Source organism: Acinetobacter sp. 1542444, assembly GCF_000581835.1.
GTDB lineage: Bacteria > Pseudomonadota > Gammaproteobacteria > Pseudomonadales > Moraxellaceae > Acinetobacter > Acinetobacter pittii.
This window is the reverse complement of record NZ_JEYA01000003.1, coordinates 461371-633200: the sequence shown is the minus strand read 5'-3', so window position 1 is coordinate 633200 and position 171830 is coordinate 461371. Positions and strand designations below refer to the sequence as shown.

At 38.3% G+C, this 171830-nt stretch carries 154 protein-coding genes, 6 tRNA genes and 1 pseudogene (1 of these 161 running past the window's edge); 68 read left to right on the top strand and 93 right to left on the bottom strand.

The genetic code is table 11. The features are described from left to right. The 4 genes and pseudogenes from J580_RS15055 to pepN all read right to left on the bottom strand — a co-directional run. A pseudogene (locus J580_RS15055) lies at positions 1-355 on the bottom strand (fimbrial biogenesis outer membrane usher protein); the annotation flags it as partial. A gap of 9 nt (positions 356-364) precedes the next feature. Further along, complete coding sequence (locus tag J580_RS15050) at positions 365-1069, bottom strand: molecular chaperone (RefSeq protein WP_032004775.1); 705 nt, start codon at positions 1067-1069, stop codon at positions 365-367. A gap of 73 nt (positions 1070-1142) precedes the next feature. Further along, positions 1143-1679, bottom strand: a complete 537-nt coding sequence (locus tag J580_RS15045; RefSeq protein WP_206241022.1) for a spore coat U domain-containing protein — start codon at positions 1677-1679, stop codon at positions 1143-1145. A 569-nt stretch (positions 1680-2248) separates the two neighbouring features. Next, the gene (gene pepN, locus J580_RS15040) at positions 2249-4855 is read right to left on the bottom strand and encodes an aminopeptidase N (RefSeq protein ID WP_032004773.1); all 2607 of its coding nucleotides are present in this window, start codon (positions 4853-4855) and stop codon (positions 2249-2251) included. Positions 4856-5173: 318 nt separating this feature from the next. Between pepN and J580_RS15035 the strand changes: the two genes are divergently transcribed. The 3 genes from J580_RS15035 (at position 5174) to thiM (ending at position 7603) form a co-directional block, all read left to right on the top strand. Continuing rightward, positions 5174-5431, top strand: coding sequence for a hypothetical protein (locus J580_RS15035; RefSeq protein WP_032004771.1), 258 nt, complete (start codon positions 5174-5176; stop codon positions 5429-5431). Between the two features lie 151 nt (positions 5432-5582). After that, on the top strand, positions 5583-6740 hold the full coding sequence (locus J580_RS15030; RefSeq protein ID WP_032004770.1) for a hypothetical protein: 1158 nt from the start codon (positions 5583-5585) through the stop codon (positions 6738-6740). A gap of 35 nt (positions 6741-6775) precedes the next feature. Further along, positions 6776-7603 carry a hydroxyethylthiazole kinase gene (gene thiM / locus J580_RS15025; protein ID WP_014207083.1) on the top strand — a complete coding sequence of 276 codons (828 nt, stop codon included), beginning with the start codon at positions 6776-6778 and terminating at the stop codon, positions 7601-7603. 122 nt (positions 7604-7725) lie between these two features. Here thiM and J580_RS15020 read toward each other — a convergent pair whose 3' ends face one another. Then, the gene (locus tag J580_RS15020; protein ID WP_032004768.1) at positions 7726-8085 is read right to left on the bottom strand and encodes a 5-carboxymethyl-2-hydroxymuconate Delta-isomerase; all 360 of its coding nucleotides are present in this window, start codon (positions 8083-8085) and stop codon (positions 7726-7728) included. Between the two features lie 43 nt (positions 8086-8128). Continuing rightward, positions 8129-9841, bottom strand: a complete 1713-nt coding sequence (locus J580_RS15015) for an AAA family ATPase (RefSeq protein ID WP_032004767.1) — start codon at positions 9839-9841, stop codon at positions 8129-8131. Positions 9842-10071: 230 nt separating this feature from the next. Here J580_RS15015 and mdh point away from each other — a divergent pair, with 230 nt between their 5' ends. Beyond that, a complete protein-coding gene (gene mdh / locus J580_RS15010; RefSeq protein ID WP_004791599.1) occupies positions 10072-11244 on the top strand; it encodes an iron-dependent methanol dehydrogenase in 1173 nt (390 codons plus the stop codon). Positions 11245-11439: 195 nt separating this feature from the next. Further along, on the top strand, positions 11440-12408 hold the full coding sequence (locus J580_RS15005; RefSeq protein WP_032004766.1) for an alpha/beta hydrolase: 969 nt from the start codon (positions 11440-11442) through the stop codon (positions 12406-12408). Here J580_RS15005 and J580_RS15000 read toward each other — a convergent pair. Next, positions 12405-13595, bottom strand: coding sequence for a helix-turn-helix domain-containing protein (locus tag J580_RS15000; protein WP_032004765.1), 1191 nt, complete (start codon positions 13593-13595; stop codon positions 12405-12407). The two genes, J580_RS15005 and J580_RS15000, sit on opposite strands and share 4 nt — an antisense overlap. A gap of 142 nt (positions 13596-13737) precedes the next feature. Here J580_RS15000 and J580_RS14995 point away from each other — a divergent pair, with 142 nt between their 5' ends. The 5 genes from J580_RS14995 to J580_RS14975 all read left to right on the top strand — a co-directional run bounded on the left by J580_RS14995 (position 13738) and on the right by J580_RS14975 (position 20021). Further along, on the top strand, positions 13738-15249 hold the full coding sequence (locus tag J580_RS14995; protein ID WP_002119354.1) for an aldehyde dehydrogenase family protein: 1512 nt from the start codon (positions 13738-13740) through the stop codon (positions 15247-15249). 220 nt (positions 15250-15469) lie between these two features. After that, complete coding sequence (gene eat / locus J580_RS14990; RefSeq protein WP_032004763.1) at positions 15470-16906, top strand: ethanolamine permease; 1437 nt, start codon at positions 15470-15472, stop codon at positions 16904-16906. 14 nt (positions 16907-16920) lie between these two features. Further along, positions 16921-18306 (top strand): ethanolamine ammonia-lyase subunit EutB, encoded by a 1386-nt coding sequence (locus tag J580_RS14985; RefSeq protein ID WP_032004760.1) that lies wholly within the window; start codon positions 16921-16923, stop codon positions 18304-18306. Between the two features lie 10 nt (positions 18307-18316). Further along, positions 18317-19132, top strand: a complete 816-nt coding sequence (gene eutC, locus J580_RS14980) for an ethanolamine ammonia-lyase subunit EutC (RefSeq protein ID WP_032004758.1) — start codon at positions 18317-18319, stop codon at positions 19130-19132. Positions 19133-19298: 166 nt separating this feature from the next. Then, positions 19299-20021, top strand: coding sequence for a glutamine amidotransferase (locus tag J580_RS14975; protein WP_032004756.1), 723 nt, complete (start codon positions 19299-19301; stop codon positions 20019-20021). A gap of 426 nt (positions 20022-20447) precedes the next feature. On the opposite strand, the gene J580_RS14970 is transcribed toward J580_RS14975, so the two are convergent. Beyond that, a complete protein-coding gene (locus J580_RS14970) occupies positions 20448-22175 on the bottom strand; it encodes a glutamine--tRNA ligase/YqeY domain fusion protein (RefSeq protein ID WP_032004754.1) in 1728 nt (575 codons plus the stop codon). A gap of 166 nt (positions 22176-22341) precedes the next feature. Here J580_RS14970 and J580_RS14965 point away from each other — a divergent pair, with 166 nt between their 5' ends. Together J580_RS14965 and J580_RS14960 are read left to right on the top strand one after the other, a co-directional pair. Continuing rightward, positions 22342-22851, top strand: a complete 510-nt coding sequence (locus tag J580_RS14965) for a peptidylprolyl isomerase (protein ID WP_002122280.1) — start codon at positions 22342-22344, stop codon at positions 22849-22851. Positions 22852-22866: 15 nt separating this feature from the next. Then, a complete protein-coding gene (locus J580_RS14960) occupies positions 22867-23586 on the top strand; it encodes a UDP-2,3-diacylglucosamine diphosphatase (RefSeq protein ID WP_032004753.1) in 720 nt (239 codons plus the stop codon). Positions 23587-23593: 7 nt separating this feature from the next. On the opposite strand, the gene J580_RS14955 is transcribed toward J580_RS14960, so the two are convergent. Continuing rightward, the gene (locus J580_RS14955; protein WP_005803551.1) at positions 23594-23824 is read right to left on the bottom strand and encodes a hypothetical protein; all 231 of its coding nucleotides are present in this window, start codon (positions 23822-23824) and stop codon (positions 23594-23596) included. Between the two features lie 139 nt (positions 23825-23963). Here J580_RS14955 and nfsB point away from each other — a divergent pair, with 139 nt between their 5' ends. Further along, positions 23964-24617, top strand: coding sequence for an oxygen-insensitive NAD(P)H nitroreductase (nfsB, locus tag J580_RS14950; RefSeq protein ID WP_032004752.1), 654 nt, complete (start codon positions 23964-23966; stop codon positions 24615-24617). A gap of 39 nt (positions 24618-24656) precedes the next feature. Here the strand turns inward: nfsB and J580_RS14945 are convergent, their stop codons facing one another. The 5 genes from J580_RS14945 to tsaE all read right to left on the bottom strand — a co-directional run bounded on the left by J580_RS14945 (position 24657) and on the right by tsaE (position 29628). Continuing rightward, a complete protein-coding gene (locus tag J580_RS14945; RefSeq protein ID WP_032004751.1) occupies positions 24657-25514 on the bottom strand; it encodes a DMT family transporter in 858 nt (285 codons plus the stop codon). Between the two features lie 141 nt (positions 25515-25655). Then, positions 25656-26168: an RNA chaperone Hfq gene (gene hfq, locus J580_RS14940; RefSeq protein ID WP_002122267.1), complete on the bottom strand. Its 513-nt coding sequence runs from the start codon at positions 26166-26168 to the stop codon at positions 25656-25658. Positions 26169-26261: 93 nt separating this feature from the next. Further along, the gene (gene miaA, locus J580_RS14935; RefSeq protein ID WP_032004750.1) at positions 26262-27206 is read right to left on the bottom strand and encodes a tRNA (adenosine(37)-N6)-dimethylallyltransferase MiaA; all 945 of its coding nucleotides are present in this window, start codon (positions 27204-27206) and stop codon (positions 26262-26264) included. A 6-nt stretch (positions 27207-27212) separates the two neighbouring features. Next, positions 27213-29162, bottom strand: coding sequence for a DNA mismatch repair endonuclease MutL (gene mutL / locus J580_RS14930; protein WP_032004749.1), 1950 nt, complete (start codon positions 29160-29162; stop codon positions 27213-27215). Further along, positions 29155-29628, bottom strand: coding sequence for a tRNA (adenosine(37)-N6)-threonylcarbamoyltransferase complex ATPase subunit type 1 TsaE (gene tsaE, locus J580_RS14925; RefSeq protein WP_032004747.1), 474 nt, complete (start codon positions 29626-29628; stop codon positions 29155-29157). The genes mutL and tsaE overlap by 8 nt, the downstream gene beginning before the upstream one ends. A gap of 120 nt (positions 29629-29748) precedes the next feature. Here tsaE and J580_RS14920 point away from each other — a divergent pair, with 120 nt between their 5' ends. The 3 genes from J580_RS14920 (at position 29749) to J580_RS14910 (ending at position 31618) form a co-directional block, all read left to right on the top strand. Then, positions 29749-30657 carry a pseudouridine synthase gene (locus J580_RS14920; RefSeq protein WP_032004746.1) on the top strand — a complete coding sequence of 303 codons (909 nt, stop codon included), beginning with the start codon at positions 29749-29751 and terminating at the stop codon, positions 30655-30657. 110 nt (positions 30658-30767) lie between these two features. Continuing rightward, entirely contained in the window at positions 30768-31076 is a 309-nt protein-coding gene (locus J580_RS14915) for a type II toxin-antitoxin system RelB/DinJ family antitoxin (RefSeq protein ID WP_002122138.1), read from the top strand. Positions 31077-31174: 98 nt separating this feature from the next. Then, positions 31175-31618 (top strand): GNAT family N-acetyltransferase, encoded by a 444-nt coding sequence (locus J580_RS14910; protein ID WP_002122286.1) that lies wholly within the window; start codon positions 31175-31177, stop codon positions 31616-31618. On the opposite strand, the gene J580_RS14905 is transcribed toward J580_RS14910, so the two are convergent. Further along, positions 31611-32315 carry a pseudouridine synthase gene (locus J580_RS14905; RefSeq protein WP_032004743.1) on the bottom strand — a complete coding sequence of 235 codons (705 nt, stop codon included), beginning with the start codon at positions 32313-32315 and terminating at the stop codon, positions 31611-31613. The genes J580_RS14910 and J580_RS14905 overlap by 8 nt on opposite strands. Positions 32316-32416: 101 nt before the next feature. Then, positions 32417-32635 carry a hypothetical protein gene (locus J580_RS14900; RefSeq protein WP_002122273.1) on the bottom strand — a complete coding sequence of 73 codons (219 nt, stop codon included), beginning with the start codon at positions 32633-32635 and terminating at the stop codon, positions 32417-32419. A gap of 250 nt (positions 32636-32885) precedes the next feature. Between J580_RS14900 and J580_RS14895 the strand changes: the two genes are divergently transcribed. Further along, complete coding sequence (locus tag J580_RS14895) at positions 32886-33338, top strand: DUF441 domain-containing protein (RefSeq protein ID WP_017480868.1); 453 nt, start codon at positions 32886-32888, stop codon at positions 33336-33338. Positions 33339-33396: 58 nt separating this feature from the next. Here J580_RS14895 and J580_RS14890 read toward each other — a convergent pair whose 3' ends face one another. From J580_RS14890 to J580_RS14880, 3 genes are all read right to left on the bottom strand, one after another. Beyond that, entirely contained in the window at positions 33397-34317 is a 921-nt protein-coding gene (locus J580_RS14890) for a LysR family transcriptional regulator (protein WP_002122195.1), read from the bottom strand. A gap of 287 nt (positions 34318-34604) precedes the next feature. After that, positions 34605-35402: a DUF4198 domain-containing protein gene (locus tag J580_RS14885; protein WP_032004742.1), complete on the bottom strand. Its 798-nt coding sequence runs from the start codon at positions 35400-35402 to the stop codon at positions 34605-34607. 152 nt (positions 35403-35554) lie between these two features. Beyond that, positions 35555-35983, bottom strand: a complete 429-nt coding sequence (locus tag J580_RS14880; RefSeq protein WP_017398490.1) for a hypothetical protein — start codon at positions 35981-35983, stop codon at positions 35555-35557. Positions 35984-36208: 225 nt separating this feature from the next. Here J580_RS14880 and J580_RS14875 point away from each other — a divergent pair, with 225 nt between their 5' ends. After that, positions 36209-37408: an MFS transporter gene (locus tag J580_RS14875; RefSeq protein ID WP_032004740.1), complete on the top strand. Its 1200-nt coding sequence runs from the start codon at positions 36209-36211 to the stop codon at positions 37406-37408. Between the two features lie 26 nt (positions 37409-37434). Here J580_RS14875 and J580_RS14870 read toward each other — a convergent pair whose 3' ends face one another. From J580_RS14870 to J580_RS14840, 7 genes are all read right to left on the bottom strand, one after another. Further along, positions 37435-38418: an ion transporter gene (locus J580_RS14870; RefSeq protein WP_032004739.1), complete on the bottom strand. Its 984-nt coding sequence runs from the start codon at positions 38416-38418 to the stop codon at positions 37435-37437. A 116-nt stretch (positions 38419-38534) separates the two neighbouring features. Beyond that, complete coding sequence (locus tag J580_RS14865) at positions 38535-38969, bottom strand: hypothetical protein (RefSeq protein ID WP_032004738.1); 435 nt, start codon at positions 38967-38969, stop codon at positions 38535-38537. A gap of 230 nt (positions 38970-39199) precedes the next feature. Then, positions 39200-41839 (bottom strand): bifunctional aconitate hydratase 2/2-methylisocitrate dehydratase, encoded by a 2640-nt coding sequence (locus J580_RS14860; RefSeq protein WP_005068571.1) that lies wholly within the window; start codon positions 41837-41839, stop codon positions 39200-39202. Between the two features lie 253 nt (positions 41840-42092). Further along, positions 42093-42455, bottom strand: coding sequence for a hypothetical protein (locus J580_RS14855; protein ID WP_078221083.1), 363 nt, complete (start codon positions 42453-42455; stop codon positions 42093-42095). Positions 42456-42589: 134 nt separating this feature from the next. Beyond that, positions 42590-43825 (bottom strand): lactonase family protein, encoded by a 1236-nt coding sequence (locus J580_RS14850; protein ID WP_032004736.1) that lies wholly within the window; start codon positions 43823-43825, stop codon positions 42590-42592. A gap of 271 nt (positions 43826-44096) precedes the next feature. Next, a complete protein-coding gene (locus tag J580_RS14845; protein ID WP_032004735.1) occupies positions 44097-48605 on the bottom strand; it encodes a translocation/assembly module TamB domain-containing protein in 4509 nt (1502 codons plus the stop codon). A 26-nt stretch (positions 48606-48631) separates the two neighbouring features. After that, on the bottom strand, positions 48632-51367 hold the full coding sequence (locus tag J580_RS14840) for an autotransporter assembly complex protein TamA (RefSeq protein ID WP_032004734.1): 2736 nt from the start codon (positions 51365-51367) through the stop codon (positions 48632-48634). Positions 51368-51533: 166 nt separating this feature from the next. On the opposite strand from J580_RS14840, the gene J580_RS14835 reads away from it, so the two are divergent. Further along, complete coding sequence (locus J580_RS14835) at positions 51534-52856, top strand: MFS transporter (RefSeq protein WP_081403659.1); 1323 nt, start codon at positions 51534-51536, stop codon at positions 52854-52856. Positions 52857-52859: 3 nt separating this feature from the next. Beyond that, the gene (gene coq7, locus J580_RS14830; RefSeq protein WP_002119684.1) at positions 52860-53495 is read left to right on the top strand and encodes a 2-polyprenyl-3-methyl-6-methoxy-1,4-benzoquinone monooxygenase; all 636 of its coding nucleotides are present in this window, start codon (positions 52860-52862) and stop codon (positions 53493-53495) included. A gap of 44 nt (positions 53496-53539) precedes the next feature. Here the strand turns inward: coq7 and J580_RS14825 are convergent, their stop codons facing one another. Then, positions 53540-54088: a DUF2799 domain-containing protein gene (locus tag J580_RS14825; protein WP_005073618.1), complete on the bottom strand. Its 549-nt coding sequence runs from the start codon at positions 54086-54088 to the stop codon at positions 53540-53542. Positions 54089-54493: 405 nt separating this feature from the next. Here J580_RS14825 and J580_RS14820 point away from each other — a divergent pair, with 405 nt between their 5' ends. Further along, on the top strand, positions 54494-55918 hold the full coding sequence (locus tag J580_RS14820) for a glutamine synthetase family protein (protein WP_032004731.1): 1425 nt from the start codon (positions 54494-54496) through the stop codon (positions 55916-55918). A gap of 76 nt (positions 55919-55994) precedes the next feature. Here the strand turns inward: J580_RS14820 and J580_RS14815 are convergent, their stop codons facing one another. The 9 genes from J580_RS14815 to J580_RS14775 all read right to left on the bottom strand — a co-directional run bounded on the left by J580_RS14815 (position 55995) and on the right by J580_RS14775 (position 66974). After that, the gene (locus J580_RS14815) at positions 55995-56711 is read right to left on the bottom strand and encodes a response regulator (RefSeq protein WP_017398504.1); all 717 of its coding nucleotides are present in this window, start codon (positions 56709-56711) and stop codon (positions 55995-55997) included. Positions 56712-56722: 11 nt separating this feature from the next. After that, positions 56723-59377, bottom strand: a complete 2655-nt coding sequence (locus J580_RS14810) for a sensor histidine kinase (RefSeq protein ID WP_032004730.1) — start codon at positions 59375-59377, stop codon at positions 56723-56725. A gap of 38 nt (positions 59378-59415) precedes the next feature. Next, positions 59416-60021, bottom strand: a complete 606-nt coding sequence (kdpC, locus tag J580_RS14805; protein ID WP_032004729.1) for a potassium-transporting ATPase subunit KdpC — start codon at positions 60019-60021, stop codon at positions 59416-59418. Between the two features lie 13 nt (positions 60022-60034). Further along, the gene (gene kdpB, locus J580_RS14800) at positions 60035-62074 is read right to left on the bottom strand and encodes a potassium-transporting ATPase subunit KdpB (protein ID WP_081403658.1); all 2040 of its coding nucleotides are present in this window, start codon (positions 62072-62074) and stop codon (positions 60035-60037) included. Positions 62075-62082: 8 nt separating this feature from the next. Further along, the gene (kdpA, locus tag J580_RS14795) at positions 62083-63792 is read right to left on the bottom strand and encodes a potassium-transporting ATPase subunit KdpA (RefSeq protein WP_032004726.1); all 1710 of its coding nucleotides are present in this window, start codon (positions 63790-63792) and stop codon (positions 62083-62085) included. Between the two features lie 258 nt (positions 63793-64050). Continuing rightward, the gene (locus tag J580_RS14790) at positions 64051-64488 is read right to left on the bottom strand and encodes a 2-amino-4-hydroxy-6-hydroxymethyldihydropteridine diphosphokinase (protein WP_032004724.1); all 438 of its coding nucleotides are present in this window, start codon (positions 64486-64488) and stop codon (positions 64051-64053) included. Continuing rightward, on the bottom strand, positions 64445-64825 hold the full coding sequence (folB, locus tag J580_RS14785) for a dihydroneopterin aldolase (protein ID WP_032004722.1): 381 nt from the start codon (positions 64823-64825) through the stop codon (positions 64445-64447). The genes J580_RS14790 and folB overlap by 44 nt, the downstream gene beginning before the upstream one ends. Positions 64826-64840: 15 nt before the next feature. Beyond that, the gene (locus J580_RS14780; RefSeq protein ID WP_032004721.1) at positions 64841-66139 is read right to left on the bottom strand and encodes an ABC1 kinase family protein; all 1299 of its coding nucleotides are present in this window, start codon (positions 66137-66139) and stop codon (positions 64841-64843) included. A gap of 58 nt (positions 66140-66197) precedes the next feature. Next, positions 66198-66974 carry a HesA/MoeB/ThiF family protein gene (locus J580_RS14775; protein ID WP_032004720.1) on the bottom strand — a complete coding sequence of 259 codons (777 nt, stop codon included), beginning with the start codon at positions 66972-66974 and terminating at the stop codon, positions 66198-66200. Between the two features lie 173 nt (positions 66975-67147). Here J580_RS14775 and J580_RS14770 point away from each other — a divergent pair, with 173 nt between their 5' ends. After that, positions 67148-67726: a flavin reductase family protein gene (locus tag J580_RS14770; protein ID WP_017385442.1), complete on the top strand. Its 579-nt coding sequence runs from the start codon at positions 67148-67150 to the stop codon at positions 67724-67726. Between the two features lie 90 nt (positions 67727-67816). On the opposite strand, the gene J580_RS14765 is transcribed toward J580_RS14770, so the two are convergent. Beyond that, the gene (locus tag J580_RS14765; protein ID WP_025466499.1) at positions 67817-68953 is read right to left on the bottom strand and encodes an acyl-CoA dehydrogenase family protein; all 1137 of its coding nucleotides are present in this window, start codon (positions 68951-68953) and stop codon (positions 67817-67819) included. A gap of 19 nt (positions 68954-68972) precedes the next feature. Next, positions 68973-69743: a 3-hydroxyacyl-CoA dehydrogenase gene (locus J580_RS14760; RefSeq protein ID WP_032004719.1), complete on the bottom strand. Its 771-nt coding sequence runs from the start codon at positions 69741-69743 to the stop codon at positions 68973-68975. A 169-nt stretch (positions 69744-69912) separates the two neighbouring features. Between J580_RS14760 and J580_RS14755 the strand changes: the two genes are divergently transcribed. The 3 genes from J580_RS14755 (at position 69913) to J580_RS14745 (ending at position 73001) form a co-directional block, all read left to right on the top strand. Then, positions 69913-70938 (top strand): AraC family transcriptional regulator, encoded by a 1026-nt coding sequence (locus tag J580_RS14755; protein ID WP_032004718.1) that lies wholly within the window; start codon positions 69913-69915, stop codon positions 70936-70938. A gap of 245 nt (positions 70939-71183) precedes the next feature. After that, positions 71184-72158 (top strand): aliphatic sulfonate ABC transporter substrate-binding protein, encoded by a 975-nt coding sequence (locus J580_RS14750; RefSeq protein WP_032004717.1) that lies wholly within the window; start codon positions 71184-71186, stop codon positions 72156-72158. Between the two features lie 3 nt (positions 72159-72161). Continuing rightward, positions 72162-73001 (top strand): ABC transporter permease, encoded by an 840-nt coding sequence (locus tag J580_RS14745; RefSeq protein ID WP_032004716.1) that lies wholly within the window; start codon positions 72162-72164, stop codon positions 72999-73001. A 2-nt stretch (positions 73002-73003) separates the two neighbouring features. Here the strand turns inward: J580_RS14745 and prmC are convergent, their stop codons facing one another. From prmC to J580_RS14730, 3 genes are all read right to left on the bottom strand, one after another. Next, positions 73004-73819: a peptide chain release factor N(5)-glutamine methyltransferase gene (gene prmC, locus J580_RS14740; RefSeq protein WP_032004715.1), complete on the bottom strand. Its 816-nt coding sequence runs from the start codon at positions 73817-73819 to the stop codon at positions 73004-73006. Next, positions 73819-74907, bottom strand: coding sequence for a peptide chain release factor 1 (prfA, locus tag J580_RS14735; protein ID WP_032004714.1), 1089 nt, complete (start codon positions 74905-74907; stop codon positions 73819-73821). The genes prmC and prfA overlap by 1 nt, the downstream gene beginning before the upstream one ends. Before the next feature lie 288 nt (positions 74908-75195). Then, on the bottom strand, positions 75196-76035 hold the full coding sequence (locus J580_RS14730) for a type 1 glutamine amidotransferase domain-containing protein (protein ID WP_032004711.1): 840 nt from the start codon (positions 76033-76035) through the stop codon (positions 75196-75198). A 119-nt stretch (positions 76036-76154) separates the two neighbouring features. Here J580_RS14730 and J580_RS14725 point away from each other — a divergent pair, with 119 nt between their 5' ends. The 5 genes from J580_RS14725 to J580_RS14705 all read left to right on the top strand — a co-directional run bounded on the left by J580_RS14725 (position 76155) and on the right by J580_RS14705 (position 80262). Next, positions 76155-77057, top strand: coding sequence for a LysR family transcriptional regulator (locus J580_RS14725; RefSeq protein WP_032004710.1), 903 nt, complete (start codon positions 76155-76157; stop codon positions 77055-77057). A gap of 192 nt (positions 77058-77249) precedes the next feature. After that, complete coding sequence (locus J580_RS14720) at positions 77250-77669, top strand: glycine zipper domain-containing protein (protein WP_032004707.1); 420 nt, start codon at positions 77250-77252, stop codon at positions 77667-77669. 236 nt (positions 77670-77905) lie between these two features. Next, positions 77906-78412 (top strand): hypothetical protein, encoded by a 507-nt coding sequence (locus J580_RS14715; protein WP_002119687.1) that lies wholly within the window; start codon positions 77906-77908, stop codon positions 78410-78412. A gap of 133 nt (positions 78413-78545) precedes the next feature. Further along, entirely contained in the window at positions 78546-79550 is a 1005-nt protein-coding gene (locus tag J580_RS14710; protein WP_005068512.1) for an LLM class flavin-dependent oxidoreductase, read from the top strand. Between the two features lie 148 nt (positions 79551-79698). Next, the gene (locus J580_RS14705; RefSeq protein ID WP_032004706.1) at positions 79699-80262 is read left to right on the top strand and encodes a hypothetical protein; all 564 of its coding nucleotides are present in this window, start codon (positions 79699-79701) and stop codon (positions 80260-80262) included. Positions 80263-80301: 39 nt separating this feature from the next. Here J580_RS14705 and pgaD read toward each other — a convergent pair whose 3' ends face one another. The 5 genes from pgaD to J580_RS14680 form a co-directional block, all read right to left on the bottom strand. Then, positions 80302-80760 (bottom strand): poly-beta-1,6-N-acetyl-D-glucosamine biosynthesis protein PgaD, encoded by a 459-nt coding sequence (pgaD, locus tag J580_RS14700; RefSeq protein ID WP_017480835.1) that lies wholly within the window; start codon positions 80758-80760, stop codon positions 80302-80304. Then, the gene (pgaC, locus tag J580_RS14695; RefSeq protein ID WP_032004705.1) at positions 80757-82004 is read right to left on the bottom strand and encodes a poly-beta-1,6-N-acetyl-D-glucosamine synthase; all 1248 of its coding nucleotides are present in this window, start codon (positions 82002-82004) and stop codon (positions 80757-80759) included. Before pgaC ends, pgaD begins: the two co-directional genes overlap by 4 nt. Continuing rightward, positions 82004-83830: a poly-beta-1,6-N-acetyl-D-glucosamine N-deacetylase PgaB gene (gene pgaB / locus J580_RS14690; RefSeq protein WP_032004704.1), complete on the bottom strand. Its 1827-nt coding sequence runs from the start codon at positions 83828-83830 to the stop codon at positions 82004-82006. Before pgaB ends, pgaC begins: the two co-directional genes overlap by 1 nt. Beyond that, a complete protein-coding gene (gene pgaA / locus J580_RS14685) occupies positions 83830-86268 on the bottom strand; it encodes a poly-beta-1,6 N-acetyl-D-glucosamine export porin PgaA (protein ID WP_032004701.1) in 2439 nt (812 codons plus the stop codon). Before pgaA ends, pgaB begins: the two co-directional genes overlap by 1 nt. Positions 86269-86656: 388 nt before the next feature. Further along, complete coding sequence (locus J580_RS14680; RefSeq protein ID WP_002119749.1) at positions 86657-87493, bottom strand: pyruvate, water dikinase regulatory protein; 837 nt, start codon at positions 87491-87493, stop codon at positions 86657-86659. 147 nt (positions 87494-87640) lie between these two features. Between J580_RS14680 and ppsA the strand changes: the two genes are divergently transcribed. From ppsA to alr, 12 genes are all read left to right on the top strand, one after another. Beyond that, entirely contained in the window at positions 87641-90028 is a 2388-nt protein-coding gene (gene ppsA, locus J580_RS14675) for a phosphoenolpyruvate synthase (RefSeq protein WP_005803576.1), read from the top strand. 64 nt (positions 90029-90092) lie between these two features. After that, positions 90093-90848 (top strand): RDD family protein, encoded by a 756-nt coding sequence (locus tag J580_RS14670; RefSeq protein WP_002119677.1) that lies wholly within the window; start codon positions 90093-90095, stop codon positions 90846-90848. A gap of 316 nt (positions 90849-91164) precedes the next feature. Next, entirely contained in the window at positions 91165-92217 is a 1053-nt protein-coding gene (gene cyoA, locus J580_RS14665) for a ubiquinol oxidase subunit II (RefSeq protein WP_002119579.1), read from the top strand. A 3-nt stretch (positions 92218-92220) separates the two neighbouring features. Further along, a complete protein-coding gene (cyoB, locus tag J580_RS14660) occupies positions 92221-94212 on the top strand; it encodes a cytochrome o ubiquinol oxidase subunit I (RefSeq protein WP_005068497.1) in 1992 nt (663 codons plus the stop codon). A 4-nt stretch (positions 94213-94216) separates the two neighbouring features. Further along, complete coding sequence (gene cyoC, locus J580_RS14655; protein WP_002119759.1) at positions 94217-94837, top strand: cytochrome o ubiquinol oxidase subunit III; 621 nt, start codon at positions 94217-94219, stop codon at positions 94835-94837. Next, complete coding sequence (locus J580_RS14650) at positions 94837-95166, top strand: cytochrome o ubiquinol oxidase subunit IV (protein ID WP_000094534.1); 330 nt, start codon at positions 94837-94839, stop codon at positions 95164-95166. The genes cyoC and J580_RS14650 overlap by 1 nt, the downstream gene beginning before the upstream one ends. A gap of 10 nt (positions 95167-95176) precedes the next feature. Next, a complete protein-coding gene (gene cyoE, locus J580_RS14645; RefSeq protein WP_005073589.1) occupies positions 95177-96055 on the top strand; it encodes a heme o synthase in 879 nt (292 codons plus the stop codon). 181 nt (positions 96056-96236) lie between these two features. Continuing rightward, positions 96237-96620: a 30S ribosomal protein S6 gene (gene rpsF, locus J580_RS14640; RefSeq protein WP_002119610.1), complete on the top strand. Its 384-nt coding sequence runs from the start codon at positions 96237-96239 to the stop codon at positions 96618-96620. A gap of 11 nt (positions 96621-96631) precedes the next feature. Continuing rightward, a complete protein-coding gene (rpsR, locus tag J580_RS14635; RefSeq protein WP_000090661.1) occupies positions 96632-96859 on the top strand; it encodes a 30S ribosomal protein S18 in 228 nt (75 codons plus the stop codon). Positions 96860-96867: 8 nt separating this feature from the next. Continuing rightward, positions 96868-97314 carry a 50S ribosomal protein L9 gene (gene rplI, locus J580_RS14630; RefSeq protein WP_000382591.1) on the top strand — a complete coding sequence of 149 codons (447 nt, stop codon included), beginning with the start codon at positions 96868-96870 and terminating at the stop codon, positions 97312-97314. 197 nt (positions 97315-97511) lie between these two features. After that, a complete protein-coding gene (dnaB, locus tag J580_RS14625) occupies positions 97512-98957 on the top strand; it encodes a replicative DNA helicase (protein WP_002119718.1) in 1446 nt (481 codons plus the stop codon). 32 nt (positions 98958-98989) lie between these two features. Next, on the top strand, positions 98990-100060 hold the full coding sequence (gene alr / locus J580_RS14620; protein WP_081403656.1) for an alanine racemase: 1071 nt from the start codon (positions 98990-98992) through the stop codon (positions 100058-100060). A 59-nt stretch (positions 100061-100119) separates the two neighbouring features. Here the strand turns inward: alr and J580_RS14615 are convergent, their stop codons facing one another. The 4 genes from J580_RS14615 to J580_RS14600 are packed head-to-tail and all read right to left on the bottom strand — an operon-like array spanning position 100120 to position 103822. Continuing rightward, positions 100120-100854 (bottom strand): proteasome-type protease, encoded by a 735-nt coding sequence (locus tag J580_RS14615; RefSeq protein WP_002119721.1) that lies wholly within the window; start codon positions 100852-100854, stop codon positions 100120-100122. Between the two features lie 16 nt (positions 100855-100870). After that, complete coding sequence (locus J580_RS14610) at positions 100871-101650, bottom strand: transglutaminase family protein (RefSeq protein WP_032004698.1); 780 nt, start codon at positions 101648-101650, stop codon at positions 100871-100873. 2 nt (positions 101651-101652) lie between these two features. Further along, positions 101653-102249: an alpha-E domain-containing protein gene (locus tag J580_RS14605; RefSeq protein WP_032004697.1), complete on the bottom strand. Its 597-nt coding sequence runs from the start codon at positions 102247-102249 to the stop codon at positions 101653-101655. Positions 102250-102271: 22 nt separating this feature from the next. Then, a complete protein-coding gene (locus tag J580_RS14600) occupies positions 102272-103822 on the bottom strand; it encodes a circularly permuted type 2 ATP-grasp protein (RefSeq protein WP_014207140.1) in 1551 nt (516 codons plus the stop codon). Positions 103823-104047: 225 nt separating this feature from the next. Between J580_RS14600 and J580_RS23695 the strand changes: the two genes are divergently transcribed. Further along, positions 104048-105055 (top strand): helix-turn-helix transcriptional regulator, encoded by a 1008-nt coding sequence (locus J580_RS23695; protein WP_002119763.1) that lies wholly within the window; start codon positions 104048-104050, stop codon positions 105053-105055. A 373-nt stretch (positions 105056-105428) separates the two neighbouring features. Here J580_RS23695 and mnmG read toward each other — a convergent pair whose 3' ends face one another. After that, positions 105429-107309 carry a tRNA uridine-5-carboxymethylaminomethyl(34) synthesis enzyme MnmG gene (mnmG, locus tag J580_RS14590; protein WP_005068479.1) on the bottom strand — a complete coding sequence of 627 codons (1881 nt, stop codon included), beginning with the start codon at positions 107307-107309 and terminating at the stop codon, positions 105429-105431. 232 nt (positions 107310-107541) lie between these two features. Here mnmG and J580_RS14585 point away from each other — a divergent pair, with 232 nt between their 5' ends. The 11 genes from J580_RS14585 to J580_RS14535 all read left to right on the top strand — a co-directional run bounded on the left by J580_RS14585 (position 107542) and on the right by J580_RS14535 (position 118007). Next, positions 107542-107772, top strand: coding sequence for a hypothetical protein (locus J580_RS14585; protein WP_000859008.1), 231 nt, complete (start codon positions 107542-107544; stop codon positions 107770-107772). A 154-nt stretch (positions 107773-107926) separates the two neighbouring features. Next, positions 107927-108832 carry a 50S ribosomal protein L11 methyltransferase gene (prmA, locus tag J580_RS14580; protein ID WP_032004696.1) on the top strand — a complete coding sequence of 302 codons (906 nt, stop codon included), beginning with the start codon at positions 107927-107929 and terminating at the stop codon, positions 108830-108832. Between the two features lie 12 nt (positions 108833-108844). Next, positions 108845-109690, top strand: coding sequence for a zinc-ribbon and DUF3426 domain-containing protein (locus J580_RS14575; RefSeq protein ID WP_017398532.1), 846 nt, complete (start codon positions 108845-108847; stop codon positions 109688-109690). Positions 109691-110066: 376 nt separating this feature from the next. Next, positions 110067-110336 (top strand): DNA-binding transcriptional regulator Fis, encoded by a 270-nt coding sequence (fis, locus tag J580_RS14570; protein WP_001086304.1) that lies wholly within the window; start codon positions 110067-110069, stop codon positions 110334-110336. A gap of 85 nt (positions 110337-110421) precedes the next feature. Next, positions 110422-111996, top strand: coding sequence for a bifunctional phosphoribosylaminoimidazolecarboxamide formyltransferase/IMP cyclohydrolase (gene purH / locus J580_RS14565; RefSeq protein ID WP_025465553.1), 1575 nt, complete (start codon positions 110422-110424; stop codon positions 111994-111996). Positions 111997-112119: 123 nt separating this feature from the next. Further along, the gene (gene purD / locus J580_RS14560; RefSeq protein WP_032004694.1) at positions 112120-113406 is read left to right on the top strand and encodes a phosphoribosylamine--glycine ligase; all 1287 of its coding nucleotides are present in this window, start codon (positions 112120-112122) and stop codon (positions 113404-113406) included. Between the two features lie 487 nt (positions 113407-113893). Next, positions 113894-114766: a MetQ/NlpA family ABC transporter substrate-binding protein gene (locus J580_RS14555; RefSeq protein WP_017480821.1), complete on the top strand. Its 873-nt coding sequence runs from the start codon at positions 113894-113896 to the stop codon at positions 114764-114766. A 75-nt stretch (positions 114767-114841) separates the two neighbouring features. Further along, positions 114842-115867, top strand: a complete 1026-nt coding sequence (locus tag J580_RS14550; protein WP_002119636.1) for a methionine ABC transporter ATP-binding protein — start codon at positions 114842-114844, stop codon at positions 115865-115867. Then, on the top strand, positions 115864-116559 hold the full coding sequence (locus J580_RS14545) for a methionine ABC transporter permease (RefSeq protein ID WP_002119707.1): 696 nt from the start codon (positions 115864-115866) through the stop codon (positions 116557-116559). Before J580_RS14550 ends, J580_RS14545 begins: the two co-directional genes overlap by 4 nt. Before the next feature lie 151 nt (positions 116560-116710). Continuing rightward, positions 116711-117442 carry a hydroxyacylglutathione hydrolase gene (gene gloB / locus J580_RS14540; protein WP_032004693.1) on the top strand — a complete coding sequence of 244 codons (732 nt, stop codon included), beginning with the start codon at positions 116711-116713 and terminating at the stop codon, positions 117440-117442. Positions 117443-117803: 361 nt separating this feature from the next. Continuing rightward, entirely contained in the window at positions 117804-118007 is a 204-nt protein-coding gene (locus tag J580_RS14535) for a hypothetical protein (RefSeq protein WP_002119766.1), read from the top strand. Positions 118008-118163: 156 nt separating this feature from the next. On the opposite strand, the gene J580_RS14530 is transcribed toward J580_RS14535, so the two are convergent. After that, entirely contained in the window at positions 118164-119462 is a 1299-nt protein-coding gene (locus J580_RS14530; protein WP_002119617.1) for a dicarboxylate/amino acid:cation symporter, read from the bottom strand. Between the two features lie 455 nt (positions 119463-119917). Next, positions 119918-120478, bottom strand: a complete 561-nt coding sequence (locus J580_RS14525) for a TetR/AcrR family transcriptional regulator (protein ID WP_032004692.1) — start codon at positions 120476-120478, stop codon at positions 119918-119920. A 137-nt stretch (positions 120479-120615) separates the two neighbouring features. Here J580_RS14525 and J580_RS14520 point away from each other — a divergent pair, with 137 nt between their 5' ends. After that, positions 120616-121818 carry an MFS transporter gene (locus tag J580_RS14520; protein WP_032004691.1) on the top strand — a complete coding sequence of 401 codons (1203 nt, stop codon included), beginning with the start codon at positions 120616-120618 and terminating at the stop codon, positions 121816-121818. 39 nt (positions 121819-121857) lie between these two features. On the opposite strand, the gene J580_RS14515 is transcribed toward J580_RS14520, so the two are convergent. The 5 genes from J580_RS14515 to J580_RS14495 form a co-directional block, all read right to left on the bottom strand. After that, positions 121858-123009 (bottom strand): sterol desaturase family protein, encoded by a 1152-nt coding sequence (locus tag J580_RS14515; protein ID WP_032004690.1) that lies wholly within the window; start codon positions 123007-123009, stop codon positions 121858-121860. 225 nt (positions 123010-123234) lie between these two features. Next, complete coding sequence (locus J580_RS14510) at positions 123235-124581, bottom strand: PQQ-dependent sugar dehydrogenase (protein WP_032004689.1); 1347 nt, start codon at positions 124579-124581, stop codon at positions 123235-123237. 172 nt (positions 124582-124753) lie between these two features. After that, positions 124754-125173 carry a PH domain-containing protein gene (locus J580_RS14505; protein ID WP_032004687.1) on the bottom strand — a complete coding sequence of 140 codons (420 nt, stop codon included), beginning with the start codon at positions 125171-125173 and terminating at the stop codon, positions 124754-124756. A gap of 70 nt (positions 125174-125243) precedes the next feature. After that, the gene (locus J580_RS14500) at positions 125244-127073 is read right to left on the bottom strand and encodes a DUF1302 domain-containing protein (RefSeq protein ID WP_081403677.1); all 1830 of its coding nucleotides are present in this window, start codon (positions 127071-127073) and stop codon (positions 125244-125246) included. Positions 127074-127173: 100 nt separating this feature from the next. Then, on the bottom strand, positions 127174-127779 hold the full coding sequence (locus tag J580_RS14495) for an RBBP9/YdeN family alpha/beta hydrolase (protein ID WP_081403655.1): 606 nt from the start codon (positions 127777-127779) through the stop codon (positions 127174-127176). Positions 127780-128069: 290 nt separating this feature from the next. On the opposite strand from J580_RS14495, the gene J580_RS14490 reads away from it, so the two are divergent. Next, positions 128070-129080, top strand: coding sequence for an AraC family transcriptional regulator (locus tag J580_RS14490; protein WP_017385470.1), 1011 nt, complete (start codon positions 128070-128072; stop codon positions 129078-129080). 92 nt (positions 129081-129172) lie between these two features. On the opposite strand, the gene J580_RS14485 is transcribed toward J580_RS14490, so the two are convergent. The 8 genes from J580_RS14485 to J580_RS14450 all read right to left on the bottom strand — a co-directional run bounded on the left by J580_RS14485 (position 129173) and on the right by J580_RS14450 (position 136467). Beyond that, positions 129173-130183 (bottom strand): YeiH family protein, encoded by a 1011-nt coding sequence (locus J580_RS14485; RefSeq protein WP_032004682.1) that lies wholly within the window; start codon positions 130181-130183, stop codon positions 129173-129175. Then, a complete protein-coding gene (locus tag J580_RS14480; RefSeq protein ID WP_075383678.1) occupies positions 130176-130484 on the bottom strand; it encodes a Rieske (2Fe-2S) protein in 309 nt (102 codons plus the stop codon). The genes J580_RS14485 and J580_RS14480 overlap by 8 nt, the downstream gene beginning before the upstream one ends. Before the next feature lie 14 nt (positions 130485-130498). Next, positions 130499-131155 (bottom strand): DsbA family oxidoreductase, encoded by a 657-nt coding sequence (locus J580_RS14475; protein ID WP_032004681.1) that lies wholly within the window; start codon positions 131153-131155, stop codon positions 130499-130501. Next, on the bottom strand, positions 131152-132501 hold the full coding sequence (locus J580_RS14470; RefSeq protein ID WP_032004680.1) for an MFS transporter: 1350 nt from the start codon (positions 132499-132501) through the stop codon (positions 131152-131154). The genes J580_RS14475 and J580_RS14470 overlap by 4 nt, the downstream gene beginning before the upstream one ends. Before the next feature lie 117 nt (positions 132502-132618). Continuing rightward, positions 132619-133671, bottom strand: coding sequence for a 3-keto-5-aminohexanoate cleavage protein (locus J580_RS14465; protein WP_032004679.1), 1053 nt, complete (start codon positions 133669-133671; stop codon positions 132619-132621). Between the two features lie 60 nt (positions 133672-133731). Further along, a complete protein-coding gene (locus J580_RS14460; RefSeq protein WP_014207165.1) occupies positions 133732-134580 on the bottom strand; it encodes a TauD/TfdA dioxygenase family protein in 849 nt (282 codons plus the stop codon). Positions 134581-134591: 11 nt separating this feature from the next. After that, positions 134592-135578 (bottom strand): quinone oxidoreductase family protein, encoded by a 987-nt coding sequence (locus J580_RS14455; protein WP_032004678.1) that lies wholly within the window; start codon positions 135576-135578, stop codon positions 134592-134594. Between the two features lie 136 nt (positions 135579-135714). After that, entirely contained in the window at positions 135715-136467 is a 753-nt protein-coding gene (locus J580_RS14450; protein WP_032004677.1) for an aspartate/glutamate racemase family protein, read from the bottom strand. A gap of 279 nt (positions 136468-136746) precedes the next feature. Here J580_RS14450 and J580_RS14445 point away from each other — a divergent pair, with 279 nt between their 5' ends. From J580_RS14445 to J580_RS14435, 3 genes are read left to right on the top strand one after another with little or no spacing between them, the layout of a single operon-like run. Further along, positions 136747-137319 (top strand): nuclear transport factor 2 family protein, encoded by a 573-nt coding sequence (locus J580_RS14445; protein WP_032004676.1) that lies wholly within the window; start codon positions 136747-136749, stop codon positions 137317-137319. Then, a complete protein-coding gene (locus J580_RS14440) occupies positions 137286-137780 on the top strand; it encodes a chalcone isomerase family protein (protein ID WP_032004674.1) in 495 nt (164 codons plus the stop codon). Before J580_RS14445 ends, J580_RS14440 begins: the two co-directional genes overlap by 34 nt. Positions 137781-137797: 17 nt before the next feature. Further along, on the top strand, positions 137798-138493 hold the full coding sequence (locus J580_RS14435; protein WP_000526530.1) for a response regulator transcription factor: 696 nt from the start codon (positions 137798-137800) through the stop codon (positions 138491-138493). Here the strand turns inward: J580_RS14435 and J580_RS14430 are convergent. The 10 genes from J580_RS14430 to J580_RS14385 all read right to left on the bottom strand — a co-directional run bounded on the left by J580_RS14430 (position 138490) and on the right by J580_RS14385 (position 148805). After that, positions 138490-139818 (bottom strand): sensor histidine kinase, encoded by a 1329-nt coding sequence (locus tag J580_RS14430; RefSeq protein ID WP_032004673.1) that lies wholly within the window; start codon positions 139816-139818, stop codon positions 138490-138492. The two genes, J580_RS14435 and J580_RS14430, sit on opposite strands and share 4 nt — an antisense overlap. A gap of 32 nt (positions 139819-139850) precedes the next feature. Continuing rightward, positions 139851-140897: an SAM-dependent methyltransferase gene (locus J580_RS14425; protein ID WP_032004672.1), complete on the bottom strand. Its 1047-nt coding sequence runs from the start codon at positions 140895-140897 to the stop codon at positions 139851-139853. 8 nt (positions 140898-140905) lie between these two features. Then, positions 140906-141685, bottom strand: a complete 780-nt coding sequence (locus tag J580_RS14420; protein ID WP_032004671.1) for a DUF1295 domain-containing protein — start codon at positions 141683-141685, stop codon at positions 140906-140908. A 29-nt stretch (positions 141686-141714) separates the two neighbouring features. After that, the gene (locus J580_RS14415) at positions 141715-142914 is read right to left on the bottom strand and encodes an SAM-dependent methyltransferase (protein ID WP_017480813.1); all 1200 of its coding nucleotides are present in this window, start codon (positions 142912-142914) and stop codon (positions 141715-141717) included. Continuing rightward, positions 142911-143702, bottom strand: a complete 792-nt coding sequence (locus J580_RS14410; protein ID WP_032004670.1) for a DUF1365 domain-containing protein — start codon at positions 143700-143702, stop codon at positions 142911-142913. Before J580_RS14410 ends, J580_RS14415 begins: the two co-directional genes overlap by 4 nt. 21 nt (positions 143703-143723) lie before the next feature. Next, positions 143724-144986 carry an NAD(P)/FAD-dependent oxidoreductase gene (locus J580_RS23550; RefSeq protein ID WP_032004669.1) on the bottom strand — a complete coding sequence of 421 codons (1263 nt, stop codon included), beginning with the start codon at positions 144984-144986 and terminating at the stop codon, positions 143724-143726. Beyond that, positions 144983-145954: an acyl-CoA desaturase gene (locus J580_RS14400; RefSeq protein WP_032004668.1), complete on the bottom strand. Its 972-nt coding sequence runs from the start codon at positions 145952-145954 to the stop codon at positions 144983-144985. The genes J580_RS23550 and J580_RS14400 overlap by 4 nt, the downstream gene beginning before the upstream one ends. A gap of 119 nt (positions 145955-146073) precedes the next feature. Next, on the bottom strand, positions 146074-146637 hold the full coding sequence (locus tag J580_RS14395; RefSeq protein ID WP_032004667.1) for a lipocalin family protein: 564 nt from the start codon (positions 146635-146637) through the stop codon (positions 146074-146076). 96 nt (positions 146638-146733) lie between these two features. Next, positions 146734-148137 (bottom strand): heavy metal sensor histidine kinase, encoded by a 1404-nt coding sequence (locus tag J580_RS14390; protein ID WP_032004666.1) that lies wholly within the window; start codon positions 148135-148137, stop codon positions 146734-146736. Continuing rightward, a complete protein-coding gene (locus J580_RS14385; protein ID WP_017480807.1) occupies positions 148134-148805 on the bottom strand; it encodes a heavy metal response regulator transcription factor in 672 nt (223 codons plus the stop codon). The genes J580_RS14390 and J580_RS14385 overlap by 4 nt, the downstream gene beginning before the upstream one ends. 125 nt (positions 148806-148930) lie before the next feature. Here J580_RS14385 and J580_RS14380 point away from each other — a divergent pair, with 125 nt between their 5' ends. Both J580_RS14380 and uraH read left to right on the top strand, forming a co-directional pair. Further along, a complete protein-coding gene (locus J580_RS14380) occupies positions 148931-149398 on the top strand; it encodes a GlcG/HbpS family heme-binding protein (protein WP_014207181.1) in 468 nt (155 codons plus the stop codon). 10 nt (positions 149399-149408) lie between these two features. Beyond that, positions 149409-149810, top strand: coding sequence for a hydroxyisourate hydrolase (gene uraH / locus J580_RS14375; RefSeq protein WP_032004664.1), 402 nt, complete (start codon positions 149409-149411; stop codon positions 149808-149810). Between the two features lie 58 nt (positions 149811-149868). Here the strand turns inward: uraH and J580_RS14370 are convergent, their stop codons facing one another. From J580_RS14370 to J580_RS14355, 4 genes are read right to left on the bottom strand one after another with little or no spacing between them, the layout of a single operon-like run. Continuing rightward, complete coding sequence (locus J580_RS14370; RefSeq protein ID WP_032004663.1) at positions 149869-150576, bottom strand: PqiC family protein; 708 nt, start codon at positions 150574-150576, stop codon at positions 149869-149871. Next, entirely contained in the window at positions 150566-152233 is a 1668-nt protein-coding gene (locus tag J580_RS14365; protein ID WP_032001382.1) for an intermembrane transport protein PqiB, read from the bottom strand. The genes J580_RS14370 and J580_RS14365 overlap by 11 nt, the downstream gene beginning before the upstream one ends. Positions 152234-152240: 7 nt before the next feature. Next, the gene (locus tag J580_RS14360; RefSeq protein ID WP_032004662.1) at positions 152241-153050 is read right to left on the bottom strand and encodes a paraquat-inducible protein A; all 810 of its coding nucleotides are present in this window, start codon (positions 153048-153050) and stop codon (positions 152241-152243) included. After that, the gene (locus J580_RS14355) at positions 153047-153655 is read right to left on the bottom strand and encodes a paraquat-inducible protein A (protein ID WP_014207187.1); all 609 of its coding nucleotides are present in this window, start codon (positions 153653-153655) and stop codon (positions 153047-153049) included. Before J580_RS14355 ends, J580_RS14360 begins: the two co-directional genes overlap by 4 nt. Positions 153656-154659: 1004 nt before the next feature. Between J580_RS14355 and aspT the strand changes: the two genes are divergently transcribed. Both aspT and J580_RS14345 read left to right on the top strand, forming a co-directional pair. After that, positions 154660-156345, top strand: a complete 1686-nt coding sequence (gene aspT, locus J580_RS14350; RefSeq protein WP_032004661.1) for an aspartate-alanine antiporter — start codon at positions 154660-154662, stop codon at positions 156343-156345. Between the two features lie 56 nt (positions 156346-156401). Continuing rightward, on the top strand, positions 156402-158000 hold the full coding sequence (locus J580_RS14345) for a bifunctional aspartate transaminase/aspartate 4-decarboxylase (RefSeq protein WP_002116631.1): 1599 nt from the start codon (positions 156402-156404) through the stop codon (positions 157998-158000). Between the two features lie 91 nt (positions 158001-158091). Here the strand turns inward: J580_RS14345 and J580_RS14340 are convergent, their stop codons facing one another. Beyond that, complete coding sequence (locus tag J580_RS14340; RefSeq protein ID WP_032004660.1) at positions 158092-158646, bottom strand: TetR/AcrR family transcriptional regulator; 555 nt, start codon at positions 158644-158646, stop codon at positions 158092-158094. Between the two features lie 1201 nt (positions 158647-159847). Between J580_RS14340 and J580_RS23690 the strand changes: the two genes are divergently transcribed. Beyond that, positions 159848-160081, top strand: a complete 234-nt coding sequence (locus tag J580_RS23690) for a hypothetical protein (protein WP_016806139.1) — start codon at positions 159848-159850, stop codon at positions 160079-160081. A gap of 148 nt (positions 160082-160229) precedes the next feature. On the opposite strand, the gene J580_RS14335 is transcribed toward J580_RS23690, so the two are convergent. Next, positions 160230-162065 (bottom strand): monovalent cation:proton antiporter-2 (CPA2) family protein, encoded by a 1836-nt coding sequence (locus J580_RS14335; RefSeq protein WP_032004659.1) that lies wholly within the window; start codon positions 162063-162065, stop codon positions 160230-160232. Between the two features lie 193 nt (positions 162066-162258). Then, positions 162259-163494: a sodium/glutamate symporter gene (gene gltS / locus J580_RS14330; protein WP_032004657.1), complete on the bottom strand. Its 1236-nt coding sequence runs from the start codon at positions 163492-163494 to the stop codon at positions 162259-162261. 432 nt (positions 163495-163926) lie between these two features. Here gltS and J580_RS14325 point away from each other — a divergent pair, with 432 nt between their 5' ends. Then, complete coding sequence (locus tag J580_RS14325) at positions 163927-165078, top strand: alpha/beta fold hydrolase (protein WP_032004656.1); 1152 nt, start codon at positions 163927-163929, stop codon at positions 165076-165078. A gap of 707 nt (positions 165079-165785) precedes the next feature. Continuing rightward, on the top strand, positions 165786-166109 hold the full coding sequence (locus J580_RS23545) for a hypothetical protein (protein WP_005073518.1): 324 nt from the start codon (positions 165786-165788) through the stop codon (positions 166107-166109). Here J580_RS23545 and J580_RS14320 read toward each other — a convergent pair whose 3' ends face one another. The 10 genes from J580_RS14320 to J580_RS14275 form a co-directional block, all read right to left on the bottom strand. Further along, positions 166110-166580, bottom strand: a complete 471-nt coding sequence (locus J580_RS14320; protein WP_005073517.1) for an AnBLUF65 family BLUF photoreceptors — start codon at positions 166578-166580, stop codon at positions 166110-166112. It lies immediately after the preceding gene. Positions 166581-166858: 278 nt separating this feature from the next. Then, positions 166859-167068, bottom strand: coding sequence for a cold-shock protein (locus tag J580_RS14315; protein ID WP_002115279.1), 210 nt, complete (start codon positions 167066-167068; stop codon positions 166859-166861). A 435-nt stretch (positions 167069-167503) separates the two neighbouring features. After that, positions 167504-167577, bottom strand: a tRNA-Trp gene (locus tag J580_RS14310). Positions 167578-167643: 66 nt separating this feature from the next. Beyond that, positions 167644-167728, bottom strand: a tRNA-Leu gene (locus tag J580_RS14305). Positions 167729-167755: 27 nt separating this feature from the next. Further along, positions 167756-167829 (bottom strand) — tRNA-Trp (locus J580_RS14300). 55 nt (positions 167830-167884) lie between these two features. Beyond that, a tRNA-Leu gene (locus J580_RS14295) sits at positions 167885-167969 on the bottom strand. A gap of 27 nt (positions 167970-167996) precedes the next feature. Next, positions 167997-168070 (bottom strand) — tRNA-Trp (locus J580_RS14290). Between the two features lie 55 nt (positions 168071-168125). Then, a tRNA-Leu gene (locus J580_RS14285) sits at positions 168126-168210 on the bottom strand. A gap of 92 nt (positions 168211-168302) precedes the next feature. Then, positions 168303-169118: a protein kinase domain-containing protein gene (locus J580_RS14280; RefSeq protein ID WP_032004654.1), complete on the bottom strand. Its 816-nt coding sequence runs from the start codon at positions 169116-169118 to the stop codon at positions 168303-168305. After that, on the bottom strand, positions 169105-170613 hold the full coding sequence (locus tag J580_RS14275; RefSeq protein ID WP_005073515.1) for a DUF3336 domain-containing protein: 1509 nt from the start codon (positions 170611-170613) through the stop codon (positions 169105-169107). Before J580_RS14275 ends, J580_RS14280 begins: the two co-directional genes overlap by 14 nt. Positions 170614-170790: 177 nt before the next feature. Between J580_RS14275 and J580_RS14270 the strand changes: the two genes are divergently transcribed. Both J580_RS14270 and J580_RS14265 read left to right on the top strand, forming a co-directional pair. Continuing rightward, positions 170791-171672, top strand: coding sequence for an ATP-binding protein (locus J580_RS14270; RefSeq protein WP_002115248.1), 882 nt, complete (start codon positions 170791-170793; stop codon positions 171670-171672). A 103-nt stretch (positions 171673-171775) separates the two neighbouring features. Further along, positions 171776-171830 carry the beginning of a DUF6670 family protein gene (locus J580_RS14265; protein WP_032004652.1) on the top strand. 1049 nt of this gene lie beyond the right edge of the window, so only the first 55 of its 1104 coding nucleotides appear in the window; its start codon is at positions 171776-171778; its stop codon lies off the right edge, out of view.

The window sequence follows — 171830 nt, the reverse complement described above, 5'->3', positions numbered from 1 at the left end:
ACTGGATTCCGTTTAGATCGTTGATACATACCCACTGGTTATCTGGGATATGTTCATCCATTTTTAGTCTTAAAGTTTTTAAGGCACTAGAACGAATATATAGTTTTCCATCCTTAGATTGCTTTACAGCAACCAAATCTTCAGAAGCATTTGAGTTAATCGAAATATTTAAAAATAGATGAATGAAATTAAGATCTTGCTCCTGCTCATTCGTTCCTACGTGTTTATATTTATTATCGTTACCAACAGATTTAGGAACACTCGGAACTGCAGTATTCGTATAATCTAGTAACTGTTCGGCAAAAGAATACGTAGGAAAATACGCAACACATAAGACACCTATAATGTATTTCATATAAGCCTCTTAAAGTGTGGTTTTCTTACCATTAACTGTTAGAGATACGCTGTATTTATGATTTGGTTGATAGGTAAAGTTACTAATCGAGTAACTTTTCGACTTCTCCGCAAGAATATAACCATTCACAGTATTTACTTTAATGGGATAACTTTTATTCGCTGTTGTATCTACAAGCGTTAAAGTATTTAACAACGCATGTCGGTTACCTATATTGCTAATATTTAAAGAAGGTGTGTTCTGGTTAACATCAATTTTCCAACTCAGTTTGGTAATCGCATCTTTATTTACTACAAATACAGGTAATGATGAGCGAAGTAATACATTTACTCCCTGAGCTGCTTTACGGCTATCAATTGGTTTGGGTAACTCATCAATAATAATACGATAAGTTTTTTCACCAGAAATAGGTTCTGGGTTAATTCTAACTACACGTAAGTTATAAGAGTCACTAGGTTGTAGTTTTAAAAATGGTGGACTAACTACAATCTCATCCGTAGGGATTAATTGATCTTGCCCAGCATTTTGTCTCCACTCAAATACACGCACCTGCAAATCAGCGCTTTCATTTGACTGGTTATATAAACTAATTGAAGCAGCATTTTGATTACTTAATATTTCTACATTTACAGGTGAAAGACGGATTGTTGCGGCGTTAATAGAGCTAGATAAAGATACGAATAATCCCGTAATAATAAAAATATTTTTTTTCATGATTTGCTCAAATATAACTTTTTTAATGTATTAGCCCTTTCAAAAGGGCTAACGTAATTCTAATTTATGCAAATTAATAAGTTACCGTTACAGTCACACTGTCAACATAGCTACCTGCACTTGGTAAAGTTGTTCCTGCAGGAATACGACCATACACATTTACAGTTTGAACATTACCAGTTCCGGTTCCACTGTAGGCTGTCGTTGCAATACCAATTGCTGTGGCACGTCCTGTGTCAGAGAAAAGGTTGTAAGGAATATATTCGTTGCTAGTCGCCCCGCCGATCATGCGACGTTGGGTTGATAAAACATTCTGACCACCATCAAATGACAAAGTCCATGGCACAGTATTATTACAAAGGACTTTAATTGAGGTACCACCAGTTGTTGTGGTATCTGCATCAACATTGCCAGCAAGTGAACTTAATGTACCAAAATCTAAAACGGCATTTGTTGTCGTGCCAGTTGCAGAGGTATTCAATACACAACTATTCGTTACTGTTGCTCGAACAGTTAATGTACCTGTTGCTGTAGCTGCATTTGCCGCATTGAGAGAAAATAATCCTGCAACAACTGCTGATAAATAAATAAAAGTCTTTTTCATGGCCAAAACCTTTTAAACTAAATTGTCGAATTAATAGATATAAAAAATTTAACCCTTATTCTTACAATCATTTTTATTTGACTGCTCTTTTAAAGCTTATTTTTTTATCCTACTTTCCAACATAATACATAAAAATAAATAAAATGCATGTTCACGTTATTATTTTAATTTCTAATCAATAAAACAAATTTACCTAAACTTATCTTACGGATACAAAAAAACAATATTTACAAAATATAAATATTTGATTTAAATAATTTTAATAAAAACACTAGAAAAAATATTAAGGTAAATTTAAATAAATATTTCAAAATTTAGCTAACTTTAAAAAATTAAATAATTTTCAAGAGCTAATTTATTATTTATCTCTTTAATTTTCATTTTATATTATTTCTTAAAAGTGCACCTTCAGAAAACTATTAAAGATCATAATTTATATAAAAATAAAATGATAAAAATTGATCTACAGATGAACTATAACAAGGATAGTTTTATTTATTTTAAATCTTGAATAGCTATGAGATATAAAAAAATAAAGGCCTCTTTAGAGACCTTTATTTAGTAAGTTTAAATAATTAAACGCTCAGCATGCTATTTAAAGTTTCAGAAACATTTTTCGATTTCACTTTAGGCTGCAATGCTTGTAAAGCTTGTTGTACTTGAGTACGTTGAGGCTCTGCAAGCGTATACCAACGAGATAACACCTGTAACAGGCGTGAACCTAAAATCGGGTTTTTCTCGTCTAGATACTCTGCAAGATTAATAAAGTGAGCGACACCAAAGCCCCAAGTATTTTCAGGATTATTTGACAAGCCACCACTTACCGCACGAATACGATTTGGAGTTGTTAAATCATAGTCAGGATGTTGAGTAAGATACTCAATTGTTTCTGTTGTCGCATTTGGGTTTGCAGCTTGAATCATAAACCACTGATCTAAAGACAAAGCTTCATCTTTAAAGCGATCATAGAAATCAGCAAGTGCCTCTTGAGCTTGAGGCGCATTTTGCCAAACCAATACACGTAGCGCACCTAATCGCTCAGACATATTGCCTGTGTTTTGATATTGCACATGTGCTAATTCAAATGCAGTTTGGTCGCCCTGACGCGCCATCATCATGAGCATGATATTCTTTAACGCACGTACACCCATCGCTAAAGAGAATTCTTTTTGCAAGTCTGGGTCAAGGGTAAGATAAGTATCTTTCCAGAATGAACCCAACTCTTGTGCTAAACGATTAAGCAAGGCTTCACGTTTTACATGAATATCTGCTGGTGCATAGTTCTGATCAATACGACTACCCAAATAACCTTCACTTGGTACATCAAACAAACGTGATGCTAAAAGTGGGTCACGGCCAACCAACTCAGGCAAAGTGCTCTGAATAGCTTGAATGTACGCATCTGCAGAATGGTCTTCTAGCAAAATACGTTCAAGTAAGGTTTGCGTTGCTTGCCACTGGTTAAAGCCGTTTGTTTCGTGTTGAATTAAGAATGCTAATTCTTCATCAGTATAATCAAACACAAGATTTACAGGAGCTGAGAAATTACGTAGTAGTGAAACAACAGGTTGCTCAGTTACCCCTGTAAACTCAATAGTTGCTTCATCTTGGTCAAACAAGTACACGCCATCTTTAACATCATTTACGAATAGGCTTTCACTACGCAATGTATATTGCTCCCCTGTTTGAGCGTTAAAAAGTGCTAAAGCAACAGGAATTGGAACAGCTTTTAAGTTTGGATATTTCGGATGCGCTTTTAGGCTTTGTTTAAAGCTTAAACGATAAATTTGTGCCGCTGCATCATATTCACCTTTTGCTTCAAGCTTTGGTGTACCTGGTTGGTTGTACCAAGTTAAGAATGCAGATAAATCGACACCTGAACCTGCAGATAATGCAGCAACCCAGTCTTCTACAGTTACGGCTTGTCCATCATGACGGCGGGAGTATTCGTCTGTTCCCTTACGATATTTTTCTTTGCCTAACAAAGTAGACATCATGCGGTTAATTTCCGCACCTTTTTCATAAACAGTCGCTGTATAGAAGTTATTAATTTCTACAAAGTGATCTGGACGTGGTGGATGCGACAATGGACCAGCATCTTCAGGGAATTGATGCGATTTAAGTACCGCAACATCATCAATACGTTGAACTGCAGCAGATTGTAAATCTTCAGAGAAAGACTGGTCACGGAAAACCGTTAAACCTTCTTTTAAGCACAGCTGGAACCAGTCACGGCAAGTAATACGGTTACCTGTCCAGTTATGGAAATATTCATGCGCAATCACAGACTGTACTCGCATAATGGCTGCATCAGTTGTGTACTCTTCATCGGCAAGCACACATGAAGTATTAAAGATATTTAAACCTTTATTTTCCATTGCACCCATGTTGAACTGGCTCACCGCAACAATCATATAGTTGTCGAGGTCATAAGCACGGCCGTAGTGTTCTTCATCCCAACGCATTGAATGCTTTAATGCTTCCATCGCGATATGGCATTTTGGAATGTCTTTCTCAATGGCATAGATTTCTAAAGCAACATCACGCCCTTCCGAAGTCGTATAACGATCTTTAAGAACAGCTAAATCACCAATGACACAAGCAAACAAGTAGCTTGGTTTTTTAGTCGGGTCTTGCCAGATCGCAAAGTGGCGGTTTTCACCTACCTCACCTGTTTCAAGCAAGTTACCATTGGCAAGTAACACTGGATATTTTTTGTCGGCTTCTACACGTGTCGTAAAGACTGAAAGTACATCTGGACGGTCTGGATAGAACGTGATTTTGCGGAAGCCTTCAGGTTCATTCTGGGTTACAAACAACTCATCTGCTTTATATAAACCTTCAAGCTGAGTGTTGGTTTCAGGATGAATAATGACTTGAGTCTGTAAAATGACTTCATCTGGTGCATCAGTGATCACCAGTTGTTCACTGTCGAGTGAATATTGTGCAGGAGTAAGATCTTGACCATTGAGCTGAATAGATTGCAACTCAAGATCACGGCCCAATAACACCAAGTCTCCAGCAGTTTGACGCTTCATGACTAATGTTGAATCAACAATTGTTTTGTCATCATATACTTGAATATCAAGATTAATAGATTCAACCAAGAACGAAGGTTTTTGATAATCTTTTAAATAAACTGTTTGATCTGCCTGAACTGGAGGCTGCGCCGCAATATTCATCTTTATTCCTTATATACTTTTCGGAAACCGTAGTACGAATTTTATGAACTTGATCATATACATTCATACATACCGTGTTTATTTACCTTTATAAAATTAATGGGACTTCATTTATACATTTCAAATTAGAATCGTCTTTTATTAGCACAGATTAGACCAAATTTACGATAATCGTTGCTTATATAATCAATCTATACAATAAAAATAAAACAACTTCAGCTTTTAACATTTTTTAGAGTCAGCTTACATTTTGGGCATGGTTCTTGCCTTCACTAATACACCAATATAAATATTTCAATCAGAACAAGAGGTGTCAGTATGGAATTAAAAGCACATTTTCATCGCTTAGAAAATATTAAAGCGATTCATGATCTAGATGCAGCAGGACTCGATCACCATGTGATTGCGGTGTTTTTATCTACGGAAGGTATTTCAATGACTGCTCAGGAGGTAACTTCTATAGTTAATACTTACGACGCTTTAGGTAAGGTAAAACTACCAAGTAAAAAAGTGCAGGCACTTATCAATGCCAAAAAGCTTGGACAGAATGATGAGAGCTTGCCGTGCCCTGTTTAATTTTAAATTTTAACCCCTTATGAAAACCTAAAATCATAATAAAGATTTTAGGTTTTCTATTTTTGCACCAAACAAAAAGACAATCTCAGCTATAGGCAATGCGGCTGTGTATAATAAGTCAATCATGATAGTTTTAAACGTTCGGAGCAAAATGGTCTTACAAATTCTACAGAAACAGCTAGATGAAAGTAGCCATTGTCCTCTCTGCCAAGCTTCAATGTACTGGGTAGATGCCGAGCAATTTGAACAAGACATTCAGTTTCATGAATGCAGTCATTGTCAGCACCGTGTATTTAAAGATACGAAAATGACTTGTCATTGTGAAACATGCACAAAACAACGAAAAAAGCTTTTACAGCAAACACGCCTACAAGAACAACGCCAGTTTAAGTCAAAAGAGCAACCTCAACGTAGTCTGGAACAGCTCAGTTTTTTGCATAAACTTTTTTTACTTAGCCTGCTCGACGACTATGCACGAGACGATATTGCTCATGACGAATACATTCACTGGGACAAAATTAAATATCAATCCATTACCCCGAACTGGATTTTTCAAAACTATCTGATTAAGCAACTCCATAAAGATGGAATTTTAAACGCCCAAGATCAAGCTGATGAACCTCAGTGCTTTTATTTAAACATTCGCTTGGACGGTTATAGTGACCCAAGTTTATTTAGTGTTGCCCAGCAATTACGCTACTGGTTTTATGAAAATTTAAGTCTTGGTATTCCGTTTCGTAGTGCTGATGAAGTAAAAGACGTACTTTTTCAGGTGCTCTATCAAGAGATTATTCAGTTTATGCAGTTCTATTGCCGAACTTGGGGCATTCAAATTGCAGGAAGCTCTAATTTTCAAACTTTTTGCTATCGCTTAATGGATTCATTAGCAATTGGTCAAATCTATTATCTGATTCAGACGGCACTCGAATATCTTTATAAACAGAAAGCCCTACAGCCGCGTAATGAAAAATTTATTAACACCAATTTGTTAAAGAAAACCTTAGAGCAATATCGTGAGAGAGCCTTAGCTGAAAAGTGGGAAACCTCAATGTTGCCTCGTCCTCACAATATTCCCTACAGTAAAATGAGTTATATTTTACTTAACCGCTTCTTAGGTTACGACGAACAGATCTTTGTACAACCTGTCTGGAAAGCATGGCGGAAAATTGAACCTCGATTAAACTTTTATTCAGTTAAACGCTGTATGCATTGTGGTTCAAATGATTTAAGTGTTGATTATGATGCGGCAGATTATGTTTCTTTGATTTGTCAAAGATGTAAGCATCAAGATCATTATTTTACTCACTAAATCTACAATCACTTTGGCTTAATAAGGATAATAACATGACATCAGCATCGACTTTGATTGAGCAGGTAATTGACGCTTGGCAAAACATGCAGGCAAAAACACCTCTTGTGCAATGCATTACTAATAGCGTTGCAGCCAACTATACAGCCAATGTCTTACTTGCTTCTGGTGCTTCACCTGCCATGATTGATAATCCTTATGAAGCAGAAAGTTTTACCAAAATTTCATCGGCTTTGAGCATTAACTTGGGTACGCCAACCTCAGAGCAAATGCAAGCTATGCAAATCTCTGCCAAGACTGCACAGCTCAATGGCATTCCATGGGTGCTTGATCCAGTCGGCTATGGACCAATTTTAGCTTGGCGTAGTCAAATGACAGACGAGCTTTTACAGTTCAAGCCAAGCGTTATTCGTGGTAATGCCTCAGAAATTAGTACGCTTGCTGGCAACCAAGTTCAATCTAAAGGTGTCGATAGTACTTTAAGCAGTGATCAAGCCTATCAACAGGCTTATGCACTATTAGCACATGCGGACTGTATCGCTATTTCAGGTGAGTCAGATTATATTTTATCTAAAGAATTAGACATCATTATTCAAGTAAACGGCGGAAGTCCATTACAGCCCAAAATTACAGCAACAGGCTGCGCTTTAGGTGCGCTAATTGCAGCATATAGCGCTGTGACGACACCAACTATTGCTGCTCTTTCAGCTCATGTTCATTTTGCGATTGCAGGTAAACTTGCTGCAAATCAAGCGCAAACTATGGGAAGTTTTAGCACCATCTTCATGGATTACATCCACATGCTAGATGACAACTTGATTGAGCAATATGCAGATATTAAGCTTTTAGAGATACAGGCATAATCTAGGTTATACCTGTATCACGCTAGACTCACTTTAAAAGTAAGTAGATATCTGTTCATTCGAAAGCACTACTTTTACATAGTGCTGATCTCTATTCTTGATCGAAATTGCGCTTTTTAGTGTTATACAACTTGCTTGAAATAATCTTCTCTTGGCATATCGACAAGCTCAACGCACAATTGAATTTCTTTATTAAACTCTGGGTGTAGATATTTTTTATTACTAAGCGCCGCTAATAACTGCTCACCCATAAGCTGTTTTTGTTCAGCCGTTCTTCCCGACAAAATATAGACCTTTGCATGAATATAAGCCTGTTCCAGTCCCAAACCAATCAAGAAAACATCATCTTTACGCGCGCGGCTTTTAATGTCTTCTGGACTAAATAGCTCTGTTTCAATCAGTGTGGTATTAATTTCTTCAAGTAATTGTTTTGCGTTTAATCCAGTTAAATTTTCTGAATAATCAACTACAACGTGCGGCATAGCCACCTCAATTTATATAATAAGTCATTAAGCTAATTAAACTTTATTCAATAAATAATAAAGCTAATCGGACCTGATCATATCCCATTCGAGGACTGGTTGCTTCAACAATTGGTCTTAGTTTGATCGAACCATCATCAGAAAAATGATCTGGATTTTGGCGCTTTTTCAGCTTCTTATAAATTTTTCGGATTTCTTCGACTACTTCTTCACCCGGATGGGCAACCGAAATATCTAGCTTTTGCTCTTTATGAAGTCGAGCCAAGTGATTAATAATCGTCGCTGGGGTTAAACCACGTTCATGCGCGATGTCTTCAATCTCATAGCCTTCTTCAAACAGCACACGTGTCTCATCTAAAGTTGCCGTTGCATAATTTTGCTTTCCACCTTTTGCGAGTTTCTTCTCATTACGAGAAATCTCAGTTTCATTCAAGGTGCCACCACAGTGACGAATAAACGCTTTATGCTGAGCCGTTAAATCTACATCTGCAAAGTTGTCTTCGGCCTCTTTTGAAAGTTCTTGGAAACGACGATCCGCTTTTACAGCTAAACTGTCTAGCTCTAAAGCTTGCTCGTTAATACCTAATAATTTTAGACCAGTTAAAGATTTTAAGCGTGACAATGCAACATAACCCTGACCTTTTTCAAAGGTGTTCATGAGGTTAATTTCAGCCGCTTCTAAAGTCATCCCTTGGCTTTTATGAATAGTAATCGCCCACGCTAAACGAAGCGGAATTTGCTGAAAACTTGCAATCACTTTGCCTGCTTCATTTTCAACGGACCACGTTTCAGGAGCAACCAGCAAAGTCGTGCCATCAGTCAGTTTTACTTTCGGCAGTAAGCCATTTTCGTCATCTTCCTCAAAGCCGATGACTTCACCCAAACTTCCGTTGATATAGCCCATATCAAAGTTATTTTTTACAAACATGACTTTGGCATGCTTTTTAAGTGTGAGTTCTTCTGGCGCACGCACTGAAGATTTTAAAGTTTCTAATAATTTTTCATTACCATCTAAAACAGCATTGAATTGATGCCCTTCATTATCAATTTCATTTAAGTGCTGATAATTGATGTTGTCGACATCCATATTATGCGTATAAAGACGAGTAAAGGTGTCACCAATATCATGCGAGCGTGATTGACGCAGTGCTTGTAAATGATCTGGTTGAATATTTTGCGCACGAATCGCGTTTAAAATCTGGTTCAGAATTTCATCGTCTTGACGGTGCTGTTCTGTTAAATAGCATACGCGGAATTTAGCTTCGACCCATGCATCTGACATAAAGCAGAACTTATCACGGTTGGCTTCACCATTACGTCCTACAGGCGGCAACTGGAAGAAATCTCCAGCCACAATGACTTGAATACCACCGAAGGCTTCATCGCTTTCTTTAAAATATTTTAGAACTTGATTGACCAGATTAAGCTGTTTCGCGTGTAACATTGAGATTTCATCAATCACAAGAACTTGCGCATTTTCAAGATGTTCCTTGAGATATTTACGCTCTTTCATGCGTTTTAGATCGTCGTCAGTTAACAGATCTTTAATGCCAATGCCAGCCCATGTATGAATGGTCATACCGTTCATATGTGTTGCTGCAATACCTGTAGATGCCGTAATTGCCACAGGCACTTTACGTGCTTTTAAGTATTGGATGTACTGATTAAGTGTATAGGTTTTCCCTGCACCAGCCGAACCGGTTAAAAAGACATTTTCACCTGCTTTAAGCAGTTTAAGCGCAGTTTCCTGTTTCATAATCTCATATGTACATCTTCAACAGCCCATAGCTTAACGATTTTCCCGAAAAAATTAAATGAATGTGCCAAACTTTCTAAAAAGCACATATAAATCAATAATTAAATCCCAAGTAATATTTGGTAGGTTTTTGGTAGGTAGGAAAATAAACTTCACATCACAATACTAAGGCCATGGTGAGGCTCACCTGTAATAACAAACAATGGATTTATGGAAGAAGGAATCACTCCATGGCTTTTAAAAATATTGCAGATCAAACAAACGGTTTTTATATTCCATGTGTATCACTCTTTGGACCAGGATGTGCTAAAGAAATTGGTACAAAGGCACAAAACCTCGGCGCAAAAAAAGCATTAATTGTGACCGATGAAGGCTTATTTAAATTTGGTGTTGCAGATCTTATCGCAAACTATTTAACTGAAGCAGGCGTTGCAAGCCATATATTCCCAGGCGCAGAACCTAACCCAACCGATATTAATGTTCATAATGGCGTAAATGCCTATAACGAAAATGGCTGTGACTTTATTGTCTCTCTAGGTGGCGGTTCATCTCACGACTGTGCAAAAGGGATTGGTTTAGTCACTGCGGGTGGTGGTCATATTCGTGACTACGAAGGTATTGATAAAAGCAAAGTGCCAATGACACCACTGATTGCAGTGAATACAACGGCTGGTACGGCATCTGAAATGACTCGTTTCTGTATTATTACCAATACAGATACTCACGTAAAAATGGCGATTGTCGACTGGCGTTGTACTCCACTTATCGCGATCGATGATCCGAAACTGATGATTGCAAAACCGGCTGGTTTAACGGCTGCAACAGGGATGGATGCGCTAACACATGCGGTTGAAGCATATGTTTCTACGGCGGCAAACCCAATTACTGATGCCTGTGCAGAAAAAGCCATCACCATGATTAGCCAGTGGTTACAACCTGCTGTCGCAAATGGTGAAAACATCGAAGCGCGTGATGCGATGAGCTATGCACAATATTTGGCTGGCATGGCATTTAACAATGCATCTTTAGGTTATGTTCACGCAATGGCGCACCAGTTAGGCGGTTTCTACAACCTACCGCACGGTGTATGTAATGCAATCTTGTTACCACACGTTTGTGAATTTAACTTAATTGCTTGCCCAGATCGTTACGCAAAAATCGCAGAGTTAATGGGTGTAAGAACTCACGGATTAACAGTGATGGAAGCTGCGTATGCTGCTATTGATGCCATTCGTAAACTGTCTTCATCAATTGGTATTCCATCTGGTTTAACCGAGCTTGGTGTAAAAACTGAAGACCTTGCGGTGATGGCAGATAATGCTCAAAAAGATGCATGTATGCTCACCAACCCTCGTAAAGCAAATCATGCGCAAGTTGTGGAGATTTTCAAAGCAGCACTTTAATACTGATGTAATGGCATATCCCTCTAGTAAGTCAAATCCCTCCGACCGTTGACTTACTTTTTTGGGGAATACTTAGCTCCAGCGGTATTCCCTTTTTTTAGAATCTATACTCCAACCTTTTCCAAACCTAATTGACAATTCGCCCATTTCATTGAAGGATACTCAGCATGTCTTAATTACAATAGCTCGATAAAAATGAATACATCTTCAGCTAATCAAACTTATGTTCCAGATATTTTAGGCACGGGCTACGAACAGCTCACACTTAGTTTTCCTGATGATTATGAAGGGAAAGTTGTAGCCACCTTAGTGCGTAAAAAAGCTGCTCAATCTACTCAAAAAGCCGTGCTGTATATTCATGGTTTTTTAGATTATTTCTTTCAAACCGAAATGGCTGAGCAATTCAATGCTCATGGTTACGACTTCTATGCACTTGATTTAAGAAAATATGGCCGCTCAAAGCTACCTCATCAAATTTTCTATAATGTGCTTGATTTAAAAGAATATGATGCCGAAATTACTCAAGCATTAGAGATTATTGGCGAAGAGCAACACACTCAGGTTTTACTCGCAGGTCATTCAACTGGTGGTTTGACAGCAACGCTTTATGCTGCCCATCATCCAGATCATCCTCTTATTAAAGCGCTATGGGCAAATAGTCCATTTTACGACTTTAATTTAAGTCTAGTCGAAAAGAAGTTTGGTATTCCAATGCTCAGTCGAGTAGGAAAATATCTACCAAAAGTTAAATTCCCAAGCCAACTCAACAAATGGTACACCACCAGTCTTCACAAGCAGCTCAAAGGTGAATGGGATTTTAACCTTGACTGGAAACCAACCTCTGCTCCTACAGTTCAACTCAGCTTTGTACATGCGATTCATACGGCACAAAAAGAGATTCACCGCGGGGTTAAACTAAACGTTCCCGCACTGATTATGCATTCGCACCAAACTAAAAACCCGCGCAAATGGGGACCAGATGCAACTCGAAGCGATGTCATTTTAGATGTTAAAGACATTGAGAAACATGGTAAAAAAATTAAAGGCGATGTCTCGGTTGTCTCTATTCACAATGGATTGCATGACTTAGTCCTTTCGGCCCAGCCAGTACGAGAACAAGTCTATCAACAATTGTTCCAGTGGCTGGATCAAAAAATTACTTAACTAAGCTTAGGTGAGTCAAGGTATTTCACCAGCAGTTGATGCGCAGGATGTTCACTTGGTAAGAGCTCCATAAGGCGTTCTACCGCATCAATTGCTTCAGGGAAATGAGCTAGATGCTTTAACAGTAAATCTGTTTCTTGGGTTTTAAAAATTGCATCGCTCAAGCGTGACTCAAGGCAGTCGCGCCATGCACATAAAAACGGACTTTCAGTTTTTGCCAGAAATACACCTGTGTAAAGCTGCAAAGCCGAGGCTGCATATCCCGCATCGAGCGCTTGTTCAGCTTGTAAAAAATCGGCTTCAACATGCACCAGCAAACGATATGGACGTGAACCAAGTAAACCACCCAAAATATCTCGTAGTTGAGACATTTCAGCTTTAAGCGTACCCATACTGACTTTACGTTCGCCATAGAGCGCCTGATAAAGATGCTCTAAAGTTAAACCATGCGGACATAGTGCCAATATGGTTAAAATTTCAATTTGACGCGGTGTTAATAACAAACTTTTGCCATTAAATTTAACTTGAGGCGTTGAAAATGCACGGATATGTAATTGCTGGCGCTGCTGCTCTAGCAAAGCAGATTGAATAATTGATGCACAACGTTCAGCCGCCAGGATTCCTAAACTATTATGGTTCTTCCATGTGGTTGATAAATCAACAACACCTAGCGTTTGTTTTGAGTATGGATCGATAATCGGTGCGGCATAACACACCCAATCATGAATCGACTCCATGTAATGTTCATTTGAAAAAACACAGCTTGATTGTTGAGTTTTTAAAGATAAAGCCAAGGCATTCGTACCAACAAATTCTTCACGCCATTGACCACCTTGTACAAAATGTACACGCTCAGCAGCACTTTGCATTTGTGCACTTGGTGCCGTCCAGATAATCGTACTGCCGATATCACCGACAGCAATTACCATTGAAGATTGCTCTGCAATATGACGTAAGTCGTCGGCACATTGGCTTAAAGCCATATCTAAAGCATTTTTTGAAGCAGTTTTTTTCTCGACTAATGGAGCAGCAAAACGCTCTTTAGGAATCGCGGCAGAAGCCGATCGTTCCCACGAGCTTGCAATACTTTGGCCGAGTTTGGCAGCGTTCTGAGGAGAGAGACTATTTTGCGTGCGCAGTTGATCAATCAACGTCCGTTGCTGCAATAAATCCTTTTTTGTGAACATTTGTAAATTCCTTATATATCCACATTTCTATTCCAACCTTTCTCCAACCTTCTTCTTTATATCCTAATTATACAAAGTACGAAAGTACCTACTGACAGGGTTCTTGTTAGTCTTTAGTCCTAAAAAGCAAAGGAATATTTATATGCGCTATATCGATCCAAATCAACCAGGCTCAAAAGTTCAATTTAAATCACAATACGAAAATTTTATTGGCGGTGAATGGGTGGCACCTATAAAGGGTGCATATTTTGATAATGTATCTCCTGTTGATGGAAAAGCTTTCACACGTATTCCACGCTCTAGTGCCGAAGATATTGAACTCGCTCTAGATGCAGCACATAAAGCGAAAGCAACATGGAATAAAGCATCACCAACAGTACGCTCAAATATACTTTTAAAAATTGCCGATCGTTTAGAAGCAAATCTTGAAATGCTTGCTGTTGCCGAAACTTGGGATAACGGTAAAGCAGTTCGTGAAACTTTAGCAGCTGACCTTCCGCTCGCGATCGACCATTTCCGTTATTTCGCTGGATGTATACGTGCTCAAGAAGGTGGCATCTCTGAAATTGACGAAGATACCATTGCTTATCATTTCCATGAACCACTCGGTGTAGTTGGTCAAATTATTCCATGGAACTTCCCAATTTTGATGGCAGCATGGAAACTTGCACCTGCTTTAGCAGCAGGTAACTGTGTTGTGATTAAGCCAGCTGAACAAACTCCAGTGGGTATTTTGTTGGTCGCTGAACTGATCCAAGATATTTTACCGCCGGGTGTACTTAATATTGTCAATGGTTTCGGTTCAGAAGTCGGCCGTCCTTTAGCGACAAACCCACGTATTGCAAAAATCGCATTCACAGGTTCAACTCAAACTGGACAAATGGTGATGCAATATGCGACCGAAAATATTATTCCAGTGACATTAGAACTTGGCGGTAAGTCACCAAACCTTTTCTTTGAAGATATCATGGATAAAGAAGATGACTTCTTAGAAAAAACGCTTGAAGGTTTTGCTATGTTTGCCTTAAACCAAGGTGAAGTATGTACTTGCCCTTCTCGTGCTTTAGTACAAGAAAGCATTGCTGATCAGTTCTTAGAGATGGCTGTCGAACGTGTAAAACGTATTAAAACTGGTCATCCACTTGATACTGAAACGATGATTGGTGCTCAAGCATCTCTACAACAGCAAGAGAAAATCTTACGTTGTATTAACACTGGTCGTGAAGAAGGTGCAGAACTCTTACTTGGCGGTAGCGGCCGTAAAGAAGTAGGCGATGGTTACTATGTCGATCCGACTATTTTTAAAGGTCACAATGGCATGCAAGTTTTCCAAGAGGAAATTTTTGGACCTGTACTTGCTGTGACAACGTTCAAAGACTTTGACGATGCAATTAAAATTGCCAATGACACCATGTATGGTTTAGGTGCAGGTGTATGGTCACGTTCAGCTCACATTTCTTATCGTGCTGGTCGTGCTATTGAGGCGGGTCGTGTCTGGACAAACTGCTACAACATCTACCCTGCACATGCTGCATTTGGTGGCTACAAGAAGTCTGGTATTGGCCGTGAAAACCATAAAATGATGCTAGATCATTATCAACAAACTAAAAACTTGTTAGTGAGTTATTCAACTAAACCAATGGGCTTCTTCTAAGTTTCGCACCAAGTTGATACCAAACTATCAACACTAGAAAGAAGTAAGATAATTAATTATATAAGAAGCCAGTAATTTAGATTGCTGGCTTCTTTATTTCCGATTGTTAAGCTTGAATTTTTATCATGTAGAATAAAAAAGCTCCATCTATTCTCTAAAGTGCTTCATTTAGGCATTGCTTTTGCATTGATCCATACAAACCCACTCGCAGGAGTATTGTATGAATCAACCAGAAACAGCTTCCGTCATTTCTTCAAGTACAGAAGTCTCATCAGCAGAATATTTTGCTCAGCGTCAACTCAAACAAGGTACCGTTGGTTGGTTACTCCTGATTGGTTTAGGCGTAGCGTATGTGATATCGGGTGATTTTGCTGGCTGGAACTTCGGCATAGCCCAAGGTGGCTGGGGTGGTATGTTTATTGCCACTGCACTCGCTGCAATCATGTACCTATGTCTATGTCTTTCTATGTCAGAAATGTCCACCATGATGCCGACAGCAGGCGGCGGTTATAGTTTTGCGCGTGCTGCCTTCGGTCCTTTTGGCGGCTATTTAACAGGAACAGCTATTTTAATTGAATACGCAATTGCACCAGCGGCGATTGCCGTATTTATTGGTGGTTATTGCGAATCTCTATTTGGTATTAATGGCTGGATGATTTACCTCGCTTGTTACGCCATTTTTATGGGTATACACCTCAAAGGTGCGGGCGAAGCCTTAAAAATCATGTTTGCCATTACGCTTGTCGCAGCAGTTGCTCTTGTTGTTTTTATTGTGGCAATGATTCCACACTTTAATGCACAAAATTTATTTGATATTACTGTTGGCACAGCAGCTGGTGCAAGTCATTTTCTACCTCATGGCTATTTGGGTATCTGGGCTGCAGTTCCTTTTGCTATCTGGTTTTTCCTAGCAGTTGAAGGTGTGCCATTAGCAGCCGAAGAAGCAAAAGATCCAGCCAAATCCCTGCCACGCGGTTTAATCGGAGCAATGCTCATCTTAACGGCCTTTGCCATGCTCATTTTATTCTTAGGTGCAGGTGCAGCGGGTGCAAGTACTTTGCAAAACTCTGGCGCTCCCCTCGTCGATGCTCTGGTTAAAGTGTATGGCACCAATACTTGGCTTGCGACTTTTGTTAACTTTGTTGGTTTAGCAGGTTTAATCGCGAGTTTCTTTTCAATTATCTATGCCTATTCGCGTCAAATTTTTGCACTCTCTCGTGCTGGTTACTTACCTACTTCACTCTCTTTAACCAATAAAAATAAAGCCCCTTATCTCGCAATTATTATTCCGGGTATTATCGGGTTCTTGCTTTCACTCACCAAAGAAGGTGATTCACTCATTTTAATCGCTGTTTTTGGTGCCACTATTTCCTATGTATTGATTCTTTTATCTCACATCAAACTACGCCTATCTAAACCCGACATGCCTCGTCCATATAAAACTCCTGGAGGAATCTTCACTTCAAGCATTGCTTTGGTTCTAGCAATCGCTGCTGTGGTTGCAGGCTTTGTTGTTAATCCGAAAGTTTGGTTTATTGCTGCCGCTATTTATGTCGTATTTATTGCTTACTTTTTACTCTATAGCCGTTATCATTTAGTTAAAGGTACACCAGAAGAAGAGTTTGCAAATATTAAAGCCGCAGAACAAGAACTATAAAAAAGGATGTAACTATGAGTTATCGCAATATTGTCGCCAATCAACAGTATCACTTTGCTGACCTAAAAACTTTGATGGCAAAAGCTACGCCGTTACGCTCAGGCGATGAATTAGCAGGTGTAGCTGCCAGAGATGCAACCGAACATGTTGCGGCACAAATGACTTTGGCCGATGTACCACTTAAAACTTTTTTGAATGAGGTTGTGGTCGATTACGAAACTGATGAAATTACACGACTAATTATTGATGAACATGATCTGGCAGCCTTTGCCCCTATTTCACACTTCACAGTAGGGGATTTTCGAAATTGGTTACTTGGTGAAGAAGCCACTGCACAAAGCTTAAAAGCCTTAGCGTCAGGTTTAACTCCAGAAATGGTGGCTGCTGTCAGCAAAATTATGCGCAATCAAGATTTAATTTATGTCGCCAGCAAATGTGAGGTAATTACCCAATTTCGCAACACGATCGGTTTAAAAGGCCATCTTTCTACCCGTTTACAACCGAACCACCCTACCGATGATGTGCTTGGTATTTCTGCCAGTATTTTAGATGGTTTGATGTATGGCAATGGTGATGCCGTAATTGGCATCAATCCAGCGACGGATAACCTACATAATTTGTCAGAGCTACTAAAATTGCTTGATCATGTCATTCAGGAATATCAAATTCCAACGCAATCTTGTGTTCTCACACATATCAGCTCAGGCATTCAACTTGCTGAAAAAAATGTGCCAATTGATTTAATGTTCCAATCAATCGCTGGTACACAACTGGCTAACGAAGGCTTTGGAATATCGCTCGATTTACTACAAGAAGGATATGAAGCCACACTCGCACTCAAGCGCGGAACCATTGGACAAAACGTCATGTACTTTGAAACGGGTCAAGGCAGCGCGTTATCCAGCAATGCACATCACGGCGTTGACCAGCAAACATTAGAAACGCGTGCTTATGCAGTCGCCCGTAAATACAATCCGCTTTTAGTAAATACAGTCGTTGGTTTTATTGGTCCCGAATATCTTTTTAACGGCAAACAAATTATACGTGCAGGTCTAGAAGACCACTTCTGCGGTAAGTTGCTTGGTGTGCCAATGGGCTGCGACATTTGCTATACCAACCATGCCGATGCTGACCAAAATGATATGGATGTTCTCCTTACTCTGTTTGGTGCTGCGGGCATTAACTTTATAATGGGGATTCCGGGTTCAGACGATGTCATGCTCAACTATCAAACCACTTCATTCCATGATGCCCTCTATTTAAGACAACTCCTCAGTTTAAAACCCGCTCCTGAGTTTTCAGCATGGCTTGAACAGCAAGGGATTTTTAAACAACAAAACTCTCAAATCTGTTGGGCAGACCACATGCCTGACCAATTCTCTCGTCTGCTCATGAACTAGGGAGAACACCATGAAACTGAACCGTGATATTCAATATCCATCTTCTACCCATCAAGATCAGTGGGAAAAACTTAAACAGTTTACCGATGCCCGTATTGCTCTGGGCCGTGCGGGTTGTAGTATCCCAACACGAGCCTTACTTGAATTTCAGCTGTCGCATGCACAAGCAAAAGATGCGGTTTATCAAGACATGAATGTTTCATATTTATCTGAGCAATTAACGCAAAAACAGCTGCAAAGTCTTCATGTCCAAAGTAATGCTCCTAATAAGGAAATTTATCTTAAACGTCCTGATTTAGGACGTCAGCTTTCAGATCAATCAAAAGATGCCTTAATTAAGAAGTATGCAGAAGAGCCTCAACAATACGATGTTTGTATTGTGGTCGGTGATGGACTCTCTGCAAGAGCAATTGAAGCGAATGCTATTCCATTGATTACAATGCTGAATGAACAAATTCAGCAAGAAAACTGGACTCTTGCGCCCATCACACTAGCAACAGGCAGTCGGGTTGCTCTTGGTGATGAAGTTGCTGAGATCTTTAAGGCACCCATGCTTGTGATGCTCATCGGTGAGCGCCCGGGTTTAAGCTCGCCTGACAGTATGGGAATTTACTACACATGGAATGCATACTCAGGCTGCCTCGACGCCAAACGTAATTGTATTTCTAATGTCCGCTCTGCGGGCTTAAGTATTCCAGTTGCAGTGCAACGTTTAATGACATTAATGAAAAAATCCAAACAACTTGGTTTCTCAGGAGTTAATCTAAAAGATGAGCATCAACTTTCAAATATAGATTTTGCAGAAACTCAAAAGCTATTATTTTAGGCAATGGAATATGCAAAGAGATTTATTGAAAAATAGATAATCCTTCGCATAACAATATTATCTTAACGAAAAATATCAATTTTCAGGTATTGACGATTTATACAGATATTTTCTTCTTTATATTTATCGCTATACTCCACCTATTGATCTTCTATGAATCATTTGTATGAACACAACAAACGCCTTCCCTAAAACTATTTATGCCATTCAGCATCTTGCTTTCGAAGACTTAGGTTCATTAGAAGATGTCTTTTATCAACTCGGATTTCGCGTCCGTTATTTTGAAGCAGGTGTAGATGATTTAACTGCTGCTTTTGCACACGATGGATTAACTATTATTTTAGGTGGCCCAATCGGGGTTTATGAAACTGAAGATTATCCGTTTTTAAAAGATGAAATCGCTTTACTCAAACAACGCTTAGCTGCAGATAAACCTACACTTGGTATTTGTTTGGGTGCACAGCTTATTGCTCATGCACTTGGTGCAAAAGTATATGCAGGGCATCAAAAAGAGATTGGCTGGGGTCCACTGAGCTTAAGTTTACGTCCTAATCAGGTATTATCTGCTTTGCTTAATAATGTACATGTTCTACATTGGCATGGCGATACTTTCGATCTTCCTGAAAATGCGGTGTTGTTAGCTAGTTCAGAGATTTATACCAATCAAGCATTCGAAGTTGGAAATAATATTCTGGCGTTGCAGTTTCATATTGAAACAACAGAAGAAAATTTTGAGAAATGGTTAATTGGCCATACATGTGAACTTCGTAATGCCAAGATTTCGATTCAGAAACTTCGTGAAGAAAACTTGCAATATGCCCAAGCACTCGAACATGCTGCATTTGAGGTTATTCAAAAATTCTTAAAAAGAATTGGTTATAGTGGATAAACTATAAAGACTCTAATATGCGCAAATATTAAATTTTACCATTTGGTATGATTGCTTGCTTATTTTTCAAACAAAGAGAGTGCTATATTCGCCTTTAACAAACATTTAATAAAATTTTCAGTGTATTATTAATTTGTAACACAAAATATACGTTGATTTACTATGGATATCTGGAAATTTCTTAAAAGCTTTAATACGGTCAATACTTATTTATTGCTTTCATGTATTCTCCTTATAATCTTGGTTCTTTATTTTTATGTGATTAATCCAACCTAAGCTAATTTGCCAAGGATATTAATCATAAAGAAAAAGAAAATATGAGAAGACATCTAAATAAAAAGCCCAACTGAGTTGGGCTTTTTTATATCTGTTGTTTACTCACAACATGTTGTTCGTCTTGCGAAAAAGTAAGAGATAATCAATCTCTTACTTTTTCTCAGGCTTGAAGCTATCTTTCAAATCAAGAATACGGTTGAAAACTGGTTTCTCTGATGAATGATCATATTGATCAGCGACAAAATAGCCTTCACGCTCAAATTGGAAACGATCTTCAGGATTCGCTTGTGCTAAAGCTGGCTCAATGACAGCTTGTACCACTTTTAATGATTCAGGATTAAGATTTGCCAAGAAGTCATCATCTGCATCAGGTGCGGCTTCAGTAAACAAACGATCGTAAATACGCACTTCAGCAGGAATCCCTTTAGTTGCAGATACCCAGTGAATCACGCCTTTAACTTTACGGCCTTCCGGATTCTTTCCTAGAGTTTCAGGGTCAATTGAACATTTCAATTCAATCACTTCACCATTTGCATCTTTAATAACTTCATCACATTTAATCACGTAAGCATGGCGTAAACGCACTTCACCGTCAGGAATTAAACGTTTAAAGCCTTTTGGCGGTACTTCTTCAAAATCTTTACGATCAATATAGATTTCCTTGGTTAAAGGAATCACACGATCACCCATATCAACATTAGGATGGCGAGCATGCGTAAGATCTATATCTTCAGGTAAATTAGTTAAAGTCACTTTAAGTGGACTTAAAACAGCCATACCACGCGCAGCAGTATTTTCTAAAGATTGACGAATACAGAACTCAAGCATTGCAACATCAACAATACCGTCAGTTTTTGACACGCCTACACGCTTACAAAAATCACGTAAACCTTCAGGAGTAAAACCACGACGGCGCATACCGACTACGGTTGGCATACGTGGATCATCCCAACCATTTACATACGCACCTTCCACCAATTTACGTAATTTACGTTTTGATGTGATGGTGTAATCCACGTTTAAACGTGAAGATTCATACTGATGCGGAACAGCTTTAGATTTTACTTTTTCAACAATCCAGTCATAAAACGGACGGTGATCTTGGAATTCTAATGTACAAAGCGAATGGGTAATTCCTTCAATGGCATCAGACAATGGATGAGCATAGTCATACATTGGGTAGATTTTCCATTTATCGCCAGTTTGGTGATGCTCTGAATGTAATACGCGATATAAAATCGGATCACGCATATGTACATTTGTACTTGCCATATCAATCTTGGCACGTAAAACCGCTTCACCCTCTTTAAACTCACCGCTACGCATTTTTTCAAAGCGAGCAAGATTCTCTTCAATAGAAGCATCACGGTATGGAGAGTTTTTACCTGGCTCAACAAAGCTACCACGGTTTAACTTAATTTCTTCTGGAGATTGTAAATCTACATATGCATCGCCTTGTTCAATAAGTTGAACTGCCCATGCATATAATTGATCAAAATAACCCGATGCATAGCGTGGTTCACCATTCCAGTTAAAACCAAGCCATTTCACATCATTCGCAATACCGTCAACATACTCTTGTTCTTCAGCATCAGGGTTTGTATCGTCAAAACGCAAATTACACAAACCATCAAACTCTTCAGCCACACCAAAGTTCAAGCAAATCGCTTTTACATGGCCAATATGTAAATAACCATTTGGTTCTGGTGGAAAACGCGTTACGATCTGCTTTGCACGCCCCGTAGCCAAATCATCAGTAATGACTTGGCGAACAAAATCTAAGCCAGCCTGTTGTTCTTGCTGCGCAGAATCGACAGAGGCATGAGTATTCGGTGTCGGGTTATTAGGCAGGCTCGAGACAACATCATTAGGCTTCATAGTGTATCAATCACTTCTTTGTAGATAAATTTCGAAAAATTTAAACGCTATCTTCATTTTTCACAAAGATTTTAACGTTTTTACTTGCCTTGTAGTTTACAGTTTGCTTATGCTTCTCTCAACCAAAAACCCATGGTCATAAGCCCATGTTTAGGAGATTAATGTAATGAGTTTTCCTCAAGTCGAATTAAACACCAATAAAGGTCGTATTGTTCTTGAACTAAATACTGAAAAAGCACCAAAAACAGTAGCAAACTTTTTAGAATATGTACGTGACGGTTTTTATGACGGCGTTATTTTCCACCGTGTCATTGATGGTTTCATGATCCAAGGTGGCGGGATGGATGAAAACTTCAAAGAAAAAGCAACTCGTGATTCTATCGAAAACGAAGCTGACAATGGTTTAAGCAATGACGTTGGTACGATTGCCATGGCACGTACTCAAGCACCTCACTCTGCTTCTGCACAGTTCTTCATTAACGTAAAAAACAACTCTTTCTTAAACCATACCTCTAAAACTGCTCAAGGTTGGGGTTATGCTGTATTTGGTAAAGTTGTTGAAGGTATGGATGTTGTTGAAGCGATCAAAGGTGTTCGCACTGGCAACCGTGGTTACCACGCTGACGTTCCTTTAGAAAACGTTGTAATCGAATCTGCTAAAATTATTTCTGAATAATTTTAGGAATACGCTGTGACCTATTTGTTTATCTCTGATTTACACTTGTCACCTGAACACCCTCGACTTGTTCGAGGGTTTTTAGATTTATTGGTGCATTATCAAAATAAACAAACACAGCTTTATATTTTAGGTGACTGGTTTAACGCTTGGATTGGCGATGATTACTCAGCACCATGGCTCGATGAAATTATTGAGGCATTAAAAGACTTTAACAAAAAAGGAAATCGGGTTTACTTCCAAGTAGGTAACCGTGATTTTGCTTTAAATCAGATTTTCCTCAATAAATTTAACGGTGTATTACTACCTGACATTTATTATCTTAATATTGCTGGACATCAGTACCGCTTAGAACACGGTGATGCCCTATGTACAGATGACGTTTCCTACCAAAGATTTAGAAAAATTATTCGAAATCCACTTTTAGTGGCTTTTTTACGCCGTACGCCCCTGAGTTTTCGTACTAAACTGGTTAATGGCTTTCGAAAAAGAAGCTCCGCAGATAAACAGCAAAAAAGCTATGAAATTATGGATGTGAATGAACAAGCTGTTATTTCTGCTTTAACAGATGTAGATATACTGATTCATGGGCATACCCATCGCCCTGCAATTCACCAAGTACAAGCTAAACAACGAATTGTTCTTGGCGATTGGCGTGAAGATAAAGCTTATATTTTAGAAATTGATCCGTCTTCAAATATGCAACAGCTTGAATTGATTATCTGGAATTATTAACTAAAAATTAGTAACTTTTTATTTGAACTTTCAATTCTTTAATTTTGTTATTTAAATCAAAATCGTAAATCACACATATACTGGCAATAAATACAAATTTCCAGTTTATATGTCCATACTTTTGATACTCGATGTATAAAATTAAAAGACTCAAAACCAATGCAAAAATAATAAAAGCTTTAACAATTCTAATTTCCCGTAGCTTACTCTTCGCATCTGTTGGCATTAAATCAATCATTTTCAATAGATTACTAAAACTTTATATAAACATTATATTTCTTTATCAAACTATATACGAAATGTTTTTGAATAAAATAGCGTATGATGGCAAAGATTAAATTCTCTCAATTGCCATAAGATTTATATGGAGCACACCTATGGACTTATTGAATTCTGTTAAAAGCCGCTATACAACAAAAGCATATGATTCTGAAAAGAAAATTCCTCAAGAAAAAATTAATAAATTATTAGAAATTTTACGTTTTACCCCTTCTTCAGTAAATATTCAGCCTTGGCACTTTATAGTTGCAGACAATCTTGCAGCTAAAGAACGAATCGCAAAAGCATTAACAGGAAAGTATGCTTACAATGCGCCTAAAGTACTTGAGTCATCACATACACTTGTATTCTGTACAAAAACGGATATTACATCTGAGTACTTAAATCAACTACTTGAGCAAGATGATTTAAGTGGCCGTTTTAAAGATGAAAAAGCAAAATTAGGCCAAAAAGATACTCGCCATGGCTACGTCGAGTTTTACCGAAATGAACAGAAAAATTTATTCGGGTGGATGGAAAATCAAACATTCATTGCTTTAGGACAGTTACTGTTTGCTGCGGGCTTAGAAGGCATTGATGCAACTCCAATGGGTGGCTTTGATGAAGAAATTTTAAATACTGAGCTCGGGTTAACTGAAAAAGGCTTACGAAGCTCTGTGATTGTTTCTCTAGGCTATCGCAGTGAAAATGACTTTAATGCTAAGCTTCCTAAATCACGTCTGCCAGATGAAGTGATTTTCACATATTTATAAAAATATCTATAGTTCAAGAGATTCTATTCTCTTGAACTATCAAGCCATTGCGCTAGCTAAACAAACTACCCCACTTATTCCTAAAAGAATCCCCAAAATAGTAGGCCATTTTAATTTTTCTTTATATAAAATCACTCCGCTTAAAATTCCCAATAACACAACAAGAATATTCATGCTCGCAAAAACAATAGCAGGAGAATCTTTTAAAAGAATATGAGCTTTTACATATAAAGCAATATTTGAAAAATTGAGTATTCCCAATATTAACCCAGCTATCGTACTTTTAAACTGCCACTTTTGAGTCCTCTGTAGCAATAAATATGAAATCGACAATATAAAAGCAGTAATAAAAATAAGATTTAAAGTGAGTGCAAACTGCAGACCTAAACTACTTGTATATTTCAAGAGAATATCTACTGCTGCATAACCACACCATACACTTAAAAGAGCAAAGATCGCTTTTCGAGATTGGTGATTTGCTGAAGAATTGATTTGCCCAAATAATACGAGTAAGACCGCAGAAATCCCTAGGCCTACACCCCACAGTTTTAAGGTATTAAATTGTTCATGAAAAAAGAAATATGCCGCAAGTAAAGAAAGAACAACTGAAAGACGCTGTGCAAGTTCGGTTCTCACAATTCCTGCATATTCTAGTGATTTAGCAAGACATAAAAAAATACTAGGTAAAATTATTCCTAAAGCAAAGATTAACCACCAAGGCGTATGTTGTATTGAAACATGTTGAATATCAGGCTGAAACCACCAAAAACAAAGAAGACTTGCGCTTGCATAGTTCCATGCAATCATTTGTAGGGGTTGATAACCTTTTCTCTTTAAATTTTTTAATAGGATAGATACCAAGACGCTGCTAAAAGCAGCAGCTAATATTAATAGCATTCATTAAAGCCCTATTTATTTAAATAAAATTAGTCATCATGGCAAATCCTTCTCCATGACCAGTTAAATATTTTGAATCAACTTTTAAATACACATAAAAAAACCAGTCATTGTCTGACTGGTTTCTTTTTAAGATTTCAATTAACGATTATTTTCGTCGTCTTGACCATCTTCAAATTTAGAATCGTTGTCAAAACCACCTTGATGACCACCGAAACCACCTTGACCACCGAAACCGCCTTGACCACCGAAGCCACCTTGACCACCGAAGCCACCTTGACCACCGAAGCCGCCTTGACCACCGAAGCCACCTTGAGCGCCACCGAAGCCGCCTTGAGCGCCACCGAAGCCACCGCCTTGACCGCCGCCAAAGCCGCTACCTTGACCACCAAAACCGCCTTGAGTGCCGCCTTGTGCTGGGAAGCCTGTACCTTGAGCGCCTGCTGGACGAGGGTTACGTGCTGGAACAACAGTTGAAATCGCGTGTTTGTAAACCATTTGACTTACAGTATTTTTTAATAAAACAACATATTGGTCAAAAGATTCAATATGACCCTGTAATTTAATACCGTTCACAAGGAAAATAGAAACAGGGATACGTTCTTTACGGAGAGAATTTAAGAACGGATCTTGTAAAGTTTGACCTTTAGACATTTTTAACTCCAAAAAAAATTTTTAAATCAGCGCAAAAAAACTATCTTTATTTTTCAACTAAAAATTATAAAAAGACAGTGTGCAAATTTTGCTTTATCCATAAGAGTTTCGCAAGTCTTCTTTCGCCTGCTTTATCGTCAAGTAAGTTTTAAAATCGTGTATTTCTTGCAAAGAACGTAACCACGTATATTGACGTTTGGCAAGTTGTCGTGTTGCAAATAAAGCTTTATCCTCCATTTCACGTTTACTTTTGAGACTTAGATCACTTTTTAATAGAAATTCTAGTGCTTGTCGATAACCCACCGAACGCATTGAGGGTAAATTTTCATCTAAATCGTATTTTTCAATTAGAGATTCAACTTCACTCAAAAAACCGATATCCCACATTTTGCTTAATCTTTGCTCAATGCGTTGATGTAATTCTACCCGATCCGGAAGTAAAGCGTAGTTATGAAATATGTATCGATATGGTACGTTTTTTGGTTGTTCTGCCTGCAATTTAGTAATTGGTTCACCCGTAATTTTATAAACTTCCAGTGCCCGAATAATTCTTTGCTTATCAGTTACATTAAACTTTATAGCGGCAGCAGGATCTACAGAAACCAACTCATCATAAACTGCCTGCCATCCTTCATTTAGAGCCTTTTCTTCAATGGCTGCCCGAACTTGAGCATCAGCACTTGGTAAATTACCAGACAATCCTTCTAACAGTGCCTTGAAATATAACATTGTCCCTCCTACTAAAATAGGAGTTTTGCCACGTGAATGCATTTCATCAATCAATTTACATGCATCTTCAACAAACTGAGCAGCTGAATAGACTTCCAGAGGAGTAATAATATCAATAAGATGATGAGGATAGAGTTCTTGCTCTTCACGAGTTGGTTTAGCCGTACCAATATCCATATCTTTATAGACAAGAGCGGAATCAACAGAAATTAGCTCAAAATTTCCACGCTCGTATAATTCACATGCCAAAGCGGTTTTTCCGCTCGCAGTTGGTCCCATTAAATTGATGACGGGCAATTGATTTGACATGTAAAACTACTCTCCTCGAGCAAATAATTTATCTAATTGAGGTAATGGGAATGCACGCCAAGTTGGCCGCCCATGGTTACATTGGCTCGCAAATTCGGTTTGTTCCATTTGACGAAGTAAAGCATTCATTTCTGAAAGACTGAGTTGTCGATGTGCACGTACGGCTCCATGACATGCCATTCCCGCTAACAACTCATCTCTTTTTTGAAGTAATCCTTGTGCTTCATCATTTGGATCTAAATCATTTAAAAGCTCTGGAATAAGATTTTCAAAATCAGCTTTTTGTAATATGGCGGGCACACCACGAACAATAACTTGCTCATCACCATATAAATCAATTTCTAAGCCTAAACGCTCAAGCTGAGGTTTTAATTCTTCGACCCTAACGGCTTGCATACGGCTAATGGAAATTACCTTAGGTATAAGCAACTGCTGAGATGTCCAAAATTCAGGTTTATCCCAAGCATTTTTCATTTGCTGTAATAAAATACGTTCATGTGCCGCATGCATATCAACAATAATAAGCCCTTCGGTATTCTGCGCTAAAATATAAATTCCATGCAGTTGAGCGATTGCGATGCCTAATGGAAATTCATCTACTTTAGCAGCTGGCTCAACATTCTCATTTACCGAAAAACTAGTAGGTTGGTCGCGAAGTGGGGCTAAATAAGTTTTTAAAGCATTATTTAGTTGAGCAGAACCATTATATTTTGGTGTTTGATCTGCATAGTGAACAGCTTGCGGACGACTAGCGTTAAAATCGGTTAATAATTCTGTCGGTGCATGCTGAGTTCGTGCTTCACTGTCTGAATTTAGAGTTTCATTTGCGCGGTGCAATGAAAATTGTTCTTGATATTTGGGCTGAGGTTGTACTGAATAATCTGAGCTTTCATCCGCTTTCATCGCTTGAGCTAGATCAGCACTCGCTGTCTGAAATTGTGCGAGAGTTTCTTTTGCATAATGTCTTACAAACTCATGCACTTCTCTTTGATTTAAAAATCGAATCTCATGTTTAGTAGGATGAACATTGACATCAATATTTTCAGGATCGACTTCTAAAAAAAGTAAATAAGATGAATGTTGATGACCATGTAAAATACCATCATAGGCCATGCGTAGCGCATGCGAAATCGTTTTATCTTTGACAATACGACCATTTACATAGACATATTGCATATCAGCCTGTGCACGTGCATCTGAAGGATGACCAAGCCAACCTGATAAACGCATACTAATACTTTCAGCATCAATCCAATATGCATTTTGTACAAATTGCGAGCCTAATAATTGCTGAACTCGCTGAAAACGTAGCTCTCCGCTATCCGCTATAGGTAAATTAATTCTTATATTATCATTATGCTCAAGCACAAAACGTATATCGAAATGCGTTAGAGCCAAACGGCGAACAATCTCTTCGATATGCCCAAATTCAGTGGTTGGTTTTTTTAAGAATTTACGGCGTGCAGGAACATTAAAAAATAAGTCCTGAACACGTATATGGGTTCCCTTTTGAGCAGCAACAGCTTGTACTTCTTGATGATCAAATGCTGTACCGTTTACTTCAACTTGATGACCAATACCACTTTCATCTTGGCTACTGGTCAAAGTCAACCTTGAAACCGCAGCAATCGAAGCTAAAGCTTCCCCACGGAACCCCAAACTCACAATCGCATGTAAATCTTCAGCAGTTTTAATCTTACTTGTGGCATGACGCATGACAGCAAGCGCTAAATCATCCGGATGAATACCATGCCCATTATCAATGATTTCGATTAAAGTCGAACCACCTTGAGCAATCCGTACAATCAGCTCAGTTGCACCTGCATCAATTGAGTTTTCTAATAATTCTTTGACCACAGAAGAAGGACGCTCAATCACCTCACCTGCTGCAATCTGGTTCGCTAACGCTGCGTCTAATGTATGAATACGACGTTGTGTTAGCTTTTCATCAGTCATGAAGCTGTTCCTGCAAAGTCTGGTATAAATTTTCTGTTGGTAAAGTTAAGGTTACTAAACGAGTCAACTCATCATCTGACTTTTGAATGTCAATGATGATATCGGCTTTTGGGATTTTATCACCACCTTTAGAGGGCCATTCAAATAAAAATAACGCATCTGTGATATCTAAATAATCACGGATTCCCATTAATTCAAGTTCATACGGGTCATTTAAACGATATAAGTCAAAATGAAAAATTTCTTTATCATTAATTTTATATGGTTCAACGAGCGTATAAGTTGGGCTTTTAACAGAACCTTTATGGCCCAAAGCTTGCAAGAAATAACGCGTAAGTGTGGTTTTACCCGCACCTAAGTCCCCAATTAAATAAATTACACCCGACTGAACATGCTGCGCCAAAGCTCGAGCTAGACGCTCAGTATCTTCTTCATGATTTAAGACCAATTTCAATGAATACGACATAGCACACATAACATGATTCAAAATAATCGATATGATAACATTGCCCTGCCTTAAAAGCCTACTTAAGCCCTAGAAGTTGGCTTTTTTTATATCAATTTTCTTACATATTTACACTTTTTTATGTCTAGTCCGAACGAATTTCTGCCGCCCATGATTGATGGAGTAAGTGCGAGTCAAGTCTATCTTCCTCCACAAAAAGATACTCAAACGATTTATGAGTATCTATGTGGTCACTTTGCACATATTAGAACAGATGAGTGGAAGCAAAGATTTCAGGACGGCCTTATATATGCCGCAAATGGAGATAAATTAACTTTAACCAGTCCCTATGTAGGCAACACCCATATTTTTTATTATCGCTTTCTTGCATATGAACCACATGTGCCTTTTGAGCATCAAATTTTATTTGAAAATGATGATTTATTAGTGGTCGATAAACCACATTTTTTAACAATTAGCCCGACTGGACAATATGTTCAAGAAACGCTTTTAGTGCGGCTAAAAAAACAAACAGGAAATGAATTTTTAACCCCTATTCATCGCTTAGACCGCGAAACCGCAGGTGTTGTTCTATTTTGCAAACGGGTTGAGTCGCGTGGTATTTACCAACAATTATTTGCAGAGCGCCAAGTCAATAAAATTTATCACGCTATTGCACCTTATAAAAAAGATTTAAATTTTCCTCAAACATTATATTTGCATTTAGATAAAGGCCATCCTTTTTACACCATGCAGGTTATAGAAAATGCGAAAGCCAATACCCAGACTGATATTGAGCTTATCGAGCACAACCAGATTTGGGCAAAATATCGCTTAACTCCTACAACGGGGAAACAGCACCAACTTCGGGTGCATCTTAATTACTTAGAAATTCCGATTAAAAATGATCCATTTTATCCCGTAGTTCAACACAAAGCTGAAGATGATTTCTCGGAACCATTACAGCTTCTGGCTAAGCATATTTCATTTACAGACCCCGTCACAAAAGAGGGAATGTCTTTTAATTCCGAGTTTGAATTGACATTGTAATGTAACCGTAATGACAAAAAGATTATTTTTTATGCCAAAAAGCATTGAAATTACATTGCGATGGTTTAAAATAAATTCCTAAAAATTAAAATCATTTGGTTTTGTTATTCATGCGAAAAACAGAAGTTTATCAGGTTCGACTTGACTCCCAAGAAAAAAAGCAGGCTTTTGCTGTTTTTAAACAACTGGGAATTACCCCTGCCCAAGCAGTACGACTTTTTTTTAAACAGGTCGTATTAACTAAATCTATTCCTTTTGCGATCGAAAATCAGAATATTAATATGGAACAATTATTAAAACTGAGAAAAGCAAAAGCATCTTCATTAAACCAAAATTCATCAACTTTAGCTGAAGATGATGACCATGAAGATCTATTTGAAGAACTTAATGCACTTCTTGGTGAAAGCGACAAAACTTAACACTGTTGCATTTATAAACAAGTTTTAACGTCAAAAAGCTCTTTTTTTCGTTATGCTCTCTTTGTAAAAACATAATGATAAGTTACAAGGAGTGCCAAATGATCGTTAGACGAGCGACTTTTGAAGACTTAGAGCAACTCGCCGTTTTATTTGATGAATATCGCCAATTTTATGGGGCCTCTTCTAATTTTAATGAATCCCTTCACTTCCTAAAACAACGTTTTGAGAATAGAGAAAGTGTGTTCTTCATTCATATTAAAGACGATAAAATTACGGGTTTTATTTTACTCTATTTAGGTTTTTCTTCAGTTGCTTGTTCCACTTACTATATTTTAGATGATGTATATGTTACGCCCGTTTTTCGTCGTCAAGGTTCTGCTAAACAGCTAATCGATACAGCAATCTTATTTGCAAAGCAAGAGAATGCTTTGCGGATTAGTTTGGAAACTCAAAGTAACAATCATGAATCTCATCGCCTATATGAACAAATGGGATTTATCCGAGATAGTGAGTTCCAAACCTTCCATTGTTTTCTCAAATGATATTTTGAGCAAGCTGTTTTTGTTGTTCAGATAAATAAACCCATTCACCATCTTCAAGTTCAGGTAAAACCAATTGCCCGACTTGATGGCGATGTAATGCTTCTACTTTATTTCCAACAGCTGCAATCATTCTTTTTACTTGATGATAAACACCTTGATGAATCGTCATGGTTAATTGATGCATTTCTAATATCGCTACATCCGTTGCAGCGAAAATACCTTTTTCTTGATGTAGGCTCACACCTTGGCTCAGCATTTCAATTTGCTCAGGTGTAACTGGATCTATAGTCGTAACATGATAAACCTTTGGCACATGTTTACGTGGATGAGTTAAAGCTTGAAGATATTTACCGTCATCAGTAAGTAAAAGTAAGCCTGTTGTATCTTGATCTAGACGGCCAATGGCTTGCACACCACGTTGAATCATAATTTCGGGTAAAAGGCTAAATACACTTTGATGATGGTGAGGTTGGTGTGAACATTCAAAACCTTTCGGTTTCTTTAACGCAAGGTAAACTTTTTCTCGATATTGATAAGTTTCTCCAAAAAGAGAAAATTCTAAATTTTCTGGAGAGAATTGCTTTTTAAGATCACTTACAACCTCTCCATCAATACTTACAGATCCGTTTTTTATTAACTGCTGACAATATTTACGAGAACCAAACCCTTGTGATTGTAAAATTTTTTCCAGCAGCATGAAGTTTTCTCATTAGAACTAAGCTGTTATTTTAACGTAGTTCCATTTTTTACTAAACACTACTCGCTACTGTTTTCATCTACTTGAACTAGCTCGCAACCTTACTCTTCAACGACTCGATAAATATTTTCGTTCTGTTCGCTTTCAAATAATAATTCTGTAGTAGGCAAAATAATTTCATTATCAACAATAATATGCTCAATTCGTTGGCTTAGTTTTAAAGATTCATTTTCATGTTCCACTAAATTTTTCTTTAGTTGTGCTTTTGCATCATGAATCTTATCAAACTGATCTTTGATCTTGATATCTATAATGTCCATAAAAATATCCCGTACTCATGAGTAATGACTATTTTTATATCATAATTTTTAAACACTATAATTTTTAACTTGTTAATTTATATAACATTGTGTCCAAGCGTAACCAAAAATTAAAACTCCTTATCATTGAGAGATATACACTCAATTTTTAATTAAGAAGAGCTGAAATCAGCTGTATCTTTTAAAGCTTTCACATTCCAACTCTTAAATATTATACAATTCCATTTATTTATAATGCCCTCCGCTCGCCATGCTTGCCCAATTTGATGTTAATTTAGTTGTTCTACTCGTTCTGCTTGTCTGCGGCTTATTAAGTCAAAATGCAGCTGTAACTATTGCAGCAGGTGTGTTGATTGTCGTTAAAATCACACCATTAAATGAGTTTTTCCCTTATATTCAAGCTCATGGTCTTAATTTAGGAATTCTTATTTTAACCATTGGCGTACTCACTCCAATTGCCAGTGGGAAACTCAGTGGAGAGAGTATTTTAAAATCCTTTATTAGTGTTAAGTCTATTATGGCTATCGCAATTGGCCTGTTAGTTGCCTGGCTAGGTGGTCGCGGAGTAAAACTAATGTCGAGCCAGCCCGACGTGGTTGCAGGTTTACTGATTGGTACAGTTGCTGGTGTCGCTTTACTCCGTGGTGTACCAGTCGGTCCTCTAATTGCAGCAGGATTACTCTCTTTATTCATTGGCAAATAAGAAATCGACATAAAAAAGGTGTAATAAAGCACCTTTTTAACACTTAGGCTAATTATTTTTAGCCAGAATAATAAGCGTTTCGCTTTAAAGAAAACTTTTCTAACTGCTTTAAAAATCCTTCAAAATAACTTTTCTCTTTTTCTTCAGTTCGATAGCCCGCATATAAAGTTCGTCTTAAACCTGTAGGAGAAACACAATCTAAACGACGACTAGTAACCCACCCCTTTTGTTCATACTCATTCACTACCCAATCAGGTAAAGCAGCAATACCTCGTCCACTTGCAACGAGTTGAATAAGCATTTGGGTTAAATCAGTTGTCCGTATTTGTTTAGGCTGAATATTCGCAGGGATGAAAAGTTTAGACATAATATCTAAACGGTGCTTATCAACTGGATAAGTAATTAAAACTTCTTCGGCCAACTCTTGAACTGTAATATTTTCAGCCCGCACCAAAGGATGAGTATTTGATAAGACTAACCGTGACTCATATTCAAAAATCGGAAAATATTCAATTCCTTTTAACGCGATTGGGTCAGCTGTAATCAGTAAATCAAATTCTGCATTCTGTAAGAGTTCATGCGGATTGGCTTCAAAACCTGAAGCGAAGTCTAAATCTACATCTGGGTATTGCTGGCGATACTGATTTAATAAAGGCATTAACCAGTCAAAGCAACTATGGCATTCCGATGAAAAAATAATTCTGCCTGTCTGTCCATGTACAATACGCGTGATATCACTGTGGGTAATCTGGATTTGTGGCAAAACATCATCAGCCAACTTTAATAAGCGCTGTCCAACATTAGAAAAACTAACAGGTCTGCTTCGACGATTAACAACCTCTACCCCATACCAATGATCTAATTCTTTTAATTGATGGGAAATAGCAGATGGCGTTAAACAAAGGTCATTAGCTGCTGAAACTAATGAACCATGCTCACGTAAAGCAACTAAAGTTTTAAGGTGACGTATTTCTAACATGGGCCCAAGCCTAAAAAACAGATTTATCTATAAATGGATAAAGCTCATCTTTGCTTTTCCATAAAACTTTCGACAAATCTTTATTGATGAATTTTATTCACTTTAACATAAAATTAGTTAGTTTGTCTCAACATGAATTTTATTTCATTATCTTTTACTTGCAATGAATTTTTGTTTCCTCTGAAACTAAAGTGAAATTAAACGTTTTAATGAAGTTTTTTTAATGAGTAAGAATATAAAAACTAAAAATAGGCCTAATAAAGACCTATTTTTTAAAATACTAAAAACTATTGCGCTAAAACATTTAAGCTAATAATCGTATAGTTCTGATCTTTAGGTTTTAATTTCAAATTTAGAGGAGCTGTTACTTCTACTAGGTACTCTCCAGCTTTTGGAAACTTAAGCTCAAATTGACCGTTGCCTCCCGCCTTAAACTGCTGCGCTTGCTTGTCAGTTGTACCCTTTTCTCTTAAATTCACTTCAGCATAAGCTAAAGGTTGTCCTTTTTCAGTTATGGTTAATTTAACAGGTTGAGCAGCTTTAATCTGGTTTGGATGTACAGAGAAACTAACTTTAATCGGTGTATTCGGAAGCTGAATATCTGAAACTTTTCCTTTAGAAAGATAACTCTGCAATATCCACTCACGTGTTACTTGTTCTGTTTTAATTGTTTTTGTTTTAAGGTCAGTTGGAATCAAATATTCACGTTCTGCTTTCGATGGAGCTTTATCAGCTGGCATATCAAAAAATAAATGCCATGCTTTTTGGTCGTATACATATTTCAAAGGATAACTTGCCTGTGTTTGGACAATGTATGTGCCTTCTTCAGGTAGATCTACATCAAAAACAGTAGCAGACTTATGCAGGGTTTCTGAATTGACGGTTTTAAGCTCATTTTTAGGTGTAATTACAGTAAGCTTAGCATCCTTTAAAGCATATTCACTATTTAATGCTTCTTCCGCATAACCAGCAATTACGGGTACTTGAGTCTGTTCAGTTTTATAAGCTACAGGAGCTACATAAGGTTCATGAGCAAAGCCTGTTGTACATATCAATGCAAGTGACGTCATTAGAAATCTATTCATTATTACAAAATCCTGTTATACGCAAAGTTAAAAATTTCAGACAAAATATAAGCGGATACAGTATACACAAATAAAAATAATTCTTATTATCATTAATAAATTTAATTTTATACAAAAAAAGACCCGAAGGTCTTTCCTTATTTAATTTGAATTTATTGCTGCTTCATCTTTGGAAATGTTTGCTCGAAATCAATTAGCTTATAGCTTTTTACTAAATCATCTGGTCCGTAAGATACTTCATATGAAGTTTCCTTACCATTAAAATATGCTTCTGTCGGAGTCCCAAATACTTCCCAAAGGCCGATTGAAGCCACATCTGCTACACCATGACCAAAAGCTCTGCCGACTTTCACCCACTTTGAATAACCTTGTTGAAAAGTATAGATCTCAACGCGTGTTCCATCACGGTATTCTGAAAGTACAGGCGCACCAAACTCGGCAATCACATAATTACGAGAACTGCCTGGATTTAGAACATTTAAATTTTTTTTACTTGGTTGATTCCCCGCCATAAATACTGCGCAACCAGACATAGATAACATGGCCATACCCATAAGGCAGGTAATAAATAATTTTCTCACGTTTTAGCATCTCTATTTTTAGATATTTATACAAATTGTTGTAATGCTTAAAGTATTACGCGGTAATCATATATAATTTTTAAAAGTTTTTCGATGAATTAATCTATATAAAATTTAAATTTACTTCATTTGAATATGTAATCATTCCCTCAATATTTTAGTTTTTTATTATTCTGTTCTCTTTTCCCTTATACTTCTCTTTTTTGAGTCTTCCTTTAACTTATTATGGCGTCCCCGCAATCTCCTCTTTCCACACCTCAACATTACTCTCTCTTTTTAGCAATTTTCTCACTCGCTGTAGGTGGTTTTTGTATTGGAACCACTGAATTCGTCGCAATGGGACTGATTCAGGAAATTGCAAATAATTTAAATATTACAGTACCTGAAGCTGGTCACTTTATTAGTGCTTATGCATTGGGTGTAGTTATTGGTGCTCCTATCATCGCAATTCTTGGAGCTAAAGTGCCTAGAAAAACTTTATTGCTCGGCTTAATGCTGTTTTATGGTGTTGCGAATGCCTGTACTGCTTTAGCTCATACACCTGAAACTGTTTTAGTCTCACGTTTCATTGCAGGTTTACCACACGGAGCATATTTTGGAGTCGGTGCGTTAGTTGCAGCTGAACTAGCGGGTCCGTCAAGAAGAGCTTCTGCAGTCGCCCAAATGATGATGGGGCTTACAGTCGCAACTGTCATTGGAGTTCCTTTAGCAACTTGGTTAGGTCAAAACTTTGGCTGGAGAGCAGGTTTTGAGTTTTCAGCAACTATTGCTTTCGTCACTTTAATTGCTGTTGGCTTCTTTGTACCCAATATCCCAGTTCAAGCTACTGCCAGTATAAAAACTGAATTAGCTGGCCTTAAAAATATCAACATGTGGTTAACACTAGCAGTGGGTGCAATCGGTTTTGGAGGCATGTTTTCAGTTTATAGCTATGTCTCACCAATTTTGACTGAATACACACAAGTTAATATCCAAATTGTCCCTATCGCTTTAGCTATCTGGGGTATAGGTATGGTTATTGGTGGTTTAGCAGCAGGATGGCTTGCAGATAAGAATCTCAACAAAACTATAGTGAGTGTATTAATTAGCTCAGCTATCGCATTTGTTGTCGCTAGTTTCTTAATGAGTAATATTTATACTGCCATCGCATCTTTATTTTTAATTGGTCTCACCGTAATGGGGTTAGGCGGAGCATTACAAACTCGTCTAATGGATGTTGCAGGTGATGCCCAAACTTTAGCTGCCTCACTCAACCACTCTGCATTTAATATGGCCAATGCATTAGGTGCATTTTTAGGGGGCTGGGTACTCAGTCACCAAATGGGTTGGACCGCTCCAATCTGGGTAGGTTTTGTTTTAAGCCTTGGCGGTCTAATCATTTTACTTATCGCATTTGCAGTAGAAAAAGCCAGCAAAAAAGCTTAATGAAAGAAAAGGCTAACTTATTACTTCTAATCAGTTAGCTTTCCACCACAATGTGGGCAATAACATTTTTTCTCTCGGACCGACTCTTCTTCTTCTAATACTTTTTCACGCATAATTTGAATAATCAGGTTATGCGCTTGCTCTTTTGGCAATCCTACTTTTTGACGGACCCGCTCTATTTCAATTTCATCATGTAAAATATCAATACCTCGTGCTTGAAGTAACTCACGAAACTCTTGCTCTAATCTCTGATTCCGTTGATTAAGCTCATTTGCAAGTCCAGACGCCAGAATACCAGCTGGTAATGCTGCAATACCCACACCCAAAATAGTAATAAGAGCCCCTAATAACTTTCCTAGGCTAGTTACAGGAGTGACATCGCCATACCCCACTGTAGTTAAAGTAACCACTGCCCACCACATAGATTTAGGTATTGAACTAAAAGCTTCTGGCTGAGCTTTGTTTTCAACCACATAAATTCCAGAAGCAGTCATAATAATCATGATAATTAAAATAAAGATAACTGCTTGAAAAGATCCCTTCTCACGTTTAATCACACATAACAATATCTGTAGTGAGATGAAATAGCGCGTTAATTTTAATAAACGAAGTAAACGTAAAATCCGAAGCATACGAAGATCGATTCGTACAAAGAAATTCAGGTAAGCTGGCAAGATTGCCATCAAATCAATAATTGCTTCCCCACTTTTCATCCAATTCAAGCGGGTTTTCCATGCGGATTGTGTCGTATCTCGATCTGCAACACTCCACAACCTTAATAAATACTCAATACTAAAAATTGCGATTGAAATATTCTCAAAGTAGTCAAACCAAATACGATAATTTGAGTACAAATCATTTACTGTTTCCAATAAAACAGCAGCAACGTTACCAATAATTAAAATAACTAAAAAATAGTTAATGCATTTACTTACCGTCGTTTCATAGTCATGGTTGTGAAGATTATTATAAAAAAACTTACGTAATCTCTTCCAAACTGAATTAGGCATATTGATCTGACCACTTAATATTGTAGATATAGTAAGCTCATCGCCTCTATTCACCAATATAGTCTCTAACAATTTTTGTTTTACTTACCCCAATATTTGAGCCTTAATTTTTTTCATCAATTCGTGGCTACACATCGAAATTCATTCTCTTCCCACCACATCACATCGTAGATGCCTGGATGCGATTTTAAGATAATATTTATATAATTTTGCAACACCATAATATGATGAGTAATATCAATTTTTCTAAATAGAAATTTTCTTAAAATCGGAGTATTTGGAGAAATAAAAATTGCGAATCCATTACTATATTCTTCATAAACACTAATTCCGAGATACATCGTTATTTCAGCTAAGGGAATCTCAATTTCCCACCCCCAGCTTTCACTATATAACTCTACATTTAAATGATATCTATTCTTTAATATACTAAAAATATATTGTGCAATATCTTCAGTTTTTTGAACTAAAATACCACCTTCATCAGTATAAGTTTTTTGGTCATATAATTGATAATCATCAAATTTAAATTCAACAATTGTCTTTAGCATTCTTAAGTTCCCTATATAAAATACTCATATTTTTTTTAATTATTTTCAAGTTCGTTCAAATATTTTAAAACAAAAATCAATTTAATATCTAGAGTAATATTTATTTTTACATTTTCATTAAATAAAGTTTGATCTATTTATTATTTTCTAAGTCTAATAATGTACAAAGTCTCATTTAAAATAAAAAAGGAGCTGAATAATCAGCTCCTTTTTTGTACTAAATCGACATATTAAGTCAATTGAGCAGCTTGGATTTTCTTAGTATCAACTTGATCAGCTTCTTTAGTATATTCGCTCATCTTGTCGAAGTTTAAGTATTTGTAGATGTCAGCAGAAGCGCTGTCGATTTGCGACGCGTACTGTTGATATTCTTCTGGGCTTGGTAATTTACCAAGAACCGCAGCTACAGATGCAAGCTCCGCAGACGCTAAGTAAACGTTTGCACCTTGACCTAAACGGTTCGGGAAGTTACGAGTAGAAGTCGATACACAAGTTGTGTTCGGCGCTACACGTGCTTGGTTACCCATACATAATGAACAGCCCGGCATCTCTGTACGTGCACCAGCACGGCCATAGATGTTATACAAGCCTTCTTCCATTAATTGGTGCTCGTCCATACGAGTTGGTGGAGCCAACCATAAACGAGTAGACAATGAACCACCAGGTACTTTGTCAAGTAACTGACCAGCTGCACGGAAGTGACCGATGTTAGTCATACAAGAACCGATGAATACTTCATCAATCTTGTCGCCTTGAACGTCAGAAAGAAGTTTTGCGTCATCTGGATCGTTCGGGCAGCAAAGAATTGGTTCTTTGATGTCAGCTAGATCGATTTCGTAAACTTTTAAGTATTCAGCATCAGCATCAGCTTTTAACAAGCTTGGGTTATCTAACCACTTCTGCATGTTTTCAGCACGACGCGCAAGTGTACGTGCATCGCCATAACCTTCTGCGATCATCCACTTCAACATCGTGATGTTAGAACGTAGGTATTCAGCAACTTTCTCTTCAGAAAGTGTGATTGAACAGCCAGCAGCAGAACGTTCAGCAGAAGCATCAGAAAGTTCGAATGCTTGCTCAACAGTCAAGTCATTTTCCATTTCTGATAAATCGATCTCAAGGATACGACCAGAGAAGATATTTTTCTTACCTTTCTTCTCTACAGTTAAATCACCCGCTTGAATTGCGTAGTAAGGAATTGCATGTACAAGGTCACGTAAAGTGATACCAGGTTGCATTTTACCTTTAAACTTAACAAGTACAGATTCAGGCATATCAAGTGGCATAACACCAGTTGCTGCTGCGAACGCAACAAGACCAGAACCCGCTGGGAATGAAATACCGATTGGGAAACGAGTATGTGAGTCACCACCAGTACCTACTGTATCTGGAAGTAACATACGGTTTAACCAAGAGTGGATAATACCGTCACCTGGACGTAAAGATACACCACCACGGTTCATGATGAAGTCAGGTAATGTATGGTGAGTTGTTACGTCAACTGGTTTTGGATACGCAGCAGTGTGACAGAAAGACTGCATCACTAAGTCAGATGAGAAGCCCAAGCATGCTAAGTCTTTTAACTCGTCACGAGTCATTGGACCTGTCGTATCTTGAGAACCAACTGTAGTCATTTTAGGTTCACAGTAAGTTCCTGGACGGATACCTTGGCCTTCTGGTAAACCACATGCGCGGCCAACCATTTTTTGAGCTTGTGTGAAGCCTTTGCCAGTGTCAGCAGGTTGTACTGGAGTACGGAATAATGTAGAAGGTGCAAGACCTAATTCTTCACGTGCTTTAGCAGTTAAACCACGACCAATGATCAAGTTAATACGACCACCCGCACGTACTTCGTCTAAAAGTACTGGAGTTTTAAGATCTGCTTCAGAGATTTGTACGCCATCTTTAAAGGCAGTTACTTTTGCAGCAGCATGGTCAATTTTCAATACTACTTCGTCGCCCATATTCATGTTAGCAACGTCGATTTCTACAGGTAATGCACCTGCATCTTCCATAGTATTGAAGAAAATTGGAGCGATCTTAGAACCTAAGCACACACCACCGTCTTTTTTATTTGGAATGTGTGGAAGTTCATCACCGAAGAACCAAAGAACAGAGTTAGTTGCAGACTTACGGCTTGAACCCGTACCAACAACGTCACCAACGTAAGCAACTTGATTGCCTTTCGCGATAAGTTCTTTAATTTGGCTTAATGGACCAACTTCACCTGGTTTTTCAGGGTTGATACCATCACGCTCGTTTTTCAACATTGCATTTGCGTGTAATGGAATGTCTGGACGGCTCCAAGCATCTTGAGCTGGAGACAAGTCATCAGTGTTTGTTTCACCAGTTACTTTGAACACAGTAATTTTGATTTCTTCTGGAACGTCAGGACGGCTAGTGAACCATTCTGCTTCAGCCCAAGATTGTAAAACAGCTTTAGCGGCTTCATTACCAGCTTTTGCTTTATCTGCTACGTCATGGAATGCATCAAATACAAGAAGAGTTTTCTTTAATGCTTCAGCAGCTAAACCTGCAAGTTCGGCATTATCAAGAAGTTCAACAAGTGGTGCTACGTTATAACCACCTAGCATAGTACCAAGTAAGTAAACTGCACGTTCTTTAGAAACGAGTGGTGAAGTTGCTTCGCCTTTTGCAATCGCTGCCAAGAATGCTGCCTTTACGTAAGCTGCTTGGTCAACACCTGCAGGAACACGGTTTTCAAGCAAATCTACCAAGAACGCTTCTTCGCCTGCTGGTGGATTTTTTAATAGTTCAACAAGCTGAGCTGTTTGAGCGTCATCAAGTGGCTTCGGTGGGACTCCGAGTGCGGCACGTTCTTCAACGTGTTGGCGGTAAGCTTCTAGCACGGTGTTCATTCCTCTTTTTTTGAAAAATTACTTGCAAATTCCAGCTTTCTTAAAAGCTTCACAAGTAATATGGACTACAAAAGTTTACTAGAGTTCAAGGTAAAAGTTAATGAGCGCGGGGTGTTTCTCCGTGATGCCCATTATTTTGTATCTAAATACCAGTGTGTAAATAATGAGCAAATTGGGCTAAATTGAGCTATTTTTAAGCAAAAAGAGCTTCAGCCAGATGAAAATTCAATAACCTCATCCACAATTAGAATGATTTATATTTTGGCATTTTGTCATGAGGGGTTACCAAACATTCATCCATCATTTGCTTTCTAACTTTTTCTTGGATTGCTTGAGGATCTTTTGTCAGTTCTTCTTTTGGAATTGCATAAACTTTTTCAATAACATTAAGAATGAATTTTTTAGTTATCTCATCTTCAATCTTATTTGCATGCTCAACTGCCTGAGTTTTTTCAATTGCTTGCTGACGATCAAAAACAATACTTCTTGCAGCATTTCCTACGCTAGTACAAAAGCCATGCCACTGCTCTTCTGGTGTTAATGGTTTCTTTTCCGAACAACCAACAAAGAGCAAACTCATTGCAATCAATAAAATCTTTTTCATCATTTCACTACACTAATTATTGCTGCCCATATCATACGGAAAATCATCGTTTTTGCCAAAACTGCTATAAAAAACCGAGATAACAAAATCTCGGTCTTTTGTATTAAGTACTAGAAAGGTCAGTTTCATGTTTTGGATTAATTAAAGAATTTAATATCCGTAGGTGTTGATATTTTTGCTGCATCACCAGCTGGTTTTAAGGTGCCATTTTTTGCATCAAAACGGAATAAACTAATATTGTTACTATAAACATTTGTTACATATAGATATTTACCAAATGCATCAAATGAGAAAGCACGTGGTTCAATACCATTCGCTTTATAAACAACTGGCTTAGCTAGCAATCCATTCTGTTGGATTTTAAATACTAAAAGTTTGTTGTCTGCACCTCGATTGGCAGCAATCACATATTTACCATTTGGACTAAGGATAATTCCACTCGCACTCTTAAATTCAGGTGTTTTGTCCTCGTGAATTAGTTTTAGCTCAGCCACTTTTTTCAAATGACCATCTTGCACGTTAAATGTCACAATTTCACTTCGCATTTCTGCGGTAACATACGCATGTTTGCCATTTGGTGAAAAGACCATATGACGCGGGCCAGAACCATGCGTAAAAGTTACATCGCGGTTGGTGTCCGCTTCGAGTGGCTGAGCCTTGTTCGGGTTATAACGAAATGCATAGACTTTGTCATTTCCAAGATCGCTAGCATATAAATACTTACCATCTGGGCTAAAAGTTGTGGAATGAGCATGTCCACTTTCTTGGCGGCCTTTGACGTGGCCAGAACCTTCCTCAAAAACAATATTTTGTACTTTTTCGCCCAAATGACCGTTTGGCAAAATTGGCAAAACAGCTACCCCACCACGGCCTTTATCGAATGCAGAATAGTTCGATACAAACAGGTACTTACCATCTAAACTGATTGTTGCATGTGTTGGATGTCCACCATGGCTATCCACTGTGTTCAACACTTCCACCTTTCCGTTTTGAATAGACAATGCGGTCACCGCACCTTCATTTTCTTCATTAGTAGTATATGCAAAACGGCCATCTTTCGATTTCACAACCCAAGAAGGACTTTTCATTTTCAACACTTTAACAGGAGTTAAAGTTCCATCTTTATTCACTTGAAGCTGGTACAAACCTTCACTAGCTTGTTTTGGTTTTTGCGCAAGCGGTGCATTAGGAATTGATGTCCATGTTCCTACTAAAGCAATTTGTTGTTGTGCAGCATTTACGGTGGAGCACCATCCAAATGACAAAAGCGTCAATGACAATGTTGCTGTTAATTTTTGAATTAGGCCACGATATTTAACGTTGATATCATTTTCCTTGCCATTTTTAATTTCAACATAAGTATTTATATTCACTACTATATCCTTGAAAAAACCCACCTTATTTGCATTTATCAACAAGGTATATCAATCTAATTTCATTTAATGTTTCTGAAAACTAATTTATAAAACAGCAATTTTCAAGTGAATTTTCTTTAATCAATACCTATCCAAGGCTTCCTTACTCTTAAGAGAAGCGATACTTTAAATCATAAATACTAAACTTTTTTAAATGTTATGAAAGCGTTATTAAATTAAAAGCCCACAATAGTGAGCTCTTAATTCATTCATTATTGGTTTCAACTAACTAAAAGCGCCAGTTGTAGAAAAGATCGATTGCTCTTTCTAGAGATTGACTTGCTTCTAAATATAAACGTCGATTCATTTGATAACGTAAAGTGAGTTTGTTTACAGGAGTAAACACCCCAACACCATAGCGAATAAACAGATCTGGTGTGATATAACCCGTTAAACTCACTTGCGTATCATCACCTGTACCTTGTGCATCTAAAGCTAAACCGCTCAAACCAAACGTACGTCCAATCTGGTTAGTTAAAGCACGTGTACCACCCAAGCCCATACTAATACCCGCAGCAGCAATGGTGTTATTTACATCGGACTTAAATCCTTCTGCATTACTTAAACCACTTGAACCTTCATTAATACGACCCGTAACGAGCGCGTTCAATGCTTCTTGCTCAGATAGTCCGGCATCGTTATAGACCTGAATGTTTGGTGATGTCGCAGTACCTGTAACACGTACGCCAACCATACTTCCCTGAACATTTTTATTCGCATCGATATCTAAAGTCGGGTTAGCCAATGGTCCGTTAAAACGGGCAATTGCTCGGTTCAAGTCTAGACTTTGTCCATAGGCTTCGATTTTCACTTTTTGGCTGACACCAATCGCTCCGTTAGCTCTCATTGCAGTCTCATAGCCACGTTGGCTTAAGTTTAGACGACCAACTAATGGAATATTACTGTTAAAGCCTTGGAAGATAACTTGTTTTCCTATATTAACAGAAATGTCAGCTCGAATATCCCAAGGTTTAGCAGCCCGTAAAATTGCAAGTGGGTCTTGACCTTGGCGCACGATGCGAACATCTGATGACGTATTAATGATTGGAGCAGTTGTTTCTGGCATTGAAATACGTGCACGAGGAACATCTACAGATCCTTTTAAGCTTAAACGCTTATCAAAAGGATACATATCAAGTGTCAGATTCGGGTTGGCAATTGCTGTAATTAATGGCGCTTGACGTACCAGTAAATTATCACCTTTCAGATTTAATTGAAGGCGCGGCGCATCTTTCCACTCAAAACTACCTTTAAGCAAGCCTACACCTTGCCCACTATTAAACGCTCCATCAATTGTTGCCATATCCTGACGAATTGATGAATATACCTGCACATTAGTTAGATTTACTGGCAGAGAAATCATGCTGATCGCACCATTCTTCAGGCGCATTTCACCAGTAAATTGAGGTTGAGTTAATGTACCGTTGACTTTACCAGCCAAGGCTAACGTCCCACTCATTGAGCGAACATCTTGAATAAATGGTTTCAAGACTTTTAATTGAACATCATTAAAGGCCACTTCACCATGCATTGGCATTGAAGACTGGAATGGGTTGATAATAACATTCGCATAACCCGTACCAATATCTGGTGTTTTAACATCAATACGGAATAGCAGCCCCTCTGATACACTTTTTGCAATCACTCCTAACTCATCATAAGCCAAAGTCGTTGCGGGGTCTTGCGGATCTTCAGCAGCTAAACCGATTTCACCTTTACGCGTAATTAAACGTGCATCAAGTTTTGGATTACCACCATTTACCCACGATGCCTTAGCGTAACCATTTAATTGTCCAGTCATCGCTAAGCCTTCTGGCATAAATGCCGCGAAATCACTTAAGTCCATGTTCTGAGTTACAAAGGAAATATTCCCTCGTGCTTTACTCACTCTTACAGGCTGATCAAAACAGAGCTGACTATTGGTACTTTGCCAGCAATGTTGGCCCACATATAGCTCAGATTTCGCTGAAGAAAAAATTACTGGAGCATTTTGATTTTGTGCCAGACGAATTCGTCGTGAATCAAAACTTCCTTTCTGGATTTGACCTAACCAATCATTCTTTTGATTAAATCCACCTGCCAACTGAACATAGAACTTGGAAACACTATTATTGCCAAGTACTTTCAATAAATGTGCTTTTCTTGTTCCTGTCAAATTCACTTCAGCAGACTGGATTTCTCTATTTCCGCTACGCAGATTATTTAATTTTGCGGTTAATTGAGTCGGTGTTGTTTCCGATGTTGGAAGCTCACCCTGAATACTCAATCTCTTCACACTTACAAGTGTATTAAAAGCAAAATTATCTACGGCAATATTCGCTGTTGCTTTTAAACGTGGTTGTGATTGAACATTCAAATCACCATAAGCTCGACCACGCAGCCCGGGATATAACTCGTAGAGTGCTGGTGCATTCAACTTAATTTTTAGATTTTGTGCATTGCCAGTAGCTTGTAGCTGGTTCTGTCCATACACTAAAAATAAGTTATTCGCTTCAAATTGCTGAGGTAAAAAGCCATTTTGATTGGAATCCATCAATAGAGATAGATTACCCTTACCCCGAACAGGTTTATTATTTAAAAAGCCTGCAAGATTCAATTGTTGAATATTAATTCGCTTCAAGTGATCAGACCAAACCCCTTGAGTTTTCAGGTTTCCTGAAATTTCACCTTTAACAGTTGAGGCAAAATATTGAGGCTTAAAGCGTACTAATGAACTATTAATATCCCATGCAATGCGGTCTTTTAAATTGACAGAACCAGTAGCATAGATTTTTCCAGCTACCCCATCATGTTGTAACTGGCTAATTCGAATAAAATCTGGCGTGCCCGCTATAGAAAACTTCAACAAACCATTTGCCTGTTTTAAGGCTTTTAAAGACCCGTCATAATTAACCGCAAAGCCTTTAAAGCCGCCACCAGCTTTAACATCATGAAATAATAATGCTGCTGTACTTTTTCCACCTAAACTTACAGTTTCTTGACCTGCTTGAGCCAATCGACCAGTTAAATCAATTTTCTCAAACTGAATAATTTGCTGGTTTGGTTTAGCGAAACCATTTGCCTTAATCGAACCGTTTAATAGATTGACCGGCGCTGCTGCATGAATACTTTGCGGATTAAAATCTTTTGCATTTAATAAAGCATTCCAAGCCAGCTGTCGTTTTTCAGTAGGTAATAAAACTTTAGCCTGACCTGTTAAGCTACCTTTTTCAGCAGCAAAACTAAAATTAGGAACATTTAAGATATTATCTTTAACATTCAGGTTGGCTAGATATTGTCCTGCTGGCAATAAAGTTTTTTCATGCTGATATACTTTTGTAGCAACCTTAATATCTTGTTGACCGTCACGTAATGTTAAATCGACTTGACCATTATCACTACTTAACCATCCAATATAAGGCATTGCACGGTCTATATTCGCCCACGCCACATTCATGAGCATTGGTTGAGGTTTATTATTTTTTTCAGGCGCCTGATTAAGCTTGAGTTTCCAAGACTCATAACGGTCAAAATCAACGTTAGCAAATACTTCTGTGCCTTTTTCCAAAGAACCAGTTGAAGCAATAGCAGCATCTAAACTTGGCGGTAAAAAGTCTTGAACCACCTGAGGAATCGCTTTGTCTTTAGGATTAATGCGATCTAAACGACCTTTGATGTCCCAAGTCACATGATCTTTCCAATTCACCAGACCTTTAAGATTAACGGCACCTTTCATAACTTGGCCATTGAAATCGGTAATATTAAGCTGATGAACTAAATCAGTATTCATTAAAGCGTTGTACTGACCTTCAGGTAAATTCTCACCCTTTAAATCTGTATCAAGTGCCAAATTAAGCTGTTTAATATCACCTTGAAACTTGATCACACCATTTTTTGCAAAAAGTTTTTGTTCTTGTAATAAAGGTAAGTGATAGTTTTTTAATAATAGTTCACCTTGCATTGGAACTTCATCGCGAACAGGATGCAATATTACCCAACCTGTTAATAGATCGGGAGTGGTTGTTGCAACCCCAGCTTTTATAGTATCTAAACTTCCCCGAGCAGCCACTTTAATATTTTGAATATTTAGACTTTTTAAAGATGGGATTCTTAAATCTGCTGTGGCATCTAATGGATATTTACCACTGAAATCCATTTTACCTGTTGCGTTATGGACTGAAAGATAGCCCATATCCATACTAGATTTTTCAAATTCCAGTTTGGTCTCTGACCAAAGTGCATCCTGCAAATGGACATCATGAAAACTTACATCTGAGGTTGCTAACTTAATTTCTAAATGATCAACATCACCTTCATCTATACGTAAAACGAATGGCAATTTGATTGGTTTAAATTCAAACGGTTTACCAGAAGGCGGAGTTTTATTAATAATACGTAAGTTGCGTACATCTGCATGGCTTAAATGCACTTCTTTTTCTAATAATAAAGAGCGCCACCCTAAGCCTACATCAGCTCGATCTAATGAAACATCAACGTCTTTTAATTGCACCAACACATTTTTGAGAATAATGCCTCGCAATAAGTTGCCGCCTTCATATTCATATTTAATTATTTTCTGAGCTTCTAAAACTCGATCTAATAAAAAACGGCTTCCGCGGTCCGTTGACATCATGATGACTAACGAAGAAGCCAATAATAATAATATGATCAATATCGTCAGCAAGAAGCTACGCAAAATGCGACGCTTCTTCTTAGGAGAGCTTGGTGCCGAAGTGGGCTGCTGTTCTACTTCCGCCATAAAATAAACCTAATAAAATTTTATTTTTAAAGTTGTGGGCCTATAAAGAAATGTAAACGAATCGGATGGTTCTCATCTGAAATACCCGAAGCGACATCTAAACGGATTGGGCCGATTGGAGACTTCCAGCGAATTCCGACACCAACGCTATAAGCTGCTGGATTACTGAAATCTTTATCGTAAGCATTACCAAAGTCAGAGAAAACAGCTGCTCGCCATCCATCTTTGAACTGATAGTTATATTCTAAAGAACCTACAGCTAAAGCTTGGCCCCCAATTTTATATCCATCTACTTCTGGAGAAAGACTTTTATAGTCAAATCCACGAATCGTTTGGTCACCACCCGTAAAGAATCTAAGATTGTATGGAACTTTGTCAAAGTCATCTGTAAAAATATAACTAAGGTCAGATCTTCCAACAAATTGGTGATCATCATTTTTACCTAGAGAATAAATAAATCTCCAGCCTGCACTCGCAATTGCCATATTGGCATCAGACAGTAAACTCTCGCTGCCTAATTCTAATTTATAAGTTTGTTTAAAAGCTTTTGTTGGGTTTAAACGTGTATTACTTGAAGTTTTAGATGTTTCATAACTAAACAATAATGCTTCTTGCTCAGACGCAGCTGTTTTAAAAGCATCTGGTAATTCAGAAATATCAACATTACCTTTTTGGGTCAAACGGTCTAAACGATAACGAACACCAATAGTGTGTTGCCAATTTCCTAATGGACGTTTGATTACGCGCTCCCCGCCCACAACAGCAGATTCGGTTAATAGGCTTACATCCGGACCGATATCATCCCGTGTTTCACGCTCATAACCGCCAACGATATTAAAATAGTCATTTAACGGATGTTTATAGGGAATACTATATCGACCATCAATCGATTGACGAATTTCAGAGACTTCTAAGTTGGCATCAAAAGAATGACCATATTTATTTACGATAGAACGGCGATATTGACTACGTAAACGCGCCCCCGTATCGGTTCCATAACCAATACCAGTTTCTAAACTATTTAGCTTGTCAGCATTTAAAGTCACAATAACTGGAATTCTTTTTGTTTCACGTGCTTGAGCTTGTAAACGATCCTGTTCAGTTTCCTGTTCATCATGCTGAGCTGCGGCACTTTGCAACATCGCAGTTTGAGGCTCTGCCTGTTTCGCATTTTGTGTTCCGGCAAACTGTTTTTCATCGACTACGTTCTGCGTAACTTCTTTATTGGATGTCGCTAATTGACGTGCTTTCGCAAGTTGTCGTTGTTCTGGTGAAAGTAAATTAGACTCATCAACATCAATATTTTGCTCATCGACCAAAGCTTGTAAATCTGGTGGTAATTCAAGTGGCTTTTCAATTGGATCTGGCTTAATGCTATCAACCAATGTGTAATTAAAATAACGCGAGTTGGTTAGGTTATTCGCGAGCACATTTACACGCCAGAAAGCATAGTCATCACCTTCTTTCCAAGGCGCCATACTTTCTAAGATATTTTGATTTAATGGCAAAGGTTTCGAAGGATCGCTCATACGAAACTCGACCTTATCTAATTTATAACGCTCACCTGTCTCGTAGCGTAAATTAATATCGGCCTTATTTTCTGGCTGACTTACTTTTACATCATGCAATCGCCAATAAGCATCAAAATAACCGTTATCAGATGCTGCGTCGACAATACGGGTTTTAGTGGTTTCATATAAACCGTGATTAAAGATATCACCCACATCTTGATCAGGAACTAAGCGAATAACCTGAAATTGCGGCTGCTTTTCGCCTGGACCTGTAAACTCAATATTTTGCTCATTAATTCGTACTGGTTCATTTGGTGTCACTCTGACACGAACACGACTCGGACTTAATTTTTCAAATCGGAACTCAGCATTATAGTAACCAACAGCTTGAGCAGCCTGATTACTTAATGTTCTAAGCTGAGGTAAAGCAGCATTAAAGTCTTCAAAAGATTCTTGAGTAAATGTTGAAAGCTTACCTTTAATATTTTTAGCTAACACATCTGAAGCGCCTTCTACCTCTGCGCTAATACGCGGTACTTGTTCCATCGGAATTGCACGCGGCGGACGTACTTTATTTAAAATACGTTTAAAGAAACCAGCTTGCTCAGGTGGTTCTTCGGCCTCTGGTGTCAATTCAGGTAGTGTTTTTCCAGTCTCATTGGCTTCCACTACAATCTTACTATCAGACTTAATCTCTTGCATAAGCTGATCAATATTTACAGGTGCCTGATTAATTTGATTTAATTCAGATTGAGTTGCATCGCTTACAGTAACTTCAGGGAGTTTCTGAGTCCCATTTTGAAAGTTCTGTGCTTCATTCTTCGCTTCTTCCGCTACCCTATAAATTTCATTTGCCATGTTTTGATCAACAGGCATATCGGGTAAATCTTCAAGATTATCAAGAGTAATTGGCTTAAATTCATCAATTTGATTTGGAAATTGTTCTTGTTGTTGCAATATAGCCAAGCTATCTTGTTGCTGCTGAGCTTGGGTTACAAGTGTAGCGATATCTGTAACTGGAGCAGTATATTGCTCGTTAACCTGAGCTGATTGTTCAGTTGACTCATCAGATACTGTCTGGTTTAAAGTTGTTGATGAACTATTCTCAACAGAAGTTTGAGCAAAACTTGGCGTTACGCAAACGCTTAACAACAAGCTGCTACAAATAAGTTTAGGAATGCCCTGCATTTTTAAAATTAAATGCATAGAATGTGAGAGAGTTGACTGTTTAAACTTAATTTTAGAAGGCATAGAAAACTCTAGACTTATTTTTTAATAAAACGCACCAATGTGAGTGTAAAACTCACTCAAAACCATTGATTTTTCATTTAATCAAGCGTTAAAAATATCATACATGGTTTTCGATGCAAATTAACACTCGGTCACATTTTTTTATAAAACACAATGAAGTTTGCACATGATGAAACAAGATGAGCACCTGATGACCTCACGTCGGTTTGTACCGATGTTTTTTACCCAGTTTTTTGGCGCATTAAATGATAACGTTTTTAAGCAAGCTTTATTATTGGTGATTACTTATGGATGGATTCAGCAACAATCTGCTCCCGTAAGTACTCTTAATAATTTGGCAGCCCTCTTGTTTATTCTGCCATATTTCTTTTTTTCAGCCACAGCTGGACAAATCGCCGACAAATACGAACGATCTCAACTCGTCCGTGGTATTAAAATTTTAGAAATCATCATTATGCTCATCGGTACTGCGGGTTTCCTGTTAGGAAACTTATGGCTACTTCTTTTTGCTTTATTTTTGATGGGTACACATTCGACGTTCTTCGGCCCGATTAAATACGCAATTTTGCCTGAAATCTTAAAACCGAACGAGTTAATGTCCGGTAATGCGCTATTTCAATCCGGCACATCCATGGCGATCTTGTTCGGGATGATCTTAGGTGGTGCCGTAATTGCCTCATCAGATGGTAATTTATTGTGGATTAGTATCACCGTAGTGGCTATTGCTTGCATAGGCTATTTATTTAGTCGCTTCATTTTGCCGCAAAAAGTTGCTGCACCTGACTTAAAGATTGACTGGAATTTTATCCGTACAAGCTTTCAAACCATTAAATATGCCAAAAGCTTACCGCTAGTATTCACAATTTTGCTAGGCAACTCATGGTACTGGTTTTATGGCGCGACTTATTTAACTCAAATTCCGCAGCTTACCCAGCAAAACCTTCATGCATCAGAAAATGTCGTTAGCCTGTTACTGACTTTCTTTTCAGTCGGTATTGGTGTGGGTTCTCTTCTTTGCCGTAAAATTGGTGGTTCAGAAATTAATATTAAAATGGTGCCGATTGGTGCAGTTGGCCTTACTGTTTTTGCGCTCTACCTTGCTGCCAGTTTAGCTTTTGTACCAGAAAGAACAGGAGCATTACTTACCTTAAAAGATATTTTTACCCAAGGCTGGGTTTACTACCATGTCATGATTGCTGTGACTTTATTGGGTATTAGTGGCGGTTTCTATATTGTTCCCCTATATGCCATGATGCAGGCTTATTCACCACGTTCACATCGTGCACGTGTTGTTGCAGCAAATAACATCTTAAATGCCGTTTTTATGGTTTCTTCTGCAATTTTTTCAATCTTAATCTTAAGTGTTTTAAAAATTGATATTAAAATACTATTTATTATTACAGCTGTACTTAGTGCAATCTTTAGTATCTGGCTTCTCGCTAGACTAAAACCAATGCTTGCCACAGCCCACCTTTCTTTAGAGGACTAATTTATGCGCCACTATACTGGAATTGATCAACTTATTAACTCATTTGATCAGGCATTGCGTAGTCTTGTTCCGGGTGCAACAGCAGCACAGCGTCAAAATCCAGCTGAAACAGTAGAAACAAAACTTGGTGTAGAAGATGCTCGCCATGTCGCAGGTTTAATGCGTGTTAACCACAGTGGTGAAGTATGTGCTCAAGCACTGTACCATGGGCAAGCCTTAACGGCGAAATTGCCAAATGTACGCCAAGAAATGCAACAAGCAGCGATTGAAGAACAAGATCATTTAGCTTGGTGTGAAGATCGTTTAAAAGAATTAAACAGTCATACAAGTTTGTTAAACCCAATCTGGTACGGGTTGTCATATGGCATGGGTGCCCTTGCCGGTATTGCAGGTGATAAATATAGCTTAGGTTTTGTTGCTGAAACTGAACGTCAGGTTAGTCTGCATTTACAAGATCACTTAAACCAATTACCTGCTCAAGATGAACGCTCTCGTAAAATTTTAGAGCAAATGAATGAAGATGAATTGCATCACCGTCATACTGCACTTGAAGCAGGCGGTGTTGAATTACCATATGCAGTAAAAATTACGATGACTGCTATTTCAAAGTTAATGACAAAAACGAGTTATTATCTTTAAAAACCAAAGGATTGATCTCATTCAGATCAATCCTGTTTAAAATATTATTTTAAGCCGTGATCATATTTGAAACGTTCGATATCTCGAATTGAGTTCCAATAGTTTCTGTTAATACGGTCACGATCAATTTGTAATTCTCTTAAAAGTTTACGATAGCGTTCGCGCTCTTCTGGCTTTAATTTTTCGTTATAAGCACTATCAGAATATTGCTTAAACTTTTCATCATAACGGTCATATTCATTTTTTGCATTGTAGTAATCGGAAGCTGCTCGATAATAAGGTCTTAAACGATTACGCTGCTCGATTGGGCATACATTAATATTGCCATTACCCTCTAAAGCGTTATAAAAAATATTTGATGGCTGGCAATAATACCCTAAGCCCTCTTTATACCCACGTTCATATGATTTTTGATCTGGAACAATATTGGCTTTTCCACACGCTTTATAATATTGATCTAAACGTGGCGAAGATCCCTTTGAACCATCCTTCTCACCCACTAATGACCAATTCGCAGTCTTACATTCTTCTACGCTCATTGCAGCACAACCTGAAAGGCTGATTGCTAAAATGGCTAAACCGATATTTTTCATATTAAGGAAACTCAAAAATAAAATTAAAAAACGCAAAAAATAAAATTCCAGTACATGTGCTATATAAGCCTTGCTCAATTCAAGATTTATAAATAAATGTTTAACTGGATAAGCATTTAAGTTTAAAGCAGTTTGACCATCTCACCAAATGAGAAGCTTAAATTTTTAGCTTTGTTTAATTTTAAAAAGAGAAATCAGTAGAATTTTATAATGCGCTGACTGCTCTTATACGCTAATTTTACTTTACAAATTGATTATAAAAATGAGACTCAACATATTGATTATAAATATAAAAAATCAAATTTCTCATAAAATATTGTTCAACCATCTTTACTCTTTTTTTACGCGATTTCCTTCAAAGGCTACGTTAGGATTTTAGCTAAATAACCACCAAGGTTTTTTATAATGAGTACACTTATTTACCCAAATTTAAACTTAAAAGATCCTCACTTTAAGGCATTTAAAATATCAGATAATTTTATTCCTCCGAAACAATCTGGTACTTTTCAATCAGATCTTTTTTTAAAAGAAGTTGATGAATATTTAAGTTTATATCCTCACACTCAGCACATTGATATTTGTCTACATGACTTAAACGGGCATATTCGTGGCAAACGTATTGATGTTAAGAGTCTGAAAAATCTATCTAATGGATGTTATTTTCCTCTTTCTGTTTATGCCATGAGCCTTGATGGAAAAGTGATTGAAGAAACAGGCTTGGGAAAATATATTGGTGAACCAGATAGACTTTGCCTGCCCATTTTAGGCAGCTTGCAACCAAGTGCCTTATCCCCAGAATTAAATGCTCAGCTTTACCTATCAATGCAAGAAGAAGATGGTTCAGACTGTCGCTATGAACCACGCAATATATTAAAAAAATTATTAAATCAGTTAAATGCTAATAATTATTTCCCTGTCATGGCTGCCGAGCTAGAGTTTTACCTTTTCTCACCTCAGCATCAGTCTGAAACCTGCATAGAAAACCAATGTTTCGATATAGATGCACCGAATAACTATCAGCAAGTCCTAGATGAAGTTGAGAAAGCAGCCCTACTTCAATCTATTGAAATTACCGCTATTGTTGCGGAATCATCCCCTGGACAATACGAATTAAATCTTCAACACAGCCATGACATTTTAAAACTCTGCGATCAAATTAATGCTTTAAAAAGAATTGTAAAGCAAGTCGCAAGAAAACATGACTTAACTGCTTGTTTCATGGCGAAACCGAACTTGGCAAAAGCTGGTAGTGGTATGCATTTTCATATGAGTATGCTTAATCAATACCATGAAAATATATTTAGCTCAGAAATAGAAAAAGATGTGCTTTCTACCAAATTACTCAGCGCGATTAGTGGCCTAATTGAGTTAATGCCTGCATCTATGGCGATTTTAGCGCCTAATATTAATTCTTATAGACGTTTTAAAATTGGCCATCACGTGCCATTAGAAGCCAATTGGGATACCAACAATCGTAATGTCGCAATACGAATTCCATGCTCAGATATACAAAATCAACGCTTAGAATATCGTGTTGCTGGAGCTGACTGTAACCCCTATCTAGTTACAGCGACTATTTTAGCGGGCGCGTCTTATGGCTTATCTCATAAATTACCGCTACCAAAACCTGCACATCTTTTAAAATTTCCAGACGAGCACATTTTGTTAGCCAACAATCAGCCAGAAGCCTTAAAAATATTTAAAGGAAGTCTTATTTTAAAAGGGTATTTAGGGGCAGACTTTGTAGAACATTGGTACACGGTTAAACAGGCTGAATATCAAAACATTTATAATCAAATGACTGAAGCAGAACAACATTGGGATATATAAATAAAAAAAGCAAAAAAACTATAAACCACTTTGCAAACCCTTAGGGAGAAATACCCTAAGGTTTTTTTATATCTAATTAGTGATTTTTCTGTTTAGCTAAAAAACGTAACCCAACACCTGGTTCAGTAGCAATATAGCGTGGCTGAATCGCGTTATCTCCCAACTTACTACGTAACTTGCCCACTAAAATACGTAAATAGTGAGTATCTTCCTGATGAGTTGGCCCCCATAGTTCTTTTAAGAGCTGTGGTTGTGTTAAAAGCTGCCCTTGATAGCGCATTAATAGTGTCAAAAGTTGAAACTCTTTTCGAGTTAAAGTAATTGGTTGTTGCTCGATCCAAACTAAACGTTGCATGACATCAACCTTGAGATAACCATCGTCATACACATGAGCTTCTTGCTGAATCGGTTGATTTCTTAGAATGACACGTATGCGCGCCAAAAGCTCTTGCACACTAAAAGGCTTGGTCATGTAGTCATTTGCGCCAGCATCTAGCAAAGCAACTTTTTCGTATTCATCGGCGCGTACAGATAACACAATAACGGGAACATTCGACCAGCTACGTAATTCTTGCAGCACTTCTTTTCCATCTAAATCGGGTAAGCCTAAGTCCAAAATAACTAAATCAGCCCCTTGGGTTGCCAAAGCCTCTAGGCCTTTGTAACCCGTTTCGCAGAGGATGGTTTTGTATTTTTGAGTTCTTAAAGCAATGTCTAAAAATTTACGGATTTGAGGCTCATCATCGATAATCACAATACGTGTTTCTACAGGTGATGTTTCTGAACTTATCATGAATTTACAACTTATTCTTTTACTGGATGAATGGGTAATTTGATTTGAATTAAAGTACCTTTATTTTGGCGCCCTGAAAATGCTTCTATTGTACCCATATGAGCACCAATAATCGCTTTTACAATTGTTAGCCCTAAACCAGTACCAAACTTTCCACGGTCTCCACGCTCCATAGTATAAAACATATCGAAAATGCGATGTCTTTCGTCTTCAGGGATTCCTGCACCTTTATCTTCAATTTCTATTTTCACCTCATCTTCTGACACAAGATGAGTACGAATCATAACTGGCTCATCTGGAGGTGAAAAGTTTGCAGCATTTTCTAAAACATTAAAAATAGCTTGCTCTACCAGTGCTGGGTGAACATATAAACTAATTGGCTGCTCAGGTAACTGGACTGATACTTGCGTATCTGGTTTATAACGCTTTAAACGGCGGGTTGCCGAACCAATTAATTCATCTACGCCAATCCAGTCTCTTTTTAAAGTTAGACCCTCGTGCCCCAAACGGGTCATATCAAGCAAGTTTTGAATATAACGGTCTAAGCGCTCACCTTCTAAATGAATTGTTTCAAGCAGATCTTGTTGGTCTTGTTCTGGCATTTCAGCTTTAAAATGGGCAAGTGTGTCTGCTGCCCCAATGATAGAAGCAAGTGGCGAGCGTAAATCATGCGATACCGAAGATAATAAAGCAGAACGCAAACGCTCTGTTTCACTGGTGACTTTTGCTTGTTCAAGTTCATTCACCAATTGGGTTCGAAGTACTGCTTGTGCAATGTATTCAATTACACTTTCAGTCAATTTCTTTTGCTCAAAATTTAAGGAAACCACTTCATCCTTAAAGTAAATTCCCACAATACCTAGGCTATTTTTTTGTTCTAAAAGAGGTAAAAACCACCAGTTTGACTGACTCAGAGTATCGGTAAAACGCCCACATGGCTGCTTGTGTTTCAAACACCATTCTGCGGCTACTTTTTCTTTATCATTTAGCTCAATATCAGATGAAATTACCTTATCTCGAATAGAAATCCACACTTTAGTTTGAAGTTGTGTTTCTAAAGTCATACGTCCTGTTTGCATGACTTCTTCAAGGTTTACTGCACTAGAAAGCTTACGCGCCAAGTCTTGCATTACCGTAGTGTAAGCATTCGCAGCTTTTAAAGATAAAACTTGCTGGCGTAACTGAGAAGCTAAACGGCCAGCAATTAAAGCTGCTGCAAAAAAAGCAACAACGGTGACTACCCCTTGGTGTGCTGAAATCTGAAAGGTATAACGCGGGGCAATAAAGAAAAAATTATAGGCCAAGAAACATATTAAGGCTGCCACTACAGCAGCTAACATTCGGGTCTTAGTTGCAACAATTAAAACAGAAATAATAAAAATGACAGAGAAGTCTTCAATACCAAATAGAACTTCGGCAAAGTGAGCTAGAAAAATGCTACCGCACGTCACAGCTAAAACAAAAATGCTTTCTTTTAATGATAAAAATGAAGGCTTTTTGAGCTGATTAATCTTTTTAGTGCCCTGTTCTGGGTGCAAAATGGTTAAAGCAATCGAGTTTTCTTGATTTAATAATTGCTGAGCTAAATTTTTCTTAAATAACTTTAACCACCACGGTGAAATACTTTTACCAATGACAAGATTGGAAATACCTCGATCAACGGCGGCATCCATTAACACTGACGCAACTCGCGGCCCATATAAAACTTCAGTTCGACCACCGAGTTGTCGAGCCAGCTCAAATGCACGATCGATTTCAATATATTCTTTTTTATATGAATTTCCTGAACTCTGTCCAAAGTCCAAACTTTTAGCCACATTCACCACAGTCCACGTAGCCCCATAGCGTTCAGCTAAGCGGCAGCCTGCTCGCACTAAATATTCAGAAGAGCCTTGCCCATCTATCGCAATCATCAATTCATTTTGCAACGATATAGATTTCAAGCCCTTCGAGGCATAACTCTCTTTTAAGTCTGAATCGACATGCTCAGCAACGCATTGCATTGCGAGTTCACGTAATGCTGTTAAATTTGAAATGCTAAAAAAGCCTTGTAATGCCAGATTTGCTTGCTCTGGCACATAGACTTTTCCTTGGTGGAGCCTTTCAATAAGCTCACTGACGGGTAAATCAATTAAGCGGATGTCTCGAATACGGTCAAATACCCGATCTGGTACCGTTTCATTTACTCGAATTCCCGTAATCTGGTACACCACATCATTTAGGCTTTCTAAATGTTGAATATTTATAGTGGTGAATACATCAATACCAGCATCTAGCAACTCATTAACATCTTGCCACCGTCGTTCATGACGACTATTTGGGACGTTGCGATGAGCCAATTCATCAACTAAAACGATTTGCGGATGCCTAAGTAAAATAGCATCCAAGTCCATTTCTTCTAAAGTATGCCCCTGATATTGCATTTCTTTTCTAGTAATCTGAGGCAACCCTTCCAAAATTTTTAGAGTTTCGATTCTTCCATGGGTTTCAACAATACCAACAACAACATCTGTGCCCTGTTGAAATAATTCTTTGGCGCGGGCGAGCATGGCATAGGTTTTTCCTACACCTGGTGCCGCACCGAGAAAGACCGTTAGTCGACCGGCTTGATATCTGTTGACATGATTTAATAAAGCCTCAGCCTGATTTTCGCGATTGCTTTGCACTTGATATCATCCGGTAAACTAACAACTTTATTTTTAAGTTAATGTGTAGATTGTAATTGATCTAAAGCAATATTGAGCTGTAATACATTAACACGAGCTTGCCCCAATACACCAAACTGCTTCGGTTCAACATACTTTTGCAAAAGCTCTTCCACAATCTTAGGGTCTAAATGACGAGCTTGAGCCACTCGAGCAACCTGTAACTGAGCAGATTCAGGACTAATATGCGGATCAATACCACTACCAGATTTAGTCACCAAATCACTTGGTATAGGTGTATTGCCCGTGTGATCTTGTTTTTTCACCGCAAGAATCTGAGCATCAATTTGTTGCTGTAGTTCAGGATTAGTACGCGCTAAGTTTGTACCTGCCATCGCCATCGGGTCATAAGCGACTGCTGAAGGGCGTGGATGAAAATAAGCCACTCCAACAAATGGCTGAGCAACTAATTTTGACCCTAAAACTTTATGATCTATTTCAATCAAACTACCATTCGCTTGATTGTTAAATAACATCTGTCCCGCACCTGTAGCAATAGCACTATAAGCAGCGCCACAGCCAACTAAGGTAAAAATTAATAATCCCAAAGATGCTCTTAAGGTCTGACCCAAATTTGCTTCTGAATTTTGTACATAAGTTTTCATTTCAAACTCCAGATTACAAACCAAATAATTGAACAATCACTACATCAATAGCTTTAATGGCAATGAATGGCAGAACCACACCGCCTACTCCATAAATCAACATATTTCGACGTAATAACTGAGTTGCCGTTGAAGGTTTAAATTTGACGCCTCGGAGTGCGATTGGAATTAATAGCGGGATAATAATCGCGTTAAAAATTAATGCAGATAAAATCGCGCTGTTTGGACTTGCTAAATGCATTACATTCAATACTTGCATTTGTGGAATCGCAGCAGCGAACAATGCAGGCAAAATGGCAAAGTATTTAGAGACGTCGTTTGCCAACGAAAATGTTGTTAAAGCGCCACGGGTAATCAGCTGCTGTTTCCCAATCTCGACCACAGCAAGTAGTTTGGTTGGGTCTGAGTCTAAATCGACCATATTGCCAGCTTCTTTTGCAGCTTGTGTACCTGAATTCATGGCTAAGCCAATATCGGCTTGAGCTAATGCTGGTGCATCGTTGGTTCCGTCACCGACCATTGCAACTAAACGACCTTGTTGTTGTTCGGTGCGAATACAAGCTAATTTGTCTTCTGGTTTTGCTTCGGCAATATAATCATCTACACCAGCTTCAGCAGCAATCGCGGCCGCAGTTAATGGGTTATCACCTGTAACCATGACAGTTTTAATACCCATTTCTCTTAAACGAGCAAAACGTTCTTTAATACCGTGTTTAATCACATCTGAGAGTTCAATCACACCCAACACATGATGTTGATTAGCGACCACTAAAGGTGTTGCTCCTTTTTTGGCAACTTGTTCAACACGCGCTTTTAATTCTAAATCTTGAGAATAATCCTCATCTACAAATTTCAAGATCGCATCTAATGCACCTTTACGAATTTGGTCACCATTCGGTAAATTCACACCAGAAATTCGGGTAGAAGCACTAAAAGAGATAAATTCGGCTTGCTCAGGTTCTTGCTGTTTTAGCCCTTGCTCTTTTGCTAACTTAACAATCGATTTCCCTTCTGGTGTTGGGTCGGCAAGTGAACTTACCCAAGCAGCAGCTCTCAACTCAGACTCGGTTACCGAAGTTAAAGGATAAAAAGATGTCGCTTGACGGTCACCATAAGTAATGGTTCCTGTTTTATCGAGTAAAAGCACATCAATGTCACCCGCAACTTCGACAGCTTTCCCCGATTTCGCCAAAACATTGGCCTTGAGTGCACGGTTCATCCCCGCAATACCAATCGCAGGTAACAAGCCACCAATGGTTGTAGGAATCAAGCAGACCAATAACGCCACGAGCACGACTGGATCAAGTTCAATATGCAAATACTTGGCAATAAATGGCAAGCTAATCACGACAATTAAAAACGTGATTGTCATTACCATTAACAAAAAGCCAAGTGCGATCTCATTCGGAGTTTTCTGGCGATTTGAACCTTCGACCAAAGCAATCATACGGTCTAAGAAACTTTGACCAGATTCAGCAGTCACTTGCACAACAATACGATCTGTAAGAACTTTGGTTCCGCCAATAACACCTGAACGGTCTGTTCCAGCTTCACGTAGCACAGGTGCAGACTCACCTGTAACAGCTGATTCATTAATGGTCGCAAAGCCTTCTACAATCTCACCGTCGGCTGGAACAAGTTCACCTGCATGTACTTCAATAAAATCATTTAAATGAAGTTCGGTCGCTGCAACTTGAGTCGCTTGACGGTCTGTTAATGAGTTAAGCTTTCGAGCCGTTAAATTTTCTCTTGCCGCACGTAATGAAGATGCCTGCCCACGGCCTCTAGCCTCTGCAACAGCTTCGGCATAGTTAGCAAATAAAATGGTAATAAACAGAATTGCTGTAACCACTAAACCAAATAGCAGCGTGGTGTAACCCAAGACTGTACTAATACCTGTAACCACTGTTCCAAGCCATACAATTGCCATCACAGGGTTTTTAATTGCATGCTGCGGTAGCAGTTTCACAAATGCATTTTTCCAAACTTCAAAATTTGGCACTGCCATGGTTTTTTTATGACTATTTACATGAGTTTGTGTATTCATTTTCACTCGCCTCCTTAGCCTTTAACCAACAAAAGTTGATCGGCAATAGGCCCAAGGACAAGAACTGGCATAAATTGTAATAAGGTAAGCAACACAACAATCGTAATCAGCGTTAAAGCAAAGGTTGGAGTTTCAACCTGAAGACTACCTGCTGTTTCGGGTGCTTTTCTTTTTGCTGCTAAACGTGTCGCAATCATTAATGGCAAAATTAATGTCGGGAAACGTCCTAACAGTAGAGCAATACTACAAGTAACATTCCACCATACAGTGTTGTCTCCAAGACCTTCGAAACCTGAACCATTGTTTGCAAATGCAGAAACATATTCGTAGAACACTTGGCTAATACCATGTGGTCCCGGATTACTAATTCCAGATATGCCTGGAACGCTGAGGCTTAATGCGGTGAATGCAAGAATGACTAAAGGTTGAATCAAGATAATAATCGCGAGCAATTTAATTTCTGCTGCTTCAATCTTGCTCCCGAACAATTCAGGGGTACGGCCTGTCATTAAACCTGCAATAAATACGGCAAGTAATAGATAAATCATAAACTGTTGCAGACCACAGCCCACACCACCCCAAATCGCATTAATCAACATGTTGATGAGTTCGACTAAACCAGTAAGCGGCGCAGAAGAATCATGCATCATATTGACCGAGCCGTTATTTACCTGTGTAGTAAGCGCTGCCCAAACTGCTGATGCTGCTGGTCCAAAACGTTGTTCTTTACCTTCCATTACGGCAAATTGAGGTGCTGTCGATGACATACTTTCAGACCAGACAGCCGCTGCACCTGAAATAATCGACATGAAAAGCATGCTACCAAAGACAAAGTAAGCAAACTTTTTACGCTGAGTAAAATGCCCGACCATAAAAATGACTGTGATTGGAATAAGTAAGATCGCAATCATTTCTAGTAAATTAGAAAATGGTGTTGGGTTTTCTAAAGGCACAGAACTATTTGGACCATACCAACCGCCACCATTACTACCCAATTGCTTGATCGCTACCATTGGCGCAACTGGCCCTAAAGGAATTTTTGGGGTTTGTACTGTATTGGCTTTATCAATAAGTTGTACTTCTGGCCCACCTTGGAAAGTTGCTGGCACGCCTTGGCTGTTAAGCAACAATGACCAGACAAAACAGAGTGGAAGTAAGAATCGGACTGTAGGGCGAATTACATCTGCCCAATAGTTACCAATTAAAATTTGATCTGGCTGCTCAGCAACATCGGCCGTAATATGGCTTGGATGCTGATAAAAGAAAGCTCTTAATGTCGCAACAACCAAAGCCAGCCCCATCATTGGAGTAATGACTTGCAAACCTACAATACCTGTCATTTGCGACAAATAAGATAACTGAGCCTGACCAGAATAATGCTGTTGGTTGGTGTTTGTTAAAAATGAAATAACAGTGTGTAGCGCTAAATCCCAACTCATATTTGGTGCATGATTTGGGTTTAATGGTAGCCATGCTTGCGTCATAAAAATAGCAAGAATAGCCACAGCAAGAAAAATACAGCTCACAACAAATGCTAAAGAATATTGTTTCCAGTTCATTTGTTGTTGTGGAGATACACCTAACAAGCGGTATACAGGATTTTCAATCCAACGAAATAATCCATCACCCCACATCGGCTGATTTGCCATCACTTTGGATAGATATTTACTGAGGCACCATGCTAGAAAAATAGCAATAAATAAAACAAGTATAAGTTCTAACATAGCTATTCTCCTCTATACCCCTTGGCTTGATTTGCCAAACTGGAAATAAGGAGAGATGGAGAAATATCATTTGTTTTAAGTCCGCATAAGACAATGCCAGACTGATGCAAGATGCGCATTTGAGAATTTATAAGCATCTTTATTGTCCTGAAATAACACTAATTTAGTGAATTTCAGTATCGATAAAATGCCCGTAAATTCTCTATTGAGGAAGTCAAAGCCCGCGTAAAGTTTGCGTAAAATTTAGTTTGAAGGGTATTAAACTTTAAAATTAACGACTGGATAAATCATGCTATCAGCCTTTAAGGTTTCACAATGCCAAAGTTCATATAAAGGAATTTTTACATCGAGTGCCAAAGGTAGCTTTTTAGAATTAAATTGCATATGGTCCAGATCACTTCCCCATGCAATCAAATCTACATCTAAAGAAATATGATGCGACGGACGAACACGCCCCGACTCTGACTCAAGTTTCTTTAGAAAAGATTCAATTTGGTCACACGATAAAGTGCTTTTTAATAGACATGCCGAATTCCAATAATCATCTCCAATACCATCTCGGCATGGAATTTGATAAACAGATGAAAACTGCACTTTCCCCAATGTTGCCAATTGCGTATAAGCAAAAGTAAAGTGCTGATCTGCGTCTAAATTACTCGCTAGGGCGAGCGCAAAAATTGTTTCTGGTGCGTTCAAGACGAATTCCTACAGCATTTGCTTCTGCAATGATGGCTGGCTTACGGATGGTTATGGTAATTTTTTCAATTGATGGAAAGGTTTCAAACAAACATTGTAAAACCAAATTTGCTGCATGCTCGATTAATTCAGGTTCAGCTTGTTGAATGGCTTGAGCCGATAACTCACAAATCTGCGCATAGTTGAGAGTGTCCTCAAGCTTGTCAGACTCTGCTGCTCGGCTCAAATCATTATGGATGGTTAAATCCAACATTAAAGGTTGAATGATTTGTCTTTCCCAGTTGAAACAGCCAATGACTGTCTCAACTTTCAAGCCTTCAATAATAATGGCATCCATAAATTTAAACTGACCTTAGTGCTTTAATAACGAAGCAGGTTCCATATTTTGAACCATTTTCAAACGCTGGTCTGCATAAATATCAGTATATGGTGCGAGTACGCGCATAAAACGATCGAAATAAAGCATTTGCTTAAATAATAAAGCAAAATCACGTGGGAATTTAATCCCGTGGCGTTCGCCTACACCTACCATATCCATCATGATGTCATTTAAATCGGCTGGATTTGAAGACAAGATCTGTTGCGGATCGGCCATTAATACGCCATTAAACAAACGTTCTAGATCTTGAGCCAACACCTGAACGTCAATTTTGTTATGGGTCATACCCATTTTCAGCATATTTTCAGCCATTGCCTGATAATCAGTTTTTTGTAAGGCATCCATAAATGCAATACATGCTGTCCAAACTTCAGGTTTTAACTGGCCGACGATACCAAAATCAATAAAACCAATACGCCCATCTTCAAGCAACATTAGGTTCCCAGCATGTAAGTCAGCATGAAAACTCTTACACAGCATAAGACTACCGAACCATGTATTCATGGCAGTAATCAGTACTTGCGAAGGATCTTTAGCATATTGTTTTACAACACTAAAGTCTGTCAAAGACACACCATATAGACGTTGCATAGTTAAGACACGACGTGTAGAAAACTGATGATAAACTTTAGGCGCTGTCGCTGCTTTATTTTGTGAAATATTAAGATATTCCACAAAATCATCTAGGTTTTGTGCTTCTTCAATGAAATCGACTTCACGGACCATACGGTTTTTAATTTCATCTACAATTTCAGAAAGAGCTGCGAATTTGATCTTTGGTACAGCACGTTCGAGCAGCTTGGCAGCCCAATGTACTACACTTAAGTCTGTATATAAAATGGTTTCAACACCAGGCTTTTGTACTTTGATAACGACATCTTCACCTGTGGTCAGCTTAGCTGCATGAACCTGAGCAATTGACGCAGAAGCTAATGGCTTTTCATCGATATAGCTAAAAATCTGGCTTAAATCGCGCCCTTCAAATTCAGATGCAAGCACACCTTGAATATAACTAAATGGTAGTGTTGGTGTCTGGTCTAAACAACCTTGAAATTCTTCTACATATTCACGTGGGAAAAGCGATGGCGTACTCGCAATAAACTGACCAAGCTTAATATAAGTTGAACCAAGTGACTCAAAAGTCTCTCGCATGAGTTTGGCATTACTTGGTTTTTCAGTTGCGTATTTAATTCCAGCTTTGGCCGCAACCACTGCTGTTTCACCAATGCGGGCGACTGAACGCAGCCCATCAAACAAAATATTTTTTTTCATATTTCTTCAAAACCAAATCATTCAGGTTGAGTGTAGCAAATTTTGTTTAATTTACTGATTAGCTTGCCTGACAAAGTGGGCAATTTACATCTTTATCAAAACTAACAATACGTTGTGTCATATTTAAACCATCCCACAATAATAGTTTCTGCTTTAAAGGTACACGATTTAAACCTAAATACAGCAAAGTGTGATGTGCTTGTAATGACGCTATCATTACAGGAGTAGTTGCAAGTACCCCTGACTCTGCACAGCGCAGCCCTTCATTGCTATGCTGTTCTTTCGGAAAAAGACATTCATAACAAGCTGAATCTCCTTCAACCATGAACATTTGCGCCTGAAAACCAATTGCTGAAGCGCTAATTAATGCGACCTGATGTTTCTTACAAGCTGCGTTTACCAAATAGCGAGTTGTAAAATTATCACAGCCATCTAAAACCACATCTTGGTGTTCAACAAGTCTATCAATGTTATGTTCGTCTAACCGTTCGTTATAGTATTCAACACAGATATAAGGGTTAATTTTCTGTAAACGTTTAGCTAAAACTTCAGCTTTATAACGTCCAATATCTTCATGACCAAATGCGATTTGTCGTTGTAAGTTACTTATCTCGATCGTATCTGCATCAATCAGTGTAATTTTCCCAACCCCTGCTCGCGCTAGTAGCTCTGCACTACTACATCCTATTCCGCCAGCACCGACAATCAGTACATTAGCAAGTTTGAGTTTTTCCTGAGCTTCAATATCCCATCCATCAAGTAAAATCTGACGGCTATAGAGATGCATTTCTTCATCACTTAACTCTACAAAATCGATATCTTGAAGCTCGGTCACACGTTAATCCTTTCACTTAGAAGCGAAATGATTTTATGATTAAGTTCGTTATTATGAAAGCTATAAAATAGAAACAACTTTTTTATTCTAATAAAGCTTATTTATCAACATTGCATCTATCAAGCTTTCTGCAACAATAGAAATATCTATTTTCTTTATTACTTAGGCTAAATATGACGCAATCATATATTGCACCTGTAGAGTTAGAAAAAGCTTATCGTTTATTAAATCATGGCCCAACTGTGCTTGTTTCTGCACAACATGGTGATGACCGCAATGTGATGGCTGCCGCTTGGGCATGTGCCTTAGAGTTCAAACCAGCTAAAGTGTCCGTAGTTCTCGACAAAAGCACTAAAACCCGACAACTCGTTGAGCAAAGTGGCTATTTCACACTACAAGTTCCCTGCTATGCACAGCTCGATCTGACTCATCAACTTGGAACCATTAGTAAGTTGGATGATCCAGAAAAACTTGAGCATTGCGGTGTTGAGCTATTCTATCAAGAAGGCCTTACCAGCCCGCTTGTATCAGGTTGCATTGCATGGCTTGTCTGTAAACTTATTCCAGAACCACATAATCAGTCAGCTCATGATTTATTTATTGGTTCTGTTGTAGGTGCATGGGCAGATAGCCGCGTTTTTAGAGATGGGCACTGGCATTTTCAAGATGCGCCAAAAGAACTTCGCAGCCTGCACTATATTGCAGGCGGAACTTTTTATTTGATTGGTGAGGAAGTCAAAGCTCAAATTTAATCCTTAAAAAGTGAGTTTCATTTAATTGCAAAAAACCGCATAACAATTGCGGTTTTTTGCAGTCAACAACATTTTTTAAAAATCTAATATTTAAACTTGAGCCACTTCACGCGCAATCACCAAACGTTGAATATCAGAAGCACCTTCATAAATCTGGCTTACACGAACATCACGATAAATTCTCTCTACAGGGAAATCACTCACATATCCATAACCACCATGAATTTGAATCGCATCCGAACACACCCGCTCAGCCATAGTAGATGCAAATAGCTTTGCCATTGAGGCTTCTTTTAAACAAGGTAGCTCCGCATCTTTTAAAGTTGCAGCATGTAAAACCAACTGATGTGCCGCTTCAATCTGGGTCGCCATATCGGCTAAACGGAAACCAACCGCCTGATGCTGAACTAATTCGACTCCAAAAGCTTTACGCTCATTTGCATATTGCACCGCTGCATCAAAAGCCGCTCTTGCCATACCTACCGATTGAGCTGCAATACCAATACGTCCAGCTGCCAAATTAGATAATGCAATTTTATAACCTTCACCCTCTTGCCCCACCAAATTTTCTAAAGGAATTCGGCAGTCCTCAAAAGTAATGGTCGCTGTATCTGAAGCATGTTGACCCATTTTGTCTTCAATACGAGTCACCAAGTAACCTTGTGTATTGGTGGGTACAAGAAAGCACGAAATACCTTTTTTACCAGCTTGTTTATCTGTGACCGCGAACACCAAAGCCACTTGGGCATTTTTACCACTGGTGATAAATTGTTTTACGCCATTAAGCACCCAATGGTCGCCATCTCGCTCGGCTTTACATAAAATCGCGCTCGCATCGGAACCGACATGTGGCTCAGTTAAACAAAAGCATCCTAGCCATTCGCCAGAGGCAAATTTTGGCAAATAGGTTTGTTTTTGCTGCTCTGAACCGTATGCCAGTGTAATACCGCAAATCAAAGAGTTTTGTACGCTTACAATTGTCGAAATAGCACCATCGCCTGCGGCAATTTCCTCAATTGCGAGTACCAAAGATACATAGTCCATTCCGGCACCGCCCCATTCATCGGGCACGGTCATCCCCATAGCGCCTAGTGCACCTAAATCTTTGAGTTCCTGAGCTGGAAATTCATGAGTTTTATCGCGATGTGCAGCAGTTGGCTTTAACTGATTTTGCGCATAGTTACGCATCATCTCCTGAACCATACTTTGTTCAGCATTTAAGATCATTTCAGCATCCTTATTTTTATTATTTTGCTGCCATGCGAATTGCACCATCTAAACGGATAACTTCACCATTTAAATAGGAATTTTCAGCAATGTGGGCGACCAAACGAGCAAATTCTTCTGGTTTTCCTAAACGAGATGGATATGGCACCATTTGGCCCAAAGCATCTTGTACATTTTGCGGCATACCCTTAAGCATTGGAGTTTCCATAATCCCCGGTGCAATGGTCATAATACGAATGGCATGTCGCGCTAGCTCACGAGCAATTGGCAATGTCATCGCAACAATAGCGCCTTTTGATGCAGAATACGCAGCCTGACCAATTTGACCATCAAATGCGGCAACAGACGCAGTGTTAACAATTACACCACGGTCTTCTTCACCTTCTTCAACCGTGTTTTTACTCATTGCATCTGCTGCAAAACGCAGCATGTTAAATGTACCTGTAACATTAATATTTAAAGTCTTTGAAAATAATGCCAAATCATGTACGCCTTCACGACCAATTACTTTCGCAGAAGGGCCAATACCGGCACAGTTCACCAAACCATGCAAATGACCATGTTTTGTCAAAACATCCTTAAAGAACTGTTCAGCAGCAGCTTCATCGGTCACATCAAGTTTTACAAAGTCAGCTTTTGGCCCCAACTGTTTTGCTTGTTGCTCGCCTGTTTCTACATTCATGTCTACCAAGGTAACTGAAGCACCTTGCTGGACTAAATACTCAGCTGTTGCAGCACCCAAACCAGAGCCACCACCTGTAATTACGAAATGTTTCCCTTGAATTTTCATTATGTAATGTCCTATAGAAATGTTCTTTAAACTTAGTAGTGAGAGTAAAAGTTGTTGTTTTCCGATACAATTTCAAAAAGCCTCAAAATGTTTGCAGCTTTTGATCAATCCAAATTTTAAATATGCAGTATTTCACTTGAAATATATGAAGAAAATATGAGTCTTTGACATGGTTGTCCAATCTTCTTTAAGTAAAGGCACAATTTCGATTGCACTAGTACATGAAGCACTGAGTGCGGCTTATGCCAAAGGCCTAAATACACAAATAATTCTAAATAAAGCAGGCATACCCGCTGAATTACTGATGTCGCCAAAGGCACGTGTGCCTGTTACAACCTATGCCCAATTGTGGATAGAGCTTGCCAATGCCATGAACGATGAGTTTTTTGGGATGGATAGCCACCCCATGCGTCGTGGAAGCTATAAATTACTGACTAAACTCGTCAGTACGGCTGAAACTTTAGAAAAAGCACTCTATGATATTTTGAAGTTTTTTAACTTTGTTCTAGATGACATGCATGGAGAACTCATTCGAGAGCAAGACAAAGCTTATTTAGTGATTCATGATCATGAACAACCTAAACGTATGTTTACCTACGCAACCTTTTTAATATTAGTACACGGACTTATGTGCTGGTTGGTAGACCAGCGAATTGGTTTAAATACTATTATGGTACGTTGTGCTAAACCGAACGATATTCAGGACTATTTAGTTCGTTTTGGTGAAGATATTCAATTTAATGCTGAGATAAATCGAGTTGAGTTCGATGCCCACTATTTAGATATTAAAATTAAGAAAGATAAAAAAGCGCTTTATGATTTTTTAGAGCAAACTCCGCAAAATCTTTTAGTTCGCTTTAAAAATGAAAATGCCCTGAGTGTACTTATTCGTCGCCATTTATTGAAACTCCATCCTGCACAATGGCCCGAACTTAAAGATGTAGCTCACCAACTCAATATTTCAGAAGCCACCGTTCAACGTAGACTGAAACACGAAGGTGTAAGCTATCAACAAATTAAAAATGAAATCCGCTGTGATATTGCTGTTCAACGCTTAAGCAAAACGAATGACTCAATTCAAGATATTAGTGAAGATTTAAACTTCCATGACCCAAGTGCATTTCACCGTGCTTTTAAAAAATGGACAGGTGTCAGTCCAGGTGCGTATCGAGATAATTTAACTGCACACAAGTAATAAAATCCACACTTAATGAAGCGTGAGGTATTAGGGTTTAAGCTTATGATATTTATGTCTTTTAAATTCAATATTTCAGATAAATGCATTATTTAAAATTTAATAATGGTCATAAAAACAGTGATTTATCATTTTATTCAAACTTTTATCTTTCAAACTGATTTATAAATCAAAATAAATAAGTTTATAAGCCTCTAAACAAGTGAAAGGATGATCTCCTATTTCATTTCGGTTTTATTTTTATCATGTCTTTAAAATCAAAATTTTCTCTACCAAAGACTTTGTTGGCATCAACATTGGGGTTTGTATTTGCTTCATCAGCTTTTGCAGCAATTCCGACTACGCTTAAGCTTGATTATGCTTACTATGCACCGACCAGTTTAGTCGTTAAAGATCAAAAACTTCTGGAAAAAGCACTGCCAAATACCCAAATTAAATGGGTTTTTAGTCAAGGTAGTAACCGCTCATTAGAATATCTCAACAGTAACAGCATCGATTTTGCTTCTACCGCTGGATTAGCTGCTGTATTAAGTCGAGCGAATGGTAGTCCAATTAAAACGGTTTATGTACAAAGCCAACCGGAATGGACCGCGCTTGTTATCGCAAAAAATTCACCAATTAAAAGCCTAAAAGATTTAAAAGGTAAAAAAATTGCAGCAACCAAAGGAACCGATCCTTTCTTATTTACACTACAAGCACTAGATACAGTCGGTTTGAGTAAACGTGATGTACAACTGGTTCATCTACAACATCCAGACGGCAAGACTGCATTAGTGCGTGGCCAAGTAAATGCTTGGGCTGGACTTGATCCATTAATGGCTTCTGCTCAAATTCAATCGGGTGCCAAATTGCTTTATCGTAATGTTGGATTTAATAGCTATAGTGTACTGAGCGTTAAAGAAGATTTTGCAAAGCAAAGCCCTGAAGCGGTAGAGGCCGTTATTAAAGCCTATGAACAAGCCCGAAAATGGGCAAAAGCCAATCCAGATAAAGTGGCAGCACTTTTAGCTCAAGAATCAAAACTTCCTCTACCTGTGGCTAAACTACAACTGAGCCGAACCAACTTCGATCAAAGTATTCCATCAGCAACTCAAGCACAAGCGCTAAAACGTTCTGGGAAAATTTTGACAGAAGAAGACTTGGTTAGAAAAGGTACCAACGTCAATCAAGTGGTTGATCAGTTGTTAGACCCTCGTTTTGCTCAAAAAGTCGTAAAATAGTATATGAGTGATTCACTTAACAAAGCTGAGCTAAATCACTTCTTAGCTCAGCAGGCTTCAAAATCTCAGAAAAAGCATCTAAACCATAAATTTACACGGTGGTTTAAAGCGCTACTCATTCCACTCATCTTTTTAACGGCTTTTGAGTTTTTTGTCAGAAATGGCTATATCGATGCTTATCTACTCCCCGCACCGTCTAGTTTATGGCAATCTTTTTTAGATTTAGCTCATAGCGACTTGTTTGCCCATATTTATATTAGTACATGGCGTGTTCTGTTGGGCTTTATTATAGGAAGCGGTTTAGGTTTAATTTTTGCGATTTGGGTTGGATTAAGTAAAGAAGCAGAAGCTTATTTAGAACCAACTTTTTCAGCAATTAAATCGATCCCAAGTCTTGCTTGGATTCCCCTGTTATTGCTTTGGTTAGGAATTGACGAAGGTTCTAAAATTACATTGATTGCAATCGGAGCATTCTTTCCAACCTATACCAATACAGTTGCAGCAATTCATAATGTAGATAAAAAGCTCATTGAAGTTGGAAAAGTTTATCGGCTTAATGCTTTTCAGCGGATTATATCTATTATTTTACCGGCAGCCTCTCCGGGCATTTTAACGGGTTTACGCAACAGCTTAAGTTTGTCTTGGATGTTTATGATTGCAGCTGAACTGATTGCAGCCACTCAAGGGATTGGCTATTTACTCAGTGATGGCCGAGAAACGTCCCGACCAGATATTGTTATCATTGCAATTATTTTATTGGCGCTATTGGGTAAAGTAACCGATACCTTAATGAAACTTATAGAAAACTGGTTGTTACGTTGGCGTGATACGCTACAAAAATAACTTTAAATCCAGCATGCCAAAGTGACTCGATCATTTTGGCCATAGTCTTGAATGGTTTTAATCTCACTAAAACCATGCTCAGCAAATATATTTCGAACTGCTTGTCCCTGATCATAACCATGCTCTAGTGCAATCCAGCCTTGCGGTTTTAACCAGTTTTTCCCTTGAGCAATAATAATTTCAATATCAGCCAGTCCCTGATGATCTGCAACCAATGCACGGCGTGGTTCTGTAGCCAAAGCTTGCATGTGTTCATCTTCAGGGTCAATGTACGGCGGATTAGAAACAATTAAATCAAACTTTTGTGGTTCAAGTGCGTCAAACCAAGCGCCGCAGGCAAATTTCACACGTTGCAAATCATGTGCTTGTGCATTTTCTTTTGCGACTTCTAAAGTAGGCACATAAATATCAGTTGCCGTGACTTGCCAATCTGGACGTTCACTTGCTAATGCAAGCGCAATTGCACCTGTTCCCGTTCCTAAATCAACAATATTTGCAGTATTTGGCAAATTTAGATTTAAAACGGTTTCAACTAGAATTTCAGTATCAGGTCGCGGTACTAAAGTATCAGACGTTACTTTTAAATCGAGTGTCCAAAATGGCTGTGAACCCGTCACATAAGCTAAAGGCTCACCATTTTGGATACGTTCAAGACCAGCCAAGTAATCTTGCTTTTGCTGAGCTGTCAGTTCTTGCTCAAGTCGAAATTTGAGTTCAAGCGAATTGATCTTTAGAAAATGCTCAAGCAACCAAGCATTTTCCTGTCGCTCGTAACTGTCTGGCTCTCCGCGTACAGCAAGAGCTTGAGCAATATTCATTAGCCGCCATTTTCCTGTGCAAGCATCGCAAGCTGATCGGCCTGATATTCACGATGTAAACTATCAAGCAACTCGGTTAAATCACCTTCCATAACTGCATCTAACTTATATAACGTCAGGTTAATACGGTGGTCAGTCATACGACCTTGTGGATAGTTATAAGTACGGATACGTTCAGAACGGTCACCAGAACCCACTAAATCACGGCGCATTTCAGAAGTTGCTGCATCAGCCGCTGCACGTTTTGCATTTTCTAAACGCGATACTAACAAGGCCATCGCTTTAGCTTTATTTTTATGCTGTGAACGTTCTTCTTGGCACTCAACGACTGTACCTGTTGGAATGTGTGTAATACGCACTGCCGAATCGGTTTTGTTAATGTGCTGACCACCTGCACCAGATGCACGGTAAGTATCAATACGTAAATCTGCCGGATTAATTTCAACGTTGGTATCAACATCAATTTCAGGCAAGATTGCAACTGTACATGCTGACGTATGCACACGACCTTGTGATTCAGTTGCAGGAACACGTTGCACACGGTGAGCACCACTTTCAAACTTTAAGCGACCATACACACCATCACCATCTACACGGCAAATAACTTCTTTAAAACCACCATGCTCGCCTTCATTTTCAGAAAGGACTTCAATACGCCAGCCTTGTGTCTCGGCATATTTGCTGTACATGCGGAATAAATCACCAGAGAAAATCGCAGCTTCATCACCACCTGTTCCAGCACGGATTTCTAAATAAGCCGCATTAGAATCATTGGGATCTTTTGGAATCATCAAAATGTTGAGCTGGCTTTCTAATTCTTCAAGCAATGTTTTATTGGCTTGAATTTCTTCTTCTGCCATATCTTTAAAGTCTGGGTCCGACTTCATCATTTCAGCAGTTTCAATGTCTTCTTCTGCTTGACGGTATTTGCCCCAAACTTCGGTAATTTCAGATAAATCACTATGTTCACGAGACAATTTACGGAAACGTTTGTTATCGGAGATCACTTCAGCATCTGCAAGCAATGCAGTAAGTTCTTCATGTCGATCACAGAGTTGATCAAGTCGTAAACGGAGTGACGCTTTCATAAGAGGAAATATCTCAAAAGTCCAAAAAGCTTATCGAACGCTATGTAAGTATAGAAGATAAGCAAAATCGTAAAAATAGCGCATAGTTTACAGATTATGCTGCTTAAATGACATATATAATCAGCCAATTCATCAACTTTCCCAATAAGTAGAGGCGTATAAATATAATGATTTCGAATAAGATTTATTACTTGCCTATAATTTGGCTGTTCTGTAGAAAATAATAAGTTATATTTTCCCTCTATATGACAATAGAGGCTTTGTTTAAAAAACCTCTTGCCAGCCTACTTATTTTAATTTTTCTAATAAGGTTTTGCCCACCAAAACAGCCGACGCTGGATTTTGTCCTGTAATAAGTTCACGGTCCACCACTACGTTTGGAGTCCACGCAGTGGTATTACTTTGATACTTAGCGCCAAGTGACTGTAATACAGTTTGTGGATAAAACTTCATTTCTCCACCTTTTAATAAAGCTTTAGCCTGCTCTTCTTCCTGATTGCTAATTACAGTCATCCGATAATTTTTATAAATCCATTCGCCATTTTTTACTGGTTTGCCTTGTTCGAGTTGACCAACTACTTCCGAGGCATTAGGTAAAGTAGACATTAATGCAATAGGACCATGACAGACCAACGCAGTAGGTTTACCAGCTTTATGGAAAGCTGTAAGTACTTTTCCAAGTTGTTTATCTTTTAATAGATCTTGCATAGGTGCATGCCCACCTGGAATATAAACAGCATCAAACTGACCCACACCAATTTGTTCAATACGAGATAGGCTCACAACTGGAGAATCTTGAGCAGATGTTAATTTTAAATCATGCAATAAATCTGCATATTGCTTTAATGCTTTTTCATCTTGGTTAAAATACATCGCATTATTCGATGATTCATCTAAGGTTGGAGCTTTCCCTTTTGGTGTAGCGAAAGTTACTGTATGGCCTGCATCTAAAAGCATTTTTGTAGGTTGCATCAACTCATTTAAGTAAAAGCCTGTTTTAAAAATATGACCTTTTTTTAGCTCTAAATGCGCCTCATCAGACAATACAACCAACACATGAGCAGCATTTGCACTGAATGCTGCTGAAACGGCAACTACTGCAAGCATTATTTTATTTAGAGATTTCATCATTCGACCTTCATTCCAACCATTTGCTGGATTTATAACTGGGATGGATATATTCTATTTTTGCCAATCAGGTAGATAAACAACCACTTTTGCAAATCTTTTTTGCGTTTGAGGACTAAATGTCACGTCAATTTGACCATCTTGCCGATATTGAAGTGTTTTTAATTGTGGCGGAGAAGCTTTCTATTAGTGCAGCTGCAATTTATTTAGCAACAACTCCTTCAGTCATTAGTAGAACAATTACGCGGCTAGAGAAAAAACTTGGCATTCAGTTTTTTAGAAGAACAACTCGTCATTTGAGCCTGACTGAAGCTGGTCAACTTTATTATGAAAAGATGCAACATGCATTTCAGTTAATTGACCATGCAGAGCGTGCTATTCAAGGTAAGCAACTGCAAATTTCCGGCAAAATTAAATTAAGTGTACCCACTACCTATGGACACTATCGCCTTCCAGAATTACTACAAAAATTTCTTTTGCAATATCCAGATATTCAAATAGAAGTCAGTATTTCTAATCGAAATGTCGATTTAATTGCGGAAGGATTTGATTTAGCTATTCGTCAAGGTCAGCTTCCTAGTAGCACTCTCATTGCCAGACCTTTGGAGCTTGCCCCTCTTCAACTTGTTGCCTCACCTGAATATTTAAAACGTATGGGTGTTCCTCAAACTTTGGAAGACTTAAACCATCACCAATGTATTGCCTTTGAATTACCGAGCACGGGTAAGGTTACTCCATGGTTTTTTAAAAATGGTGATAATGAAATTCAATGGATACCATCAAATCGGATTTTAGTAAAAGAAGATATTTTGGGAGTAGTTTCTCTTGCTGAAAGTGGATTAGGAATATGTCAGAGTTATAGCTTTATTGTTAATGAAAAGATCCGACAAGGAAAATTGCAGCCCGTACTTGAGAGTTATGCAGGTCACACACGGCCCTTTTCTTTACTGTACGCACAACATAAACATATGTCGTCTGCGACAAGAGCTTTAATAAATTTTCTATGTTCTGATCATGAGTAACCCCTTCAAAACTAAATAAAGCTTAATTTATCTATACGAGTATTAAATATTCTATTTTAATAGAAAACATACAAACCAGACACTAAACTGCAATAATCAAAAGATGGTTCTCCATATTTGGGGAGAAGTGTTTTGTTACATTTGCCGTAACAAAAGATATAGGGTCCTGCAACTAGGGACACGGAGTCAAAAATGAAATTAAATGCTTGGTTATGTAGCGCTGTTCTAGCAACTTCAATGGTTACTGTGGCACATGCTGACAATACAACACATGTAGCAGCCGCTTCTGCTTTAGGTAGCGTAGCAGGTACTGCAATTGGTAAAAGCATGGGCGGTACATCAGGCGCAACAATTGGTGCTGCTTTAGGTGGTGCTGGTGGTGCAGCTGTTGCAAGTGACCGTCGTCACCGTACTGAATCTGCGATTGGCGGTGCTTTAGGTGGTGGTGCTGGTTATACCGTTGGTAAAAGCATGGGTGGTACAAACGGTGGTTATGTCGGCGCTGCTTTAGGTGCTGCGGGTGGTTCTGCTTTAGGTAATAAAATCTCTAAAGACCGTGATGCAGACAGATCTTCTAAACACTGGAAGAAAAAACACCGTCGTCATCACTAATCAAATTTGACGAACAGATATTTAAGCACCTTCGGGTGCTTTTTTATTATGAGTGATTAAAAGCTAATTTGTCGTATGCTCATGGTTTATCCACAAATTAATACAAACACTACAAACAGACACAAAACACTTGTATCACCCTTGGGGTTCTCCATAATTATCACGAAATTTTTTATTACATTTACCCCAAGATAAAGATGACTGTCCTTCCAGTAAAAAGGACATGGAGTTCTACGATGAAAATGAATATTTGGTTGGCTAGTGCATTAATTGCAACATCTTCTATGGTAACAGTTGCACATGCTGACAATGGTACACGTGTTGCTGCAACCTCTGCTTTAGGTAGTGTAGTGGGTACTGCAATTGGTAAAAGTATTGGTGGTACCTCAGGTGCAACAATCGGTGCTGCTTTAGGTGGTGCTGGTGGTGCAGCAGCAGCAAGTGATCGTCGTAATCGTACAGAAGCTGCAATTGGTGGTGCTTTAGGTGGTGGTGCTGGTTATACAGTCGGCAAAAATATGGGCGGCACCAACGGTGGATACATCGGTGCAGCAGTAGGTGCAGCTGGTGGTTCTGCATTAGGTCGTAAAGTTGCTGAAGATCGTAACTACGATGACCGTTATGACCGTGATCGTTACGATCGTGATGACCGCAGATATTACGATGGTGACCGTCGTTATTACAAAGGTGGTAGCCGTCGCCATGACAATGGCTTACACCGTGGTTGGTATAAAAACCGCTAATTCACAGATAAATCAAAAGAGCACCTTCGGGTGCTTTTTTATTGATAGCTAAAAATTAATATCGAAAAAAAACGATATACATCACACCCTATATATCGTATTATTTCGATATATCCTTATTCGAGAATATCGCATGCGATCACTTCAAGATACCAAGTTCTCTATTTTGGAACTTGCTCCTATTCGTAATGATAAAACCATCGAATTCTCATTACGTCACGCATTAGAATTGGCACAACATGCAGAAAAACTAGGTTATGAACGTTTCTGGCTTGCTGAACATCACAACATGGATGGTATCGCAAGTTCCGCTACGGCCGTCTTACTTGGTTTTATTGCAGCACATACACAACATATTCGCTTAGGTTCAGGGGGAATTATGCTTCCTAACCATGCCCCTTTAGTTGTCGCAGAACAGTTCGGGACGCTTGCTACTTTATATCCAAATCGTATTGAACTTGGTTTAGGCCGTGCTCCCGGTACAGATCAACTCACCATGCGAGCTTTACGTCGTGGTCATCAAGAAACAGAAGATCAGTTTCCTAGAGATGTTGTCGAAATCTTAAAATATTTCGATGTACCTCAAGCAGGACAAAAAATTATTGCAACACCAGGGCAAAGCACCCATGTTCCTGTTTGGTTACTTGGATCTAGTCTATTTAGTGCACAACTCGCCGCAAAACTTGGACTTCCTTACTCATTTGCATCACATTTTGCCCCACGTATGTTAGGCCAAGCGATTCAACTTTATCGGGAGAACTTTGAACCTTCTGAGTACCTAGATAAGCCGTATGTTTCAATGGGTGTGCCTGTTGTTGTTGCAGATACAGATGAAGAAGCACAATTTTTAGCAACTAGTGCTTACCAACGCGTATTAGGTTTAATCCGTGGTGAAAGCTTAAAGCTGAAACCACCAGTTGAATCAATGCAGGGATTATGGAATACAGCAGAACAACTTTCTGTCGAAAACTTCTATGCAATGGCTCAAATTGGTTCTGTAGATACGGTTCGCTCTGGCTTACAAAAGCTGTTAGCAACATACGATGTTGATGAATTTATTTTTACATGTGATGTATACGATACAGCTAAACGTTTAGAAAGCTTTACACAACTCATGAATGTAAAAACAGAACATTAAACTCTACTTCAAGCTCCCATACTTGAATTGATTTTGAGTATGGGATGACCATCTATCTGAAAAGGCTTTACCCCAACTGCCTGCTTGGTTATTTATATTAAAACGATAAAAACATCATGATTTAAAAAACCAAAAGGACTTTTGGAAAATGAGTATTAATATTAAAAATAACACTTCAAAATCAGTGATTTTTCAGAATATCTCTCAAGATTTCGAAGATTTTACTGGTCAAGTGATTTCCTCAACATCAATTAAAGAGTTTGACTTTTCACATTCATCTGTCGCGATTATTGGTACAAATCAAGATAGCGTGACTCATCTTGAAAAAATCTGCCAGCAAGCAAAATTTGTGACTGTCTTCCAAATCACCCCTCATTTTATTTTGCCCCATAGTCAGATGGGTACACATAAGTTAATTACTCACCCACTTATTATCAAAAACCGCAGGTTATTTAACAATCGTGTTAAAAGCATTCTGGCATTACGTTTTCTAGAAACCCAAGTAAACGAACCATGGCTTAAGCGTCTTTTGACTCCCAATACTGCAACCACCAAAAAAGTATTTTTTAAATCCGACAGTTATTATGCAGCACTTCAGAAACCCAACTGTAAATTGCAAACATGGCCAATTGTTAAAATTACCAATAGATCTATTCACAGCATGGATGGTATAGAACAACCCGTTGATATTATTATCAGAGCAATACCATAAAAGTAAAAAAAAGCATGGTTTTAGGCCATGCTTTTTTATTTACTCATATTTTTGCAAATTACCATGATCATCGTAATGCAAAATGATGCGCTGTTTTTCTTGCAAATCATTTAGCATGTCGGAAGTAACTGAAAATTGGGCCGCTAATAATTCTACAGAACTATTAGGTGCCTTAGCACGTCGGTCCTCACCACTAAACCTAATCCAGTTATAACTTGCCCATAAAATTAAAATAAGCGCGCTAATTCCGATCATTAATGCTAAATGTAATAAGGTCTTAACTTCTGATAAGTGGTCTATCCAGACGTAATCATAAATTAAGTGACCTTCAAAAACCCATAAAAACAGTGAAACCAGTGGGAAAAGCAGCCACATTAAACAAATCCAGCCAATGGTTTGTAATGTATAGTTTGCTGTTTTATTTTTGACATATTCCGGCTGATCAATATATTCAGGGATATCTAAAGTCTCTATATCCTTATTTTCCTCAAGTTTCATGGGTTATCTCCACGGAAGCCTCGGTCTGGACTTACCCAACGGGCACGTTTTTTTGTGTTAAATAAAGTTTTTGGTACCGCAACGACACTTGTGAACAAAGTCAGTAACCAGAAAAACAACGGGTACCAAATTACCCAAAAGTAATTTCTAAAAAAACGCCCTCGGTCATAACGATGATCAATCCACAAACTCACTAGAAACTGGATCAAACATGTTCCGCCTAATATTACACCGTACCATTGTGGCATAAGCGTTTTGATCTGCCATTGCTGAGGCAGTTCAACAAATAATCCAACAAAAAATAGCGTGAAGATCATGATCATCACATAAGACCAGATAATACTGACTAGCGCCTCAATCATGACCGGCCACATTCTTCGAACACGCAGTTTGAACATTTGTGGAATATATTCTATAAGAACCTCTACCCCACCTTGCGCCCAGCGAAGACGCTGTTTCCATAGACCTTTAAATGTCTCAGGCATATAGATATAACAAAGCGCTTGTGGAATATACTGAATATCCCAATGGTCTAGCTGTAACTTCCATGAAATATCAATATCTTCGGTAATTTTATCGTCTGACCAAAACCCGACTCGAACGAGTGCAGTTTTACGAAATGCTGCAATCACACCAGATACGGTAAAAATACGACCATATGTACGTTGTGCACGTTTAATCAAACCAATAATCGAAGAAAACTCACCAACTTGTAATTTTCCTAAAATACTAGATCGGTTTAAAATTCGTGGATTACCAGTTACAGCACCAATTCGCGGGAAGTTAATAAATGGTTGCATTAACCAAAGTACCGCATGCGGATGCAACAACGCATCTCCATCGATACAAACAAGATATTCGTATTTACTAACCAGTACTCCCGATCTTAAAGCTACAGCCTTACCCTGATTTTCTGCTAAGTGTACAACCCGAAGTCGTGAATCTTGCGCTGACAATTCATCTAGAATTTCGGCGGTCCTATCACTACTTCCGTCATTAACAGCAATGACTTCAAAATTAGGATATTTGGTTTGTAGCGCATAACGAATTGTTTGGCGTACTTGCGCTTCTTCGTTAAAACACGGAATGATGATACTGCATCCTTCACCTGTAGGTTCAGGAAGCGCTTGTTCGCGGTATTCTCTTTTAAAGAAAAACCAAAGTCCCCCTACCATCCATGTCCAAGCCATCAGTAAGGGATATAAAAAGGCAAAAGCAAACAGAATATCGAGTAATACCCTCATTACTTTTTCCCCTCTACCAATCCAGCAAAAGGCTGATACATCACAGGGCTAGCATTCAGACTAAGCGGATTATATAAGTACTGATGAACATCTTTTGATTTTTCAAAGTCATAGCCATCAATACCGAATTTCTGGATTCCTACTCGTTGAATAGAAAATAGTCCTTGCTGAACCTCTTCCCAAGCATTTTTTTGCGAATTTTCTGGTAATACTAAAGTCAGCATTATTCTTTGCTTATCATTTTCATCAAGTGTATTTAATAGCGTTAACAACTGATTAAATTGTTTTTTCTTACCAATCACATCAAACTTCAAATTGACTAAGTCATGTTGCATTAAAAGTGTTTTTATAAGCTCAGGTAGATTTTCCACATGATCTAAATCAGGTGTAAGCAATAAACTAAACTGTGCCTGATTACTCATATTTAAATAAGGTTTGACCGCTTCCTTAGTCAGTTCACTCAGTTGTTTAAGCTGTTTTGATTGTTCAATGCAACTGCTTTCTTGCACGGTTATTTTTTGCATTGCGCAATTTAAAGATGATCCTGCATTAAGCTGAACACCGCTTAAATTACTATTGAAACGTGCAATATCTTTAGCCAAATCTACAGCTAAAAATGGTTTATCTTTTTGCGGATAAGCAGGCAATTCTAATATTACCGATTGGCCTGCACGAGTTTGAGCCTGCCATAAACTACGATTTAAAATATCTTGTTGAACAGACATTTTATTTGTAGGGAAATAAGCAACATCATATTGCCCATCTCCATCTTTGTCTTCTAAAGGCTTTAAGATTAAAGCATTGTTTTTTAAGCTATACAATTTTGATAACAACTGCCCAAGTTTTTCATCAGTTTGAGCATTTTGTTGTGCTGTCAAATGCTTTAAATCCATACTCACAAAATGACGCGATTGCTTAAATAAATCTGACTCTTCAAAGCTCAGAATATTTAACATGCCTTCTGTCAGTTGTTCGGCTGTAGGGTTATCAATGACTAAGCTACGCTTAAAAGTTGAGTCACTCACGCGATTCATACCATCACGTCCCAAACTGAATGAAAACTGGAAACCCGCCTGTTGTGCTAGCTTTTCTAACTGTTCATTCACGGCGCCATAAGGCCAAATAATTGCTTTAGGATTAACCCCTACTTCTTTTTTTAAAACTGCATAAGATTTTTTTAAGTCCTGCAAAATGCGTTGTTGATATTCCACATCGGTTTCATAACGTGATTGCGATTTTAAATAGGCATAAGAAGTTGCAGCAGGTTGCTCATTACCTTGAGGATTGGCTAATACACCATGATGTAAATCATCACTATGGCTTGCAAACTCGGCTAACCCAGATGCTTGCATTTCACGAACTTGAGCCCAGTTCACCAAGTTACCTTGGCCATAGGCTTCATAACCCGCTTTTGTATTACCATTTAACCAACTGGTTGGAAGCGCAAAAACTGCTGGAATTTTATATTGCTTCAGCAAAGGAAATACTCGGCTATAGCTACTTAAAGCACCATCATCAAAGGTCAGTAGAATAGAGTTATGAGGTAATTCTTTACCTTGCTTGCGCGCCTCTTCAATGTCTTTTAAACGAATCGGTTTCCAGTCCGACTGGCTAAGCCAATCGAGAAACTGTGCCAGATTATTGGTCTGAATCGCATAAACATCACGGTCCCCTTCCTTTAGTACGTCATCTCGTACATCATGAAAAGTTAACGAAACCGTATGATTTTTTGGTAGTTCAGTTTCAATGCGGGCATGAGAAAATTGTACGGGTAATAATGTTGAGGCAAACACACAGCTCAACATTTTTGACATCATGTTATTCATTAAAAATGCCCTTCAAATCCGAAAATACCGTAGGTATGTTGTTCATCATGACCATCATATGGATGGTATTGCCAACCAATTCCATAATTAAGTTGCCAAGTCCGTGAGAGCTGCCATTGATGTTGATATTGCAAAGAGTATGTTGGTCGAGCTGAGTAATCTGCTTGTTTATATAGCCCTACTCCAGCTTCAAAATGTTGTTTAAATGAGCGTTCGTACTCTCGCCAAGTGACCCAGTCATGGCTTAAATTCAACTCGGCACTGTAATGATTGCTTGGGCTAAAGTAAGCAGTCTGATCTTGGCTATTGCTGCCATAAAATCCACGAACGGTTCCGTAAGTAATATGGTGAGGCGCATCAAATAATCGCTCACGCCAAAAAGTAGAAAATTCTTGTTGTTTATTACCGTCACTTATATCGGTTAAGCCATAGCTCGCTCCAATTTGGCGTGACTCATCTTTTTGCCATGTCAAAGCAGCACGGTAAGCTTGTCCATCCTCACCAGCATCAATTGCTTGTAATGGAATATTAGCCTGACTGTCATATTGCAATTGATATTGCCAGTGGTCGTTTAACCATTGCGACCAATCAAGACGAACACCTGCTTGGCCACCATCTGTACTTTGCGACAAAATTGCCGACAATGCCTTACGGTTTGCTTGCCACTCAGCACCAACCCCATAACGTTGGTCATGCACATCACCAAAATGGTATTCACTGTAACGATCTTGATGCCAAGCAAATAGACGATAATTATCTTTAATCCAAGGGCTATTAACACGAGTTTCCATTTCTCGATCTTTTAAACCATTTTGCCCACTCACAGAATCGCTATTTTCTGCTTTACTCTGGCCCCAAGTTGTAGAGTGCGAGATGGTTGCTCTGTCACGATCATCCAACTCTTTTCGACTTTTAACTACACCGCTATCTTCAGGATAATATTGCAAAAGACTTTCTGTACTTTTGCGCCATTCAGGAATATCTCCTAAAGCCTGAGCATTTTGCATTTGATTAATACGCGTATCTTTAGCAACGGGTGTTAAACCATTTAAACGAGCAATTGTTTGCTTTGCTTGTAACGGTTTATCTCTCCAGCGCTCAACACGAGCAAGGTTGTTAATTAAACCTTCATTAGCAGGTGCAAGATCTACTTGTTTTTGAAAATGCTTTTCTGATTGATCCAAATGATTTGCATAAGCTAAATGCATGCCTTGTAAAGCGATATAATCATCACGATCAGGATGGCTTGATTTATCCACCCCTTTGGCTTGACTATATTTATATGTAGGAATCAATCGATCAACTTCATTCAAAAGTTGTTCAGCTTGTTTATATTTTTCTTGTTCAATATAAGAATAATAAAGCCCCGTATATACCGTCATATCTGAGTAGTTTTTTTCGGTAAGTAAGGTTTTAAAAGCGAGTTCAGCCTGCTTCGGTTGTCTTTCAGCTAAATAACTATCAGCAATCGCATGACGTACATAAGCCGGTAGCTTTTCTAACGGTACATTTAATTTAGTAAATTCATCTAATACCGTACGGCTACGCCCACGGAAGTCCAACGCATATAAATAGTCATAATGAAATCTTAAATAATTAGGGTCTGACGGTTGAATCAAAGGCTGTATTTGCTCACCTTGTTTCAACACAGCATCAAGCTCGGCAAAGCCTTCACTGTCCGACATGCCTTCACGATTCAAATATTTATAGCGAGTAATTGCGTTATTTACACGTTGAGAAAACTCGCTGACTTTTAACCAGTGTTGTAACGATTCTGTTTGCGTATTTTTATCGCTGGAAAGCAGCAACTGCTGAGCTTTTTTATAAGCGCCTACAGCCGCCAAGTCGTAACTATATTCTTGCAAAACCGCAAAAGATTTTGGTTGTTGTTGATAAGCTTGCTCGATTGCAGATAAAGCATCTACAGGTGAATTAATAAGTCGATATGCATAAGCAATTTGAACAAATTGATCAGCTGTAAGATTTTTACTCTTAATACCTGATAAATGTACCTTAGCATTTACAGGGTCTTTAGCCTCAGCATATAGAACTGCTAATAAAATCTGCCCATCAGATGTCTTTTGAATATTAAATTTATTCGACCACTCAATTGCATCTTTAAAGTGTTTAAAATCACGAAAATTACGTATTAATGGTAGCTGCCCATATTCTGGAAAATTCACATAATTAACATTTTCTAAATGCTGAGAAAAGGTTAATAAATCTCTTTTTTCACTTGACATGACGACTAAATAATCAGCTAGTAATTTTTGGTCATGCGGGTATTTATTTAGCAATTGATCTAGTTGCAATATTGCTTGTTGAGTTTGTCCAGCTTTATAAGTGTGAATAGCTTGCTCTCGCAATTCATCTACTTGAGCAGCATATAAATTAAGAGGCAAGATATATACCAATGAAAAAACACATTTTTTTAGCATTTTGATAATCGGATAGTCCCATATCGAGGTGGGAAATTATAATTAAAATCAAAAACTAATCACATAACATCAAAAAAGTGTGATTTATTTAACATTTTATAAATTATGGATTTTTCATGAATGCTTTTCTAAAATATTTATAAAAAATAAAGAATTACTATTTTTATGTGCAATAAAAAACATACACTTCTTTTCAATAGTGTTATTTAAATTTACAAACGAGTTTCAAAATAACTACGGGCTTATAACCAATAAGAACTATTTAATAATATTTAGTTTTATATATAAAACTTTAATTTTTCTCTGTGATATATATTAAAAAAACCATTCAACTTATCTATAAATTAATATACAAAAATTGAATGGTTAAAATAAACAATTGATTAAATTAACCAATACGACGTTTTAATCCCGTCATTTGTAAAATACGAGTTGAAATCTCTTCAATCGACATTTCGGTCACGTTTAAATATTTAATGCCTTCTGAAATATAAATCCCTTCAATTGCTCTTAGCTCCATTTGGCATTGGCTAAAACTTGCATAACGGCTATTCGCTTTACGTTCACTACGAATTGCGACCAAACGCTCAGCATCAATCATCAAACCAAATAACTTGCTACGATGAGCTCTTAATACTGCTGGTAAACGGTTATCATCTAAATCTTCTTCAGTTAATGGGTAGTTTGCAACGCGAATACCGAATTGAAGAGATAAGTAAATAGAAGTCGGTGTTTTACCCGAACGGGAAACTCCAATTAAGATTAAATCCGCTTTATCATAATGACGAGTACGTGCCCCATCATCATTATCAAGCGCAAAATGAACAGCATCGATACGGGCTTTATAATATTCAGAATCGGTTACCGCATGAGTCTGCCCGACCAATGTTGTTGGTGGTGTTCCAAGCTCTTGTTCAAGTTTACTAATTAAACCTTCAAACACATCCAGATTAACCGCTTTAGCCGTATTAATAATCTCTCGTACATGCGGATCGACTAAAGTATCAAATACTAAAGGTAGGCAACCGTCTTTGGTTTGGCATCGATTAATCTCAACCACCACATCCATTGCCGCCTCTTCAGTTGTAATATACGGCATGATGTGAATATCAAAATCTACATTGGGAAATTGTGCTAATAACGAATGTCCAAGAGTCTCGGCAGTAATTGCAGTTCCATCAGAAATAAAAAAAACACTCCGCTTAAATTGTTTACTTTCTGACATTAAAATTCTCCTTAAACATTTGTCTTAGTGCTATATAATCTTTATAGTAAACTGATCTTACATGACTGTCGCTTAGTATAATTCTCAACTAAGCACTTTATTTTTATAATTTCATGCCAAGATAGACATTAATACTGCAAAAGTGGAGTGAAAACTTTGGAAGCGCGCGTAATCGGTCTAGAAAAATTAGGGAAACACGATGTCGAACTCGTAGGTGGGAAAAACTCATCTTTGGGTGAAATGATCAGCCATTTATCAAATGCTGGTGTATCGGTACCTGGTGGCTTTGCAACTACTGCTGCTGCCTATCGTGAGTTCTTAGACCAAAGTGGTCTTAACGCTCGAATTCAAGCAGAACTTGCTCAACTCAACGTCGATGACGTAAATGCTCTTGCAGAAACAGGCGCTAAAATTCGTCAATGGATTGTAGAGACTCCACTCACTGCAACCTTAGAACAAGAAATTCGCGCCGCTTTTACAGCACTTTCTAACGGCAACCCTGATATCGCGGTTGCCGTTCGTTCATCTGCAACTGCTGAAGATTTACCAGATGCTTCTTTCGCGGGTCAACAAGAAACTTTCTTGAATATTCGCGGTATTGATAACGTACTTATTGCGATTAAAGAAGTATTTGCTTCTTTATATAATGACCGTGCAATTTCTTACCGTGTGCATCAAGGTTTTGATCATGACATCGTTGCACTTTCAGCGGGTGTTCAGCGTATGGTTCGTTCTGAAACTGGCGCTGCGGGTGTAATGTTTACACTTGATACAGAATCTGGTTTCCGTGATGTTGTATTTATCACTGCCTCTTACGGTTTAGGTGAAATGGTTGTACAAGGTGCCGTTAACCCAGATGAGTTTTACTTATCTAAACCATTATTAAATGCAGGAAGACATTCTGTTTTACGTCGCAACCTTGGCTCTAAACACCAAAAAATGATTTATGGTGAAGAAGGTTCTGCGGGTAAATCTGTTGTTGTTGTTGATGTTGAAAAACAAGATCGTCAACAATTCGCTTTAAATGACCATGAGTTACAAGAGTTAGCTAAACAAGCGCTTATCATTGAGCAGCATTACGGTGCTCCAATGGATATTGAATGGGCAAAAGACGGTGATGACGGTCAAATTTATATTGTTCAAGCCCGTCCTGAAACTGTAAAAAGCCGCCAAAATGTAGGCACTATGGAACGCTACCTTCTCAAACAAAGAGGTACTGTTCTTTGTGAAGGTCGTTCAATTGGTCAACGTATTGGTTCTGGTAAAGTCCGTATTGTTAACTCAATTAAAGAAATGGACAAAGTTCAAGAAGGCGACGTTCTTGTATCTGATATGACCGATCCTGACTGGGAACCGGTAATGAAACGTGCTGCTGCAATTATCACTAACCGTGGTGGTCGTACATGTCACGCAGCAATTATTGCACGTGAACTTGGTGTACCAGCGATTGTAGGTTGTGGTAACGCAACAGAAGTATTAACTGATGGCCAGGAAGTAACTGTTTCTTGTGCTGAAGGTGATACAGGTTTCATTTACGAAGGTGCTTTAGATTTTGAAGTTCAACGCAACTCAATCGAATCTATGCCTAAGCTTTCGTTCAAAATTATGATGAACGTAGGTAACCCTGACCGTGCATTTGACTTTGCTCAAATTCCAAACGAAGGTATTGGCCTTGCTCGTCTTGAGTTCATCATTAACCGTATGATCGGTGTACACCCTAAAGCCCTACTCAATATTGATAGCCTACCTCGTGAAACTCGTGCTGCGGTTTTAACTCGTACAGCGGGTTATGCATCACCTGTAGATTTCTATGTTGAAAAATTGGTTGAAGGTATTGCGACTCTTGCTGCTGCATTTGGTGACAAGCCAGTTATCGTTCGTATGTCTGACTTCAAGTCAAACGAATACGCAAACTTAATTGGTGGTAAGTTATACGAGCCTGAAGAAGAAAACCCGATGCTGGGTTTCCGTGGTGCAAGCCGTTATGTATCTGATAACTTCCGTGATTGTTTCGAATTAGAATGTCGCGCACTTAAGAAAGTTCGTGATGAAATGGGTCTAACCAATATTCAAATCATGATTCCTTTTGTACGCACAGTATCCGAAGCGAAACGTGTTATTGAATTACTTGCACAAAATGGTTTGAAACGTGGTGAGAACGGTTTAAAAGTAATCATGATGTGCGAATTACCAACTAACGCTCTGTTAGCTGAACAATTCTTAGAGCACTTCGATGGTTTCTCTATTGGTTCTAATGACTTAACACAATTAACGTTAGGTCTTGACCGTGACTCAGGTATTGTTTCACACTTGTTTGATGAACGTGATGCAGCTGTTAAAGCTCTTCTTTCAATGGCAATCCATGCCTGCCGTAAAGCAGGTAAATATGTAGGTATCTGTGGTCAAGGTCCTTCAGACCATCCAGATCTTGCAAAATGGTTAATGGAACAAGGTATTGAATCTGTCTCTCTTAACCCAGACTCAGTTTTAGATACATGGTTCTTCCTTGCTGAAGAAAAAATCAAGCAAATCTAATATGTTATAAAAAAAGGCCCATCCGTGGGTCTTTTTTCATCTTTAGAATAGAGAATTTTTATTTATGCAAATTTACTTGGCACGTAATAATCAACAAGCTGGGCCTTATACTTTAGAACAAGTAAATCAAATGTTGGCTAGCCAACAAATTTTGTTAACTGATTTAGCTTGGCATGAAGGCATGACAGAATGGAAAGCTTTAGGAGAATTAACCCAAGGTAAACTTGTATATCAACCTATCGGTTATTCTGTACCTACAATAAACACGAATACATCAACTAATGAAACTATTCGTCAAATTCGTGTAGAACCTAAAGTTCATGAACTTGCGTCTATTCCGGCTCGGGCTTTAGCAAAAATTATTGATTTATTGCTTTGGTTACCAATCGCTGCAATTCCTTCTTTTTTCTTTAATGAAGCTCAATATAAGCAATTATTCGAGCTGCAAAAACAGATGCAATCTGCCGAAGTCGCATCGACTAAAGCTGCAGAATTGCAACAACAACTTTTTACTTTAATTCCAATAGAAGCTTGGCATTCAATGCTTCTTTACGTCGTAATTATGCTTGCAATTCAAGCCGTTCTTTTGACAAAGTTTGGTCAGAGTATAGGCAAGAAAATCGTTGGAATTAAAATTGTAGATGCTGAGGACAATAGCAAGGTTAATTTAACTCGCATCTTCTTATTAAGAAGTATTGTTTTTATCATATTAAACTTACTGTTTATGCCGATCAGTACAATTATTGACTATGCTTTTGCATTAGGACAAAAGCGACAAGCTTTACATGACAAAATTGCAAGAACAAAAGTGATCAAATGATAGTGAATGACTCATTCATTTAATGTCTAAAAAAAGAGGAGGCACCCTGCCTCCTTTTTTCTATAGTGAGTTGATATTTAAATAAAAGCTCTATTGAAATTAGATACCCTACAAAAAAAATCGGGTTTTAAAACAATTATTTCAGCCTACTTTATGTATAGCTTAGTTTGTCGATATGAGGCATAATGCCCTACAACGTAGCGGTGTCATATAATTGAGAAGTCTAAATTTAAGGATTAGCGTTCTCAATCATGCGACACTTTAATCGCTATCCCATATTTAATTAGGGAATGGGACTCTTCACCGAGGTTGTAAAATGAGACAAACGATTTTAGCTGTATTGTCTTTATCAACGCTTGCCGCACTTTTGACTGGGTGTGGTGGTGATATGGTACTTCTAAACTCTAAAGGTCCAGTTGGTCAAGGTCAAAGTGACCTTATGATGACTGCGATCTATTTAATGTTACTTGTGGTGATTCCTTCAATCATCATGGCATTATGGTTTGGTTGGAAATATCGCGCGTCAAATAAAGATGCAGACTATAAACCTACATGGGCACACTCAACTGCAATTGAAGTTGTAGTATGGGGTATCCCTGTCATTATTATTGGTATTTTAGCTTGGTTAACTTGGTGGGGTTCCCACAAGTATGACCCATACCGTCCTTTAGAATCAGATAAAGCACCTTTAACTATTCAAGTTATTGCTGAACAGTTTAAGTGGATCTTTATTTATCCTGAACAAAACATTGCAACAGTTAACGAAGTACGTTTCCCTGAAAAAACTCCGTTAAGCTTTAAAATCACTTCTAACTTTACAATGAACTCATTCTTCATTCCACAGTTAGGCGGCCAGATTTATGCAATGGCAGGTATGCAAACTCACCTTCATTTGTTAGCAAATGAAACTGGTGTATATCGTGGTTTCTCTTCTAACTACTCAGGTTACGGTTTCTCTCAAATGCGTTTCAAGGCGCATAGTGTTACAGAGCAACAATTCAACGAATGGGTAGCAGCGGTTAAAGCAGGTAATGGTTCAACCATTAACCCAGAAGCAGTTCAAAAAACTACGCTTGACCAAGCTGAATTGGCAACCTTACGTGATGGTAACCGTTCTAAGCATCAGATCGAGCATTTAGTAAATCGTGCTAAAGCTGCTGGTGATGAAAAAGCAGTTGCTGAAGCTGAAGCTATGAAACCGTTCCCGACTAAGCCACACCCTGTGACTTATTACTCTACTGTTGAGCCTAAATTGTTTGAAACAATTATCAACCACTATATGAGTAACTATCATGGTGTTGACCACTCTGCTGAACACGCAACAGCTGACACTCATGCTGCAGCTGAACACGCTGCTCAAGGGGAATAAGACATGGATATGATTTTTGGTAAACTGGGTTGGGACTCTATCCCGACAGAGCCAATCGTACTTGTCACCATGGTCCTTATGGCAATTGGTGCAATTGCAGTGCTTGGCGGTATCACCTATTTCAAAAAATGGGGATATTTGTGGAATGAGTGGTTTATTACGGTAGACCATAAAAAGATTGGTATCATGTATATCATCGTATCTGTTGTCATGCTTCTGCGTGGTTTCGCCGATGCGATCATGATGCGTTTACAACTTTTCCTCGCTAAAGGCGGCGGCGAAGGTTATCTACATCCTGACCACTATGACCAGATCTTCACCGCACACGGTGTAATCATGATCTTCTTCGTAGCAATGGGTCTCGTTGTAGGTATGATGAACATCTCTGTACCTTTACAGATTGGTGCTCGCGACGTTGCTTTCCCATTATTGAACTCTTTAAGCTTCTGGTTATTCGCTGGTGCTGCTGGTTTAATGATGCTTTCACTTGTATTAGGTGAATTTGCTGCGACTGGTTGGATGGCTTACCCTCCTCTATCTGGCATTCAATATTCTCCTGGTGTAGGTGTCGATTACTATATCTGGGCACTTCAGGTTTCTGGTCTAGGTACGCTTTTATCTGGTGTTAACTTCTTCGTTACCATCATCAAAATGCGTGCGCCTGGCATGAAATTAATGGACATGCCTATTTTCACATGGACTTCACTTTGTACGGCTGTATTAATCATTGCATCATTCCCTGTATTAACAGGTACTCTTGCAATGCTTACTCTTGACCGTTACTTCGGCTTCCATTTCTTCACAAATGAGCTTGGCGGTAGCCCAATGCTTTATGTGAACTTGATCTGGACATGGGGTCACCCTGAAGTATATATCTTGGTATTACCAGCATTTGGTCTATACTCAGAAATCGTTGCAACCTTCTCTCGTAAAGCGTTGTTCGGTTACAAGTCTATGGTGTATGCAACTATCGCGATTACTGTTCTTGCGTTCGTTGTATGGCTTCACCACTTCTTCACCATGGGTGCTGGTGCGAACGTTAACGCGTTCTTCGGTATCATGACCATGGTTATTGCGATTCCTACTGGTGTGAAAATCTTCTCTTGGTTATTCACTATGTATAAAGGTCGCATCACCTTTACTACTCCAATGTTATGGACGCTTGGCTTCCTTGTAACATTCGGTATCGGTGGTTTAACTGGTGTACTTATGGCTGTTCCACCTGCGGACTTCTTGGTACACAACTCATTATTCTTGATCGCTCACTTCCATAACGTAATTATTGGTGGTGTGGTGTTTGGTATGTTTGCCGGCATCATTTACTACTGGCCAAAAATGTTTGGTTGGAAGCTCAACGAAGCATGGGGTAAAGCTGCGTTCTGGTTCTGGTTCTTCGGTTTCTATTTTGCATTCATGCCACTTTATATCCTTGGTTTCATGGGTATGACTCGTCGTTTGAATACATATGACAACCCTGAATGGGATCCGTACCTTGCGATTGCATTATTTGGTGCTGTTCTTGTTGCGATTGGTATTGCATGTTTCTTAATGCAAATCATCGTTGGTTTCTTACAACGTAAAGACAACATGGACCTTACTGGCGATCCATGGGATGCTCGTACGCTTGAATGGGCGACCTCTTCCCCTGCTCCGTTCTATAACTTTGCGCATGAACCAGATGCAAGCGGTATCGACCGTTTCTGGACTGACAAAGAAAATGGTGTAGCATACGCACGTAACACTAAATATGAAGACATCCACATGCCGACTGATCGTGCTGCTGGTTTTGTCATTGCAATGTTCATTACTCTTCTTGGCTTTGCACTCATCTGGCATATTTGGTGGCTCGTTGTTGTTTCATTCGTTGCAGCTGTTGTTAGCTTGATCGTAAGCTCATTCACTAAGAATGTTGACTACTACGTTCCTGCTGCTGAAGTTGAGCGTATTGAAAACGAACGCTATGCTTTACTTGAAAAACACTTGAAGAAGGACTAAGGAAATGGCTGAAGTACTTCATCACGACAACCACGGCCATGACGGTCATCATGAACATGATGATACCGACTTAACGGTTTTTGGTTTCTGGACATACTTGATGAGTGACTTGATTCTTTTCGGATCACTCTTCATTGCGTTCGCTGTATTAAGCAGTCATGTTCCAGCAGGCACTCCAAGCGCATATGACCTATTCCATGACTCATTAGGCTTCGTGTTAACTGAAACATTTGCCTTATTGATTTCATCGGTAACCTTTGGTTTTGCTGTACTTGCATCTTATAAAAAGAATGTAAATCAAGTTATCACTTGGTTATTTATTACATTCCTTTTTGGTGCATCGTTCATTGGAATGGAAGTCTATGAATTCCATCACCTTGTACATGAAGGCCACGGTCCAACTCACAGTGCATTCTTATCATCGTTCTTTACTTTGGTTGGTACACACGGTATCCACGTAACTTCTGGTTTAGTGTGGATGCTTGTATTAATGTATCAAATTAAAACTAAAGGTTTGACTTTACCGAATACACGTCGTCTTGCTTGCTTAAGCTTGTTCTGGCACTTCCTTGACATCGTTTGGATCTGTGTATTCAGCGTCGTTTACTTACTGGGAGTTCTCTAATGAGTAGTCATGAGCATAATGCTGCTGGTGCGTCACACGGTAACTTTAAGCAATACACTGTTGGATTTATCCTTTCTGTTATCCTCACCATCATCCCTTTCGGGATGGTGATGGCGGGTGGTTTCAGTCGTGGTCTTTTAGTTACAGTGATTGCAATCACTGCGGTTGCTCAGGTTCTTGTACAACTTGTGTACTTCCTACACATGAATACATCATCTGAACAACGTTGGAATATGATTGCATTCATCTACACAATCCTATGTATCGCCGTACTTTTAATCGGTTCTGTGTGGATTATGAATTACCTTCACTACAATATGATGATCTAAACTGATTGTCATGTTGAGAAAATATCTATTCCTGACTAAACCAGGAATTCTCTTCGGTAATTTCATTACCACCTTGGGCGGCTTTTTCTTAGCCGCCCAAGGCTCTATAGACATCTTATTATTACTTCTCACCCTACTTGGAACAACTTTAGTTGTGGCTTCTGGTTGTGTAGTTAATAATGTTATAGATCAAGATATTGATACAAAGATGCAGCGCACTCAAAACCGTGCACTTGTTAAAAAAACAATCTCTCCTACTGTTGCGCTGATATATGCATTAGTGCTTGGAGTAATTGGTTTTAGCATTTTGTGGTTCGGTGTAAATGGTTATGCATTTTTGTTTGCAATGATTGGTTTTATTGTCTATGTCGGTTTTTATAGCTTGTGGACCAAACGTACTTCAATCCATCAAACCGTCATTGGTAGTATCTCCGGAGCGAGCCCTCCTGTTATTGGTTATACAGCAGTAACTCATCAATTTGATGTGGCAGCCTTGCTTTTGTTTTTAGCATACGCTTTATGGCAAATGCCTCACTCTTGGGCAATTGCAATTTATCGTTTTGATGATTACAAAAATGCGGGAATTCCAATTTTGCCTGTAGCACGTTCTATTTATCGTACGAAAATTGAATGTGTAATCTATATCCTATTATTTGCAGCTGTTTTAAATGGGTTATATTGTTTTGGCTATACCAATGTATTCTTTTTAATTACCTTTAATGCTTTGACTGCATATTGGTTATATTTATCAGTTATTGGATTTAAAGCCGTAAATGATCAATTGTGGGCTAAACGTTTTTTCCTGTACTCGGTCATATTAATTACCCTGTTAAGTTTGAGCTTTAGCTTTACCTATCAATCCCCTGCTCCAAATCTTCCTCTCTTTTAAACAAGAGAGGATTTCCTCTTTATAGTAAAGAAGTTTTACTTTTCTGATCAAAAGATTTGTTTTTAGTCGAACTTTTACCTATAATTCAGCCTTCGCAATTTTTGCGACATAACTTATTAAGTTATGACTCCTTGCTTCTAATTTTTTTATTAGGGGCTGTTTAAACCGTAAGGAGCTGACAATGCGTCATTACGAAATCGTACTTTTGGTACACCCAGACCAAAGCGATCAAGTTGTAGGTATGGTTGAACGCTATATCTCTCAGATCAAAGAAGCTGAAGGTCAAATTCACCGTTTAGAAGATTGGGGCCGTCGTCAATTGGCTTACCCAATTAACAAAATTCACAAAGCGCACTACATTCTTATGAATGTTGAATGTGGTCAAACTACGCTTGATGAGTTAGAAGAATTATTCCGTTATAACGACGCGATCATTCGTAACCTTATCATCCGTCGTGAACACGCAATCACTGAAGAGTCATTGCTTGCTAAGAGTGCTGAAGAAAAGCGTGCGCGTAAAGCTCAACGCGAAGAAGCACAGCAAGTTGCTCAAGAAGCTGAATAAGGAGAACATCAATGGCACGTTTTTACCGTCGTCGCAAGTTCTGCCGCTTTACAGCTGAGAATGTTGCGTACATCGACTACAAAGATATCGACACTTTAAAACAGTACATCACTGAAAACGGCAAGATTGTTCCTAGCCGTATCACTGGTACTAAAGCTCGTTATCAACGTCAATTAGCACTTGCTATCAAACAAGCTCGCTATTTGTCTTTGATTCCGTACACTGACAACCATAAGTGAGGTGATCTGTGGACGTTATCTTATTACAACGCATTAAGAACCTTGGTAAATTAGGCGATAAAGTATCAGTTAAAGCTGGTTACGGCCGTAACTTCCTTATCCCTCAAGGTAAAGCAGTTGCAGCTACTGAAGCTAACACTGCTGCTTTTGAAGCTCGTCGTGCTGAACTTGAGAAGCAAGAAGCTGAAGTTTTAGCTGCTGCTCAAGCACGTGCTGAACAATTGAATGAAGTTAACATCGTTATCACTGCTAAAGCTGGTGACGAAGGTAAACTCTTCGGTTCTATCGGTACTCGTGACATCGCTGACGCATTAACGAATGCTGGTCTTACAGTTGACCGTGCAGAAGTTCGTTTACCAAATGGCGCGCTTCGTCACACTGGTGAATTCAACATCGCAATCCAATTGCACCATGATGTTGTTGCAGAAGTTCTCGTTACTATCGTATCTGAGTAATTTCTCATCAAAAAAAGAGCATGCTTTTGCATGCTCTTTTTTTATGTTTCAAATTTTAAAATAAGATATATTAATTCCTGATCAGTTCTTCAGTTTAATTGGTTTTTTAATTAGGTAGTTTATTTAATTTTGTTTTAAGATAGTTCTCGGCTTTACAGCCTCCTTGTGTACACCTTTCTTTATCATCAGGTCTAATTATGTCTCAGGCGAATGCCACTTCTTTAGCGCTTTCATCTCCAACAGAAAATAAAACGAGTGAATCAGGCCAACTTAAAGAGTTTCGCACTCCCCCACACAATTTAGCTATTGAACAAGCTGTGCTAGCTGCCCTGATGACAGTTGCTGAATCTTTCGAACAAGTTAACGATGTACTCAAAGAAAATGATTTTTACGCGACTCGCCATAAATATATTTTTCGTGCAATCGAGAAATTAGCACAAGAAAACTCACCCTATGATGCTGTCTTAGTAAGTGACTGGCTCTTAAAACAAAATTTACTTGATGCTATCGGTGGCGAAGAATATTTAATGCAGCTCATGGCTGACTCACCTTCAAGTTTCTATAACTTAGAAACTTATGCTACTAAAATTAAAGAATTTTCTACGCTTCGTAGCATGATTAAAGTTAGTACTGAAATTTTACAAAATGCTTATGACACGAAAGGCCGCGGTGTTAGTGAAATTTTAGACTTAGCTGAAACAAGTATTTTCTCATTAGCAGAACAACACAATAACAATAAAAAAGATGCTGGTCCTAAATCTATTAGTTCTGTTACCGCAGACGTAATTAGTAAGCTTGATGAGCTTTCAAAATTAGATGGCAATATTACAGGTTTAACGACAGGCTTCTTAGAACTTGATAACAAAACATCTGGTATGCAACCTGGTGACTTAATTATTGTTGCTGCACGTCCATCGATGGGTAAAACTACTTTTGCCATGAATCTGGTTGAGAGTGTTTTGCAATATAATAAGTTACCTGCTCTGGTCTTTTCAATGGAGATGCCAGCAGACTCGATTGCGATGCGTCTTATTTCCGCAATGGGTAAAGTCCATCAAGGACATTTACGTTCGGGGAATTTAGATGCAGATGAATGGACCAAGGTGACTGGTACAATTTTGCAGCTTCAGCAAATGCATTTATATATTGATGACTCATCAGCCCTACCTCCAACTGAACTTCGTGCCCGTGCTCGTCGTGTTGCCAAAATGCATGATGGTAAAATCGGTTGCATCATGGTCGATTACTTGCAGCTCATGAAAGTCCCGGGCATGGGTGATAACCGTGTAGGCGAGATCTCGGAAATTTCACGTAGCTTAAAAGCATTAGCAAAAGAGATGCAATGCCCTGTTATCGCACTTTCCCAGCTTAACCGAAGTCTGGAAAACCGTCCAAATAAACGCCCTGTAATGTCCGACTTACGTGAATCTGGAGCGATCGAGCAGGATGCCGACTTAATTATGTTTATTTACCGTGATGAGGTTTATAACAAAGAGTCAAAAGAAGCCGGCACTGCAGAAATTATTATTGGTAAGCAGCGTAACGGTCCAATTGGTTCAGTTCGTCTTGCTTTTGAAGGTCAATATACTCGATTTAGTAATCTCTCTCCTGAGTATTACAGCCAATATGATGATGAAGAATAAGCTCTATCTCTAGCCCAAAGGAGTAAATGAGGGTGCGCCAAGCAACAGTTTATATTGACCGCAATGCACTTCAATATAACTTAAACCGTGTCAAACAACTCGCAACAAATTCAAAAATTGTAAGTATGGTAAAAGCCAATGCTTATGGACATGGAATCAAAGACTGTTTAGCAGCCTTAAATGCATCAGATGCCTTTGGTGTCGCCTGCCTACAAGAAGGTTTGGAAATCCGTGAACTCGGATTTCAACAACCTGTCACTTTAATTGAAGGGGTATTTTCTGAAGATGAAATGCCAATTGCAATTAAACAAAAATTTGAATGTGTCATTCACCATCCACAACAATTTGAATGGTTAATTAAACACAAACAAGCGTACATCAATCAAGGTTTAAAAGTCTGGGTTAAACTTAATAGTGGGATGAACCGGTTAGGTTTTAAAAATCCAGAAATTATTGAAGTTATTAAGACTTTAAAATCTGAAGGATTTACTTGTGTACTTGCAATGCATTTCGCAAATGCAGATGTAGACCATCCACTTAACGAGCAACAAAAACAACAATTTCTACAGGTTAAACAAGCTTGTGATCCAGTGTTAGCTTCTTGCTGTAACTCTGCTGCTATTTATAAATGGCCAGAGTTACATTTTGATTATGTTCGTCCGGGTATCATGCTTTACGGCGCCTCGCCTTTTGCAGATCAAACAGTCCATGATCTTGACTTAAAACCAGTGATGACTTTTTCAGCAGAAGTGATTGCACTCAATCATATTCAAACTAATGAACATGTCGGTTATGGATCAACTTTCTGCGCTACGCAAGCAATGGATATCGCGATTGTTTCTATAGGTTACGGTGATGGTTATCCACGAGCTTATATTAAACAAAACTATGTCGCTATTGATAACCAACCCTGTGCGGTTGTAGGGCGAGTGAGTATGGATATGATTGCAATCGACGTGACAGGCATGAAAGTAAAATTAGGCACTCCAGTTGAACTCTGGGGTCCGCATCGCCTAGTTGATGATGTTGCGGATGCTAACGGAACGATAGGATATGAATTACTCTGTCGCTTAAGTAATCGCCCCACTCGTAAAAGCACTTAAATAATAAAATATAAAAAAATCCAAGCATGCTTGGATTTTTTTATGTAAACATTCAAAATTTATCGCCAGTAATCATCTGTAGGCTTTGGCATTTCCTGTAATCCCCGACGAAGAGTATCTGACCATTGTTTACTAATCTGTGAGAAATAAGGATCATCTTCGGTAATTCGTTTTCCCATGGGAATAACAAAGCTATCTTTAATGTAGACCAATGCATCGAGTGGTAAGCCAACAGAAACATTTGAACGCAAAGTCGAATCAAAAGAAATCAGGCTACAACGTAATGCATCGTCTAGTGGCATTGCATAATATAAAGCTCGATCCAGAATAGGCTTCCCATATTTACTCTCACCTATTTGAAAATAAGGTGTATCTGTAGTTGCGCAAATGAAATTGCCTTGTGGATAGACATTATAAAGTTGCATGTCACCACCCTTAATCTGCCCACCTACCAAAATACTACAGGCATAATTCATTTGTTCTTGGGTGTCCGAACTAATATCCTCTAAAACAGTTTTTAAGGTTTTGCCAATTAGTTCAGCCGCCTCAAACATCGTATTAACACTATATAGATTAGGCTCTTGCTGCAAAGTCAGAGCATTTTGCAAATGACCTATAACAGCTTGCGTTGTTGCTAAGTTACCTGCAGTTTGCAAGGCAATAAAACGTTCTCCGGTAACGCCGAAAGTATGCAGTTTTCGGAACACAGAAATATGGTCAACTCCTGCATTGGTTCTTGTGTCACTAATAAACACTAAACCTTGTTCCAATCTTAACGCACAACAATAGGTCATTTCATTCTCTTTACATTCAACATGCCAACACTTGAACCACAGACATCATGTTCTCAACTCCACCTTGCTCTCTTACGCCACGAATAGGTGCCACATCGAGATAGTCACGTCCTACTGCAAGGTAGATATGATGTTTGGGTGTAAACAACTGATTGCTTACATCAAAACAATACCACTGATTTTCTAAAAATACCTCCGCCCAAGCGTGACTGGCCAGGTGCGGATAGTTTTGATCAAATAGATAACCAGAGACATAACGTGCAGGTAATTGGAGCGCACGACACATCGCAATTAAAATGTGAGCATGATCTTGGCATACACCTTGACCAGCATGAAATGCTTCGATCGCAGTTGTCTGAACTGAAGTACTTTCAGGCTGATAAAGTATTTTTTGCAAGATATATTCGCTTAATAACGCAATATGCTGTCGATCCTTGACCACTACAATATGTTTGGCAAAGTCCAACATTTCCGAATCACATCGAGTTGCACCTGTCATCTGCAAAAACAAATTTGTAGGTGTAGAGAGATCTACACAACCTAGTTCTACATTTTGAAGCTCAACAATTCCTTGGGCCATAAATGTAAGATGTTGGTATGGATAACGCTGACTAGCCGTCATCCATACATTGTTAAATATATCTCTCTTTATTGTTTTATCACCCGGCACGCTAATTGCCCAATTCATAACATGTTGGTGAGGCGATGTTTTAGGCATCATTTTAATATACTGAATGCTGTTCCGAGCAGTTTCAGTATAGCTATAATGCGTTTGATGATTAACCATCAATTTCATAATCAGCCCTCAAACATATTTTCCAACTGCTGTGTAAAAGTATAGTAAGCGTCCCACGTAAGTTGCTGCTTTAGTGCTTGCCAATTTTCATTTGTATTTTCCCAATTCAAATTAGCGAGCTGTTGCACCACTATATCTAGCTCTGATATGAGAACAGATAAATCTTCTCCAAAACGCAGTTCTATATCAAATTGCTCTATTTTTTGGCCTAAATGCAAAAATAAACGAACATCTTCATGTTCCGCTTCTAGTATTTGCGAGCATTGTTCGACCGCTTTACTCAATGCATCAGGTTGAGCTTGAAGCGTATTAATCACATTATTTAATTCTGCATAAGCATGTGATGACAAAATACCTCTTAGTTCCTGAATATTATCTTTAGCAATAATGAGCTGGTTCAGTAATGAAAATGTTTGCTTCTTGTCTAACATATAGTGATTTAGTAATTCAGCATTTTCTATGACCAAACCAAATGCTGCTGCAAATCTTGTTGCTTTCTCATCTTCTGTAAAGGGTAAATGAGAGGCTGCAAATTTAACTCGCATCAAATATCGACCCAACCAATATATTTGATGCGCACTCGAATTGAGTAAAACCATAAAGTTCCTCTTTAACCCACAATCAGGAATGTAATGTTTCAACAACCCATGTATCTTTTATACCGCCACCTTGAGACGAATTTACAACTAAAGAACCCGCCTGCATGGCCACACGTGTTAAGCCACCAGGCACAATCTCTGTACGATAAGGTGAGCTCAATACAAATGGACGCAAATCAATATGACGCTCAGCCACCCCGCCTGTCGTTAAAGTTGGAGCGACAGATAAAGCTAAGGTAGGCTGCGCAATATACATATGTGGCATCGCAATCAATTTTTTTCTAAATTCATCAATTTCGCATGAGCTTGCTTTAGGTCCAATCAACATGCCGTATCCGCCCGAACCTTGTGCTTCCTTAACAACTAATTGATCAAGATTAGAGAGTACGTAATCTAAGTGTTCTTCTTTACGGCACTGATAAGTGGGTACATTTTTTAGAATTGGTGTTTCATCTAAATAATATTGAATCATTTGATCTACATAAGGATAGATAGATTTATCATCAGCTACACCCGTTCCAGGTGCATTTGCAATCACGACATTTTTTTGTAAATAAGCAGACATAAGCCCTGCCACACCTAAAGCGCTGTCTGGTCGAAATGCTAAAGGATCTAGAAAGTCATCATCTAAACGGCGGTAAATTACGTCTACTTTTTGACGCCCGCGGATAGTTTTGACAAATACTTGATCATTTTCTACAAATAAATCCCGATTTGTAACTAATGGCACATCCATTTCACGCGCTAGAAAAGCGTGCTCATAATAAGCACTGTTAAAACGCCCTGGTGTTAGCACCACAATAAAGGGTTGATCTGCAGAAGAATTTTCTTGCAATATTTCTTTTAAAAGTTTTGGATAATGCTCAATCCCTTGTAAATTATTGGCTGTACATAGCTCAGGCATTAATTTCTGGCTAATATTCCGGCTCTCAATCATATAAGACACCCCAGAAGGTGTTCTCAAATTGTCTTCTAATACAAAAAACTCCCCTTCACCATCACGGATAATATCGATCCCACTAATTTGTGAATAAATTTTTCCCTTTAAAGAATGTTTAAGCATATGGGGCTGGAAAGCATCATTTCCCATAATTTGTTCTTCGGGAATGATTTGTTCTTTTAAAATATGTTGTCCATGATAAATATCATCTAGGAAATAATTTAATGCTTTAACACGCTGTGCACAGCCTGAGGCAATTTTTTCCCATTGTTTTTTCTCGATTACTCTTGGAATTAAATCAAAAGGAATAGTGCGCTCCGTTCCTTCTTTATCACCATAAACATTAAAAGTAATCCCATGATAAAGAAAATGCTGTTTTGCTTGAGTATTTAACTCCTTTAACTCATCTAAAGTACGGATGCTCAACCATTGTTCAATTTTTTTAGAAGCGGCACCATTTGACGTTACATCATCAAGCATCTCATTAAAGAACTGTGATTTAAGTTGCTCAAAGAGATTAGTTTGCACAGAAATATGTTCTAAAAAAGAGGTTGGGTTAATGAGTGCTGTTGTTGTCTGCTCTTGTATAAAAAAATCATTATCTAGATGTAATTCATGCTCTTGTTCTGACATAACCACCTCGTCTTATCATTTATCTATATTTCATTTTTAAATAAGCAATTTCAGTGCCACTTATATATCTGTAATACTTGTACGGCATCATTGTTATAACTTTCTTCTAAATCTTATCATCGTTTGCCCAATGGGCTATAAACTGAATCTGACAAACTTGCTAAATCTGTAAAGTTTTTTTATTGTGTTGACACCAAAGCAATTGGATATAGATGTATTACGCTTATGTCTGTAATAGAAAAAGAAACTTCGAATAGTTTATATCGCCAATGGCAGATCTTGTCTCGCCTACCGACCGGTAAATGGATCGGAACTCGAGAATTGCAAGAAATGCTTGAGCGCGAAGGTATTGATATTAGTTTAAGGACTATTCAGCGTGACTTAAATCAAATTGCTCAGCGTTTTCCGATAGAGAGCAATAAAGCCGTACCTCAAGGCTGGCGGTGGCAATCCGATGCACCTATTCAAAGCTTACCTCACATGACAAGTTCTCAAGCGGTAACCTTTATGATGGTTGAGGAGCACCTTAAGCACCTCCTTCCCCCGAGCCTGCTTGATGAGATGGGACCATGGTTCGATTTGGCCAAACGTAGTCTCTCTACTCAAAATAATGTGAGACAGTGGATTAACCGTGTACGTATTGTTCCGGCAAGCCAACCGTTAATTCCACCTGTAGTTGACCGAAATGCTCAACAAGCAATTTATGAAGGCTTGCTCCAAGACAAGCAAATAGAATGTGTTTATCGGGCACGAGTCAATCAGGGTGAAGACAGAACTTATGTTTTAAATCCTTTGGCTTTGGTACAAAAAGGTGCAGTCATTTATTTAATTTGCACACGACATGACAAAACTGAAGTGCAAACATTTGCTCTGCACCGTTTTAAATCAGCAAAAGTATTAGACAGTCGAGCACTGCATCCAGTTAATTTTGATATTGATCATTATATTGACTCAGGGGCTTTAGGCTTTAGAGTGGACTATAACCAACCAACTGAATCAATTCAGCTCACCTTAACCATGACAGAGCAAACTGCGAAAACCTTTTATGAAAGTCAGTTAAGTAAAGACCAAACGATTACTCCGCTTGAAGAAAATATTGTAGAAGTTTCAGCGACTGTACCTTTTACATCTCAACTAGTATGGTGGCTACGTAGTTTTGGTAAGAAATTACTGCATATTGAGCCAGTACAAGTACATAATGCTGTGCGAGAAATTGAAACTGAGAATAAATAGATATAAAAAAGAGAACCGTAAGGTTCTCTTTAGATTTTGAATTATAATTTTCTTAATTTTATATTGTTCTTATTTTTTTACTTGTTTCAGATCAATGTATTCTCCCCCACCAAAACTGATCTGCTCTTTCTTTTGCGCTATTTTGAACATGAGCATTGGCATGCCATTTCATATCCATTGTAGCGAATTGATTTCATTGTCATGGTTAAAGCCCTCTTGTTTGAACGTGAATTCAATATAACTGGCGGCTTAAAATATGTGAAATAATAAAAAAAGGAAGCGAAATCTCTTTTCTTCCTTAGGAAGTTTCCATATATTTTTTGAATAGAAAATAAAAAAGCCCAATAAATGGGCTTTTTGTACATTTAAATGATTAAGCTGTTTTCTTAATCATATTGTTTTTGCGAATTGTGATCATTACGAGTTGAACTGCTGCTGGCGTAACACCAGGAATACGGCTTGCTTGAGCTAAAGTTTCTGGAAGAACTGTTTTTAACTTCTGCGTGATTTCACGTGACAACCCAGACACGACATCATAGTCAAAGTCGGCAGGAATTTTAGTTTCTTCAAGACGCTTTAATTGAGCAACATCTTCATGCTGACGGTTAATGTAACCTTCATATTTCACAGCAATTTCAATTTGCTCCCCCACTTGTTCTGAAACTTCAGAACCAGTAAGTTCAGCAATTTGACCGAAGGTGATATTAGGGCGCTTGAGCAAATCAATCGCACTACATTCCTTACTCAAATCAGCACCCGTCATTTCAACGAATTTTTTACCCATAGGGTTATTTGGTGCTGCCCATAAATGTTGTAAACGAGAGGTTTCACGCTCAACCGCTTCCATTTTCTCGCAATAAGCAGCCCAACGAACATCATCAACCAAACCAAGTTCACGACCAATAGAAGTTAAGCGCTGATCCGCATTATCTTCACGCAACATCAAACGATATTCAGCACGTGAGGTAAACATACGGTACGGTTCTTTAGTACCTAACGTGATGAGGTCATCAACCAACACACCCATATAAGCTTGGTCACGTTTAGGCGTCCATTCTTCTTGCTCCCACGCACGACGCGCAGCATTTAAACCTGCAAGTAAACCTTGGGCACCAGCTTCTTCATAACCTGTTGTACCATTAATTTGACCAGCAAAGTACAAGCCATTAATCGCTTTAGTTTCAAGTGTAAATTTCAAAGCTTGCGGATTGAAATAATCATATTCAATTGCATAGCCCGGACGTAAGATATGAGCATTTTCCATACCACGAATTGAACGTACAAGCTCGAACTGAACATCAAACGGTAAAGAGGTCGAAATACCGTTTGGATAAAGCTCGTGTGTATCTAGACCTTCTGGTTCCAAGAATACTTGATGTGAGTCTTTATCAGCGAAACGGTGAATCTTATCTTCGATTGATGGACAGTAACGCGGACCTACACCTTCAATAACACCAGTGTACATTGGTGAACGGTCTAAACCACCACGAATAATATCGTGGGTTTTTTCATTTGTATGCGTGATATAACAGTTTACTTGTTCAGGGTGCATAGAAGCATCACCCATGAATGACATGACTGGAGACGGGAAATCACCTGGCTGCGGAATCATGACTGAAAAATCAACTGAACGTGCATCAATACGTGGCGGAGTACCAGTTTTTAAACGTCCTACTGGTAATTTTAATTCACGTAAACGCTGAGCAAGTGCAATAGAAGGAGGATCTCCCGCACGACCACCGCTTGATTTTTCTAAACCAACGTGGATGACACCACCCAAGAATGTACCTGTAGTCAACACAACAGTTTTAGCATCAAAGCGAATACCCATTTGGGTAACAACACCTTTAACGGTATCGCCTTCAACAATCAGGTCATCTGCTGCTTGCTGGAAAATATCAAGATTTACTTGATTTTCCAAAGTATCACGAATGGCAGCTTTGTAACGAACACGGTCAGCTTGAGCACGTGTTGCACGCACAGCTGCACCTTTACGCGAATTTAAAATACGGAACTGAATACCACCTTTATCGGCAGCTAGAGCCATTGCACCGCCAAGCGCATCAATTTCACGGACTAAGTGAGACTTACCAATACCACCAATTGCTGGGTTACAACTCATTTGGCCCAAAGTCTCAATGTTATGGGTCAAAAGCAAAGTCTGTCGTCCCATACGCGCAGCAGCAAGGGCCGCTTCCGTACCTGCGTGACCGCCACCGATAACGATAACATCATAAACTTTAGGATAGTGCATGAGTACAAAAACACCAGAAAAAAAAGACGGAACATTATAGCAAAATTATCTGCTTATTGATGTACATAATTACAAAATTGTCTTCACATAATTTACGCTACGCCACATGATTTGACATTTTGTTTCATGAATTCAATACAAAGTGAATGTTTTTAAAATTAATTCATCTTAGAATAAAAAATGTACAGCACTTCTATGACTTTAAAATTAACGCAACGAGAAGGAATACAAAATGAAAACGACCATGTTAAAAATCTTAACTGCATCTCTAATTTGTTTTTCAGGTGTAACTTTTACCCATGCTGCTGACACGAGCAAAGCCGAAACGCAAAAACAAATTCGAGTCTGTGCAAAAAAACAGCAAGGTGAATGGGTCTCTTACAATCACAACGGCGTAACCTTTAACGGTACTTGCCAACCAAACGAAAATGGCAAGTTACAATTTAAGGCCCCTGCTCCTTAATCTGTTTTGACATAGGTATAGAAGAAGTCATTTATTTTCCGCTATATCTCATCAGTATTTTCAAAGACGGTCCATTAAAGATGGGCCGCTTTCTTTTTTAAAATGGTCTAGTCCGTTACAATACGCCTTTAAATAAAATTTTTAGGTCCTTTTCGTGAAGTGGTTACAAATACACATTACCGTTGATCAAGAACAAGTTGAGTTCACAGAAACACTTTTAATGTCTCTAGGTGCGGTAAGCGTAACGCTGGATGATGCTGAAGATCAGGCTTTACTTGAACCATTACCGGGTGAAACACCTTTATGGAATAAAGTTATTGTGACAGGCATCTATCAACAAGACGAACAAGACCCAATTGATGTCGACACTTTAGAAGCTTTCTTAAAAGCTCAACTTCCAGATGTTCCTATGCGTCATGAAGAACTTGAAGATCAAGTGTGGGAACGCGCATGGATGGATTACTATGAGCCAATTCAGATTGGAGAAAAGTTCTGGATCGTGCCTGAATGGCTAGAGCCACCAGAAGCAGACGCAACTAACATTAAGTTAGATCCAGGTCTTGCATTTGGTACAGGTAATCACGCAAGTACTTTCCTATGCTTACAATGGCTGGGTAAAACTGACGTTAAAGATAAAATCGTGATTGATTATGGCTGTGGTTCAGGCATTTTAGGTGTAGCCGCTTTATTACTAGGCGCTAAAAAAGTATATGCCACAGATATTGACCCGCAAGCTGTTTTAGCAACGAAACAAAATGCAGAGCTTAATGGTGTATTAGATCGACTATATGTAGGTCTTCCTGAAGAGTTTGATCAAGAATTCAAACCTAAAAAAGCCGATGTTTTAGTTGCAAACATTTTAGCAGGACCTTTAATGATGCTTGCGCCTGAATTTGCAAATTTAATCAAATCTGAGGGCGAGTTCGCACTTGCTGGTGTGATTGAAGAGCAAGTTGCTGATGTTTCACGTGTTTATTCTGAATTTTTTGATATATTAGATGTCGAAAAGCGCGAAGAAAACTGGTGTCGCATTTCAGGAAAACGTAAAACAATAAATTGAGATTTTTAACTCATGAATGAAAAACAAACCCGCTGCCCTAAGTGTTTAACAGTTTATAAAGTATCTCTTACTCAATTGACTGTCGCTCAGGGTATGGTTTGTTGCCCTAAATGTAATTCAAGCTTTAATGCCTTAACCCATCTAATCAATATTGAACAGCCAGTTATGGTCAACTCAACGACTCTAGCCAATGGTTCAATACAGACAAGATATATGACGCATTCTCACGTATTAGATATCTTTGACCAAAAAGTAGAAAACTCTAATATTGATCTTTTAACTTACCTCAACAACTTAAATTACTTTCACAACGAACCTATTAATGCTCTACCAAACCTTAATTTAGCTGAGCAGGCATCCCCACAAGAACAAGACAACAATAAAAAGCATAGTTGGTTGTACTATACGCTCTGGAGCTCTGCCAACCTTATTTTAATTTTAGTTTTTACTTTTCAAATCCTCTGGTTTAACCCTAAGCTCATGCATGCAAGCCCAACCGTTAGCCATGCTTTTAATTACGTTTGCCAAATACTACACTGCAACAAATCAGCAGAACTTTATCAACTTATCTATATAGAAAAGTTAAAAGTCCGCAAAATCGACGCAAACCATACCCAGTTCTCAGGCATATTGCTCAACCAGAATGATAAAAGTATTGAGCTTCCTAACCTAAAGTTGATTTTTGCAACAGAACCAGACAAAACAGAGGAAATCATATTAACTCCTCAACAATATCTAGTTGAAAACTTACGGGGTATTCAACGCATTCCATCAAATACCCCTTTCCGATTCCAATTTGAGCTAAACAAAAGCAAAAAAAGGCTAGTAAATTATCGATTAGAAATTGTCCACCCCTAAAATGTAAAAAAAGTGAAAAAAAAATAAAAAAAAATGCAGTTAATTTGCTCACTTTTTCCTAGACAATGGTATGATACGCGCCACGAAAGCTTTGACTCATATACTCCTCGCTCTCAATCCAAAAAAAATACTGTTAAGCATGTGTGCTTTTCTACTTTAAGCGCATAGCCTAACTTTTTTTGTTTTTGAGGGGGCTGTAACAAATATTTAATTATTGTTACGCTTATTTTTTATTCAATACGAAGAAATATGGCAAGCTAATTGTTCTTATGTTTTAGAGTCACTGTTTTAGGATCTAAAACAGGACTCCGTATTTTTAGACCACATTTATATACTACTTTACCCAAGCTAGTATTTGATTTTCGGATTAACTCGCATGAATAGCAAATCTCCTATTTTTACTGCACAATCTGATGTTGCTCTTCGCATCCACGTGGATCGCGCAGTTCGCCATTATTTTGCACAATTGCAAGGTGAGCAACCATCTCAGGTATATGACATGGTGCTAGCAGAAATGGAGAAACCTCTTTTATCTGTAGTTCTTGAATATACACGTGGTAATCAAACGCGTGCTGCAGAAATTCTTGGACTCAACCGTGGCACTTTACGTAAAAAGTTAAAAGCTCACGGTTTAATGAGTGAATAAATGATAAAATGCTCACGACGTCGTGGGCATTTTTTTATGCTTATTGGTTTTAATCCGTAGACTTGAAATTGTTGAATTAAACATCATGACTATTAAACGTGCTTTGATTTCTGTATCTGATAAGACAGGAATTGTCGAATTTGCTCAAAACCTTGCAGCTCTAGGGGTAGAACTATTATCTACAGGCGGCACATATAAGTTGCTTAAAGATAATAATATCGCGGTTGTAGAAGTATCTGAACATACTGGCTTCCCTGAAATGATGGATGGTCGTGTTAAGACATTACATCCAAAAATTCATGGCGGTATTCTTGCTCGTCGCGGTTTAGATGAAGCAGTTATGGAAGAACACAACATCGATCCGATTGATCTTGTTGTTGTAAACCTTTATCCATTTGCTGCAACCGTTGCAAAACCTGACTGTACTCTTCCTGATGCAATCGAAAATATCGACATCGGTGGTCCTACAATGGTTCGTGCAGCTGCTAAAAACCATGCTTCAGTAGGTATTGTAGTTAATGCTTCTGATTACGACACTGTAATTAATGAATTAAAAACTGCTGGTTCACTTTCTTATGAAACACGTTTTGATTTAGCAGTTAAAGCATTTGAACATACAGCTCAATACGACGGCATGATCGCTTCTTACTTAGGCGCTCGCGTTGGTAAGACCGAAGGTGAAGCTGACTTATTCCCTCGTACATTCAATACTCAATTGAACAAAGCACAAGATTTACGTTACGGTGAAAACCCGCATCAATCGGCTGCTTTCTATGTCGAAGCTAATGCAAAAGAAGCATCAGTTTCTACTGCAAAACAGTTACAAGGCAAAGAATTGTCTTATAACAACATTGCAGATACAGATGCTGCACTTGAATGTGTTAAATCATTCGCAAAACCTGCTTGTGTCATCGTGAAACATGCTAACCCTTGTGGTGTTGCGGTTTCTTTAGACGGCATTAAAGCTGCTTATGATTTAGCTTATGCAACTGATCCAGAATCTGCTTTTGGCGGTATTATTGCATTCAACCGTGAATTAGATGTTGCAACTGCTCAAGCAATTGTAGAACGTCAATTCGTTGAAGTGATTATTGCTCCAAGTATTGCTGATGGCGTACTTGAAGTAACTGGCGCTAAGAAAAATGTACGTGTTTTAGTATGTGGCGAGTTACCTGCAATTGATGCACGTGCACCGCAACTTGACTATAAACGCGTAAATGGTGGCTTACTTGTTCAAGATCAAGACTTGGGCATGATCACTAAAGATGATCTTAAAGTAGTTACTAAGCGTGCGCCAACTGAACAAGAAATTGACGACCTCATCTTTGCTTGGAAAGTTGCAAAATATGTAAAATCAAACGCAATTGTTTATGCTAAAAACCGCCAAACTATTGGTGTAGGTGCAGGTCAAATGAGTCGCGTTAACTCAGCGCGTATTGCTGCCATTAAAGCTGAACATGCTGGTTTGGTTGTTGAAGGTGCTGTAATGGCTTCTGATGCATTCTTCCCGTTCCGTGACGGTATTGATAATGCTGCTAAAGCTGGCATTAAATGCATCATTCAACCAGGTGGTTCTATGCGTGATGAAGAAGTAATCGCTGCAGCAGACGAAGCTGGTATTGCAATGGTGTTCACTGGTATGCGCCATTTCCGCCACTAATTTAAATTTAGTCCTCCCTAACCCTCCTTTCATTCAGGAGGGTTTTCCACAATAATGGAGCTAAACTCCACCTTGAGGAATAGAGGGGGATGAAAAGGATTAAAGTTAAGGAACAAATTAAAAATGAATATTTTAGTTTTAGGTAGTGGTGGTCGTGAACATGCTTTGGCATGGAAAATCGCGCAAGATACCAAGGTTACTCAAGTTTTCGTTGCACCGGGAAATGCGGGAACTGCAACTGAAGACAAATGCGTTAATGTTCAGCTTGATATTTTAGACAATCCTGCAATTATCGCTTTTGCTAAAGAAAATAATGTTGAACTTATTATTGTTGGTCCAGAAGCACCTTTAGTGAATGGTGTGGTAGATGCTGCTCGCGAAGCAGGTCTAAAAATTTGGGGACCAACTCAATATGCTGCGCAGCTTGAAGGCTCAAAGGCATTTGCTAAACATTTTTTAAAGCGTCATAACATTCCAACTGCTTTTTATGAAGTATTTACGGAAGTTAATGCAGCTAAAGCTTATGTTGAAAAAAATGGTGCACCAATTGTAATTAAGGCAGACGGTCTTGCTGCTGGTAAAGGTGTAATCGTTGCAATGACCAACGAAGAAGCTTTTGCAGCAATTGATGACATGCTTGCAGGCAACAAATTCGGTGATGCTGGTTCACGTGTTGTAATTGAACAGTTCCTAGCGGGTGAAGAAGCTTCTTTCATTTGTATGATTGATGGTAAAAACATTTTACCAATGGCAACTTCACAAGATCACAAGCGTATTTTTGAAGGTGACCAAGGTCCTAATACTGGCGGTATGGGTGCTTACTCTCCTGCTCCGGTGGTAACTTCTGACATTTTCGAACGTGTTATGACCGAAATCATGCGTCCGACTGTTGAAGGTATGGCTGCTGACGGACATGTCTACACTGGTTTCTTATATGCTGGCTTAATGATTGATGAACAAGGTCAACCGCGTGTGATCGAGTTCAACTGTCGTTTCGGTGATCCTGAAACTCAGCCAATCATGATGCGCTTAAAGTCATCTCTTGTTGAATTGGTAGAAGCTGGTATTGCTGGCAATTTACCAAAAGAAGCTGAATGGGATGAGCGTAAGTCAATCGGTATCGTACTTGCAGCCGAAGGCTATCCTGATAGCGTACGCAAAGGTGATGTAATTTCAGGTATTGGACAATCACCTGAAGATACTAAAATTTTCCACGCAGGCACTGCAACTCGTGAAGATGGTCACATCGTGACTTCTGGTGGTCGAGTTCTTTGTGTAACTGCGCTAGGCGACAGCGTACTTGAAGCACAAATTAATGCACTTGAAGTATGCGGACAAGTGACCTTTACTGGTATGCAATATCGTAGTGACATTGGCTATCGCGCAATTGCACGAGAAAAAGCTGAGTAAAAAACTCTCAACTGATAAAAAGCCCTCTATTAAAGAGGGCTTTTTATATTTCATTCTTATTTATCAGAAAATTTTATATGAATCCCAGTTTTTATTCACTTCCAATCAATAAGATCGAAACATGTCCACTATATTGAATATGTTTTTATTGATATGATTAGATAAAGCGTTGGAACTTTCCACAAAGTTATTGTGCCTTTAAATATTGAGGCTCATCATCTAATTCTGTTAGGGATAATAGTTATTTTTAACATTGAATACTTTTAGAAATCGCTTAAAGACTGTCAACTCATGATAGAACTGTTGTGAAAATAGTTTTATTTAGTACAGATCAAAAACGGTAAAACAAGTATCTGAGGAATTAGAAAAGAGCTAAAAGTTATAACTTTTAGCATTCAAAACTTTGTGACGTGACAACAAAACTCATTCTCTTTTCTAGAGAGCCAACTAAATAGTTGATATCTCTCTTAATCAGGACTTTTTTTACATGAAAAAGCTGATCAGTCTTTTTTTAAGCGTGTCTGTGCTATTACTTGCAGCTTGCGGTAAACAACAAAGTGAACCACAAGCTGGAAAGAGTGGTGATTCATCACAACCTCAAACTGTGGTTATTGCCTCAACTGGTTCTGACGCTGATATCTGGCGTTATATTTCGACTTTACCAGAAACTAAAGCTGCTGGTGTTAAGCTTGAGGTGAAAAATTTCACTGATTATGTTGCAATGAATACAGCTGTAGCAAATAAAGAAGTTGACTTAAATGCATTCCAATCTTATGCATATTTGGTGGCTTTCAATGCATCAAATAAAGATAAAATTGCTCCAGTTGCTACAACTTATCTTGAGCCAATGGGGATCTACTCAAGTAAACATAAAAAAGTAGAAGAATTCCAACAAGGTGCAAGCATTGCAATTCCTAATGATGCAGCGAATGAAGCTCGTGCATTATTGTTATTACAAAGTGCTGGCTTAATTAAACTTAAAGCTGACTTCGACCCTGCTAAAGGCACACCAAGCGATATTATCGATAACAGTAAAAAAATTGATATCAAACCAATCCAAATGGCGACAGCTGTACGCGTAAAAGATGAAGTTGATGCAATTGTTTTAGGTAATACATTAGCTTTAGAAGGTGGTTTAAACGTACTTAAAGATTCTATCTACTATGAACCTGTTGACCAAAGCACTAAACTGAATGTAAACATCCTTGCAACAGCTGAATCTCGCAAAGATGACCCAATTCTTCAGAAAGTTGGTCAGCTATACCACACTGAAGCTGTTAAAAAATACGTTGAACAACACTTTGGTGGTACAAAAGTTGACGTGAATCAGCCAATCAGCTATCTCACGGAAGCTAAATAGTAATATAATAGCTGCAACGCGAAACAGGCAAAGACTCTTTGCCTGTTTTTTCTTTTTAGCATAGTTTTTGACGACATGATTCAATTTAAAAACATTTCAAAGCACTATCAGCTTAAAGGCCAAACCATACGAGCTCTGGACCAAATTAATTTGGAAATTCCTGAAGGGAGTATTTTTGGTATTATTGGCTATAGTGGTGCAGGTAAAAGTACTTTAATCCGCCTGATTAACTTACTTGAACGACCAAATGAAGGTCAGGTTATCATTAATCAAAAGGACTTCACTGCTTTGGATGCGCGTTCATTACGTCAGGAACGTGCAAATATTGGTATGATTTTTCAGCACTTCAATTTGCTACAAACCAAAACGGTTGCTGAAAATATCGAAATGCCAATGCGTCTGCTGAATTACAATAAAGCAGAACGTGAAAAGCGCTTAAATGAGTTATTGGAGTTCATTGATCTTAAGCATAAAAAAGATGCTTATCCTGATGAACTTTCTGGCGGCCAAAAGCAACGTGTCGGTATTGCTCGTGCTTTGGCAAATCATCCAAAAATTCTTTTGTGTGATGAAGCAACCTCTGCCCTAGACCCGCAAACAACCAAGTCTGTTTTAGAGTTACTCAAGAAAATCAATCAAGAGCAAAAAATCACAATCGTTATGGTGACCCATGAAATGGATGTTATTGAAACTGTTTGTGATCATGTAGCTGTGATGGAAGCTGGTAAAGTCATTGAACAAGGTTCAACGATTGATATCTTTAGTAATCCTCAACATCCGACGACTAAAAACTTTATTCAAACTGTGTTACATCAACAGTTGCCTGTAAATATTTTAAATCAACTCGAGAATCAGCATCACCATAGCATCTACTGTTTACAGTTTTTGGGCCGTTCTGCTCAAGAACCTGTAATTCAGTCACTGATTAAACAATTTGATATTAGTTTAAATATCTTATTCGCTAACATGACTGAAATTAACGGTACTGTCATTGGTCAAATGTTTGTACAGCTTCTAGGTGAGCCTCAGTTGATTAAACAGGCTATCGAGTTTTTAGAGAAAAATGAAGTGAGTGTAGTTCAATCAGGAGATCAAGTATGAGAGATTTAATCGTACAGTGGTTAACTGAACTTACTCAACCTTTCTGGCACAGTTCTCTTTCAATTGACCAGTTTGTAACAGCTCTACAAGAAACATTTCACATGGTGTTTTTTGCGCTGTTATTTGGTGGTATTTGGGGTTTCATTCAAGGGGTTATCCTGCTTGTAACTCGACCAGAAGGTATTTTGCCAAATAGATTCGTCTATCATTTACTCAACCCAATTGTAAATGCGTTACGCTCTCTCCCATTTATTATTTTACTTATTGCAGTAATTCCTCTTACCAAGTTATTGGTAGGCACTTCAATTGGTACATGGGCTGCGATTGTTCCTTTAACAATTTACGTTGGTCCATATATGGGACGTTTGATTGAAACTTCCCTACTCGAGGTAAATGAAGGAATTATTGAATCTGCTCAGGCGATGGGTGCTACACCTTGGCAAATTATTTACCGCTTTATTTTGCCAGAAGCACGCAGTTCACTCATTTTAAACCTCACAACAGCGACAATCAGTTTGATTGGTGCAACAGCAATGGCTGGTGCAGTGGGCGCAGGTGGTATTGGTGACTTAGCAATCTCTTATGGTTACCAACGTTTTGATACAAGCGTTGTAATTTTAACAGTAATTGTTCTATTGCTCTTAGTACAGATTGTACAGACGCTAGGTAACTGGCTCTCTAAGATCCGTTAAATTACTCATATAAAAAGCTCCCTAAATGGGGGCTTTTTTGTTTTATATACATCATTTTCATAAAAGGTTGAGTGAGTGGCTTAATACCATTTTCTGTTATTATCAAAAACAGCGATTACTTACTCTTTGGATTTGGTTTTAGGATAAAACAATGCGTTATAGAATTCATTTTATTGATGTACAGAATGCCCTCCAAAACTATATCTGGATTTTAGAAGATACTGAAACCCAAGAGGCTGTTGCAGTTGATCCAACAGAAGCTGATCTTGTGACTCAATTTTGTCAAAATCATCAACTCACTTTAAAACAAATCTGGCTCACTCATTGGCATAAAGATCATATCGGTGGTGTAGCAGATCTGACAACAGCTCAGAATATTACTGTCTATGGTCCACGTGATGAGCTCACAAAGATTCCGGGAATTACTCATCCCTTACAACATGACGACCATCTAAAATTTAATGATTTAAAAGTAGAGATTATCGCGACCCCAGGTCACACCTTAGGGCACATTGTGTATTTCATTGAGGAATTAGAAGCTGTATTCTGCGGCGACACTTTGTTCGCAATGGGATGTGGTCGATTATTTGAAGGTACGGCTGAACAAATGTATCACTCACTTAGTCGTTTAGCAGCGCTACCAACACAAACTAAAGTTTATTGTACGCATGAATACACGCTTTCAAATGCCGAATTTGCTTTAACAGTAGAGCCGCATAACCACGCCTTATCTGAACGAGCCGAAGAAGTCCGTGAGCTACGTAAGAAAGGATCAATCACACTTCCGAGTACGATTGAACTCGAATTAGCAACCAATCCTTTTCTTCGTGCAGAAAGTGCTGAAGACTTTGCTCATTTACGTGCACTTAAAGATAATTTTTAAAGCTAAAGCTTCTCCTTTTAAGAGATACAGTTTCATTTTAATAACTGTATCTTTTTGCATAGCGCAGGTTGATCGTAATTATTTTTTACATTTACTTTTTTTATATTTATTCATCTTTTTAAAAATTCCCTCAAATTTATATTTTCTTAAAAACACGCCAATAAATAACCCATTAAATAAAAAGTTTTTATTTTTTAGTTACATAACATCACCATATTTTTATAAAAATAAAAACTGTTCTTTCTCTATCTTACTTTTTTTACAAGTTGCAAAATAAAACAAAGTTTTCCCCCTTTAAAAAATCTAATTAAAACCCTATTAATAAATAAGATGTAATGCCACGGATAGAAGGAGTTCTCACGTGAAAAAGGTTGTTAAAGCTAAAAATTTGATTGCGTTTCGTATTTGGTTAGAAAAGTTAGGGTATTCAGTTAAAAATCTTGCTGATGGAAAAGGTTTTACTTTTAGTTTTAAAAAAGAATATGGTTTAGTGACCTGTGATTTAGCAGGTAATTCATTAGCGATGCAATTAGGTGAAGAGTTTGAGGATCACTTAAAAGCATAATTTTTTACGACTCGATTTACAGTATTGTCTTTTTGAAAGATAAGTAATAGCAGAACTTTAGAATGATTTAATTAAAATATATTTTTAGATGTTAAAAAAAATCTGTAGCCGGGCTACTCTCCCAAATTGCCCTTAGCTACAGATTTTTTTATAAGGTTATTCTGCTTTAGGGTTCTTTAAGGCTTTATCTAAAAGATCTTTATCTAAAGCTTTATCCCAACGTGCTACAACAATTGTTGCGCAAGCATTACCAACTAAATTTGTTAATGCACGGCACTCAGACATAAAACGGTCAATACCAAGAATTAACGCCATACCTGCAACAGGAACAGCTGGTACAACAGATAGAGTGGCAGCCAGAGTAATAAAGCCTGCACCAGTCACCCCTGCTGCACCTTTAGAACTTACCATTGCCACAAGAAGTAAGGCAATTTGTTCACTAATGGATAAGTCTACGTTACACGCTTGGGCAATAAACAGAGCAGCCATAGTCATGTAGATATTTGTACCATCAAGGTTAAATGAGTAACCTGTTGGAATCACCAAACCGACTACCGATTTTTCACAACCTGCTTTTTGCATTTTATCCATTAAAGATGGTAAAGCTGCTTCAGAAGAACTTGTTCCTAAAACTAACCAAAGTTCATCTTTGATATAACGGATTAAATGAATAATTGAGAAACCATTGTAACGGGCTACTGCTCCTAGGATCACTATGACAAACAATACCGCTGTAATATAGAACGTCATAATTAATAATAATAAATTACCAATTGATTCGATTCCATACGCTCCGATGGTAAAAGCCATTGCACCAAAAGCACCGATTGGAGCTAGCTTCATTAACATACCAACTAGGTAGAAAACTGGAGCTGTTAAGTTATTTAAGAAGTCGGTAATTGGACGTGCACGGTCACCCAATGCAGCCAAAGAAATACCAAATAACACCGCCACAAACAGAACCTGCAAAATCTCGCCACCTGCCAGAGGGCTAACTAGAGTTTGCGGGATAATATTCATGAAGAAGTCAGTAATATTTGTTGCATGCGCCTTTTCAACGTAAGTATTTACTTTATCGTTGACTAAGGTAGCGGGGTCAATATTAAGACCTTTACCTGGTTGGATAATATTTGCCACAATCATACCAACCACAAGCGCCAAGCTTGAGAAGGTAAGGAAATAAAGCATCGCTTTACCAGTTACACGGCCGACTCGGCTCATGTTTGTCATACTGGCAATGCCTGTAACAACTGTTAAAAAGATGACGGGAGCAATAATCATTTTAACGATCTTGATGAATGCATCACCAAGCGGTTTTAAACTTTCGCCAAGTTCTGGGTAAAAATGACCAATTAAAATGCCCAAAATAATTGCAAAGATGACCTGTACATACAAAATTTGGTGAAACTTCTGTTTTTTCTGTACCGTTTCTTGGTCAAGGGTATTGAAATCCATTATCTAAATACCTTTTCGATGGGGATAAAAAAATAAAATATAAAGCGTGCACCACAAGCTGCTTTATCAAGGAAAAGCCATTGTAAAGAATAAAAAACGGCCTGTGTTATAAATTTAAAAAATGTCAAATTCAATAATCATGCAGTAAATTATATAAAATCATTTTAATTTTCTAGTTTAAAAAAATAAAAAAATAACCAAAATTCACTATAAAGCATTATTTAATCTTAATATTTTAAATAAAAACATGCATAAAAATGGCTGTAGAAGTTTAATTGTCTAATACAGGCACAACATTTATTAAATAAATGATTTTATAAAAAACATGTAAATTATAAATTATGAAAATTTAGTTTAAAAATAATAAGAAAAATTGATATATAATTTTTTAACAAGATAAAGTGTCTCGTTCTTGTTAAAAAATTACACTAATAGGCTTTGATAATTAATTCAAATTAGGGGGTGTTAAATAACCGTTCCAATAAAATATGGACATAATCTAAGCTTAAGGTACGTTCAGTGAATAAGATGCGAAATAGCATAGGGGCAATAACAGCTTCGATAATTTCTTCATTATTTATAGTGGGTTCATTACGCGATTTAGCTCTGGCTTGAATAATATCAAGTTGTTGAATAATTAAGGCTTCACATTTTCTCGCATTTGAAGCGTCAGCTGTATATAGCACATCACGTAATAATGTTTGACCAACTTCAGAAGAATACTCCTCAAAATATTGTTCAATCCATGCAGTGATATCCAGCTGAAATGAACCTAAATCTTTTGGTTCCATATCAGGTTTAAGTTCATTTAGGGCTACATCTGAAAATAGCTGATTAATATCGCCCCAACGGCGGTAAATTGTCGAAGGTGTTACTCCTGCCTCATGAGCGATCATAGGTATGGTAATCTGGCTTTGCTCTAAGGTTTTTTGAAGCTCTTTTACCGCTTGGTGCACCGCAGTTTGAATTCTTTCACTACGACCGCCAGGACGTAAGCCAGTAACAACTTTTGCCATTTATAAACTCTGTAAAGGGATCAAAAAATTTATAAATATTTATATCTATATACAAAATACACTAAAGCTAAGGATTTGCTTTAGTGTGAAAATAATGTATAAAAGCTAAATATTCGCTTTTATGTTATTCATCTTATATGAACAATTCAAGTTCAAAACGGTCTGGATCGGTTTTTCACTTAGATAGTGCAAGTGCATTAACACTCAATACAATCACGCTCATGACTTTTATGGCGGCGTCTAGTGCACCGACTCCACTTTATCGTCTATACCAACAGCTTTGGCAATTTTCACCTGTCACTTTGACTTTAATTTTTGCAACTTATGCTTTTACTCTGCTGGGTTCATTACTGATTATTGGTTCTTTGTCTGACTATATTGGACGCCGTCCTGTCATTATTGCAGCCATTTTTCTGCAAATTATTTCGATGAGCTTTTTCTTATTTGCTTCAGATGTTTCGATGTTATTTATTGCACGGGGCTTACAAGGAATCGCAACAGGGCTTGCTGTCTCGGCTATAGGCGCAGCAATTTTAGATTTTAGTAAGCTTCAAGGTTCGCTTATTAATAGTATCGCACCAATGGTCGGTATGGCTGTTGGTATATTTCTAACTTGTTCTATTTTGCAATTCTCTGCCCAACCGTTACAGCTTGTTTTTGAATTTTTATGTCTTCTTCTTATTTGTGAACTCATTTTAAGTTTTTTTACTCCTGAAACAGCACAAAAAAGATCGGGTGCTCTTGCCTCTTTAAAACCGAATATGGCTATTCCTCCACAAACAAAAAGTGCTTTATTAAGTATTAGCCCTATTAATATTGCTCTTTGGATGGTCAGTGGTTTCTTCCTATCACTTATGCCTTCTTTACTGGCAAAAATTTTCCATACTTCATCGGCATGGCTAAACGGTATTATGTTTATGGCGCTAGCACTCTCAGGTGCAGCCGGTATATTAACGCTTAGGAAGTCGACAAATTACCGTATTTTATTAACAGGTACTCTTTCAATTGCTATTGGTTCAACTGTTTTATTTTTAGCAATTAATCTTACAAGTGCAGTAGTTTTATTTCTCGGTTCTATTATTACCGGAGTGGGTTTTGGTACAGCTTTTATGGGCGCAATACGCACAGTAATGCCTCTAGCTTTACCAGAAGAACGTGCAGGTCTTATGGCTGCATTTTTTGTTGAAAGTTACTTGGCATTTAGTATTCCTGCAATTTTAGCTGGTTATTTTGTTGGGAAAATTGGGCTGATGAGTACAGCAAATAGTTATATTTGTTTTATTATTCTACTATCGTTTGTCGCGCTTCTTCTGATTTTTAAAAACTTTAAAAGTAAATAAGCCTATAAAAAATAGCCTCAATAGAGGCTATTTTTTATTTCATTGGTCACGCCAAGGTTTTAAAAACCGCTTTACATACTTTTTAAATGGCCATGTAAATTGTTTTATAAAACTATTTGGAATTTTATAACCTACCGTGCCATACACGCTTGCCAGATGATTTGGCATATATACACTTTTGAAGATGACATCATATAGAGGAATAAAAGCAGCGTAATTTTTATCAATCGCAGGTTTTTCTGAAGAGTGATGCCAATGGTGGAATTCTGGCGTAGCGATAATCCAGCGCAAATAAGGAAAACGAAAACGTACATTGGAATGAATGAAAATAGCGTGAAACGAAATAAAAACTAAATAAGCAAAAACAGCTGAAGTATGAAAACCCAATAGGAAAATAGGTAATGTCGCAATAAAGCGAGTCATTAGCACTTCAATGACATGCAAACGAGAGGATGCTAACCAATCCATATATTCAGTTGAATGATGAATTGCGTGAAAGCGCCATAAGAAATTAACTTCATGCATAGCGCGGTGCAACCAATACACCGTAAAGTCGACCACAATTAATAGTTCAATAAATTGCAGCCAAATCGGTTGAGCTTGTACATAAGGCACAATTGGATTATCAGGTAGATGCGTAATCCAATATTGAATCGGCATAACGGTTAAAAAGCTAAATAATTGAATGCCAACATGGCTGACCATGAAATATTTCATATCGGTCACCCATCCTACTCTTAATATTTTTTGTTCAGGATTTTTAGCAAAAAAACCTTCAAGGGGGATAAAAATGAACGCTAAAATAAATAAAGTTAGTACAAAATAATCGATACCAGCATAAAACGGTACACTTGGCAAAACGGGTGCTTCAATTACACCACAGCCCAAAACTGCTGCTACAAGTGAAAAACACAGCCCGTAAAATCCATATCGGTTTTGACGGATAATGGCACTAAACGCTCCAAAACCTGCACTAACAATAATGCCTGTGATCAGGCCATAATAAAAAAGATGATAGTGTTTTGCGTAAATAGGACGGAGTTCTGGGGTGGTTAATACACTGGGAAATAAAAAACATAATGCACCAAATAAGCAAAGTAAGCTGAGTGACATGGAAATAAAGGCGCTAATTTTCCCTAAACCTGCGTTAAGTTCTAAATTCTCAAATTTTGCTCTTAATTGATCAGTCATAATTCATATACAGTTCTTATTGTGTATAACGCGAATGCTATCAAAATTTAATAATAAATTGTAAAAAGAACCAGATTTAACTCAGACTAAAAATAAATAGATAAAGAAAACTAACTAATTCACCAAATCTCCGGCAAATTAGTCAGTTATTTTAAAATAGTTATTTATCTCATACTGTTGAAATAAGATAAAAATAATGAAGTCATGAAATGAGATTTAGACCATTTATTTTTTATATGGAGTCTCATAAGTCGTCTCTGCAACTGGCGAAACGCGCCAAATCGTATTGCCCACATCATCTGCAACTAACACAGCACCTGAGAAATCAATTGCTACACCCACAGGGCGACCATACGCTTTGCCTTTATCGCTGAGGAATCCAGTCAAAATATCTTGCGGTGGACCAGAAGGTTGACCACTTCTAAATGGTACAAAAATGACTTTATAACCACTGTGAGGTTTACGGTTCCAAGAACCATGCTGACCGATCAATGCACCGCCTCTAAATTGCGGCATAAGTTCGGCTGCATAAAATGTAAGGCCTAAAGAAGCCGTATGGTTGCCTAGCGCATAGTCTGGTTTAATTGCACGGGCAACCATTGCTGGATTTTGTGGTTTAACTCGTACATCAACATGTTGACCATAGTAGCTGTAAGGCCAGCCATAAAAAGCTCCATCTTGAACTGACGTCATATAGTCGGGTACTAGGTCACTCCCAATTTCATCGCGCTCATTAACCCCCGTCCAGAGTTTTCCACTTTGAGGTTGCCAAGCCATACCATTTGGATTACGCAGGCCGGTTGCAAATGGGCGTGACTGACCACTTGCGATGTCAAACTCCGTAATTTGTGCTCGGCCTTTTTCTTGATCTAAACCATTTTCAGCAACGTTACTGTTAGAACCAACGGTAATGTACAACTTGGTACCAGCTGGGTTAGCAATCACATTTTTGGTCCAATGGTGATTTAAAGGGCCACCGGGTAAGTCCAACACTTTGGTTCCACTGGCCGTAATTTGAGTTTCACCTTCTTGATAAGGAAAATGCAACAGTGCATCTGTATTGGCGATATATAAGTTATTACCGACCAATGCCATACCAAATGGAGAATTTAAGTTTTGAAGAAATACTGTTTTCTGATCGGCAACTCCGTCTCCATTAGTGTCACGAAGTAAACTAATACGGTTTGCACTTGGATGAGATGATCCTGCACGTCTCATCACAAAAGACATAATTTTACCTTTAATCCCTTTGCTGTCTTCTGGTTTAGGCGGAGCATCTGTTTCAGCAACCAATACATCACCATTTGGTAATACATAAAGCCAACGTGGGTGTTCAAGTTCTTTGGCAAATGCTTTGACCTTTAAACCTTCTGCTGGTTTTGGCATTACCCCACTCGGCCAGCCTTCTGCTGGAGCTATATTAACAGTTGGTAATAGGCTTGATTTAGGTTCGGGAAGTTTTGGGTCTGGCCCATAACTATCAGTAATTGGATATTGAGAGGATGAAGCACATCCTGCAACAAGAACTACAACTGTAGTGCCTAAAATTGGCATTAAAAAACGTGTAAGCATCTTTTATCTCCATTTCTTATTTTTTCGCAATAAGCACAGATTAATGCTTTAGAAGAGAGACTTATAGTTTATTTATTTAACCAAACTAAGGATTACCGTCTATATTTTCAAAATTTTAATACATAACTAGTGTTTTCTAGATATTTAAAAGACTCTATTTATCAACTACACATTAATACTTGGCGTTAGGATTATTGCGTAAAATATTTAAGAAACCCTCTTTATCTTTTGGCGAGATCATTACTGTAGCCACTCTGCCATCTTTCATATAATAAATTTTAAGTCGATCTAGCGATAATGCTGGAGAAGAAAGTGGATTATGGGTAGGTTCAATTTGAGTAATATCATCAATATGAATTTTCCATCGGAATACCAAACTCTTAATCATTAAAGTGTTGTTTTCTACCACATAATAAGTATTAAAGATGGGGAACCAAATAAGAAAAATGATTAAACTATAAATGACGAGATATGGAAAATTTGAAGCTAAAGAATAATGATGATTTGCTTCATAAATTTTCATAAGGATATTGGCAGTGATCACAACAAATATTAATAAAAGCCACCAATCAATTTTTGATCTAAATTTCAAAAGTTATCCTCCACGTCTAAATATCATTTATAACGAGTCTTTCTATATATTTTTTAATAAAATAATTGAACTAAAAATTAGCTTTAAATGTTAATGATACAAAATCTCGATCATCTATGGTGCTAAATTCATTAGAACCAAAAAAGTTATTATAGGCAATCTCTGTTGTATATTTTTGCTGATAAGTCATAGATAAAGCCGCACTTACACTCATTTGCCCTTCTTGAAAGTTTTGGCTATATCCATAAACATCATGTCTAAAACTAAGACTTGGCGTAATCACTGTAGAAGGTAAAATATCTTGATAATTTAATGCGCCACGTAGTCGGTAACCAAATGACCATTCATTAAAAAAACCGTTTTTATTACAAAAGCGTTCATTTAAATTGTCTATTTCTGCATTGGTAAGATGAGCTGTACCATACGGCGTACATTTAAAGTCGCCTGTTTCAGGATTATAAGCACCTGTTGAAAGCTCACTACGGCCAAATGCACCAGTCCGACCAATCCGATGATTACCAATATCTGCAATATGGTTTAAGGCAAACTCTGTAGACCATGTCAGCGAATTTGCACCCAAAATATTGAATATGCTGTCAGTTGCTCCAACCGAAAATTGTGTTACTGGTAAGCGTACATATCCTTGAATATATTGACCTAATTCAACAGTTTTTCCCGGCGGCGCAAATGGTGTTCCTTCTGATAGCACTTGAGCATAGACAATGTCTGTGCCGTTTAGCTGCAAAGATTGATTAGGTTTGTGGGTTAATTCACTAAAAATGGTTGTTTTTCCGACTTTCCCAGTCAAACTTAATCCAAACATTTTGATATTTTCAGGATAGATAGAAAAATAACTTGCGGTATTAAAATGTTCTGGTCCTGCTGCTGTTACAGCCGTTCCATCAAAGTTTGCATTACGGCTATGGTAATTCGCATAGTAAATACCTAACTCAGCATTATTTAAACTGGCTAATGTCTGTTTTAAAGCAATACCATATTGGCCGTTATCCTTTGCTTTTCTACTTTCTGCACGTGGAATATAGGTACGTAAACGAATTGCGGTATCTGATAATTTATCTCCACCTCCAGCAATCAGAACTGGACCTGCATTTTCAGGCACAAAGTCTGAAATCTCAAAGAAAGTTCCGCTACCATCAACAACTGAAGGTCTAAATTTAAATTGATAGAACCCTTCTATTTTCAAATTTTTATTAATGCTTGTGTCGAATGAAAACATTTCGGTTGGAATGATTCTTTCTTTTGCATCACCACCCGGTCGGTTGATTGCAGCAAAATCGAATGCACTCACCGAATTTAAACCGTTTTGAAAAAACTGAGATTTCCCCCAATTTAAAGTCTGTTTGCCTAATTTTAAATTGATGCTTTTTCCATCGTCTAATTCAAAATCTTTCCATATATAGGCATTCCATAAATCGATACCTTTGAACTTTGCGAGCCTTGGCCACGCTGAATCATTAAAGGGTTTAAAGTCTCCGTGCCCTGTCTCATAGGCATGGTCATACCAGTATTTAGTGCTAATGACCGCACCCTGCTGTTTTCCATTTAGTTTAACTTCAGTTATACCTCTGATAATCTGTGAAATAGCATCATATTTACTAAAATTCATACGCCCATCATCACCATTCACATCAATGCTAGCACCTTGTTTGCCTATTTTGTTTGCGTCAGGCCGATAAAGTAATGAAACGGATGGATCTTGGGTACTCCAACTGGCTCCTAAGCTTAATGTCGTTTTTGTATCGAACTTCCAGTCTTTATCAATATCAAAACTGGCTGCAGTTACTTTAGACATAAATAAAATTAGGCTTAATGAAACACCTATTTTTTGAATATATAGAACGTGATTATTTCTTTGATTTAAATAGAAGTACTGACCCATCATATTATCTCCTTATAAATATGATTTTTTTATTTATTGCTTGTTACTCAAAGCCATCCATTGGCTTTAAATGGTTTACATAAGCAGGTATTTTTTTGCACTAGGCTGGTTGTTCGACCTGATCTAACTGTTGAATGAATTGTTCAGCTAAAGGCCAATAGCCAAAGCCAGATGCAGGGTTTAAATGTCCCACTTCACCTAAATTTACAAGTTGACTCCCCCACTTTTCTGCCATTTCACTTACAGCTTCATAACGAGCTAAATGGTCATTGGTGCTTGCAACCAAAATGCTAGGGAAAGGTAGTTCTTGATCTGGTAAAGGACTCCATCCTTCTTGATAAAGTACAGTTGGGCTTGGATAATTTTCTGGCCAGCTTTCGTTTAAGTCAGGTGGAGCCACAAGTAGAGCTCCTTGAATTGGTCGTTGATATTTTGCAGCCCAGTGTATTGTCATCAGCACACCAGCGCTGTGTGCGACCAAAATGACAGGGCCTTGTATTTGTTCAAGTTGTGCCTGAATAGCAGCAACTCTATTTTCACAGTTGAGTTTATTGGTTTGCACAGGTGGTACAGAGCGAACCTTTGCTAGCTTTGTTTCTAAGATCGTTTGCCAATGCTCGGGAACATGATCGCGTAACCCCGGAATAATTAAAATTGTTGCTTTAGTTTGTATTTTTTCCATTTCGACGCCTGTGAATTTTGCCATCTAGGATGCATAAGAATTTTTGTAAAACTCCATTCACAATAAAGGCTCATTTCAGTTAATGGTGTACATAAGGCGTCACGGACTTTTCATTTGACGACACATCTTTTTAAAATTTCTTAAATTAATTAAAATAGTATTTGTAATTACAAGTGAATTAAAAGAACAGGTTTAAAATTGATTCGACATTAAGATTAGGCGCTTAAATAAAAGCTTTTGTAATGTAGATATTTTAGTTATAACTAGATATGAGCTGTAAGGAATATGGCTGATTAAGAACAGGAGATAATAAAATGGTGCCTCTTGCGCATACCGCCTCTTTAAAAAATTATTTGGCAGTTGCTCAGCAATTAGATCTAAATCCCTACCATTTATTATCACGTGTTGGGCTTAGCCAAACTCAATTGAATGATCTTAAACAACGTATTCCTGTAGATAAAGCCATTACCTTGCTTGAAGACTCAGCCCAAATGAGTAATTGCGATGTTTTCGGTTTACATATGGCAGAGCAACGCGAAATCGCGGATTTTGGTGAACTGAGCTTATTATTAAGTTACCAATATACTTTGAGAGAAGCGCTACAAACGATTGTTCGTTATAGGAATTTACTCAATAACTCACTTGAAATATATATAGAAGAAATTGACGATACAGTAGTTATTCGAGAGGAAGTTGTGACAACTACTTGCGGGTATAGCCGCCAAGCGACGGAACTTGCTTTAGGAATCACCCATCGTTTTTGTGCAGCACTCATGATGCAAAAATGGCGGCCGTTAAGTGTACACTTCACTCATAACCCGCCCAGTGATTTAACTTTGCATCGGCGAATTTTTGGCTGTGCGCTCGAGTTCGGTAGTGACTTTAATGGTATTGTTTGTACGGCGGCCGAACTTGATACAACAAACCCTCAAGCAAATCTGGCGATGGCTAACCATGCACAGCGTTATTTAGATATTTTGCAGAATAATAATGAATCGACCATGATTTTTGATATTCGTAAAAGTATTTATCTTCTTTTGCCAATGGGCCGCGCTACGATTGATCAAGTCGCTCAAACACATGGTATTCACGTACGGACTTTACAACGTCGATTAGAAGAAGCTCAGACGAGTTTTAGTGATTTAATGAATGAAGTACGCAAAGATCTCGTATTTCGTTATTTAAAAAATCTAAATTATTCACTTGCTCAAGTGTCTGATATTTTAGGTTACTCAATGCCGAGTTCTTTTACGCGTTGGTTCATTAGCCAATTTGGTATGTCACCGAATATGTGGCGTAGTCACAATAAAGCCCTGCTCAATTAATTTCTCTTTATTTAAAGCCAAATAAAGTCATTTAAAACATAAGGAAGCTGGAGAACTATTCCATAACTTCCTTAAAAATTTAATTTGTAAAATTAAAACCACAAGCGCATAAGTCCAAGAACCAATACCACTAAAAAGATGCTTTCGCCGATCATTAAAAGAATCGGTTTAATGCCGACCGATGCTAATTCTTTTAACTGAGTTTTCATTCCTAAAGCACTAATTGCAATGACTAAAAACCAGCGTGATAAATCATTGATTCCATTTTGAACCATAGCAGGCACCCATCCTGTACTGTTAATACAAGCGAGTAGTAGAAAGCCAACAGCAAACCAAGGCAGTAATGGTGGCCGCTCCCCAGTTGAATCAGCACCTTGTATACGGGTAATCATGGCTGCACAAACGATTACTGGAAGCAGCATCGCCACACGCATGAGCTTAATCACAGTCGCCGTATCACCTGTTTGAGTAGACATGCTATAACCAGCACCGACCACTTGCGCCACATCGTGAATCGTAGCACCAAGAAACACACCAGCCGCTTGTGGCGATAACTCTAGCCACTTCGCAATCATCGGATAGACAATCATTGCAAAGGTTGAAAGTGCCGACACGCCAATCACGGTAAACAAAGTCGCCTTTTCTTTTTGCGGATGATTTGGAAAAGCAGCGGATAGCGCCAGTGCGGCTGAGGCACCGCAGATTGCCGTTGATCCACCAGTGAGCATGCCAAATAGTTTTTGGAAGCCTAAAATTTTAGCGGCAATAACAGAAACTGTAATGGTGACAACAACCAAAGTGATAACTAACGCAACTGGTTGCCAACCTAGTGCGGTAATTTGTCCTAAAGTTATACGCATGCCGAGTAACGCGATGCCCATCCGCAGCACACTACGTGCGGTAAACTCGATGCCAACCTTACATTTACTTTCAGCCGCTAAAAAATTTACACTCATGCCGAGTAACAGAGCAAATAACATGACTGGCGCGCCATAGTGCTCTGATAAAAAACAGGCAGCCGCAGCAACGACCGAACTGACCACAAAGCCTGGTGCTAATTCTCTTGTACGCTGGGAAAAATTTTTCAAAACTAAACTACTCATGATTTTCCCCACAGCCCATCACAATAAATATCTTGTCCTCGATCACTTCTACGGGATAGGTTGCAACTTTGAGCAAAGAAGAATTAACTAAACAGCCATTTGTTAAATCAAAACGTAGACCATGGGCACAGCACTGAATCACTCGTCCTTCTAGACGTCCGCTAAATAGCGATGCGCCCTGATGAGGGCAACTGTCATCGATTGCATAAAATTGAGCCGCAACGTTAAATAGTGCGAGAGTTTTATCTCCAATTTTAAAAAAAGCCCGCTCACCTGAATTTGGAATTTTTTCAAAAGGCACTTGAAATCGGTTGGTCATATCAACTCTCCTTGTGCCAGCATTGCCTCTTGCATCGCTTGATAAAGTGCATCTGCTGATTGCGCGCCCACCAAGGCAGAAGCACGATTAAAAATAAAGTAAGGCACGCCATTACCTCCTGTACTTGCAGAGATAAAATCTTGATGATCTTGAATAAGCAAATCTTTGATCAGTTCACGCGGGAAACCACAGCGTTTGGCGATTTTGTATAAAGTGGTGGTATTTCCGATGTCTAACCCATCATAAAAATATGCAGCAAAGAGTTGTTCTAACAACGCATTGCACTGCTCAGGAGTTCCTATCTTTAAAGCTTTATCAAATAAGCGATGAGCTTTGGCCGTATTTGGCATTCGTTTAATTTGCTCAAAATCGATCTTGAGCCCAACTTTATTTGCAGCTTTATTGACCTGTTCTTGTCTCATACGAACTGCTGTCAAGCTACCTAACCGTTTCAAATAAAACGTTTGAAACGGTACACCTTCAACAGCTAAATCAGGTATGAGCTGAACACCTCGCCAGTGCACGATAACTTTAACTTTAGGGTGAAGCTGATAAAATCTATTTATAGCGATCAGTAATTGACGTTTTCCGATCAAACACCAAGGACAAATAAAGTCAAAAAATACATCAATGTGTAATTGCCGAATCATCATTTGTTATTCATCCCGCATTTTTGTATTTGGTTACCTGAATGATTTTTAAGCTCAGTCATTCCTTGCTGCTCAAAGCGTGCGATATCTTTGTGATAATGGCGTTTGGCATAAAAAAATACGGCTGCTGCTGCAATACTGACCAACGGCATGAGTTGAAATGCGCTATGTAAACCAATCACATCAGATACTTTGCCAACCACTAAAGGACCAAGAGCTAAACCAAGAAAATTGTTAGCTAAGGTGAGTGTTGCAAATGCAGAGCCATGAACTGAGTTATGTGTAAGATTGGCCACCATGGCACTAGATGGCCCATTGGTTCCTAGGGCAATAAACATTCCGAGGCAGATGAGAAGTAACTGGTTACGTCCCACAGGCATAGCAAAAGCAATGAATAAAAGAACACAACCGAGCAAGCAGTATGTAATCGCTAAACTGACCTTACGATCTGGACAATTACGGCCCAAATAATCACACAACATGCCGCATAGAATTGTGCCTACTGCACTACATAGCAAAATGACCGCTGCCATCACGCCTGCCTTGTCGGTACTCATGCCGTAATAGCGATTGAGATAACTCGGCATCCAGACAATCACTGTGCCACCAACAAATAATTGCAGACCACTACCAATGTAAGTGGCAATGACTGAACGACTTGAATATAAAGTTTTTAAAGGGCTTTTAATGTGCTGGGTTTTACTACGAATTTTATTTTGAGGTGCTGCGTTTATTCTGTTTTCTTTCACTAAAATTGGATATAGAAAGGTCAAAATGAGACCAAATAAAGCAATTCCTCCAAAAGCCCAACGCCAACCGAAATGCTGTGCGAGTAGACCACCTAAAGCCACACCCAAAAACGAGCCAAATACGCCACCCGCCATAAAAGCACTGGCGAGTGTTGCACGCATTTCTCGTGGAAAAACAGCTACAACCACCGCGATTCCAACGCTGCCATAAGCAGCTTCACCCACACCAACCATAAAACGAGCAATAAACATTTGCTCATAATTTTCAGCCAGTGCACATCCTAAAGTCGCCAAACTCCATAACGTCGCCATAATAGCCAAGCTTTTCACTCGCCCAAAACGGTCTGCCATTAATGATAACGGCAGAGTCAATAAACCCACCATTAAGGCGACAATGCCACTGAGCAAACCTAACTGACTGTCACTGAGCAACCACTCATTTTTAAGTAAAGGAAAGACTGCGTTTAAGACTTGTCGTGACATGTAATCTGAAATGAGCAAACCAAATGTCAAAGCAAAAACAAGCCATGCGTAACGGCGAGGTATACTGATTGACGTATCAACATCGCTCATCTGATCTGAATACTGATGTGCATTCATACGACCTCCTTGTATTTTTTATAATTTCTATTTAGCTAGTGCAGCAACGCACTTTTAAAATCAAAGCGAATAAGCTGCACTACAATTGAGGTCTAAATTCCGTTAGACCCTGTCACATTAGTTACGCTGCGGAACGCCCTTTTGCCCTGCTTTACGGTTGGGTGCCATACCATTTGCGATTAGGGTTTCTTCAATACTGTTGTATTGCACCCCAATACGATAAATTTCACGAGCTTCTTTTCCTGAGGCAATTTCACGGCCTAATTCATGGGCAATCCGAACGGTTTGCTTAATTTGCTCTACAGATGAAAAACGGCGTCCTTGATGATCAATGATCGTGTCTTCATTACCCACACGGGCATGTAAACCCATTGCCATCGACATCGTATTAAAAGGTAATACATTTTTGAGCAAAGATTCTGATGTCAAAGTACATCCATCAGGTACGCGATGAATAAAATTAAAGAAATTAAATGGATTTGGACCATCAAAACCGCCACCGATTCCAATCCAAGTTAAGTTTAACGGCCCCATGTACAACCCTTTACGCACCATACGTTCTAGCGTCTCAAGCCCATGCATACCCGTTAACTGAAAGTGCGGTTGAATATTATTTTTACATAAGCGCTTAATATGTTCGGTAACCCATGCAGGCCCTGCAGGCACAGTCATCTCTGCATATGCTGCTTGAGTCGCTGGATGTGCCAATGATGTTCCTTCTAAATATTCAGGATAGAGCAATTCCATAATATTCATTTGTGTGGTGTTAATTGCCACCGTAACCTGATCGGGCTTTGGTGTAAGTTCAGCCAACATATGTCGGGTGTCATCACTTAACCATAGAGCTGCCTCACCTTCACTCTCTGGTGCAAATGAAATCGAACCACCCACCTGAATAATCATGTCAGGCACAGCTTCACGAACCCCTGCAATAAGTTCGTTAAATTTTGACAAGCGTTTAGAGCCTTTGCCATCAAGCTCACGGACATGTAAATGCAGCACTGTCGCGCCTGCTTCATAGCACTCAACCGCTTTTTGTATTTGCTCATCCATGGTCACTGGAATATCTTCGGGAAAGTCTTCTGGCATCCATTCGGGTCCATACGGCGCAACCGTGATCACCACTTTTTCCATATTTTCTGGGTGCAATGAGTCGTCAAAGAATTGCATGTGCATCTCCTCATATATTTTTTAGAATTTTCAATTAGATAAAATTATTAACCTATAGACTTAATAGGTTGCGTCACCAATAATGCCGGCCCGTTCCATTTTTCGGTGGCAAGGAGGGTAATCCATGACTGCATAATGTTGTGTGCTACGGTTATCCCAGATAGCAATGCTGTTAGGCTTCCAGCGCCAACGCACTTGAAATTCAGGAATATACGCTTGAGAAATTAAGTAACGCAGTAGTTCAGCTGCGCCTGGATTGGCATCTTGTCCAAATCTGACGCGCTCTTTGGTGTGATAGTTACTAAAGTGGGTTGTGAACGCGTTGACGTATAAAATTTTCTCGCCAGTTTCAGGATGAGTACGTACCACTGGGTGCTCAGCATCGGGAAACTTTGCTTTTAAGTCCAAGCGTTTTTCAAGCGGCATAGCCGCACCAAAACTCGCTTCTATGCTGTGGTAGGCACGTAAGTCAGCAATCTTATCCTTAATATCGTTGGGTAACGATTCATAGGCCATGACCATATTGGTCCACATAGTGTCACCACCTACAGGTGGGCATTCAACACAGTGCAGCACACATCCCATCGGTGGAACCTTGCGCCAGCTTGCATCACTGTGCCAAGCATTTTCATAACGATCGACCGGACTTTCAGGATGTTTATAGATCTGCACCAAACCCGGATGATCAGGATGGCTGCCTACCGCAGGATGATCTTCTAACTGTCCAAATTTTTCTGCAAATGCCACATGATCCTGACGGGTTAAATGCTGATCTCGCAAGAACAACACACGGTGTTTAAGTAGTTGTGTGCGAATTTCAGTAAATAATCCATCATCATAAATCGCATCAGCGAGTTTGACGCCACTGAGCTCTGCACCAATATTGCAAGTTAACTGTTCAATTTGCATAAGAAATCCCTTCAAATTACAAAGATTGATGAACCTATTGTTTTACGTGCTTCCAAATCACGATGAGCTTGTACGGCATCCTTTAACTCATAGCGCTGATTAATTTCAATTTTGATTCGTCCATGTCGAACATGATCAAATAATTCATTTGCCAGTTCTTTCTTCTCGGCAGGATCTGCAATGTAATCTGCTAAAGCTGGACGTGTGACAAACAATGATCCTTTCACGGCGAGTAATACCGGATCAAAAGCAGGGATTGGACCAGACGCTGTTCCTACACAAACCAACAAACCACGGCGTTTGAGAGAGTCTAATGAACTCATAAAAGTGGCTTGGCCAACACTATCGAAAACGACATTTACACCCACGCCGCCTGTTAACTCACGTACATGCTCAGCAACATTTTCATGACTGTAGTTAATGACATGATCACAACCATGAGCTCGTGCTACGGCAGCTTTTTCTTCTGAAGATGTGGTCCCGATAACAGTCAAGCCAAGTAATTTGGCCCATTGAGAAACAATCAGCCCAACACCGCCTGCGGCTGCATGTAATAAAATTGAATCGCCCGCTTTAAAGTCATAAATACGGCGCATCAGATAAGCAGCGGTCAGCCCTCGCATAGTCATGGCTGCCGCTGTTTCACAAGAAATTTCTTCGGGTAATTTAATTAAAGTATTGGCTGGAATTAAACGGTGAGTGCTATATGCACCTAAGGTATTTAAAAAACCCGTATAGGTGACCCGATCACCTACTTTAAGCTGTGTTACTCCTTCACCTAAAGCTTCGATAACACCAGATGCTTCGACGCCCATGCCATTAGGCATTGGAATTTGATAAGTTCCATTACGAAAATATGTATCGGCATAATTTAAACCGACTGCCACATGACGTAGGCGTACTTCCCCTGCTTTTGGATCTCCTACTTCTACATCTTCATACCGCAATACTTCTGGCGTTCCTGTTCCATAGAAACGTATAGCTTTCGTCAACGTCATGTCCTATTCCATATTTTGGTTTTTTATTGAGTGCCTATAAAAGCAATAACCAAAATTACAACAGTTAGGATATAGGCCACTTTACATTTGACGACACAAGCTTAACGTTTAATGACAAAGGATATTCCAAATATTGCTAAACAGTATTCCCAGCAATTGCAGCAGATATATTTAAATTGGTGCTATAAGAATTTTTATTTTCATTCAAGCTAAAACTCACTGCTTCTTTTGCATGAATGGCGGTCGTATCAAATAAAGGAACCGAAAATTTAAGCTCACCAATTAACATACAAATTTCAGTACAACCCCAAATAACTCCTTGGGCACCTTCAGCTATAAGCCTCTCTACAATAGCAATATACTTTTGCTGAGAATCGGGGTTAATCACACCTAAACAAAGTTCTTCATAAATAATGCGATGGACTGTCTTTCTATCTTCTTCATTTGGAATAACAACATCAATTCCATGATCTTGTAATCGAGCTTTATAAAAATCTTGCTCCATTGTAAAAGCTGTTCCCAACAGTGCAACTTTACCAATGTTTTGACTCAAAATTTCTTTTGCCGTTGCATCAGCAATGTGTAAGAAAGGAATGGTAATTGACTCTTCAATCTGTTCAGCAACTTTATGCATGGTGTTAGTACAGACTAAAATACAATCTGCCCCAGCTTTTTCTAAATTTTGTGCTTGCTCGGCTAAATATGCGCCAGCTTCTTGCCATAAACCCTTCGCTTGCAAGGCTGCTATTTCTTCAAAATCAACACTATTAATAATGACCTTAGCAGAGTGTAATTTTCCTAATTTACGATGAACCATTTTATTGATTTGTTGATAATAAAGCGCTGTAGATTCCCAACTCATTCCGCCTAATAAGCCGATTGTTTTCATTATTGAATCCTTCTATTTATGCAAAACTTATCTATATCTCTTATGAGTAAAGTGCAGCTAGAATAAAATTGCTTTCTTAATTTTTTTCTAGCTTCTCCCATTTATTAATATGAAAAGCTGTGGAGTCCCAAGAAATTTCTAAGTTGAATAGAACTAATTTATGAACTTGCCAAAGCAGAAAACTCCTTCATTAAACCCAAACCATAAAACATAAGAATTCACGCAAAATTCACGACCAGCTCTTTAATTTGATCATATAAAGTTGGATTGGATATCGACATGAAAATTATAACTACAGCCCTAGGGCTGATTACCTTAGTAGGTTTAACGGCGTGTAAAAGTGTGCCTAGTTACTCAGGTGACTATGGCAAAGCTGAACAAAAAATTACTGGTATAGAATTAAATGATCAACAGGCGCTAGATATCGGCAATCGTTTTGTCGCTGCATTTAATACGCTCGGTACCCCTTCTTTTGTAAATAATGCCAGCAATCTTTACGCTGATCAGCTCTATATCAACGATACACTCTCGCAGTTCTCTCAAAAGAAAGATCTCATTAAGCATTTTGAAGGTATGAATGCCCGAGTGAGTAATGTCACTGTAAAACTCATTAGTGCAACTCATCACCAAGATACAGCCTATATCCATTGGTACATGACCTATGACTTTAAAATGCTAGGTCGCTCAAAAACCATGGCTTCTTATGGAATTAGTCAAATTAAGATTAATGACCAACAAAAAATTATTTTCCAGCAAGATTATTGGGATCCAGCGAATGGCCTCTACCGTTCTTTACCAATATTTGGAGGAGTATATAAATGGATATTGCCGTTCAAAAAAGTCGAATCTTGATATTTCTAGGAATCTTAATCGTATCTCAAGCAAATGCGGCTGAACTAAAAAAATGCAGTTCAGCTCCTTTAATGGTGACGAGCAAGAAAGTGGGAAATGTCAGTTACTTTGCTGAAGATTGCCAAAAAAATTGGCAAAGCCAAAGTATCAAAATGGACTTTAGCTATAACCGTGATATTCCCGAGTGGGCATTTAAACGCGCAGCAACCCACTTTTTGAAGAAAAATGTTAGCGGCTTTGATGCTAAATCTTCGCTTAATCATATTAATGAACTATATAGGCCAATTAAGAGTGGAGATCTTTATAGTCTCTACTATCAACATGAAAATCAAAAACTAGAACTAAAGTTAAACCAGAAGCTACTCGGTTCTTTGAACAATCCGAATGCAAATCAATATTTTAAAATCTGGTTTGGTAGTGAACCGTTTAATGCTAAATTAAAACAACAATTATTAAATTAATGGCTTAATAAAATCTCATGGGTAATCACTTTATCCTCATGGTTGAGGACCATTTTGAACTTGCAGCAACGGTCTGCGAATTTCTTGAAGTGCATGGTTATGTCGTCGATCATGCACGTAATTTAGATGCTGCACGAACTTTTCTCAAATCGCAGCATTATCATCTTTTGTTGCTCGATATAAATTTGCCCGATGGCTCGGGTTATGACCTATGCAACTGGCTACGCACCGAACAAGGCGTTGATATTCCTGTTCTTATGCTCACAGCAAGAGATACTTTAGATGACAAACTTAAAGGTTTTACCGCTGGAACAGATGATTATTTGGTAAAACCTTTTGATTTTAATGAACTAGTGATGCGGATTCGTGCATTAATAAAAAGAGCAGCTGGCGAAGTCACTCACCATAAAATTCAAATTCACGACTTAATTCTTGATAGCGCAACTCAAACCGTGGTTCGTGCTGGAAATAATATCGAGCTACCCCCTATTCAATTCAAACTATTAAAAATTTTGATGCGCCAGTCTCCAAAAGTGGTGACCAAGCAAGAACTGATGATGGAATTATGGGGCGACGAAGAGCCTGAAAGTGATGCGTTACGCAGTCATATCTATAACTTAAGAAAAATGGTTGATAAACCTTTTGACCCAAAGCTATTACATACAGTGGCAGGGGTCGGTTTAAAAATTGCTTTGGAAGATTCTGCGACCTAACTTAAATAGACCACAACAATTAAGCCTGTGGTTGGCTCCAAATCGAGTTCAGGATGAGTGGTTAAATAATATTGTCGATCAAACAGCTCCACTCTCCATCCTAATTGCTTGCAAAGCTTTTGTACCAATTGCAAACCAATGCCATGACCTTTAGCCTTTAAGGAAAGTTGTGAATCGCTGAGCTCTTGCACCTTTACATCGTTAGGTAAAGAAATTCCAATTCCATTATCTGCAATAATCAGACTGTTTTTTTGTTGAATAATGTCGATTTGTGAACCTTGAGAATAGTTCAGGGCATTACGTAAAATATTACCTAAAACCATTTGAGTCATCGAAGGATATAACCAACGTGGCTGCTCAGAAACGTCAGGTTGAATATTAATCTGTATCCCTTTACCTACACTCACCGCTTCTAAACTTTCAACAAGATCCTTTACCGTTTTCGATAATAAATTTTTCTCAGACGGCAAGCTTTTTACCGTATTCCGAGCAATCGCAAGTAAGGTATCGACGAGCAACTGCATATCTTCAATTGTGTTATGAAGACGAACTAAAGATTTATCGTCTCCATATTTCGCCTGACACAGTTGCACATTACCTTTCAAAATCGTGAGCGGAGTGCGTAACTCATGACTCACATCTCCAGTAAATTCTCTTTCGCGTCGGATAAAATCACTTAAAACCTGATGATATTTTTCTAAAGCTTGTTTGAGATATTCGGCTTCCATGTTGCCATTGGTATTAATATCTCTAAAAGGAGATGCCTGAGTATCTTGATGTGCCCAATCAATATTTTCTAAAGCATTCGCTAAGCGCGTAATCGGGGAAAAATAGCGTCTTGCTCTTCGGTTTGACCACCACAAAAAGCTATATAAAACAGATAAGCTGAACATGAGGGGAGCAAGACCAAATAACCAGATCAGCTTATTAACATTGCTTTCGCCAAATACCAACAGAACATGCTGACCATTACGCTCACCATAGACCGTCATTCGTTCTTTACCATCAACAAATACTCGGTGCACGCCACTTTCTAAATGCATGCCCCGAAAAGGTTGAGGCGCGACCTGTGTATTCCACCGATATCCATATAAATTTTTAGTATCTGGTAAATCAGCATTTGGATTACGTTCTATGCGTAACCAGTAATGCTCCATTTCCTGTTCTAAAGCGGTTTTAAGTAAAGAGCCCTTAATCACCCAAGCACTACAAGCCAACCCGACCACGATCGATAATGCAATCAGACCAATCTGCAACCAGTAATATCGATTGAACATTTGGGCTAATGGATGACTCGCTTTGCCATCATGTCGAGTTTTTATCATATCTTTATCGCCGGGATAGGCTATAGAAATTACTATGATCGCTTTTTAAATAAAAAGTGACCAATGACCCATTCTTGACCTTGCTCAAAACCAAATAACTCAGCACAAGCCATGAAGAAAATACGCCAGCGTTGCCACCAAATATTGGCATCTTTTCCATAGATTTTTTTAAACAGTAGCTTCAGTTCGACTTCTTGGTTATCCATGTTATCAAGCCAAGCATTTGCCGTTCTCATATAGTGCTCACCCGACCACTGCCACTGTTGAGCCAACTCTAAATGCTCTTGAAAATGCAAAAAAGTCGAAGTCGAAGGCATTAAACCGCCAGTAAAGAAATACTTGGACATCCAATCATAATCTGATTTCACTTCAAAAGGATAATGTAAAAAGCGATGGCAAAAAATATGACACCAAAGTAAGCCATCTGCCTTTAACCAGCCCTGAATTTTTTCAAAAAGACGTTGGTAATTACGAACGTGTTCAAACATTTCGACCGATACAACACGATCAAACTTGTCTTGGTCTAAGTCGAGTACATTTACATCACAGGTAAGCACTTCAACATTGGTTAAACCTCTCAATTCTGCTTGCCGAAGAATATACTTTTTCTGCGTTGCAGAATTTGAAACAGTCGTAATCTGTGAGCGTGGATAGTTTTCTGCCATCCACAAAGTTAAAGAGCCCCATCCACAGCCTAACTCTAAAATCTGTTGACCGTTTTTAAGTTGTGCTCTTTCACAATAAAGCTGAAGAGCCAACTCTTCAGCCTGATCTAAAGTTGTGGTTTTAGTTGGAAAATAGCACGCACTATATTTGAGTCTTTTTCCAAGCACCGCCTGAAAAAACTCGGTCGGCAATTCATAGTGCTGCTCGTTTGCCTTATCCGTTTCAACGGCGATTTCGCTCTTCTTCAGCATATTAAGCACATCCATGTAGCGCTGTGCCCCTTGTTCAGGGTCATAACGGCCTTCTTGGATTAAGCGCTTTTTACTTAAAGCACGAATTGCAGCTCGAATTGCATGATCTGGAATCACACCACTTTCAACAATTTTCAAAGACTGATGAACAATAAAATCCATATGCGCACCTATTTTTTGGGTTTTCGCGGAATAAACATTGATGTTTTTTGTTGATAATCAAGATAATTTTGACCGCGACTTTTAATTGCTTGTTTTTCACTAAATGGAATACCCGTGACGTAATATAAAAATAACCACATCAGTAACGGATAAATCCACAATACATATTGGCCTGCCGCTAAACCAATAATTGGATAGGCAAACCAGTGTAACCATTCAAAAAAATAATTGGGGTGACGTGAATAACGCCATAAACCCTGATCCATCGTTTTGCCATGATGATCTGGATTTAATTTAAATCGGTATAACTGCTGATCAGCGAGCTGTTCTCCAATAAAAGCAATTGCCATGATGACAGCAGCAATTACTAAAGTGACTTTATATCCACTATTCCATTCAGTTGCCTCTACATTGAGGAGCATCCACATCGGCAAAAAGAACAAAAGCACTAAAAGTGTTTGAAAGATAAAAAAGAATAAAAAGCCAATATGCTGAAACTTACCCATGGCTTGACGCATGCTCGCGTAACGGCCATCTTCTTTTTGTTCAGATTGATAACGTCTTAACAGGTGCCAAAATAATCTTAAAAACCATAAGCCGCTAAAAATACCGATAAAAAGACGTACTTCAACTGGGGCAACTGAAATGAGTAAAGATGATACAATAATGTTTACTGCCAGACAGAAACTCCATGCAGCATCTACAATTCCAGCTCGGCCATTTAGAGTGGCAAGTAGCCAGCTCAGCAACATGATCATTAAATCTAGAATCACTAAATTCCAAAACATGAGCAGTCTCCTTACTTGAGATGTTTGAGTTAGTAACTGGTACTTTCAAACAACAAGTGAACATTGCTTATCACGCCTTCTTTAAAACCACCTTCGCAATAACATAAATAGAAATCCCACATGCGGATGAAGTTTTCATCGAAACCTAGAGCCAATACTTGTTCCCGCGCTGCTAAAAAACGCGCTCGCCAGTGATGAAGTGTTTGCGCATAACTTAAACCAATATCATTTAAATGCTTTAACCTTAAACCACTTTCAGAAGCAGTTTGAGTTAATACACTTATGCTAGGAATAAAGCTACCCGGGAAAATATAGCGCTTAATATAATCAACTGTATTTAATGCTTTTTTATATCGAAAATCTTCAATAGTAATGGCTTGAATAAATGCCAACCCTTTCGGTTTTAATAGTGCTTTACATTGATCAAAGTATGTCGATAAATATTGCGCACCAACTGCCTCAACCATTTCAATTGAAACCAGCTTATCGAACTTGCCTTCGAGCAAACGGTAGTCTTTGAGTTGCACATCAATTCGATGTGCCAAGCCAGCTTCATTTACACGAGTAACGGCTTCATCATATTGAGCTTGTGAAATGGTAATGGTGGTTACTCTACAGCCATAATGTTGAGCTGCATAAATGGCAAAACCACCCCACCCACTTCCAATTTCAACCAAATGATCTAGCGGTTTTAAATCTAACTTTTTACAAATGATCTCTTTTTTTAAATCAGATGCTTCTTCGAGGGTCATGCTTTCATTTTCAAAAACTGCGCTCGAATACATTAAAGACGGATCTAAAAATAATTTAAAAAAGTCGTTGCTTAAGTCGTAGTGCTCGGCAATATTTTTACGGCTACCACTTATAGAATTCTTTCGATTTTGATACCAAGCTTTAAGAAAAAACTGGCTCGCTTGAGCAATAACATTCTGGTTGATTTGGTCCAATACAGCTCGGTTACGTGCCAAGATCTGAATCAACTCGACAAGGTGCTCGCTGCTCCAGTCACCACGAATGTAGCCTTCTGCTGCTCCCAAAACACCATTTTTTAAAATAAGATCCATCAATAAAGGATTGTGAACTTCAATCACAGCATGTAAGTCTGAAACTTCACCGACCGTCCCATTCCACGCGCCCTGAAAAGTGATCTGTCCATGACGTAGTTTGAGAAGACTCTTGAGCAGTAACGGTAGTGAGTCATCTTCACCATAAAGAAATGTTTTTATCATGTCTTATCTACCTTGATCTTTTTAGGATGACGATAAAATGGAACTTTTTTTCGCCACAACTTAAATGCCTCTAAATATATTGAAAACAACATTTTAAAAGGCGCTAAGCTGTTCATAAGAGCATATCGATATTGCTGTGAAGGAAATGTGATGGGCACAAGCTCAAAACGCATAGTGGCATCAAAGACTTGTTTTTGCTCTTCCAAAAGCTGCATGTGAATGACATTCTGCTGACCTGAAAAACTAAATCGCCAACGGTAAGTCAACTGCATGGGCATGAACGGCGAAACATGAAATGATTTTTCAAAGTTAAAATCGAAACTTTGATAGTCACCTACCTGACCTTGTTGTTTTATACAGTCATGTGTATAGACTTTTCGTTCATTCCACGGGGTATTGGTAATTTCACTAAGAATAAATAGCGGTTTTCCGGCTTTGTTTAAAACAAAATAAAATACGACCGAATTAAACCGAAAACCTAAACAACGAGGCAAGGCCAAGACTCGAATTTGCCAGTCTGGCCGAAGGTGTAAGTGATTATTTTGCAGTATCGCTTTCTCTACTCTATCCCTTATAGAACCGTGATACATGTTTAAAAAATCATTTTTAGATAGCTTTAATACATTCCAGTGATCCGTCGACCAAAGTGAACAATCTTTTGTGATATCAACTAATTGATCTGGATCGAACCATAAATAATTTAAGGTCGATGTAAACTCATGCGGTTTAGGACTATAACGCCGATGACGAATAAGCGCAGGAGCGATAGCAAGTTTATTTAATAACATTTGAAAGCTCCTTATTTATTCTTATAACGCTAAGAGTTGCTCAACAACACATGCTGCACTGCGGGCGCCGTCTTCATGAAAGCCCCAGCCCCAATATGCTCCACAAAACGAAGTCCGATTTTGCCCATTAATTTCGTGCCAACGAGATTGAGCTTGAATCGCTTTTGCATCAAATACGGGATGTCGGTATTGCCGCTCAACCAAGATGTCTTCGGCTTTGATTTTCATATTCGGATTTAAAGTAGAAAAAATTTGTGTAGCGCAGGATAAATTCTGCAAATTATTCATCCAGTAGGTAAAACCATAATGTATGTCGGACTCATCGTTTTGAACTTGAGATTTTGGTGTTACATGTACATGCCAGCTTGCCCATTGCAAACGGCTTTTAGGCATAATTGAAAGATCACGATGGACGACCATTCGATTATCTTGATAACCAAATTGGCTTAATATTTCTTGTTCAAGCTCCGACGCATCTTTAATTAAACTTAGGCTATCGTCAGCATGGCTCGCAAAAATCACCCAATCATATTGCGCTTGCCCTTCAACGGTTTCGATTAAAACTGTTTCTAGTGAACGACTCACAGCTTTTACTTCTGCAAATTTCCACTCAATGGATTGGCAATTCTTTTGAATAGCACGAATATAGCTTGCTGAACCGTGTTTAACCGTTTGCCATTGCGGCCGCTCTTTTAACTGCAACATGCGGTGATGCTGAAAAAAGCTCACGACAAATCGATATGGAATTTGGCCTACCTGCTCAACGGGTGCCGACCATAAGGCACCGCACATCGGATAAAGATGCTCATAACGAAACTCATGACTATATTTGTGAAGGTCCAAATACTCTTCAATCGATAAATTAGGATCGATATCCGCCACATCTATATCTTTATTGTCATCATAAAAACGCAGCAAATCTGAGAGCATTTGCAGAAATTTTCGGTTTAAAAAGTTCTGCGGACGGGCAAAGAGCGACCATTTTTTTGAAGGGTTATATTGAAGTCCACTGACCAGATTATTCACCGAAAAACTCATATCGCTGCTTTGAGTTTCTACGCCTAATTTTTTAAGCATGTCAGTAAATAACGGATAGTTATAGTCGTTAAACACAATAAAACCACTATCTACCGCGACTTTAGTGCCTTCTATCTCTAGCTCGTGAGTGTCAGTATGACCGCCAAAATAGTTATTTTTTTCATACACAGTGACTTGATGTTGTTCTGACAATCTCCAAGCTGCGTAAAGTCCAGATATACCTGAACCAATAATGGCAATTTTCATAACACTTCACCGTTTTCAATTTTTTCTATCGATAAGTCTTTAATCTTTTTATATTGATAAACCTTGTCTGGTACTGGTTTTAACCCCCATACCAAACCAAATAGAGACATCAGTTTGAGCACATAAAAGGTGATATCAATCTGCCACCAATAAAAACCTTGACGCACACTGCCTGCGTAAAAGTGATGGTTGTTGTGCCATCCTTCACCCAAGGTAATTAAAGAAAGTAGAAAATTATTACGGCTATCATCTGGGGTATTAAACTCACGTGAGCCATAACGATGAGCGAGTGAATTAATACACAAGGTTGCATGTGTTAATAGAACAGTGGAAATCACAAATCCCCACACTAAAAGCTGTAAACCATTCGTACCCAAGTCAGGAAAATGTTGTGCAAGCCACGAACCTAAACCATAAATTACTAAGGCCGTCAAAATCACAATAGGCAAACTAAATCGATCTAGCCAAATCAGCTCAGGATATTTCAACCAGTCTTTAATGATTTTTTTTCGAGTAGCAAAATTTTGCTCATTTAAAAACCAGCCTACATGCGAATACCAAAAACCTGCTTTCGCTGAATGCGGGTCCTGATCGGTGTCAGTAAAGTGATGGTGATAACGGTGATGTGCTGCCCACCATAACGGTCCGCGCTGCGCACTCATGGTCCCGATCAGTACAAAAATGAATTGAACAATACGTGATGTCTGAAAAGTTTTATGCGAAAGATAGCGGTGAAAAAAAGCGGTAATTGCAAACATGCGAATAAAATAAAACCCCAGCATGAAAACAACCGCGAACCAAGATACACCCACCCAAAACACTGCTAAACAAGCGATATGTAATAAAATAAAAGGAATAATTCTTAACCATTGAATTTTCTTTTCAATGACATATTCGCTAGAAGCACCCACTTGCGCATTTTCTGAATCTGACCAGCTATCGATCCAGCGCAGAAAAAATTTAGACATTGATTCTTCCTGATCTAAAGCATTTCTTTTGGTTCTAATTTAGAAAATGCGCAATGAATTTTATGTGAAGTTCACTCGGTTACGAGATAAATATAAGCATCTATGCAACCAGCACTTTACTATTTAGACTGGGTTGTTTTAACGAGTTTAGAAACGTCGTAGCCATAGCTTTTTGCGGTTTGCAGATAAGACTGATATGTCGCCTCATCAAGTTGAGGACTACGAGAAAGAATCCATAAATATTTATGGCTTGGACCACCGACTAAAGCAACCTGATAATTTGGGTCAACTCTTAAAACCCAGTAATCGCCTTTTGTAAAAGGAATCCATCGGAGGCCAGAAGGTAAAAAGCTCACCTTCAATTTACTGTTGCCTTGATTTTGCGGATAGGCAACTCCTTCAGATGAGATCATTTCGCCTTTTTTAGTCGTACAGCTATTTAAAACACCAACGGTTTTGTCCGCGTTAATAGAATAGTTTGCAGTTGTATTGGCTACACAATTACGCTGAAAAAACATAGGTAAATGCGCAATTTCATACCACTTACCTGCGTATTTATTAATATCAATAGAATCAACAGCGACAGGTTTAGTATTGGTGTCTGCAAAGGTGCTCAAAGGAAGCATTAAGCTCACTGCTGCAAGGCTACTGCTAATGACAAGTGATTTAAATAATAATTTCATGATTGCCCTCTTCTGTTTATTTCATACGTTTAAACATACGTCAGAGGGCTGTGAACAAAGTGTGAATTTTAAAAATTAAGCAACATTAATAAGGATTTAATTGTATTTCTTTAGAGCATCGGCAACTGGAAAATCAAGCTCAAAGCACACACCCTCAACCGTGTTATAAACTCGATAGCGGCCATCATGTAGATCCATAATTGAAGCAACAATCGATAGGCCTAATCCACCTGTTTGATTCTCATCACTTCGACTTGAGTGGCATTGGTAAAATCTTTCAAAAAGATGCTCAAGTTGATGTTCAGCAATTGAAATACCACCCGTTACCACAGTTAGGCTGACCCATTGCTTATGCTCAATCATCTTATGTTTTGTTGCGATATAAATAGTTCGCTTGTTACCACCGTGAACCAGCGCATTTAACACAAGGTTATACACGGCTCTTTGAAAAAGCTCAGGATCTGCAAATAACGTTTGAGCTTCTAAGTTAAAACTAAAATGACAGTCTTGTTCCTCGGCTTGATATTCAAAAATCTGGCATATCCTATCCATAACATCTTGGAGATTTATTTCTTGTTTGTTTACAAGCACCATTTTCTGATCGGCTCTTGCCAAGAAAAGCATGCTATCAATCATGCGTTTTAATCTGTGGTAATCGTCTAAATGAGAAACCAGTAAATCTTCATATTGTTCAACCGAACGTTCGCCAGTTAAAGCAATCTCGGTTTGCCCAATCAGATTATTTAAAGGTGTGCGGAACTCATGTGCAATATCTTCAGAAAAACGGTTGAGCTGGGTATAACCCTTTTCAATACGCTCAAGCATATGGTTTATATCTTTTGAAAGTAGATCAACTTCTAAAGGTGAATTTAGGAGGTTTAACCGTTTCTGTAGCTGATTTACGTTAATAGAATGAGTTTGCTTGCGAAGCTGTTGCAGCGATCTTAAACCAAGATGACACGCTAAAATGCAAAGCACAAAGATTGCAAACACGCCCCCGACCACATACATCAACAAACTTTCTTGAAAAGGTAAAAGAATATTGATGCGTTCCGACCACTGTTTACCTGCAATCAGTAGATAAGGCTCGTCATTAATTTTTATGGTTTTCCATGCAATGCGCGTTGGATATGAGTTGTTAGTTAAATCTTGAAATTGAAGACTGTCGCGCTGTGCAAGTTCAGGTAGTTGAATGTGGAGCGGATTGATATTAATTAAAGTTTTGTCTTTATGGATGAGCAGGAACAAGTTGTCTTGGTTGCCGAGCATGTTTTGATACAGCTTAGGCCGCGCAATAATTTGCTCTACATTTTCGCTATCTTGTAGCAAAATTTCCAAACGGTTAATTCTGTCTGCTAAAGCATTATCTTGTTGCTTTAATAAAATCTGGTTAATACCCAAATAGGTCATAAAGCCGACTGAACATAAAATTAAGGCAGAACAGAGCGTGACCAGTAATGTAATACGGACTTCAAGAGAACGTAGAAATTTAAAGTTCATAAGCTAACCGAAATTTTATAGCCCAAGCCACGTATGGTATGAATAAGTTTTAATTCATATCCCTCATCAATTTTGCTTCGTAAACGGCGTACCGCAACATCAATAAAGTTTGTATCAGTGTCAAAGTTAATATTCCAAACTTCGGAACCAATTTGTCTGCGTGTCACAATTTGCTCTTTGTTGAGTAATAAATAACGCAACAAATTAAATTCGGTTTTACTCAGTTCAATTAAGTTTCCGTTACGCCATACTTTATGGCCGACCACATCCATTTTTAGATCACTAATAGACAACTCATTTTCTTGCAGATATTGCTGTCGTCTTAACAGACTTTTAATGCGTGCCAACAGTTCAATATAGGAAAAAGGTTTAGCCAAGTAATCATCTGCGCCCAACTCCAAACCTTTCACTCTATCCATCACCTGATCTTTTGCGGTTAAGAAAATCACCGGAATTTTTGAAAACTGGCGTAGGACTTGTAATACGCTCCAGCCGTCTATGTCTGGCAACATGACATCAAGAATAAGCAAATCATATTGATCTCTCTTTAGCATTTCCAAACCTTGCAACCCTAAGTGAACGCACTCCGCTTGATATCCAGACTCTTTTAATCCTTTAACCAAATAAGTGGCGATCTTGATCTCGTCTTCAATAATAAGGATACGCATTTTGTAGAGACTCATTTGAAAGATGACAACTTTGTAATGTGATTGTCATGCTTGAAATTAAGCAATTTGTTTAAGATTTTCAAAGCGACATAGAGGCAATCATCATGAAAAAATTGAACTGGCTGATGTTAGCAGCCGTGCTATTTGGTAATAGTACTTTTGCACAGCCCCCTGCTTTGAATCAAGTTTATTCATTAGATCTAAAAACTGCCCACCTGTTAGCCGACAGTGCAAAAGAGGCATGCAAAAAATTAAATCAAAACATTGCGGTTGTTGTTGTAGATCGCGGTGGTAATCCATTAACTGCCGAACGGCATGAGTTGGTGGGCCCGCATAACTTAATGGCTGCCGAGAAAAAAGCCTATACCGCGTTATCTACCAAAACATCGACCTTAGTTTTAAGCCAAAACAGTAACCAAAACCCCGATGCAAAAAATTTAACTACCGTAGCAAATTTACTTTTGTTAGGCGGTGGCGTACCTGTCCGTTTTGAGAACCAAGTGATCGGTGCTATTGGAGTTGCGGGTGCTGGCGGCGCACAGAATGACAATCAATGCGCAAGCAAAGCCATTGAAACCGTTTTTCATTCATAAGGAGTTCATCATGACTAAATCATTTATTGCTTTATCTTCATTATTTATAGCTTCAGCTACATTTGCACAAACTAATCCACTAAGTGTGCATGTGTTAAACCTAGAGACGGGTTTACCCTCTTCTCAGGTTGAAGTCGTTTTAGAAAAAAATACCAATAACCAGTGGGTTAAACTCAATCAGCAAGTGACCGATTCAAATGGTCGTATTACTGCGCTCTATCCAGAAAATAAAAAACTAGAGCAAGGAGTTTATAAAGTCACCTTTAAAACTGAAGACTGGTTTAAGAAGAACAAACATCAAACTTTTTTTTCCGAGGTTCCAGTAATTTTTAAAGTCGATGGAAGCGTAAATCACTACCATATTCCGTTACTACTTAGCCCTTACGGTTATTCAACCTATAGAGGCAACTAAAAATAAAACCCCTTTATCTGTTTGCACAAATAAAGGGGTTTGTTACAAGCGCTTGGTTTTACGAACAAACACCATTGCTAATAACGGATTTTTTGTTTGAATCTAGCGCCACAATTGAAGAAGAAACCGTATTAATGATTTGAGTCATTGCTTCACTTGAAGCATTCACAATACCTTCCATCTTTTTAGCTTTCTGATCAATCGGCTGCTTAAAAGCAATTCGACAATTGAGCTGAGATCCTGCATTCGTGATGACTTTTGCATTATTTGACTCTAATTGAGTGGGCGGTATTTGACGCTTCACTACCCAAGACACCGCAATATTAATATAGCTTTTATCTACAATATCAAAATGAGAAAAGTCTGTAGAAACTCGATATAAGGGCTGATTGTTTCCAGCTAGCCCACTGCTATAACTGTCAATTGCCCCTAATTTTTGCTGTAAACCCGCCGACAAGGTATCGCGTAATTGCGTACCCATGGTCGATGTCCAGCGTTCATTGTTTAACACCGTAGACTTACCACTACTGTCTTGGAGTACCAAAGGCGCACGGTCCAATCGGTCTGGAATCCCGACGGGTAATACCTCAATCACCTGCACAGTTGATTTTGTAGCCGCAGTAATTTTAGGGGACATCGTATAATAATTTGGCGTTGGCGAACTCGAACATGCCGTCATGGCAACTGCCGTTAAAAACAGGCCGCTCCCAAGCAGCCAGTTGGCTGCTTTAGGATGTTGAAAAGATAGAGTGCTTTTATTTTTCATCATCAGTCTCTGGTGTCTTACCACGAATAATTGATTCAGGATGTTGCTCAATATAGTCTGCCATTAACTGTAATGAAGCAGCTGCACGTGTCATTTGCTGCAATGCTTTACGTACGTCTTGTTGTAACGGCGCATCGCTCGACAAAATAGACTCTGACGATCTTACCGTTTTACGAACATCGTCTAAGGTTGCTTGTAAACCAGGTGCAACTTTTCCATCTAACTGTTTAACCAGTTTATCGGTAGACTCAATGGCTGTGTTCATATTGTTGAGCGTTTTACGTACATCTTGCCCAATCTCAACTAACGGGAATTTGGTTAACTTGTCAGCAATCTGAGAAACTTGTGCTTGTAAGCCACTCAGTTCAGTTGGTGTAGTTGGAATCACCACACGGTCATCACTCAAAATTTGCAATGTGGCTGGGTTGGCTTTAGGGAACTTATCTAGGGCAATATAGTTTTGACCCGTGAGAAGGTTGCCTGTTCTCATTTGAGCACGCCATCCATGTTCAACAAAATCTTTGAAAATATTGCTGTTTGGATTGAGTGCCTGTCCATTCTCAACGCGTGACGGATAGATGACCGCCTCAACACGCATACGAATCTGCTTATAATTGTTATAAAACTCTGCATTAATCGATTTAACATTACCAATTTCAATGCCCATGAAATCAATTGGCGCGCCAACAGACAGTCCACGTAATGAATGATCAAAGTACATAATCACACCGCGAGGTTGCCCGTCAGGGTCTTTTAATGCCTCAGATTTTGAGTCCCATAGATTAAAGCGACTATGATTTGCCGCTGTAGTAGCACGAGAACTTTCAGGGATTCCAAAAGCAATACCGCCCGCGACAATACTTGCCAGCGATTGAGTATCTAAACTAAATCCTGAGGCATTCAAGCTCACATCGATCCCACTCGCCTGCCAAAAACGTGCATCGGTGGTGACAAACTTGTCATACGGCGCACGAATAAAAGTTTGCAGCTCTACAGTTTTACCATCATCAGACAATTTATAGGCTGTAATTTGGCCCACATTAATTCGACGATAATAAATTGGGGAACCGACATCTAAAGACCCCAAGTCATCTGCATTTAAGAAAAATTCTTTACCCGGCACATCGGAAGTAATCACTGGCGGTATTTCCAAGCCAGTAAATTCGAGTTTTTTCTCTTCCGACTTACCACCATCCACTTCAATATATGAACCTGACAATAAGGTGTCTATTCCTGAAACCCCACTCGTCCCAATCCGTGGTCGCACAACCCAAAACCGTGAATCTTTTGCGGCAAAGTTACTCGCATCTTTACGCAAATCAATTCTGGCAATCACGTGTGAACGGTCTTCTGAAAGATCAATCTGGCGTACTACACCAATATCCACCTGTTTATAACGGACCGTTGTTTTACCCGCGACCAATCCCTCAGCCGTCCTAAAAGATACGTCAATTGTAGGGCCGTGAGACAAGAGCGCTTTTATCGCTAATGAAAGCGCGATTAAAAGAGCAATCAATGGAATGAGCCAAATTAAAAGAGGCTTCCACCGACTTTTCTTTTCTTGGGGTTCTGGCAAATCATTCATGCTATCCAGTTCAACATCCGGATCACGACGATCTGAGTTACCAGGGGTTATTTCATTTTCAGACATACTCATTGTTCTTTTATTGACTGGGATTAATAGAATCATTATTCAACGGCGGATGTTCTGCCTGAATAATCTTGGTTTTGTTTGAGGCAAAAGAAGAAGGCTTGTTTTTATTTTGAGATGCGTAGAAGTTATCCCAAATAAGCCGTGGGTCAAAACTTAACGATGCAAACATGGTTAACACTACAACTGCACCAAAAGCAATCGAACCCGGCCCTGCTAAAATCGTAGCAAGCGACTGAATCTGAATGAGCGCTGTTAAGAGTGCCACCACAAATACATCAATCATTGACCAACGGCCAATAAACTCGACAACTCGATATAATTTAACGCATTGCTCAGGTAAAAACTTCCAAGCTGAAGATTGTTGAAGATATACCGCCACCAATAAAAAATACAAAATCAGTAGCTTTAGCATGGGAATAAAAATACTGGCCATAAAAATGACCACTGAAACCAGATAGTCTCCACTTTGCCAAAAGTAAATGACTCCACTCATGATGGTATCTTGTTGGCTACCCAACAGTGAGTCAGTCACCGTCATTGGAAGTACATTGGCGGGAATATAGAGAATGGTCGCAGCCACCACTAAGGCAAAAGTTCGATTTAAACTCGCTGGCTTACGTGAATGCAGAACACTATTACAACGAGTACAACGTAAAACCTGATGGCTTTGGTTGAATTGTCTCTTTTCATTTTGAGCAGAATTTACAACCCCACAGCAGTGACACACAATTAATGAGAGATCTTTGGCTCTTGGGTATTGCTTAAGCATTGCCCCTTGCTGCGAGCTTTGTGTTTGGGTCACATTTTTTATCGTTTTCATGGCAGTGACCTATCAATTTCGTTCCATATATCACTCACCTTTATGGAAGTAATATAGACCAACAATACACTTAAAATCGCAAATGCCCATAACGCAATCTCGGGAATCACCAACACCATTCCTATTAACTTCACAAGCGTAACCAAGATTCCAATTAAGAAGACCTCAACCATTCCCCACACTCTCATAAAATAAAGTGTACGTAAGGCAAATACCAAAAATGCGGGTCTTTTCTTCAATACACTTACTGTGCCCAACACATAGGAAAGTAATAACAGATAGGAAAGTGGCACAATAAAAGTGGTGATTAAAATAAGAATGCCAACAAAAGCCCGATCATAATGGAACATCACCCAGACCGCACCCAGTAAGGTGGTTTCAGAGATGTTGCCCTGCAATTCAATTTTTACAATAGGAAAGCTATTGGCAATAATAAATACGATCAACGCCGTTAAGATTAAAGCCAACAGTGTCGAAAAAGGTTTGGTGTGCCGATAGAGTTCAGCACCGCAGCATAAGCAATAAGCTCTTTTTCCATAAGCAAGCGGGGTTCTACGATAGACAGTATCGCATTCCTCACAACCTGCTAATTCTTTAAGCTTCATAGTTATACTCTGAGATTTATAGTTTTAACTGTGTCACACAAAACTCTTTTTATTACTAAGGTAAATTAAAATATAAATCAATCGAAAAACTATCCAAGTCATCATAAATTTTGAGATGAAAATTACCGTGTACTGTTCAATATATTATTGAAACTGCTGAATAATCTGTACAAATTCTGTGGCCAAATTAAAATAGAACCTAAAAGTCAAAGGCTTAAGCTGAGATAACACAGTTTTATGACCAACATATCTAAGATCAGCATGTGACAGCACGAAACCATCAAAAATTTAGCATTTCTGAACAGTACGGCATGTGAGTCATTGGGAAAACAGTACGAAAGAATAGCGTATTGGTTATACACGCGGACAGAGATTTACTTAAAAATATGAGCAGTCATAGAGTATTTCTAAAGTTTTTTAATACCTATAACCCTCTCTTTTTAATATGATAATTTTAATTAAGATATAAAACAAAAATATTAATCACTTTTATATTCAAATATACATTCTATTCAAGAATAGCAATTTCAAATCTTATATTTTTCTTTAAAATAAATGTAATTATGAAGATTAATTTAAATATATTAAAAATTAATTTATGCGACACAATTATCAAAAAATTAATTTTAAGTAGATTGTTTTTTAATTTATATAAAAATTAAGACCAGTCTAACAATTAAAAATTAATTGTTTAAATATCAATATATTAAAAATTTATTTTCAAGATTAGATATAAGCAAGACGCTTTAATCTCATAAAATATTCTTTATATTATTGTAAATAAATTTTACCTTTCATTAAAAAATTAATAGTTGATTTAAACACTCAGAATTACCACCAGACCTTAGTTCACACGTATTTTAAGCACATTATTTTTTATAATTAAACTTAAGAAAACCACTAAACCTGAAGGTTTGCTTAAGTAATTTTCATACTGTATTTTAAAAATGAAAAAAATAAATTTATATATTAAAGATAGAGCTAATAATAAAAGTGAGATCAAAATGATTGAATGGTTACAAGGTGTTTTAAAGCACAGCCCCGAAATATTATTGTTCTTATCACTCGCAATAGGCTTCTGGATTGGACAATTCCAGTTTGGAAAATTTCAGTTTGGTGGAGTCGCAGGCTCCTTACTCGTCGCAGTTGTTTTAAGCCTTATTGGCGTACCTGTCGATAACGGCGTTAAAGCAATTTTATTTGCTCTCTTCATTTACGCAGTAGGCTTTGAAAGTGGCCCTCAGTTTTTTAAATCACTGGGTCCACAGTCCATAAAAGAAATTTTATTAGCAGTATTTATGGCAGTGTGTGGTTTAGTCACTGTTTTAGTGATGGCTAAAATTTTTCATCTCGATAAAGGCTTGGCTGCGGGTCTCGCTGCGGGCGGCATGACTCAATCAGCGATTATTGGGACTGCTGGAGATGCAATTTCTAGACTCGATCTCCCACTTGCAGAAATTCAAAGACTTCAAGCAAATGTCGCGATTGGCTATGCAGTCACTTACATTTTCGGTTCATTGGGAGCAATTATTGTCTGTGTGAACATCTTGCCTAAATTTATGGGTAAAGAAATTCACGACGATGCTTTAAAAGCTCAGAGTGAACGACTCAAAGGTGCTTTTGAATTAGCCCCAGGTCAAGAACTGGCAATGCCTGAAATTGTTGGCCGTATTTATAAAGTTAAACAAGCCAATGGGCAAACTATTGCGGAAATTGAAGCAAAAGAGCCGAGTATTACGATTGAACGGTTAAAACGTAAAGATCAATTTATTGATGTTGCTCCTGAACTAACTTTACAAACTGATGATGTCATTTTACTGGTTGGCCGCCGTGCCAATGTAGTTTCAGTTGCCGAGCAAATCGGTAGCGAATTACAGTCATCGCAAGGTATGGAAATGATTATGGATACCAGCGATGTCATCCTAAGAAATTCCAAATATCTCAACCGTACTTTAGGAGACATCAAGGCCAATACACCTGCGTATTTAAAGCACGGTATTTATGTACTTGCGATTAAACGTAAGGATGAGCCGCAACCTTTAAGTGATGACACCATTTTACGCCAAGGCGATGTGGTCACCGTATACGGTACAAAAAGCGACCTCGACCGCTTGGTGAAAGAAGCAGGTAAAGCCCTACCTGAAAGCTTAAAAACAGACTGGATTTTTCATGGTGCAGGCCTTGTGGTCGGCTTAGTGATCGGTCTTTTTGTGATTCGTTTGGGTGACGTGCCCTTAACTCTTGGTGCTGGTGGCGGTGCTTTACTATCAGGTCTTCTGTTTGGCTGGATTCGAAGTCGAAATCAGGTGCATGGCAATATGCCTTTAGCGGCTTCACAGCTTCTTAAAGATTTAGGACTTGCAGGCTTCGTTGCTGCCGTCGGCTTACAATCAGGTTTACAAGCTATTCAAACTATTAAAGAAAGTGGTCTTTCACTCTTTATGATTGGAGTTGTGGTCACACTGGTTCCTCTCCTACTTTCCATGCTCTTTGCTCGTTATGTTCTGCGTTATGACAACGTTGCAGTAATGGCAGGTGCACTATCTGGTTCACGCAGTGCAAACCCTGCATTTGGTGCAATTTTAGACAAAGCAGGAAACTCGATTCCGACTGTTCCATTTGCAATTACCTATGCCTTAGCAAATGTGTTCTTAACCTTGCTCGGACCACTGATTGTAGGCTTGGCCTGATTTTATACATTGAATTAGAAATTTTATTCATCTCACTATAATTAAGGAGACGTCCCATGGGGAAAGTCGATTATTCTAAATACGCAAAACTCAGCCCATTTGAACTTAAAGATAATTTAATAGAATTAGCTCAAAGCAGAACTGACCGAATGATGTTAAATGCTGGGCGTGGTAATCCGAACTTTCTTGCGACTATCCCACGTCGAGCATTCTTCCAACTGGGTCTGTTTTCTGCGACCGAATCCGAATTTTCATTTTCCTATATGCCGGAAGGTTTAGGTGGCTTCCCACGCCCCGTTGGACTCCAGTCACGTTTTGATAATTTCATTTTGGAAAACCGTGACAAACCTGGTGTGGTCTTTTTAGGTAAAGCCGTGTCTTATGTACGCGACCAGTTAGGTTTAGACCCAGATCTTTTTTTACTTGAAATGGTCGAAGGAATTTTAGGCTGTAACTATCCAGTGCCAGACCGAATGCTTCGAGTGAGTGAAACCATTATTAAAGAGTACGTCTTAAGAGAAATGGGCGTACAAGGCATGCAAAAAAGAGACTTAGATTTGTTTGCGGTTGAAGGCGGAACAGCCGCAATGGCCTATATTTTTAACTCATTAAAAGAAAATAAAATTATCAAAAATGGCGACCGTATTGCCATTGGTAGCCCTATTTTCACACCATATCTTGAGATTCCAAAACTCAATGATTACCAGCTTGAAGAAGTATTGATTGAAGCCGACCCTAAACTCGGTTGGCAATATCCAGAGTCGGAGCTTAGAAAGTTAGAAGATCCGTCTATTAAAGCATTCTTTTTAGTCAACCCAAGTAACCCACCATCGGTGAAAATGAGTGATGAAGGTCTTGCAATTTTGGCTGATATCGTTAAAAAACGCCCTGATCTGATCATTTTGACCGATGACGTTTACGGTACGTTTGCCGATAATTTCAAATCACTATTTGCGATCTGTCCTGACAATACAATTTTGGTTTACTCGTTCTCTAAATACTTTGGTGCAACTGGTTGGCGACTGGGTGTCATTGCACTTTCAAATAACAATGTGCTTGATAAACAAATTGCCAACTTATCGAAAAAAGAGAAGAAAGAGCTTGAAGAACGCTATTCATCTTTAACCACAGACCCAGCAAGCATTAAGTTTATTGACCGTTTAGTTGCAGACAGCCGAAATGTTGCTTTGAACCATACTGCTGGTCTGTCTACCCCGCAGCAAGTTCAAATGGTTTTATTTGCCTTATTTAATATGATGGACTCACGCCAAAGCTATAAAAAAGCGGTTAAATCTGTTGTTCGTGAACGCGACGCAGCACTTTATAGACAGCTTGGTGTCGAGGTTCCAACAGATCCAAATGCTGTGGACTACTACACCCTAGTCAACCTTGAAAACACATCACGTACTCTCTATGGAGATGAGTTTGCAGATTGGGTCATGAAAAATAAAAATCCGACCGAGCTATTGTTTAGAGTTGCCGATGAAACAGGTGTAGTTTTATTACCGGGTTCTGGCTTCGGTGTGCAGCACCCTTCTGCCCGTGCATCTTTAGCTAACCTGAATGAATATCAATATGCTGCAATTGGTGACTCTTTAAGACGCTTTGCAGATGAAGCTTATGCAGAGTATTTAAAAACTAAAAAAGGCAAATAAGCACCTATATAAAGTGAGGCTCTAGCAGCCTCACTTTTTCCTTTCTGTTCTTTAATTTACTATTTCAATTTTTGAATGTAAAAGGTTCAATTTAAGCATTTATCTGTAAAAAGTAAGTCAGCAACTGATCAGGCTCTTCATTTTGGCTTGAACCTAAAAGCCCAAAAATCGCACCATCAATCATAAATACAAAAATATCAGACTCTTCATATGTGGCTCTTTTTTTAGATTCTCGCAGAACCCAGAAAATTTCATTTTTAAGCCATCGCCTATAGCGAATCGCGGTTTGATATGCATTTGGATAAAGCTGTTTAATTTCAAAAAGCGCTTTAAACAGCAGGTAATACGCCCCCTTTAAGTCAGCATGTAAAAGGTAAATTTGTCTAAGCTTAAGAGCCAAATCTGGATATTGACGAGATTCACTCACCGCTCTCACTTTTTCTTTTAAGTGTTCTTTTTGAACCAACAAACACATTTCAATTAATCTTTCTTTGGAGTGAAAGTAGTTGTAAAAAGTGGCTTTAGAAATTTTAGTCTCACTAACAATTCGGTCCACCCCGACCTTGTTAAAGCCGTGTTGTTTAAATAAATCTGCTGCTGTATAAAGCGCTCGCGTTGCTCTAAATGAAACTTCTAAATTTTTCATGTATACCGCTTAAAATAATTTTTTGTTGTAAATAGAAGAGATAGAAATGCCGTCACTCTTAAAATGAGTGCTAAATACAGGCATGCAAAAACCGCACAATAATGGTGTGCTCACCTATCTCTGGTTTATTGTTGCTATGTTTTAGTCGTAACGATTCTTAAGGTGTAGAAACCTAAAGTCGATTACATCGTTTTAAAGACTGTTTAAGCGGTATGGATAGAGAGAATTTGGCAAAGGTTGCCAACGAGAGAGAAGAAATAGTACGCATAACGGCGGACTCCTTTTGATTTAGAAGAGTCTTACCAATTACTGCTAAATAATGGTGGCAAGACTAGAAGGGTTAGCAGACTGGTACAAAAGGAAACCAGCACACCCGAAGGTGTCCCTCCTAGCCTCACCATAAAGGCGTGACTTAAGAGAACGCACAAAAACCAAAACAGCATTGTTGTGCGCCTTTTGTAGACGGTCTGCTAAAACCGACTGGCAATGTAGGCCAGCAGGCAAAGGATAATCGGCAAGGTTTAGAGTGTCAATGTAAGGTTGAATAGAAAATAGTTAAATAATTATTGTTTTTCATTCAATTAGATAGTTAAGCTAAATTCTAATTCAACTTAAATTTAAAGATATACAAATACTGCTAACGAATGGTGGCAAGACGAAAGAAGGTTGACAGACTAGTTAGACCCTAGCACACCCTAAAGTGTCCTACTTCCGTTTTGCCATAAAAAAGAAGGATAATCTTTAATTTTTAGACCGTCAATTTGGTTCCGAACATAAAATATCTCTTTCATTATTATTAAAATTCAATTAGATACTAAAGCTTAATAATAGCGAAGTTCTGCTTTAAAGAAGCTAAACATTTAAACCAAAACCATATTTGCAAACAAAAAATTGATTAAAACAAAAAAGCCAACTCTTTCGAATTAGCCCTAATTACCTCACGACCACGTCTGTGAAAATTGCTTTTGATTTTATTGTTCGCAACAATCTTCATCATTTTTTGTTATGACTTTAAATTAACCTTTCTTTGTGACAATCCGATTAAAAAATCATCCAAAATCTCTCCTAAACAAACTTCATACATAAAATATGTGTTTTGGAGAACTACATCACAATTTATATAGCTGTACATTTTAAAGGCATATTCCGCTAAACGACTAAGTCTATTATGCTTAAGTCATCTAATTGTTAAGTATGTATGATGGAACAGCAAACTTTATTACAAGAACTGAACTCACTCATTGAATACTACTCAAAAAGAACCGATTGCCCGCCTACTCGAATACGCATCGGCTATAGGGCTTATGCAAAATTGATGCAGTGTCCGCCTTTCGCGGATGAAGTGATGAACTCAGCCCTAGATCCAAATAAGCGAAAATATAAAAAGTTAAAAATTAAAATTACCAAAGATGATAATCAGTTGGAACTTGAGTAAATTTTTAAGAGTTCAAAATAAAAAGTTCTTCAACTCTCCTATTTGCGATTTTATTTATATAACTCCCCAGTTAAAGGCACAGCCTTAGAGCATTTATAGTCATTCCGTAAAAGCTCTGCTAAACAAAGCTTTTACAGATATTTTTATACTAATTGAGGCTTTCATTCTCTGAGGTATCTTCCTTATTTAAAATCCGCCCTTCTTGTTTTGGTCGAATCAATGGCGCAGTTGGTCTTGGGTGATGAGTATGTGTATATTGCATACCTACTCCCGCATTGACGTCATCTGCCGCGATTTCAGTTTCAAAACGCTCATTATCCAAATCACGAATTTCCTCGGTAATTCTTTCTACCTCATCTTCATCCACACCAAGCTCTTGCAAAATCACGCCGCCAAACTTAATGGCAGATTCAAACGTTTCACGAATCATAAAGTCCACTTTTTGTTTAACTAAATGCAGTGAATGCTCACGGTCATATGAACGGACTAATAGTTTTGCTAAAGGAAATTCATGGGTGACAAGTTCTACAATTCGATTGGTCGTTTCCTTACTATCTACACACACCACAATCGCTTGTGCTGTTGCAGCACCAGACGCATGCAGAATATCTAAACGGCAACCATCGCCATAATAAATTTTAAAACCAAATTTTTCGGCGTTTCGAATCATGTCGGTATTATTATCAATAATGGTGACATCGACACCTCTTGCTAATAATAATTGACTGGTGACCTGTCCAAAGCGCCCAAAACCGATCATTAAAACACTACCGCTTAGCCCGTCAGCAATGTCGATGTTTTCTAATGAAACCTTCGTTTTTGTTTGAGTAAAACGTTTGAAAATAATACCGACAATTGGGGTCAACACCATTGAAAGCACAACAATAGCGGTTAAGTTAGATTTAACGGTGCTATCAATAACTTGTGCACTTAGCGCAGCCGAGAATAGTACAAAAGCAAACTCTCCACCTTGAGCCATAAGTAAAGCGCGGTCTAATGCTTCAGTATGAGAGCTTTTCGTTACTCGGGCGACCATATAAATCATGAGCGCTTTGGCAAACATTAGGGCAATTACACCACTCACAATCAGTTGCCAGTTCTGAGCAACAACTGACAAATCCAACGACATGCCGACCCCAAGGAAAAACAGGCCCAGTAATATTCCTCGGAATGGTTCAATATCCGCTTCAATTTGATGTCTAAATGTTGATTCGGATAAAAGTACACCCGCTAAAAAAGCCCCCATCGCCATGGACAAACCACTGACTTGCATCAGTAACGCTGCACCCAACACCACCAATAAAGCCGCGGCAGTCATGACTTCTCGGGCTTTAGCAGCAGCCAAGAGTCTAAACAATGGGTTCAGTAACCAATACCCTGCCGCAATAAGCCCTGCAATTGCGATTAAACCAATTCCTATATTTTCTAGACGTACCGATGTGCTTTCGACCACATGATTCGGTGCCATAAAAGCAACAATAGCCAGCAATGGCACAATCAGTAAATCTTCAAATAGTAAGATGGCTACAATCTTTTGCCCACGTGGCTGAGTCAAATCACCCCGATCACCCAATAACTGCATCACAATCGCAGTCGAGGTTAAGACGAACCCTGCCGCACCAATAAAAGCAACTTGCCATGTAAAGCCAAATAACAGCCCAACGCCAGTCAAAGCCAGCGCGCAAATGATGATCTGCAATGTACCAAGGCCAAAAATTTCGCGTCTAAGACTCCACAAATGTGATGGTTGCATTTCCAAACCAATCACAAAGAGGTACATCACGATTCCTAACTCGGCAATATGCAAAATTGCTGTGGAATCTTGAAAAAAAGCAAAACCGAATGGGCCAATAATTAGACCCGCAATTAAATAACCAAGTACTGAACCTAAACCAATACGTTTAAAAATAGGAACTGCAATGACAGCAGCCGCCAATAAAACCACGGGGGCAACTAAGCTAATTGAATGTGCTTCTGAGCTCATACATTTCTCATTTTATTTATCTGCAATTTATTCTATGTGAAACGAGGATTAAGGGCGATTATTAGTTTTGAGAAAAAGCATCCTAAAAATAAAATGGTTTAAATGATCGGAAAATAAAATTGGGCCTATAAATAAGAATCAAATATTCATGGTCAAACACCCATAAAAAAAGCCCTAACGGGCTTTTTTTATATTAGGCAATAAATTTCAACATGAGCTGAATAACCGTTGCATTAATTAAGTCGACAAAGAATGCGCCACAAAGCGGAACAATCAAGAAAGCCTTATGCGATGGACCATACATGTTAGTAATGGCCTGCATATTTGCAACGGCGGTTGGAGTTGCGCCCATACCGAAACCACAATGGCCTGCTGCTAACACTGCTGCATCATAGTTTTTGCCCATAACGCGGAACGTCACGAATGCTGCATATAAAGCCATCGTAATGGTTTGCGCACCTAAAATTACAACTAACGGACCAGCCAAATCTGCAAGTTGCCAAAGTTTTAACGAAAGCAATGCCATTGCTAAGTAAAGTGACAAAGACGCATTGCCAAATACATCAATCGCACGGTCGAAAATATCAATTTTCAACACGCTTTCTAAAATATTTCTTAAGATTACACCGCCACCAAGTGCCCAAACGAAAGTTGGTAACTCGAACCAAGTTCCCTTACTAAAGCCAGTCATAAATTCAGCAAATGCTAAACATGCTGCAAACATACCCAGTGTAGTAATTGCATTATCGGCAGTAATTAAACGGACTTGATGCGGGTTTTCAAACGGAGCAAGGTCATCTGAATTTTGTTCAAGATGTGTGTCGCGATTTTGGATTTCAGCATTGGTTTTTGGTTGAGCAAGACTGTAACGATTAATAAGTAGTTTCGCTAATGGCCCACCAATCACACCACCAATAATCAAACCAAAAGTAGCACTCGCCATACCTAATGCTAAAGCACCCTGAATACCATGCTGACTTTCTAAAATTTCACCCCATGCGCCAGCTGTACCATGACCACCTGTTAAGGTAATTGAACCAGCAATCAAGCCAATAAGTGGATCAAGGCCCAATAAAGTCGCAAGACTCATACCAACAGCATTTTGCACAACAATAAATGAGGCTACACAAATTAAGAAGATGATTAAAGCAGTACCACCTTCTTTAAGCTTCATAAAATTGGCACTTAAACCAATTGAAGCAAAGAACACGAGCATAAAACTGGTTTGTAATTCGCTACTAAAAACAATACTGTAGCCCCACACTGTGTGGACAAGTAAAGAAACTACAGCAGCAACCAAACCACCAGCTACAGGTTCAGGGATATTATAACGTTTTAAAAAATCAATACGATTAACAAGAAAGCGGCCCAATAATAAGACGATAACCGCCGAAATTAGTGTATAAAAACCATTAAAAACAAATTCCATATATACTACTTTCTGATTACATTCCTAATAGATTGTAAAATAATTATATTTTATTTTTTATTATTTAAAAAAAACACAAACAAACTTTACAAAAACCATCTTTATTTAATAATAATCATATAAATCAATTTGTTATTTTGAGTATTTAGTAAAAAATCACAATGTATCCTCTCTTAAATTTCTATATTGCTTTGATAATTAATTTTTTAAACATTTAAATGCTCAAGCGATGAAATCAAGACATCTGGTTGCCTCAATCTTATTACCGATTTTTTAAGTAAGAGTATGTTGGGCTAAGCTAAGCTCTACTTGATACATTTAAAGAAAAATCCTGTCTTTTGGGTCACTGAACTTCTCCATCATTCACTTTAATATCCTTCAAAGACCAGCTCTTTACTGTTCTGGGCAACATCTTTATAGGTTTTATATTCAATGAGTTTATTGCTTAAAGTTCGTCAGAACGTTCCACAGCTACAATCTATTAAAAAATCTCTTCAGACACGTGCTGGTCAAAAAATACCTCACATGCTGATCAATGCATCAGATCTCTTTTTCAGAGGCCCTCAAATAGCTTTGTCAGGAAAAACACCTTTTGATGTGATTCATAAGCATGAAATTATTACCTTACGCCATTATAAAAATGAGACCGATACCTCTACTCCTAAACACCGCGTACCTTTAGTTATTGTTCCACCATTAGCAGTGAACATGCTCATTTACGATTTGTTCCCTACTCGTAGTTTTGTACGTTTCTTTTTAGCCCAAGGGTTTGATGTTTACTTAATTGACTGGGGCGTACCAACCCGACACCAAGCAAAATACAACTTCGGTACTTATATTAAAGTTTTCATGCCAGAGATGTTAAAGCAAGTTCGCCTACACAGCGGTCAGCAACAGCTTTCTTTACATGGTTGGAGTTTAGGCGGCGCACTTTCGCTCTGCTATACCGCATTGTTTAAAGATAAAGATATTAAAAACCTGATTATTCTGGCATCTCCTATCGACACACATAAAGCGGGTTATATGGGGAAACTCTACGGTAGCCTCACCAAACCTGCCGAATGGGTTCGCAAACATACGCCATTTCGTATTCGCCATCATGTACCAAGTGAAGCATTTCATATTCATGGGTGGCAAAACACTCTTGGCTTTAAATTAACGGATCCGATTGGAAATTTGAAAACATATTGGGAACTTTTTAAAAATCTAGATAACCGAGAGTTTATTGTCGATCATGCAACCTCAAGCTCATTTATCGATAATATGTTGGCTTACCCAGGTGGAGTCATGCGCGATATTATTCTCCGCTTCTGGATTGATAATGAGCTGTCTAAAGGCGTGGTTAAATTTGGTGAACTTACCGCCTATCTAAAAGACATTAAATGTTCAGTATTAGCTGTCGGTGGTAACACAGATATTATTGTCACAGCCGATGCTGTTAAACCACTCATGGATTTAATTAGCAGCCAAGACAAAACATTTAAAGTGGTACCAGGTGGTCATATGGGGGTAGTTTCTGGTAGTCAAGCCCCCACCACGGTCTGGCCAGAAGTGAGTACTTGGTTAGCTACTCGTTCAGAATAATTAATTCAAAATCAGTAAAGCCAGTGTAGTCAGTTCTATGCTGGCCATAATTCAAATTTTATAAGTCTGATATTCTAATTTCATTTATATTGCAGTAGTTTTTTCTCATAATTCGAAAGCAGCTCATTACTAGATGACTCAAAAATATAAATATAATTTCCTCACTAATAATCACATTAAAATCCTTCAACACATAAACTTTATTTATTAGAAATACAACTTAATAAAACAATATTTTATCAAATGTTAAAATTTTTTAAATAGATCAATTTTTTTCTTATTAATATTTATAAATTTTAAGAAAAGTACCTCTTAAAGTTGATGTTACTTTTTGTTATTTATGTAAAGATCATCTAATCAATATATTTACTTAAGCTATTGTTAAACAATTTTTTTTATAAATTTAATTTTGTAAAATTTGATCATTATTTATACAAATGTAGGCAATCTCTCACAATTATGTAAGCCAAAGCTTACAACTCAAATGATTGTTTTTCTTATAATTAATTTCAGTACATATAAGCACTCTTTACTATTAAATAGAAAGCTGAATATTAATAAAGAGATCTGGAGAAAATGATAAAGTCATCTTTATTAATATAAAAACTCTTAATAATAGAAAAAGAATCTCAAAAATTAATATGTACTATCTTTCCTCTGGAAACAGAGGAAAGATACTTTTTTAATCATCAGATAGGGTATAGAAAATGTTTATTGCAAAAAATATATTTGTATATTTACTATCAATGTTAGCTTTATGCTTACTGATTATTTTCTTTAATTACATAGGAATGAACGAGACGATTAATCTTCTTCTCTCATCCGCGCTTTTCGGCATATTTATTACTTGGTATTTTAAAGGTAGTGGACTCTGTCTCGCCCTATTTAGCTTTTTTTATTGGGCTATGTTTGTCATTAGTCAAAGTTTAGAAGTGATATGGATGCTCGCAAGTTCAGTTATTGTATATTTAGTCATGACTAAAATATTACCTAAACTCAAGACCATCCATATTGGCGTGATAGCCAAATAGCTAAAACGGTTTCACCCCACGATTCACCATACCCACTTTCTTAACTGTGTTAATTTTAGTTTGTTCGGCAATGACTAATTCATTGATGAAAGCTTTTAAGTTTTGCTCATCAAGACGAATAGGATTAAAAGTACTTTCTCCCATTTTTAGAAAGAAAGATTCGATATTTGTATTACGTTGTACATATTTCATTGACCATCGTTGAAACGAGTTTTGTTCAATGGAATATGTACACAACCATTTAACATTGTGGTGTCTTTCATCATTTGTAATTTTTTCAAATAATCGTTCAACCACCTCTCGCTCACCTTCCAAGCATTGAAAGAAAGCATTATCGGCATAATAGAGCACCCCACAGATCTGATTCAAATCATTGAAATCTCGTGCTTCTGTCAAAATATCACGTAAATCTTGCAACAAGTCTTCATTTTTTTCGTTCCGTTGACTGGCATAACACAGGCGAACGTTCATTAGCAATTCCGTGAAATATAAAATTTCTTTATTTAAAGATTTTTTAATCTACCATATCTCTATTACTAATAATTTATATTTCACACATATTCTAAAGTTTATATTAAAAATATGTTTGATTATTAACTATAAGAGCTTAATAACTAATGATTTATATTCACAAGAAAATAAAAAGCCCTTCTATTGAGGGCTTTTAATGCTCTAAAAGAAGAATAAATTTCTTTAAAAGCTAAAATAAAAAAAAGCACTAAAAAGTGCTTTTTTTACTTGCTGTTATATTATTGTGGAATAATATTTACAGCATTTGGGCCTTTTTGCCCTTGAGTAACGGTAAATGTTACGCGTTGACCTTCATGCAAAGTTTTGAAACCAGAACCTGCGATTTCTTTGAAGTGAGCGAACACATCTGGACCGTTGTCTTGTTGAATGAAACCAAAACCTTTAGTTTCGTTAAACCACTTTACTGTACCACTTACTGTATTAGACATGATATATCCTACTGATTTCTAATATTTTAGAATCATTAAATAATGATCCTATCATAACTTTGAAAAAAGAATAACAAATTGAGCTTAATATCTTAAAAAACGAAGGATTATGACTAAAACTACGATACTTAAAAGAAGATTTACTAACAAGTCTTTTTTCTAGTTAACAGCATCATACATGAAATAAAATTGTATTCAAGGCTTTTATATAAATAATTTCCAAAACTTAAGTTAAATAAATATAAAACAATAGCTTAATAAAAAGATTAAGAAATTCAGTATATTGCTTAATTAAAAAACAATCTATGATGTGATAAAACATTGAAAAGCAACAGCTATAAAAATATCTATTTAGAAAATTGCTTGAGCACGAATGAAAAGTTATTTTTAAAAATATAAATAATAAAAAAACTCCCGAATAGGAGCCTTATTTTATGGCAGAGGATCAAGGACTCGAACCTTGACGAACGGTTTTGGAGACCGTCATGCTACCATTACACCAATCCTCTATATTCATGATTAAACACTCAAGATTTAATCACAAAAAAAGCAAGATCATAATCTTGCTTTTTTAATGGTGGGGGCGAAGAGACTCGAACTCTTACACCTTGCGGCGCTGGAACCTAAATCCAGTGCGTCTACCAATTTCGCCACGCCCCCATCTGGGACATTTATTTAAAATAAATGTGGCAGAGGATCAAGGACTCGAACCTTGACGAACGGTTTTGGAGACCGTCATGCTACCATTACACCAATCCTCTTCCAAGATCTAGATGACCTAACATCTACATCAAACTTTAAGTTATTAACTTAAAGTGGTGGGGGCGAAGAGACTCGAACTCTTACACCTTGCGGCGCTGGAACCTAAATCCAGTGCGTCTACCAATTTCGCCACGCCCCCATCTGGGACATTTATTTAAAATAAATGTGGCAGAGGATCAAGGACTCGAACCTTGACGAACGGTTTTGGAGACCGTCATGCTACCATTACACCAATCCTCTTCCAAGATCTAGATGACCTAACATCTACATCAAACTTTAAGTTATTAACTTAAAGTGGTGGGGGCGAAGAGACTCGAACTCTTACACCTTGCGGCGCTGGAACCTAAATCCAGTGCGTCTACCAATTTCGCCACGCCCCCGATGGCTGTGTATATTAGCGATAAGATCTGACAGTGACAAGTGTTTTTTTTCTAAAAAAAACTAACCGTGTAAATTGTATACAGATACTAGATCAATGATTTTTATCAATTTGAATCTGTTTTAAGCAATTTATTGCTTCATCAGCATTTGAAAACCGATTTTGCTGCTGTTTTTGTAATAAACCTACAAGTAAGGGTAAAAAAATCAAAAACTGCGTGGGTAATTGAATGGTTAAATTTTGACAGTGTAAGACTGCCCAATCACGATAACTACCTGCTTCTAAGCGAGTTTGAGTCAACCATTCATATAAAATGATGCCAAAAGCATATAAATCACTTTGTATTCCCTTATGCCCTCCTCGAAATAGCTCAGGAGCCATATAACGAGGTGTTGCATCCATGACTGTATTGCAACTTGAGATAGATCTCGTTTTCTCAAAATCAATCAAATAAGGCTTTTGCTGAAACTCTCTAAAATGCTCTGCCTTAACGTCGCCATGAATCCAGCCAAATTCATGCAGTTCAGCAAGTTTATTTATTGCGCACCAAATTTTTCGATATATGTCACTAAAATCAGTTTCCTCATTCAATGAATCAAACCATACATCACTATCAGGTAAAATTAAAACCTGACCTAAGGAATGTTCTAGCTGAGGAATTAAGCTGACTTCAATCAGTTTGTAAGGTAAAAGCCATGTTGAGTTCTTAAGATTAATTTCTTTGTAAAATAATTGCTCATGCAAGAAATCTTGCTCACTTTGAGCATGGGTTTCAGGCAAATGATATTTTAACCAGTAATTCTTAGTGTCTATAGTACATGTCCATAAACACCGCCCTAACGCTGCACTTGCTGGCTTTGTCACACATATTAAGTTTTCTATTGGGGAAGCAAAATCATGCTTCAGCATAGTAAGACTCAGGCTGTTGTTTCTTTTCTTCAAAACGCAAGACCTCTAAACAATGCTGAATTGTTTTACCAATACGAGCATGGGTCTCAATTGAAGAAATTTTTGGCCAAGTTGCACGTTCCCCTTCTCTTTGCAAACGCTTAAACAGATGCGGACGCGGGTTTTGCAAAGTATAGGTATAGTGACTTAGGCTATATTTAGCAATGATATTTACATCACCATAATAACGCTGTCCCATTACGCCATAGCCATGATCTAACAATCTTCTAACTGGAGATATAGAACCAAGTCGTTGACGCGTAAAATCCATGATACCCATTGATAGTACTTTACCTTGGCGTCTTAGAATTCTTTCAGGCCAACTTAAAACGTCTTTACGGAAGCGATCCGCATCATTTTGCATAAATGGAACAATATGTGGGTTAACCTGACTCGCAATGGTGTAGTTTAAATTGTAAAGCCGCGCCATTCTTTCTTGCGGGAAATCGCTTCTTACACTTCCATCTACCCACTTTGTATTTGCCATATAAGGTGTATGTTCACCATCATAACGTTTACTGGTTAAACGTACCGGTGGGAATAAAATTGGCACGGCACATGAAGCCAATACCGCACTCCACACCAAAACATTCGGCGTCATAATGGCATTCATGATTCTTGGGTTTTCTGTTGCATCATACGGCGCTACCGCCACATTAATGTTTAAACCTGATTTTTTGAAAGCCTCTTCAAACGTAAGATCACCTAAATTCTCAATGAGGAATTTTTTCAAATATTGAACATCGGCAATTCCACCATTGCCTTTAATAAGTTCACGGAATTTCCTAAAATGAAAAGCATCACTAAAAAATTGCTCACCATTTAATAAGTTTTGGATATCTTCACTAGCAGAGGTTCCAAGCATACCTGTCATAATTGCCCCTGCACTTGAGCCAGAGAGCACTTTAGGCATTAAGTCTTGTTCAATTAAAGCCTTACATACTCCCGTATGAAAAAGTCCTAAAGTCGCGCCGCCCGAAAACATAAGTGCAGGTTGTCCATACGCCTTTTCACAGTTTTCAAAAAACTCTATTTTTTCTTTTCTTTGAAATGTGATGCATTCACTTGAAGCGATGTAAGCTAAACTTTGGCTAACCTCTTCAATATAGTCTTCAATTAACTTTTTCGTACCGACATGTGTTGCTGCAAAAAGCATTGGATGACCAATATTTGCAATATCGTAGGTTAGCCCCTCTTTAAGTAAATAGATGAGGTCTAATGTGCGATGTTGCTGACGATATCTTTTGAGCAAAGTGTATCGATAAGAAATGAGTTCGGCATCGAAGTAAGGTGAACTATTATCAAACTTCCACTCTTGCACACCTGTTTCTTCATCTAGTTTTAATGCAAAAGACTTCCATTCCTCATAAGATTCAGCCATGTCTAATTGACGTTGTAATTTTTTGATACGGTAAGCCTGATGTGGATTCATATCACTTCGTATTTTTTCAAACATATTTCGTCCTCATCTTCACAGATGATTTTACTGAATAGACATCACAACACTATGCTCGGTCTGAACATTTCAATCAATTGCAAAACCGATAAAGTGTATAGGCAATAAGTTTTTTGTCAGCCTATTAATTTCGGTGTTAGTATCCTATCAAACACTGTTTAACATGATTGACTTACCATGGCTACCATTGATTTACCGGACAATTTAGTTCAAACATTATCACTTGTATTAAATCAGTTACAGCAAGTCTTGCCTGAGCCTCGACAAGAAACAGATTTTACTGCACCTGCTTTTAGATGGGAAAATCAGCAACTTAATGCCATCTATAAGCCAAAAAATATTTATCTTGATGACTTAAAAGGCATTGAGCGTCAAAAAGAAAAAATTATTCAAAATACTTTGCAATTTTTAAATGGCCTACCAGCGAATGATGTGCTGTTAACAGGCTCACGTGGTACAGGAAAATCATCTATTGTTCGTGCTTTACTCACTGAGTATGCCCCTCAGGGATTGCGTTTAATTGAAATTGAACGTGATGATTTATCAGACTTACCCAAAATTCAAAAACTCATTCAAAATCGCCCTGAAAAATATATCGTCTATTGTGATGACTTGGCTTTTAACGCGGAAGATGAAAATTACCGTAGTCTAAAAAGTGTATTAGATGGTTCATTACAGTCAGGTTCAAGTAATTTTATTATTTATGCAACCAGTAACCGTCGCCACCTGTTACCAGAATTCATGCATGAAAATACACCTGTAACTAAGGTCGATGTTCCCCAATATACTGAACTACATCCACAAGAAGCGATTGAGGAAAAGATCTCTTTGTCGGATCGGTTTGGTCTATGGCTATCTTTTTATCCAATGGATCAAAACCTATATTTAGAAATCGTTGAGCATTATCTTGATAAAGCAAACATGCCTTTCAATGATGAAGTTCGTGCAGAAAGTCTACGTTGGTGTCAGATGCGGGGTCAGCGCTCTGGTCGAGCGGCTTATCAGTTTTCTAAGCATTGGATTGGTTTAAACGCATTAAAAGATTTGTCTAACAATTAAATAAAATGTCCCGCAAAGCCTTAGCTTTGGCCTATAAACCGCTTAGCTTTGGCAGTTGTTTTTCATAACCTAAAACAAAGATAGCCCTTCTTTAGGTTTATATATGAAAAAACAATTGCCAAAAATTTCTACAGCCAGTAAAGCGCTTGGTAAAAGTT

Excerpts from the sequence above, each read along its gene's own strand:
- folB (WP_032004722.1), bottom strand. The coding sequence starts at position 64,825 with ATGGATGCCATTATTATTGAAGGCTTGAAAGTTGAGACAGTCATTGGC.
- rpsR (WP_000090661.1), top strand. The coding sequence starts at position 96,632 with ATGGCACGTTTTTACCGTCGTCGCAAGTTCTGCCGCTTTACAGCTGAG.
- J580_RS15000 (WP_032004765.1), bottom strand. The coding sequence starts at position 13,595 with ATGTTCACAAAAAAGGATTTATTGCAGCAACGGACGTTGATTGATCAA.
- J580_RS14380 (WP_014207181.1), top strand. The coding sequence starts at position 148,931 with ATGTTAGCAGCCGTGCTATTTGGTAATAGTACTTTTGCACAGCCCCCT.
- J580_RS14445 (WP_032004676.1), top strand. The coding sequence starts at position 136,747 with ATGAAAATTATAACTACAGCCCTAGGGCTGATTACCTTAGTAGGTTTA.
- J580_RS14550 (WP_002119636.1), top strand. The coding sequence starts at position 114,842 with ATGATTCAATTTAAAAACATTTCAAAGCACTATCAGCTTAAAGGCCAA.
- cyoB (WP_005068497.1), top strand. The coding sequence starts at position 92,221 with ATGGATATGATTTTTGGTAAACTGGGTTGGGACTCTATCCCGACAGAG.
- J580_RS14920 (WP_032004746.1), top strand. The coding sequence starts at position 29,749 with ATGTCTAGTCCGAACGAATTTCTGCCGCCCATGATTGATGGAGTAAGT.
- hfq (WP_002122267.1), bottom strand. The coding sequence starts at position 26,168 with ATGTCTAAAGGTCAAACTTTACAAGATCCGTTCTTAAATTCTCTCCGT.
- mdh (WP_004791599.1), top strand. The coding sequence starts at position 10,072 with ATGGCTTTTAAAAATATTGCAGATCAAACAAACGGTTTTTATATTCCA.
- J580_RS14725 (WP_032004710.1), top strand. The coding sequence starts at position 76,155 with ATGTCACGTCAATTTGACCATCTTGCCGATATTGAAGTGTTTTTAATT.
- J580_RS14335 (WP_032004659.1), bottom strand. The coding sequence starts at position 162,065 with ATGAGCTCAGAAGCACATTCAATTAGCTTAGTTGCCCCCGTGGTTTTA.
- J580_RS14470 (WP_032004680.1), bottom strand. The coding sequence starts at position 132,501 with ATGAATGCACATCAGTATTCAGATCAGATGAGCGATGTTGATACGTCA.
- J580_RS23690 (WP_016806139.1), top strand. The coding sequence starts at position 159,848 with ATGGAACAGCAAACTTTATTACAAGAACTGAACTCACTCATTGAATAC.
- J580_RS14485 (WP_032004682.1), bottom strand. The coding sequence starts at position 130,183 with ATGAGTAGTTTAGTTTTGAAAAATTTTTCCCAGCGTACAAGAGAATTA.
- J580_RS14865 (WP_032004738.1), bottom strand. The coding sequence starts at position 38,969 with ATGCTAAAGACAATTGTTGAATTTAAATTTGATGATTATCAATTATAT.
- J580_RS14915 (WP_002122138.1), top strand. The coding sequence starts at position 30,768 with ATGCGAAAAACAGAAGTTTATCAGGTTCGACTTGACTCCCAAGAAAAA.
- aspT (WP_032004661.1), top strand. The coding sequence starts at position 154,660 with ATGATTGAATGGTTACAAGGTGTTTTAAAGCACAGCCCCGAAATATTA.
- J580_RS14780 (WP_032004721.1), bottom strand. The coding sequence starts at position 66,139 with ATGAAAAAAAATATTTTGTTTGATGGGCTGCGTTCAGTCGCCCGCATT.
- J580_RS14320 (WP_005073517.1), bottom strand. The coding sequence starts at position 166,580 with ATGAACGTTCGCCTGTGTTATGCCAGTCAACGGAACGAAAAAAATGAA.
- J580_RS14585 (WP_000859008.1), top strand. The coding sequence starts at position 107,542 with ATGAAAACGACCATGTTAAAAATCTTAACTGCATCTCTAATTTGTTTT.
- dnaB (WP_002119718.1), top strand. The coding sequence starts at position 97,512 with ATGTCTCAGGCGAATGCCACTTCTTTAGCGCTTTCATCTCCAACAGAA.
- J580_RS14955 (WP_005803551.1), bottom strand. The coding sequence starts at position 23,824 with ATGATTGATTTAATGCCAACAGATGCGAAGAGTAAGCTACGGGAAATT.
- J580_RS14975 (WP_032004756.1), top strand. The coding sequence starts at position 19,299 with ATGAACACAACAAACGCCTTCCCTAAAACTATTTATGCCATTCAGCAT.
- J580_RS15015 (WP_032004767.1), bottom strand. The coding sequence starts at position 9,841 with ATGAAACAGGAAACTGCGCTTAAACTGCTTAAAGCAGGTGAAAATGTC.
- nfsB (WP_032004752.1), top strand. The coding sequence starts at position 23,964 with ATGGACTTATTGAATTCTGTTAAAAGCCGCTATACAACAAAAGCATAT.
- kdpC (WP_032004729.1), bottom strand. The coding sequence starts at position 60,021 with ATGAAAACTTATGTACAAAATTCAGAAGCAAATTTGGGTCAGACCTTA.
- J580_RS14575 (WP_017398532.1), top strand. The coding sequence starts at position 108,845 with ATGAATGAAAAACAAACCCGCTGCCCTAAGTGTTTAACAGTTTATAAA.
- pgaB (WP_032004704.1), bottom strand. The coding sequence starts at position 83,830 with ATGAATAACATGATGTCAAAAATGTTGAGCTGTGTGTTTGCCTCAACA.
- J580_RS14520 (WP_032004691.1), top strand. The coding sequence starts at position 120,616 with ATGAACAATTCAAGTTCAAAACGGTCTGGATCGGTTTTTCACTTAGAT.
- J580_RS14410 (WP_032004670.1), bottom strand. The coding sequence starts at position 143,702 with ATGTTATTAAATAAACTTGCTATCGCTCCTGCGCTTATTCGTCATCGG.
- J580_RS14840 (WP_032004734.1), bottom strand. The coding sequence starts at position 51,367 with ATGCCTTCTAAAATTAAGTTTAAACAGTCAACTCTCTCACATTCTATG.
- J580_RS14345 (WP_002116631.1), top strand. The coding sequence starts at position 156,402 with ATGGGGAAAGTCGATTATTCTAAATACGCAAAACTCAGCCCATTTGAA.
- J580_RS14750 (WP_032004717.1), top strand. The coding sequence starts at position 71,184 with ATGTCTTTAAAATCAAAATTTTCTCTACCAAAGACTTTGTTGGCATCA.
- J580_RS14815 (WP_017398504.1), bottom strand. The coding sequence starts at position 56,711 with ATGATAAGTTCAGAAACATCACCTGTAGAAACACGTATTGTGATTATC.
- J580_RS14430 (WP_032004673.1), bottom strand. The coding sequence starts at position 139,818 with ATGATAAAAACTCGACATGATGGCAAAGCGAGTCATCCATTAGCCCAA.
- J580_RS14870 (WP_032004739.1), bottom strand. The coding sequence starts at position 38,418 with ATGCCTAATTCAGTTTGGAAGAGATTACGTAAGTTTTTTTATAATAAT.
- J580_RS14325 (WP_032004656.1), top strand. The coding sequence starts at position 163,927 with ATGAGTTTATTGCTTAAAGTTCGTCAGAACGTTCCACAGCTACAATCT.
- pgaD (WP_017480835.1), bottom strand. The coding sequence starts at position 80,760 with ATGAAACTTGAGGAAAATAAGGATATAGAGACTTTAGATATCCCTGAA.
- J580_RS14270 (WP_002115248.1), top strand. The coding sequence starts at position 170,791 with ATGGCTACCATTGATTTACCGGACAATTTAGTTCAAACATTATCACTT.
- J580_RS15005 (WP_032004766.1), top strand. The coding sequence starts at position 11,440 with ATGAATACATCTTCAGCTAATCAAACTTATGTTCCAGATATTTTAGGC.
- J580_RS14965 (WP_002122280.1), top strand. The coding sequence starts at position 22,342 with ATGAGTTTTCCTCAAGTCGAATTAAACACCAATAAAGGTCGTATTGTT.
- J580_RS14390 (WP_032004666.1), bottom strand. The coding sequence starts at position 148,137 with ATGAACTTTAAATTTCTACGTTCTCTTGAAGTCCGTATTACATTACTG.
- J580_RS14460 (WP_014207165.1), bottom strand. The coding sequence starts at position 134,580 with ATGCAAATTGAACAGTTAACTTGCAATATTGGTGCAGAGCTCAGTGGC.
- J580_RS14490 (WP_017385470.1), top strand. The coding sequence starts at position 128,070 with ATGGTGCCTCTTGCGCATACCGCCTCTTTAAAAAATTATTTGGCAGTT.
- J580_RS14705 (WP_032004706.1), top strand. The coding sequence starts at position 79,699 with ATGAGTATTAATATTAAAAATAACACTTCAAAATCAGTGATTTTTCAG.
- J580_RS14500 (WP_081403677.1), bottom strand. The coding sequence starts at position 127,073 with ATGGGTCAGTACTTCTATTTAAATCAAAGAAATAATCACGTTCTATAT.
- J580_RS14650 (WP_000094534.1), top strand. The coding sequence starts at position 94,837 with ATGAGTAGTCATGAGCATAATGCTGCTGGTGCGTCACACGGTAACTTT.
- J580_RS14845 (WP_032004735.1), bottom strand. The coding sequence starts at position 48,605 with ATGGCGGAAGTAGAACAGCAGCCCACTTCGGCACCAAGCTCTCCTAAG.
- purH (WP_025465553.1), top strand. The coding sequence starts at position 110,422 with ATGACTATTAAACGTGCTTTGATTTCTGTATCTGATAAGACAGGAATT.
- J580_RS14400 (WP_032004668.1), bottom strand. The coding sequence starts at position 145,954 with ATGTCTAAATTTTTTCTGCGCTGGATCGATAGCTGGTCAGATTCAGAA.
- J580_RS14395 (WP_032004667.1), bottom strand. The coding sequence starts at position 146,637 with ATGAAATTATTATTTAAATCACTTGTCATTAGCAGTAGCCTTGCAGCA.
- J580_RS14835 (WP_081403659.1), top strand. The coding sequence starts at position 51,534 with ATGATGAAACAAGATGAGCACCTGATGACCTCACGTCGGTTTGTACCG.
- J580_RS14475 (WP_032004681.1), bottom strand. The coding sequence starts at position 131,155 with ATGATGATTCGGCAATTACACATTGATGTATTTTTTGACTTTATTTGT.
- J580_RS14755 (WP_032004718.1), top strand. The coding sequence starts at position 69,913 with ATGGTTGTCCAATCTTCTTTAAGTAAAGGCACAATTTCGATTGCACTA.
- J580_RS14730 (WP_032004711.1), bottom strand. The coding sequence starts at position 76,035 with ATGAAATCTCTAAATAAAATAATGCTTGCAGTAGTTGCCGTTTCAGCA.
- J580_RS14440 (WP_032004674.1), top strand. The coding sequence starts at position 137,286 with ATGGATATTGCCGTTCAAAAAAGTCGAATCTTGATATTTCTAGGAATC.
- cyoC (WP_002119759.1), top strand. The coding sequence starts at position 94,217 with ATGGCTGAAGTACTTCATCACGACAACCACGGCCATGACGGTCATCAT.
- J580_RS14910 (WP_002122286.1), top strand. The coding sequence starts at position 31,175 with ATGATCGTTAGACGAGCGACTTTTGAAGACTTAGAGCAACTCGCCGTT.
- J580_RS14895 (WP_017480868.1), top strand. The coding sequence starts at position 32,886 with ATGCTTGCCCAATTTGATGTTAATTTAGTTGTTCTACTCGTTCTGCTT.
- J580_RS14515 (WP_032004690.1), bottom strand. The coding sequence starts at position 123,009 with ATGACTGATCAATTAAGAGCAAAATTTGAGAATTTAGAACTTAACGCA.
- J580_RS14890 (WP_002122195.1), bottom strand. The coding sequence starts at position 34,317 with ATGTTAGAAATACGTCACCTTAAAACTTTAGTTGCTTTACGTGAGCAT.
- J580_RS23545 (WP_005073518.1), top strand. The coding sequence starts at position 165,786 with ATGTTTATTGCAAAAAATATATTTGTATATTTACTATCAATGTTAGCT.
- J580_RS14710 (WP_005068512.1), top strand. The coding sequence starts at position 78,546 with ATGCGATCACTTCAAGATACCAAGTTCTCTATTTTGGAACTTGCTCCT.
- J580_RS15050 (WP_032004775.1), bottom strand. The coding sequence starts at position 1,069 with ATGAAAAAAAATATTTTTATTATTACGGGATTATTCGTATCTTTATCT.
- pgaA (WP_032004701.1), bottom strand. The coding sequence starts at position 86,268 with ATGCTAAAAAAATGTGTTTTTTCATTGGTATATATCTTGCCTCTTAAT.
- J580_RS15020 (WP_032004768.1), bottom strand. The coding sequence starts at position 8,085 with ATGCCGCACGTTGTAGTTGATTATTCAGAAAATTTAACTGGATTAAAC.
- J580_RS14455 (WP_032004678.1), bottom strand. The coding sequence starts at position 135,578 with ATGACGTTGACGAAAGCTATACGTTTCTATGGAACAGGAACGCCAGAA.
- J580_RS14370 (WP_032004663.1), bottom strand. The coding sequence starts at position 150,576 with ATGAAAAATAAAAGCACTCTATCTTTTCAACATCCTAAAGCAGCCAAC.
- J580_RS14340 (WP_032004660.1), bottom strand. The coding sequence starts at position 158,646 with ATGAAAAATTTAGAAGTTTCATTTAGAGCAACGCGAGCGCTTTATACA.
- J580_RS14760 (WP_032004719.1), bottom strand. The coding sequence starts at position 69,743 with ATGAAAATTCAAGGGAAACATTTCGTAATTACAGGTGGTGGCTCTGGT.
- J580_RS15035 (WP_032004771.1), top strand. The coding sequence starts at position 5,174 with ATGGAATTAAAAGCACATTTTCATCGCTTAGAAAATATTAAAGCGATT.
- J580_RS14770 (WP_017385442.1), top strand. The coding sequence starts at position 67,148 with ATGACGCAATCATATATTGCACCTGTAGAGTTAGAAAAAGCTTATCGT.
- cyoA (WP_002119579.1), top strand. The coding sequence starts at position 91,165 with ATGAGACAAACGATTTTAGCTGTATTGTCTTTATCAACGCTTGCCGCA.
- J580_RS14495 (WP_081403655.1), bottom strand. The coding sequence starts at position 127,779 with ATGGCAAAATTCACAGGCGTCGAAATGGAAAAAATACAAACTAAAGCA.
- eutC (WP_032004758.1), top strand. The coding sequence starts at position 18,317 with ATGAAACTGAACCGTGATATTCAATATCCATCTTCTACCCATCAAGAT.
- thiM (WP_014207083.1), top strand. The coding sequence starts at position 6,776 with ATGACATCAGCATCGACTTTGATTGAGCAGGTAATTGACGCTTGGCAA.
- J580_RS23695 (WP_002119763.1), top strand. The coding sequence starts at position 104,048 with ATGTCTGTAATAGAAAAAGAAACTTCGAATAGTTTATATCGCCAATGG.
- J580_RS14820 (WP_032004731.1), top strand. The coding sequence starts at position 54,494 with ATGAGTACACTTATTTACCCAAATTTAAACTTAAAAGATCCTCACTTT.
- purD (WP_032004694.1), top strand. The coding sequence starts at position 112,120 with ATGAATATTTTAGTTTTAGGTAGTGGTGGTCGTGAACATGCTTTGGCA.
- J580_RS14745 (WP_032004716.1), top strand. The coding sequence starts at position 72,162 with ATGAGTGATTCACTTAACAAAGCTGAGCTAAATCACTTCTTAGCTCAG.
- J580_RS14605 (WP_032004697.1), bottom strand. The coding sequence starts at position 102,249 with ATGGTTTTACTCAATTCGAGTGCGCATCAAATATATTGGTTGGGTCGA.
- miaA (WP_032004750.1), bottom strand. The coding sequence starts at position 27,206 with ATGTCAAATCAATTGCCCGTCATCAATTTAATGGGACCAACTGCGAGC.
- J580_RS14425 (WP_032004672.1), bottom strand. The coding sequence starts at position 140,897 with ATGGATTTTATTGTTCATCAGTCTTTGAAAATTGTTGAAAGTGGTGTG.
- J580_RS14280 (WP_032004654.1), bottom strand. The coding sequence starts at position 169,118 with ATGCTGAAGCATGATTTTGCTTCCCCAATAGAAAACTTAATATGTGTG.
- prmC (WP_032004715.1), bottom strand. The coding sequence starts at position 73,819 with ATGAATATTGCTCAAGCTCTTGCTGTACGCGGAGAGCCAGACAGTTAC.
- J580_RS14315 (WP_002115279.1), bottom strand. The coding sequence starts at position 167,068 with ATGTCTAATACAGTAAGTGGTACAGTAAAGTGGTTTAACGAAACTAAA.
- kdpA (WP_032004726.1), bottom strand. The coding sequence starts at position 63,792 with ATGTTAGAACTTATACTTGTTTTATTTATTGCTATTTTTCTAGCATGG.
- J580_RS14720 (WP_032004707.1), top strand. The coding sequence starts at position 77,250 with ATGAAATTAAATGCTTGGTTATGTAGCGCTGTTCTAGCAACTTCAATG.
- J580_RS14680 (WP_002119749.1), bottom strand. The coding sequence starts at position 87,493 with ATGTCAGAAAGTAAACAATTTAAGCGGAGTGTTTTTTTTATTTCTGAT.
- gloB (WP_032004693.1), top strand. The coding sequence starts at position 116,711 with ATGCGTTATAGAATTCATTTTATTGATGTACAGAATGCCCTCCAAAAC.
- J580_RS14435 (WP_000526530.1), top strand. The coding sequence starts at position 137,798 with ATGGGTAATCACTTTATCCTCATGGTTGAGGACCATTTTGAACTTGCA.
- J580_RS14365 (WP_032001382.1), bottom strand. The coding sequence starts at position 152,233 with ATGAGTATGTCTGAAAATGAAATAACCCCTGGTAACTCAGATCGTCGT.
- J580_RS14450 (WP_032004677.1), bottom strand. The coding sequence starts at position 136,467 with ATGAAAACAATCGGCTTATTAGGCGGAATGAGTTGGGAATCTACAGCG.
- J580_RS14885 (WP_032004742.1), bottom strand. The coding sequence starts at position 35,402 with ATGAATAGATTTCTAATGACGTCACTTGCATTGATATGTACAACAGGC.
- J580_RS14355 (WP_014207187.1), bottom strand. The coding sequence starts at position 153,655 with ATGAAGCTTAAAGAATTAGCAGGTTGTGAGGAATGCGATACTGTCTAT.
- J580_RS14615 (WP_002119721.1), bottom strand. The coding sequence starts at position 100,854 with ATGACCTATTGTTGTGCGTTAAGATTGGAACAAGGTTTAGTGTTTATT.
- J580_RS14525 (WP_032004692.1), bottom strand. The coding sequence starts at position 120,478 with ATGGCAAAAGTTGTTACTGGCTTACGTCCTGGCGGTCGTAGTGAAAGA.
- J580_RS14465 (WP_032004679.1), bottom strand. The coding sequence starts at position 133,671 with ATGCAATTCTTTGACGACTCATTGCACCCAGAAAATATGGAAAAAGTG.
- J580_RS14385 (WP_017480807.1), bottom strand. The coding sequence starts at position 148,805 with ATGCGTATCCTTATTATTGAAGACGAGATCAAGATCGCCACTTATTTG.
- rpsF (WP_002119610.1), top strand. The coding sequence starts at position 96,237 with ATGCGTCATTACGAAATCGTACTTTTGGTACACCCAGACCAAAGCGAT.
- J580_RS14415 (WP_017480813.1), bottom strand. The coding sequence starts at position 142,914 with ATGATAAAAACATTTCTTTATGGTGAAGATGACTCACTACCGTTACTG.
- J580_RS14420 (WP_032004671.1), bottom strand. The coding sequence starts at position 141,685 with ATGTTTTGGAATTTAGTGATTCTAGATTTAATGATCATGTTGCTGAGC.
- J580_RS14985 (WP_032004760.1), top strand. The coding sequence starts at position 16,921 with ATGAGTTATCGCAATATTGTCGCCAATCAACAGTATCACTTTGCTGAC.
- J580_RS14530 (WP_002119617.1), bottom strand. The coding sequence starts at position 119,462 with ATGGATTTCAATACCCTTGACCAAGAAACGGTACAGAAAAAACAGAAG.
- pgaC (WP_032004705.1), bottom strand. The coding sequence starts at position 82,004 with ATGAGGGTATTACTCGATATTCTGTTTGCTTTTGCCTTTTTATATCCC.
- coq7 (WP_002119684.1), top strand. The coding sequence starts at position 52,860 with ATGCGCCACTATACTGGAATTGATCAACTTATTAACTCATTTGATCAG.
- J580_RS14855 (WP_078221083.1), bottom strand. The coding sequence starts at position 42,455 with ATGATGAAAAAGATTTTATTGATTGCAATGAGTTTGCTCTTTGTTGGT.
- prfA (WP_032004714.1), bottom strand. The coding sequence starts at position 74,907 with ATGAAAGCGTCACTCCGTTTACGACTTGATCAACTCTGTGATCGACAT.
- J580_RS14875 (WP_032004740.1), top strand. The coding sequence starts at position 36,209 with ATGGCGTCCCCGCAATCTCCTCTTTCCACACCTCAACATTACTCTCTC.
- fis (WP_001086304.1), top strand. The coding sequence starts at position 110,067 with ATGAATAGCAAATCTCCTATTTTTACTGCACAATCTGATGTTGCTCTT.
- mnmG (WP_005068479.1), bottom strand. The coding sequence starts at position 107,309 with ATGCACTATCCTAAAGTTTATGATGTTATCGTTATCGGTGGCGGTCAC.
- J580_RS15030 (WP_032004770.1), top strand. The coding sequence starts at position 5,583 with ATGGTCTTACAAATTCTACAGAAACAGCTAGATGAAAGTAGCCATTGT.
- J580_RS14970 (WP_032004754.1), bottom strand. The coding sequence starts at position 22,175 with ATGAAGCCTAATGATGTTGTCTCGAGCCTGCCTAATAACCCGACACCG.
- J580_RS14900 (WP_002122273.1), bottom strand. The coding sequence starts at position 32,635 with ATGGACATTATAGATATCAAGATCAAAGATCAGTTTGATAAGATTCAT.
- J580_RS14275 (WP_005073515.1), bottom strand. The coding sequence starts at position 170,613 with ATGTTTGAAAAAATACGAAGTGATATGAATCCACATCAGGCTTACCGT.
- J580_RS14545 (WP_002119707.1), top strand. The coding sequence starts at position 115,864 with ATGAGAGATTTAATCGTACAGTGGTTAACTGAACTTACTCAACCTTTC.
- uraH (WP_032004664.1), top strand. The coding sequence starts at position 149,409 with ATGACTAAATCATTTATTGCTTTATCTTCATTATTTATAGCTTCAGCT.
- J580_RS14995 (WP_002119354.1), top strand. The coding sequence starts at position 13,738 with ATGCGCTATATCGATCCAAATCAACCAGGCTCAAAAGTTCAATTTAAA.
- J580_RS14765 (WP_025466499.1), bottom strand. The coding sequence starts at position 68,953 with ATGATCTTAAATGCTGAACAAAGTATGGTTCAGGAGATGATGCGTAAC.
- pepN (WP_032004773.1), bottom strand. The coding sequence starts at position 4,855 with ATGAATATTGCGGCGCAGCCTCCAGTTCAGGCAGATCAAACAGTTTAT.
- gltS (WP_032004657.1), bottom strand. The coding sequence starts at position 163,494 with ATGGAATTTGTTTTTAATGGTTTTTATACACTAATTTCGGCGGTTATC.
- J580_RS14905 (WP_032004743.1), bottom strand. The coding sequence starts at position 32,315 with ATGCTGCTGGAAAAAATTTTACAATCACAAGGGTTTGGTTCTCGTAAA.
- eat (WP_032004763.1), top strand. The coding sequence starts at position 15,470 with ATGAATCAACCAGAAACAGCTTCCGTCATTTCTTCAAGTACAGAAGTC.
- J580_RS14670 (WP_002119677.1), top strand. The coding sequence starts at position 90,093 with ATGCAAATTTACTTGGCACGTAATAATCAACAAGCTGGGCCTTATACT.
- J580_RS14555 (WP_017480821.1), top strand. The coding sequence starts at position 113,894 with ATGAAAAAGCTGATCAGTCTTTTTTTAAGCGTGTCTGTGCTATTACTT.
- J580_RS14715 (WP_002119687.1), top strand. The coding sequence starts at position 77,906 with ATGAAAATGAATATTTGGTTGGCTAGTGCATTAATTGCAACATCTTCT.
- J580_RS14945 (WP_032004751.1), bottom strand. The coding sequence starts at position 25,514 with ATGCTATTAATATTAGCTGCTGCTTTTAGCAGCGTCTTGGTATCTATC.
- tsaE (WP_032004747.1), bottom strand. The coding sequence starts at position 29,628 with ATGTCGTATTCATTGAAATTGGTCTTAAATCATGAAGAAGATACTGAG.
- J580_RS14510 (WP_032004689.1), bottom strand. The coding sequence starts at position 124,581 with ATGCTTACACGTTTTTTAATGCCAATTTTAGGCACTACAGTTGTAGTT.
- cyoE (WP_005073589.1), top strand. The coding sequence starts at position 95,177 with ATGTTGAGAAAATATCTATTCCTGACTAAACCAGGAATTCTCTTCGGT.
- J580_RS14825 (WP_005073618.1), bottom strand. The coding sequence starts at position 54,088 with ATGAAAAATATCGGTTTAGCCATTTTAGCAATCAGCCTTTCAGGTTGT.
- J580_RS14360 (WP_032004662.1), bottom strand. The coding sequence starts at position 153,050 with ATGAAAACGATAAAAAATGTGACCCAAACACAAAGCTCGCAGCAAGGG.
- J580_RS14600 (WP_014207140.1), bottom strand. The coding sequence starts at position 103,822 with ATGTCAGAACAAGAGCATGAATTACATCTAGATAATGATTTTTTTATA.
- J580_RS23550 (WP_032004669.1), bottom strand. The coding sequence starts at position 144,986 with ATGAAAATTGCCATTATTGGTTCAGGTATATCTGGACTTTACGCAGCT.
- mutL (WP_032004749.1), bottom strand. The coding sequence starts at position 29,162 with ATGACTGATGAAAAGCTAACACAACGTCGTATTCATACATTAGACGCA.
- J580_RS14610 (WP_032004698.1), bottom strand. The coding sequence starts at position 101,650 with ATGAAATTGATGGTTAATCATCAAACGCATTATAGCTATACTGAAACT.